Source organism: Streptomyces sp. NBC_01381 (assembly GCF_026340305.1).
Lineage (GTDB): Bacteria > Actinomycetota > Actinomycetes > Streptomycetales > Streptomycetaceae > Streptomyces.
The window spans coordinates 1999705-2225871 of record NZ_JAPEPI010000002.1 but is presented as its reverse complement, the minus strand read 5'-3'; the positions used below and the strand labels follow the sequence as shown (position 1 = coordinate 2225871).

At 69.6% G+C, this 226167-nt stretch carries 215 protein-coding genes and 23 pseudogenes (2 of these 238 cut by a window edge); 104 read left to right on the top strand and 134 right to left on the bottom strand.

The genetic code is table 11. The annotated features are described in order from the left end of the window. Positions 1 to 371 (top strand): annotated as a pseudogene (locus tag OG453_RS31575) (transposase family protein) (its annotated part extends 159 nt beyond the left edge of the window); the annotation flags it as partial. Between the two features lie 21 nt (positions 372 to 392). Here the strand turns inward: OG453_RS31575 and OG453_RS31570 are convergent. Then, positions 393 to 602: pseudogene (locus OG453_RS31570) on the bottom strand (IS110 family transposase); the annotation flags it as partial. Between the two features lie 61 nt (positions 603 to 663). Between OG453_RS31570 and OG453_RS31565 the strand changes: the two are divergent. Then, positions 664 to 900 (top strand): annotated as a pseudogene (locus tag OG453_RS31565) (transposase); the annotation flags it as partial. Positions 901 to 983: 83 nt separating this feature from the next. Here the strand turns inward: OG453_RS31565 and OG453_RS31560 are convergent. Continuing rightward, complete coding sequence (locus OG453_RS31560; RefSeq protein WP_266871964.1) at positions 984 to 1130, bottom strand: hypothetical protein; 147 nt, start codon at positions 1128 to 1130, stop codon at positions 984 to 986. 1320 nt (positions 1131 to 2450) lie between these two features. On the opposite strand from OG453_RS31560, the pseudogene OG453_RS31555 reads away from it, so the two are divergent. Together OG453_RS31555 and OG453_RS31550 are read left to right on the top strand one after the other, a co-directional pair. Then, positions 2451 to 3163: pseudogene (locus OG453_RS31555) on the top strand (phytanoyl-CoA dioxygenase). A 9-nt stretch (positions 3164 to 3172) separates the two neighbouring features. Continuing rightward, the gene (locus OG453_RS31550; protein ID WP_323178719.1) at positions 3173 to 3964 is read left to right on the top strand and encodes an HAD family hydrolase; all 792 of its coding nucleotides are present in this window, start codon (positions 3173 to 3175) and stop codon (positions 3962 to 3964) included. Positions 3965 to 4171: 207 nt separating this feature from the next. On the opposite strand, the pseudogene OG453_RS31545 reads toward OG453_RS31550, so the two are convergent. The 3 genes and pseudogenes from OG453_RS31545 to OG453_RS31535 all read right to left on the bottom strand — a co-directional run bounded on the left by OG453_RS31545 (position 4172) and on the right by OG453_RS31535 (position 6281). Continuing rightward, positions 4172 to 5021: pseudogene (locus OG453_RS31545) on the bottom strand (IS5 family transposase). A 24-nt stretch (positions 5022 to 5045) separates the two neighbouring features. Beyond that, positions 5046 to 5678, bottom strand: a complete 633-nt coding sequence (locus OG453_RS31540; protein WP_266871963.1) for a Crp/Fnr family transcriptional regulator — start codon at positions 5676 to 5678, stop codon at positions 5046 to 5048. A gap of 375 nt (positions 5679 to 6053) precedes the next feature. Next, positions 6054 to 6281, bottom strand: coding sequence for a hypothetical protein (locus OG453_RS31535; RefSeq protein ID WP_266871962.1), 228 nt, complete (start codon positions 6279 to 6281; stop codon positions 6054 to 6056). A gap of 611 nt (positions 6282 to 6892) precedes the next feature. On the opposite strand from OG453_RS31535, the gene OG453_RS31530 reads away from it, so the two are divergent. The 4 genes and pseudogenes from OG453_RS31530 to OG453_RS31515 form a co-directional block, all read left to right on the top strand. Next, the gene (locus OG453_RS31530) at positions 6893 to 9424 is read left to right on the top strand and encodes a hypothetical protein (RefSeq protein ID WP_266871961.1); all 2532 of its coding nucleotides are present in this window, start codon (positions 6893 to 6895) and stop codon (positions 9422 to 9424) included. A 467-nt stretch (positions 9425 to 9891) separates the two neighbouring features. Beyond that, the gene (locus OG453_RS31525) at positions 9892 to 10266 is read left to right on the top strand and encodes a GntR family transcriptional regulator (RefSeq protein ID WP_266871960.1); all 375 of its coding nucleotides are present in this window, start codon (positions 9892 to 9894) and stop codon (positions 10264 to 10266) included. A 99-nt stretch (positions 10267 to 10365) separates the two neighbouring features. Further along, positions 10366 to 11199: pseudogene (locus tag OG453_RS31520) on the top strand (IS5 family transposase). Between the two features lie 127 nt (positions 11200 to 11326). Continuing rightward, positions 11327 to 11894: pseudogene (locus tag OG453_RS31515) on the top strand (transposase family protein); the annotation flags it as partial. Positions 11895 to 11924: 30 nt separating this feature from the next. Here OG453_RS31515 and OG453_RS31510 read toward each other — a convergent pair. Continuing rightward, positions 11925 to 12058, bottom strand: a pseudogene (locus OG453_RS31510) (IS5/IS1182 family transposase); the annotation flags it as partial. 239 nt (positions 12059 to 12297) lie between these two features. Continuing rightward, positions 12298 to 13776 (bottom strand): MFS transporter, encoded by a 1479-nt coding sequence (locus tag OG453_RS31505; RefSeq protein WP_266871959.1) that lies wholly within the window; start codon positions 13774 to 13776, stop codon positions 12298 to 12300. Positions 13777 to 13966: 190 nt separating this feature from the next. Here OG453_RS31505 and OG453_RS31500 point away from each other — a divergent pair, with 190 nt between their 5' ends. Continuing rightward, positions 13967 to 15019 carry an Lrp/AsnC family transcriptional regulator gene (locus OG453_RS31500; RefSeq protein ID WP_266871958.1) on the top strand — a complete coding sequence of 351 codons (1053 nt, stop codon included), beginning with the start codon at positions 13967 to 13969 and terminating at the stop codon, positions 15017 to 15019. 340 nt (positions 15020 to 15359) lie between these two features. On the opposite strand, the gene OG453_RS31495 is transcribed toward OG453_RS31500, so the two are convergent. The 10 genes and pseudogenes from OG453_RS31495 to OG453_RS45395 all read right to left on the bottom strand — a co-directional run bounded on the left by OG453_RS31495 (position 15360) and on the right by OG453_RS45395 (position 23325). Then, positions 15360 to 15854 (bottom strand): hypothetical protein, encoded by a 495-nt coding sequence (locus tag OG453_RS31495; protein WP_266871957.1) that lies wholly within the window; start codon positions 15852 to 15854, stop codon positions 15360 to 15362. A 258-nt stretch (positions 15855 to 16112) separates the two neighbouring features. Beyond that, complete coding sequence (locus tag OG453_RS31490; protein WP_266871956.1) at positions 16113 to 16598, bottom strand: transposase; 486 nt, start codon at positions 16596 to 16598, stop codon at positions 16113 to 16115. Between the two features lie 29 nt (positions 16599 to 16627). After that, positions 16628 to 17227: a transposase gene (locus OG453_RS31485; RefSeq protein WP_266871955.1), complete on the bottom strand. Its 600-nt coding sequence runs from the start codon at positions 17225 to 17227 to the stop codon at positions 16628 to 16630. Between the two features lie 936 nt (positions 17228 to 18163). Further along, positions 18164 to 18990, bottom strand: a protein-coding gene (locus tag OG453_RS31480) for an IS5 family transposase (RefSeq protein ID WP_266873191.1) whose coding sequence is annotated in 2 segments (ribosomal slippage) — positions 18164 to 18639 and positions 18639 to 18990 — 828 coding nt in all. Because the reading frame shifts where the segments join, the coding sequence is not laid out codon by codon here. Positions 18991 to 19191: 201 nt separating this feature from the next. Next, positions 19192 to 19902 (bottom strand): bifunctional 2-polyprenyl-6-hydroxyphenol methylase/3-demethylubiquinol 3-O-methyltransferase UbiG, encoded by a 711-nt coding sequence (locus tag OG453_RS31475; RefSeq protein WP_266871954.1) that lies wholly within the window; start codon positions 19900 to 19902, stop codon positions 19192 to 19194. Between the two features lie 395 nt (positions 19903 to 20297). Beyond that, positions 20298 to 20885: a GNAT family N-acetyltransferase gene (locus tag OG453_RS31470; protein WP_266871953.1), complete on the bottom strand. Its 588-nt coding sequence runs from the start codon at positions 20883 to 20885 to the stop codon at positions 20298 to 20300. Then, a pseudogene (locus OG453_RS31465) lies at positions 20882 to 21395 on the bottom strand (transposase); the annotation flags it as partial. The gene OG453_RS31470 and the pseudogene OG453_RS31465, both read right to left, overlap by 4 nt. 3 nt (positions 21396 to 21398) lie before the next feature. Then, positions 21399 to 21728 carry a transposase gene (locus OG453_RS31460; protein ID WP_266871952.1) on the bottom strand — a complete coding sequence of 110 codons (330 nt, stop codon included), beginning with the start codon at positions 21726 to 21728 and terminating at the stop codon, positions 21399 to 21401. 434 nt (positions 21729 to 22162) lie between these two features. Continuing rightward, positions 22163 to 23152, bottom strand: coding sequence for an ISL3 family transposase (locus tag OG453_RS31455; RefSeq protein WP_266871951.1), 990 nt, complete (start codon positions 23150 to 23152; stop codon positions 22163 to 22165). Further along, positions 23068 to 23325 carry a hypothetical protein gene (locus OG453_RS45395; protein ID WP_353962306.1) on the bottom strand — a complete coding sequence of 86 codons (258 nt, stop codon included), beginning with the start codon at positions 23323 to 23325 and terminating at the stop codon, positions 23068 to 23070. Before OG453_RS45395 ends, OG453_RS31455 begins: the two co-directional genes overlap by 85 nt. Here OG453_RS45395 and OG453_RS31450 point away from each other — a divergent pair. The 5 genes from OG453_RS31450 to OG453_RS31435 all read left to right on the top strand — a co-directional run bounded on the left by OG453_RS31450 (position 23306) and on the right by OG453_RS31435 (position 26191). Further along, entirely contained in the window at positions 23306 to 23494 is a 189-nt protein-coding gene (locus OG453_RS31450; RefSeq protein ID WP_266871950.1) for a hypothetical protein, read from the top strand. The two genes, OG453_RS45395 and OG453_RS31450, sit on opposite strands and share 20 nt — an antisense overlap. A 247-nt stretch (positions 23495 to 23741) precedes the next feature. Next, a complete protein-coding gene (locus tag OG453_RS31445; protein ID WP_266871949.1) occupies positions 23742 to 24590 on the top strand; it encodes a DUF817 domain-containing protein in 849 nt (282 codons plus the stop codon). Further along, complete coding sequence (locus OG453_RS45390) at positions 24587 to 24892, top strand: transposase (RefSeq protein ID WP_353962304.1); 306 nt, start codon at positions 24587 to 24589, stop codon at positions 24890 to 24892. Before OG453_RS31445 ends, OG453_RS45390 begins: the two co-directional genes overlap by 4 nt. Positions 24893 to 24959: 67 nt before the next feature. Further along, positions 24960 to 25310, top strand: a complete 351-nt coding sequence (locus OG453_RS31440; protein WP_266871948.1) for a hypothetical protein — start codon at positions 24960 to 24962, stop codon at positions 25308 to 25310. A 302-nt stretch (positions 25311 to 25612) separates the two neighbouring features. After that, positions 25613 to 26191 (top strand): transposase family protein, encoded by a 579-nt coding sequence (locus OG453_RS31435; protein WP_323178686.1) that lies wholly within the window; start codon positions 25613 to 25615, stop codon positions 26189 to 26191. 72 nt (positions 26192 to 26263) lie between these two features. Here the strand turns inward: OG453_RS31435 and OG453_RS45190 are convergent, their stop codons facing one another. Further along, positions 26264 to 26566 carry a transposase gene (locus OG453_RS45190; RefSeq protein WP_323178685.1) on the bottom strand — a complete coding sequence of 101 codons (303 nt, stop codon included), beginning with the start codon at positions 26564 to 26566 and terminating at the stop codon, positions 26264 to 26266. 457 nt (positions 26567 to 27023) lie between these two features. Here OG453_RS45190 and OG453_RS31425 point away from each other — a divergent pair. Then, positions 27024 to 27398, top strand: a pseudogene (locus OG453_RS31425) (carbohydrate-binding protein); the annotation flags it as partial. A gap of 94 nt (positions 27399 to 27492) precedes the next feature. On the opposite strand, the gene OG453_RS31420 reads toward OG453_RS31425, so the two are convergent. Beyond that, positions 27493 to 28119, bottom strand: a complete 627-nt coding sequence (locus tag OG453_RS31420; protein ID WP_266871946.1) for a hypothetical protein — start codon at positions 28117 to 28119, stop codon at positions 27493 to 27495. 63 nt (positions 28120 to 28182) lie between these two features. Further along, on the bottom strand, positions 28183 to 28893 hold the full coding sequence (locus tag OG453_RS31415) for a hypothetical protein (RefSeq protein WP_266871945.1): 711 nt from the start codon (positions 28891 to 28893) through the stop codon (positions 28183 to 28185). Positions 28894 to 30179: 1286 nt separating this feature from the next. Here OG453_RS31415 and OG453_RS31410 point away from each other — a divergent pair. Beyond that, a complete protein-coding gene (locus OG453_RS31410) occupies positions 30180 to 30524 on the top strand; it encodes an STAS domain-containing protein (RefSeq protein ID WP_266871944.1) in 345 nt (114 codons plus the stop codon). Here the strand turns inward: OG453_RS31410 and OG453_RS31405 are convergent, their stop codons facing one another. The 5 genes from OG453_RS31405 to OG453_RS31385 all read right to left on the bottom strand — a co-directional run bounded on the left by OG453_RS31405 (position 30525) and on the right by OG453_RS31385 (position 34447). Beyond that, entirely contained in the window at positions 30525 to 30962 is a 438-nt protein-coding gene (locus tag OG453_RS31405; RefSeq protein WP_266871943.1) for a DUF5994 family protein, read from the bottom strand. 159 nt (positions 30963 to 31121) lie between these two features. Further along, positions 31122 to 32009, bottom strand: a complete 888-nt coding sequence (locus OG453_RS31400; protein WP_266871942.1) for a slipin family protein — start codon at positions 32007 to 32009, stop codon at positions 31122 to 31124. Between the two features lie 73 nt (positions 32010 to 32082). Continuing rightward, entirely contained in the window at positions 32083 to 32358 is a 276-nt protein-coding gene (locus OG453_RS31395; protein WP_266873190.1) for a hypothetical protein, read from the bottom strand. Between the two features lie 5 nt (positions 32359 to 32363). Continuing rightward, positions 32364 to 32942 carry a DUF5994 family protein gene (locus tag OG453_RS31390; protein ID WP_266871941.1) on the bottom strand — a complete coding sequence of 193 codons (579 nt, stop codon included), beginning with the start codon at positions 32940 to 32942 and terminating at the stop codon, positions 32364 to 32366. A 1166-nt stretch (positions 32943 to 34108) separates the two neighbouring features. Beyond that, on the bottom strand, positions 34109 to 34447 hold the full coding sequence (locus tag OG453_RS31385) for a MerR family transcriptional regulator (protein ID WP_266871940.1): 339 nt from the start codon (positions 34445 to 34447) through the stop codon (positions 34109 to 34111). 1312 nt (positions 34448 to 35759) lie between these two features. Here OG453_RS31385 and OG453_RS31380 point away from each other — a divergent pair. Then, on the top strand, positions 35760 to 36119 hold the full coding sequence (locus tag OG453_RS31380; protein ID WP_266871939.1) for a hypothetical protein: 360 nt from the start codon (positions 35760 to 35762) through the stop codon (positions 36117 to 36119). Positions 36120 to 36241: 122 nt separating this feature from the next. Here OG453_RS31380 and OG453_RS31375 read toward each other — a convergent pair whose 3' ends face one another. The 4 genes from OG453_RS31375 to OG453_RS31360 all read right to left on the bottom strand — a co-directional run bounded on the left by OG453_RS31375 (position 36242) and on the right by OG453_RS31360 (position 39082). Beyond that, complete coding sequence (locus OG453_RS31375; protein WP_266871938.1) at positions 36242 to 36550, bottom strand: SCO5918 family protein; 309 nt, start codon at positions 36548 to 36550, stop codon at positions 36242 to 36244. Positions 36551 to 36596: 46 nt separating this feature from the next. Further along, a complete protein-coding gene (locus OG453_RS31370; RefSeq protein WP_266871937.1) occupies positions 36597 to 36998 on the bottom strand; it encodes a CBS domain-containing protein in 402 nt (133 codons plus the stop codon). 46 nt (positions 36999 to 37044) lie between these two features. Further along, a complete protein-coding gene (locus OG453_RS31365; RefSeq protein WP_266871936.1) occupies positions 37045 to 38541 on the bottom strand; it encodes a DEAD/DEAH box helicase in 1497 nt (498 codons plus the stop codon). Positions 38542 to 38878: 337 nt separating this feature from the next. Continuing rightward, positions 38879 to 39082: a cold-shock protein gene (locus OG453_RS31360; RefSeq protein ID WP_023586116.1), complete on the bottom strand. Its 204-nt coding sequence runs from the start codon at positions 39080 to 39082 to the stop codon at positions 38879 to 38881. Positions 39083 to 39422: 340 nt separating this feature from the next. On the opposite strand from OG453_RS31360, the gene OG453_RS31355 reads away from it, so the two are divergent. Beyond that, positions 39423 to 39698: a hypothetical protein gene (locus tag OG453_RS31355; protein WP_266871935.1), complete on the top strand. Its 276-nt coding sequence runs from the start codon at positions 39423 to 39425 to the stop codon at positions 39696 to 39698. A 449-nt stretch (positions 39699 to 40147) separates the two neighbouring features. Here OG453_RS31355 and OG453_RS31350 read toward each other — a convergent pair whose 3' ends face one another. Then, complete coding sequence (locus tag OG453_RS31350) at positions 40148 to 41320, bottom strand: transposase (RefSeq protein WP_266871934.1); 1173 nt, start codon at positions 41318 to 41320, stop codon at positions 40148 to 40150. Between the two features lie 796 nt (positions 41321 to 42116). On the opposite strand from OG453_RS31350, the pseudogene OG453_RS31345 reads away from it, so the two are divergent. From OG453_RS31345 to OG453_RS31320, 6 genes and pseudogenes are all read left to right on the top strand, one after another. Continuing rightward, positions 42117 to 42957 (top strand): annotated as a pseudogene (locus OG453_RS31345) (IS5 family transposase). An 82-nt stretch (positions 42958 to 43039) separates the two neighbouring features. After that, positions 43040 to 43198 (top strand): annotated as a pseudogene (locus OG453_RS45185) (transposase family protein); the annotation flags it as partial. Between the two features lie 527 nt (positions 43199 to 43725). Further along, a complete protein-coding gene (cseB, locus tag OG453_RS31335) occupies positions 43726 to 44424 on the top strand; it encodes a two-component system response regulator CseB (RefSeq protein WP_266871933.1) in 699 nt (232 codons plus the stop codon). Positions 44425 to 44429: 5 nt separating this feature from the next. Continuing rightward, positions 44430 to 45701 carry a HAMP domain-containing sensor histidine kinase gene (locus OG453_RS31330; RefSeq protein ID WP_266871932.1) on the top strand — a complete coding sequence of 424 codons (1272 nt, stop codon included), beginning with the start codon at positions 44430 to 44432 and terminating at the stop codon, positions 45699 to 45701. A gap of 129 nt (positions 45702 to 45830) precedes the next feature. Then, the gene (locus OG453_RS31325; protein WP_266871931.1) at positions 45831 to 46613 is read left to right on the top strand and encodes an ABC transporter ATP-binding protein; all 783 of its coding nucleotides are present in this window, start codon (positions 45831 to 45833) and stop codon (positions 46611 to 46613) included. Positions 46614 to 46729: 116 nt separating this feature from the next. Then, on the top strand, positions 46730 to 49264 hold the full coding sequence (locus tag OG453_RS31320; protein WP_266871930.1) for an ABC transporter permease: 2535 nt from the start codon (positions 46730 to 46732) through the stop codon (positions 49262 to 49264). A gap of 368 nt (positions 49265 to 49632) precedes the next feature. On the opposite strand, the gene OG453_RS31315 is transcribed toward OG453_RS31320, so the two are convergent. After that, positions 49633 to 50046, bottom strand: a complete 414-nt coding sequence (locus OG453_RS31315) for a hypothetical protein (RefSeq protein ID WP_266871929.1) — start codon at positions 50044 to 50046, stop codon at positions 49633 to 49635. A gap of 11 nt (positions 50047 to 50057) precedes the next feature. Further along, positions 50058 to 50645, bottom strand: a complete 588-nt coding sequence (locus OG453_RS31310) for a hypothetical protein (RefSeq protein WP_266871928.1) — start codon at positions 50643 to 50645, stop codon at positions 50058 to 50060. Positions 50646 to 50882: 237 nt separating this feature from the next. Here OG453_RS31310 and OG453_RS31305 point away from each other — a divergent pair, with 237 nt between their 5' ends. After that, on the top strand, positions 50883 to 51104 hold the full coding sequence (locus OG453_RS31305) for a hypothetical protein (protein ID WP_266871927.1): 222 nt from the start codon (positions 50883 to 50885) through the stop codon (positions 51102 to 51104). Here OG453_RS31305 and OG453_RS31300 read toward each other — a convergent pair. After that, positions 51087 to 51512: a DUF3375 family protein gene (locus OG453_RS31300; protein ID WP_266873189.1), complete on the bottom strand. Its 426-nt coding sequence runs from the start codon at positions 51510 to 51512 to the stop codon at positions 51087 to 51089. The two genes, OG453_RS31305 and OG453_RS31300, sit on opposite strands and share 18 nt — an antisense overlap. A gap of 901 nt (positions 51513 to 52413) precedes the next feature. Here OG453_RS31300 and OG453_RS31290 point away from each other — a divergent pair. Further along, positions 52414 to 52818: a hypothetical protein gene (locus OG453_RS31290; protein ID WP_266871926.1), complete on the top strand. Its 405-nt coding sequence runs from the start codon at positions 52414 to 52416 to the stop codon at positions 52816 to 52818. Positions 52819 to 52895: 77 nt separating this feature from the next. On the opposite strand, the gene OG453_RS31285 is transcribed toward OG453_RS31290, so the two are convergent. Next, a complete protein-coding gene (locus OG453_RS31285; protein ID WP_266873188.1) occupies positions 52896 to 53258 on the bottom strand; it encodes a transposase in 363 nt (120 codons plus the stop codon). Between the two features lie 23 nt (positions 53259 to 53281). Beyond that, on the bottom strand, positions 53282 to 53791 hold the full coding sequence (locus tag OG453_RS31280) for a transposase (protein ID WP_266871925.1): 510 nt from the start codon (positions 53789 to 53791) through the stop codon (positions 53282 to 53284). A 311-nt stretch (positions 53792 to 54102) separates the two neighbouring features. Here OG453_RS31280 and OG453_RS31275 point away from each other — a divergent pair, with 311 nt between their 5' ends. Beyond that, positions 54103 to 54597 carry a hypothetical protein gene (locus OG453_RS31275; RefSeq protein ID WP_266871924.1) on the top strand — a complete coding sequence of 165 codons (495 nt, stop codon included), beginning with the start codon at positions 54103 to 54105 and terminating at the stop codon, positions 54595 to 54597. A gap of 885 nt (positions 54598 to 55482) precedes the next feature. Here the strand turns inward: OG453_RS31275 and OG453_RS31270 are convergent. The 4 genes from OG453_RS31270 to OG453_RS31255 form a co-directional block, all read right to left on the bottom strand. Next, positions 55483 to 56415 (bottom strand): isocyanide synthase family protein, encoded by a 933-nt coding sequence (locus tag OG453_RS31270; RefSeq protein WP_266871923.1) that lies wholly within the window; start codon positions 56413 to 56415, stop codon positions 55483 to 55485. A 97-nt stretch (positions 56416 to 56512) separates the two neighbouring features. Continuing rightward, positions 56513 to 57775, bottom strand: a complete 1263-nt coding sequence (locus tag OG453_RS31265; protein ID WP_266871922.1) for a cytochrome P450 — start codon at positions 57773 to 57775, stop codon at positions 56513 to 56515. A gap of 11 nt (positions 57776 to 57786) precedes the next feature. Next, positions 57787 to 59613, bottom strand: a complete 1827-nt coding sequence (gene asnB, locus OG453_RS31260) for an asparagine synthase (glutamine-hydrolyzing) (RefSeq protein WP_266871921.1) — start codon at positions 59611 to 59613, stop codon at positions 57787 to 57789. A gap of 17 nt (positions 59614 to 59630) precedes the next feature. Further along, positions 59631 to 61031: an MFS transporter gene (locus tag OG453_RS31255; RefSeq protein ID WP_266871920.1), complete on the bottom strand. Its 1401-nt coding sequence runs from the start codon at positions 61029 to 61031 to the stop codon at positions 59631 to 59633. A gap of 513 nt (positions 61032 to 61544) precedes the next feature. Here OG453_RS31255 and OG453_RS31250 point away from each other — a divergent pair. Further along, complete coding sequence (locus tag OG453_RS31250; RefSeq protein WP_266871919.1) at positions 61545 to 62444, top strand: GNAT family N-acetyltransferase; 900 nt, start codon at positions 61545 to 61547, stop codon at positions 62442 to 62444. 393 nt (positions 62445 to 62837) lie between these two features. Next, complete coding sequence (locus OG453_RS31245) at positions 62838 to 64481, top strand: GMC oxidoreductase (RefSeq protein ID WP_266871918.1); 1644 nt, start codon at positions 62838 to 62840, stop codon at positions 64479 to 64481. A 45-nt stretch (positions 64482 to 64526) separates the two neighbouring features. Here the strand turns inward: OG453_RS31245 and OG453_RS31240 are convergent, their stop codons facing one another. Continuing rightward, entirely contained in the window at positions 64527 to 65006 is a 480-nt protein-coding gene (locus OG453_RS31240; RefSeq protein ID WP_266873187.1) for a carboxymuconolactone decarboxylase family protein, read from the bottom strand. 336 nt (positions 65007 to 65342) lie between these two features. Between OG453_RS31240 and OG453_RS31235 the strand changes: the two genes are divergently transcribed. Next, positions 65343 to 66437 carry a hypothetical protein gene (locus tag OG453_RS31235; protein ID WP_266871917.1) on the top strand — a complete coding sequence of 365 codons (1095 nt, stop codon included), beginning with the start codon at positions 65343 to 65345 and terminating at the stop codon, positions 66435 to 66437. A gap of 351 nt (positions 66438 to 66788) precedes the next feature. Continuing rightward, a pseudogene (locus OG453_RS31230) lies at positions 66789 to 67025 on the top strand (transposase family protein); the annotation flags it as partial. Between the two features lie 57 nt (positions 67026 to 67082). Here the strand turns inward: OG453_RS31230 and OG453_RS31225 are convergent. Further along, positions 67083 to 67544: pseudogene (locus tag OG453_RS31225) on the bottom strand (transposase); the annotation flags it as partial. A gap of 504 nt (positions 67545 to 68048) precedes the next feature. On the opposite strand from OG453_RS31225, the gene OG453_RS31220 reads away from it, so the two are divergent. Beyond that, on the top strand, positions 68049 to 71024 hold the full coding sequence (locus tag OG453_RS31220; RefSeq protein ID WP_266871916.1) for a helix-turn-helix transcriptional regulator: 2976 nt from the start codon (positions 68049 to 68051) through the stop codon (positions 71022 to 71024). Between the two features lie 609 nt (positions 71025 to 71633). Here the strand turns inward: OG453_RS31220 and OG453_RS31215 are convergent. Beyond that, positions 71634 to 72707 carry a glycosyltransferase family 4 protein gene (locus tag OG453_RS31215; RefSeq protein ID WP_266871915.1) on the bottom strand — a complete coding sequence of 358 codons (1074 nt, stop codon included), beginning with the start codon at positions 72705 to 72707 and terminating at the stop codon, positions 71634 to 71636. Continuing rightward, on the bottom strand, positions 72697 to 74307 hold the full coding sequence (locus tag OG453_RS31210) for a hybrid nucleoside-diphosphate sugar epimerase/sugar transferase (RefSeq protein ID WP_266871914.1): 1611 nt from the start codon (positions 74305 to 74307) through the stop codon (positions 72697 to 72699). The genes OG453_RS31215 and OG453_RS31210 overlap by 11 nt, the downstream gene beginning before the upstream one ends. A 505-nt stretch (positions 74308 to 74812) precedes the next feature. Between OG453_RS31210 and OG453_RS31205 the strand changes: the two are divergent. After that, positions 74813 to 75214: pseudogene (locus OG453_RS31205) on the top strand (DUF6624 domain-containing protein); the annotation flags it as partial. 134 nt (positions 75215 to 75348) lie between these two features. On the opposite strand, the gene OG453_RS31200 reads toward OG453_RS31205, so the two are convergent. Together OG453_RS31200 and OG453_RS31195 are read right to left on the bottom strand one after the other, a co-directional pair. Continuing rightward, a complete protein-coding gene (locus OG453_RS31200) occupies positions 75349 to 75732 on the bottom strand; it encodes a hypothetical protein (RefSeq protein WP_266871913.1) in 384 nt (127 codons plus the stop codon). Between the two features lie 312 nt (positions 75733 to 76044). Next, a complete protein-coding gene (locus OG453_RS31195; protein ID WP_266871912.1) occupies positions 76045 to 76962 on the bottom strand; it encodes a MurR/RpiR family transcriptional regulator in 918 nt (305 codons plus the stop codon). A 253-nt stretch (positions 76963 to 77215) separates the two neighbouring features. Between OG453_RS31195 and OG453_RS31190 the strand changes: the two genes are divergently transcribed. Further along, positions 77216 to 78505: a metallophosphoesterase gene (locus OG453_RS31190; protein WP_266871911.1), complete on the top strand. Its 1290-nt coding sequence runs from the start codon at positions 77216 to 77218 to the stop codon at positions 78503 to 78505. Here OG453_RS31190 and OG453_RS31185 read toward each other — a convergent pair. The 3 genes and pseudogenes from OG453_RS31185 to OG453_RS31180 all read right to left on the bottom strand — a co-directional run bounded on the left by OG453_RS31185 (position 78448) and on the right by OG453_RS31180 (position 80517). After that, positions 78448 to 79392 carry a hypothetical protein gene (locus OG453_RS31185; RefSeq protein ID WP_266871910.1) on the bottom strand — a complete coding sequence of 315 codons (945 nt, stop codon included), beginning with the start codon at positions 79390 to 79392 and terminating at the stop codon, positions 78448 to 78450. The two genes, OG453_RS31190 and OG453_RS31185, sit on opposite strands and share 58 nt — an antisense overlap. A 13-nt stretch (positions 79393 to 79405) precedes the next feature. Further along, positions 79406 to 80086: pseudogene (locus OG453_RS45385) on the bottom strand (DUF4157 domain-containing protein); the annotation flags it as partial. Positions 80087 to 80307: 221 nt separating this feature from the next. Next, complete coding sequence (locus tag OG453_RS31180) at positions 80308 to 80517, bottom strand: DUF6243 family protein (RefSeq protein WP_266871909.1); 210 nt, start codon at positions 80515 to 80517, stop codon at positions 80308 to 80310. A gap of 356 nt (positions 80518 to 80873) precedes the next feature. On the opposite strand from OG453_RS31180, the gene OG453_RS31175 reads away from it, so the two are divergent. Both OG453_RS31175 and OG453_RS31170 read left to right on the top strand, forming a co-directional pair. After that, complete coding sequence (locus tag OG453_RS31175; RefSeq protein WP_266871908.1) at positions 80874 to 81560, top strand: DUF4232 domain-containing protein; 687 nt, start codon at positions 80874 to 80876, stop codon at positions 81558 to 81560. A gap of 66 nt (positions 81561 to 81626) precedes the next feature. Then, on the top strand, positions 81627 to 82562 hold the full coding sequence (locus OG453_RS31170; protein WP_266871907.1) for an MBL fold metallo-hydrolase: 936 nt from the start codon (positions 81627 to 81629) through the stop codon (positions 82560 to 82562). 54 nt (positions 82563 to 82616) lie between these two features. Here OG453_RS31170 and OG453_RS31165 read toward each other — a convergent pair whose 3' ends face one another. Beyond that, entirely contained in the window at positions 82617 to 83834 is a 1218-nt protein-coding gene (locus tag OG453_RS31165; protein WP_266871906.1) for an RICIN domain-containing protein, read from the bottom strand. 378 nt (positions 83835 to 84212) lie between these two features. Between OG453_RS31165 and OG453_RS31160 the strand changes: the two genes are divergently transcribed. The 3 genes from OG453_RS31160 (at position 84213) to OG453_RS31150 (ending at position 87551) form a co-directional block, all read left to right on the top strand. After that, positions 84213 to 85307: a hypothetical protein gene (locus OG453_RS31160; protein ID WP_266871905.1), complete on the top strand. Its 1095-nt coding sequence runs from the start codon at positions 84213 to 84215 to the stop codon at positions 85305 to 85307. Positions 85308 to 85345: 38 nt separating this feature from the next. Beyond that, on the top strand, positions 85346 to 86461 hold the full coding sequence (locus OG453_RS31155) for a hypothetical protein (protein WP_266871904.1): 1116 nt from the start codon (positions 85346 to 85348) through the stop codon (positions 86459 to 86461). 280 nt (positions 86462 to 86741) lie between these two features. After that, positions 86742 to 87551, top strand: coding sequence for a S9 family peptidase (locus OG453_RS31150; protein WP_266871903.1), 810 nt, complete (start codon positions 86742 to 86744; stop codon positions 87549 to 87551). Here OG453_RS31150 and OG453_RS31145 read toward each other — a convergent pair. Then, a complete protein-coding gene (locus OG453_RS31145; RefSeq protein WP_266871902.1) occupies positions 87545 to 88192 on the bottom strand; it encodes a hypothetical protein in 648 nt (215 codons plus the stop codon). The genes OG453_RS31150 and OG453_RS31145 overlap by 7 nt on opposite strands. A gap of 71 nt (positions 88193 to 88263) precedes the next feature. On the opposite strand from OG453_RS31145, the gene OG453_RS31140 reads away from it, so the two are divergent. Together OG453_RS31140 and OG453_RS31135 are read left to right on the top strand one after the other, a co-directional pair. Beyond that, positions 88264 to 89091, top strand: a complete 828-nt coding sequence (locus OG453_RS31140) for an HAD-IIA family hydrolase (protein ID WP_266871901.1) — start codon at positions 88264 to 88266, stop codon at positions 89089 to 89091. A gap of 34 nt (positions 89092 to 89125) precedes the next feature. Beyond that, positions 89126 to 90085: an ornithine cyclodeaminase family protein gene (locus OG453_RS31135; protein ID WP_266871900.1), complete on the top strand. Its 960-nt coding sequence runs from the start codon at positions 89126 to 89128 to the stop codon at positions 90083 to 90085. A gap of 30 nt (positions 90086 to 90115) precedes the next feature. Here the strand turns inward: OG453_RS31135 and OG453_RS31130 are convergent, their stop codons facing one another. The 9 genes from OG453_RS31130 to OG453_RS31090 all read right to left on the bottom strand — a co-directional run bounded on the left by OG453_RS31130 (position 90116) and on the right by OG453_RS31090 (position 99190). Beyond that, positions 90116 to 91396 (bottom strand): sulfite oxidase, encoded by a 1281-nt coding sequence (locus OG453_RS31130; RefSeq protein ID WP_266871899.1) that lies wholly within the window; start codon positions 91394 to 91396, stop codon positions 90116 to 90118. A 44-nt stretch (positions 91397 to 91440) separates the two neighbouring features. Then, the gene (locus OG453_RS31125) at positions 91441 to 92052 is read right to left on the bottom strand and encodes a sugar kinase (RefSeq protein WP_266871898.1); all 612 of its coding nucleotides are present in this window, start codon (positions 92050 to 92052) and stop codon (positions 91441 to 91443) included. A 4-nt stretch (positions 92053 to 92056) separates the two neighbouring features. After that, positions 92057 to 93214 carry an ROK family glucokinase gene (locus OG453_RS31120; RefSeq protein ID WP_266871897.1) on the bottom strand — a complete coding sequence of 386 codons (1158 nt, stop codon included), beginning with the start codon at positions 93212 to 93214 and terminating at the stop codon, positions 92057 to 92059. Positions 93215 to 93406: 192 nt separating this feature from the next. Beyond that, on the bottom strand, positions 93407 to 94216 hold the full coding sequence (locus tag OG453_RS31115; RefSeq protein WP_266871896.1) for an ATP-binding cassette domain-containing protein: 810 nt from the start codon (positions 94214 to 94216) through the stop codon (positions 93407 to 93409). Beyond that, positions 94213 to 95274, bottom strand: a complete 1062-nt coding sequence (locus OG453_RS31110) for an ABC transporter permease (RefSeq protein ID WP_266871895.1) — start codon at positions 95272 to 95274, stop codon at positions 94213 to 94215. The genes OG453_RS31115 and OG453_RS31110 overlap by 4 nt, the downstream gene beginning before the upstream one ends. Continuing rightward, positions 95271 to 96284: a sugar ABC transporter substrate-binding protein gene (locus tag OG453_RS31105; RefSeq protein WP_266871894.1), complete on the bottom strand. Its 1014-nt coding sequence runs from the start codon at positions 96282 to 96284 to the stop codon at positions 95271 to 95273. Before OG453_RS31105 ends, OG453_RS31110 begins: the two co-directional genes overlap by 4 nt. Positions 96285 to 96379: 95 nt before the next feature. After that, positions 96380 to 97381, bottom strand: coding sequence for a sugar ABC transporter substrate-binding protein (locus tag OG453_RS31100; RefSeq protein WP_266871893.1), 1002 nt, complete (start codon positions 97379 to 97381; stop codon positions 96380 to 96382). A gap of 119 nt (positions 97382 to 97500) precedes the next feature. Beyond that, on the bottom strand, positions 97501 to 98250 hold the full coding sequence (locus tag OG453_RS31095; protein WP_266873186.1) for a GntR family transcriptional regulator: 750 nt from the start codon (positions 98248 to 98250) through the stop codon (positions 97501 to 97503). 142 nt (positions 98251 to 98392) lie between these two features. After that, a complete protein-coding gene (locus OG453_RS31090; protein WP_266871892.1) occupies positions 98393 to 99190 on the bottom strand; it encodes an SAM-dependent methyltransferase in 798 nt (265 codons plus the stop codon). Positions 99191 to 99427: 237 nt separating this feature from the next. Between OG453_RS31090 and OG453_RS31085 the strand changes: the two genes are divergently transcribed. Beyond that, the gene (locus OG453_RS31085) at positions 99428 to 100468 is read left to right on the top strand and encodes a Gfo/Idh/MocA family oxidoreductase (RefSeq protein ID WP_266871891.1); all 1041 of its coding nucleotides are present in this window, start codon (positions 99428 to 99430) and stop codon (positions 100466 to 100468) included. A gap of 66 nt (positions 100469 to 100534) precedes the next feature. Here the strand turns inward: OG453_RS31085 and OG453_RS31080 are convergent, their stop codons facing one another. The 4 genes from OG453_RS31080 to OG453_RS31065 all read right to left on the bottom strand — a co-directional run bounded on the left by OG453_RS31080 (position 100535) and on the right by OG453_RS31065 (position 104882). Then, positions 100535 to 101206, bottom strand: a complete 672-nt coding sequence (locus OG453_RS31080; RefSeq protein WP_266871890.1) for a response regulator transcription factor — start codon at positions 101204 to 101206, stop codon at positions 100535 to 100537. Between the two features lie 38 nt (positions 101207 to 101244). Next, positions 101245 to 102399: a hypothetical protein gene (locus tag OG453_RS31075; protein ID WP_266871889.1), complete on the bottom strand. Its 1155-nt coding sequence runs from the start codon at positions 102397 to 102399 to the stop codon at positions 101245 to 101247. Continuing rightward, complete coding sequence (locus tag OG453_RS31070; protein ID WP_266871888.1) at positions 102399 to 103565, bottom strand: hypothetical protein; 1167 nt, start codon at positions 103563 to 103565, stop codon at positions 102399 to 102401. The genes OG453_RS31075 and OG453_RS31070 overlap by 1 nt, the downstream gene beginning before the upstream one ends. A gap of 66 nt (positions 103566 to 103631) precedes the next feature. Beyond that, entirely contained in the window at positions 103632 to 104882 is a 1251-nt protein-coding gene (locus OG453_RS31065; protein ID WP_266871887.1) for a sensor histidine kinase, read from the bottom strand. A 158-nt stretch (positions 104883 to 105040) separates the two neighbouring features. Here OG453_RS31065 and OG453_RS31060 point away from each other — a divergent pair, with 158 nt between their 5' ends. After that, positions 105041 to 105247: a hypothetical protein gene (locus OG453_RS31060; RefSeq protein WP_266871886.1), complete on the top strand. Its 207-nt coding sequence runs from the start codon at positions 105041 to 105043 to the stop codon at positions 105245 to 105247. Positions 105248 to 105277: 30 nt separating this feature from the next. Here the strand turns inward: OG453_RS31060 and OG453_RS31055 are convergent, their stop codons facing one another. The 4 genes from OG453_RS31055 to OG453_RS31040 all read right to left on the bottom strand — a co-directional run bounded on the left by OG453_RS31055 (position 105278) and on the right by OG453_RS31040 (position 107980). After that, positions 105278 to 105700: a ribonuclease gene (locus OG453_RS31055; RefSeq protein WP_266871885.1), complete on the bottom strand. Its 423-nt coding sequence runs from the start codon at positions 105698 to 105700 to the stop codon at positions 105278 to 105280. An 89-nt stretch (positions 105701 to 105789) separates the two neighbouring features. After that, positions 105790 to 106230: a hypothetical protein gene (locus OG453_RS31050; RefSeq protein WP_266871884.1), complete on the bottom strand. Its 441-nt coding sequence runs from the start codon at positions 106228 to 106230 to the stop codon at positions 105790 to 105792. A gap of 34 nt (positions 106231 to 106264) precedes the next feature. After that, complete coding sequence (locus tag OG453_RS31045; protein ID WP_266871883.1) at positions 106265 to 107170, bottom strand: DMT family transporter; 906 nt, start codon at positions 107168 to 107170, stop codon at positions 106265 to 106267. A 201-nt stretch (positions 107171 to 107371) separates the two neighbouring features. After that, positions 107372 to 107980 (bottom strand): dihydrofolate reductase family protein, encoded by a 609-nt coding sequence (locus OG453_RS31040; protein ID WP_266871882.1) that lies wholly within the window; start codon positions 107978 to 107980, stop codon positions 107372 to 107374. Positions 107981 to 108177: 197 nt separating this feature from the next. Between OG453_RS31040 and OG453_RS31035 the strand changes: the two genes are divergently transcribed. Then, on the top strand, positions 108178 to 108918 hold the full coding sequence (locus tag OG453_RS31035) for an SDR family oxidoreductase (protein ID WP_266871881.1): 741 nt from the start codon (positions 108178 to 108180) through the stop codon (positions 108916 to 108918). A gap of 104 nt (positions 108919 to 109022) precedes the next feature. Here the strand turns inward: OG453_RS31035 and alc are convergent, their stop codons facing one another. Continuing rightward, positions 109023 to 110156, bottom strand: coding sequence for an allantoicase (gene alc / locus OG453_RS31030; protein ID WP_266871880.1), 1134 nt, complete (start codon positions 110154 to 110156; stop codon positions 109023 to 109025). Between the two features lie 5 nt (positions 110157 to 110161). After that, positions 110162 to 111505 (bottom strand): allantoinase AllB, encoded by a 1344-nt coding sequence (allB, locus tag OG453_RS31025; protein WP_266871879.1) that lies wholly within the window; start codon positions 111503 to 111505, stop codon positions 110162 to 110164. Between the two features lie 392 nt (positions 111506 to 111897). Here allB and OG453_RS31020 point away from each other — a divergent pair, with 392 nt between their 5' ends. Then, positions 111898 to 112713, top strand: coding sequence for an IclR family transcriptional regulator (locus OG453_RS31020; protein ID WP_266871878.1), 816 nt, complete (start codon positions 111898 to 111900; stop codon positions 112711 to 112713). A gap of 159 nt (positions 112714 to 112872) precedes the next feature. On the opposite strand, the gene OG453_RS31015 is transcribed toward OG453_RS31020, so the two are convergent. Further along, the gene (locus OG453_RS31015) at positions 112873 to 113622 is read right to left on the bottom strand and encodes an ABC transporter ATP-binding protein (RefSeq protein WP_266871877.1); all 750 of its coding nucleotides are present in this window, start codon (positions 113620 to 113622) and stop codon (positions 112873 to 112875) included. Beyond that, positions 113619 to 114698 (bottom strand): ABC transporter permease, encoded by a 1080-nt coding sequence (locus OG453_RS31010; protein WP_266871876.1) that lies wholly within the window; start codon positions 114696 to 114698, stop codon positions 113619 to 113621. The genes OG453_RS31015 and OG453_RS31010 overlap by 4 nt, the downstream gene beginning before the upstream one ends. Positions 114699 to 114902: 204 nt before the next feature. Here OG453_RS31010 and OG453_RS31005 point away from each other — a divergent pair, with 204 nt between their 5' ends. Both OG453_RS31005 and OG453_RS31000 read left to right on the top strand, forming a co-directional pair. Next, complete coding sequence (locus OG453_RS31005) at positions 114903 to 116105, top strand: sensor histidine kinase (RefSeq protein ID WP_266871875.1); 1203 nt, start codon at positions 114903 to 114905, stop codon at positions 116103 to 116105. Continuing rightward, entirely contained in the window at positions 116102 to 116752 is a 651-nt protein-coding gene (locus tag OG453_RS31000; protein ID WP_266871874.1) for a response regulator transcription factor, read from the top strand. The genes OG453_RS31005 and OG453_RS31000 overlap by 4 nt, the downstream gene beginning before the upstream one ends. A gap of 22 nt (positions 116753 to 116774) precedes the next feature. Here the strand turns inward: OG453_RS31000 and OG453_RS30995 are convergent, their stop codons facing one another. Continuing rightward, complete coding sequence (locus OG453_RS30995) at positions 116775 to 117353, bottom strand: universal stress protein (RefSeq protein WP_266871873.1); 579 nt, start codon at positions 117351 to 117353, stop codon at positions 116775 to 116777. A gap of 106 nt (positions 117354 to 117459) precedes the next feature. Between OG453_RS30995 and OG453_RS30990 the strand changes: the two genes are divergently transcribed. Further along, positions 117460 to 118932: a PLP-dependent aminotransferase family protein gene (locus tag OG453_RS30990; protein WP_266871872.1), complete on the top strand. Its 1473-nt coding sequence runs from the start codon at positions 117460 to 117462 to the stop codon at positions 118930 to 118932. A gap of 236 nt (positions 118933 to 119168) precedes the next feature. Here OG453_RS30990 and OG453_RS30985 read toward each other — a convergent pair whose 3' ends face one another. Further along, a complete protein-coding gene (locus OG453_RS30985) occupies positions 119169 to 119471 on the bottom strand; it encodes a DUF5955 family protein (RefSeq protein ID WP_266871871.1) in 303 nt (100 codons plus the stop codon). A 181-nt stretch (positions 119472 to 119652) separates the two neighbouring features. Here OG453_RS30985 and OG453_RS30980 point away from each other — a divergent pair, with 181 nt between their 5' ends. Next, on the top strand, positions 119653 to 120285 hold the full coding sequence (locus tag OG453_RS30980) for an NTP transferase domain-containing protein (protein WP_266871870.1): 633 nt from the start codon (positions 119653 to 119655) through the stop codon (positions 120283 to 120285). A 227-nt stretch (positions 120286 to 120512) separates the two neighbouring features. Then, complete coding sequence (gene aceB, locus OG453_RS30975) at positions 120513 to 122132, top strand: malate synthase A (RefSeq protein WP_266871869.1); 1620 nt, start codon at positions 120513 to 120515, stop codon at positions 122130 to 122132. An 866-nt stretch (positions 122133 to 122998) separates the two neighbouring features. On the opposite strand, the gene OG453_RS30970 is transcribed toward aceB, so the two are convergent. Further along, positions 122999 to 123904, bottom strand: coding sequence for a HipA family kinase (locus OG453_RS30970; protein WP_266871868.1), 906 nt, complete (start codon positions 123902 to 123904; stop codon positions 122999 to 123001). Positions 123905 to 123956: 52 nt separating this feature from the next. Continuing rightward, a complete protein-coding gene (locus OG453_RS30965; protein ID WP_266871867.1) occupies positions 123957 to 124601 on the bottom strand; it encodes a helix-turn-helix domain-containing protein in 645 nt (214 codons plus the stop codon). Between the two features lie 84 nt (positions 124602 to 124685). Here OG453_RS30965 and OG453_RS30960 point away from each other — a divergent pair, with 84 nt between their 5' ends. The 5 genes from OG453_RS30960 to OG453_RS30940 all read left to right on the top strand — a co-directional run bounded on the left by OG453_RS30960 (position 124686) and on the right by OG453_RS30940 (position 129987). Then, positions 124686 to 125900 (top strand): pyridoxal phosphate-dependent aminotransferase, encoded by a 1215-nt coding sequence (locus OG453_RS30960; protein ID WP_266871866.1) that lies wholly within the window; start codon positions 124686 to 124688, stop codon positions 125898 to 125900. Continuing rightward, entirely contained in the window at positions 125897 to 126526 is a 630-nt protein-coding gene (locus OG453_RS30955; RefSeq protein WP_266871865.1) for a peptidase, read from the top strand. The genes OG453_RS30960 and OG453_RS30955 overlap by 4 nt, the downstream gene beginning before the upstream one ends. Before the next feature lie 32 nt (positions 126527 to 126558). Continuing rightward, positions 126559 to 127788: an FAD-dependent monooxygenase gene (locus OG453_RS30950; protein ID WP_323178684.1), complete on the top strand. Its 1230-nt coding sequence runs from the start codon at positions 126559 to 126561 to the stop codon at positions 127786 to 127788. Positions 127789 to 127885: 97 nt separating this feature from the next. Next, complete coding sequence (locus OG453_RS30945; protein WP_266871864.1) at positions 127886 to 129190, top strand: VWA domain-containing protein; 1305 nt, start codon at positions 127886 to 127888, stop codon at positions 129188 to 129190. Next, positions 129190 to 129987, top strand: a complete 798-nt coding sequence (locus OG453_RS30940; RefSeq protein ID WP_266871863.1) for a hypothetical protein — start codon at positions 129190 to 129192, stop codon at positions 129985 to 129987. Before OG453_RS30945 ends, OG453_RS30940 begins: the two co-directional genes overlap by 1 nt. Positions 129988 to 130045: 58 nt before the next feature. Here the strand turns inward: OG453_RS30940 and OG453_RS30935 are convergent, their stop codons facing one another. Beyond that, a complete protein-coding gene (locus tag OG453_RS30935; RefSeq protein ID WP_266871862.1) occupies positions 130046 to 130804 on the bottom strand; it encodes a polysaccharide deacetylase family protein in 759 nt (252 codons plus the stop codon). A 125-nt stretch (positions 130805 to 130929) separates the two neighbouring features. On the opposite strand from OG453_RS30935, the gene OG453_RS30930 reads away from it, so the two are divergent. The 4 genes from OG453_RS30930 (at position 130930) to OG453_RS30915 (ending at position 134121) form a co-directional block, all read left to right on the top strand. Next, a complete protein-coding gene (locus OG453_RS30930; protein ID WP_266871861.1) occupies positions 130930 to 131529 on the top strand; it encodes a histidine phosphatase family protein in 600 nt (199 codons plus the stop codon). A 71-nt stretch (positions 131530 to 131600) separates the two neighbouring features. Next, positions 131601 to 132512 (top strand): TIGR03619 family F420-dependent LLM class oxidoreductase, encoded by a 912-nt coding sequence (locus OG453_RS30925; RefSeq protein ID WP_266871860.1) that lies wholly within the window; start codon positions 131601 to 131603, stop codon positions 132510 to 132512. 67 nt (positions 132513 to 132579) lie between these two features. After that, a complete protein-coding gene (locus OG453_RS30920) occupies positions 132580 to 133212 on the top strand; it encodes a hypothetical protein (RefSeq protein ID WP_266871859.1) in 633 nt (210 codons plus the stop codon). Positions 133213 to 133305: 93 nt separating this feature from the next. Continuing rightward, complete coding sequence (locus OG453_RS30915; protein ID WP_266871858.1) at positions 133306 to 134121, top strand: SAM-dependent methyltransferase; 816 nt, start codon at positions 133306 to 133308, stop codon at positions 134119 to 134121. A gap of 25 nt (positions 134122 to 134146) precedes the next feature. Here OG453_RS30915 and OG453_RS30910 read toward each other — a convergent pair whose 3' ends face one another. Continuing rightward, positions 134147 to 134542, bottom strand: coding sequence for a helix-turn-helix domain-containing protein (locus OG453_RS30910; protein ID WP_266871857.1), 396 nt, complete (start codon positions 134540 to 134542; stop codon positions 134147 to 134149). 90 nt (positions 134543 to 134632) lie between these two features. On the opposite strand from OG453_RS30910, the gene OG453_RS30905 reads away from it, so the two are divergent. After that, positions 134633 to 136129, top strand: coding sequence for an MFS transporter (locus OG453_RS30905; RefSeq protein WP_266871856.1), 1497 nt, complete (start codon positions 134633 to 134635; stop codon positions 136127 to 136129). A 126-nt stretch (positions 136130 to 136255) separates the two neighbouring features. Continuing rightward, on the top strand, positions 136256 to 137164 hold the full coding sequence (locus OG453_RS30900) for a hypothetical protein (RefSeq protein WP_266871855.1): 909 nt from the start codon (positions 136256 to 136258) through the stop codon (positions 137162 to 137164). Here the strand turns inward: OG453_RS30900 and OG453_RS30895 are convergent. Then, the gene (locus OG453_RS30895; RefSeq protein ID WP_266871854.1) at positions 137139 to 138572 is read right to left on the bottom strand and encodes an MATE family efflux transporter; all 1434 of its coding nucleotides are present in this window, start codon (positions 138570 to 138572) and stop codon (positions 137139 to 137141) included. The genes OG453_RS30900 and OG453_RS30895 overlap by 26 nt on opposite strands. 124 nt (positions 138573 to 138696) lie before the next feature. Here OG453_RS30895 and OG453_RS30890 point away from each other — a divergent pair, with 124 nt between their 5' ends. Continuing rightward, on the top strand, positions 138697 to 139221 hold the full coding sequence (locus OG453_RS30890) for a PadR family transcriptional regulator (RefSeq protein WP_266871853.1): 525 nt from the start codon (positions 138697 to 138699) through the stop codon (positions 139219 to 139221). Between the two features lie 2 nt (positions 139222 to 139223). On the opposite strand, the gene OG453_RS30885 is transcribed toward OG453_RS30890, so the two are convergent. From OG453_RS30885 to OG453_RS30870, 4 genes are all read right to left on the bottom strand, one after another. Beyond that, on the bottom strand, positions 139224 to 140333 hold the full coding sequence (locus OG453_RS30885) for a hypothetical protein (protein ID WP_266871852.1): 1110 nt from the start codon (positions 140331 to 140333) through the stop codon (positions 139224 to 139226). After that, positions 140330 to 142072 (bottom strand): hypothetical protein, encoded by a 1743-nt coding sequence (locus tag OG453_RS30880; protein WP_266871851.1) that lies wholly within the window; start codon positions 142070 to 142072, stop codon positions 140330 to 140332. The genes OG453_RS30885 and OG453_RS30880 overlap by 4 nt, the downstream gene beginning before the upstream one ends. After that, complete coding sequence (locus OG453_RS30875) at positions 142065 to 143207, bottom strand: hypothetical protein (RefSeq protein WP_266871850.1); 1143 nt, start codon at positions 143205 to 143207, stop codon at positions 142065 to 142067. Before OG453_RS30875 ends, OG453_RS30880 begins: the two co-directional genes overlap by 8 nt. Positions 143208 to 143411: 204 nt before the next feature. After that, on the bottom strand, positions 143412 to 145232 hold the full coding sequence (locus OG453_RS30870) for an alpha-L-fucosidase (protein ID WP_266871849.1): 1821 nt from the start codon (positions 145230 to 145232) through the stop codon (positions 143412 to 143414). A 399-nt stretch (positions 145233 to 145631) separates the two neighbouring features. Between OG453_RS30870 and OG453_RS30865 the strand changes: the two genes are divergently transcribed. Further along, positions 145632 to 146297 (top strand): response regulator transcription factor, encoded by a 666-nt coding sequence (locus OG453_RS30865; RefSeq protein ID WP_266871848.1) that lies wholly within the window; start codon positions 145632 to 145634, stop codon positions 146295 to 146297. 31 nt (positions 146298 to 146328) lie between these two features. Here the strand turns inward: OG453_RS30865 and OG453_RS30860 are convergent, their stop codons facing one another. From OG453_RS30860 to OG453_RS30820, 9 genes are all read right to left on the bottom strand, one after another. Then, entirely contained in the window at positions 146329 to 147144 is an 816-nt protein-coding gene (locus OG453_RS30860) for a cyclase family protein (RefSeq protein ID WP_266871847.1), read from the bottom strand. Between the two features lie 51 nt (positions 147145 to 147195). Next, positions 147196 to 148182 (bottom strand): PfkB family carbohydrate kinase, encoded by a 987-nt coding sequence (locus OG453_RS30855; RefSeq protein WP_266871846.1) that lies wholly within the window; start codon positions 148180 to 148182, stop codon positions 147196 to 147198. A gap of 7 nt (positions 148183 to 148189) precedes the next feature. Beyond that, a complete protein-coding gene (locus tag OG453_RS30850; RefSeq protein ID WP_266871845.1) occupies positions 148190 to 148633 on the bottom strand; it encodes an SRPBCC family protein in 444 nt (147 codons plus the stop codon). Position 148634: 1 nt separating this feature from the next. Beyond that, the gene (locus tag OG453_RS30845; protein ID WP_266871844.1) at positions 148635 to 148889 is read right to left on the bottom strand and encodes an acyl carrier protein; all 255 of its coding nucleotides are present in this window, start codon (positions 148887 to 148889) and stop codon (positions 148635 to 148637) included. Positions 148890 to 148953: 64 nt separating this feature from the next. Next, on the bottom strand, positions 148954 to 149379 hold the full coding sequence (gene acpS / locus OG453_RS30840; protein ID WP_266871843.1) for a holo-ACP synthase: 426 nt from the start codon (positions 149377 to 149379) through the stop codon (positions 148954 to 148956). Further along, a complete protein-coding gene (locus tag OG453_RS30835) occupies positions 149358 to 150596 on the bottom strand; it encodes a beta-ketoacyl synthase (RefSeq protein ID WP_266871842.1) in 1239 nt (412 codons plus the stop codon). Before OG453_RS30835 ends, acpS begins: the two co-directional genes overlap by 22 nt. Continuing rightward, complete coding sequence (locus OG453_RS30830) at positions 150593 to 151882, bottom strand: beta-ketoacyl-[acyl-carrier-protein] synthase family protein (protein ID WP_266871841.1); 1290 nt, start codon at positions 151880 to 151882, stop codon at positions 150593 to 150595. Before OG453_RS30830 ends, OG453_RS30835 begins: the two co-directional genes overlap by 4 nt. Then, positions 151882 to 152946: a class I SAM-dependent methyltransferase gene (locus OG453_RS30825; RefSeq protein ID WP_266871840.1), complete on the bottom strand. Its 1065-nt coding sequence runs from the start codon at positions 152944 to 152946 to the stop codon at positions 151882 to 151884. The genes OG453_RS30830 and OG453_RS30825 overlap by 1 nt, the downstream gene beginning before the upstream one ends. Continuing rightward, entirely contained in the window at positions 152943 to 153377 is a 435-nt protein-coding gene (locus OG453_RS30820; protein WP_266871839.1) for a cupin domain-containing protein, read from the bottom strand. Before OG453_RS30820 ends, OG453_RS30825 begins: the two co-directional genes overlap by 4 nt. A gap of 323 nt (positions 153378 to 153700) precedes the next feature. On the opposite strand from OG453_RS30820, the gene OG453_RS30815 reads away from it, so the two are divergent. Next, on the top strand, positions 153701 to 154096 hold the full coding sequence (locus OG453_RS30815; RefSeq protein WP_266871838.1) for a hypothetical protein: 396 nt from the start codon (positions 153701 to 153703) through the stop codon (positions 154094 to 154096). Here the strand turns inward: OG453_RS30815 and OG453_RS30810 are convergent. Beyond that, on the bottom strand, positions 154056 to 154409 hold the full coding sequence (locus OG453_RS30810; RefSeq protein WP_266871837.1) for a helix-turn-helix domain-containing protein: 354 nt from the start codon (positions 154407 to 154409) through the stop codon (positions 154056 to 154058). The two genes, OG453_RS30815 and OG453_RS30810, sit on opposite strands and share 41 nt — an antisense overlap. A gap of 163 nt (positions 154410 to 154572) precedes the next feature. Here OG453_RS30810 and OG453_RS30805 point away from each other — a divergent pair, with 163 nt between their 5' ends. After that, positions 154573 to 156756: an alpha-N-acetylglucosaminidase gene (locus OG453_RS30805; RefSeq protein WP_266871836.1), complete on the top strand. Its 2184-nt coding sequence runs from the start codon at positions 154573 to 154575 to the stop codon at positions 156754 to 156756. 152 nt (positions 156757 to 156908) lie between these two features. Then, positions 156909 to 157754 (top strand): chitosanase, encoded by an 846-nt coding sequence (locus OG453_RS30800; protein ID WP_266871835.1) that lies wholly within the window; start codon positions 156909 to 156911, stop codon positions 157752 to 157754. A gap of 1027 nt (positions 157755 to 158781) precedes the next feature. Here the strand turns inward: OG453_RS30800 and OG453_RS30795 are convergent. After that, positions 158782 to 159675, bottom strand: a complete 894-nt coding sequence (locus OG453_RS30795; protein WP_266871834.1) for an NAD(P)-dependent oxidoreductase — start codon at positions 159673 to 159675, stop codon at positions 158782 to 158784. A gap of 137 nt (positions 159676 to 159812) precedes the next feature. Between OG453_RS30795 and OG453_RS30790 the strand changes: the two genes are divergently transcribed. Beyond that, a complete protein-coding gene (locus OG453_RS30790) occupies positions 159813 to 162977 on the top strand; it encodes a BTAD domain-containing putative transcriptional regulator (RefSeq protein ID WP_266871833.1) in 3165 nt (1054 codons plus the stop codon). On the opposite strand, the gene OG453_RS30785 is transcribed toward OG453_RS30790, so the two are convergent. The 3 genes from OG453_RS30785 to OG453_RS30775 all read right to left on the bottom strand — a co-directional run bounded on the left by OG453_RS30785 (position 162961) and on the right by OG453_RS30775 (position 165590). Then, positions 162961 to 163728, bottom strand: a complete 768-nt coding sequence (locus tag OG453_RS30785; protein WP_266871832.1) for an ABC transporter permease — start codon at positions 163726 to 163728, stop codon at positions 162961 to 162963. The genes OG453_RS30790 and OG453_RS30785 overlap by 17 nt on opposite strands. Continuing rightward, positions 163725 to 164699 (bottom strand): ATP-binding cassette domain-containing protein, encoded by a 975-nt coding sequence (locus OG453_RS30780; RefSeq protein WP_266871831.1) that lies wholly within the window; start codon positions 164697 to 164699, stop codon positions 163725 to 163727. Before OG453_RS30780 ends, OG453_RS30785 begins: the two co-directional genes overlap by 4 nt. A 468-nt stretch (positions 164700 to 165167) precedes the next feature. Further along, the gene (locus OG453_RS30775) at positions 165168 to 165590 is read right to left on the bottom strand and encodes an ATP-binding protein (protein ID WP_266871830.1); all 423 of its coding nucleotides are present in this window, start codon (positions 165588 to 165590) and stop codon (positions 165168 to 165170) included. 156 nt (positions 165591 to 165746) lie between these two features. Here OG453_RS30775 and OG453_RS30770 point away from each other — a divergent pair, with 156 nt between their 5' ends. From OG453_RS30770 to OG453_RS30760, 3 genes are read left to right on the top strand one after another with little or no spacing between them, the layout of a single operon-like run. Then, entirely contained in the window at positions 165747 to 166580 is an 834-nt protein-coding gene (locus OG453_RS30770; RefSeq protein WP_266871829.1) for a helix-turn-helix transcriptional regulator, read from the top strand. Next, a complete protein-coding gene (locus OG453_RS30765; protein ID WP_266871828.1) occupies positions 166577 to 166825 on the top strand; it encodes a DUF397 domain-containing protein in 249 nt (82 codons plus the stop codon). Before OG453_RS30770 ends, OG453_RS30765 begins: the two co-directional genes overlap by 4 nt. 7 nt (positions 166826 to 166832) lie before the next feature. Beyond that, positions 166833 to 167201 (top strand): hypothetical protein, encoded by a 369-nt coding sequence (locus OG453_RS30760; protein ID WP_266871827.1) that lies wholly within the window; start codon positions 166833 to 166835, stop codon positions 167199 to 167201. Positions 167202 to 167328: 127 nt separating this feature from the next. Here OG453_RS30760 and OG453_RS30755 read toward each other — a convergent pair whose 3' ends face one another. The 10 genes from OG453_RS30755 to OG453_RS30710 form a co-directional block, all read right to left on the bottom strand. Continuing rightward, positions 167329 to 168585, bottom strand: a complete 1257-nt coding sequence (locus OG453_RS30755; protein ID WP_266871826.1) for an MFS transporter — start codon at positions 168583 to 168585, stop codon at positions 167329 to 167331. 83 nt (positions 168586 to 168668) lie between these two features. Then, a complete protein-coding gene (locus tag OG453_RS30750; RefSeq protein WP_266871825.1) occupies positions 168669 to 169127 on the bottom strand; it encodes an RDD family protein in 459 nt (152 codons plus the stop codon). Between the two features lie 149 nt (positions 169128 to 169276). Continuing rightward, a complete protein-coding gene (locus OG453_RS30745; RefSeq protein WP_266871824.1) occupies positions 169277 to 170635 on the bottom strand; it encodes a nucleobase:cation symporter-2 family protein in 1359 nt (452 codons plus the stop codon). Between the two features lie 373 nt (positions 170636 to 171008). Next, complete coding sequence (locus tag OG453_RS30740; protein ID WP_266871823.1) at positions 171009 to 172409, bottom strand: 8-oxoguanine deaminase; 1401 nt, start codon at positions 172407 to 172409, stop codon at positions 171009 to 171011. 48 nt (positions 172410 to 172457) lie between these two features. Continuing rightward, a complete protein-coding gene (locus tag OG453_RS30735) occupies positions 172458 to 173870 on the bottom strand; it encodes a nucleobase:cation symporter-2 family protein (RefSeq protein ID WP_266871822.1) in 1413 nt (470 codons plus the stop codon). 64 nt (positions 173871 to 173934) lie between these two features. Further along, a complete protein-coding gene (gene pucL / locus OG453_RS30730; RefSeq protein ID WP_135333754.1) occupies positions 173935 to 174858 on the bottom strand; it encodes a factor-independent urate hydroxylase in 924 nt (307 codons plus the stop codon). Between the two features lie 5 nt (positions 174859 to 174863). Next, on the bottom strand, positions 174864 to 175271 hold the full coding sequence (gene uraH / locus OG453_RS30725) for a hydroxyisourate hydrolase (protein ID WP_266871821.1): 408 nt from the start codon (positions 175269 to 175271) through the stop codon (positions 174864 to 174866). Continuing rightward, on the bottom strand, positions 175268 to 175780 hold the full coding sequence (gene uraD, locus OG453_RS30720; RefSeq protein WP_266871820.1) for a 2-oxo-4-hydroxy-4-carboxy-5-ureidoimidazoline decarboxylase: 513 nt from the start codon (positions 175778 to 175780) through the stop codon (positions 175268 to 175270). Before uraD ends, uraH begins: the two co-directional genes overlap by 4 nt. Before the next feature lie 180 nt (positions 175781 to 175960). Next, positions 175961 to 176329 (bottom strand): helix-turn-helix domain-containing protein, encoded by a 369-nt coding sequence (locus OG453_RS30715; protein ID WP_266871819.1) that lies wholly within the window; start codon positions 176327 to 176329, stop codon positions 175961 to 175963. Then, positions 176326 to 176586 (bottom strand): hypothetical protein, encoded by a 261-nt coding sequence (locus tag OG453_RS30710; RefSeq protein WP_266871818.1) that lies wholly within the window; start codon positions 176584 to 176586, stop codon positions 176326 to 176328. Before OG453_RS30710 ends, OG453_RS30715 begins: the two co-directional genes overlap by 4 nt. 125 nt (positions 176587 to 176711) lie before the next feature. On the opposite strand from OG453_RS30710, the gene OG453_RS30705 reads away from it, so the two are divergent. The 3 genes from OG453_RS30705 (at position 176712) to OG453_RS30695 (ending at position 180145) form a co-directional block, all read left to right on the top strand. Further along, on the top strand, positions 176712 to 177539 hold the full coding sequence (locus tag OG453_RS30705; protein WP_266871817.1) for a TIM barrel protein: 828 nt from the start codon (positions 176712 to 176714) through the stop codon (positions 177537 to 177539). An 83-nt stretch (positions 177540 to 177622) separates the two neighbouring features. Then, entirely contained in the window at positions 177623 to 178513 is an 891-nt protein-coding gene (locus OG453_RS30700) for a 2-hydroxy-3-oxopropionate reductase (protein ID WP_266871816.1), read from the top strand. A gap of 174 nt (positions 178514 to 178687) precedes the next feature. Continuing rightward, positions 178688 to 180145 (top strand): catalase, encoded by a 1458-nt coding sequence (locus OG453_RS30695; RefSeq protein ID WP_266871815.1) that lies wholly within the window; start codon positions 178688 to 178690, stop codon positions 180143 to 180145. Between the two features lie 405 nt (positions 180146 to 180550). On the opposite strand, the gene OG453_RS30690 is transcribed toward OG453_RS30695, so the two are convergent. Next, a complete protein-coding gene (locus OG453_RS30690) occupies positions 180551 to 181129 on the bottom strand; it encodes a YdeI family protein (protein WP_266871814.1) in 579 nt (192 codons plus the stop codon). A gap of 88 nt (positions 181130 to 181217) precedes the next feature. After that, complete coding sequence (gcl, locus tag OG453_RS30685) at positions 181218 to 182996, bottom strand: glyoxylate carboligase (protein ID WP_266873184.1); 1779 nt, start codon at positions 182994 to 182996, stop codon at positions 181218 to 181220. A gap of 259 nt (positions 182997 to 183255) precedes the next feature. Between gcl and OG453_RS30680 the strand changes: the two genes are divergently transcribed. From OG453_RS30680 to OG453_RS30660, 5 genes are all read left to right on the top strand, one after another. Then, entirely contained in the window at positions 183256 to 184080 is an 825-nt protein-coding gene (locus tag OG453_RS30680) for a serine/threonine-protein kinase (RefSeq protein WP_266871813.1), read from the top strand. Beyond that, complete coding sequence (locus OG453_RS30675) at positions 184068 to 185495, top strand: PQQ-binding-like beta-propeller repeat protein (protein WP_266871812.1); 1428 nt, start codon at positions 184068 to 184070, stop codon at positions 185493 to 185495. The genes OG453_RS30680 and OG453_RS30675 overlap by 13 nt, the downstream gene beginning before the upstream one ends. 8 nt (positions 185496 to 185503) lie before the next feature. Beyond that, positions 185504 to 187798, top strand: a complete 2295-nt coding sequence (locus tag OG453_RS30670; protein WP_266871811.1) for a protein kinase — start codon at positions 185504 to 185506, stop codon at positions 187796 to 187798. Positions 187799 to 187880: 82 nt separating this feature from the next. Continuing rightward, positions 187881 to 188573, top strand: a complete 693-nt coding sequence (locus OG453_RS30665; protein WP_266871810.1) for a hypothetical protein — start codon at positions 187881 to 187883, stop codon at positions 188571 to 188573. Between the two features lie 99 nt (positions 188574 to 188672). Then, positions 188673 to 189227, top strand: coding sequence for a GNAT family N-acetyltransferase (locus OG453_RS30660; protein WP_266871809.1), 555 nt, complete (start codon positions 188673 to 188675; stop codon positions 189225 to 189227). Here the strand turns inward: OG453_RS30660 and OG453_RS30655 are convergent. The 6 genes and pseudogenes from OG453_RS30655 to OG453_RS30635 form a co-directional block, all read right to left on the bottom strand. Continuing rightward, positions 189205 to 190812, bottom strand: coding sequence for an AMP-binding protein (locus OG453_RS30655; protein ID WP_266871808.1), 1608 nt, complete (start codon positions 190810 to 190812; stop codon positions 189205 to 189207). The two genes, OG453_RS30660 and OG453_RS30655, sit on opposite strands and share 23 nt — an antisense overlap. Beyond that, positions 190809 to 191114, bottom strand: a pseudogene (locus OG453_RS30650) (AMP-dependent synthetase); the annotation flags it as partial. The pseudogene OG453_RS30650 and the gene OG453_RS30655, both read right to left, overlap by 4 nt. Positions 191115 to 191216: 102 nt before the next feature. After that, positions 191217 to 191417: pseudogene (locus tag OG453_RS45380) on the bottom strand (transposase); the annotation flags it as partial. Positions 191418 to 191491: 74 nt separating this feature from the next. After that, entirely contained in the window at positions 191492 to 192256 is a 765-nt protein-coding gene (locus OG453_RS30645; RefSeq protein ID WP_266871807.1) for a hypothetical protein, read from the bottom strand. Continuing rightward, on the bottom strand, positions 192253 to 192753 hold the full coding sequence (locus OG453_RS30640; RefSeq protein WP_266871806.1) for a hypothetical protein: 501 nt from the start codon (positions 192751 to 192753) through the stop codon (positions 192253 to 192255). Before OG453_RS30640 ends, OG453_RS30645 begins: the two co-directional genes overlap by 4 nt. Before the next feature lie 9 nt (positions 192754 to 192762). Next, positions 192763 to 193035 (bottom strand): hypothetical protein, encoded by a 273-nt coding sequence (locus OG453_RS30635; protein WP_266871805.1) that lies wholly within the window; start codon positions 193033 to 193035, stop codon positions 192763 to 192765. Positions 193036 to 193088: 53 nt separating this feature from the next. On the opposite strand from OG453_RS30635, the pseudogene OG453_RS30630 reads away from it, so the two are divergent. Beyond that, positions 193089 to 193253, top strand: a pseudogene (locus tag OG453_RS30630) (RHS repeat-associated core domain-containing protein); the annotation flags it as partial. 915 nt (positions 193254 to 194168) lie between these two features. Here OG453_RS30630 and OG453_RS30620 read toward each other — a convergent pair. Genes OG453_RS30620 through OG453_RS30610 form a run of 3 tightly spaced genes read right to left on the bottom strand, consistent with a single transcriptional unit; the run spans position 194169 to position 196914 of the window. Further along, entirely contained in the window at positions 194169 to 194918 is a 750-nt protein-coding gene (locus OG453_RS30620) for a DUF4097 family beta strand repeat-containing protein (protein ID WP_266871804.1), read from the bottom strand. Positions 194919 to 194923: 5 nt separating this feature from the next. Beyond that, a complete protein-coding gene (locus tag OG453_RS30615) occupies positions 194924 to 195568 on the bottom strand; it encodes a response regulator transcription factor (RefSeq protein ID WP_266871803.1) in 645 nt (214 codons plus the stop codon). Beyond that, the gene (locus OG453_RS30610) at positions 195559 to 196914 is read right to left on the bottom strand and encodes a sensor histidine kinase (RefSeq protein ID WP_266871802.1); all 1356 of its coding nucleotides are present in this window, start codon (positions 196912 to 196914) and stop codon (positions 195559 to 195561) included. The genes OG453_RS30615 and OG453_RS30610 overlap by 10 nt, the downstream gene beginning before the upstream one ends. Positions 196915 to 197080: 166 nt before the next feature. Here OG453_RS30610 and OG453_RS30605 point away from each other — a divergent pair, with 166 nt between their 5' ends. Together OG453_RS30605 and OG453_RS30600 are read left to right on the top strand one after the other, a co-directional pair. Then, a complete protein-coding gene (locus OG453_RS30605) occupies positions 197081 to 197209 on the top strand; it encodes a hypothetical protein (protein ID WP_266871801.1) in 129 nt (42 codons plus the stop codon). A gap of 41 nt (positions 197210 to 197250) precedes the next feature. Next, positions 197251 to 197667 (top strand): TauD/TfdA family dioxygenase, encoded by a 417-nt coding sequence (locus OG453_RS30600; protein ID WP_266871800.1) that lies wholly within the window; start codon positions 197251 to 197253, stop codon positions 197665 to 197667. Between the two features lie 397 nt (positions 197668 to 198064). Here the strand turns inward: OG453_RS30600 and OG453_RS30595 are convergent, their stop codons facing one another. Then, the gene (locus tag OG453_RS30595) at positions 198065 to 199750 is read right to left on the bottom strand and encodes an AMP-binding protein (RefSeq protein ID WP_266871799.1); all 1686 of its coding nucleotides are present in this window, start codon (positions 199748 to 199750) and stop codon (positions 198065 to 198067) included. Positions 199751 to 199843: 93 nt separating this feature from the next. Further along, positions 199844 to 200017, bottom strand: coding sequence for a hypothetical protein (locus OG453_RS30590; RefSeq protein ID WP_266871798.1), 174 nt, complete (start codon positions 200015 to 200017; stop codon positions 199844 to 199846). Positions 200018 to 200189: 172 nt separating this feature from the next. Here OG453_RS30590 and OG453_RS30585 point away from each other — a divergent pair, with 172 nt between their 5' ends. Continuing rightward, positions 200190 to 200987, top strand: a complete 798-nt coding sequence (locus OG453_RS30585; protein WP_266873183.1) for a LuxR C-terminal-related transcriptional regulator — start codon at positions 200190 to 200192, stop codon at positions 200985 to 200987. A 164-nt stretch (positions 200988 to 201151) separates the two neighbouring features. On the opposite strand, the gene OG453_RS30580 is transcribed toward OG453_RS30585, so the two are convergent. Further along, the gene (locus tag OG453_RS30580) at positions 201152 to 202390 is read right to left on the bottom strand and encodes a winged helix DNA-binding domain-containing protein (protein WP_266871797.1); all 1239 of its coding nucleotides are present in this window, start codon (positions 202388 to 202390) and stop codon (positions 201152 to 201154) included. Between the two features lie 136 nt (positions 202391 to 202526). Between OG453_RS30580 and OG453_RS30575 the strand changes: the two genes are divergently transcribed. The 3 genes from OG453_RS30575 to OG453_RS30565 all read left to right on the top strand — a co-directional run bounded on the left by OG453_RS30575 (position 202527) and on the right by OG453_RS30565 (position 206062). Next, entirely contained in the window at positions 202527 to 203696 is a 1170-nt protein-coding gene (locus OG453_RS30575; RefSeq protein ID WP_266871796.1) for a magnesium and cobalt transport protein CorA, read from the top strand. A gap of 284 nt (positions 203697 to 203980) precedes the next feature. Then, complete coding sequence (locus tag OG453_RS30570; RefSeq protein WP_266871795.1) at positions 203981 to 204988, top strand: hypothetical protein; 1008 nt, start codon at positions 203981 to 203983, stop codon at positions 204986 to 204988. Positions 204989 to 205372: 384 nt separating this feature from the next. After that, a complete protein-coding gene (locus OG453_RS30565; protein WP_266871794.1) occupies positions 205373 to 206062 on the top strand; it encodes a hypothetical protein in 690 nt (229 codons plus the stop codon). Positions 206063 to 206262: 200 nt separating this feature from the next. On the opposite strand, the gene OG453_RS30560 is transcribed toward OG453_RS30565, so the two are convergent. The 4 genes from OG453_RS30560 to OG453_RS30545 all read right to left on the bottom strand — a co-directional run bounded on the left by OG453_RS30560 (position 206263) and on the right by OG453_RS30545 (position 208178). Beyond that, complete coding sequence (locus OG453_RS30560) at positions 206263 to 206523, bottom strand: tyrosine-type recombinase/integrase (protein ID WP_266871793.1); 261 nt, start codon at positions 206521 to 206523, stop codon at positions 206263 to 206265. A gap of 606 nt (positions 206524 to 207129) precedes the next feature. Then, positions 207130 to 207300, bottom strand: coding sequence for a hypothetical protein (locus tag OG453_RS30555; RefSeq protein WP_266871792.1), 171 nt, complete (start codon positions 207298 to 207300; stop codon positions 207130 to 207132). A gap of 30 nt (positions 207301 to 207330) precedes the next feature. Beyond that, on the bottom strand, positions 207331 to 207687 hold the full coding sequence (locus OG453_RS30550) for a PRC-barrel domain-containing protein (protein WP_266871791.1): 357 nt from the start codon (positions 207685 to 207687) through the stop codon (positions 207331 to 207333). Further along, a complete protein-coding gene (locus tag OG453_RS30545; RefSeq protein ID WP_266871790.1) occupies positions 207684 to 208178 on the bottom strand; it encodes a DUF5994 family protein in 495 nt (164 codons plus the stop codon). The genes OG453_RS30550 and OG453_RS30545 overlap by 4 nt, the downstream gene beginning before the upstream one ends. Positions 208179 to 208461: 283 nt before the next feature. On the opposite strand from OG453_RS30545, the gene OG453_RS30540 reads away from it, so the two are divergent. From OG453_RS30540 to OG453_RS30530, 3 genes are all read left to right on the top strand, one after another. Beyond that, positions 208462 to 209013 (top strand): DUF5994 family protein, encoded by a 552-nt coding sequence (locus OG453_RS30540; RefSeq protein WP_266871789.1) that lies wholly within the window; start codon positions 208462 to 208464, stop codon positions 209011 to 209013. Positions 209014 to 209017: 4 nt separating this feature from the next. Further along, positions 209018 to 209227, top strand: a complete 210-nt coding sequence (locus OG453_RS30535; protein ID WP_266871788.1) for a hypothetical protein — start codon at positions 209018 to 209020, stop codon at positions 209225 to 209227. 98 nt (positions 209228 to 209325) lie between these two features. After that, positions 209326 to 209598, top strand: coding sequence for a hypothetical protein (locus tag OG453_RS30530; protein WP_266871787.1), 273 nt, complete (start codon positions 209326 to 209328; stop codon positions 209596 to 209598). Between the two features lie 171 nt (positions 209599 to 209769). Here the strand turns inward: OG453_RS30530 and OG453_RS30525 are convergent, their stop codons facing one another. Then, complete coding sequence (locus OG453_RS30525; protein ID WP_266871786.1) at positions 209770 to 210600, bottom strand: hypothetical protein; 831 nt, start codon at positions 210598 to 210600, stop codon at positions 209770 to 209772. Between the two features lie 244 nt (positions 210601 to 210844). Then, on the bottom strand, positions 210845 to 211330 hold the full coding sequence (locus OG453_RS30520; RefSeq protein WP_266871785.1) for an Asp23/Gls24 family envelope stress response protein: 486 nt from the start codon (positions 211328 to 211330) through the stop codon (positions 210845 to 210847). 452 nt (positions 211331 to 211782) lie between these two features. On the opposite strand from OG453_RS30520, the gene OG453_RS30515 reads away from it, so the two are divergent. From OG453_RS30515 to OG453_RS30485, 7 genes are all read left to right on the top strand, one after another. Beyond that, positions 211783 to 212217, top strand: coding sequence for an STAS domain-containing protein (locus OG453_RS30515; protein WP_266871784.1), 435 nt, complete (start codon positions 211783 to 211785; stop codon positions 212215 to 212217). Next, on the top strand, positions 212217 to 212870 hold the full coding sequence (locus OG453_RS30510) for a hypothetical protein (protein ID WP_266871783.1): 654 nt from the start codon (positions 212217 to 212219) through the stop codon (positions 212868 to 212870). Before OG453_RS30515 ends, OG453_RS30510 begins: the two co-directional genes overlap by 1 nt. After that, the gene (locus OG453_RS30505) at positions 212867 to 213637 is read left to right on the top strand and encodes an ANTAR domain-containing protein (RefSeq protein WP_323178683.1); all 771 of its coding nucleotides are present in this window, start codon (positions 212867 to 212869) and stop codon (positions 213635 to 213637) included. The genes OG453_RS30510 and OG453_RS30505 overlap by 4 nt, the downstream gene beginning before the upstream one ends. A gap of 86 nt (positions 213638 to 213723) precedes the next feature. Next, positions 213724 to 214440 carry a GAF and ANTAR domain-containing protein gene (locus tag OG453_RS30500; RefSeq protein ID WP_266871782.1) on the top strand — a complete coding sequence of 239 codons (717 nt, stop codon included), beginning with the start codon at positions 213724 to 213726 and terminating at the stop codon, positions 214438 to 214440. Positions 214441 to 214509: 69 nt separating this feature from the next. After that, positions 214510 to 214728 (top strand): hypothetical protein, encoded by a 219-nt coding sequence (locus OG453_RS30495; RefSeq protein WP_266871781.1) that lies wholly within the window; start codon positions 214510 to 214512, stop codon positions 214726 to 214728. 268 nt (positions 214729 to 214996) lie between these two features. Beyond that, positions 214997 to 215599: a hypothetical protein gene (locus tag OG453_RS30490; RefSeq protein WP_266871780.1), complete on the top strand. Its 603-nt coding sequence runs from the start codon at positions 214997 to 214999 to the stop codon at positions 215597 to 215599. Positions 215600 to 215653: 54 nt separating this feature from the next. Then, positions 215654 to 217255 (top strand): PP2C family protein-serine/threonine phosphatase, encoded by a 1602-nt coding sequence (locus tag OG453_RS30485; RefSeq protein WP_266871779.1) that lies wholly within the window; start codon positions 215654 to 215656, stop codon positions 217253 to 217255. Here OG453_RS30485 and OG453_RS30480 read toward each other — a convergent pair. The 4 genes and pseudogenes from OG453_RS30480 to OG453_RS30465 form a co-directional block, all read right to left on the bottom strand. Beyond that, on the bottom strand, positions 217176 to 217361 hold the full coding sequence (locus OG453_RS30480; protein ID WP_266873181.1) for an ANTAR domain-containing protein: 186 nt from the start codon (positions 217359 to 217361) through the stop codon (positions 217176 to 217178). The genes OG453_RS30485 and OG453_RS30480 overlap by 80 nt on opposite strands. A gap of 163 nt (positions 217362 to 217524) precedes the next feature. Next, positions 217525 to 217791: pseudogene (locus OG453_RS30475) on the bottom strand (PRC-barrel domain-containing protein); the annotation flags it as partial. 29 nt (positions 217792 to 217820) lie between these two features. Then, positions 217821 to 218030 (bottom strand): hypothetical protein, encoded by a 210-nt coding sequence (locus OG453_RS30470; protein ID WP_266871778.1) that lies wholly within the window; start codon positions 218028 to 218030, stop codon positions 217821 to 217823. A 211-nt stretch (positions 218031 to 218241) separates the two neighbouring features. Continuing rightward, positions 218242 to 218790, bottom strand: coding sequence for a DUF6328 family protein (locus tag OG453_RS30465; protein WP_266871777.1), 549 nt, complete (start codon positions 218788 to 218790; stop codon positions 218242 to 218244). A 245-nt stretch (positions 218791 to 219035) separates the two neighbouring features. On the opposite strand from OG453_RS30465, the gene OG453_RS30460 reads away from it, so the two are divergent. From OG453_RS30460 to OG453_RS30440, 5 genes are all read left to right on the top strand, one after another. Beyond that, a complete protein-coding gene (locus OG453_RS30460) occupies positions 219036 to 219209 on the top strand; it encodes a hypothetical protein (protein ID WP_266871776.1) in 174 nt (57 codons plus the stop codon). A 151-nt stretch (positions 219210 to 219360) separates the two neighbouring features. Continuing rightward, positions 219361 to 219543: a hydrophobic protein gene (locus tag OG453_RS30455; protein WP_266871775.1), complete on the top strand. Its 183-nt coding sequence runs from the start codon at positions 219361 to 219363 to the stop codon at positions 219541 to 219543. Positions 219544 to 219584: 41 nt separating this feature from the next. Continuing rightward, entirely contained in the window at positions 219585 to 219758 is a 174-nt protein-coding gene (locus OG453_RS30450; protein WP_266871774.1) for a CsbD family protein, read from the top strand. Positions 219759 to 219901: 143 nt separating this feature from the next. Continuing rightward, positions 219902 to 220528, top strand: a complete 627-nt coding sequence (locus tag OG453_RS30445) for a hypothetical protein (RefSeq protein WP_266871773.1) — start codon at positions 219902 to 219904, stop codon at positions 220526 to 220528. Next, complete coding sequence (locus tag OG453_RS30440; protein WP_266871772.1) at positions 220525 to 220944, top strand: hypothetical protein; 420 nt, start codon at positions 220525 to 220527, stop codon at positions 220942 to 220944. Before OG453_RS30445 ends, OG453_RS30440 begins: the two co-directional genes overlap by 4 nt. 159 nt (positions 220945 to 221103) lie before the next feature. Here the strand turns inward: OG453_RS30440 and OG453_RS30435 are convergent, their stop codons facing one another. After that, on the bottom strand, positions 221104 to 222063 hold the full coding sequence (locus OG453_RS30435; protein WP_266871771.1) for a hypothetical protein: 960 nt from the start codon (positions 222061 to 222063) through the stop codon (positions 221104 to 221106). Positions 222064 to 222235: 172 nt separating this feature from the next. Here OG453_RS30435 and OG453_RS30430 point away from each other — a divergent pair. Further along, positions 222236 to 222439, top strand: a pseudogene (locus tag OG453_RS30430) (CorA family divalent cation transporter); the annotation flags it as partial. Positions 222440 to 222458: 19 nt separating this feature from the next. Here the strand turns inward: OG453_RS30430 and OG453_RS30425 are convergent. Next, a complete protein-coding gene (locus OG453_RS30425) occupies positions 222459 to 223385 on the bottom strand; it encodes a MerR family transcriptional regulator (protein ID WP_266871770.1) in 927 nt (308 codons plus the stop codon). 406 nt (positions 223386 to 223791) lie between these two features. On the opposite strand from OG453_RS30425, the gene OG453_RS30420 reads away from it, so the two are divergent. Together OG453_RS30420 and OG453_RS30415 are read left to right on the top strand one after the other, a co-directional pair. Next, on the top strand, positions 223792 to 224319 hold the full coding sequence (locus tag OG453_RS30420) for a 2'-5' RNA ligase family protein (protein WP_266871769.1): 528 nt from the start codon (positions 223792 to 223794) through the stop codon (positions 224317 to 224319). A 125-nt stretch (positions 224320 to 224444) separates the two neighbouring features. Next, a pseudogene (locus OG453_RS30415) lies at positions 224445 to 224642 on the top strand (hypothetical protein); the annotation flags it as partial. A gap of 99 nt (positions 224643 to 224741) precedes the next feature. Here OG453_RS30415 and OG453_RS30410 read toward each other — a convergent pair. Beyond that, entirely contained in the window at positions 224742 to 225182 is a 441-nt protein-coding gene (locus tag OG453_RS30410; protein ID WP_135331090.1) for a hypothetical protein, read from the bottom strand. 346 nt (positions 225183 to 225528) lie between these two features. Between OG453_RS30410 and OG453_RS30405 the strand changes: the two are divergent. Then, positions 225529 to 225726 (top strand): annotated as a pseudogene (locus OG453_RS30405) (CorA family divalent cation transporter); the annotation flags it as partial. A gap of 4 nt (positions 225727 to 225730) precedes the next feature. Here OG453_RS30405 and OG453_RS30400 read toward each other — a convergent pair. Further along, positions 225731 to 226167, bottom strand: the 3' portion of a protein-coding gene (locus tag OG453_RS30400) for a sensor histidine kinase (protein WP_266871767.1). 811 nt of this gene lie beyond the right edge of the window; only the last 437 of its 1248 coding nucleotides appear in the window; its start codon lies beyond the right edge, outside the window — the gene reads right to left on this strand; the stop codon is at positions 225731 to 225733.

Below are 226167 nucleotides of genomic sequence, written 5' to 3'. Positions count from 1 at the left end.
ACCTACGCGCAGCTCGCGGCCGGTTTCCGCATCGGGATCTCCACCGTGTACCGCTACGTCCGCGAGGCGATCGAGGTCCTGGCCGTGCTCGCGCCGACGCTCGACGAGGTGATGGTGACGGCTCGTACGAAGGCGTACGTGGTCCTGGACGGGACCGTGCTGCCGATCGACCGGATCGCCGCCGACCGGCCCTACTACTCCGGCAAGAACCGGCACTATGGCATGAACGTCCAGGTCCTGACCGATCGGTTCGGACGGCAACTATGGGCATCGCCCGCACTGCCCGGCGCGACACACGACCTGACGGCGGCCCGCCAGCACGCATCATCGACGCCCTCGGCGAGGCCGGCCTCAGGGCTTACGCAGACAAGACACCCCATGCAGCTATCGGGTCAAGCAGCTGCGGCGACCACGGGCGGTGTCGGTGAGGTGAAGGCGGTCGCTTCGTCGTAGCTCTGACGCATTGCCAGGCAGTGGTGGAGCTGGCCGAGCATGCGGTTGAACAGATGACGGAGGGCGGCGTAGTAGCGATCACCGGTGTCGCGGCGGCGGGTGTAGTGCGCATGGGCTCCGGGTGAGGCGGTGAGTGCGGCGAACACCCAGCCCCTACCAGGACTGGCCCAACGGCCAACCCACAGCGCCTATTAGGCGTACTACTCCGCGGAGCACCTCCGCTGGCTCCGCGGCCGCAACCTCATCGCCCGGATTACCCGTCCCGGTATCGAGTCCGGCGAGCGGCTCGGCCGGCACCGCTGGAAGATCGAGCGGTCGATCTCCTGGCTCTTCGGCTACCGCCGCCTCACCGTCCGGTACGAACGAAAGGGCAGCCACTTCCTCGCCTTCGTCGGCCTCGCAGCCGCGCTGACCTGCTACAAGAGACTTGCGAAACTCGCCACGTGAGACACCCTCTAAGCCGGGGGGCGCGGGTGGTCACAGCCACTCACAACCACTCCATGCGCCCCCCGCTGATCAGCAGTGGCTGATCAGATGGAGTGGAGTCGCCAGTTCACCCAGGTGGCATAGGGGTCGGCGGACCTGAGGTCGAACTCCTCGCGCTGGTCATGGTCACAGACGAGGGGTGAGTCTTTGGAGTCGACCAAGTAGCCGTTGCGGTACCAGTCGAAGCGCATGAATACGCACCTTCCGTCCTGCCTGCGGTCGTCGACCCAGCCTCCGACGTGAGCGGGGTTCCAGCAGGGTTGGCCGGCCGAGGCTCCCCACTGGGCCGCGATACTCCAGCCTGTACCGCACCACGATTCCGGCTCACTGCCCTGTGCCGCCTGCGCGGTGCCCGATGCCACACCTGTTGCCATCAACGTGGCCGCTGCCACCGCCGCGACCGTGAACCTGCGCCTCATCAACTGACCTCCATTACTTGACGCTTGAGCGACATGTTCGTTCCGTGCGCGGCACATCACAGCACGTCATCTGCCGCCGCCCCAGCGCACTATCTGGTCATCCCCGACGGACAGTCGTGGCGGCTCAATATCGGACCAGCAAGGCAGTATCGACGCACCGAGACGGCGAGCAATCCTCACAGTCCGGGCGCGGCATCAGCGCCGACACTGACCGCGTTGCACGACGCCCGCCCTGGAGAAGCACCCGCTTCACCAACACCCGTGCTACGTGCGGCAACACCTCATCCAACAGCTGCCCGTATCCGGCGAGTGCCAGACAGTCCAGACAAACCAAGAGAGACCACGGGTCATCGGCCGGGGAATTTCCTGTCCGCACGCACGGAATCCCGAAGACCGGCCACCGGGGGCTTTACCTATCCACCGCCCACCAATCAGCCAACCTGCATTCCGACGAGCGAGTGGCGTGACAACCGTGTCGCGCATGGCCGCAAAACCGCCCCAGTGCCACACACGTAGGCGGCCGTCAGACCTGTGGGATCGGCAGGTCGGTCTGCACAGCGCTCCGGTGCCCGACAGCCCTTGAACTGTCCGTCATGACATGGACCTTGGGGGTAACCCGGCAGCCTGCCCGCAGAGAGCGCCCTCCGCTGGACCGGCAGAACCTCTCAACAAGGTTCTTCGTCCCAGGTCAGGAAGGTACTTTCGTCTTCTCGCCTCACAGCCGTACCCAATGATCCGTCGCCATCGCCGAATGAGTCAGCGATGGGGTCGGGCGGGCGTGTCAACGAGCTCTACCTGCTGGCGTCGCGGGCGGGGCTGGCGGCAGCCGCAGGGCGCCGCCAGCGCTTGGATGCTGCTGTGGGCCTTCGATGCGCTGCTGGAGCTCGGTGAGCTGGCCGGTGATGCAGCGCGCGTACGTGGCGAGGAGTACGGGGACGCTGCTGCCGGCCCACGCTGCGACCTGGGCGGGTGTGACCGCAGGGCGGTTGCTTCCGGTCTCAGAGGAGTCAAGAAGCGGCTCGGTGAACACCCGACAAAAGCGGTGCGGAGAATGTCGGGTGATCGGGACCGGTGTCGCCACACGATGGGGGCATGGATGACACGACCTTGGTATCCCGTTTCCTCCGCGACGGCTTCGTGAAGTTGGAGGGCGCCGTCGCGCCGCGCGTGGCCGCGGGCTGCGCGCGCCTGCTGTGGCGAGAGACGGGCTGCGACCCGGACGACCCGTCGACGTGGACGCAGCCCGTGCACTGGGTGGGCGGCATGGCGCAGGGGCCGTTCGCCGCTGCACCCAACTCCCCGTCCCTGCAGCGCGCGTACGACCTGCTCGTCGGCGCCGGACGCTGGGAGCCGCGCTACTCGCTGGGCACGTTCCCGCTGCGCTTCCCGAACGAGGAGGAGCCGGACGACGCGGGCTGGCACATCGAGGGGAGCTATCTGCCGGAAGGCGAGAGCTGGTACTTCACAAATCTGCGCTCCCAGGGCCGGGCGCTGCTGATGCTGTTCCTGTTCAGCGAGGTCGGTGAACAGGACGCCCCGACCCGGATCCGGGTCGGCTCGCACCCCTTGCCACCGGGTCTCCGGGAGACGTCTTCCTGTGCCATCCGTTCCTGGTGCACGCGGCGCAATCGCACCATGGGGTGCGTCCGCGCTTTATGGCCCAGCCGCCGCTGATGCCGGCCGCACCGTACGAACTGGAACGGGCCGACGGCACGTACGCACCCGTGGAGATCGCGATCCGTCGGGGCCTGGGACAGGACACCCCCGGTCCGGACGGGTACGGCACCGACTGCAGCGCCGGGTAGACATGCTTCATCCGCTCCTGGAACTGGGCGGAGAACCAGTGCCCGGGCAGCGGCACGTCCGGCAGCGCCGCGCCGGCCGTTGTCGACCATCGGGCCAGTGCTGCCCTCAACACACCAGCCTCACGACGACATGCCGGACAAGATCACGCGAAGAGAGCCGTCTTCGATCTGGACGGCACCCTGGTCGATCGTCGAAGCGCGGTCTTGGAAACGATCGGCCAGATCGTCCAGGCCGCGCCGAACGCGACGGCTCCACCGGAGGAACTGGTAACGCTGTGGTGGACGCTGGAGGCGCGCCACATGAGGGGATGCCTGGCCGGTCAGTGCTCCTTCGCTGAGCACCACCGACGCAGGCTCCGTTCCTTCCTGCCGATGCTCGGCGAGCCGGTTCCGGAACGCCCAGGTCTTCTGGACGCCTGGATCGCCGAGCGCTACCTCACCGTGTTCGAGAAGTCCTGGCGGTGCTATCCCGGTGTCCAGCCCTGCTTGGAAACCCTGAAACGGCTACTCCTCGAATACTTCGAAGCCGTCCTGACCCCGACCGAGCTCGGTACGGCCAAGCCCGCCGCCTACACCACCGCCTGCCAGCGGATGCGGAACGACCCCGCCCAGGCGGTGAACGTGGGCGACATGCTGGAAAGCGATGTAAACGCGGCCGCCCTCGCCGGACTCACCGGCATCTGGCTGGACCACGGCATCGACTTCGTCACCCGTGGACCATCACCAACGGCAGACGAGACGGTACTCCGCATCGAACGGCTCACCGACCTCCCCGACCGCCCATCACGCACGAACGCCTGACGGGCTCTCACGGCCGCCGTGGGGTGTCGGTAAGGAATCCCAACCAGGCCGATCGACCCGACAAGACCCAGTGATCAGCAACTGACTTCTATCGTGCGGCTACTCGTCACCCTGCCTCGTCCCGGAGGCGGGCTGCGTCGAGAATCGTGATGCGAGCCCTGGCCAGGCGGAGCAGACCGCGCTCGGCGAAATCGGGTCTTACAACGGCTAACACAATGAGCCGAGTTGTCGGTGGGTGATGAGACAGCAGGCGAGTTTGAGGAACGCTTCGTGGATGTCGGCCCTGCGTTCCCATCGGATGCGCAGACGTCGGAAGCCGTGCAGCCACGCAAAACTTCTCTCCACGACCCAGCGGTAGGTGCCCAGTCCGGTGCCGTGCAGGGTGCCGCGGCGGGCGATCGCGGGCACGATGCCGCGGGCGCGGACCTGGTCGCGGTAGACGTCATGGTCGTAGCCGCGGTCGGCGAACAGCGAGTCCGGCTTGCGGCGGGGACGGCCGACCCGGCCGCGGATGGGCGGGATCGCATCGAGCAGCGGCAGGAGTTGGGTGACGTCGTTGCGGTTGCCGCCGGTCAGCAGGACCGCAAGCGGAGTGCCGTGCCCGTCGGTGATCAAGTGGTGTTTGGAGCCAGCCCGGCCCCGGTCGACCGGCGAGGGGCCCGTGTGCTGCCCCCTTTTAAAGCCCTGACGTGGGAGGAGTCGACCACGCACCGGGACCAGTCCAGCCGTGAGGCCGCGTTCAGCTCGGCCAGCAGGACCTCGTGCAGCCGCTGCCACACGCCGGCCTCATTCCAGTCCCGCAGACGGCGCCAGCACGTCATGCCCGAGCCGAAACCGAGGTCCTGCGGCAGGTACTCCCACTGGATTCCGGTGTGCAGCACGTACAAGATCCCGCACAGCACCTCCCGGTCCGGCAACGGCCTGCGGCCCGGATACCGGAAGCGTCGCTCACGCTGCGGCAGCAGCGGCTCGAGGTGATCCCACAGTTCATCCGAAACGATCCACGGCGACGTCCCCACACCGAGAGAACGCTCAACTCCCGCCCTGGGCACGGCAAGCAGGAGCGATCCACCTCATTGTGTTAGCCGTTGTTAGCGCAGGTTTCGCGGGAGGTGCCAGCGAGCGCGGCAAGCTGTTCGTGGGTGAAGGCGATCTGCGGATGCCGGGCCGTGGGCCGCAGAGGGCCTGCCGAAGGCTGGGCAGTGGCGAGGGTGTCCAGGGTGGTGGCTACGCGCTGGGCGACGGTCTTGAAGACGCTGTCAAACAGGCGCTGTTCAAGCTCAGCTAGCCGACGGCCGAGGATCGCGGTAATGCGGGCGGAGATCCGCGGGTGGGCGAGGAGCAGTCGGTGGACGTCGGTGCAGGTCATCACGGAGACGGTGACGTCGTCGAGGGCTTCGGCGCAGTTGCCGTACATCCGCTGCCCGAGCAGGACCATCTCGCCGAATTTCGTGCCGGGTGTGACGATGGCCGTGGTCAGCGCTCGGCCATCGGCAGAGACGCGGCAGACGCACGCCCGGCCCTGCTTGAGGAGAAACAGCACCTCGCAGGGCTCGGTCGGAGCGAACAGCAACTTCCCAGCCCCGTACGTCTTCACCGGCGCAGCCTCTGCGATGCCAGCCATCTCCTGCTCACTGAGGTCGCAGAAGATGTCGACCTCGGCCAAACACCAGTTCCTGGCGCCCTCCGCGGCGGCGGGTGCGGCATCGGTCATCAGGTCTATCTCCTCGCGTCGTCCCGGGGCCCACGGCGGAGGCGCACTGCCCCACGCCGGGTTGGCCAGCGCCTCAGCGCAGTCGGCCACACTGCGCCTGATGAAGGCCGCCTCGCCCTTCTGCCGACGCACCGTGGCACGGCGCTCCCGCGCAGGAGGGCGAGGCAGTGGCCTGCGCATCACCGACAACGCGCAGACCGGCCGCCCGTGGGGAGCTACGGGCGGCCGGCTCCCTGGACACCTGAGGGGAGCCGTCCTGTGTGTGTGCGCTGAGGCGAGGTTGCCTTCAGGTCGTGACCACATCATGGGATGAGCCTGGTGCCGGGGTGGCGTCTCCTTCCGGCCATGGCCCTCACCGGGAGAACCCGTGGCCTTTCACCGGGAGAACGTCGTGCAGAGGAGCGCGGCCAGGACGGTCAGGCAGGCGAGTGCTGCTATCGCGTACCACGTTCCGGGGAGAGCTACGGCCCGTGCGGGTGCTGCGGCCGCGGGTAGGCGGCGCGGGCTGGCGTCGGCCCGGTGCACCGAGCTGTCCAGCCAGTACGCGCCGGTCAGCGCGGCGTGATGGGTCGAGGTAATCGGCCCGGAGGAATTCGCGTCCACCCACGGTCAACGCTCGGGACGGAAGCGGGTTTCCGCTGCGCCCCGGGCAAGCGTCGGGCATCCGGAAGCGGCTGTACCGCCAGCGCGTGAAGGCGTGCTCTCGGCTTGACGGTTCAGTTCGGCTGGATCACCTGCCCGTTCGGAGCGAGCCTCATCGCCTTTGCCGTAGGTGAGTTGGTGGTCGTGGTCGCCGTTGTGGCATGCGGTCGCGGTTATCGCGTCCGTATGACGGGATGCTTGGTGTCCGCGAGGCCGGACCGAACTGCCCGCCCACGAGGATCTGCACCGGTCCGCTGTCAGCATGAGACAAATGGATTCAACTCGCTTGCTGCATAGGTAATTTGGGACATCTCAGTTGAGCACCCCAGGGACACCGTGCAGCGAATTCCCTGGCGGATGCCACCGACTTGATCTGTGGGGGCGCGCAGGTTGTTCATTGGGGCACGAAGGGTAGTGAAACGTCACTGTCGGCCGCCCGGTGACACACACCCTCATATGCGTGGTTATCCCATACGTCAACGACGGCGGCCAGGAGGGCGCGTGTACATGACTTCCCCGAGCCGTGCCATGGCGCCCCAGAAGAGGACGTCAACTCTCCCGCACCGGGAGGGATGTTGACCAAGTCACCCAGAGACATCGCCAAGATCCTTGAGGCGTACGACCTGACTCGTTGCGCCTTCTCGGCCGCCAGGCTGGCCGGGTGCGACCCGAAGACCGTCAAGAAGTACGTCGACCGCCGCCAGGCCGGTCTTGCACCGGGCCAGGCAGCCCGCCGCCCGCGGGTCACCGACCCATTCCTCCCCAAGATTGAGGAGTTGGTTGATCACTCCAAGGGACGTATCCGTGCCGATGTGGTCCACCAGCGCCTCGTGGCCATGGGTTTCACCGGAACCGAACGCACCACCCGCAGGGCAGTCACCGAAGTGAAAGCGGCCTGGAAGGACGGCCACTGGCGCCACCACCGCCCCTGGGTACCCGAGCCGGGCATGTGGCTACAGGCCGACTGGGGCCAGGGCCCCACGGTCGCCGGGCGTCGCACCCAGTTGTTCTGTGCCTGGCTGTCCTGGTCAAGGTTCCGGGTGCTGCTCCCGGCCTGGGACCGGACACCTGGCACCTGGGTGTCCTGCCTCGACACCACCTTGCGACGGATCGGCGGAGTCCCCACATACGTCCTGACCGGCGCCTCAGGGACCGTGACGGTCGACCGGGCCCTGGGGAACGCGCTTCACGACCCGCAGCTGGTGGCCGCGGGCACGCACTACGGGTGCACGGTCGCGGCCTGCGAGGCGTTCAGCCCGCAGGCGCCGGGCGGCGTCGAGGAGATCGTGCGGATCACGGAAGCCGACCTGGTACCCACCACCGCGCCGCTCCGCGGCGAGTACGGCTCGCTCGCGGAACTCACCGCAGCCTGCGATGCCTGGTGCGAGCAGGCCAACACCCGTGCACATCGCGCCGCCGAGGCCCCGCCGGTCTCGCGACTGGTCGCCGAGCGCGATCACCTGCATCCCGTTCCGGCCGCCCCGTACGACGCTGTGCTCGGCGAGGAGTGTGTCATCGACAACGACCAGACGATCGGCTTCTCCGCCGCCCGCTATCCGGCCCCACCCGGCTTCGCCGGCGCTCGGGTGTGGTGCCGGGCCGTCGGCGACGAGCTCGCCATTACAGCGATGACCGAACAGGGACTCGAGGAGATCGCCCGGCATCGGCTGCCAACACCCGGCAGTTGCGGGTCCGTTGATGCTCCGCAGCGCAACCTGCCGGACAGCCGGGCGGCCGGTCACCTGTCCCCGCCCCCGCCGCATCGGGCTTCGAGCACCACAACCGACCGGGAGCATGAGCTGGGCGAACCGCTGGAGCGACTGCTCTGCGCGCGCCTGTCAGTCTTCGCAGGCGGTTTCGATCTGAGCGCCGCGCAGGCAGTCTGCTCTGGCGGCCCGCTCTCGCCCGAGAAGCTCACTCCTCTCCTTGACGCCCTGGTGGCCAAGTCAATCGTCGGGCGCAGGGCGGACGGCCCGGGCTCCATGCGTTACGACATGCAGGACACGGTGCGCGAGCAGTGCGGGCAGTGGCTGGAGGACCTCGGCGAGGTGAGTGCGACCCGACGCCGCCACCGGGACTTCCACCTCGACTTGGCTCACCGAGCTGACGCCGAGTGGATGGGACCCGTCCAGGTCTATTGGTACGAGCGCATGGCCGCCGAGCACGCCAACCTCCGTGCCGCACTGGAGTTCTGCCTGTCCGAGGGCGACGGCTCCACCGCCTTGGAGATGGGCGGCGCGCTCTGGTTCTTCTGGTTCGGCTGCGGGCACGCGCGCGAGGGCTACCGCTATCTGCAGCGCGCGCTCGACCTCGGCCACGAGCCGGATCCGCGGCGCTGCGCGGATCCGCGGTATGCCAAGGCGCTGTGGGCCTGCGGCATCACGGCCATCCAGCAAGGCGACGGCAAGGCCAGTAGCCGGCTGGGGGCCCAGCTCCGCAAGGCCGCCCACGACACCGGCAGCCCGGACATGCTCGCTGCCGCCTCCTACCTCCAAGGCAGCAGTCTCAGAATGCGTGGAGCACTGGCCCGCGCCGTCGAGGTATTCGCCGTCGCACCCGGCTCACCCGGCGGCGAGGGCTCGTACGAGGCGGCATGGCCCCTGCTCCGGCTGGCCAGATCGGCAGCTCATGCCCGCCTCGGGGAAGCCGGCCCCGCCCTGGCCACCGCACAGGACCTGGGCAGGTACTGCACGGAGATCGGTGACACGTGGATGGGCGGCTGGGCCCACTACGCACGGGCGCTGGCTACCCTCGAATTGGGGAGGCCGGACGAGGCCGCTGCCCTGGCCCGCTCGGCCGTCGAGGGAACGGCCCGGCTGAACGACAGCTTCGGATGTGCCGCAGCCCTCGACTTGAAGGCTTCGGCGATCGCGGCCGCGGGTCGTGGGAAACGGGCGGCCCACCTGCTCGGCACCGGCCAGCAGATCTGGCAGACCCTGGGCCGGCCTCAGATGGGCATGCCCCAACTCGTCGCCGCTCGTATGGCCACCGAGCTCCGCATCCGCCATCACATCGGCGACACCGCATACCAAACGGAGTACAGAGCCGCCTTGGAGACGGACACCGAGACGGGCATCGCGCAGTGCCTTACCGACGGGGTGTAGAAGCGCCCTCCACGTAGGTGAGTTGGAGCTATTGGCCCGTGTCGGGCCTCACTCTTTTAATGTATCCACCCATTGGGAATTCTGGTGTCCGTCAGGCCGGACCGGCTTGTCCGCAATTCAGCCCCGGAGCGAGGTCCGTGATGAGGGCGCCTGGCCAGTGGACCGTGCCTTCACCGACCAGCTGATCCTCGGGTCTTGGCGGATGGTGCTCGGAACGCCGGCCCTCGCGGATCGGCTCCCACACGATCTGGAGTTGCCCGGCGCGCATCCGTGTGGATTCCGGTCCAGAATTGGCAGCACCCGACCGACACGCGCTGGACCTCACACTCACTAAGAGTGAGCTAACAGAAACGGATTCGGCGGCCATCTCCCTTTGGTGGTCGGCTCGTTGGACAGTGCATGGGGAAGGGAAAGGGTCCACCGTGGCTGGCCCTGTTCACTCTGGTGGCGCCCCAAGCAGTCCGACAATGACCGGCCCTTCCGTCCGCGTCGACACAGCCAGCCCGGTTCCGCCGTACGAGCAGATCCGCACCCAACTCGCAGCCCTGATCGTCACCGGCCAACTGACCGAGGACGAACGCCTGCCCACCGTGCGTCAGCTCGCTGCCGACCTGGGCCTGGCACCGGGCACAGTGGCTCGCGCTTACCGCGAACTGGAGGCCGTCGAGCTGATCCGCACCCGCCGTGGCGCGGACACTCGGGTCGCGGCACTCCCGTCCGAACGAATGCACCCCAACGCAGAGCAACTCGCCATGCTGGCACGGAACTTCACATCAGCGGCCCGCGCTCTCGGCGCCGACACCCAAGCCATCCTGACCGCCGTCCGCAAGGCCCTGGACTGAGAGGCCGCGCAGACAGTCAACGGGTGGGGCCAGCTGCCAGACGAGACAGGCGCAGGTTCCGTGAACATGAAGTTGATGCTCTGTGATCACGGGAGACCTATGCCTGCGCTGCCGTCATGGCTGACCGAACCACTGTGGGACCAATTCGCTGCCCTGTTGCCCCCGCGGCCCGAGTTCCATCCGGCCCACCCATTGGGCTGCCACCGGCGCCGGATCAGCGACAGGATCGTGTTCGACAAGCTGCTGCAAGTCCTTCCCTTCGGCTGCTCCTATGAAGCGATCGCGGACTCCACCTGCTCGGCCACCTCGATCCGCAACCGCCGGGACGAGTGGATACATCTGGGGCTGTTCGCCCGACTGAAGCAGATGGCGCTCGACGCCTATGACCGCATCGTCGGTCTCGTCCTCGATCAGATCGCCGTGGACGGAGCTATCACCAAGGCCCCGGGCGGCGGGGAAGCAGCCGGACGTTCACCGGTCGACCGGGGCAAGCAGGGCATGAAGCGTTCAGGCATGACCGACGGCTACGGCATCCCCCTCGGTCGCGTCCTGGCCGGCGCCAACTGCCACGCTCCTGGCCCCAACACTCGATCTATTGGCCGAACTTGGTCCACTACCCGACGAGGTAACCGTGCACCTCGATGCCGGATATGACTTGGCCAAGTCGCGCACCCGGCTCGGCGAGCGGGGACTGCACGGCCGGATCACCCACAAGGGGACAAGGCACCCGTCCAGGCCACCCGGCGGTGGCATATCGAACGCACCCTCGCCTGGCAGAACGCCTTCCACCGACTCGCACGCTGCTACGAACGACGAGGCAGCGTCATCGAAGCCTTCTTCGACCTCGCCGACACGATCACCACCGTCCGTAGCCTGATCCGCCGAGCCTGGACCACCCACCGCTGGGACACACGTCCTCGACGCCGCCCATGACCGGGCGCCTATCTGCGCGACCTCTAAACGGCATCAAAGCCGGAGTGTTTTCCAACATCGAGGCGTTGTCCAGAGTTGGACGTCCCTGGGAACAACGAAGCTCCCGGTAGACGGGTTCTCAACCAAGATCACCCATGTCTGCCAGGAGCTTCGAGCGCTTATCTACCCGTCGGCGATCGATCTGTCCAACCGCACTCTGCGATACCTGAGCCGGCAACTCGCGGCCCGGCAGCGGGAGATCGGGACACAGCGGCGACGTCTGCCGACTGGACGCCAGGCCCTGTTGGTGCTGGCGCATCTGCGGTGCGGCGATACCTACGCCCAGCTCGCCACGGGGTTCGGCATCGGGATCGCGACCGTGTTCCGTCTACATGCGCGAGGCCGTCGAAGTGTTCCGTCCCTGACCGAGGCGATACGGACGGCCCGGGCGAAGGCGTTCGTCTTCCTCGACGGCACCCTGCTGCCGATCGACCGGATCGCCGCCGACACCCCGTATTGCTCGGGGAGGCACAAATACCATGGCATGAACGTCGAAGTCCTCACTGATCCGTTTTGGTCGCCTGCTCTGGGTCTCGCCCACCCTGCCCGGCTCGACCCACGATCTGACCGCCGCCCGGCCTCACGGAATCGTTGAGGTCATGGCCGACGCGGCACTCAAATGCTGGGCGGATACGGCGTATCAAGGTGCTGGCGGGCGGTTCGGGTGCCCTGATCACGAACCAGATCACTTGCAACGGGACACCGGCCTTCACGATGTCGGTGGCGCGGTTGGTGCTGCAGCGGAGCTTCGAAGTAGACGCCAGCCCTTCAGGTGGGCCATGGCCTGCTCGCCGAGGCAGCAGATCTTGGCGTGGCTGCTGTAGTGACGGCGCTTCCATCGCTTGAGGCGGCAGCCCCGGAACGGGTGTGACCTGTGGCGACCAGATGGGTTGAGACGCCACGATGGGGATTTCTCAGTTGATCTGGTTCCGCAGGAATGAATGCTGGTCGTGGTCTCAGTTGATCTGGTCCGGCGGAGACGGATGTGGGTGACACCAGCTTTGGGCGTTCAACCACGTCTGGTAGACGCCGTAGATCTTGAGAGGGCCGTCGTGCCTGTCACGCCCAGGTCGGAGATCCGGGTCGCGAACGGGTTCCGCGCCGTCCCGTCATCGCGGCCGCGGCGATCGCGGTCGCCGCCAGGATTGCCCCGGCCGTGCCGAGCGCGGCCTGCGCAGCGCCGCGCGGGGTGCCGTCTCCGGCGAGGTAGACGCCGCCGACCACCGCGACGCCGAGCGTGCCGCCGAGTTGCTGGACGGCGTTGAGGAGCCCGGCCGCCGAGCCGGTCTCCTGCGGGCCGACGCCGCGCAGCGCGGTGGTGAAGAACGGCGGGGTGAACAGGCCGGTGCCCAGGCCCGCGACGGCGAGCGCGAACGGCAGCGCCGCCGGGTACGCGTCGGGCGCGGCGGACCGGTGGGCGACGATCGCGGCGGCAAGCCCGACAGCGAGGGCAGCGATCCCGGCGTGCATGACGCGGGTCCCGTGCCGCGGGACCAGGTACGCCCCTGCCGCCCATGACCCGGCGGCCAGCCCGGCAGACCACGGCAGCAGGGTCAGGCCCGCGGTGAGCGGGCCGCGGTGCAGGCCCAGTTCCAGGTGCAGGACCACGGTGATCATGACGCCGTTCATGACGGCGAAGAACAGCGTGGAGGTGGCCAGCGCGGCGGGGAACGCGCGGCCGCGCAGCAGAGCCGGTTCGATCAGCGGGGCCCGGCCGCGGCCCGCGGTGCGGCGCTGGTGGGAGACGAACAGCACCAGGACGGCCGCGCCCGTGCACGCCGCCGCCCATCCGGCCGGTCCCGGCGTGCCGGTCGCCAGCGGGCACACCACCAGCGCGGTGCCGGTCATCGCCAGCACCGTCCCCACCGGGTCCAGGCGCGGCCGGACCGGCGCGCGGTCCTCGCGCAGCCGCCGTGCGATGACCAGGACGACGGCGGCGAGGGGGAGGTTGACCAGGAAGCAGGCGCGCCACGACGAGCCCAGCAGGTCGGCGTGTGTCAGGACCCCGCCCAGCACCGGGCCCAGGACCGCTGACAGGCCCATGACGGGGCCGATCGCGCCCAGCGCCTTGGGCAGTTCGTCGCCGTCGAACATCGCCCGGATCAGGCCGAACGTCTGCGGGATGATCAGCGCCGCGGCGGCGCCCTGCAGCGCGCGCAGCCCGATCAGCGCCTCGGCGGTCGGCGCGAGCGCGCATGCCAGGGACGTGGCGGCGAACGCGGCGACGCCGATGCGGAAGACGCGGCGACGGCCCGCGATGTCGCCGAGCCTGGCGCCGGTCAGCAGCCCGAGCGCGAATGCGAGGGTGTAGGAGGCGCTGAACCACGGGATGGCGGCGTCCGCTCCACCCAGATCGGTGTGGATGACCGGGCCCGTAACCTGGACGATCGTGGCGTCCAGCAGATTCATCGCCTCGGCGACCAGCACCGCGGCCAAGGCGTGCCACCGCCACCGGTACGCAGGCGGCGGCACGGGCCCGCCCGCTTCCGAGTTCGGGTCGGTGCCGATCGGCGTGCCGTGGCCGGTGCTGCGGGACATACGTCTCCCCTGGGTGTGCGGTGCGCGGCTTGTGGTGCGAGGTCTGTCGTGCACGGTGTGTCCGGGACGGCGGCCCGCCAGGCGGGCGACCCGGGACCGGTGACCACCGTCCCGCCCAGCAAACGCGTGGTTCCATCCCCATGGCGGAATTCGGTGATTACTACCATCGAGGTCGGCTAATTTGGTGGATATGCTCGTACTGGACGATCTGGACCGCGGCCTGATCCATGCCCTGCAAGTGGACGGGCGGGCGCCGTTCACGCTCGTCGCCGACATCCTCGGCTCCTCCACCCAGACCGTGGTGCGCCGCTACCGCCGCCTGTACGCGCAAGCGGGCCTTCGCGTGGTCGCACTGCCCGCGCCGCGCAGCTCCGGCACCCACCAGTGGTTCGTGCGACTGACCGCCGCGACGCGCACGGCGCACGACATCGCGGTCGCCCTCGCACGCCGCCCCGACACCTCGTGGGTACGGCTGACCTCCGGCGGCACCGAGATCGTCGCGATCATCCACACCACGCCCACAGGCCCCGACGCACACGCGCTGCTGCTGCGAGACATCCCGCGCACCGCCGGAATCACCGCGGTGTCCGCGCACTACCTCCTGCACACCTACCTCGGCGGGCCGACCCCGTGGCGCGGACGCGTCGCCACCCTCGACGCCGCCCAGCAGGCACGCCTGCGCGCCGAAAGCGCCACCGGCACAGGGCTGGGCACGGGCACGGCTGGCGTCACCGGGACGGCAGCGGAAGCGGACACGGGAACGGGCACAACGGAGGCCGAGCCAAGCGGCCCCGAGTACCTGCTCACCGACGCCGACCGCCTCCTGCTGGACGCGCTGCGCGACGACGCCCGCCTCAGCTACGCCGAGCTTGCCGCCGTCACCGGTTCGACGCCGTCCACGGTGGCCCGCAGGCTCACCGAACTGCGGGCGCGCGGCGCGCTGTTCTTCGACGTGGACATTGAACCGTCGATGCTGGGCGTGACCGTGTCGGCGCTGCTGTGGATGCAGGTCACGCCCGCGCATCTGGAGGCGGTCGCCACCGAGCTGGCCGGACACCAGGAGCTGGCGGTGGTCGCGGCGACGACAGGACCGACGAACCTGGTCGCGCACGCGCTGTGCCAGGACGCGGAGGAACTGCACCACTACCTGACCCGCAAGGTGGCGTTGGACGCGATCGCGCGGATCGAGACCGCGCCGGTCCTGCGCACCTACAAGGCCGCTGCGACGCTGCGCATCGGGTGACGGGCCGGACCAGGTTCCGCGCGTCGTCCGCACTCCGACTACAGCGTGCGACTTGTCGGGGAACGGCGGCTTCGGGAGCGCGGGGCCTACAAACACATCGGCGAACCAGGTCACCTTATGCGGCCAGCCCCATCACGATCCGGACCGCACCCTCACGGAACTCCGGCTCGAACTTCCGACGCTGCTCTGCCATGCCCCAACTTCCCCGGCAGTCACAGGCTTCACGCTACGAGGGGAGGGACAACCGCTTCGATGCGCCAAGAATGGAAGGCTGTGCACCAGGTTGATTGTGCTGGCGCCTTCTCCGGCGTGAAGGCGTCTGAGCGAGTAACTACCAACGCTACGAGGCAATACCCAACTGGGCGACGTCCGGCGCACCGAACAGGTCGTCGAAGCGACGGGCTCCCCGAGCGGAGATCAGAAAGTACGGGGCGCCCGATCCCGCAATGCTGTGCGGCCCCTTCTGTCCCGCGACGAGCACATCGTACGGCGACCACACATCAAGGCCATCGAACACGTAGTAGACCGGGAGCTGCGTCCAGGCAACAAGCTGCAAATGCGCCAGCACCGCAGCCCGTTCGACAGCATGCCGACCCGTTCGCCTGCTGGTCATACCGCCCTTGCAGTCGATCAGTACGAGGTCCTTGGCCTTCGCCGCAATGAGATCCGGGAACCAGCGAATGGAACTGTCGGTCTTCCGGAGCGCGCATTGAAGCGTACGGCTCAGCTGGCCTTGGCCCCAGAAGTTGACTTCCCACCCTCGCCCGGCGAGTTGCTCGGCGACGTACCGCTCATGCGCGTCGCCTATTGCTTTCCGCTGCTGAAAGCTCGTCATGGATGCAGTGTGGCCCGCAGAGCAGAGCAGGTAACCCATCATGGATTGAACCTAGCCAGTCCCATTCAGTCTCAGCATTTCTCACTGTGTTCGCGTCAGTCCGTGGACGTCCGGCTACGTCCGCACACGTTCACCGCAACTTGACCGAAATTCGACAGCACAGCTGCACTGTCCACCGTCGGCCCGTCCCGAAACGTCTCCGCCCCTCGGTAGACACCTGCCCGGCAGGGGGCCTCAGCCGTCACTGCCTAGCAGCCCCTATGCGCGGGGTTCTGGCTGTGGCTGTCCGATGAGGTGGAAGACCTCCCGGGCCGCACAGCGCTTGAGGCATCGCACGATTTCGCGCCGGGTCTTGCCCTCCTTGATCCGGCGCTCGAAGTAGCCCTGGGTGCGCGGATCAACCCGCAGGCGGGTGAACACGATCCGATGCAGCGCGGCGTTGGCCTGCCGGTCGCCGCCGCGGTTGAGGCGACGAAACTGCTGGCGCCCCGAGGATCGTTCGACAGGACTGACCCCGCACAGAGCGGCGAAGGACGCCTCGCTGCCCAGCCGTTCCGGGTTGTCCCCCGCTGCGATCAGCAGAGCGACAGCCGTGTCCGGGCCGATCCCCACCACCTCAAGCAGCTGCGGGGCATGACATTCCACGAGCCGGGCGAGACGAACGTCCACCTCCCGGATCTGCTCGGAGAGCTGACCGATCCGGCGAGCCAGCAGACCCAGGGTGATCCACGTGGCCTGCAGCACCGACTCCTCGCCGACCTCCTCGCGACTGCTCAGGTCGACGAACCTCGCACAGGTACGGAAGAGTTCGGCATTGCCCAGTCCTGCCAGTTCTTCCCGCAGGGCCGGGTCGGCAGTGATGAGAACGGCCTTGAGCTGTTGATGGCCTGCGTGCGAGCCTTGACGGCCGACACCTTCGTGAGTCTGTACATCCTGGCGATCTGCACCGGCCCGTCGCCCGCCTTTGCCCGGGCGCGAGCCCGCCCGCTCAAGACCGCTCGCGCTGCGTTCTGGGCATCCAGCGGATCCGATTTGCCGCGGCGCCGGCGATCCGCCCGGTCCATCCGGTTCACGTCCAACACGTCGACGCCCTGCGCCAGCAGATAGCGCGACAGGGACGCCCCGTAGGAGCCGGTCCCCTCCACCCCGGCCCGCCTGACCACACCCCACTTCTTGGCCCACTTCAGCAGACCCCGGTACCCGGCTGCGGTGGCCGGGAACTCGTCGGTGGCCAGCACGGCCCCTGTCACGGAGAGCACAGCACCCACGTGGGCATCCCGGTGCGTGTCCACACCCAGCACCACCTCCCCCGCAGGACGGCGACGGCGGGCCTGCGGAGCGAGCAACGTACTGGGCATGGTCGAAGTGGACATGCCCGTTCCCCTTCCGGTCCGATGACGTGTCGCGTCGCCGGTACCGGGCCGCGTCAGACGGTCAGAAACGTAAGAACGCCACAACACTCGGCAGGCCCCTATCGAGACACACCCCGCCAGCCCGGCACCGACAACGCACCGTCCCCGGCCAACAGCCGACACTGTGTAATTCAGACGCTCCGGTCAGAGATGTCGTGAGTCAGACCCCAGACCCGGGACAGCACCCACCAATCCTCCCGCCCGCCACAGCATCCCCGCCCGGAAACAGGGAGCATGCTCAGTCCCAGCTCTTACGGCACCGTGATCTGACACCGGCCGATCGTTCGCGACCAATTCGCAACAGGTCGCCAAGCAACAGCGCTCCTCACGGCGAGCACTCGATACGCTCGAAGACGCCGCATCTGTATGAGCAGCACCTGGTCGGCGAGGACCTCACCTGTCACATCGCTGTCACCAACAGCGTCGACGCACCAAGACCACCATGACCAAACCTGCGCGAACGCCGCCGAACTGGACCACGTGGACGTCAGAAGACGGTTCTGCCTACCTGTGCCATGTGGTACCCAGTGAGGGACCGAGGATCAGGACAGGAGCGTCTTCTGGCCCGTCAAAGCGGTATTGCAGGGTGTTCATCGGTGTCTCACTCACTCGCCTGACCCTCTCATCTGTCACGACAGCCCCTATGAGCGGGGTCCTGGCTGTAACTGTATGACCAGGTGGAAGACCTCTCCGGCCACCTCACGGCTTCCCACTTCCTGCCCGATTGCGTATTCACTCCCGGCACACCGCCCCTGCAGGGCGACGACGACGGGTCTGCGGAGCAGGCGGCGTACTGGACAGGGTCGAACTGGACACCCACGTTCCCCCCTTCCGGTCCGACGGCGCGTCGCGTTGCCGGCACCGGGCCGCGTCGGGCGGTCAGAATCGTGAGGACGCCTACTGTCTCTGACAAAGGCGTTGGACGTGTCGGTGGGTGATCAGGCAGATGGCCAGGCCGAGGAAGGCTTCGTGGGTGTCGTCGCGTCGTTCCCAGCGGATCCGCAGACGACGGAAACCGTGCAGCCAGGAGATCGTGCGCTCGACGACATAGCGGAAGATGTCCAGGCCGGTGCCGTGCGGCTGACCCCGCTCCGCGATCACTGGGCGGATCCCGCGCTGCCAGAGAAGTCGTCGGTATTTGTCGTGGTCGTAGCCGCGGTCGGCCAGGAGTGCGTCGGGCTTCCGCCGTGGTCGGCCGACAGTGCCGGCGACGGGAGGGATCTTGTCGAGCAACGGCAGCAGTTGGGTGATGTCGTTGCGGTTTCCGCCGGTCAGCGAGACCGCGAGCGGGATGCCCTGCCCATCGACGATGAGGTGGCGCTTGCTGCCCGGCCGTGCACGGTCGACCGGGCTGGGCCCGCTTTTGGGCCCCGTCGCGCGGCCCGGACGCGGGAAGAGTCGATCACCGCCCTCGACCAGTCCAGCTTGTCCTTCGACCGCAACTCCTTCAGCAGCACCGCGTGCAGACGGTCCCATACACCGGCTTCGTTCCAGGCGGCCAGGCGTCTCCAACAGCTCATACCCGACCCGAAACCCAACTCCTGGGGCAGGTACTCCCATTGGATGCCGGCGTGCAGGACGAAGAGGATCCCGCACAGGGTCTGCCGGTCCGGTAACCGCGGTCTGCCTTCGGCCAGCTTCGGGGCAGGCTCGGGCTGCAACGGCTCGATGAGCGACCACAGTTCGTCCGACACGATCCACGGCCGCGACTGACGGTTCCCCATAACCAGACCAACGATCCGACAAGCCAACAGCCACATGATCAACCGCTTTTGTTAGAGCCAGTAAGCGGACACGGGAGTTCTGGCGTTGCGTCCCTTCCCAGGTGGGGCTGAGATCTGGGGCGTGTGCAAGAGCAAGAGTCTGGCTGCGAGCGGGGCCGTGGAATTGGTCCCTGATGCTCTGGCCGGTTTCCCCTCGCCCCATCACGAAGGGCGATGGGTGTGGTGGGCCGTTCTGGGGCGGGCGATGAGGTGGAAGTGGCGGGCGACGCGCCGGTAGGGGTCGATGCGGCCGGCTTCCCACTCTGCTTCGAGCACTCTGTCGAAGTCGTTGCCGACGGGTTCGTCCTCGAGGTGTTCGGTGAATACCCGGACTCCGTACCACTGCACGAGGTCGATGTGGTCTTCGGCGAGGATCCGTAGGATCTCGGTGCGGTCCACGCCGAAGCTGATCGTGCCGATGCTGCTGTATTCCACCGGGCTGTGCAGTGCTTTGAGTGCGCCGTCCCAGTCCCGTGCGAGTCCTCGTTGCATGGCCAGGACGTCGGCCTGATAGGCGAGGAGGGAGATGAGACCTTTAGGCCGCAGGCATTGCGTGAGCACGTGCAGCAGGGGGGCCGGGTCCTGCAGGTACATCAGGACGCCGTGGCACAGCACCGCGTCCCAGTCGGCGCCTACCAGCTGCGGGGCCTGCTCGCCGGTGCCGTGGCAGAAGCTGACACTGCCCGGGGAGTTGTCGGCGTGTGGCAGCCAGGCGGTGCGGGCTTTGGCCAGCATGTTCTCGTCGGGGTCGAGAACGGTGACGTGGTGGCCACGATGGGCCAGCATCCGGGCCTGCACGCCGGTGCCACCTCCGACATCGAGCACACGCTGCGGCGGTGCAACGGGAAGGTGTTCCATCAGCGCTCGGTCCACAAGCTGGTGGCGTACAGCGCCGCGGAGTGTGCTGCTGCGGCGGGCATACCAGTCGGCAAGCGGCTGACCGTGGTGGGTGGACGTGGTCCAGGAGTTCATCACACGCTCTTCGAGGTCAGAGACTGGAAAGGGGCGTATACAGCGGGGAAGCGTGTCGCTCTTGGAGATCCGGGCACTCGGACTCGTTCTCACCTGCCGTCGATGGCCAGTTCCGCAACTGGATGTACCTGCCTTCCCAGGAGTCGTACCGCTCGGGCAGGTCCAGCCAGGGCAAGCCGCGGTACCTCCAGAGGTTCGCTTCGGTGCACCCGCCGACGCTTACGGCACTGGCCTCCCCGCTTCACCGTCTGGTCCGGTAACAGGGGCTCGATTCACGCCCGTTGGGGGCCACTCAGCTACGCACAAGAACAACGATCCGATGATCCGAGGGGCACGGCATAACGCCTGCAAATCATTAACTCCTTGTCTTGATCTCTCATGGGGGATGCCGATTGTGGAGTCATTGTCAAGATCTGTGGATCGGGCCAGGCTGAGGCGATTTGGTGGACATCCTGATCTTGATGTCGTTCTCGCTGTGACGAGTGACCTCGTGCAGGCTCAGTCGCCGGTAGAGAGCCTGGGCGCTGATTGACCGCGAGGACGTCCAAGGTGAGGTCCTGGGCCATGCCGAGACGGGCCTGGTGCAGGAGGCTGCGGATGAGCTGGCTGCCGATACCGCGTCCCTGATGGTCGGGGTGAAGCTCGATCCGCGCCAGGTAGATCTCCGTCGGCCGGTGCTCGACGTGGAGCATGCCGACTTCCGAGCCGTCGGCGGTGATGATCTGCCATCGGTCCGGGGTGAACGCGCGGGCGTGGAAGCCGCGTTGAACGTGTTCGTCCCAGCCCCAGATGGCCGTGACGTAGGCGCCCATGGCGGCTTTGTGCAGTTGGAAGCAGTACTCGCTGTCCGAGGCAGTGGCCAGCCGCAGGCCGATGGCCGTCATGCCGCCCACTCCCGGGGCCGCTCGACGAGCTGGCCGCGTTCGAAGCGGGCTCCGGCGCGGACGAGGGCGACGAGGTGGGGTGCGTTCACGGCCCGCCACCGCTGCTGGGCGGACTCGACGAGCTCGAAGACCATGGCCAGGGCGGCGGTGCGGGAGTCGGCGCCTCGGGTGACGCGGGTCCGCAACCGGACGGTGGAGAACGTGGACTCGATGGGATTCGTGGGTCCGCAGGCGGATCCAGTGCTCGGCCGGGAAGTCGTAGAACGCCAGCAGTTGCTCCTGGTCGTCGATGATCTTTTTGACGGCCTTGGGGAACTTCGCGCCGTAGAGCTTGGCGAACGTCTCGATCGCCGCTTCGGCGTGGTCGCGGTCCTCGGTGCCTGTGATGTCCTGGATGGCCTTCTTCGCGCCCGGCTGCACGGACTTCGGCACGGCGTCGAGGACATTGGCCGTTTTGTGAACCCAGCACCGCTGTTCGCGGGTTTCGGGGAACACCTCGGCCAGGGCCCTCGCTTAAGCCCGGGCACGAGCCCGCCCGCTCAAGACCGCTCGCGCCGCATTCTGCGCATCGAGCGGATCCGACTTGCCGCGCCGACGGCGATCCGCCCGGTCCATCTGATTCACGTCCAACACATCCACACCCTGCGCAAGCAGATAGCGCGACAGGGACGCCCCGTAGGAGCCGGTCCCTTCCACCCCGGTCCGCCTCAGCACGCCCGCCTTCCTGGCCCACTTCAGCAGATCGCGGTATCCCGCCGCGGTGGCCGGCAACTCGCCGGCGGCGAGGACTGTCCCCGTCAAGGAGAGCACCGCAGCCACATGGGCATCCTGGTGCGTGTCCACGCCCAGCACCACAACCCCCGCAGGGCGACGACGACGGATCTACGGAGCAGACGGCGTATTCGACGTGATCGATGTGCGCATGGCCGATCCGGACATGCCCGTTCCCCTTCCGGTCCGACTGCGCGTCGCGTTGCCGGTACCGGGCTGCGTCAGGCGGTCAGAATCGTGAGGACGCCACAATGATCGGCAGGCCCCTATCGGGACACGCCCCGCCAGCCCGGCACCGACGACGCACCGTCCCCGGCCAACGGCCGACAGTGCGTGACACAGGCACTTCGGTCAGGCATGTCATGAGTCAGACCCCGGACCCGGGACAGCACCCGCTCATTCTCCCGCCCCTCACGACACCCGCACCCCGCGTGTTCCAACTCGCCCGTCGACCGAGGCTATGTGGCGACTGGCGTTCGATGATGGCAGGAAACGGGGTCTTCGAGTCAAGCGGTGCGGAGGTGTCCGCGGGCTCGTCGTGTCGTGACACAGCGTGTCCGTAGACGCTGACTGTCAGCGTTGCGGAAACCGAACGCGTTGCGGGCGACGAGCTTGATCACGCGGTTGATGCCCTCGCTCTTGGCGTTGCTGTGACCGGTGTCGAAGAACGTGGCGATTTCGGGCCACCAGCGGTCGACGGTGGCAGCGAGGGTGCGGACTTCGGGGATGTCGGAGTCCGCGCACCAGGTCAGGAACTTCCAGCGGGCATGGCCGACTTGGTGCCGGTCGGCGCCGGTGCAGGCCAGGGCAAGGACGGTGCGCAGGCTCTCCTTGGCGATCCACGCCGTCAGCAGGATCTGTCCGACCTTCCCTTCGTCGAGCAGGGGGTTCCACATCTTCGCGAACTGCTCGTCGGTGAGGTCTTCCCGATTGCGCAGGAGCCGGAGCCTGGCCTTCCCTTCCGGGTCTGCGGCCCGTCCGCGCCGGCCCCGGAGCTCGGCGGTGGTGCGGCGCCGCACCAGGGAGAGCATCTTGTTGGCGAGCTGGACGACGTGAAAGTGATCGACGACCACGATGGCGTCGGGCAGACCGGTGCGGATCGCGGCCCGGTAGGTGGCCGACATGTCGATGGCGACATGACGGATGGTGTTGCGCCAGGCCAGGGGCGTGCTGGACAGCCAGGCCAGGACGTCAGCGACGGCGCGGCCCTCGACCTGGCCGAGCAACCCGCCGATGCCGAGCGCGTCGACGAACCCGGTGTGCCGGCGATCCCGCGTCAGCTGCCACTTCCCGGTGCCGGGATCCTGCTCCCAGCGGGTGCGGCCGCGCCGGGTCTCGTCGATGCCCAGCACTGAAACCTCGGGCAGCGGCGTCTCGATCACGGTCGCGGTGGTGATGCGGAAGGCGTCCATCACCACCGGCCAGGACAGATTGAGGTCGCGGGCGGCCTGCACGACGGTGGAACCGGCATCGCGGACCGGCGTCCGGCCGCACACCGCAACCGCTCGGTCAACCGGGCCCCGGCCGGTATCTGCGGGATCTGCTCGGTGAACGATTTCCGAGGACAGGACACCTCCCGGCACCACCAGCGTCGCTTGTGCCACACGAACTCCAGGCGGCGCTCTGCGTACAGGAGATCACGCGGCCGGGTGGTCGCCGCCCCCTTCACCCGGGCCGCGAACACCCCGCACACCGGGCAGGCCCTGGCCGAGGCGTCCGCCGTGGCCAGATGGACCCGGCGCGTACCGTCCCCAAGCCGCTCGACCCGGATGACGGACACCCCGTCCAGGTCCAGCAGCAACGTCGTATCGCTGACCAAGCCCGTGGCTCCCCGCTGATCCTTCTGCTGAGAGAACAGAAATGATCAACCAGGACCACCAAAGACGCGCCATGCGTGGGCGAGGTCGACCTGGACGAACAGTTGATGAGGCTGCTGAAGGGCTCGGGAGAGTAGGCGATGGGGCGGGGCCTTCCCACTCACGTCCATGCTGAAGCGACCCTCAGCGCCCTGCAGGAAGCCCGGCCCGCCGGTCCGGTCCTCGATGCAGCAACCGGGGCGGGCAAGAATTCGTCCTACAGGGCACCATGTTCACCAATAGCATCAACGGCCCCCTGGCTGTATCGGTTCGTCAGCTGCGCGATTTCGCCTGGATACACATCCGGGCCTGCTCTTTCGCCATCGCGCTACTGTCCGGGGTCGCAGCGTCCACCGTACTGCCCCATCTTCCTGTGGCGCGTTATGACCTGCTCGTTGCCTACGGCGCCCTGCTCACCCTGCTTTTTTGGCTGCGTGGCTGGGAAAACGGCCGGGATATCGCTGTCATCGCCGTCTGCCACGTCATCGGCCTGGCTTTCGAGCTGGTGAAAGTGTCCCTCGGCTCCTGGAGCTATCCGGAGCCTGCCGTGCTGAAGTTCGCGGGCGTCCCGCTGTACGGCGGTTTCCTCTACGCGGCTGTTGGCAGCTACGTGTGCCGAGCCTGGCACCTGTTCGACCTGGAGCTGGTCCGCTATCGCCCGCGGGCGACAGCAGTCGTGGCCGCGGCGATTTACGTCAACTTCTTCAGCCACCACTGGCTGCCCGATGTGCGCTGGCTGCTGGCCGGACTGCTCCTGGCGGTCACGGCGGGCACCTCGGTGCGTTACACGGTGCGCGGTGTACGCCGACGGATGCCGCTGGCGTTCTCGTTCGTGCTGATCGGTTTCTTCCTGTGGGTGGCGGAGAACCTGGCCACCTATGTGGGCGCCTGGCGCTACCCGTACCAGCTTGATGGCTGGCAGCCGGTCGCAGTGGACAAGTTCGGCGCCTGGGCCTTGCTGATCAGCATCACCTTCGTCCTGGCGGCGGTTGGCCGGTCCCATCGCAAGGACAGCGTCAGCGACACGCCACCGAGCCCGGGCGTCCGGATCAATCGAGACGATCGTCCTCAACCATGATTCCGGCATCCCCGAGGTCGCCACGCCCACTACCACAGTCGATCACTGGTGGGCCCGAGACCGCCGCGTTCCTCGACACCGGTCACAGCAACGCCAAGAGCGAGGGCATCAACCGTGTGATCAAGCTCGTCGCCCGCAACGCGTTCGGGTTCCGCAACGCTGACAGTCAGCGTCTACGGACATGCTGTGTCACGACACGACGAGCCCGCGGACACCTCCGCACCGCTTACGAGGCTGCGAGCGAAGTTCCGGGCTCACGCGGGGTCGTCGCCGACGTGGGCAGGGCCTGGAGTCTCAGGTGATGTCGCCACCCAGATGGCAGCTTCATGCAACGGGAACCGGCACGGGCAGCTGATCGTCATGCAGAGCATGCCTTCTGCTCTCATTCTTGGTTTCGACCCGCACGCAGTGCCTGGTATGGACGGGGACGCCATGCGCGTGGTCCTGGACAAGGAACTGGCCCGTTTTGGCGAACATGCCGTCGATGCTTCCATGACGCTGATTGCGCCGGACGAATCAGCCCAGTCCATGGTGGTCGCGGCGCTGTACGAACGAGACTGGGACGTCGTCGTCATCGGGGGTGGGATACGCAAGCCTGAACCTCTGCTGACGTTCTTCGAGCAGGTCGTGAACCTGGTCCGGCAGCATGCACCGGGGGCCGCGATCGCGTTCAACACCAGCATCGACGACAGCGTCGAGGCAGCCACGCGGTGGCTATGAGACCCAGCCCGGCAAAGATCAACTGGGATGGGTAGAAGTCGGGCGTGACGTGTAGGCGGCCGCACGGGTTCCTCGTGTGTGACGACGAAGGAATGGGCCCGTGCGGCCTTGTCCCATCCAGCCTTCACGGGTATTTCCCATGCGCATCTCGGCGGTTTGATCGAGGAGTTGGCCGCTCCATGGACTGCACGCTGTCAGTCCGCGCTGCAGGAGCGGCGAGGCGGAAAGCGTAGGCAGCAGCCGGGCGCCGGGCCGAAGCACGACCTGGTGTTCACCGACGGGTGCTGGTCACCCTGGTCCACTTGCGTCACCAGCTCCCGCACGCCGCTCTTGCGGAGCTGTACGGCCTGGAGCGGTCCACCATCACCCGGGCGATCGGGGAGATCCGTCCGCTGCTGGCCGAGCGGGGCTTCGCCGTCCCCGACCGGCCCGGGGTGCGGCTGCGCACGCTGGCAGACGTGTTCTCCTACGCCGCCGCCGAGAACGTCACCTTGCGGATCGACGGCACCGAGACCCAGGTCCGCCGCCCCAAGGCCCACCGGCCTGGCCGCTGCGCGTTCGTCTCCGGCAAGAAGAAGCAGAACACCATGAAGACCACCACCATCAGCGACTCCCAGGGCTGCACCCTGTGGTCCGGGGCCGACCGGCCCGGCCGCATGCATGACCAGACTCCGATGCGCAATGAGGGCATTGCCGAGCAGCTCCGCCTTCACTCGCAGGTGAAGGCGGAGGTCGACAAGGGCTACCGAGGGCTGGCCAACGAGTTCCCCGACCAGGTCAGCGCCCCGCCGAAGAAGTGGAAGACCTCCCGAGCCGCATGCCGTTTGAGGCAACGAACGATTTCGCGCCGGGTCTTGCCCTCCTTGATCCGGCGCTCGTAGTAGCCCTGGGTGCGTGGGTCGACCCGCAGGCGGGTGAACACGATCCGGTGGAGCGCGGCGTTGGCCTGCCGGTCACCGCCGCGGTTGAGACGGCGGTACTGCCGGCCCCGAGGAACGCTCGACAGGGCTGACCCCGCACAAAGCGGCGAAGGACGCCTCGCTGCCCAGACGTTCCGGGTTGTCCCCCACCGCGATCAGCAGAGCGACAGCCGTGTCCGAGCCGATCCCCACCACCTCAAGCAGCTGCGGGGCAAGACATTCGACGAACCGGGCCAGAAGAACGTCCACCTCCCGGATCTGCTCGGAGAGCTGCCCGATCCGGTGAGTCGGCAGACCCAGAACACCAACGATGCGGGCGACACTCCGCGTTGCCACTCCGGAATGCAACGCTCAACCTCACCCACGCGTGTACTTCAGCGCGGGTGCACTGCTACGCGCGCGCAGCGATCCGACCGTGATCGTCTCGCGACTGCCGACACTTTCGTGAGGCACGACTGTCTCCCTGCTGCGCACCGAGGGGGCTGCGCTCCCGGCGACAGCAACTTGACGGGGCTGATCGGTGAACTCGTCGCCAATCATGGACGGGTGGGCCGCCGAAGGACGTCGCACGCTGCCCCGCAGGTGCGCTGGCAGCGCTCGTACGACTGGGGTACGGCCGGCGCTCGCGGGGTTGGTGCAGGGCGATCGGCTCATGCGTGCCGGGGTTCAGTCTCAGGTCGACACGGCCGCCGTGTGGGGTGTCAGTGTTCAGCGTTGGGCCACCACGGCTGCCGTAGCCGCGGCCAGGATGCGGTGCAGGACGAGGATCGGGATGGCCGGGTTGGTGACCGCCGCCCAGACCGTGAAACTCACCGTCAGCGGCGCGCCCGCCGGCGTCACCGCCTCCCTCAGCCCCACATCGGTGACGGCCGGAGGAACCTCGACGCTCACCGTCGCCACGACCATGGCGGCAGTCAATGGCACGTACAAACTCGTGGTCAGCGGCGCGAGCCCAGCCGCCGCGCACTCGGCGACGTACTCGCCGACCGTCACCGGCGGCAGCGGCAACCAGTGCCCGGCGGCGCCCTGGGCCTCGGGCACGATCTACACGGGCGGCCAGCAGGTGTCGTACAAGGGCCACACCTGGAAGGCCAAGTGGTGGACGACGGGTGAGGTGCCCGGCACCACCGGGGAGTGGGGCGTCTGGCAGGACCTCGGCGCCTGCTGAGTCCTCTGCCGGACCCGATCGGTCCGCACAGGAGCCCGGGCACTGTCGGCCCCCGGGCTCCTGTCTCTCCCGCCGGTCCGGCGAGGGAAGCCGGTCAGGCTCCGATCCACGCGGCTGTGGTCAGCGCCCCCAGGGTCGCACCTGCCGCGGTCTGCAACACCGTGTGATAGCGCAGAGCCACTCGGGACCAGCACACCACCATGGTCGCGGCGTAACCCGCCAGCCACCAAGGACTGTGAACGACGGCGAGCAGTGCGACCACGGCCGATGCGACCGCCGAGTCGACGGAGATCTTCCAGACGGTGTTGACGCTCAGCAGGACGACGGTCATCACCCACAGCGCGACCATGGCCCTGATGACGTCCGACGGCGCATGCCCCAGTGTCATCAGGAGCGCGCCGGTCCCGACGGACGCCAGAATCACGAGGAAGATGGGCGCCCGCTTCGTCCGGTCCACCACGTGGCGGTCGCCCCACGTCCCCCGTTTCCGTTCGAACTCGATATAGGCGGCGGGCACCACTCCCGCGCAGAGCGCACCGAGGAGCCCCCATGCCAGCCCGGCGAGGCCACCCGCGAGGGCTCCGATCCCAAGCATGCCGACCACGAGTACGTTGCGCGGCTGCAAGGCGTCCGTGACGGCGCGGGCAACGCTGCTCGTGGACGTGCAGGGGCCCGGCCGAGCTAGGGGCAGATTCACTTTCGTCCTTCGTCCTTCGTTCATCGGGCAACACGAACCAGTTCATGGCGGCGAGACACAGGTCACGCCCGACGCCGTCCTGTCGGACTAGCGTCGGATCGTCGCCGCCAGTGAACCCACCGTGATGCGCGGCGTCTTCCGCGGATCGAGGTCGGGTCGGACCATCCGGTGCCCAACTCCCCCCACCAGGGCGCCCAGTCCGAACCCGTACACGACGACCAGTCCGTGCCCGTTCTCCTGGGCGAACCACATCACCAGCCCGAGCACGGGTGCCGCAACGGCGAGCAGCCGGTCCTTACGGTCCTTGGCGCGCAGCAGCAGACCGGCAGCCAGGGTTGCAGCGAGGAAGTAGGTGGGTCCCGAACTACCCGCGAAGTTACGGGGATCAGTGCTGCGGCTCGCTTCCATGAAGAGCGAGTCGATGTGTTGCGGAAGAAGGATCCCGGCCACGAACAGGCCGATCATCAAGGGCCCGCCCCAGAACCACTCCGCGAGGGCCGCCACCACGGCGACCGTCGCGATGTTCCAAGCCCCGCCCAGGAAGCCGCCGTTCTGCATGACGACAGAGGTGACCACACGCCACCAGCCGGACTTGCTCGGATCCGCGTCGAAGGCGTCCATGGCCCCCGCCCAACTGAGTTGCGTCACAACGCCGGCGAGCGCCACCGCGAGCACGGCCGCGGCGGCCCAGGGTATGCGCCGCTGCGGGATCGAGTCCGGCCCGATCAGCGCCAGGCCCGCCTTGAACATCAGCACCATCAGCGCTGCCGTGGTCACGTTGAACAGCAGATTACCCATGCCTGCCTCCCCCGTCGCTCGCATGCATGGTCGAATACGGAGGTGACGCTACTGGACGTGATCCACTCGGCAAGCGTCGGATTCCGCAGCTGAGCTACTTCTTTGCGAACTTTATGCAGTCCGCCGGAGTCAGGACGCCCTCCAGAGTCGCTCTCGAGATCCGGCACGGGTGCGGCCTCATGGCGTAGCGGAAATGCGCAGAGCTGAAACTGATCGAGGGGTGTCCAGGACAAACCTGGGGGTGGGCAGTACCGGCCGCGACGAGCTCCCCTCCACGGCCGGACCAGCCTCAAGAGGCCGACGGGTTCACCGCCACTGGATTAGGCGAGAACTTCCCCATACCTCAGATGCGCAACGCGACGATGCGCGGCATGAATAGAACCTCTCGATGATTCGGGGCATCAACGGCGCGTGCCGTGTCGAAATGCCAGAGTTGCTTGTGTCGGCGCCCTGTTCGGCGTGGAGGCGTCTGAGAGAGCAACTACCCAGCCTATGAGGCAATACCGAATTGGGCGACGCTCGAGGTGCCGAAAAGGTCGTCGAAGCGACGGGCTCCCCGGGTGGAGATCAGAAAGTACGGGGCGCCTGATCCCGCAATGCTGTGCGGCCCCTGCTGTCCCTCGACGAGCACGTCGTACGGCGACCACGCATCGACGGTCCCCGTCATGGAGAGCGCCGCAGCGGCATGGGCATCCCGATGCATGTCCCCTCCAGCGCCATGTCACCTGTAGGGCAACGACGACGGGCCTACGGAGCAGGCTGCGTACTCAACATGGTCGATGTGCGCAACCGACAACGCGCCATCCCTGGCCAGCAGTCGACACTGTGACACCAAGACACCTCGGTCAAACAACACGTGAGTCAGACCCCGGGCCCGGGACAGCACCCGCCCATCCTCCCAGCACGGCTGCTGCGGTCAGGGAGCATTCCCGAGACTCGTGCTTCGCATGGAAGCCGGACTCGCCCGTGTTCGAGCCCAGCGGGTTCGCGGCCGCGTCCGCGCTCTGGCCGACGTTCGAGAGCCTGTTGTGCATGACCTTGAGCGTGGGTCTGCTGATCGGTTGGTCTTGGGTGGTGTGGGAGGGACTTCGGGGGCAAGTCGGCTCCCACATGGCGCCGGAGCGGGGATACGCATGGCTCATCACTCGTTCGAGTCTGAGATCCCGCAAGCCACTTCGCCTCAGTGTCCGGCGGCGTAGCTTCGGGTGGTTGGCTCGGGCCCCGGTCCCTGGTGAGGGCTTTCTCAGCCCACCCATTCGTGCACCTCACCAGGGATCGAGGGCGTCATGCCCAACCCTCCGCGAACATCACTACTCGATACCCAAAGTCGTGGACTTAGCGTTGTTGCCACGCTGCACGGCGAGATTGATCTGCTGACGGCGCCGGCGCTCAGTGCCCTGTTGGCGCCGCTGACCGGGTGCGCTCGGCCGGATGTGCTGGTCGACCTGCGGCAGGTCGCCTTCATCGACGGAACGGGCCTCGCGGTCCTCGCGGTTGCCCGCGATGCCGCTACCGCGCACGACGGGCGCCTTCGTTTGATCTGCACGCACCCCCTCACGCTGCGGATCTTGCATCATCCTGGGCTGGGATTCGGCTTCGATGTCCTCGAGAGCCTCCCTGCAGCAGCTTGATCAGGCAAGGAGGGGATGCCGTGGGAAGAGGTCGGGCCGTGAGGGACCTCCGGCACTCTCGGCGGTGGCCATCAGGCGTGTGGCCTCGGCTTTTGCCGTGTGGGGAGGGACGGCCAGGAGGTCCCATCTGCCCCTGCCGGGTGCGATCAGGCAGACGGTGTCCGGGGTGTGCGGACCGGCGGCCCGGTGCAGCTGGATCACGTGATTGGCGATGAGGATCCGGCCGGGGAAGGCGGACCACGTGGCGGCGTTCACGGTCACGTGGGCGATCTGTGCCCAGCTGTGCGGCAACGCGCGGATCAGGCGCGGCAGTTCAGCGGTCAGGTCGTCGGATCGGGGCCACCAGGCGCCGTCGATGTGCTGCGGACCGTTTCCTGGCGGTGCCAGGCGCAGGCGGAGCGGGCGAAATGATCTCAGGGGCCGGGGTGTCGTGGCCATGGGTGCGGGTCCTCCAGTGCGGGAGAGCGGTGTCTGGTCTGTTAGGGGGCGCGTGCTCCAGGAGCCGGATGGAGGTGCGTACCGGTCGGGGTGGAAGCCGACCGGGTACGTCGATGCCCTGGTAAGCAGGCGGGAGTTGGCCCTGGTCGAGGTGCGGGGTCAGACCTGTTGTGGGACCGCGCCGGGCCTGTGGTTCGGTCCGGGATCGTGACGCGGCTCGGTGAGGTCGGCCGGGTCCGGAGTCGCGGGCAGGGCCGGTGCCGGCGCCGCCGTGGCGGCTGCGGATTCCCTGCTGAGGAAGGCGCCCAGTTCGCCGATGGTGCTCATCAGCGGGGCGGGGAAGACGACGGTGGTGTTCTTGTCGACGCCGATCTCCACGAGGCTTTGCAGGTTGCGGAGTTGGAGTGCCAAGGGGTGCGCCATCATGGTGTCCGAGGCGTCTCCGAGTGCCGCGGCGGCGAGCGATTCGCCTTCCGCGTTGATGATCTTCGCCCTCTTCTCCCGCTCCGCCTCGGCCTGCCGGGCCATCGCGCGCTTCATGCTCTCGGGCAGCTGGATGTCCTTGAGTTCGACCAGGGTGACCTCCACCCCCCACTCGGCGGTGGCTACGTCGAGGATCGCGCGGATGTCGAGGTTGATGCGGTCGGTCTCCGACAGGGTCTCGTCCAGCGTGTGGCGGCCCACGACCTTGCGCAGGGTGGTCTGGGCGATCTGATTGGTCGCGGCGTGGACGTTCTCGATGGCGACGACCGACTTCACGGCGTCCACGACGCGGAAGTACGCGACGGCCGATACGTCGACGCTGACGTTGTCGCGGGTGATGATGCCCTGCGACTGAATCGGCATCGTCACGATGCGCAGCGACACCCGGTGCAGGACGTCGACGATCGGAACGATGGTGCAAAGCCCGGGAGTTCGCGTTCCGGCCAGGCGTCCGAGCCGGAAGAGGACCCCTTCCTCGTACTGCTTGACGATCTTGAGGGCCATTGCGAGCCCCAGCAGGGCGAGCAGGCCGATGACGACGATGAGGATGATCAGGAGCTGCATGTGCGCCTCTGTTCGGCGGGGGCCGTGCACATCGTGCGGTCAACTGCACGTCCCAGGAGGGAAGTGCGTCGGGTCAGCGCTGACCGTGTGTCCGGCGGATGCGGCGCCGTGGGCGCAGGCGCCCTCGGCCCCCGTCCCGGTGATCGCGGCGCTCGGGAGCGGAGGGCGGCCGGGGCAGGGCCGGGAGCGGTCGGGTGGTGGTGCCGCGAGCGCCTCGGCCGGTGGGCTGAGAGTGGTCGTAGTGGTGCAGTGCGATCCTGTCGGCGCGCTGGGCGTTGAGCCGCTGGATCACGTACGCCGCTCCCATGACCAGGATCAGCAGGACGCCAACGGTCAGGGACGTGTCCATGGCGATCACGCCCCTGCTCCCGGACGGCCGGCCAGGGCCACGGCGGCCAAGTGGGTCGAGGACGCGCCGCCCTCGTACTCCCACGCCCCTTCGGGGTCCTGTACCCGGCCGGCGGACGAGTCGCCGTGGCGGGCTTCCTCCGCGGACACCAGTGCGCTCGCGGTCAGCGGCGCCCCCGTGGGGTCGCTCGCGGCGGCCATCAGCCGGGCGGCAGCGGCAGGGCGGGTCTCAGGTGGGATCACCAGCAGATCCCAGCGTCCGACGCCGTAGGAGAGCAGCAGGACCTTGTGCGGGTCGAGCTCCGTGGTGAACCAGCCGACCTTCACCACGTGCCCGCGAACGGGCACCTTGCGCGGGATCACGGGCCAGTGAGTGGGATTGACGGCGATGCGGGTGATGCGCCCCCAGCGCGGGTCCAGCACGTCGGTCAGATCGGGCAGTTCACGCAGCAGGTCGCGGGAGCGGGGCCACCACGCGCCGTCCAGCAGGCCACGGGGGGTGCCCGGGGCTTTCAGCGAGAGGCGGGCGGCCGGCACGGCGGGGTCCGTGGGCGGCGGTGGGAGAAGGCTGATGGTCGCGGACATGGCGCGAACCCGTCTCCAGGCAGCTGTCCGAGGGCAGTTGGCTGGTGTATTTGCTCACCGAGAACGACTAGGGCGCGATGGCCGGTGTGCGACATGCTCTCGGCGCCTCCAGGTTACTCCCCGGTCAGGCGCAACGGACCGTGCGAAGCAGCCGAGTTCGCATGCCTCCGCTCCCGGGGTTCGTGTCACGACTCGTCCCCGGCGTCACATGACCCGAAGCACGGGGGCATCGCGCGCTTTGGTGGGAGGCTGGCCGCACAGGAGTTCCGGCCCGGGACGATCGGGCCGGACGGCCGCCGCTCCCCCTGGGCGACGGCCGTGGGCGCGAGGATGCGAGGCCCCCTCACCGCGTCCTCACGCGGTCCTCCACGGCAACAGGGACGCGGGAATATCCCGCTGCACTCCCTGCAGGGAGGACGAAGGCTGGAGCCGTGTCGTCGGCGATACGGCTCCGGCCGGGCTTCGACGGTGTGCGCCGGCTCAGGGGCTGGGAGCCTGGGGACCGGTGGATGACGGTGATGCGTACATCACCGTCCGGCCCATCTGTCCCTCAGGCAGCGTAGGGCGGGAGTCGTGAGCTGTGAAGGGGCACACGACCGGCGCACCCGGGGCCCCCGCACCTGCGGCCGACTACCAGCAGACGGTTACCAAGAGGCTTCTGGCGGCCTGGGCCCCGACCGCTGGCCTCACTCGCCACTGCCGTGGGCCTTGGGGTATCGCGCCCGAGTTCACCGCCCGGGCTGGGACCGGCTGACCCCTGATCGCACCACGGTGGCATGCGCGGTGCCCATCCAGCGGAGCATCACCGCCGGCAGCGACGGCTCTCCCGAGAGCCTGGACTCCGCCGACTCAGATGCGGTGATCATCTGACAGGGACCGGATAGCACGAAGCTCGCCGCACACCTGTTCAAACCGCTGCCGGAGTCTTTGATTCTCTTCCCGGAGCGGGAGGCTCTCCGCGACCAACCGCCGAGCGCAGTCCTGAGCAGCCTCGGCCCGTTCCCGCACAAAGGCCGTTCCCGGCCATGCGCACCTCGCAGCAGCGGTGCCTGAGCGATCCATGGTTCAGCAGACCTCGTTTCACTGACTGATCCCGCCGAAGCGGGAGTCAACCACCATGTGATCAGTGAAGAAGCTGCCGGGGAGGCGGACGCTGCCCAGCCGCCTCAGGTCTCAGCCGTCGGATCGGCCGATTCGGCGGCGCGGCGGTATTCGGCGTTGATGCGCTGCGCTTCCTCGAGCTGGTCTTCGAGGATGACGATGCGGCAGGCGGCCTCGATGGGCGTGCCCTGGTCGACGAGCTCCCGCGCGCGTGCGGCGATGCGCAGCTGGTAGCGGGAGTAGCGGCGATGCCCGCCCTCGGAGCGCAACGGAGTGATCAGGCGGGCCTCGCCGATCGCGCGGAGGAATCCCTGGGTGGTGCCGAGCATCGCGGCGGCCCGGCCCATGGTGTAGGCGGGATAGTCGTCGTCATCGAGCCGGTTGAACGAGTCGTCTGCTGTCATTGGACCTCTCTGTGGAACGCGCTTGAGGGGCCCGGGTGCCTTATGGCACCCGGGCCCCGAAGGAACTGCTACACCATCTGCCGGCCCTGGTACTGCGCCGGCCTTCTGTTTCCGCTGGCCCGACCTGGAAGATGTCGGGGCCGCGGGGATCGCGGTTGCTTGACCGGAGACCACCTCACTATCGATGTCCTGCGGTACCCGGGCTCTGCCATTCCGCCCGGGCGATCCTGATGGCGCTCGGCTCCTCCGTTCTTCCCTCTTGATCAACTACTTACCGAAGGGGACTGCGTACTACTGGAACTGCGTGCTGCTCAGTGGCCTGCGGCAGCGCCACTCTTCGGCAGCCAGCCCCGTCGCCCGTCCTTCATCTGCTCTGGCTTGGAACCCCACTGCCGAACTTCCCGGTGCGCGCGCCCGCAGCCGACGCCTTCACCGAGGTGCTGCTCACTCAACTTCACTGCTGGTACTGCACTTGCGGGTACTGCGGTACTGCTCTCGGCGGCCCCTGATCACTGCGGGCCGCCCGGTCCGGTCGTCAGCCCCGTCGCCGTCCTGCAACAGCTCTGGCTTCGGAACTCCACCACCGCACCGCCCTGCGCACTGCAACTGCGGTTACTACCGCCCGCCAGTTCATGTCTGCCGGGCCCTGCTCGATCTCGGCTACGAGAGAAACCATAGCCACACCGCCACCCAATGTCTACTCCGGCCGACATAGATTTCTGTGTGTGCGACGGAGAGGTAATCGAACCCTGGCGAGTTAAGGGGGCGGGGCGCGTGTCGCGCCGTACGGCGGATGGGCCGTGCGGCAGGTGAACAGCGGCTCGATCAGGTGCCATTCGGCGTCGGACATGTCGAAGGGGCAGCGGGACTGTGGGGCCTTGGCCCCTGCCTGCAGGCCCGTGACGTGAGCCGGGAAAGAGGCGGGCGCTGGGGTTCGTACGGCTCGGGAGCCTCGGCTTCGCGCGGCCACGCCCGTTCCGACGGCGAACCCGTCATCGCAGCCCGCACCGGCAGACTTCCGGTGGCTCGTGCACTTGACTCACCGTGTGAGTGGCGCCGAACGGGGCGCGCGGTGCTGGGGTTTGGGGAGATCGGAGCGGGCTCCGGGCCCGTAGCTGCTCTGCAGAGGGGTTCGAGGGCGGGATCACTCGGGGGTGGTGGGCTTCGGCCGGCCCGTGGTCAACCGCCTCGCCCACTCCACCGCGGTCACCCGCCGGGCCTCCGGCGGCAAGACGGCGAGCGCCCGTCTTCCCCGGTAGCACCGCAGCACGCAGCCCAAGCAGCCGGCCGCCCGGCGAATATAATCTTCCGCATGTCGAAGCCTGACGAGCTGCTCGTTGACGTCGCCGCCCTGGTGGAATCCGGGCAGAGCAACCAGATGTCCCTGACCGTGGTCACCGGTGGTGCTGTCATCACCGGCCGCCTTGCTCCCGAAGCGGTGTGGAGGCAGAGGGTGTCGGAGGTGCTGACGGACTCGGACCGCTTGGCAGAGTTCTCCGCCGTCTTCGATTCCCCCGTGAAGAAGGACGGGCCGCCTACGCATCTGCACTTCCATGTCGCCCGGATCCTGCAGGGCGCGGTGGGGATTCCCGAGACGGGCGGGATGTACCGCGTGGCGATCGAGGACATCAGCACCTGGACCGTGGGCGACTTCAGCTATTCCGACCACTGAGCAGCCACTCGGCAAGAACCCGCTGCGCGCAGTGTGGGCCCGACCGGCGTCCACCGGTCGGGCCCACACTGCTGTCCAGGCGCCGGCCCGTTCGTGCTTCCCCGGTCAGACGGATACGTCGGTCAGACGGATACGGGAGTGCCGAGCATCGCGGAAGCCTGCTGGAGCGAGCTGAGGTTGCGTACGGGTGCGGCCGAGGGGAGGGCGCGGCAGGTGAAGCCGAGCTGCGCCATGGCCCGAAGGACTTCGGCGGCGCTGAAGTCACGCCGGTCCTGGCGGGTGATGACCTGGCCGACTTGCTTGACCGGGTAGTGGCGGCGGCCGATGATCACCGATGCGCCGCTGCCCGGTTCGGGTTTGATGCCCTTCATCGATTCCAGCACGCCGTTCTTGGTGAGGTCGAAGGGGAAGCGGGCGATGACACAACGCATGTGGCCTCACAGACAAGGAGTGAACGGTCCGACCTGGGTGAGCGGCTCAGCGGGAGAGGGAAAGGACGCCCAGGGCGCTTCTTCGCCCCTCGACCGCCGGCAGGGCACCAAGCCGGCGGGAGCGCATCGCGTGCTCGGCGTCGGAGGCAGTGCTCACGGGTGAGATGGGCGCCCCGTGATCGCCGATGATGTCGCGCAGGCGGACGCGGTCCGTGTAGGCGGAGCGCTCGCGGGCGGCGGTAAGTTCAGCCTGGGTGACCAGGCCGGTGCGCCGGCCGTCCTGGTCGCAGACGACCAGCCGGCCCGTGCGGGCGGCGGTCATGACGGAGAGCGCCACCTCCACGCTCATGTCGTCCCAGACTTGCGGTCCGGCCACGTCCCTGGCCTCCACCGTGTTGTGCGCGGGGTGGGCGCTCGCCGGGCGGGGCTGCATCTGAACCAGCGTCAAAAGGTGCCTCCTGCAGAGATGGGTCAGCTTCCTGATCACGAAGGTTCTAGGCCGCCGCATCGCTGACGGGCCGGCGTACGGGTGCGCGCCGCGTTGCCGAAGCGGGGCGGCGTCGGCCTCGGGATGAGGAGGCGCTGCGCTTGGGGCGTTCGGCTACCGGTGCGGTGATGACGACCGGGATGCCGGACGGGGTCTGGGCGCCGGTGATCCGGCTCAGCGCCTCCTCGCCCGAGCGGACTTGCGTGGTCTGCGGCCGGATCCCGGCGTCCGTCATGAGGCGGGCCACGCTCCGGCGCTGGTTGGGCGTGACGAGGGTGACGACGCTGCCGGACTCGCCGGCGCGGGCGGTACGGCCGCCGCGGTGGAGGTAGTCCTTGTGGTCGGTGGGCGGGTCGACGTTCACGACGAGGTCGAGGTTGTCGACGTGGATGCCGCGCGCCGCGACATTGGTCGCCACCAGCACGCTGACGTGCCCCGTCTTGAACTGCGCCAGTGTGCGGGTGCGCTGCGGCTGCGACTTGCCACCGTGCAGCGCGGCGGCCCGTACCCCGCTGTTGAGCAGGTCCCGGGTGAGCCGGTCGACGGCGTGCTTGGTGTCCAGGAACATGATCACGCGGCCGTCGCGGGCGGCGATCTCGGTCGTGGCGGCGTGCTTGTCGGCGCCGTGGACGTGCAGGACGTGGTGCTCCATCGTCGTAACCGCACCGGCCGACGGGTCGACCGAGTGCACGACGGGGTCGGTCAGGTAGCGGCGCACCAGCAGGTCGACGTTACGGTCCAAGGTGGCGGAGAACAGCATCCGCTGTCCCTCCGGACGCACCTGGTCGAGCAGCGTGGTGACCTGCGGCATGAACCCCATGTCCGCCATCTGGTCGGCCTCGTCCAGGACCGTGATGCCCACTTGGTTCAGCCGGCAGTCGCCGCGGTCGATGAGGTCCTTGAGCCTGCCGGGCGTGGCGACGATGACCTCGGCCCCGCCTCGCAGCGCGCCGGCCTGACGGCCGATCGACATCCCGCCCACCACCGTGGCCAGCCGCAGCTTGACAGAGCGGGCATACGGGGTGAGCGCGTCGGTCACCTGCTGGGCCAGTTCACGCGTCGGTACGAGGATCAGCCCCAGCGGCTGACGGGGCTCAGCACGCCGCCCAGCGGTGCGGGCCAGCAGGGCGAGGCCGAATGCCAGGGTTTTACCGGAGCCGGTGCGCCCGCGGCCCAGGACGTCGCGGCCCGCCAGGGAGTTCGGCAGCGTCGCGCCCTGGATCGGGAACGGTACGGTGACGCCCTGCCTGCCGAGTTCGGCCAGCAGCTGCTCGGGCATGTCGAGATCGGCGAAGCCCTCAACGGCGGGCAGCGCGGGGGCGATCGTCCTGGGGAGCGCGAACTCACCCTGCACCGCGGCGGGCCGACGGCCGTAACCGCCGGAACGGGCCGGGCCGCCGGAACGGCGCGGTGCCTGCGAGCCGAAGCGGCTGCCACCCCTCCTGGCGTCGGCAGTACCGTTACCGGTGCGGGCAGAGCGGTCGTTCGTGCGTGTGCGGTTCATGCGGAACCTTCCTCGATGCGGCACATATCAAGGAATTCCCGCAGCAGTGAGCGGCGTGGAGAATTACAAGTATGGACCGAAGAAAAAACAAAGCACATCTGGCCGACTGAAATCCATGCGGGCACGGGTGCCGAAATGTGTGACGCGGCGGGGACGCAATATCCGGGCGTCGACTGCGGGGTGGCTTTTCAGGATGCGTCTGCACCGCCGAGGGAGAACCCGCGCGGGGTGAGACCGCGGATTCCTCCGCGTCGCCCGCAGGTGAAAACACCGCGGGAAATGCGTGTAGCTGGGGCCCGCACCCCGAGGGATGCGGGCCCCAGCTACACAGTCAGCGTCAGGCCGGAACGATGTTCTCGGCCGTCGGGCCCTTCTGGCCCTGCGCGATGTCGAAAGTCACCTTCTGGCCTTCGAGCAGCTCCCGGAAGCCCTGGGCGGCGATGTTCGAGTAGTGGGCGAACACGTCAGCGCCGCCACCGTCCTGCTCGATGAAGCCGAAGCCCTTTTCCGCGTTGAACCACTTCACGGTACCAGCAGCCATGTCATATCTCCTTTGGGGCAGTACATCGGAATCCACACTGTGCGGACACCGTGTCGCCGCGATGATTACCCCGCCCGGAAAATGACCGGAAATACAAAGCGCTCCCACCGGCAGAAGCCGAGTGGGGGCACTTGAAGCTTTGGGAACCACAACTGCAACTGAGATAGACGGTAGCACACAGCAACGGCCTGTGTGCGTTTTCTAATTCCACTCCGCTCACCACGGCATAAACTCTCACTGCGCGTTCCATCAAACCCTGACCTCTCGGGCACAGATATTGATTCACCCGGAGTGCAATGTTTCCGGAAGAGTCGCCAACTGTGAACCGCTGCCAGGGGCCATGACAGCGAATGCAGTTGTCCGCAGGATCGCCTTGCAGCGGGCGTCCAGCAGTACGCAACGACGCCCCGAGGCAGAATCGCAGTACGACTACTCCCCCGCAGACCGCCTGCGGGTCTGCGTCAGCGGTGGATTGCCGCATCGGGCCGACGCATGGACCGACACGGACGCTCAGAGAAAGTCCTGGGGGCCGAGCTGCTGGACGGCCGACGCGTCCTACATCAGCGGTCAGGATCCTGTCATCGACGGCGGCCTGGTCGGTGCCGTACCCGCCTGATGGCTGGCCGCACACGCTCGCAGTCTGATCGGCCCCATCCAGAGCGGCGCCGCTGGCCACTCTCGCTCCTTCTCCACGATCGACGACGAGAACGCCGTCCGCCCATCGCCACGCTGCCCAGTTCATCGAGAGGTCGATGAGGTCCTGAAATCGTCGGAGCCCGTCATCGTGTCTCCGCGCCCGATCGGCAGACGCCCGCCGATGTACGGGGGTACGGCGGCAGACGGCCCCAGGTCGAGGCGCTTGCCACGTCCAGTAGGTCGTGGACGCCCAGCGTCGTACGACCTCGTCCTTGAGGGACTGCAGGCCGGTGGGCTCATCCAGGGACTGGCGACCACTCCTGAGGCACATCCGCCCCTTATCGTCGCGGCTCCTGGGCATGCACCCGGACAATCCAACAAAGGATCTAATCAGGCCGTTGGACGCCTCGACCTTGTTCGTGGCCGCGGTCACCCCGTCAGTGCAGCGGAGCGTCGGAGAGGTAGCGCAGCAGTTGGACGACAGCCCCTATGAGCGGGGTCCTGACTGTAGCTGTTTGACCAGGTGAAAGACCTCCCGGGCCGCGTAGCGTTTGAGGCACCGGATGATTTCGCGCCGGGTCTTGCCCTCCTTGAGCCGGCGCTCGTAGTAGTTCTGCGTGCGCGGGTCGACCTACAGGCGGGTGAACACGATGCGGTGGAGCGCGGCGTTGGCCCGACGGTCACCGCCGCGGTTGAGACGGCGGAACTGCCGACGCCCCGAGAACGCTCGACCGGACTGACCCCGCACAGCGCGGCGAACGACGCCTCGCGGCCCAGCCGTTCCGGGTTGTCCCCTGCCGCGATCAGCAGAGCGACGGCCGTGTCCGGGCCGATCCCCACCACCTCCAGCAGCTGCGGGGCATGACTTTCAACGAGCCGGGCCAGACGAGCGTCCACCTCCCGGATCTGCCCGGAAAGCTGACCGACCCGGCCAGCCAGCAGACCCAGCGTGATCCGCGTGGCCTGCAGCACCGACCCCTCGCCGGCCTCCTCGTGACTGCTCAGGTCGGCGAACCCCGCACAGGTACGGAAGAGTTCGGCATTTCCCAGTCCGGCCAGTTCTTCCCGTAGGGCTGGGTCGGCAGTGATGAGGACGGCCTTGAGCTGATTGATGGCCTGCGTGCGGGCTTTGACGGCCGACACCTTCGTCAGCTCGTACATCCTGGCGACCTGCACCGGCCCGTCGCCCGCCTTGGCCCGGGCACGAGCCCGGCCACTCAGCACGGCTCGCGCCGCGTTCTGGGCATCCAGCGGATCCGACTTACCGCGCCGACGGCGATCCGCCCGGTCCATCCGATTCACGTCCAACACGTCCACACCCTGCGCCAGCAGATAGCGCGACAGGGACGCCCCGTAGGAGCCGGTCCCTTCCACACCGGCCCGCCTCACTACACCCGACTTCCTGGCCCACTTCAGCAGATCCCGGTAACCGGCTGCCGTGGCCGGGAACTCGTCGGTGGCCAGCACCACCCCGTTCACGGAGAGCACCGCAGCCACGTGCGCATCCCGATGCGTATCCACTCCCAGCACCGCCTCTCCCCCAGGACGGCGACGGCGGGCCTGCGGCGAGAGCGACGTACTGGGCACCGTCGAAGTAGACATGCCCGTTCCCCTTCCGGTCCGACGACGTGTCGCGTCGCCGGTACCGGGCCGCGTAAGACGGTCAGAATCGTGAGGACGCCACAAAACTCGGCAGGCCCCTATCGGGACACACCCCGCCGGCCCGGCACCGACAACGCACCATCCCCGGCCAACAGCCGACGCTGCGAAATTCAGACACTCCGGTCAGAGATGTCATGAGTCAGACCCCAGACCCGGGACAGCACCCACCAATCCTCCCGCCCGTCACAGCATTCCCACCCGGAAACAGGGAGCATGCTCAGTCCCAGCTCTTACGCACCGTGATCTGACACCGGCCGATCGTTCGAGACCAATTCGCAACAGATAGCCGAGCAACAGCGCTCCGCACGGCGAGCACTCGATACGCTCGCTGACGCCGCATCTGTATGAGCAGCACCTCGGCGAGGACCTCACCTGTCACATCGCTGTCACCAACAGCGTCGACGCACCAAGACCACCAAGACCACCAAGACCACCAAGACCAAACCTGCGCGAACGCCGCCGAACTGAACAACGTGGACGTCAGAAGACGGTTCTGCCTACTTGTGCCATGTGGTCCCCAGTGAGGGACCGAGGATCAGGACAGGAGCGTCTTCTGGCCCGTCAAAGCGGTATTGCAGGGTGTTCATCGGTGTCTCACTCACCCGCCCGACCCTCTCATCTGTCACGACAGCCCCTATAACAGGGGGTCGCTGGATACCGTTTTGACCAGGTTGAATACCTCGCGGGCGGCGCACCGCTTAACAACAGCTAACACAATGAGGTGGATCGCTCCTGCTTGCCGTGCCCAAGGCGGGAGTTGAGCGTTCTTTCGGTGTGGGGACGTCGCCGTGGATCGTGTCGGATGAGTTGTGGGATCACCTCGAGCCGCTGCTGCCGCAGCGTGAGCGCAGGTTCCGGTATCCCGGCCGCAAGCCGTTGCCGGACCGGGACGTGCTGTGCGGGATCTTGTACGTGCTGCACACCGGGATCCAGTGGGAGTACATGCCGCAGGACCTCGGTTTCGGCTCGGGCATGACGTGCTGGCGGCGGCTGCGGGACTGGAATGAGGCCGGTGTGTGGCAGCGGCTGCACGAGGTGCTGCTGGCCGAGCTGAACGCTGCCTCACGGCTGGACTGGTCCCGCTGCGTGGTCGACTCCTCCCACGCCAGGGCGCTAAAAGGGGGAGCCACACGGGCCCGTCGCCGGTCGACCGGGGCCGGGCCGGCTCGAAGCATCACCTGATCACCGACGGGCACGGCACCCCGCTCGCGGTCCTGCTGACTGGGGGCAACCGCAATGACGCCACTCAACTGCTGCCCATGGTCGACGCGATCCCGCCGGTCCGCGGCCGTCCCCGCCGCAAGCCGGACTCGCTATTCGCCGACCGCGGCTACGACCACGACATCTACCGCGACCAGGTCCGCGCCCGCGGCATCGTGCCCGCGATCGCCCGCCGCGGCACCCTGCACGGCACGGGACTGGGCACCTACCGCTGGGTCGTGGCGAGGAGTTTCGCCTGGCTGCACGGCTTTCGACGCCTGCGCATCCGATGGGAACGGCGAGCCGACACCCACGAAGCGTTCCTCAAACTCGCCTGCTGCCTCATCACGCACCGGCAACTCGGCTCATTGTGTTAGCCGTTGTAGGGCATCGCATGTTCTCACGACGGGTCTTGCCCTCCCGGGTGCGGCGTTCGTAGTACGCCCGGGTGCGCGGGTCGTGGCGATGCGGCAGCTGGGACCGCTGTTCGGCGTCTCCTCCCCCACCGTGTGCAGGGTGATTTAGAAGCTGAGTCCGCTGCTGGCGCTTGAGCCCGCTTCTCGTCCGACCGACGCCGCGGATCGATTGTGGATCGTGGACGGCACCCTGGTCCCGGTTGCCGCCGAGTCGTATACGTGCAGGGTGAAGGTTTCCGGCCCGGGGGCTCTGGCGGTGTCGGAGGCATCCAGGACAGGCTCGATCCGCTCCCGCAACCGGATCGGGCCGCCTCGTGGACCTGTCATCCGCCGCCCGGCCGACAGGTCGTCACGGAGTGAACTCGGGTCTTGTATCGGGCGGGTATCGGGGAACGCTCCATTGCCCATCGAATCGGTCGGTGAGTCCGACCACGGCGGAGGGAGGCCGCGAGCCGACACGCCGTGGCCCCGGCACCTGCCCGAGCCGTTCCACCCCATCTGGCCTGGAGGTTTACGGGTGGAAGAGGCGGTGGGGGCGCGACGCGGGTCCGCCGTGTGACGCGGTTGCCGGGTCCCGTGTCTGCCTTATCGTTCCTTTCAGGTCGCCGATCACGCGTTCAGTGCGTACGGGACCGATGCCTCGACTGAACCGCCTGAAACCGTCTGAGCTGGAGTGATCCGCCCGTGTCCGCACCCGCCCCGGCTCCGGCCTCTTCGCGCCCTGTCCGCGTGTTGCTGGTGGAGGACGACGACTTGATGCGCCGGTCCTTCACCGTCGCTCTGGAGCGTTACGGCTACGAGATGGCGGCCGCGGCCGACGGTCTCGCGGGCCTCGAGCTCTTCCGCGAGGAGAGCTTCGACCTGCTGATTCTGGATGTGATGCTGCCCGGTCTGGACGGGATCGGTCTGTGCCGCAGAGTCCGGGAGACCAGCCTGGTGCCGGTCTTGATGATGTCCGCTCGCGGCGACGGGCTCGATGTCGTCGCCGGTCTGGAGGCCGGGGCGGACGACTATGTGGTCAAGCCCGTGGAGACTGGCGTGCTCGTGGCCCGCATCCGGTCGCTGCTGCGGCGGGCGACCTACGCACCACCCGCACCGGAACCCGGGCGGGCCAGGGGCGAGACGCTGCCACCGGCTGAGGAGGATGTGCTGGCCTTCGGGGACCTGACCATCGACACCGGCGGCCTGGAAGTGTCCGTCTCGGGAAGCCCGGTGGCGCTGACCCCGACCGAGCTGAAGCTGCTCCTGAAGTTCGCCGCCCACCCGGGCATCGTCCTTGAGCGGCACACCCTGCTGCGGGACGTGTGGGAGTACGGCTGGGACGGCGACAGCCGGGTCGTGGACCTGTGTGTGCAGCGGCTGCGCAGGAAGCTGGGCCGGGACCGGATCGAGACGGTACGCGGCTTCGGCTACAAGCTCAGGCGCTGAGGCCGGTGCGTGCGTTCCACCGGCTGTGGCAGGGCCGCGCGTCCCTGCACTGGAAGATCGTGGGGCTGGCCGCGGCCACGGCTTGCCTGGTCGCGGCGGCGGTGGGCGTGCTGGTGCACCTGTGGACCGCGCAGGACATCCGCGACCGGGCCGAAGCGCAAGCCACCAACAGCGTGTACGCGGCCATGGAGACCTACCGGCGCACCGGAACCCTCGCCGACGGCGCCGAGCTCGATCCGGCCGAGCTGCCCGCCGCACTGCAGCACCCTGCCGACAGCAAACGGCACACGGCCTACGACAGGCGCGTCGACGGGAATGTGGGCCCGAGCGTCTGGGGCGCCCAGCGGGTCGGCGGTCCGGGCAGCCGAGTCCTTGCCGTGCAGGTCAACATGAGCTCGGAGCTGCATACGTTGCGTCGGCTCGACGCGGTCATGGTGGTGGCTTCGCTGATCGCCCTCGTGGCGGCCGTACCCCTGGCGGTCTACGGAGCCGGGCTCCTTGGTCGTCGGCTGCGGCGGGTCTCCGAGACCGCGGGGCGGATCTCCGCCGGGGACCTGGATGCCCGCACCGGACCCACCAAGGGCCGCGACGAAGTGGCGGACATCGCCGCCACCGTCGACCTCATGGCGGACAGCCTCAGCCGACGGCTGCGCACCGAGCGGCAGTTCACCGCGGACGTGGCCCACGAGCTGCGTACCCCTGTCGGCGGTCTGCTGGCCGCCGCCGACCTGCTGCCGCCCGGTGAGACGGAGGATTTGCTCCGGGCCCGGGTGCGCGACCTGCGCGGCCTGGTCGAGGACCTCCTGGAGATCTCCCGCCTCGACGCCGGGGCCGAGCAGCCGGTCCGCGCCCGTGTGCCGCTCGGCGCGGTCGTGTCCGAGGCTGTGGCGCGCACCGGCCTCGACACCGAAGTCACCGAGGTCACCGTCGCCGACGCACAGTGCGAAGAGGCCGGGCAGACCGTGGAGACCGACCCGCGCCGCCTGGAGCGGATCGTCAGCAACCTCGTCATCAACGCCCACCGGCACGGGGCCACCCCGGTACAGGTCAGTGTCGAGGACCGTACCGTCGTCGTCCGCGACCACGGCCCCGGCTTCCCCCCAGACCTGCTGCGCGAAGGACCGCGCCGCTTCCACACGGGCGCGACGGAGCGCGGCTCGGGACACGGCCTGGGCCTGACCATCGCCCTGGGCCAGGCCCGGCTGCTCGGCGCCGAACTGCGCCTGGACAACGCCCCGGACGGCGGCGCCGTCGCCACCCTGCGCCTGCCCGCCTGACAGCCGCCCGGCCCCTGCTACAGAACCGATACGCAGCGAAGCGGACGCCGATACTCGGCGGCCCAGACCCCGATACGTCCCCCGGACAGCCTTCGAAGTGCACCTTCCGCACCCGAAGAGGAGTCCCCTGTGACCGCCCACTCCCTTGCCCCGCACGAGCTGCGTACGACGACCGGGATCGCGGCCGCCACCACCGACCTGTCGAAGGTCTATGGCAGCGGCGACACCCGTGTCGTCGCCCTGGACCGGGTCAACATCGCCTTCCGGGAGGGCGAGTTCACCGCGATCATGGGTCCGTCGGGCTGCGGCAAGTCCACCCTGATGCACTGCGCCGCCGGGCTCGACTCGCCAAGCTCCGGCTCGGTGCGCGTCGGCACCACCGAACTGAGCACGTTGGGCGACCTGCAGCTCACCGCGCTGCGCCGCGACCGGATCGGCTTCGTCTTCCAGGCGTTCAACCTGCTGCCGACGCTGACCGCCCTGGAGAACATCACGCTGCCGCTGACCATCGCCGGTCGTCGCCCCGACCAGCAGTGGCTGGACCGTGTGGTCTCCATGGTCGGCCTCTCCCAGCGCCTCGACCACCGGCCCGGGCAGCTGTCCGGCGGGCAGCAGCAGCGCGTAGCGGTGGCCCGTGCCCTGGCCTCACAGCCCGCGATCATCTTCGGTGACGAGCCCACCGGCAACCTCGACTCCCGCGCCGGAGCCGAGGTCCTCGGCTTCCTGCGCGACTCGGTGCGCGAGCTGGGCCAGACCGTGGTCATGGTCACCCACGACCCGGTCGCCGCCGGCTACGCGGACCGCGTGGTCTTCCTCTCCGACGGCCGCCTGGTCGACGAGATGGCGCAGCCCACCGCGGACCGGGTCCTGGACCGGATGAAGGAATTCGACACCCGCTCGCGCACCAGCTGACGACACCCGTTCGTACGCCGGCACCTCATCAGCTGACGACCAGCTCGTACGCCGGCACCGCACCAGCCAGCCGCCCGCTCGCCTCCGTCGAGCCCGCCTCCCAGGATCCGCAACCCATGTTCCGTACCGCCCTGCGCAACGTGTTCGCGCACAAGGCCCGCCTGCTGATGACCGCATTCGCGGTCATGCTCGGCGTCACCTTCATCACCGGCAGCCTCGTCTACGGCGACAGCCTGAACCAGGCCGCCACCGCCAAGGCGACCGACGGCTACGAGCGCATCGCCGTCAACGTCTCCGCCGATGCCGACCCCGCGAACGGCGGCCGACCGGGCGACCTCGACGCCCGCACCGTGACCGCTCTGGCCAAGCTCCCCGGCGTCGCCGCCGCCGCGGGCCGGGTCGACGGCTTCGCCGCCGTCGCCGGCCGCGACGGCAAGCCCCTCGGCAACGGCAAGGACGCCCTGGGCGGCAACTTCGCCCCGGCGGCGGACGGCAAGGACCCCGCGTACCGCTTCACCGAGGGTTCAGGACCGACCGCCAACGACACGATCGCCCTCGACGAGGCCACCGCCGCCCAGGGCAACTACCGCACCGGTGACACCGTGCGCGTCGGCACGAACAACGGCGCTGCCTCCTACCGGCTCAGCGGCATCTTCCGCACCGACGGGACCAAGCTCCCCGACGGGGGCAGCCTGACACTGTTCGCCGGCGCCACCGCCCAGAAGCTCTTCCTCCAACCCGGCCACTACGCGAACATCGAACTCACGGCCACACCCGGCACTGACGTGACGCAGCTCCTCGGCCGCGTCGAATCGGTGCTGCCCAAGGGCACCAGCGCGGTCACCGGCGCCCAACTCGCCCAGCTCAAGGCGAGCCTCGCCACCAGCACCACCAACACCATGAGCCAGATCCTGGTCGGATTCGCCGCGGTCGCCCTGTTCGTCGCCACCTTCCTCATCTCCAACACCTTCACCATGCTGATCGCCCGGCGCACCAGGGAGCTGGCCCTGATGCGGGCCGTCGGAGCCACCCGCAAGCAGGTGCGGCGCATCCTGCTCACCGAGTCCCTCCTCGTCGGCGCGATCGCCTCCGTGGCCGGCCTCGCCGTCGGCACCGGGGTCGCCGCCCTGCTCCAGACGCTCTTCGCGTCCGCCGACACTCCGGCCGCCCCGCTCGTCCTCACCCCGACCACCGTGATCGTCTCCATGCTGGTCGGCACCCTCCTGCCCATGGTCGCCGCCTGGCTCCCGATCCGCCGTGCCATGGCCATCCCGCCCGTCGCCGCGCTCAGCGCCGCCGAGCACACGGCCCCCGCACGCCCCGGCTCCCTGCGCACCGGCCTCGGCACCGCGCTGGTGCTCACCGGCACCGCCGCCGTCGTGTACGGAGCCCTCACCACAGGGAAGGACGCCCGGACCGTCATCGGCCTCGGCGCGGCCCTCGCCCTGACCGGGACGATCGGCCTCATCCCGCTGCTGTCCCGGCCGGTCGTCACCCTGTTCCAGCCGCTGCTGACCCGCCTGGCCCCGGTGCACGGCGACCTCGCCGCCCGCAACACCGTGCGCGACCCGCGCCGCACCGGCGCCACCGCCGCCGCGCTCGCCATCGCCGTCACCCTCGCCTCGGGCCTGTCCGTCCTGGGGGCCTCCGCCACCCAGTACCTCGACCGCGCGACCACCCACGCCCTCAGCGCCGACTACGTGGTGAAGTCCGTGGGCGGCCAGCGGATGACCCCCACCACCGCCGCGCCCCTGAAGAAGCTGGCCGACGCCACGTACAGCCCGCTCAACCAGTCCACCGGATACCGCCTGGGCGGCAGCGAGTCCGTCCTGACCGGCGTCGACCCCGCCACCATCGGCAAACTGCTGCGGTACGACGTGGTCGAAGGCTCCCTCGGCAGCCTTGCCAAGGGCCAGATCGCCGTGGCCGACTTCAAGGCAGAGGAGGCGGGCTGGCACGTCGGGCAGACCCTGCCCCTGGAGCGGCAGAACGACCAGCACGGCAGCGTCACCATCGGCGCCATCTACCAGGCGGACGAGCAGAGCGAACTGACGCCCAGCATCACCGCACCCGACTCCCTCGTCACCCGCTACGACTCCGCCCCGAGCACCGCCGCGGTCCTCGTCGCCACGGACGGCGGACCCAGCCGGGCCGCGCTCGCGGGCGTCACCCACGCCCTCGGCGACAACCCCACGCTGAGCGTCCTCGACCAGACAGAGATCCGCGCCCAGGACAGCCGTGGCATTGGCGGCCAACTCAACGTCTTCTACGCCCTGTTGAGCATGGCCCTGGTGATCGCCTCACTGGGCATCGCCAACACTCTCGCCATGTCCGTCCTCGAACGCCGCAAGGAGCTCGGCACGCTGCGCGCCCTGGGCCTGGACCAAGCCGGAGTGACCCGGATGATCCGCCTGGAAGCCCTGCTCCTCGGCGCGCTCGGCGCGAGCATCGGCACGGTCATGGGCGTCTTCCTCGGCTGGGCACTGGGACGCACCCTCCAAGAGAACGTCGTGGGCTACGAGTTGGTCCTGCCCTGGGGCCGCCTCGCCCTCAGCGTCCTGATCGCCCTGGCAGGCGCGCTGCTCGCGTCGCTCTGGCCCGCCCGCAGGGCCGCCCGCGTCGACATCCCCGCCGCGACAGCAGCCCAGTAAACCCCGCCACCCAGCAGACGCATGCCCGGTCTCCACCACGGCTGGTCGGCTGCGGAGTCTTACGGACTGCGCAGCCGATCGTGGTGACAGCGAGCAGGCCAGGCATGACAGACCAGTCCATCGCCCACGGCACACCGGGCCGGGGCCAGGACGCCCCGGGGGACCCGGAAGCGGTGCCGGCCCGGGTCCACGAGGCGCCGTAACCCCGGTGGGGATCAGGCCGGCCCACAACGCCGGCGCCGCTCAATACCTGATTGTCATAGGGTCGGGCACTGTCGGCAGGGCCCGCGCCCCCCTTGCGGGGATGCGGGCCCTGCACTGCGCTCCGACGAGTGGGGCGAAGCCTTGCTTCTCCGCGAAGTCCGGTTCTACCCGCACTCCTTGAGGTAGCGGTTGAAGGCGTGCTTCTTCGCCTTGTGCTCGATGTCCTTGGAGTACGCGTCCTGGTGCAGGACACCGACCGCGAGCCGGGTGTCGTCCTCCAGGTTCTTCGTGTTCCCGCACGCCGCCACGACGACCCAGTCCTCGTCGGTCCCCGCGCCCTTCCCGGTGCCGTATCGGGCCTTCGCCCCGGTCACCGGTTTTGACAGGTCGTACGACACCATCGTCGCAGGCCCCGCGAGGCGGGCCTGTGTCTGGGCGACGGACTGGCCGACGAGCGCATCCAGCGGTACGGGCGCGGGCGGTTCGTCAGCCGAGCCGCAGCCCGACAGTGCCATCGTTCCCGCGAGCAGCAGCGCGGCGGTCGCGCCGCGGGTCCGCGCTCTGTTCCGGTAGTTCACGGAACGCCCTCTCACTTGACCTTGCAACTCACCTTGGCGGCAGAGGGGTTGAAGGCGTACTTCCACCCGCTCGTCCCGGCGACGTAGTCGAGGGGCGTGGTGATGTGCTTCTCGATCTTGTACTTGTACCGGGTACCGATCGGGTACGCGACGAGCGACTTCCCCTTCTTCACCGGCGCGCTGCAGGTCACGGACACCGACTGCGTCTTGGACGAGCTGATGTTCAAGCTGCCCGCGACAGCACCGCGGCTCAGGCCGAACCCTGCGTCGATCGTGCGCGTCGCCGACGCCGTCTTGTTGATCGTGCAGGTCATGCCCGCCGACTGTGCCGTGCAGCGGGCGATTTCGTTCTTCGTGTTCGTGTAGTTCTTGGTCGCCGTCTTCTTGATGACCTTGCTGTAGCGGCCGACCGCGCCCCTGGTCGCTACGTCCCCCTGCTGCGAGGGCTGCGAGGGCTGCGTGGCCGTGACCGCGGACGGCCTGTCAGCGCCACGCTCGGGGCCGCTGTCACTCGCGTACGCGGTGGTCGCTCCTCCGGTGATGGCCAGGGCGAGCGCGCCCCCAACTCCGGCAATACGTATGGTCGATCGCAGATTCACGCATATCCCCTAGTTACCCCTATTAGTAATCATGGTCAGGCATGATCATAAATGCCGGACTGCCGACTCAGTCCGGCAGGGGTGATCTTGAGACGTTGGGGGACGGCCGCCCCGACCCGAAAGGACTTCTCACCCCGAGCGCGGCCATCGTGGCGGCGGTGGCCATGCGACGCATTCAGGTTCTCCCTCCTTGCCGGGGCACGTCCCCGGCGGTAGCCACGCCCTGCCATCGCGGCGTTGACCCGGCTGGAGGACGTCCTCGGGGTGCGGATGCAGTCCGCGATGGCCCACGCCGTCGCGGAGATCCGCCGCAGCACCGGACGCCATCTCGACCTGGACAATCCCGACCACGTCGACCTCGCCGATGCGGACACGTTCGAGCGGAACCTCTCTCGCCAGGAGACAGAGATGGAACAGCGGCCCACCGTCGCAGACCCTGGCTCACCCGATCGCCGTTGAACTTGGCGGGAACTGGCGACCGCAGCAGGCGTATGACTCGGCACCAAGTAGTCGCCCCAGGCCAGGGAGGGGACACGGACGCCCCGTACACCGCTGGCGCCGGGTGAGCTCGGTCAGTCGCGCATCGGGATCAGTCTCAGCCCCGAACGTCATCTGCGGCAGCAGATCGAGGATCGTGTTCAAGTGCGACTCGGTACCGACGAACGAGCGCTCCTCCAGCGACCGGATCCACGAGACGGCCTTCTCCACCGCATAGGTGGCGTCAAAGTGCGGCTCGTCCGAATCCGGCGGGTAATACCTGCGCAGCCAGCCATTCTCCGGTGCCGACCAGACATCCAGATACGCCTTCGCAGACTGGGGAAACGTGCTCCGCACCGGCAGTCGAGCGCGCCCCTGCTCGACGAACACCTGACGACGGTGAGCGCCACTGCGGAGACGCTGGCCAGGACGGCGACGGTCGGCAGTGGCCACCGCGCCTTCTCCAGGGCCGTCACGTGCTCCTCCAACTCCTGCAGTGCCTTGTCCGCCTGGTCACCGCGCTGGACGAGCCGTGCGAGCCGGCCGTCGATCCGGGTGAACCCGACCTCCAGCGCCGAGCGGAGTTCCGCCAGGGCGAGAGCCACCTGTCCCTCGGGCACGGCGGCCACCTCTGCCGTCATCGGCCATGCTTCGGGGTGGCGGGGGCGGGCTTGAGTGGCAGCCACGACGCCGTTCCGGGCCGGCCCAGAACCCTTCCGATCGTGGACTTCAAGGCGAGACATACCCCAAAGCCGTCGAACAGGCCCACGCCGACTTCGCCGCCCTCCAGACCAGCGAAGTCCCCGGACCCCGCCCCACTATCCCTGACCGAGCGTCACTCTGATACAGAGAGCTACTTGCCGCTCCGCCGTAGCTCCGGGCGGACAGGGCCCACTCGTCCGCCAGAGCCCCGGCGCGGAGGGCACCGCGTCACAGCCCCTATGAGCGGGGTCCTGACTGTGGCTGTTTGACCAGGTGGAAGACCTCCCTGCTGCGTAGCGTTTGAAGCAACGGACGATTTCGCGCCGGGACTTGCCCTCCTTGATCCGCCGCTTGCAGTAGTCCTTTGCGGGTCGCCCCGCAGCGGAGCAAGCGACGTACTCGACATGACCGAGCTGGACATGCCCGTTCCCCTGCCGGACCTATGACGCGTCGCGTTGCCAGTACCGGGCCGCTTCAGAGGCTGTTGCCTTTCCGTACTTGATCGCCGTGTTGTCGCTGGTCAAGCAGAGTTTCACGGCTGCCGTGGCAGGCAGTTCACGTCGTGTCGGCGTGGCTGTGGAGGTGCGGGATGCCGTCGGTGGTCGGGTTGTTGGAGGAGCGGGAACGCGCTGCTGCTCAGCGGGTGGAAGTGCTGCGGTCCGAGGCGGACCGGGTGCCGGCCGCGTTGCGGGAAGCGGAACTCGACTGGGAGCGGTTCGTCGTCTCACGGGAGACAGTGGTGGAGGCTCTCGCCGGCCCGGATGGCGTGGAGGAGGCTGACACGTCAGCGTCCAGGGATCCTGAACCGTCGCCGTCGCCGTCGGGTGCGGTGCCGGGGTCGGTGGTGTCCGCCTGGTGCGAAGGGCTCGTGGTGGCGGTGCTGTCGCCGGAGTATCAGCGGATCTTGGGGGTCCTGACCGCTGCGGAGGGGGCGCTGTCCTGCAAGGAGCTTGCTGCCGGGCTCGGGGGGGAGCCCGTGGCGGCGAAGGTGTAGGGGGTGGGTGCGGTCGAAGGCGAACCGACTGGTACGGCAGGGGTGGCTGGTCAAGGAGCCCTCGGGCCGGTTCGCGCTCAGGGCCGGTGTGCGAGGCGGCGGGTCATGAGCATCGTCATCGACCACAGGATCATCGCCTCGAATGATTCGCACCGGCGCTCGAAGTCGCGGGCCAGACGCCGCGTGCGCAACAGCCATCCGAAACTTCTCTCCACCACCCAGCGGCGCGGCAGAACGCGAAATCCGCGCAGGTCATCGCAGCGTTTGACGATGGTGACGACGAGCTGGAGGACGGCCAGGGCCCAGGTGACCAGAACGCCGGTGTAGCCGGAGTCGGCCCACAGCTTTGTGATCGTGGGAAACCGTGTCCGCAGCGCGGGCAGTATGTCGGTGGCGGCCTGCCGGTCGGTGACATCTGCGGGCAGCACCCTAATGGCCAGGAGCAGACCGATCGTGTCGCAGATCAGGTGCCGGCGCCTGCCGTTGACTTCTTGGCCCCGTCGTAGCCGCGACTGTCGGCCCCCACCACCGCGTCGGCCTTCACCGACTGCGAGTCGATCACCGCGGCCGTCGGCTCCGGATCGCGCCCCGCCGCCTCACGCACCTTCCCGCGCAGCCGGTCGTGGAATTCGGCGATCAGGCCGTTCTTGCGCCAGCGCCGCCAGAACGCGTAGACCCGGTCCCAGGCAAGGAAGTCGACCGGCATGTTGCGCCACTTGATGCCGTTGTCGACCACGTAGAACACCGCGTCCAGCATCACGCGATGGCAGTAGCCCTCCGGCCTGCCACCCCGCCCTTCCAGCCACGCCGGCATCGGCAGCAACGGCCGGATCTCCCGCCACTCGGCATCCGTCAGATCCGAGTCATAGGCCCGGTGCCGCTCAGGCCGGTCGGCCGCGTTCCCGAACCAGTGAGCGAGACAATCGCACGCCTCACCGGACAAGTTGAACCCAGCAGCCTCGACCGCGTACAACAGTGACAACAGGGCCTCCTGGCAGCGAGACCGGTTTCTCAGCAACTCCGAACTGCACCAGAGGCCCTGTCTTCCTGCACGGCCACGACAGATTCACCCGCCCCACCGGCCTTTCGATCACACCGCACTCAAGATCGATAGGACAACGGCTTCTCACACCGCGCCGGTCCCAGGTATGACCTTGAGGGGGCCGGCGTACGAGCTCCAAGGAGCCGATCTGCGTGTCCTCTGAGGGACGTCCACACCCCCCCGATACGAAAGCGGTGTGTCGGGCCGCATTCAGCTGGCTGACGCCGTGGAGAGTGGACCTTATGAAAGTCCGCAGCCACATCGTGCTCCTCGCATCCGTCTTCACCACCCTGGCGATCCCTGCTACCACCGCGCAGGCCACCGTCGGGAGCGGCTGTGACGCAGCGGCCCGAACCTGGGTGGAAACACACCAGCAGACGGCGCGAGCCGAACGAGCCGCACTCACCGACAGGCCAACCGCCCGGGCAGCAGCAGATCTGAAGGCAGCGAAGGAGAGGTTCGCGAGCGATTTCCTGCGCGCCGACCTCGGCTCGTACTCCATGGGTTACGACCTGGCCCAACGCGTCAGTGACAACAAGCCGATCGCCGACCAGTGGCGAAAGTCCCTGGACCCCGCGGCACTGCAATCCGTGATCACTGCCCGGGACGCCTACCTGCAGGCAGACGCGGCGCGGGATACAGCCAAAACGGCGGCCCTGACCGAGGAAACCGAGGCGTACAGAGACCTGGTGCGCTGCTTGGACATCCCGAGCCCCACGTCGAGGGCCGTCCCGTAAGGGATCTTCGTAGCGGGTCAACGCCGCGTCGGTGGCGGAGTTGTGGGGTCCGGGGGGGCACAGACGTGAAGGTCCCGGGCCGTGCTGTCGGTCGGAGACCCTACCGGACTAACCGATCATGGCCGGATGAATGCCGGCATCGAGCTTCCCGGCCTGGCTACGGCCCCCTACACATGGGGACTTCCGCGTAGCGGACTGGCGGCTGCCGGACCTGGCGGCGGCGGTGGCACTGGCGCCGCGAACGGAGCGGGGCGCAGCGTCGGACGCACCCCATGGACCGTCGGCCGCAGCCGGTCGCGGCGAGGCCGGTCGCAACACCCGAAGCCGCACCCGCCGCCATCGCCTCCCGCCCCACCAGCCTTTCGATCACACCGCACTCAAGACCGATAGGACAACGGCTTCTCAGGCGGTCAGAAACATGAGGACGCCACAACCATCGGCAGGCCCCTATCGGGACACACCCCGCCAGCCCAGCACCGACAACGCACCATCCCCGGCCAACAACCGACACTGCGAAATTCAGACGCTCCGGTCAGAGATGTCATGAGTCAGACCCCAGACCCGGGACAGCACCCGCCCATCCTCCCAGCACGGCTGCTGCGATAAGGGATCGTTCCCGAGACTCGTGCCTCGCGTGGAAGCCACAGTTCACGGCCTGGCTCACCGAAAGGACGGCACTGCTGGCAAAGACGACGCCCTTGAACCAGGAACCTCTCAACAGTGTCAAGTTCGCCTCACACTTCACATGGTGCGTCATCGGAAAGACATCACAAGAAATGAGCCCAAGAAAAGAACAGGTCAGAGGCGGTTTTGCTGTTCGCGATGCGGCAGGAAGGACGCCGGAGCGTCCAACCTGCGTCACGACTGGCACCCTCGTGTTCGGACTCAGTGCTCGGCGAAGTGACTGGGCCTGCCATCTCGCCGGACCAGTCGGCCCCATCGGGCTGCCTCGGCGCGAGGCATGAGGGTCCAGGTGCCGTCGGCGCGGTGCAGGGCGGCGGAGTGCCAGGGGGTGGTCCAGGCGTCCGGGGCGTCGAGCAGGCGGATGCCGAACTTCGTGGCGCCGATGGGCTGGGGATGGATGGAGAGGCGTACGGCGTCAGGGTGGTGTTCCGCTATGAGGTCGCCCCAGGCGCGACTGCGCTGGATGACGCCGTACGCGCGTTGCCGACACATGCGCTGGAGGGCGGAGCGGGTCCCGGTCCAGTGGGCGGTGTCCTCGGCGAGGAACCGGGTGATGCCGCGGTAGAGGGCGAGGGCGTGGTCGTCGGCGCGGATCTCGGTGCGCAGGGCATCCAGGGTGGGGGCGTAGTGGTCGTGGACGTGGGCGCGTTTGGTGTCGTGCGGGAGGTCGCCGAGCACGTCACGCAGGTCGAAGACGGACAGTCTGTCCAGGCCCCCTCGGTCGATCTGCAGGCGTAGGTCGTCGGCGTAGGCGTCTATGTGGTCGTCGGGGACGCCGATGAGGTCGCCGAAGACATGACCGTCGGAGCAGATGATCACTCGGGCACCGGGCGGGTAGATCCGCTCGATCTCTCCGCACAGAGTGTTAAGGAACGTGAGCGAGAGGCGTTCGCCCCGGTCGGGGAGGTGGCCGAGGACCTTGGCGGGGTTGGGTGACTTGCAGGGGAAGCCTGGCAGGGTGAAGACGATCGGAGCACCATCGCGTATGAAGCCGGTGATCCGGCGCAGTTGATGCGGGAACGCCTCGGCCAACGCCCGGGCCTGGTCGGTGGTGCGGTGGTGGGGCAGGAGCTGCTTCAGTATCCCGACGCTGGTGGTGCTGTGGAGCGTGTCGGGCGCGGTCGTCGCTGGCATGTAGTTCCTCCTGGTGTACGCGGGCACGGCGAAATGGCGCCGTGGCGGGTGGCCGGGCGCCGGTGGTCAGCGGGCGTGGGTCAGCTGGTGGCCGGTGTCAGAGGCGTCGGCCGTAGCCGACGGGAAGACGATTGGTGCCGCGGCCCAGGACGGCCGGGATCCACTCGATGTCCTCGTCTCTGATGGCCAGGCGCAGGCCGGGCAGCCGGGCGAGGAGTGTGCCCAGGGCGATCTGGAGTTCGGCGCGGGCGAGGGCGGCGCCGGGGCAGAAGTGGATGCCGTGGCCGAAGGCGAGGTGGGGGTTGGGTGAGCGGTCGAGGTCCAGCGTGTCCGGATCGGAGAAGCGGCGCGGGTCACGGTTGGCGGCGCACAGCGAAACGATCAGCGAGTCACCGGCCGGGACCTCGGTGCCGTGCAGGTCGCTGTCCTTGTCGAAGAAGCGCCAGGTGGTCAACTCGAAGGCGCTGTCGTAGCGGAGAAGTTCCTCCACCGCGCGGGGCAGCAGGGAAGGGTCCTCACGCAGGCGCGTGAGCTGGTCCGGGTTGCGGAGCAGGGCGACGAGGGCGGTGGTGATCTGGTTGGTGACCGGCTCCTGGCCGGCGACGAGGAGCTGGAAGATCATCGAGTCCAGCTCCTCCTGGGACAGTTCGCGGCGGTCCCGGGCCCCGACCAGACGGCTGAGCAGGTCGTCCTCCCCGTGCTCGCGCTTGTGGGTGACGACCTCGGCGATGTAGCTCTGCAAGCCGTGGAGGCGGGCCTCGTACAGCCGGCGTCCGGGGTCGGTGGGGCCGACCGGCTGGACGACCTTGCCCCAGTCGCGGTCGAAGCGGGCCGCCAGCACCGGTGGCAGGCCGATGACCTCCGCGAGGACGCGGAACGGGAAGTGCGCGGCGAAGCCGCCGACGAGGTCGGCGGGGCCGCTCTCGGGCAGGGCGTCGATCAGGTCGTCCGCCAGCTCCTGGAAGCGGTGCCGCAGGCTCTCGATCCGACGTGGCGTGAAGGCGTCGGCGACATGGCTCCGCATGCCGGTGTGCTTGGGCGGGTCCTGGTGGAGGAGGTGTACCTGGAGCTGGGAGTGCTGCGGCTCGGGCATGATCGAAGCGCGGGCCCGCCAGCGGTCGTTGCCCCGGTCGTGGTTCTTGCCCAGGCGGTCGTCGCCCAGGGCGGAGTGGGCGGCGTCGTAGCCGGTGACGAGCCAGGCTTGTACGCCGCTGGGGAACAGGACGCGGTGGACCGGGCCGGCCTCGCGCATCTGCTCGTACAGGGGGTAGGGGTTGGCCTTGTAGGGGCAGCCCATCAGCGGGACCGGGTCGGGCAGCGTCCCGGGGTCCACGGCCGGCAAGGGTTCTTGGGTGGTCATGGGCAGGCTCCTCAGAGGGCGAGTTCGGGCTGGTAATGGTCGAGCCACAGGGCGAGGTCGACGACGCGTTCCAGGCGCAGACGGTGGCCCCACTCCAGTTGGTCGGACGGAGTGTCCAGGCACGGTTTGATGAGGGTCTCGTCGGCCAGGGCGCGGACCTGTTCCGTGGCCAGGGCGTCGCGGGCCATGTCCTGCAGGCCGCGGTTGTAATCGGGGTGGTGGGTGGCCGGGTAGTGGTTCTTGGGCCGGTGGAGCACCGAGTCGGGTGCGAGGCCCTTGCCGATGGCGCGCAGCAGGCTCTTCTCCCGGCCGTCGAAGCTCTTCAGCGCCCAGGGGGTGGTGAAGGCGTACTCGACCAGGCGGTGGTCGCAGTAGGGGACGCGGACCTCCAGTCCTTGGGCCATGCTCAGCCGGTCCTTGCGGTGCAGGAGCTGTCGCAGCCAGCGGGTCAGGGACAGGTGCTGCATCTCGCGCTGGCGGTGCTCCGCGGGCGTTTCGCCGTCCAGGTGGGGTACGGCGGCCATGGCACTCGCGTAGGTGTCGGCGCGGAACTCGCGTATGCGCAGGTCGAGCGCCGGATTGAGCGGCATGGCGGCCTCGTCGCCGGTAACCAGCAGCCAGGGGAAGGTCCGGGCGGCCAGGGCTTTGGGGTTGTGGAACCAGGGGTAGCCGCCGAACACCTCGTCCGCGGCCTCGCCCGACAGGGCGACGGTCGAGTGCCGGCGTATCTCCCCGAAGAGCAGATAGAGGGACGTGTCCATGTCGCCGACACCGATCGGCGAGTCGCGGGCCACGACGACGGCCCTACGGTGCTCAAGGTCGAGGAGGGCGCGCGGGTCGAGTACGACGGTGCTGTGGTCGGTGCCGATGAAGGCGCCGGCCTCGGTGGCGTAGGGCGTGTCGTGCCCGGTGCGCAGGACGTCTCCCTTGAATGCCGACGCCTGATCGCTGTAGTCGACGGCGTAGGAGCGGACGCGGGCGTCCGGGCCCTCGCGCCGGCGGAGTTCGTCGGCGAGCAGGGCGGTCAGGACGGTGGAGTCGAGGCCGCCGGAGAGCAGGCTGCACAGCGGGACATCGGCTTCCAGCTGGCTGCGTGCCGCCGCGCCGACCAGCTGACGGACACGTTCGACGGTCGCCTCCCGGTCCTGGACGTGGACGCCGGCTTCCAGCTGCCAGTAGCGACGTTCGCGGATGCCGTCCCGGTCCAGGACGAGGATCCCGCCAGGCTCGACCTCACGTATGCCGGACCAGACCGTCGGCCCGGTGTTGAACAGCAGGCTGTACGCCTCCCGCAGCCCGTCGGCGTCCACGCGGGGCCGGATCTCCGGGTGGGCGAACAGGGCCTTGGGCTCGGAGGCGAAGGCGAGACCGCCGTCGACGGCGGTCCAGAAGAGGGGCTTCACGCCGAGGCGGTCCCGGACGAGGAGCAGGCGCTGTCGGCGTTCGTCCCAGACGACGAAGGCGAACATGCCCTCCAGATGGTCGGCGGCGTTCTCCCCCCACTCGGCGTAGGCGCGCAGCACGACCTCGGTGTCGCTGCGCGTACCGAACTGGTGGCCTCGGGCGCGGAGTTCGGTGCGCAGGGCGTGGTGGTTGTAGATCTCACCGCTGTAGGTGAGCACGATGTCCGGCTCGTCCGGCCGGTCGGTCATCGGCTGCACGCCGCCGACAAGGTCGATCACGGCCAGCCGGCGGTGGCCGATCGCAGCGCGCTCGCCGAGCCAGACGCCTCCGGCGTCCGGGCCGCGTGAGATGAGGGTGGCGGTCATGGCCTCGATGACCGGGGCCTGGGTGCGGGCGTCGTGGTGAAAGGACGCCCAGCCGGTGATTCCGCACATGGGGGGGGTCTCCTGGGTCAGGCGCAGGCGGCGTCGGTGGTCTGCTCGGGCAAGGGGGCAGGTGGCCGACCGGGCAGCGCGACGAGGGGTACCGCGAGGCAAGCGGCAGCGGCGGCCAGGGCGAGCCCGGCGTGTACGCCGTTGCCGGGGCCGGTGAGGCCCGAGACGGCGGTGGCCAGGGCCGGGCCGAGGGTGAAGCCGAGGCTGCGGGCGAACTGGACCGTGGAGCCGACGGTGGCCGTACGGTCGGGCGGGGCCGCGCTCATGACCAGGGCCTGGGTGGGGCCGCCGTTCAGGCCCATGCCGACGCCGGCCAGCGCCAGTCGCCATGCGACGTCCCACGGTGACCAGCCGTCGCCCAGCGGGACGAGCAGCAGCAACCCGGCGGCGGTGAGCGCGGCGCCTGCCGCTGCGACGGGCCGGGCCCCGTACCGGTCGGCCAGACGTCCGCCGAACGGTCCCGCCACCCCCATGCCGAGCGGGAAGGCGAGGACCACGAGACCGGTCGTCGTGGCGCTGACGCCGTCGTCGCGCTGGAGGTGCAGCGCGACGACATAGTGCATCGCGGCAAAACCCGCGGCCAGCGCCAGCACGGCCCCGTGCGCCCGGAACAGCCCTGAGACACGCAGTACGCCGGTCACCGGACGGCCGCCCGAGCGGCTCAGCCACCACCACAGAGGCGGGATCGCGGCGAGGGCGAGCCCGAGCCGGGCCGGTTCGTCCGCAGCGAGGGTCAGCGGCAGCAGCAGGGCAGCCACACCGGAGGCCACCAGCAGGGCATCCACCGCCGAGCGGCGCTCGGGACGCCTCAGACGTGCGTCCCGTGGCATCACACGCCACGCCACGGCGAGGGCGAGCAGGCAGAAGGGGAGTTTGACGAGGAAGACGGCGTGCCAGCCGAAGTGGTCCAGTAGCAGGCCGCCCACGGCCGGTCCGGTCACCGCGCCCAGCGGCCCCAGGGTCGCGGGCACGCTCATCGCCCTCCCCCGCAGCTCCGGCCGTACCGAGCGCATGGCGAGCACGGGCATCAGCACGAACAGCGCCGCCCCGAAGGCGCCCTGCGCAAGCCGGGCGGCGATCAGCCAGGCCATCCAGGGCGCGGCGGCCGCCAGCGCGCTGCACAGGCCGAAGCCGGCGGTGCAGACCAGCAGGGCCGAGCGCATGCCGACGCCGTCCAGCCATCGCCCGGCCGGCAACAGCAGGGCCACGACGGGCAGTTGGTATCCCAGCGCGGCCCACTGGGCGGTTGCGGCGGACACGTGCAGTCCGTCCGCGATGTCCACCAGGGCCACGTTGACGATGTTCATGTCGAGCATCGCCATGAACGCCAGTACGCCTGCCACGGCCACCAGCGGCCAGCGGTCCTCACCGAGGGCCATGTGGCCGGGCTGTTCCGTTCCCGAACCCTGGTGCGTCACCGTTCCGCCCCTTGCGTCTCCTGCTTCCGTACCGCCTCGTCGCCGGCCGGGGCACAACTCGGTACACGGGGCGAACCTCCGTCACCCGGTCCAGTAGTCGGAGCAGAAGCGGCGCCAGTTCCCGGCCAGTTGGAAACCCGGCTCAGGTGAACCGCTCGCGGTACTCGAGCGGCGAGATCCGCAGCACCCCCAGGAACGCACGGCGCAACGTGGCCTCCGCACCGAAGCCGACCTCTCGGGCGATGTCCGGGGAATCCGGTGCATGGCATGGCGCTCGAACTCAACCGCCACGGGAACGCGTGACCACATCAATCGCAGGTCAGGGCGTAAGGAAATCCGTGGACGAGCCCGTAGTACACCACTTAGTGTGTGGCTCCACGCCCTGAGACGGATGGAAGGAGGCGAGTGCCGTGCGGTTCACACCTTTCCAGCGCTCCCTCATTCCGCTGTCCCGGCGTGGTTCGTGAGTTCTGACCGGGAGCGCTCCAAGCAGCCTGTATCCCGGAGGAATCCATGACCGATCAGGTCATCCGCGCGCTCTCCGCGAGCGACGCTCATCTCTTCGACGCACTCCCCGACCCCCTGGGCGCCCGTGAAAGCCATCGGCGTACCCAGTTCCGCCCCGACTGGAAGCGCGTCGCCCTGCGCGACGGCGAGGTCGTCGCACGCGGCGCGTGGTGGGGCGGCCCCAACGACTCGGAGCCCGTAAACATCAACTGGTTCGACGTGGCCGAGGGCGAGGAGGAAGCCGGGGCCGAGCTCCTGCGCTCCGCTCCCTGGCAGGTCGAACTCGAGATCAACCTGCCAGGCGGCTGGCGGGAAAAGACCGACCTGCGCACCGCCGCCGAGGCGCGCTTCGCCGCCGCACGAGCCGCAGGGTACGAACTCCTGGTGGAACGCTTCCTGTACCGCTGGACCCCGGAGCGAGGCCTGCCCGAGCGGCCCGGACGCCTGCGCTTCAGCGCCGAACCCGACGACACCGTGTTCTTCGACGCGTTGCGCCGCATCCACTCCGTCACCCTGGACGCCCACGCGCTCAGGGCCATCGAGGAGGGCGGCCTCGACCAGGCCGCCCAGGAGGAACTCGACTTCTTCCACTGGTGCCCCTCCCCACGGGAGTGGTGGCAGATCGCGCACACGCCGGAGGGCGACCTGGCCGGCATCCACATCCCGGCCCACAACCCCTCCGGCCCGACCATCGGCTTCATCGGAGTCGTCCCGGAACAGCGCGGTCACGGCTACGCCTACGACCTCCTCGCGGAGTGCACCCACCTCCTCGTCGAGCAGGGCGCGGAGTTCGTCGGCGGAGCGACGGACCAGGGCAACTTCCCCATGGCCGCGAACTTTGCCAAGGCCGGCTTCCCCGTCATCAGTGAACGCATCAACTTCCACCCGGCGGGCCAAGCGGCTTAGCAAGGAGTAACACGCGCTGAGGGGTCCGGTCCGAGGGCAGGCCCGGACCCCTTGTCAGCGACATGCGGGATCTTCGCTGTAGCCGGCGGCCACCGTCTCGTCGTCAGTCCACGTACCTCACGGTGATCAACAGTGGACACACCCGCTTCATTCACGCGCGAAGAAGGTGGCGCGGGCGATGCTCGTCGACTCCCCTCAAGGCAACTACGGGGACGTGGAAGGTGCGTACGGAGTCGATCGCCGAGGCGGGCAAGGAGGGGCGGGACGCAGCTCCTGGGCGACCGCACCCAGTAGGCACAAGATCGGACAGAAGTTACTTCTAGGTATGCAGTGACTTAATGCGCAAGCAGCAGTAGAACTCGTTCCCATTCCTACGAGAGTGAGGAACGCCACATGAGTGTCACTGTCACGCATATCACCGACCCCGGGGGCGTCACACGCCGAAGATTCATCGCTGGAACAGGTTCTATTCTCGGAGCCGCGACCCTCGCGGGTCACGCCACCGCGGCGCAGGCGCAAACCGGCCGCGCGGCGGCTCCCATCGGCGACGGAGCCCATGCCCCCGCCCTGGTGATCGGCACCGGGTACGGCGGTTCCGTCGCCGCACTGCGTCTGGCCCGGGCGGGCGTCGACGTCCACATGATCGAGATGGGCATGGCCTGGGACACCCCCGGCGCCGACGGCAAGATCTTCGCCAACACGACCACGCCGGACGGCCGTTCCTACTGGCTGCGCACCAAGACCAAACAGCCCCTCAGTAACTTCCTCGGCTTCCCGATCGACAAGGACATCCCCCGCTACACCGGGATTCTGGACGCCGAGGAGCTGGGCGGGATCATCGTCTACCAGGGGCGCGGCGTCGGCGGCGGCTCACTGGTCAACGGCGGCATGGCCGTCACGCCCAGGCGCGAGAACTTCTCCGCCATCCTGCCGTCGGTCAACACCGAGGAGATGTACGCCACTTACTACCCGCGCGCCAACGCCGGGCTCGGGGTCCACACCATCGACCCGGCCTGGTTCGACACCGTCGACTGCTATCAGTATTCCCGGGTCGGCCGTAAGCACGCCCAGCGTTCCGGCTTCCCCTTCGTCTTCGTGCCGAGCGTCTACGACTGGGACTACATGAAGCAGGAGGTGGCCGGAACCGTCCCCAAGTCGGCCATCGCCGGCGAGATCCTCTACGGCAACAACTACGGCAAGAAGTCGCTCCAGAAGACGTACATCGCCCAGGCCACCGCGACCGGCAGGGTCACCATCTCGCCGCTGCACAAGGTCACTTCGGTCGCCCCCGCGACCGCGGGCGGCTACACCGTCGTCATCGACCAGATCGACACCGGCGGCACCACCACGGCCACCAAGACCGTCACCGCCGACAAGGTGTTCTTCGCGGCCGGCAGCGTCGGCACCAGCAAGCTCCTCGTCAAGCTGAAGGCCACCGGCGCACTGCCCCACCTCAACGACGAGATCGGCAAGGGCTGGGGCGACAACGGCAACGTCATGTGCGGCCGCGCGAACCACATGTGGGACGCGACCGGCAAGCTCCAGGCGTCCATGCCCACCGGCGGCATCGACAACTGGGCGGCGGGCGGCGCGTTCGCCGAGGTCGCGCCGCTGCCCACAGGGATCGAGACCTACGCCTCGTTCTACCTGTCGATCACCAAGAACCCGAACCGGGCCGCCTTCTCCTGGAACGCGGCGGCGGGCAGGGCCGAACTGAACTGGCAGACCGCCTGGAAGCAACCGTCCATCGACGCCGCCAAGACCATCTTCGACAAGATCAACGCGAAGGAGGGGACGATCTACCGGACCGACCTCTTCGGCACGTACAAGATCTGGGGCGATCACCTCACGTACCACCCGCTCGGCGGCGCCATCCTGGACAAGGCCACCGACAACTACGGCCGTCTGCACGGCCATCCGGGCCTGTACGTCATCGACGGCTCGCTGATCCCCGGCAACACGAGCGTCAATCCGTTCGTCACCATCACGGCGCTCGCCGAACGCAACATCGAGAAGATCATCGCCACTGATGTGTAGCAACACCCCTCAATGCCCCGGTCGATGCGCGGGTCGATGCCCGGTTCAATGCCCGGGGAGTACGCACACCGTGTCGAGGCCGAGCACGTGGTTGAGCCGGCCGAACGCCGGCCAGGAACCGAGGCACATGCTTAGTTCCACGATCTCGCGCTGGCTGTAGTGCGCGGTCATCCGCGTCCAGAACTCGTCGTCGAGGCCGTGGTGGTCCAGGGCGTACCGCTCGGCGTACTCGGCGGCAAGGCGTGTGCGGTCGTCGAAGGCGTCGGTGGTGCGCCACTGGGTCACCGCGTCGGCGAACTCCTCCTCGACCTTCCGCCCGTCCCGCTCCGTACGCCAGTCGAGGCAGAGGAGGCAGCCGTTGATCTGCGCGACGCGCAGCCGCGCGGCCTCGAACTCCCGTAGTCCCAGGGTCGTGTGCTCGTACACCGCGAGCGAGAAATTCGCGGCGGCCATCCCGATGCCGGGGACCATCTCGCCCCACACGTAACCGATCGGCTCCTGCCCCTCGGGGATGTCGATGTTCATCGGGCTCATCGCTTGCTCCTTCCGAGCTGGGCGCGTCAACCATACGAAGGGCTGACCATCTCCCGCAGAACAACGCAGGGAGCGCCCTATCTGGCACCGTTCGCCAAGGACGGTGATCAGGAGGCTGTTGCGCCGTCGAGCGGTCAGCCGCCGTGAAGGCCCCACAAACTCGAGGGCCGGGAAAGGAAGGCGTGCCGCCGGGTCGGGTCGGTGACGAAGGCGAAGGATGTCAGGCGGGGTGACGGGCACGGTGTCCCCTGTCGGATCGCCGAGGGAGAGATGAGGGCGGCCGGGTGGGGCCCACTTGGAGCCCGGCCGGCGTATAGGCTGCGCGGGATGTCCGATTCGCAGGGTGCCTCGATACTCCTCGGTCCGCGGGGCCGCCGACTGTGCATGGTGGTCGCGGAGCGCAGCGGCGGCGACATAGGGGAGGCCCTCTTCCACACCGCACTCGATCCTGCCGACGAACGGAAGCGGCGGGAACTGGTCCGGCTGCTGGGTGGGCTGGATCCCGCCCACGCTGTCGCAGCCACGGGTGAGCAAGGGCTGATGGGCGCGCTGGGCGACAGCGCGGCCGCCGCGATGTACTGGCAGGAGCCCGACGAGGAGGACTCCCTGCTCACCCATCAGGAGTTCGTCGAGGCGCTGCGCCCGCTCGCGCAAGCGATCGAAGACGCGCCGGAGACCGGCTGGTGGTCGGCCGACGTGGCACCAGACGCCCAGGTGTACGTGCAGTGGATGGAGGGGCGCCAGGACAAGCACCGCCCGCCGCCCACCCGCGCTCCGGCCGAGGCCCTGCGGGCGTGGAAGGCAGAGGCGGTGAAGGACGAGCACGATGCACACTCCTTTCCCGAGGACTCCTCGGTCATCTACAGCGGGATCTGGTGGTCGACGCCACCGTCCTCCGGACTCCCCGTGACCTCACGCGCGCTGCCGTGGCTGGGTGCTGCGCAGCTCATGGCCGTCGAGGACGGGGCGGGTTGGGCACGTGCGCGGGTCTGGCCGATGCGTATGTCGAAGAGCATCCGGAGCTACGAGATCACCGGGCCGCAGGCGTGGACGGACCTGGTCGGGCGGTATCCCCTGCGGGTCAGCCGAGCCCGGCGGCATGACTGGGAGCGGGCCACGGGCCGCGCGGCCGAGTGGTACATCCCCGACTGGGAGGCGGTCGCCGCCGACTTCGACGCGGTGCACCTCACGGTGACGGGGTATCTGGCCACGGCGGGGCGGGCGTTGGATGTGAGCGGCACTGCAGGTGCGGGGGACACCGGCCAGCCCCATGCCACCGTGCTTGCGGGATGGGACCCGGACACGACGTACTGGCTCACCGGCTCCGCCGGCCACAGCGACTCGCCGACCGACTGGGAACTGCGCGACGTCGACGGCAGCGAGGATCCCGTGTGGGTACGGGTGGTTGACCGAACGCGTTGAAGGCTTGTGCCCTTGTGGCTTTCACTTCGCCCCGTCACCATCCCTCAATGCGCCCGTTCGCCCCCGCCAACTGGGGCCGCTCGAAGGTCCTGGCGCGCATTCCGTGAAGGCGATCATGCTGCTCGCATATATGACACGGCCAACCGACGGAATTCGCTGACCTCCTGAAACGCGGCTCCTGGAGCATGAGCCTCCCGTGACGGCGTGTGGAGTCTCCCGGTAAACCGCGGCACGCACGGTGCCGGTGAAGGGCCGAACTCGCCAGTCGCACAGTTGAGGGGATGCCGAGTCCGGGGCGTATCGAGGTTCCGGCGACGGCTGTTCCTCCGGCGCCGTGTGAACAGGTCCGGGGCATTCGTCATCCTCGACGGCACCCTGCTGCCGATCGACCGCATCGCCGCCGGCACCCCGTACTACTCCGGGAAACACAAACGCCACGGCATGAACGTCCAGGTCCTCACCGATCCGTTCGGACGACTGCTCTGGGCCTCGCCGGCTCTGCCCGGCTCGACTCACGACCTGACCGCCGCACGACAGCACGGCATCATCGAAGCCCTCGCCGATGCAGGACTCAAATGCTGGGCGGACAGTGATGAGGACGGCCTTGAGCTGATTGATGGCCTGCGTGCGGGCTTTGACGGCCGACACCTTCGTCAGCTCGTACATCCTGGCGACCTGCACCGGCCCGTCGCCCGCCTTGGCCCGGGCACGAGCCCGGCCACTCAGCACGGCTCGCGCCGCGTTCTGGGCATCCAGCGGATCCGACTTACCGCGCCGACGGCGATCCGCCCGGTCCATCCGATTCACGTCCAACACGTCCACACCCTGCGCCAGCAGATAGCGCGACAGAGACGCCCCGTAGGAGCCGGTCCCGTCCACACCGGCCCGCCTCACTACACCCGACTTCCTGGCCCACTTCAGCAGATCCCGGTAACCGGCTGCCGTGGCCGGGAACTCGTCGGTGGCCAGCACCACCCCGTTCACGGAGAGCACCGCAGCCACGTGCGCATCCCGATGCGTATCCACTCCCAGCACCGCCTCTCCCCCAGGACGGCGACGGCGGGCCTGCGGCGAGAGCGACGTACTGGGCACCGTCGAAGTAGACATGCCCGTTCCCCTTCCGGTCCGACGACGCGTCTCGTCGCGTTGCCGGAACCGGGCCGCGTCAGACGGTCAGAATCGTGAGAACGCCACAACACTCGGCAGGCCCCTATCGAGACACACCCCGCCAGCCCGGCACCGACAACGCACCATCCCCGGCCAACAGCCGACACTGCGAAATTCAGACACTCCGGTCAGAGATGTCATGAGTCAGACCCCAGACCCGGGACAGCACCCACCCATCCTCCCGCCCGCCACAGCACCGCCACCCAGAAACAAACACAGAGCATGCTCAGTCCCAGCTCCTGGGACACCTGGATCTGACTCCGGCATTCCCACAAGCCGGATGGAAGTGGGACGACCCCGAACCTTGATCATCCTCACGGAATGTGTGCCTGATCCCACTTCTCAGCTACATAGCCACCCCCGCGGTACCCGAACCGCGTCCTCGCACTCCGGGGAGCGGGAACCCACACGAGCGGTACCGGCCGGGCGTGCTTGGATGGACCTGTGGCCCAGACAATCGATACACCGTTCGTCGGCCGGGCAAACGAACTCACCCGGCTCACCGGTGTGCTGGAGCGGGCCGCGGCCGGCGACCCGCGCGCCGTCCTCGTGGCCGGGGACGCCGGCGTCGGCAAGACCCGCACGCTGACCGTGGCCGCGGCGCACGCCACCACCACCGGCATGACCGTCCTGACCGGCCACTGCGTGGACCTTGGGGACGTCGGCCTGCCATACCTCCCGTTCACGGAGATCCTCGGCGCGGCCGCCGCCGACGAACGGCTCGCCCCGGCCTTCGCCGCGTACCCCGCGGTGGAGCGCGTGATCGGCACGGCAGCGGGGGCAGGCCCCGTGCCCGACGCCGGCAGCCGCCTCCAGCTCTTTGAGGGTATCGCCGGCCTCCTCGCCGACCTGACGGCCCTGACCCCGCTTCTCCTGGTCATCGAGGACCTCCACTGGGCGGACCAATCGTCTCGTGACCTGCTCCGCTTCCTGCTCAGCCGGGGTGTCCTACAGCGGCCCACGCCCGGCGGCCCGCCCCACAGGCTCGCAGTCTTCGCCTCGTACCGCGCGGACGACCTGCACCGCCGTCACCCGCTGCGGCCGCTGCTCGCCGAGCTGGTCAGGCTGCCCGCCGTCGACCGGCTCGAACTGCACCCGCTGGCTGACGCGGACGTGGCCCGGCTCGTGTACGCGCAACGCATGGGCCCCGTCTCCGACAGTGCGGTTCGCCGCATCGTCGACCGCGCCGAGGGAAACGCCTTCTACGCCGAGGAGTTGCTCGCCGCGCTGCCCGAGGACGACGAGGGCGCGGACTCAGCCGCCATGCCCAGCGGCCTGGCCGACGTCCTGCTCATCCGGATCGAGCAGCTGACCGAGACTGCCCAGCTGGTCCTGCGCACGGCGGCTGTGGCGGGGCGCCGGGTCGGGCACGACCTGCTGCGCGGCGCCGTGCAACTGCCGCAGGAGGAGCTGGAATCGGCGCTGCGCGAGGCAGTCGGTCACCAACTCCTTGTGACCGACGACGCCGCGACGTACTCCTTCCGGCACGCCCTCACCCGCGAGGCCGTGTACGCGGATCTGTTGCCCGGCGAACGGGTCAGGCTGCACGGGGTGTTCGCCGCGCTCCTCGCCTGCGAGGGCCGTCCGGCGAACAGCGCGGCGGAGCGGGCCCATCACTCACGCGCGAGCCACGACCTGGCTGACGCGCTGGCGGCCTCCCTCGAAGCCGCCGACCACGCCCAGCGCCTCCGCGCACCCGCCGAAGAACTGCGCCACCTGGAGGCCGCGCTCGAACTGTGGGCCGTGGTGGACTCGTCCGCGCACCCCGAGCACAGCGACCCGGTCACTCTCACCCTGCGTGCCTCGGCCGCCGCCGCACACGCCGGGGATCCCCATCGCGCGGTCCAGCTCACCCGCTCCGCGCTCGCGCGGGCCGGCTCGGAGGCCGACTCCGAACTTGCCGCCCGCGTGCGCTACACCCTCGCGGACAACCTGATGCGGATCGACAATCTGGATGCCGCGTTCGCGTACAGCAGCGAGGCGCTCGGGCTGATCCCGGCCGAGCCGCCCTCGCGCACCTGGGTGTGGGCGGCCGCGACCCACGTCATGGCGGCCCGTCACGTGGGCCGTGACGAGGACGCCGAACGCGTCGCCCGGCAGGCCCTGGACATCGCCGAGCGGCTCCGACTGGCTGACGCCCAGGCTGATCTGCTGATTTCACTGGTCGGTCTCGAGGCGCACAACCGGCGTACTCCGCAGGGTCGGGAGCGGCTCCTCGGAGCCCGTGAGCTGGCCCGCGCCGCCGGGAACCTCCAGGTGGAGATGCGGGCGCTGTACAACCTGGCGATCGGTTGCTACGAGTGCGGCGAAATGGACCCGTGCCTGACCTGGATCAGCGACGGACTCGACCGCGCCCGCCGTGCCGGCCTCCTCTCCTCGCCGTACGCCGTGGAGTTGCGCTATCTGCAATCCCTGCTGCTCTACACGCTGGGACGCTGGGACGAGTGCACACGAACGGCCGCCGCCGACGTCACCCTGCTCACGGCCAACTCCGGGTTGACGACTGCACCCGCGCTGTATGTCGCCCTGGCGCGCGGCGAGTTCGACGTGGCGGTCGGTGGCTCCCGCGCACTGCTCGACGGCCCCCCGGACTGGATGGCCTCGCTCGTCGCGAGCATCGTGCTCATCGACGCCGCAGCGCTGCGTGGTGACGCCGAGGACTGTGTACGGCAGTTGAGTGCCGCGGTCGACGCACTCACGGAGGGCGTGCCTACCTGCAGGCCCGACGTCCTGGTCCGGCTGGCCGCGCTCAGCCTGTCGGCCGTCGCGGACGCGGCGGAGGAGTCCCGCCTGGCCGGTGACGCACCGAGCACCAGTCGCTGGACGGACACCGCGGCCGAGCTCGTAGAGCTGGCCCGGACCACGGCGGCCCACGAAGACGGCACTGAGCTGGGGCCCGAGGGCCTGGCCTGGCTGGCCCGCGCCCAAGCCGAGGAAGTGCGCGCCGCCACCGGCCCGGATGTCACCGCCTGGGAGCGGGCCGTGACCGCGTTCGGCTACGGCGAACCATACGAACTCGCCCGGTGCCGACGGCGGCTCGCGGAGGCCCTGCTCACCGCCGGCCGCCGCGAAGAGGCGGCCGAGCAGGCGCATGCGGCCCGGGACACGGCCATGCGTCTCGGCGCCGTACCGCTGCGGGAGGCGCTCGACGCCTTGGTACGACGCGGCCGTATCGCCGACGCACCGGCCGCCGGGGAGCGGATCGCCGACCTGACCGCCCGGGAGAGCGAGGTGCTGCGGCTACTCGGCCGGGGGCGCACCAACCGCCAGATCGGCGAAGAGTTGTACATCAGCGGCAAGACAGCAAGCGTCCACGTCTCCAACATCCTCGCCAAGCTGGGTGCCGCGAGCCGTACCGAGGCCGTCGGCATCGCATACCGCGAGGGCCTGATCGAGCCGGAGACCAACGCGTCGGGCTGAGCAGCCACAGCGCGATGCACTATGCCCGATACAGCCCCAGGCGCATCCGGGCCACGTGGGCGGGACCGGGAACGTCGAGGAGGCGTCCAAGGCGTTTGGATTCTCACGAGCACATGGCTACGACCTGGTTCGCCAGGGGAAGTTCCCGTGCCCTGTGCTCCGCATCGGCCGCAGCCAGCGAGTCGTCACCGCATCTTTGCCCCGGGTCCTCGAAAGCCGCGAGCCGGAGTACGGCAGGGCCCATACCTGACACTGCACACCCTCACAACCCGCCACACACGAACCCCCGCCCGAGCACACCGGCGGGATTCCTCGTGTCGCAACAGCCCCTATGAGCGGGGTCCTGGCTGTAACTGTATGACCAGGTGGATGACCTCACGGGCCGCCTCGGGGCTTCCCATTTCCTGGCCCGATTGCGTATCCACTCCCAGCACGGCCTCCCCCGCAGGGCGACGACGACGGGGGTGTGGGGCAGGACACCAACCTTCCCTCTTACTGCAAGACCATCCGGTCGCGGAACTCGCTCCGAACGAGTGATCGAAGCCCGGGTCGTCCAACTCCAGGCCCAGGCAGTACTTCCAGTCCAGACGGCAGGACACTTCACCCCGGTCATCGTCCGTACGCCTGCCGCAGCGTCGTCCGCTGACGTTCCGGGCTGTGTTCGGCGTACAGCCTGGCCTGTGTCTCGTCGGTGTGTGCGGCGGGACCGTGCGTCAGCAGGGCGACGGCCGTTGCCGCCAGTTCCTGCGGCGTGTCCACCAGGTCGGGTACGCCCAGGGACTCCAGCGCCGGGATGCGCCGTGCCACCACCGGCCGTCCCAGCCCCACGGCCTCAAGGAGGGTCATCGGGGCTCCTTCCCACTGTGCGCAGTGCGCGTACACGGACGCCTGGGCGAGCATGTGCTGTATGTCGTGGTGGTCCAGCCAACCGGTGACGGTGACACCGGCCTGCTCCAGTCGCTTCCGGTGGTGGGGTTCCCCGTCGCCGAGCCAGAACCAGTTGCTCGACGGCATGAGCCGTCGTCCCTCGGCTGCCGCGTCGGCGAAGAAGCCGGGGTCCTTCTGCGTGCACAGCCGGCCGACCACGGCGATGCTCCGTGGCGGCAGGCCGTCGTTGCTGCTGTCCGGGCCGCTCTTCTGAGGGCGCACCACGTTGGGTACGTAGACGGTTGGTTGCCGCTTGCGAAGCGCGTGGGCGAGTTCGACTTCGCGGGGACTGGAGCCGGCCACGATGCCGGTTCGCCAGGCCAGGAGGCGCTCGGCCGTCCACACTGCCGCTTGCCCGTACGGGGCGAGGTCGGTGCGCTCCATGGCGTAGCAGTGCGGGGTATAGACGATGCGGTGTCTCGGCACGGAGAGCGCGAGGCGCACATACCCTCCGGCCAGGGAGGAGTGGGCGTGGACCACGTCCGGGCGCTGGTACCGGTACAGCCTCCCCGTCTCACGGACGCGTGCGAAGTGGCCGGGCGGCATCCGCCAGGCGCCGTCGAAGAGGTCCTCCTCCGCGTCGGTGACCTGGTACCCGTCGCGGTCACCCATCAGCAGCAGGTGCCGCATCTCGGGGACGGCCCGTGCGTAGTCGCGGACGATCGTCTGCACGCCCCCCTGCCATGCCTCCACGACGTGCAGGACTGCGGCCGGCGCAGCATTCACCGCCGCCGCCCCGCCCGGGTCACCGCGCATCGTTCGTCCTGAGGACGGCGGGCAGCGTACGCAGGAGGATCATCACGTCCTGCTTCGGAGACCAGCGGTCGATGTAGCGCAGGTCGAGCCGGATCGCCTCCTCGGCCGTGAGCACGGAGCGGCCCGAGACCTGCCACAGCCCGGTCACGCCGGGCTTGACGGACAGGCGTCTGATCCGTTCCTCGGGGCGCAGCGTCGCGTTCACGGTGTGTGCGCAGGGACGCGGTCCGACCAGGGACATGTCGCCTCGCAATACGTTGACCAGCTGGGGCAGTTCGTCCAGCGAGGTCTTGCGCAGGACACGGCCGACCGCCGTGATCCGAGGATCGTGGCGCGGCTTTGCGCAGATGGACAGCTCGCATCCTTCGGCCTGCAACAGTTCTGTCAGCGCGACGGACGAATTGGCGTACATGGTGCGGAACTTCAGCAGGGTGAACGACCGTCCGTCGATGCCGTCCCGGGCCTGCCGATAGATGACGGGGCCCGCACTGCTCACAGCCACCACCAGGCCGACCAGCGCCATCAGGGGAAGAAGGGCGATCAGCAGGGCTGAGGAGAGCACGATGTCGAGCGTGCGCTTGGTTCGGGAGACGGCGCAGCGCGGAGGTGGGGGCGCTGTCGCGCCCGTGTCGGCTTCGGCTTCGGCTTCGGCTTCGGCTTCGGCTTCGGCTTCGGCTTCGGCTTCGGCTTCGGCTTCGGCTTCGGCTTCGGCTTCGGTGCGTAACTCCGCCACGTACTCGGTCAGGTCGATCCAAGGTATCCAGCCCAGGGCCCGCGCCTTGGAGTTGTCGGCCCGGCTTCTGAACCGTTCGCCTCGGCGGGCGGGCACCATCTCGATCGGACCGCCGAACATCCGGGCCACATCGATCACCCGGTGTTCCTCGCCGCGTCCGAGCAGGTATCCGTCCCCGGACCCCTTCTCCGCGCAGAGGACGATGCCTTCGACGATGTCGTTGACGTGGGTGAAGTCGCGGCTCTGCGTGCCGGGTTCGACCACGGTGAGCGGCTGTCCGCCACGGAGCTGTTCCTCGAAGATGCCGATCACGGTGGCGTAGGAGCCGGTGGAGATCTGTCCCGGACCGTAGACGTTGTAGAAGTAAGGGATGACGTAGTCGAGTCCGAACCAGTCGCCGTTGTTGCGGATGTACTCGACGTTCTTCGCCTTGGTCCAGGCATATGGGCTGAGCCGCTCGTCGCCGCCTTCGTTGCCCAGTACGGAGCTGGAGGCGGCGTAAACCAGGCGGGCTTCGTGCTCCAAGCACAGACGGACGACTTCCCTGGTTCCGAGGAGGTTGAACTCCCATACCCGGTCGGGCTCGTCGAAGGACTGGGCGATGCGGGAGTACTCGCCGAGGTGGTGCACGGTGCTGATGCGGTCCAAGCCGTTTTCGGCCCAGAGTGCGGCAATGTCGGCGGTGTTGCCTTCCAGATATCGGACCCGGTCGTCCTGGACGTGGTTGCCGTGGCTCCCGGTGAAGTAATTGTCGACGGACACGATCCGCAGGCCGGGATCCTTGGCCAGCAGCCTTCGTATGAGGTGGCTGCCGATGAAACCGGCACCGCCGGTGACGAGAGTGAAGCGACGCAGGTCGTCAGCCATGGACCATCTCCTCATGATGGATGGACTCGCTGCTCGGCTCCACGGGCGAACGTCCCGTTCCGCCCTGGGAATTGTCGGAGCTGAGGCATAACTCCCCAGCCGCGCACGTCCCTATGTGCCCGGCGATGGAGGCCTGGCCGGTCCGGTGCGCCGATGTGCCGGTTTGCGCCGCCGTCTCGCCGAGAAGCCTGCGTGCAGCCGCCGGCGCGCCGCCGGCGGCGGTGAACGCGACCCGGCGTTGCCGATCGTTGTCGAGGGGGGCAAACCCGGCCAGGAGGCAGTCCCGAACGCCGCCTTCGGGTCATGGACGAGCTGATCGAGGGGAAGCTGATCCGCCTCTGCGGCCCGAAGCGCCGACGCCCGGCAGGCCAAGGTGGCGTGCGAGGGCGCAGGTCAAAGCCCGCTGCCCCAGGGCCCGGACAACCGCGGGCGAGGAGGTGAAGCTCCGGCCCTGGGAGCTGTTCGCATCCGAGGACGTTCTCCGGAATGATCTTTACGCCAGCCGGCCTGGCGACGGCTGACGGCCCGGCACGGTGACCGGCTCGGCGAGATCATGGATGAGTACGGCCGGCCGACGGCGGAACTCGTCGGTGAGGAGGCCGCACGCGCGGCAAGGCTGATCGCTCAGCATGCCGACCGGCAGCTCGATGTGCGGCGTCGTGCCCTCCAGTTGATGCAGCAGGCGGTGGCGGCAGGCTCGGCCGGCCCCCGCGAGCCGGCTTTCCTGTGCGACCGAGCGCTGGTCAATGAGGGCCGCAAGCAGGTCTATGGCACTCAGATCGCCGGTGTGAAGGACGGGGCGCCGGTTCCGTGGCCCTGCGAAGAGCCCGAGCGCATGGACGAACTCCGTGCGGAAGTCGGCATCGAGCCCTTCGATGCGTACGTCGCCAAGTTCTCCGTGGCCTGACGCCCTGTTCCCAGTCGCGTCCGGTGGATCACCGCCCGGGCTTACCTGCCGCCGGGCGCCGAACACCGAGGCCCCCTGCCCGCACCTGCCCGGCAGGGGCCTCAGTGACCGTCACGTGTCACAGACGCCGTGTGTCACGGACGGCGGTTGGCGCCGTCGGCCAGGAGGGCGTCGCCGATGAGGCGGACTCCTCGGGACAGGCGGCCCAGTTGCTGGAGTTCGACGGCGTACATCCTGATGGAGTTCTCGATCAGGGACGCGGACACGCCCATCGCGGGCAGTTCCGCCCGGCTGGTCTCCAGGGCGATCCGCGCCGTCCGTACCTCGTGCTGCAGTTGGAGCTGTGCGTGCCGGGCGAGCAGTGCGGGATGGCGGTTCAGCGTCGGATAGGTGCCGTACCGGGCCGGGAGCAGGTCCCGCAGCCAGCGCATCGCCGTGCGTTCCCAGTCCGGGGTGCCGGGCGCCTTGACCTGGCAGGGCCAGTCGGGGCTGAGCGTGATGGAGGCAGTCTGGCGCATTCTCGTCGCTTCCGAGTGGTGTCGAACTCTGATCGAGACGTTGTTGTGGCGGCCTCGGCCCAGGGGTTGACCGAGGCCGCCGTGAGCGCTCCGGTGGATCCGAAAGCCGGGACCGGGCACGGGCGGGACGTGAGGAGGAGTCGTCACACCGCGTGTCTGTTTCCGGGAGGGCTTGGGGTCGCTCTCCCTGGCGTCTGGTGGATCCGGGGCGCTGGGCAAGTAAATATATATACCGTCGAGTACGCAAGGGCATGAAAAATTACATGCGAAGGTGAGGGTGAAGATGCCCGGCGGAGCGGGGAGGGGAGGGGCCTACAGGAAGAATCCGTGCTGGTCGGCGACCTGCTCGTAGCTTTCGAGGCGCGCCTGCGTCCGCTCAGGGTCCGCGTCGGCCATCGCCTGCAGCAGGGCCGCGGACAGCAGGCCGGGCGCCGCGTACGAGTCGAAGACGAGCCGGGACCCGGTGCCCGCGGTCAGCGTCACGTCCGCCGCGTCCGCCAGCGGCCCCAGGGTGGGATCGGTGATCAGCGCGGTACGGAGCCCCACGCTCCGCGCGGCCCGGAGCGCGCCCAGGGTCTCCTTGGCGTGCCGGGGCATGGCATAGGCCAGCATCCAGGTCCCGCCCGCCGCCCGGGACTGGAGCAGGGCGTCGTAGGCCACGCTGCCGCCACGGGTCACCAGGCGTACGTCGGGGTGGATGCGCCGGGCCGCGTAAGCGAAGTACTCCGCAAGGGACACCGAGATCCGCAGGCCGAGTACCGTCAGCGGCACGGAACCGGCCAGCTCGCGCCCGATGTCCAGCGCCTGGTCGGTGTCGGCGAGCAGGCGACGTAGGTTCTGCAGGTTCTCGATCTCGGCGTCCACGGCCTCCTGCAGCGCGTTGCGCCGGAACTGGCTGCTGCCCCCCGGGGAGCCCGCGACCGCGCTCAGGGCGATCGGCTGGAGCGCGTCCCGCAGGGCGGGATAACCGCTGAACCCGAGGGAAACGGCGAAGCGGGTCACGGACGGCTGGCTGACACCGGCCCGTTCCGCCAGCTCCGTGATCGAGAGGAACGCGGCCTCGGTGAGGTGATCGATCAGGTACTGGGCGATGCGCCGCTGCCCCGGGGACAGCCGATGGCCGTCGAACAGCGCACGGACCCGCTCGCCGGGGGCGCGCTCATGGTCCGGCGACTTCCCGCCCGGCGTGATGGCGGCCGCCTGGGCGCGTGCCTGCTGCCCGGATGACACCGACGGGCCTCCCTCTCATGTCACTCGTCACCCAACATAGCTCACACCCTGTGGCCACCCCTCCAGTCGCCCACCGCCGCCTGTGTCCGTGCGCCGGACCGAACAGCGGCGGGTTGAGGCGGGCGAAGGCTTCCCTGCGCTCGTGCGGGAAGTGCGGGTAGGGGGCGGGGCGGTGGCCGGGCGCGGCTCACTGTCCACACGGTGCGGATACAGTGCGCGTTTCGGCAGTCTGGATTACCTGAGGAGGGGAAGCGTGACCGACATCAGCGAAGCCCGATCCGCGGACGGTGCGGCGCATGCGACCCAGCAGAGCCGACTGCGCCGGCTGATGCGCTACATCCCTTTGATCGCCCCCGTCCTGCTGTGGACCGTCCCCTGCTGGGTGCTGCTGCACGCCGGCCAGCACTGGCCCCTCCCCGTGACGCTGGGCGGCACCGCCCTGTTCGTCCTCGGTCTGATCACCATGCCGCTCGCGATGATGCGCGGCCACGGCCGGCGGCAGCAGGACCGGGCGGCCATCGTCGGGGACACCCTCCTTGGGGCCGGCTGGATACTGTTCACCTGGTCCCTCCTCCTCGGCGTCCTGCTGCGCCTCGCCCTGACCGTGGCCGGCGTGGGCGACGGCCAGGACCGGGCCCGGATCGTCACGTGGGCGATCCTCGGCGTGGCCGCCGTGCTCCTCGCCTGGGGGTATGCCGAGGCCCGCCGGGTTCCACGGGTGCGCCGGCTCGACGTACAACTCCCGCGCCTGGGAGCCGGATTGGACGGCACCCGCGTCGTCCTCATCACCGACACCCACTACGGCCCGCTCGACCGCGCCCGCTGGTCGGCGCGGGTCTGCGAGACGGTCAACACCCTGGACGCCGATCTGGTCTGCCACACCGGCGACATCGCGGACGGCACGGCCGAACGCCGCCGCGCCCAGGCCGCTCCGCTCGGCACCGTGCGAGCCACCCGGGCCCGGGTCTACGTCACCGGCAACCACGAGTACTACAGCCAGGCCCAGGGCTGGGTCGACCTGATGGACGAGCTGGGCTGGGAGCCGCTGCGCAACCGCCATCTGCTGCTCGAACGCGGCGGCGACACCCTCGTGGTCGCCGGCGTGGACGACGTCACCGCCGAGTCCTCCGGCCTGGCCGGCCACCGCGCCCACCTCGCCGGTGCCCTGGACGGCGCCGACCCCGACCACCCCGTCCTGCTCCTGGCCCACCAGCCCAAGTTCGTCGACCGGGCCGCGGCGGGCGGTGTCGACCTCCAGCTCTCCGGTCACACCCACGGCGGCCAGATCTGGCCCTTCCACCACCTCGTCCGCATCGACCAGCCCGCCCTCGCCGGCCTCAGCCGCCACGGCACCCGCACCCTCCTCTACACCAGCCGCGGCACCGGTTTCTGGGGCCCGCCGTTCCGCGTCTTCGCCCCCAGCGAGATCACCCTGCTCGTACTCCGCTCCCCGCAGCGCCCCCCACCCAGCCCCTATAGCTGCTCTCAGAGCGTGACGCCCTTGACGCGGGGGAAGGGCTTGGCGAGGCGCCAGTTTTCGTAGAAGCCCAGGAAGAGGCTCCACTCCGGGTTCACGGCCATCCAGTTCGCCAGCGGGACAGGACCGGTCGGCGTCGGCATGGTGGTCGTTCGTATCTCGGTGATGAAATCGTCGACCTCATGCGCTCCGGCACGCTGGGCCAACTGGAAGATGCCGATGGCCAGACTGCCGGAGACATAGGGGCCGAATATGGCCCGCTTCGTGCGCAGGTAGGACCGTGCCGCCGATATCTGCTGGGTGGTCGGAGGATCGGAGATCGCGCCGAGGCCGGCGAAGCCCGGCCTCGGGTAGACCTTGCCGACCATGCCCTGAACCGTGGGATCAAACGTGAGCTTCCGCTTCTGGAAGTCGGCCACGATCGCGGGAGTCGCCTCCGCGGAGGCAGCGATCCGCGAGTGCAGGAGCACTGATGCGTCGTTGTCCGACACTTCCTTGGTCACCGTGGCCGTGATCTGTTCCTTGGTCCGGCCTTTCACATAGTCCTCGGGGTCCACGGTGACGCCTTCGCGCGAGAGGATCCCGACCTTGGTGATGACCAGCGTGCGCAGACCACTGGCGGCCAGTACCTGGTTCACCGAGGAGAGGGCCGCCGCTGAGGTCGCACCGTCCGCGGTCCAGACGTGACTCCTGAATCCGGGGGTCCGGAAGCGCCCGGTTCCGTGGGCGATCACATCTGCGATGTAGGACCGGTTGGGCTCCGGAATGCCGGCCCAGATGTTCCGTCGCTGCGCGTCGTCCCGCCCTCTGATGAGCGCGTCGCGGATGGCCCATTCCGTCTGGAGAATCTTCTCGGCACGTTCCTGCACCGTGCCGTACAGGAAGATGTGGTTGTCCTTGGCGTCGTTCCAGTCGTACGCGTGATTGCCCAGCCAGTGGCCGCCTGCGGCCATGTCGAAGAAGGCGCCAGTTCTCGCCCTGCACCACTCGCTTGCCGACCAGGTAGAACGTGGCCCGCGCCCCTGCGGCATTGAGGGCGTCGAGCACTCGGCCGGTGTTGCCGGCTGCGTCGGGCCCGTCGTCGTAGGTGAGCTCGAGCCGGGAGATCCGTGCCGGACGGCTCGACATGCTGGGCGGTGCCGTGGCCGCCCGACGGCCGGAATCGCCGTCGACCTCGGTCGTGAGGGTCGGGTAGGCGGCCCGCAGACCACCCCAGCCCAGAGCCGCGACGGCCGAACCTGCCTCGGTTTCGGCCGGGTCGTGCGGTTGGGAGACGCGCGGGGCGCCGGCGCCGGCGCGGTGGTGCTGGACGACATGCACGAGTTCGTGGGCGAGCAGCCGTCGCCCCCGGTCGAGGTGCGGTTCGTAGTGCCCAGGGGCGAAGAAGATGTCGGATCCGCCAGCGCATGCCGCCGCTCCGTGGCGGCGCGTTCCGGCTGCGGACTGCGCATCGGTGTGCACTCGTACGTCACTGAAGTCGTGCCCCAAAGCGCGCTGGAACGTGGCGCGGACGTCAGGGTCGAGGCGTTGGCCTCGCGCGTCCGTGCCACGCCGGGTGCCAGACTCCCGGGCGGGCGAGCCGGCGGTGCCGGATTCCCGGGCGGGAGCGCTGAGTTGACGCCGCAGAGGAGGCTCGAACACGGCCATCACCACCACACTCCCCCGCCTGCTGTTCTCCCCGGGCGTATGGCGCCACGACTGACCACACGCTAGCCAGCCGGCCGTCACCACCGCGTCACGTGCTCCGACGCGGCTGCGGGCTCGCAGGCCGAGCGGGACCGGCCGCGCCCGGTAAGGCAGCAGGGCCCGGGCCGCGCGTCGCGGTCCGGGCCCTGCCCCCTACGGTGCCGCCCTGCGGCGGCGGTGTGTCAGCTCTGTTCGGTGTCGTCGCTCGGCTGCCCGGCGCCCTCGGCCGCGGCCACCTTCTCGCGCATCTTGCGCACCAGCTCCGCCTTCTGGTCGGCGGCGCCCTGGCGGTCGCGGTTGCGGTGCGGACCGTTGTTCTGCCGTTCGGCGCGGGACAGCTTCTTGCGCTGGCCGCCGCCCATGCCCACGGGGTTGTTGATGTTCTTGCTCACGGGTTCTCCCGGAATGATGTGAAGGGACCTACGGATTCATCGGTGGGGGACGGGCGCGGCGACGTCGAGGGACGTCAGCAGGGGCCCATCACGCCCTCACTCGTAAATCAGCGTCTGGAAGAACATGGGCAAGACGTTACCCGGTTCCGTCGGTCCCGCACACCACGCTTTTCGCCGGGCCGGCGTCGAGCAGCTGCGGGGGCATGGCATTCCACGAGCCGGATCAGAAGTGCTTCCGCAGTGTTAGTGGAACGGCAGCACGGCGTCAGCGGAACGACAGTGGGCGTGGGCAGGCTGGTCACGACCGCGGCGGACAAGCCGTCCGCGAACCGAATCACCGCACGGGGGATCCTCACATGCGTACGTCCCGCATCCGCACCGCCGCCCTGGCCGCCGCCACCGCCGCCCTCGCCCTGGGCGGTCTGACCGCCTGCGGCGGCGGGGACAACGCCACCGACAACGCCAAGAGCAGTGCGAGCGAGGACGTCGGCAAGAACACCGGCACGGACGGCCGGGCGACCGAGAAGGGCTCCACCGAGAAGACCGGGAACGCCTCGGAGAACACCGGGAACAAGCCCGCCGCGGGCGGCGTGCAGAACGGCTCCGACGCCGCGTCCGTCAGCCAGTGCGGCGACCAGGACATCGACTTCTCCGTCCTGCACCGGTTCCGCGGTGAGCAGGGCGAGCACCTGCTGATCACCGGGCGGAACGACACCTCCAAGCCCTGCTGGGTCACTTCGCACCCGTCCGTCAAGCTCGGCGACACCGACGAGGTCCTGCCGCTCTCCAAGGACTCCGAGGGCGGCGACTCCAGGATCACGATCCAGCCCGACGGCAAGGTCTACTCCGCGGCGGCCCTCTTCTCCGACGGATCCCCGAAGCGCGCCGCACAGGGTCTGGCGCTCGCCCTGCGCGACGAGGCCGGCCACACGAACCCGGGCGTCTCGCTGAACGTGTACGACGAGACGGGTGCCGCGTCGAATTTCAAGTGGACCAGCGCGGACATCCTGAACTGGAACACCTCCAAGCCGTACGACTTCTGATCCCCACGCGCTCTCAGGGCAGCCCCGGCCGGGTGCGACGGTCCGGGGCTTTCTGCCTTCTTGTCAGTGGATCAGCTCTCCATTGCCGTCGAGAGTGGTGTGCGCCAGACTTTTTGGCAGGGCTTTCGAGTGCCGGTCGAGACGCGGCTGCCGACCACGAGCGGGAGGATTCCCATGCTGCAGCAGGTCGCGGAGGGTGTGCTGACCCACCAGAGCGAATTGCTCCAGAACAACACCGCTGTCGTGCAGGGAAAGGGCGGCGTGCTGCTCGTGGACGCCGGTATCACGGGCGATGAAATGGTCTGCCTGGCGAACGACCTTCGTAAGTTGGGCCAGCCCGTCATAGCGGGCTTCTCGACGCATCCTGATTGGGATCACGTCCTCTGGCATGCCGAACTTGGCAAAGCGCCTCGTTACGGTACGGCCCGCTGCGCGGCTCATATGCGAGAACTGCTGTCGCACGCGGACTGGAAGGCCCGCGCCGCCGAGGGGCTGCCGCCGGAAATCGCCGAGGAAACACCGCTGGACCTGTTCGGCCTCATTACCGGTCTGCCTGCTGAAGCCGCGCAGATTCCCTGGGATGGCCCCAAGGTCCGGATCATTGAGCATCCCGCGCATGCCCCGGGCCATGCGGCGCTGTTGATCGAAGAGCGCGGGGTTCTCGTCGCCGGCGACATGCTCTCTGATGTCTTCATTCCGATGCTCGACGACACCGCAGACCCGATCGAGGACTACCTCCTCGGGCTGCGGCTGCTCGAGGAGGTGGCGGACGGCGTCGATGTCCTCATCCCCGGTCACGGGTCCGTCGCCAGAGCCGATCAGGTACGCGCAAGGATCAATCAGGATCGGGCGTACCTGCACGCCCTGCGTGACGCCCACGTTCCCAGCGACCCGCGGCTCGGCCCATCGGCCAAGCCTGGCTGGGAGTGGGTGAACGACATACACGAAGGGCAACGCCGGCGCCTCGCCCAAAGCGGTGTGGGCGACGAGACGTCCGGCTAGGGATCCGCTTTCGCCACAGGACGACCCCCGTGTCGGTCGGAGTCGGAGAGAGAATCAGACGGTCGGGTGGAGGTAGAAGGTCTCGTTGGCGACGGGGAACTGGCCGATCTGGTCGGGCCATTGGACGACCCAGGTGCCGTTGCCGGAGCCGCCGCCGTCGATGTTGGCGTACAGCCCGGTGGCGTTGTTGCGGAGCATCGTCATGTTGGGCAGCGCGGCGTTGGGGTGCTCCAGGGTGAAGTTCTGGGTGTCGCGCTGGGGGTCGGGGTCGCCGTTGACGTTGTGGCAATCCCAGATGTTGAGGTAGTTGCCGGGCCTGCTGGCCAGACCGTTCTGGACGTCAAGGCACTTGTTGCTGTCCGAGCTGACGACGCGGTACATGGGCTTTCCGTTGCTGCCGGTGCCGACGTGGAAGAGGCGCCAGCGCTGGTTCGAGGCGCCGTTGGGGTCGTAGATGATGACGTGGCTGCCGTTGCGGTCCTGACCTTCGTACACGTCAAGGACGCGGGTGTCGGAGTTCTCCGGGTGGATGGTCAGCTCCCTCGGCTCGGCGCCGCCGCGCATCGAACTGAAGTGGACGGGCCAGTGGTCACTGCCCGCGTTCACGCCGACGGTGGCCTGCCAGTTGTCCGTGTCCACGTTCGAGACCAAGTAGTCGAGCTCGCCGCCGCTGCGCTGGGTGGCCTGTCCGGGGTTGTAGATGCGTGTGCCCTGCGGCAGGTAGGAGTTGTGCAGCGCGTACGGGTTGCGGTTGAAGTCACCGAGGACGGCCCAGTTCTGGTACGTGGCGGTTGCCGCGTCCTGGGAGACCCGGCCCACCAGGGACGCGGCGTCGCTGCCGCCGTTGGCGGAGGCATGGACCGAGGCGAACAGGACGTTGTCGGCGCGGTTGCCGACCGCCAGAGCCGAGCGGTAGACCCCCCGCACCTCACGTACCTCGTCGGGCCACCAGGACGTGACGATGCCGACGTTCTGGGACTGCTGGTCGAGGATGTGCAGATAGCGCACCGGGTGACGGCTCGACTCCCGCCACTCGTAGACGCGGGCGCCGCCGCGCATGCCGATGTACGTGGCAGCGGCGGGCTGGGTGTCGGGGACCTCCTGGAGGGCCACCACGGAGCTCGTCTGCGCGAGGGCGTAGGCGCCGGCCCACCGGTCGCGCCCGTTCTGCATGTTCCAGGTCGCCGTGCGGTGCGTGTCCGGGTTGGCCGCCTGCGCGGTTCCGGCGCCCGTCACCAGGAAGGTGCAGAGCATGAGTGTGGTGGCCAGCACGGCCCCCAGGCGACGTAACAGGCTGCCGCGTGCGGTCCGTCCGGAGGGTCTGTGACGCCGCTGGTTCAGAGGTAACGCGCGCCTAGCGGGGTGGGTTCTCATCTGGTCCTCCTGGTCGTTCGGGGGGGATGCTCGACGGCGGCTGCTGCGGCCTGCCACGCGAGGAAAGCTAGGGGGGAGCCCTTGCGGTCGATACCGTCAAGTGACGTATTCGCAGCACGCCCAGCCGCCGAGTGCGGTTCGTGGCCGCGATGCCTTGGAAGGCACCCCGTGCTGCTAGGGACCGCCAGGGATCGCTATCGGCCGGATGCCGTCTGTGCGCAGGCGTGTGCATGCCAATAGGCTGTGCGACCTTCGCGTGCGTCCTGGGGGGTTCTCGTGAACGGTCTCCGTGCGGTCCTTGTCTGCCTTGTGCTCGCGTGTGCCGCGGTGGTGTCGCCGGCCGCTGGTGCCGCTCCTGCTGCCGCTGCTGCCGCTGCTGTGGATCCGCGCTGGTCGGCGCTTCCGGTCCCCGCCGCCGCCCCGCCGGTGACCGTGAAGGATCTCGCCGCCCGTGGTCCTGGCGAGGCGTGGGCGACCGGGTACGAGCACGCCGCCGATGGGCTGCGGCCGATGCTGTACCGGTGGGACGGCAGGGCGTGGAGCCGGGACACGACCTTCCCCGGGGCCGGTGAGCCCGGCTGGCTCGGCAAGGTGCAGTTCGTCGGCGAGGAGGTGTGGATCTTCCACAACCGCGGGGGTGAGGGGGAGATCCTGCGCCGGTCGGCGGAAGGGCCGGCAGGTTGGCGTGCCGTCCCGCTGCCGCAGACGCTGTGGACGTACCAGGACTTCGCCGCGGTACCGGGTGCCGCGTGGGTGGTCGGTGAGGACGACACCGGGCTGAAGGTGCTGCACTACGACGGCTCCGCCTGGACCACGCAGTCCGCCCCGGACGGCGTGCTGTACCTCATGGGGATCAATGCGCGTACGGCCACCGACGCCTGGGCCTGGGGGGACACCAGCACCGGGGCCGGAACCACCGTCCTGCGCTGGGACGGCACGGCGTGGCGGGACGCGAACGTGGCGCTGCCGCCGAACAGCAACGTGCACACCATCCTGCTCGAACCGTACGGCCGGGCCACCATCGGCGGCAGCCAGTACACCGACGGCGTGGCCCGCACCTACCTGATGACCTTCAACGGGCATGCCTGGCGCACCACTTACCCACCGCTGGGCGACACCTACACCGAGGCCATGGTGCGCGGCCCGGACGGCGCGCTGTGGCTGCCGGTGCGCAGCGACCGCGCGTTCCAGTCGAAGTACGCACGGGTGGACGGCTCCCGCACCACTTTCTCGTACGGACCGGAACGCACAGGCGCGATCGACGTCAAGCCGCGCGTACTGGCGAGGGCCGGGTCCCAACTGCTGTCCTTCGGGACCGCCGAGATCTACGGCTCGAAACCGAACCTGATGAGCGAGCGGCTGGGAGGCTGACCATGGCACGCGGACTTCCCATGGCACGAAGACTGCCCATGGCACGCAGGCTTCTCGTCGCGGCCCTCGCCGTCGCCATGACCATCGTGGCGATCATGTCCTCTGCCGCGGCCTCGGCGGACCCCCCGTCCTGGCAGCACGTTCCGGTCCCGGCGCAGGTTCGCCCGCAGGCCGGTCTCAACGAGGCCGTGGCGTTCGGGCCCGACCGGGTGTGGGCGGTGGGTGCCGACGCCGTCGGGCGCGAAGCCCCGGGCTTCCCGCTGGTGCTGCGCTGGGACGGAACCGCGTGGCAGCGCCAGGGTCTGCCCGGCATCGGCTGGCAGGGAGAGCTGCTGTCCATCGCCGCGACCTCGCCGACCGCGGTCTGGGCGGTCGGCCGCGACTCGGCGGGCGGCGCCCGCCTGCTCCGCCACGACGGCAAGGCCTGGTCCGAGGACCGGCCGCCGCGCGGTGTCGTGCTGACCAAAGTCGTCGCCGGCGGCGGTGAGACCTGGCTGATCGGTTCGCGGGACGGCGCGCAGGTGCTGCTGCGCCGGGACGGGCGCGGCTGGCGGGACGTACCGGTGCCGCCGGGATGGGTGTACGGCCTGCACATCCTGGCGGCCGACGACGTCTGGGCCGCGGGCGCCACCGAATCGGGTGCGGCCGTGTCGCACTGGAACGGGCAGGAGTGGCAGCAGACGATCGTCAGCGGGTTCCCGCGGTCGGGCGTGAGCAGTGTGCTCGCGGTCTCGCCGACAGAGGTGTGGGCGGGTGGCACGGCCGGGTTCGTCGGCGGGCCGCCGGGCAAGCCGATTCCGCCCCTCCTGGTCCGCTTCGACGGGCAGGCGTGGAACCGGGTCGCCGTGCCCACCGACTTCGGCTCGATCAGCTCACTGGCGCCCGGCACGTCCGGCTCGCTGGGCTGGGTCTCGGTGGCCCGCTCGCAGAAGTGGGGCCCGCCGGGCAGCAATCCGCCGCTCGTCCCCGGGCCGGATTTCCTTGCCTGGAACGGAGGGTCGTTCACCGAGTACAGCGAACCGGCGGTGGCCGGCGAGGGCGAATCCTGGGCGCTGCGGCTCGCGCCCGTGCCAGGCACGGCGACGGTGTGGTCGGTCGGCCGGGCCGACGGGCCCGAGGGCACCTTCGCCCCGCGCGTTCTGCGGTTCGGCTGAGATGACGGACGGGGCTCCGTCCGCAGTGGACGGAGCCCCGTTTCGCGCGTGGAACCTCAGCCGCATGGCGGGTGCGCCTCGGCGCGGGCAGGGTCGATGCCGTCGACTGCCGGGATACGCCGTCGCGGTGCGCGGGGACCGGGGCGTCCGTCGCCCATACGATCCGTCGCCCATATGATCCGTCGCCCCCATGAGAGGGGTGCTGCGCGTACCGGCCGCATGGTTTCGCCGGTGGCGATACCTGGCTCGCGGCAGGCAGCCGCCGACCTACCGTGACCGCGTGCTCTCACCGATCACGGGTACGGCCGCCGGTGTGCCGTTCACCGCGCTGCCGCCGGCCGGCGGCGGGACCGCGCCGCTGATCGTCACGTGGCACATGCTGGACGCGCCGAGGTCGGACGCCGCGTTCGCCGCCGCGCTGCCGATGAGCGAGGTGCCTGCGTGGCGGGTGCACCTCGGCATGCCGATGTGCGAGGCGCGCATGGTCGACGGCAGCATGGACGCCGGCTTGGCGTTGCTGCGCGAGGACGTCCTGATGTCGTATCTGCATCCGTTCGTCCGGCAGGCGGCCGAGGAGTTCCCTGCCGCGCTGGCATCGATCCGAGCGCAACTGCCGGTCGATGACGGTCCGATCGGCGTCCTTGGTGGGTCGCTCGGCGGGGCCGTCGCGCTGCGGATCCTCACCGACACCGAGATCCCGGTCTTCGCCGGCGCCGTCGTCAACGCCGCCGTCCGGATGCGGTCTGTCGTCGGCCTGTTCCCCGGCGGCTATCCGTACGACGCCGAGTCCGAGAAGGCCGTCGACAGCCTGGACTTCGTCGCCAAGGCGGGCGCCATCGCCGGTCGCGTGCCGCTGCTCGTCGTCAGCGGCGAGCGGGATCATCCGGGGCTGCGTGCCGATGCGTCGGACCTCGTCGACGCACTCGGGGAGCGGTCCGAACTGCTTTCGATCCCCGGGTTGGCGCATCCGCTCGCCGAAGAACCCGGCATCGAGCCCGCGCCCCAGCTGCCAGTGGCCCGCGAGGTGGACGCCGGCCTCACCCGGTGGTTCCGCCGCCGGCTCGCGGCGGCGGCCCCGCTCCCTCAGTGAAGGGGCGTCCAGTGCTCCAAAGCGTCGTCAAGGCGCGGATCATCCGGGTCGTCCCATACGAGACAGCCCCACACGATGCCGGGAACATCGGAGCCCATCAGGTCGGGCGGCCCCTCGGTCAGCGTGCGGTGGACGGCTTCCAAGTACGCGGCCATCGAAGGGTGGCGCGGCTCTGACACCTCGGGCCCGGCCATCGTCGACCAGTGGCCGACGCCGGCTTCGGACACGTACTCGCCGTACTCCGGCCCGGCGGCGTCCCGCGAAACCCACGGAACCACCCGGGCCCCCTGCCAGTAGTCGCGCTCGCCGATCCCCGGAAGCCTCGGGCGCACGGCATCGGCCGGCGTGAACAACGCCCCGTCCGGCAGGAAATCCCCGGAGCCGACCTCGCCCTCCTCCTCGTTCTCCTCGATGTACTGGTTCTCCACACCACCGCACAGCCGCCACACGGCCGCCAGTTCGGCGGGCAGCCCGTAGCCGAGGTGCTGCGTCAGCTGGGCACCGGCGGCGTCAATCGCGCACTCCGGAGCAGGCGGCAGCAGTGAGGCGTACGACGTTGGAGCGTTCACCCGCAGCCAGGCGGTCAGCCGGAGCCAGGCAGCGGTGACCTGCTCGACGGCGTCATCATTTCGCTCAGACATTCGATCACCGTACGGGGCGAGGCGGCCCACTCAGTGAGTGAGGTGGCCCCCTGAGTGAGTACGGTCGTCCCATGGAGCTGGAGCAAGTCGGCGGGATCCGCGCAGTCCTCATCGACATCGACGGAGTGCTGACCGTGTCCTGGGATCCGCTCCCCGGCGCCGTCGCGGCCATGGAGCGGCTGCGCGCGGCGGGGCTCCCGCTCGCCCTGGTCACCAACACGACCTCGCGCACCCGCGCCTCGATCGCCGCACGCCTCGCGGAGGCGGGGTTCCCCGTCACGGCCGACGACATCCTCACGGCCCCCGCCGTCACCGCGGCCCACCTGCGCGAGCACCACCCGGGCGCACGCTGCCTGCTGCTCAACGCCGGTGACATCAGGGCCGACCTGACGGGAGTGACGCTGGTCGACGAGCCCGAGGCTGATTCAGATCAGGAAGTGGACGTCGTCGTACTCGGCGGCGCGGGCGAAGAGTTCAGTTACGCGGCCCTCAACCGCGTCTTCCGTCACCTGCAACGGGGAGCCGCCCTCGTCGCGATGCACCGCAACCTCTACTGGCGCACCGCCGACGGTCTCGACCTCGACACCGGCGCCTTCCTCCTCGGTCTCGAACGGGCCGCCCGGGTAGAGGCGACCATCACCGGCAAACCGTCCGAGGCCTTCTTCACCGCCGCGCTCGCCCACCTGGGCGCCGAGCCGTCCGCAACGCTCATGATCGGCGACGACATCGAGTCCGACGTGCTCGCCGCCCAGCGCGGCGGCATCACCGGCGTACTCGTCAAGACCGGCAAGTACCTTCCGGAGACCCACCGTTCGGCCTCCGGAACACCGGACCACGTGCTCGACTCCTTCGCCGCACTCCCCCACCTCATCGACCACTTGGCCTCGAACGCCAACTGATCCATACCGCACCGCACCGCGAAAGGACCCACCCATGCCGTCCGGAACCGTTCCGCCGCCGTACATCGACGCCGAGACGATGTCCCGGCTCGTCCCCATGCCCACGGCGATCGAGGCGGTGGAAGCCGTCCTGAAGACAGATCTGGACCCGGAAGCGGAACCGCCCCGAGGCGTGGTCGACATCCCCGGCGGGCAACTCCTCCTGATGCCGTCGGCCACCACCGCGTACACGGGCGTGAAGATCGCCACGGTCACCCCTTCCAACGCAGGCCGCGACCTGCCCCGTATCCAGGGCATGTACGCACTCCTGGACGGCGTGACGCACACGCCGCGCGCCCTCATGGACGGCATCGCCCTGACGTCCCTGCGGACGCCCGCCGTATCGGGCGCCGCGATCAAGTACTTGGCGGTGCCCGAAGCGCGCCGCCTGCTCGTCTTCGGGACGGGCCCGCAGGCCTGGGGGCACGTGGAGGCGGTCCGGGCGGTGCGGCCCACCCTGGAGCATGTCGACGTGGTCGCACGGACCCCGGAGCGGGTGGCGGCCTTCGTCGAACGCTGCCGCACCGCGGGCCTCTCGGCGGCGCCCGCCACCGCGGCGGACGTCGCGTCGGCCGACGTGATCTGCTGCTGCACGACGGCACGCACCCCCCTCTTCGACAGCACCCTGCTGGCGGACCACGCGACGGTGGCGGCGGTGGGCTCACACGAACCGGACGCCCGCGAGGTCGACGAGGCCCTCCTGTCCCGCGGTTCGGTGGTGGCGGAGTCCCGCGGCGTGGCCCTGAGGGAGTGCGGGGACATCATCCTGGCGATCGAGGCGGGCACCTTCGACGTGACCCGGCTGCGGACATTGGCCGAACTCGTACGCGGCGAGACGACAATCCCCGGCGACCGGCCCCGGCTGTTCAAATCGGCGGGGATGGCTTGGGAGGATCTTGGGGTGGCGGTGAGCGTGTACGAGGGGTGGGCCGCCCTCGGTTCGACCGCCGGTTAGGGCGCGGCCGCGCGAGCGGCCCGCGCCATCTCACACCACCCGCACCGCATGCCGCACCACCGCATCGAACAAATACCCCTGCGCATTGTGCACCGTCGTCTCCGGCTGGGTGCGGCCCGTGGTGTCCGTCGCGCGGGCCAGGAGAGTGGTCGGGCCGGGGGTTTTGGGATGCCAGGTTGTGGTCCAGCGGGTCCAACTGGACGTTTGGGGCTTGTCGTTGAGGCGGGCGGGGTGCCAAGTGGTGCCCTCGTCCGTGCTGATGTCGACCCGGGTGATGGCGCCGGACGCCGACCAGGAGCGGCCGGTGAGGTGGTGGGTTCTGGCGGCCGGGAGGCTTGCGTTCCACGGGAGTTCGAAGGCGGACTTGAGGGTCTGGAGGGTCAGCGGGGTGCTGCCCTCATCCGGGTACGCCTCGCCGAACAGGCGGTAGAAGTCCGTGTTCCAGGGTGAGTAGAGCGGGGTTGTGGAGACCTCGATGTCGCCCAGCCATTTGATCGAGGCGATGCCCACCCAGGAGGGGGCGAGAATCCGGACCGGGTAGCCGTGGTCCGGCGGTAGTGGGGCGTCGTTCATCTCGTAGGCCAGGATCACGTCGTCCATTGCCTTGGACAGGGGCAGGGGGCGGCGGACTCTGCCCAGGTTCGTGCCGTCGTCCGTGACGTAGTCGGCGTCCAGGCCTCGCGGCAGCACGTCCACGGCGCGGCGGGACACTCCGGCCAGGCGCAGGACTTCGGAGAGGCGTGCGCCGCGCCAGTGGGCGTTGCCGATCGCGCCCAGGGTCCAGGGGGTGCCGGAGACGGGGGTGCCCTGTTGCGTGGCGAAGAAGCTGCGGGCGTTGCCCGCGCATTCGACGAAGGCCGTGCGCGACACCGAAGGGAGGCCCTTGAGGTCGGAGAGGGTGAACTCCCTCGGGCCGCCTCGTAGTCCGTCGCCCCAGATCTTCAGCTTCCACGTCTTCGCGTCGAGCCGCGGGGTCGAGGTGTGGTTGCGTACGAAGAAGTGGGAGGCCGGAGTGCGATGGCCGGTCTCTGACAGTGACTCGAACTTTGTCTCCGCGTTGGTGCCCCGGATCGTGAAGCGGTCCGACGGGAGTGGTTTCACGATGCCGGGTACGGAGCTCCGGGTGCCTGCCGTCGCCTCCGCGCGCGGGGCGGCCAGTGCCAGCGCCGATGCCCCGCCCGCCGCCGCGAGCAGCCGCAGCATGTCCCTGCGCGCCACCCCGGCCGCTCGGGCCTCCCCCGCGAGCCACTGGGCCCTGCGACGTCCGTCGTACGCCTCTTCGGACACCCCTTTGGAGATCATGGGCGTCATCGTACGAGCCGCCCCTCGGACAACTCACCGACGAAACACGCCAGTTACGGGGTTGTCGTAGACACCACGTACACCATCGGGTGGTCCGGGTTGGCGCGGTTCACCACGACGTCCAGCGTCGGGATCGGGTCCTTCTGTTCGTGGGTGAGGCCGTACCAGGGGCCCGGGTCCGTGAACTCCCAGCCGACGACCTTGCGGTCGCGCTTGCTGATCGTGATGTCGTTCTTCTCCAGGTCGGCGGTGCTCGAGCCGATCTGCTTGAGGAACTTGTCCAGGCCCTTGTTGCTCGTCAGGAACTGGGCGTACATGCGGCTGGTGCGCCAGTTGTTCGTCTCGTAGTACGCGACTTCCCTGGAGTACGGCGGGATCGGCACGTCGTACAGGCGGCGCTGCACCTTGGAGGGCCAGCCCGCCGTGAGGCCCGTCGCGGAGTACTTGGCCTCCTTGTCGCGCCCGCTGTTGCGGCTCTGGTTGGCGGAGATCACCAGATAGCCGGCGGGTACGCCGATGAGCAGGACGATGATCGTCGCCGTCAGCCAGCGGCGGCGGATCATGTGGCGGCGGTCCTCAGGGGGACGCTTGCCCTCGTCCGGGGAGTCCGGGGAATCCGATGAGTCCGGAGAGTCCGGGGACGAGGGCTGGCGGGGCACGGTCATCTGCTTACTGGGTTCCCTGAGAGGTGCGGTTGTTGGAGCGGCGCGCTTCGGCGTACCGCTCATAGCGTTCGTAGCGCTCCACACGGCGGCGGTTGGCGCGGCGGAAGCGGCGGGCGACCAGACGGGCCAGGTCGGCGGCGCCCACCATGCCCGCCTCGGGGCCGAGCTGGGCGCGGGCGATGCGGGCCTCGGGGCGGTAGCCGCGCCCGGTGAGGTGGCGGCGGAAGGCGTCGCGGGCCGGGCCGATGAGGAGGTCGTCGGCGGCGCTGACACCGCCGCCGATGACGAAGCAGGAGGGGTCGAGGGCCGCGGCGAGGTTCGCGATGCCCACGCCGAGCCACTGGCCGATGTCCTGGAGCAGCTCGACGCACATCGCGTCGCCCTCGCGGGCCAGCTCGGTGATCAGCGGGCCCGAGATGTCGGGGATGTTGCCCTTGACCCGTTCGATCAGGCCGTACGCCACCGGGGAGTCGGCCGCGGCGAGCTCCCGGGCCTCCCTGACCAGCGCGTTCCCGGAGCTGTACTGCTCCCAGCAGCCGCGGTTGCCACAGGGGCAGCGGTGGCCGCCGGGGACGACCTGCATATGGCCGAATTCGCCGGCCACGCCGAACTTGCCGCGCTTGACCTGGCCGTCCTCCAGGATCGCGCCACCGATGCCGGTGCCCAGCGTGATCATGACGAGGTGGTCCTCGCCGCGGCCCGCTCCGAAGCGCCACTCGGCCCACGCGGCCGTGTTCGCGTCGTTGTCCACCATGACGGGCACGGCGAGGCGGCCCGAGATGCGGTCGCGGAGGGGTTCGTTGCGCCAGGACAGGTGCGGGGCGAACAGGACGCGGTTGCGGTCCGCGTCCACCCAGCCGGCCGCGCCGATGCCGACCGCGTGCACGTCGTGCCGGTCGGAGAGGTCGAGGACCAGCTCGACGATGGTGTCCTCGACGACCTTGGGGCTCTTGGACTTGTCCGGGGTCTCCGTGCGGAGCGTCTCCAGGATGTTGCCGTCGGCGTCGACGACGCCCGCCATCACCTTCGTGCCGCCGATGTCGATGCCGACGGTGGGCACGCGGGGCGCCGTCAGATGCGATCGGCGCTCACGCGTGCCCACGGTCCGCAGGACGGTGGCTCGTGCGGAGCCGCGGTGCGCGAGGTCGCGGTAGGTGCTCATTGCTTGGATTCTGCCTCACGCTCGCGGGGGCGCGCACAACAGACCCGGGGGCGCCCCTTTAGGGGCGCGGGGAACTGCGCGACCAGCCCAAGAAGAGCCGCAGACGCGTCTGCTCGGTACTCGGCAGACGCGTCTGCGGCTTTTTCGTGGCTGAGCGCGCAGTTCCCCGCGCCCCTGACGGGGCGCTTGTCCTCAGCGTCCCTCTAGCTCGTGACGCAGGTCATCCAGCTCCGAGCCGCCCGCCATCTGGCGGGTCAACTCGTCCAGGGTGACCTCGTCCCTCGCGTAGCTGCCGAACATCGCGCCGCGCTTCAGGAGGATGAAGCGGTTGCCGACCAGGTACGCGTGGTGCGGGTTGTGGGTGATCAAGACCACGCCGAGGCCCGCGTCCCGCGCGGCGGCGACGTACTTCAGGACGACGCCCGACTGCTTGACGCCGAGCGCCGCCGTCGGTTCGTCAAGGACCAGGACCTTCGCGCCGAAGTAGACGGCGCGCGCGATCGCCACGCACTGGCGCTCGCCGCCCGAGAGGGTGCCGATGGGCTGGTCGACGTCGCGCAGGTCGATGCCCATGCGGAGCAGCTCCGCGCGGGTCGTCTCGCGCATGAAGTCGACGTCCATGCGGCGGAAGGGGCCCGCGCCCTTCGTCGGCTCCGAGCCGAGGAAGAAGTTCCGCCAGACCGGCATGAGGGGGACCACGGCGAGGTCCTGGTAGACCGTGGCGATGCCGCGGTCCAGGGCCTCGCGGGGCGAGGACAGCTTCGCGTCCTCGCCCTCGATGCGGAAGTCGCCCGCGTCGTGCTGGTGCAGGCCCGCGATGATCTTGATGAGGGTGGACTTGCCCGCGCCGTTGTCGCCCAGGACGCAGGAGATCTCGCCCGCGTGGACCTCCAGGGAGACGCCTTCGAGGGCGCGGATGTTGCCGTAGTACTTGCTGACGTCGTCGAGCTCGACGAGCGGGGTGCGCTCCGCCGTGGGAACCGCGTCGGTTGCTTCCGTCATTTCGTCGCCTCCGCGCGCTTGCGGACCCAGTGGTTGAGCAGGGTCGCCAGGAGCAGCATCACTCCGAGGAAGAACTTGAACCAGTCGGGGTTCCACTCGGCGAACACGATGCCCTTGCTGACCATGCCGAAGATCAGCGCGCCGACCGCCGCGCCGACCGCGGAGCCATAGCCGCCGGTGATCAGACAGCCGCCGATGACGGCCGCGATGATGTAGATCAGTTCGTTGCCGACGCCCTCGCCGGACTGCACGACGTCGTACGAGAAGAGCAGGTGCTGGCCCGAGATCCAGGCGCCGAAGGCGACGCCCATGTAGAGGCCGATTTTGGTCGCCGCGACGGGGACGCCCACCGCGCGGGCCGCGTCCTCGCCGCCGCCCACCGCGAAGATCCAGTTGCCGACGCGGGTGCGGAGCAGGATCCAGGTGGCGACCGCGATCAGGGCCAGCCACCAGACGATCGTGATCTTGAAATCTACGCCGCCGATGGTGATCGTCGAGGCGAAGACGTCCTTGGCGGAGGAGAAGCCCTCCATGTCGGCGATCGACTTCGTGGAGACCGTGCCGCTGATCAGCTTGGTGAAGCCGAGGTTCATGCCGGTCAGCATCAGGAACGTACCGAGCGTGATGATGAAGCTCGGCGGGTCGGTGCGGGTCAGCATGACGCCGTTGAAGACGCCGACCGCGAGGGTGGCCAGGAGGGAGACCACCACGCCCACCCAGACGTTCGCCGTCATCTGGTAGCTGAACATCGAGGAGATCAGCGCGGACGTCGTCACCATGACGCCCGCCGACAGGTCGAACTCGCCGCCGATCATGAGCAGCGCCACCGGCACCGCCATGATGCCGATCGTCGAGGCGGCGTACGTGACCGTGGCGAGGCTGTTGGCCTGCAGGAAGCTGTCCGCGACGATCGCGAAGAAGAGGAAGACCGCGATGGCGCCGACGACCGAGCCGAGCTCGGGGCGGCCCATCAGCTTCTTCAGCGGCGAGGTCTTCAGGAGGCGCTCGTCCGTCTTGGTGTCCGGGGACGGGGCGGGCGCGGGTGCTGTCGCTGTCATCGGGTCCCTCGCTTCGCGTAGTCCTCCAGCTCGGCGGCCTGGTCCTTGGTGATGATCTGCGGTCCGGTCAGGACCGGCTTGCCGCCGCCGAGGACGTCGGCGTTGTACTTGTAGAGCCACAGCAGGTCGACGGCCTCGTAGCCCTGGAGGTAGGGCTGCTGGTCGACGGCGAAGCCGAGGGTGCCGGACTTGAGGCCGGCGGCGACCTTCTCGTTCAGGTCGAAGGTGTCGATCTCCGCCTTGCTGCCCGCGCCGTCCTTGGCCTTCACCGCGGCGTCCGCGAAGGGCGCGCCGAGCGTGACGACCGCGTCGATGTCCTTGTCGGACTGCAGCCTGGCCTCGATGGACGACTGCACGTCGGGCATGTTCGTGCCCGTCACGTACAGGTTCTGCAGCTTGCCGTCGAAGGTCTTCTCCGCGCCGTCGCAGCGCTGCTCGTGGCCCACGTTGCCCTGCTCGTGCAGGATGCAGAGCGCCTTCTTCTTGCCGCGCTTGTTGAGCTCCTCGCCGACGGCCTCGCCCGCGATCGTCTCGTCCTGGCCGATGTGCGTGAGCGCGCCGAACTCCTTGGACTCCGCGGAGCCGGAGTTCACGGTGATCACCGGGATGCCGGCCTTCTTGGCGCGGGCCAGCGGGCCCTTCATCGCGTCGGGCTTGGCCAGCGACACGATGATGCCGTCGACCTTCTTGTCCACGTAGGAGTCCACGAGCTGAGCCTGCTGCTGGGCCTCGTCGTCATGGGCGTACAGGAACTTGATGTTGTCCTTGACGGCCGCCTGCTCGGCGCCGTTCTGCACGATGTCCCAGAACGTGTCGCCGTCGCCCGAGTGGGTCACCATCCCGAAGGTCCAGCGCGGCGTGTTCACCGCCGCCTTCCCCTGTGCCGCTGCCGCCTTGCGGGCGTCTTCCGCGCGCTTGCCACCGGTGCTGCTGCACCCCGCAAGGGATACCCCGAGCACCGCGACCAGCACGGCGCCCACCGCACGTACCCCTGTCTGAACCCTTGCCACGACGCCGTGCCCTTCTTGCTCTGCTCCTCGGTGAGGCCGGTCCGGATCCCCGGCCCCAGCCGCCCAAGTATCGACCACGCGGATCACGCATGTACTCATCGGGTACCGCGGGCGGTGTACTTCTCCAGCTGCGGCACGTCCTTCTCGGTGACGATCGCGGGTCCGGTGAGGACGGGCTTGCCGCCGCCGATGACGTTCGCGTTGGTCTTGTAGAGCCACAGTTCGTCGATGGCGAGGTAGCCCTGGAGGTAGGGCTGCTGGTCGACGGCGAAGCCGACCTCCTTGGCCTTGAGGCGCTTGACCACCTCGGCGTTCAGGTCGAAGGTGGCGACCTCCGCCTCGCTGTCGGCGTCCTCCTTGGCCTTCACCGAGAGCGCGGCGATGGGCGCGCCGAGCGTGACCACCGCGTCGATGTCCTTGGTGGCCTGCAGCTTCGCGCTGATGGACGACTGGGCGTTGGGCGCATTGGTGCCTTCGACGTTGAGGTTCTCGACCGAACCCTTGAAGGTCTTCTTGACGCCCGCGCAGCGCTGCTCCAGCGAGACGTTGCCCTGTTCGTGGATGACGCAGAGCACCTTCTTCTTGCCGCCCTTGGTCAGCTCGTCGCCGACGGCCTCGCCCGCCACGGACTCGTCCTGCCCGATGTGGCCGAGCGCGCCGAAGTCGGCGGAGAACTCGCCGCCGGAGTTGATCGTGACGACGGGTATCCCGGCGGCTTCGGCCTTGCCGAGGACCGTCTTCATCGCCTCGGGCTTGGCCAGGGTCACGACGATGCCGTCGACCTTCTTGTCGATCGCCGACTGGACCAGCTCGGCCTGGCCCTTGGCCTCTTTGTCGTTGGAGTAGAGGAACTCGACGTTGTCCTTGCCGGCCGCCTGCTTGGCGCCGCTCTGGACGATGTCCCAGAAGGTGTCGCCCTCCCCGGAGTGCGTCACCATCGCGATCTTGAGGCGGGGCGTGTTCACGCCCTTGCCGCCGCCTCCGCCGTCGCCCGACTTGTCCTCGTCGTCCTTGCCGCCGGAGCTGCTGCATCCGGCCGCGAGGGCGATCACCGTGATGCAGGCCGCGACACCTGTCGCCGTACGGGATGTGCGCATGGTGGGACCACCTCTTCTCCCGGCCGCCTCGATGCGGCTGGGGGGAGTTCTAGCGGTGGGTGCGCGGCAGCGTCAATGGATTTGTCAGAACATTCTTACGACGGTGATGTGAGCGGGCGCTACGGCCGTACGAGGAGCTGGAACTCGAAGGAGTAGCGCGAGGCCCGGTAGATGTGCGAGCCGAACTCGACCGCGCGGCCCGTGTCGTCGAAGGTCGTGCGCTCCATGGTGAGCAGCGGGGCACCCGCGGGCTCGCCGAGCCGCTCGCCCTCCTCCGCGGTGGCGGCGCGGGCGCCGACGGACTGCCGCGCACTGTGCAGGGTGATGCCGGCGGCCCGCATCAGGCGGTACAGGCCGGTGGCCTCGAGCCGGTCGGTGTCGAGCGCGAGCAGCCCTGCCGGGAGGTGATTGCGCAGGTAAGCCATGGGCTCCCCATGGGCGAGCCGGAGCCGCTCGACCAGGTGCACCTCGTCGCCCTCCGCGATGCCGAGGGCGGCCGCGACCCCGGCGGACGCGGGCTCGACGGTGTTGAGCAGGACGCGGGTCTCGGGCCGCTGACCGGCCGCTTCCAGGTCGTCGTAGAGGCTGCTGAGCTCCAGCGGACGCTTGACCTGACTGTGCACGACCTGGGTGCCGACGCCTCTGCGCCGCACGAGCAGCCCCTTGTCGACGAGCGACTGGATGGCCTGGCGGACGGTCGGCCGGGACAGACCGAGGCGTCCGGCGAGTTCTATCTCGTTGCCGAGCAGGCTGCCCGGGGTGAGGGCGCCGCGCTCGATCGCCGCTTCCAGCTGCTGGGACAGCTGGAAGTACAGCGGGACCGGGCTGCTGCGGTCGACGCCGAGCTGCAGGGAGACCGTCGGGTCCACGGCTGGTTTGGCGGCAGATTTGGGCACGGGCCGAGCGTAGCCCCAGGAAATGATGACGGGAAGTTCTGAAGTTCTGTTGTCCGGACAAACCCGGCGCGGACAACGGCTCGGCCCTGGCCCGTGCAATGCACCGCGGGCGGCGTCACGGCACCCGTGCGACACCGACCCATCCGGCCCGGATGGTCAGCGAGCCCGGCATGGCCGAGTCCGGCTTCCACTTCGGCCACGGGACGAACCCGGGATCGACGAGATCAAGGCCGTCGAAGAGGGAGACCGTCTGCTCCGGGCTGCGCAGGATGTAGGGGATCGCGCCGGAGTTGTTGTACTCGTCCTGCACGCTGCGGTGCAGTTCGTCGTCGGCGTCGGAGTGCGTCAGTGAGGCGTAGCTGCCCGAAGGAAGGCCCGACACCAGACCGCGCACCAACGTCAGAACGTCCTCCCACGGGGAGATGTGGCCTAATACGTCGTTGATCACGAGGCCGATGGGCTGGGACATGTCCAGCGTTTTCGCGGCGCCTTGAAGGATCGTGTCGGTGTCACGCATGTCCGCAAGGACATAGTCCGTGGCGCCTTCAGGTGAGCTCCTGAGCAGCGTGTCGACGTGCATCAGGACGATCGGGTCGTGATCCACATAGACCACCCGGCTGTCCGGCGCGACGCGTTGGGCGATCTCATGGGTGTTGTTGGCCGTGGGCAGCCCGGCACCCACGTCGAGGAACTGCTTGACACCTTGCTGCGCCATCCAGGTCACCGAGCGACGCAGTACGTCACGGGACTCCCGGGCCATCGGGACGATCAGCGGGAACTTCTCCTTGTAGGCATCACCGGCCATCTGGTCGGACGCGTAGTGATCCTTGCCGCCAAGCCAGTAGTTCCAGACGCGCGCGCTGTGCGGCAGGGACGTGTCTATCTTGTGGATGTCTGCGGGTTCGCTGCTCATGACAGTGCTTCTCTCAATAGATCAGGCCATGGATCGGGCCATGGATCGGGCAATAGATCAGGCAATGGACCAGGCGCTTCGGCCGAACAACACTGCTGTACACCGTAGTTCGGAGTCCCGATCATGTCGCCGACATCGGAGCAGATGACGGCTCGGGGAAAGCGGAACCCCATTTCCGCAGACCCTTTGTCCGGACAAAGGATTGACAGGACCTCTGCGCCTGGCGAGGGTGGGTCCATGCGCATCGGACTCATCGGAACGGGCCGTATCGGCACATTTCACTCCGCGGCTCTGCGGCGGCACCCGGACGTGGCGGCACTGGTCGTCGCCGACGTGGACGCCGGGCGCGCGGCCGACCTCGCGTCCCGCATCGGGGCGACGGCCGCCGCGTCGGTGGACGAGCTCTTCACCGGAGGCGTGGACGCGGTGGTGATCACCGCGGCGACCTCCGCGCACGCCGAGCTGATCGGCAGGGCGGCCCGTGCCCGGCTCCCCGTCTTCTGCGAGAAGCCCATCGCCCTCGACCTGGCGGGCACGCTCTCCGCGCTGCGGGAGGTCGAGTCCGCGGGGACGGTGCTCCAACTGGGCTTCCAGCGGCGCTTCGACGCGGGGTACCGGGCGGCGCGCGATGCCGTGCGCGCGGGGCGGCTCGGGCGGCTGCACACCGTCCGCGCGATCACCGCCGACCCGGCGCCGCCGCCGGCCGCGTATCTGCCGCTGTCCGGCGGGCTCTACCGGGACTGTCTGGTCCACGACTTCGACATGCTGCGCTGGGTGACGGGCCGTGAGGTGACGGAGGTGTACGCGACCGGGTCCGACGCAGGGCCCGCGATGTTCCGCGAGGCGGACGACGTCGACACGGCCGCGGCGGTCCTCACCCTCGACGACGGCACGCTCGCCACGGCCACCGCGACGCGGTGCAACGGCGCGGGCTACGACGTACGCATGGAACTGGCGGGCGAGGACGACCAGATCGTCGTCGGCTTCGACGACCGCACTCCCCTGTCGTCGGTGGAACCGTCCGGACCGCCGCCGCCCGAGAAGCCCTGGCCTGGGTTCCTCGAGCGGTTCGCGCCCGCGTACGAGGCGGAGCTCGCCGCGTTCGTCGAGGTCGTACGGGGCGAGCGGGCGAACCCGTGCGACGGCCGCGAGGCGCTGGCCGCGTTGCGGATCGCGGAGGCGTGCGAGATGTCCCGGCGGGAGGGGCAGGTGGTACGGATGGCGGAGATCGCAGGGGATAATCCCAGCCCGTCGAGGGGGCCCCTCCCTGCTCCTTAAGAGCTTGGGGGAGTTTGGGGACGAACTCGGCGGAGCCGGTGATCGACGGTGCTCACGGCCTCGGGGCTACTCAACCCCGTCCAACAACCCCGCATCATGCGCCAACAGCGCAACCTGCACACGGTTGTTGAGGTCCAGCTTCGTCAGGATCCGGGAGACATGGGCCTTCACCGTGGCCACGCTCAGGAACAGCTCCGCCGCGATCTCCGCGTTGGACGCCCCTCGCCCCACCGCGACCGCCACCTCCCGCTCCCGCTCGCCAAGGAGCGCAAGCCGCCCCAACGCCCGTTCCCTGCGCCCCTGTTGAGGGTCGTCCCCGGTCACCCGAGTGATCAACTGCTGGGTCACCGAGGGCGAGAGCACCGGCTCCCCCGCCGCCACCGCACGCACCGCCGCGACGATCTCGGCGGGCGCGGTGTCCTTCAGGACGAACCCCGCGGCGCCCGCCCGCAGGGCCCGCAGCACCTGCTCGTCCGCGTGGAAGGTGGTCAGGACGATCACCTCGGGGGCGTCGGGGCGTTTCCGCAACGCCTCCGTCGCCGCGAGGCCGTCCATCGTGGGCATGCGGATGTCCATCAGGACGACGTCGGGGCGCCGTTCGGCGACGAGTCCCGCGACCTCCGTGCCGTCGCCCGCCTCACCGACGATCTCGATGTCGTCCGCGCCGCCGAGCATGAACGACAGGCCCGCACGGACCAGTGGGTCGTCGTCGACGAGCAGCAGCTTGATGGGGTTCATGCGACCACCGTAACCAGGTAGAAGAGCGGAGCCCGACGTCACGCGGGCAGCTTGATCCGAAGGGGGCCGCAGCCGACGCGCGACGACTCCGCGGCCACGTAGCGGGGCAGCAGCGTACGGATGTCGGCGGCGCGGTCCGTGTCCTCGGCGCGGATGAGGAAGGTGACGTCGCCCGTCTGGCACTCGGCCTGGAAGAACCCGAAGTCGTCCCGCAGGAAGCCCCGGCCCTTGCCGCCGCCCACCGCCTTGACGTTGTCGCCGCCGTCGAACTTCAGCTGCCGGTAGAGCTCGGCGAGGCGCGGGTCCTCGACCGTCATGAGCCGCAGCGCGGGGTGACCGAAGAGCACGTCGCGGTCGCAGGTCCGTACGGGGCCTTCGCCCTTGGTCACCAGCGGCGGCTTGTACTTGTCGACGTCCCGCATGCCCCGCATGTGCAGCCCCTTGATGCCGCAGATCGCGTCGGGCTTCTCGTCCTGGAAGCGGGCAGGGCCGGGCAGCCGGTCCGCCGGGTCGTCGACCTTGCCCCGGCAGCCCTGTTCGGTCAGGTAGCCGTTGACGAGCCTGACCACGGCGGTGGTGAGGCGGGCGCGTTCGCCGGTGTCGACCTCTTCGTCGTAGACGGTCCAGCCGGCCTCGATGTCGATCACCAGCGGGCCGTGGCCCTCCTCCGCCCTGCCGACGCAGCCCTCCGGAACCGCGAGCCACGCGCGCGTGTCGGAGGCCATGCCCAGGAGTCCGCCGCCGAGCGGGGTCATCCGCGCGGAGAGATACTCGTCGGCCCACTTGTCGCCCGAACCGCCGAACCGGGTGTCGAGTTCATGCACCTGGGCCGTGACGCGGCGGCCGCGCGGCGACTTCAGGCGGCACAGCCCGGAGGGGCCCTCGGAGAAGATGTGGTCCGAGGTGACGGGCACGTCGGACGCCTCGATGTCCCGCTTGCCGCCGAACAGGTCCGCCACGTCGTCCTCGCCGAGCGCGCCCCAGCACGCCGATGCCTCCTCGAAGGGGCCCGCCTGCGCCTGCCAGGCCACCCCCGCACCGCCGAGCAGCGCACCCGCGACGGCCGCGGCGATCGCGGGCCGCAGCCGGCCGCGCGTGAGGCGGCGCCAGTGCCACCAGGGGCGGGGTGAGGGCACGCCGGCTTCGGTCTCTGAGGTCGCTGCGGTCTCTGCGGTCTCTTCGTTCCCGGTCATCAGTGGGTCCCCCCGGCTTCACTCGACGTCGTCGGTGCCACCGCCGGGCACCCGAGGCGCTGCGCCACCGCGTTGCTGAACGCCGCGAAGTGGCCCGTCGCCTCCCGCTGCGGGGAGCCCAGCATCAGGAACGTCGTCGGACGCCCCGCGCACTGGGCCCGTACGACCTGGTGGCCCGCGCCGATAACGCCCTTGCCGCGCCAGCCTCGTGCGGGCGGCTTCTCGCCCGTCACATCGGCGATGAGCGCGTCGACCCGGGGCTGGGCGACCATCAGGGCGTCGAGGAACTGCACGTCGTCGCGGCCGATCCGTACCGAGCAGGACTGCATGTCGCGGGTGACCGGGCCGACTTGGTAATCCGTGTCGGATTCCGCTTCGTCGCCCAGGTCGAGGTCGAGGCCCTTGATACGGCACGCGGGGTCGGAGTAGAAGGTCTCCCGCTTCTCCGGCAGCGTGAGCAGGGGCGAGGTGACGCGCAGCGGCTCCGCCGGGGCGCAACCCGCCTTCTCCATGCCCTGGTTGGCGGCCGCCACCAGGAGTTCGGCGACGGTGCGCGAGCCGCCCAGGTCCACCGTCCTCGGCAGCGCCTCGTCCGGCTCCGAGCGCTCCCGCGCGTCGAGGGTGACCGCGACCGGCCGCCCGTCGCGCGTGTCGCACCGCTTCGGCAGCACGATGAGGCCGCGGTCGGCGTCGACCGCGCCGGGCAGTCCGTCCGGCAGCGGCATCGCACCGTCACCGAGGTAACCGACCAGCCACTCCAGGCGGTCCGCCGCCCCCTTGGGCGCCCGGCCGTAGGTCACCGTGACCGTGGTGTCCTGGACGCCCGTGTCGCCGTCGGAGAAGGTGTGGCTGGAGCGCACGGCCAGGGTGCACGTGCCTGCCGGCTTGTCCGGAGTGGGCGCCGCCCCCTTCGACGTACGGCTGTGTCCGTCCTCGCCCGTGAAACCGTCGTCGCCGAGGATGGCGGGACCGCTGTCCTCTTCCCAACCACCCCAGCAGTAGCGGTCCTTGATGTCCAAAGGCCCCTGGAACGCCCACGTGCCGAGCCCCGCGGCCAGCGCCAGCACCACGGCGCCCGTGACCGCCGCCCGGCGCCGTGTGCGTATGAGCCCCCGCGCCGCTCCTCGTGCGCGGCGAAACCGCCCCGCCCGTATCTCCCCCGTCACCGCGTCATCCGCCTTGCCTCGCCCGATGTGGCCGCTGATCGTATCCAGGCGGAGGCACTGCCTCCGTCACGGGGCCCACGGCAGCCAGGCGTTGACCTCGAAGCCGCCGTCCGCCGACGTGCCGTGCCCCAGGCGCCCGCCCGCGAGCGTGGCCCGTTCGGTGAGGCCGATCAGGCCCTGGCCCGAGCCGGGTACGTGCGGCACGTCGCCGGGCGGCGGCGGGTTGCGTACGACGATGGCCAGGCCCTCGCCGGGCCGCCCCGAGACGGCGACGGTCACCTCGGCGCCGGGGGCGTGCTTGCGGGCGTTGGTCAGGGCTTCCTGGGCGATGCGGTACGCGGTGCGGCCGATCGCGGCGGGCACCTCCGTGGCATCGCCGACCCGCTGGTCGAGCGCGACCTTCATGCCCGCGTCGCGCGACTCGGCGACCAGTGTGTCCAGGGCGGCGAGGGTCGGCTGCGGACGGCCCGATGCCTCGCCGTCGCCGCCGCGCAGGACGCCGATGACCTGGCGCAGATCCTGCAGCGCCTCGTGCGAGCTCTCCCGGATGACTCCTGCGGCGCGGGCGATCTCCGCACGGGGTGCGTCGGGGCGGAACTCCAGGGCGCCGGCGTGCACGCTGAGCAGGGTGAGGCGGTGGGCCAGGACGTCGTGCATCTCGCGGGCGATGTCCTCGCGGGCAAGACGCTGGGCCTGTTCGGCACGGAGCGCGGCCTCGTTCTCGGCACGGATGGCGCGGTCGCGCAGGCTGAGCAGCAGCTGGCGGCGGGAGCGCACGAACATGCCCCAGCCGATGACGGAAGCGCTGACGAGCACGCCGAGGATGACGACGACCAGGTACGGCAGGTCTGCGTCGGGCCGCAGCCAGTACATGAGCGGCACGATCGCGATCGAGACCCCGCCGATCCAGGCGACGTACCGGAAGGGGCGGTGCACCGCGAGCGTGAACAGGGCCACCGCGGCGGCGCCGGACGCCGTGTCGGAGACCAGGCTGACCGGCACCATGGCGATGGCGAGGCCGACCGGCCAGCGCCTGCGCAGCCAGACCGCGGCGCACGCGAGCGCACCGACCAGCTGGTCGAGCTCCTCGGCGGTCTGGGAGAGGTGCGGGTTGCCGTCGACCGAATCGGCGGCCACCAGGCCGATGACGACGGCCACGAAGAAGCAGGCGAAGTCGACGATCCAGTCGCGCACGGTCCGCCTGTGCCTGCGCCCCGCGCGGCGGTCCGGGTCGAGCTCCGCGGCGACGGCCGAGGGCAGCGTCCACGGACTCCTGGCCAAGGGCTGGGGCCGCGTCGTGGGTTCATTGCCGCTCATGGTCGACAAATCTACGCACCGAGGCGGGCGCCGCACGCCCCTCGGACGTGATCGGCTACGAAAGTCGCGCAGGTCGAGACTTTCGGAGGATCGGGCGGGAAGAAGCCTCGCCCCGTGGCCGATGTGCGTGGGGAGTCCACGGGGCGAGGCTCTTCGGTATGAAGCAGGTACTTGAGGTCTTCGGCGTCCTTCTCCTGATCCAGGGCGTGGCCGCCCTGGTGCACGAGCTGACCGGCCGGTTCGACGGCTGGGGCATCGTGCAGCGGATCGGGTTCCTCGACGGCTACGAGATCTACGCGGGCGTCACGCTCATCGTGCTGGCGTTCGCGCTGTTCGCGGCCGCGGGGAGCCGGAAGGGACGCTAGACCGCTGTCGGCGCCTGTCGGCACACTCCGTCAACAGGCGTAGTCGACCAGATCGAAGGACTCGTAGTGGTCCGCCGTGTAGTAGTCCTCCTGGTTCTCCTCACCGGTCACGATGCGGCGCGCGCCGCGGTCCGGTGAGCCGGGGGTCTTGACCGTGTACTCGTGGTAGTAGCCGGAGCTCTGCGAGGGCAGGACGCCTTCCCTGTTCTGGAAGACCGTGCCGTCCTGCGGATACGGGTAGGGGCCGCCCGCCTTGATCAGGTCGAGGGTGTCGTGCGCCTGGGAGGGCAGGGCGGAGTAGCAGATGTCGCCGACGGCGGTGATGGAGTACGACGCCGACGTGGGGGCCGGGGCCGATGCCGGCGCCGCGTTCGCGGAGACGGCGACAGGGCCGCCGACGAGCAGGGCGGCGGCAAGGGCTGTGACGCTGACGATTCGTGGGGGGATTCGCATGGGTCCAGTGTGACGCGCGTAGAGGTTGTCGTGTCAACGTCAAGTGCGCTGAATTTTCCGGGAGTTAACCGTGCGCCGCCCGCGGTTCGTCAGTCCTTCTTCGCGGCGGTGTCCTTCTTCGCGTCTGCGTCCTTCTTGGCGTCTGCATCCTTCTTGGCGGCGGCGATGCGGTGCTCCGCCATGTACTCACGCATCCGGAGGCTGGTGGTCCCGCTGGTGTAGAGCACGGCGCCGCCGACCGAGAGCGGCACGGACAGCCCCAGCCAGGCCAGCATCTCGGGCCAACGGCGCTGGGCGCGGCAGTCGTCCCGCGTCTCGCCCTCCGCCCAGGTCGGGGCGTCCCCCTCGTAGAAGAGCACCGACGAGCACTTGCGGCTGCTGGGATAGTCGTCGTCCCCGTCGCCGAACGGCATCATCAGCTGGTACGCGAGCACGACCCAGATGCCGCCCGCCACCAACAACAGCATGCCGCCCCAGTTGCGGCGCTTCTCCGCGCTCGCGGCGAACTCCTGCTCGAAGTGCTCGTTCATGAGCCTCCCCCTCCTTGATCGACCACGGAACGTATCACCGCGCCCGACGCCCCCAGCTGGTCCCCACCAGAACCAGCACACCTCCCACCAGACCCACCACACCCAGCCGTTCGCCGCCCACCGCGATCCCGACCGCGGCCGCCCACAGCGGCTCCGTGCCGAGCAGCAGGCTCACGCGCGAGGGAGAGGTCCTGCGCACCGCCCACATCTGTACGAAGAAGGCGAAGAGCGTGCAGAACACGGAGAGGAAGAGCAGCCCCGCCCACTCGCGTACGCCGAAGTCCGCGGCGACGGACCACGGGCTCTCCCCCGTGCCCGCGCCGGCGAGGACCGCGAACACGGCCACGGCGGAGCCGAGTTGGACGGTGGTGAGGGAGAGCGAGTCGGCGTCCTGGACGGCCTTGATGCGTGACATCGCCAGGACGTGCACCGTGCGGGCGAGCGCCGCGAGCAGGATCAGGCCGTCGCCGAGCGAGGGCCGCGTGAAGCCCCCGCCCTGGGTCAGCAGGACCACGCCGAGCACGGAGAGTCCCGCCGCCGCGAGGAAGGCGCGCGGCGGCCGCTTCCGCGTCACCGCGGCCTCGGCGAGCGGGGTGAAGATCATGGTGAGGCTGATGATGAGGCCCGCGTTGGTCGCCGAGGTGTGGACGACGCCGTAGGTCTCCAGGAGGAAGATCCCGCTCAGGATCAGCCCGAGCGTCCCCGCGCCGCGCCACTGCGGCGCCGTCAGCGCGCGCAGCCCTCGCCATCCCGCCGCCACGAGCGCCGGAAGCACGATGCCGAAGCGCAGCACCAGGACGGCAATGACGGTGTGCGTGGTCGTGATGCCCTTCGCCGCGAGGTAGCTGGCGCCCCAGACCACGGCCACCAGCAGAACGGGCAGATCGGTGAGCCAGGCGGGGCGCGCGGTGGGCGCGGCGGGGGCGGCGAGCGTCGACACGGGGCGCGGTCTCCAACGGATGCGGCGGTGTGGAGACTTCGGTGGCTCTCACGTGGGTCGATCACCGTATCCGTCGGAGATCACGCCGGGAAGGGGCAGCGCCCCGAAGGGGCGCGGGGCTGCGACATATGCGGCTCCGCCGCGTGGGCGCGACCAGCCACGACGGACCCGCGGACGAATGCCGTACATCCCGCGGAGCGCTCAGTAGGTGCCGTACTCGGGGCGCCCCGCCCGCTCGTACGTACTGATGACGACGCCCGTAGAGCTCAGGCTCGACGCGGTGGTCCTGAACGAGGTGGGCAGGCCGCCGTCTGCGAAGAGGCGCTTGCCGGTGCCGAGGGCCACGGGGAACGTCAACAGGTGGATCGTGTCGATCAGGTCGTGCGCGAGGAGGGACTGCGCGAGGCCCGCGCTGCCGTGCAGTTGGAGCTCGCGGCCGGGCTGCTCCTTGAGGAGGGCGACGTCCTTGGCGATGTCCTCGCGCCCGATGAGGTGGGTGTTCTCCCAGTCGCTGCCGGTGAGCGTGGTGGTGGCCACGTACTTGGGCAGCGCGTTGAGCCGGGAGGCGACCGGGTCGGCCGGGTCGGTCATCTTGGGCCAGTACGAGGCGAAGATGTCGTACGTACGCCGCCCGAGCAGGAAGGCGTCGGCGCGGTCGAAGACGCCGTTGATGAACCGGCCGAAGTCGTCGTCGCCGAAGGGCACCGACCAGCCTCCGTGCTCGAAGCCGTCGACGCGGTCCTCCTCCGGGCCGCCGGGCGCCTGGATGACGCCGTCGAGGGTCTGGAACTGGGTGAGCGTGAGCTTCATGGCGAGGCCTCTCTTCCGGGTGCGTGCCGCCTCTGCGGTTCCTTCACCTACTCAGACCCTGCGCCTGCCCGGAAGTCATCGCACCCCGGCGGGCCCCGGCAAATCGCTGTCCATTTCCCGCCAGCCACGGCGCGCGCCGCCCGCTTCCATTGAAACCGCAAGCACTTCTCTCGCTCTGTAGATGATGAGGTTCCGACATGTCTTCACTGACCGGTAAGACGGCCCTGGTCACCGGCGGCAGCCGCGGTATCGGCGCGGCGATCGCTTTGCGGCTTGCCCAGCAGGGTGCCGATGTGGCCATCACATACGTCCATGGGGAGGCCGCCGCTCTCGATGTCGTCGCCAAGATCGAGTCGGCGGGGCAGCGGGGGTTCGCCATCAAGGCGGATGCGGCTGATCCCGGGGACGCGGCGGGCGCGGTGGAGCGCGCGGCGGATGATTTGGGCCGGCTCGACATCCTGGTGAACAACGCGGGCATCGGAGTGCTCGGCCCCATCGGGGACTTGGCGCTCGCCGATGTCGACCGGGTGCTCGACATCAACGTACGCGCGGTGTTCCTCGCCTCCCAGGCGGCGGCCGGGCGGCTTGCCGACGGGGGCCGGATCATCTCGACCGGCTCGGCGCTCGCGCGGTTCGCGGGCGGGCCCGGCGGGACGCTGTACGCGATGAGCAAGGCGGCGCTCGCGGGGATGAGCAAGCCGCTGGCGCGGGAGCTCGCGGGCCGCGGGATCACGGTGAACGTGGTGCATCCCGGGGCGATCGACACGGACATGAACCCGGCGGACGGCCCGTTCGCCGCCCCGCAGCGAGCGGCCACGGCACTGGCCCGCTTCGGCTCCGCCGACGAGGTGGCTTCGCTCGTCGCCTATCTGGCGGGGGAGGAAGCGGGGTTCATCACGGGGGCGGAGTTGGTGGCGGACGGAGGGTATGGGGCGTAGGCGTAGGGGCGGCCCCGCTCCTCAAACGCCGGAGGGCTGAAGAGACTTAGCCCGTCCGGCGTTTGAGGACGAACTCGGCGGAGCCGGTGATCGTCGGTGCGGAACTAGCCGCCCAGCTCCTGGTGGCGCGCGGTCAGGGCGACCCCGCCCGCCTCCGTCAAGGAACCGAAGAGCCGCAGCCGCGAGATGCCGCCGTCCGGGAAGATGTCGACGCGGACGTGCGTGCCCACCGCCGGGGTGTCCAGGACGAAGCGGTGGTTCGTGTCGGGCTGCAGGCGGGTGCGGGGCAGGGCCTCGACCCATTCGCCGTCCTCGCCGCCGTCACGTACCGAAAGAGACGCCCAGCCCGCCGAGTTGCCCTTCAGGTACGCCGTGTCGATCTCGATGGCGCGGATCTCCGACTGGGCGACCAACTGGTAGCGGATCCAGTCGTTGCCGGTGTCGCGGCGGCGCCGCGTCTCCCAGCCGTCGTCCATCTTGCGGGAGCGGCCCGGCTGGATGGTGTTGGTGGCCGGGGAGTAGAAGCGGTCGGACGCGTCCTCGACCCGGCCGCCGTTCTCCAGGGCGACGACGTCGAACGTGCCGAGCGCCGCGAGCCACTTGGGGTCGGCGACGACCTCGCCATACACGCGCAGGCGGGCGATGCCGCCGTCGGGGTGCTGGTTGACGCGCAGGTGCGTGAAGCGCTGCTCGACGTCCACGGCGAAGCCGTTCGCCGCGTGGCCGCCGACCGCCGTGCGGGGCACGAGGGTCGTCCACTTCACGTCGTCGCCGAGGAGCTCCTCCGGCGTCGGCGAACCGGCGACCGAGGTGGCCTCCACGGAGACGGCCTGCGGGTAGTTGCCGCGGAAGTGGGCGGTGTCGATGACGATGCCGCGTACGACGCCGGGGGCACCGAGGCGTACCAGGGCCCAGTCGTGGTCGTCGGCGGTCGGCCACGGGCGCTCGGCGGAGACGCCACGGCGGCGGCGGGTCTCCCAGCCGTCCATGACCTTGCCCTTGTGCCCGAAGTGCTCCGGGTCGAACTCGGCGTCGTTCGCCAGGAGCAGGTTCTCGCGCATCGCGAAGAACTCGTCGTTGGCGGCGATCACGCCCGCGCCGAGCTGCCGGTCGGCGAGGTTGGCGTACTGCGTGAAGGGGAAGTCGGCGGTGCGGTAGTCCGCGTACGGGTCGCCGCCGCCGTAGGGGCTCGCGTCGCCGGTGAAAGAAGCCAAAGGGGATATGCGCTGCGCCGTCACGGTGATCAGTTGTTCCTTTCCAGAAGTCGGCCTGCGGGTTCGCTGAACTCGCCGCCGTGCAGGATGCGTTCGCCGCGCAGCCAGGTGGACTTCACGACGCCGCTGAGGGTCTTGCCCGCGTACGCCGTGACTCGGTTCCGGTGCTGCAGCTCCGCGGGGTCCACGGTGAAGGTCTCGTCGGGCGCGAGGACCGCGAAGTCGGCGTCGCGGCCGGCCTCGATGGCGCCCTTCTGGTCGAGTCCGACCAGTTCGGAGGTGCGCGTCGACATCCAGCGCACCACGTCCTCGAGGCTGTGGCCGCGCTTGCGGGCCTCGGTCCAGATGGCGGGGAGGCTGAGCTGGAGCCCGGAGATGCCGCCCCACGCGGTCGCGAAGTCGTCGGTCTTGAGGTCAGCGGTGGACGGGGAGTGGTCCGTCACGATGCAGTCGATGGTGCCGTCGGCGAGCGCGGCCCAGAGCAGGTCCTGGTTGGCGGCCTCGCGGATGGGCGGGCAGCACTTGAACTCGCTTGCCCCGTCCGGGACTTCCTCCGCGGTGAGCGTGAGGTAGTGCGGGCAGGTCTCGACGGTGAGCTTGACGCCCTCGCGCTTGGCGGCGGCGATCAGCGGCAGTGCGTCGGACGACGACAGGTGCAGTACGTGGATACGGGCGCCGAGCCGCTTGGCCTGGGCGATGAGGCCCTCGATCGCGACGTCCTCGGAGACGCGCGGCCGGGTGTCCAGGTAGTCCGTGTACTTCGGGCCGCTCTTGTGCGGGGCGGCGTCCAGCTCGTGCGGGTCCTCGGCGTGCACGATCAGCAGGCCCCCATCAGCACCCAAGCCGGCGATCTCGGCCATGGAGGCGGCGAGCTGGTCCTGGTTCAGGTGCGGGAACTCGTCCACGCCCGAGGGCGAGAGGAAGCACTTGAAGCCGTAGACGCCGGCGTCGTGCAGGGGCTTGAGGTCCCGGACGTTGTCGGGCAGGGCGCCGCCCCAGAAGCCGACGTCGATGTGCGCCTTGGTGCGGGCGACGTCCTGCTTCGTGCGCAGGTTGTCGGCCGTGGTGGTCGGCGGCAGGGAGTTGAGCGGCATGTCGACGAGGGTGGTGATGCCGCCGGCGGCCGCGGCGCGCGTCGCGGTCCAGAACCCCTCCCACTCCGTGCGGCCCGGGTCGTTCACATGGACGTGCGTGTCCACGAGGCCGGGAAGCAGGACGTCGTCCCCGAAGTCTTCGAGCCGGGCACCGTCCGGTACGTCGGCGTCGTGCGCGAGCACGGCCGTGATCTTCCCGCCGGAGACCGCCACCGACGCGGCGCGGGTTCCCTCCGGGGTGATGACGCGAGTCGAGCGCAGCACCAGTTCAACGTCCACCCTCAACGCCCTCTCTTAGCTGTTGTCCGTCGCCGTTTGCCGACGTTTGCCTGTCTTTTGCCCATCTTCGTCGTCCGTTCTCTTCCGCTACACAGACCTTTCGGTTCCGCTAAACGGAATTCAACGTTCTGTTGAATCAGTCTTCATGTCCACCCCTGACCCGTCAAGAGGTCACCTGGAACACCCTGGACGTTTCCACAAAGTGGAAATAGGATTCCGAAAGAGAGAACGTAGCTACGCACAACCGGACCGCCGAGCGATCACCGGCCGCTCCTGCGGAGAAGCGGACAAAGGGCCCCTGACCGGCCAAGACGCCTTGGCGATCACAGGACCCCGCGAAGAACCGCCCGGTAGGCTGCTGCCTTGCCCGTCAGCCCCGAAAGGACCGCGCCGTGCCGACGTCAAGCGCAAGCGACGCCTCCACCGAAGTCGCTGCCTCCAAGCCGCCCGCTGCCAGCGGTGGTGTTCAGTCCCTTGAGCGCGCCTTCGACCTGCTCGAACGGATGGCGGACGCGGGTGGCGAGGTCGGTCTCAGCGAGCTCTCCGCCAGCAGCGGCCTCCCGCTGCCCACGATCCACCGCCTGATGCGCACGCTCGTCGCCTGCGGCTACGTACGTCAGCAGCCCAACCGCCGCTACTCGCTCGGCCCGCGGCTGATCCGCCTCGGCGAATCGGCCTCGCGCCTCCTCGGCACCTGGGCGCGGCCCTACCTCGCCCGCCTGGTCGAGGAGACCGGCGAGACGGCGAACATGGCGCTGCTCGACGGGGACGAGATCGTGTACGTCGCGCAGGTGCCGTCCAAGCACTCCATGCGGATGTTCACCGAGGTGGGCCGTCGGGTCCTGCCCCACTCCACGGGCGTGGGCAAGGCCCTCCTCGCGCACACCCCGCCGGAGGAGGTGCGGGCCCTGCTCGCCCGCACCGGCATGCCGGCCGCGACGGAGAAGACGATCACCACGCCCGACGGCTTCCTGGACGCGCTGGAGGAGGTCCGCAGGGCGGGGTACGCGGTCGACGACAACGAACAGGAGATCGGGGTGCGCTGCCTGGCGGTGTCGGTGCCCAACTCCCCCACATCGGCGGCCATTTCGATCTCCGGCCCGGCGGGCCGCGTGACGGAGGCAGCCGTGGACAAGATCGTCCCGGTCCTCCAGGAGGTGGCGGTGGAACTGTCCGCGGCCTTGGCGAGCTCGGGCCCGGCGGCGTAACTGTCGCGGTACCGCGCCCCGCAAGGGGCGCGGGGAACTGCGCGACCAGCCACGGACGGCCCGCGGATCAGATTCCTCCGACGGTTTGAGGACCGAGGTCCGGGGCGGAGCCCCGGTTCACCCCCGGGTGCCCACCCGGGGGTCCGGGGGCTTGCCCCCTCACGCGGCGGAGCCGCAAATGTCACAGCCGGGAAGGGGCGGGGTTGGGGAGAGACCCGCCGCCCTAGCCCCCAGCCTCCCGTCCACCATCTCCACCACCCTGTCGGCGACAGCCAACCGCGCACGGTCGTGCGTGACGAGCACCGTCGCCGTCCCCCGCTCCCGCGTGAGCCTCCCCAGCAGATCCATCACCGCGGCCCCCCGCTCATGGTCCAACGCGCTGGTCGGCTCATCGACCAACAGCACCGCAGGCGCATTCATCAGCGCCCGCGCGATGCCGACCCGCTGCCGCTGACCGCCGGACAGCTGATGCGGCCGGCGATGCGCGAGGTCGGCAAGCCCCACCTCCGACAGCAACTCCCGGGCCCGCTCCCGCACTTCCGCCGTCCGGCGGCGACCACGCCCGCCCAGACGCGTCATCAGCTGCAGCTGCTCAAGCGCCGTCAGCGACGCAAGCAGGTTCGGCTGCTGGAAGACGATGCCCATGCGCACGCGCCGCAGCTCCGCCCGCTCGGCGCGGGACAGCGCGCCTGTCTCCCTACCGTCGACCACGACCCGCCCCCGGTCGGGCGTCACCAGCGTCGCCGCCACCGCGAGCAGGCTGGACTTCCCGGAGCCCGAGGGCCCGACGACCGCCGTCAGCGTTCCCGCGGGGACGTCGATGCCGACGCCGTCGAGGGCGGTGAGACGCCCCTCCCCGTCCGGATACGTCAGCGTGATGTCTTCGAGGGTCAGACCGGTCGGACTCATCGGGCACTCCCCAGCGCGGTCAGCGGATCGACGGCGGTGATCCGCCGGACGGACAGGCCCGCGCCGAGCGCCCCGAGGGCGATCAGTACGGCGGCGGGCCACAGGACGGTCGGCGGATCGAGTACGAAGGGGACGTCACCGCCGCTGATCACAGAACCGACGGCCGCGGCGATCCCCGTACCCAGTGCCGTCCCGACGGCGAGCATCAGCACCGCCTGCCCGAGCGCGTCCCGCAGCAGAGAGGGCGTGGACGCGCCGAGCGCCTTCAGGACCGCGATGTCGCCGGCGCGCTGGATGGTCCACACGGTGAAGAACGCCCCTATCACCAGCGCGGAGATGACGAAGAGGAAGCCGCGCATCAGCTGCAGTGAACCGTTCTCCGCCTGGTAGGAGCCGATCGCGGTGAGCGCACCGTCGAGGGTCCTGCTCTCCGTGCCCGCCGCCTTGTCCCCGGCGGCGATGTCGGCACCGCCGTCGGTGCGCAGCGCGATGACCGTGGCCTGCTCGTCCATCGACGTACCCCGGTGGCCGAGCGCCTGCCAGTCGTCGAGCGGGGTCCACACGACGGGCGTATGGCTGTACGAGGCGTCCGACGCGACCCGCGCGACGCGCTCCTTCACCGCGCCGATGCGTACGTCGTCGCCGGGGCCGACGCCGAGGTCGGCTGCCGCCTTGTGGGAGAGCACGACCTGCCCGGGTGCGAGGCCGTCCGGCGCGATCCCGGAGTCGGGCCCGACACCGAACGCGGACACGGCGGCCGAGCGGTCACCGGCGGTGGCGTTGAGCGTGCTGATGCCGATCGGCTCGGCGGACCGTACGCCGGGCCGGGCCGCCCAGGTCTCCCAGGCGCGCTGCTCCACCTGTGACTGGGTGAAGGAGACGGACTGGCCGCCCGGTGGCGCGGCGAAGGCGATCCGGTCGGCGGGGAGGCCGGTGATGGCGGAGGTGTTCTCCTTGGCGAGCCCGGCGGTGAGCCCGGAAAGCAGCCCCACGAGCAGAGTGATGAGCACGACGACGGCTCCCATCAGGGCGAACCGCCCCTTGGCGAACCGCAGGTCTCTCCATGCGACGAACATGCCTCAACCCTGCGGCCGCGGGGCCGCACCGGGCATCGCGCCACAGCACGCTTCACCCGAATCGAAGGAGGGAGCCCGCTTTCCAACTTTCGGTTGACGGGAAAGGACGGGCGTCCGCCTACGCTGGACAGGGCTCTGTCCAGCCCCAGGCCCCCCACCGCAGGCCCTCGGCCTCCCGACCACCGCACCCCGCGGGAGGTGACCATGAACGCCGTTCAGCGCACGCCCGTCGCGCTCGTCCTGCGGCTCTGTCTGCACGCGCTGCTCGCCGGACTGCTCGCGCTGCCCGCGGTGCGGGCCGTCGCCGACGGGGCGCCGCGCGGCGGTGCCGTCGTGGGGGCCGTCCTCGCCATGGGCGCCGTGTACGCGGCGGGCACGCTCAGCCCGGCCGTGGCGCGCTCACGGCGTGCGGCCGCGGTGTGGCTCGCGGCGCTCGGCGTCTGCTGGGTGGTGCTGCTCGCCCTGTCCCCGGACGGGCTGTGGGCCGCGTTCCCGCTCTACTTCCTGCTGCTCCATCTCCTGCCGGTCCGCTGGGCGCTGCCCGCCGTCGCGCTGACCGCCGCGGCCGCCATCGCCAGCTATCTCCTCCACAGCTCGCCCGCCTCTCCCGTCTCGCCGGGCATCTTCATCGGGCCGCCGCTCGGCGCCGCCGTCGCGGTCGCCACCGTCCTCGGGTACCAGGCGCTGTACCGGGAGAGCGAGCGCCGCCGCGAGCTGATCGACGAGCTGATGGCGACGCGGGCCGAACTCGCCGCCGCGGAGCGCACCGCGGGCACCCTCGCCGAGCGTGAGCGCCTTGCCCGCGAGATCCACGACACCCTCGCCCAGGGCCTGTCCTCCATCCAGCTCCTGCTGCGCGCCGCGCAACGCGCGCTGCCTGCCGGCTCCCCCGCCGCCCCGCACATCGAGCAGGCCCGCACCGCCGCGCAGGACAACCTCGCGGAGGCACGCCGTTTCGTGCGCGCGCTGAGCCCGCCGGACCTGGAGCACGGCTCGCTGGCCGCGGCCCTGGAGCGGCTCTCGACGACGTCGCACGGCACCAAGGTCCAGTTCACGGTCAGCGGCACGCCCACCGAACTCCCCACCCCCTACGAGGTGGCCCTCCTGCGCACCGCCCAGTCCGCCCTCGCGAACACCGTCCGGCACGCGGAGGCGGACCGCGCCGAGATCACCCTCAGCTTCATGGACACGTCGGTGTCCCTGGACGTGGTGGACGACGGACGGGGCTTCGACCCGGCGTCCGCGCCGCGCGGCGACGGCGGATTCGGACTGCCCGCGATGCGGTCCCGGGCACGGTCGCTCGGCGGAACGCTGAGCGTGGAGTCGTCACCGGGCCAGGGCACGGCGGTGGCGGTCACACTCCCTCTGCCGGCGCCCGCACCCGCTGCGATGGAGGCCGCGCTGTGACGTCCTCGGCCCCCATCAGACTGCTGCTCGCCGACGACCACCCCGTGGTCCGTGCCGGGCTGCGCGCGGTCCTCGACACGGAACCGGACTTCGCCGTCGTGGCGGAGGCGCCGACGGCCGAGCAGGCCGTCTCCCTGTCCGCCACCGGCGAGTACGACGTCGTCCTGATGGACCTCCAGTTCGGCACCGGCATGCACGGCTCGCAGGCCACCGCGGCGATCACTGCGGTGCCGGGCGCGCCCCGCGTCCTGGTCCTCACCACGTACGACACGGACGCGGACATCCTCGCGGCGGTCGAGGCGGGCGCCGCGGGCTACCTCCTCAAGGACGCGCCACCGGAGGAGCTCGCCGCCGCGGTCCGCACGGCCGCGGCGGGCCAGTCGGCGCTGGCCCCCGCCATCGCGCACCGCCTGATGGACCGCATGCGGGCCCCGGGCGAGGCCCTGAGCCTGCGCGAACTGGAGGTTCTGCGACTGGTCCGCGACGGCCTCTCCAACCACCAGATCAGCAAGCAGCTGTTCCTCAGCCAGGCGACGGTGAAATCGCATCTGGTGCACATCTACGCGAAGTTGAACGTCGACTCCCGCACGGCGGCGGTCGCCGTGGCGACGGGCCGGGGCCTGATCAGGGCGGCGGGCCGCCCGTAGCGGGGATGCGGTGGCCCCGGTCTCAGCCCGATCGGTGGTCGAGGCCGTCGCGGCGTGGGTCCAGGGGGCGGAACGTCCGGGCTCCGCGGCGCGTGGATGTTCCGGATACGTCGGGGAAGGGTGCCGGCGCCGAGAAGTCCGCCGCGCGGGCCTTTCGCAGGGTGCGGCGGGCGCGCTTCGGTACCGACGGGCCCGGGACCGTCATCACCGGGCAGCCCGCGTGCGCGTGCACGTGGCGGCCTGTTCTGCTCCAGCGGCGTCTTGTGCCCAGGACGAGCAGATCGTCGCCGTGCTCCACCAGGCCGCACAGCACGCGGCCCGGCCGGTCCCGCACCACCCGGCGTTCGACGGTCACTCCTCGCGGCGCCCCGCCGAACGCCTCCTCGAAGGCCCGGTCCAGGGTCGCCCGCGCCTCGGCCTCCCAGTGGCGGGCCCACGCCCGGTCCGGGCGACGGGCATACAGTCCCTCCCCCTCCGGCGGCTCCCACGCGATCACCGCCACAAGCACCCGCCCCGCGCGCCGCGCCTCCCCCGCCGCCGCTCGCAGGGCCGCGAGGCTCGCCAGCGATCCGCTCACCCCGACCACAACCCGCGCTCCCATGCCGCACACCTCCCCGTCAGCCGCCGCACCAGGCCAATGCGGCGTACCGGTCCCGATTCTGTACGCTGATTGGCCTGGCCAGCAGGGCCAATCAGCGGGAGGTGGCATGGCAGACGTACGAGGGATCCACGATGTGGACCGGCGCCTGGGCAGCGGGCGGCTGTCCGCGCTCGTGACCGGCACGGCCGGGGAACGCCCCGGCTACCGTGCGCTCGCCCACGGTGTCCGCACCCTCCTCCTGGACGGCCGCATCCCGCTGCGCACCCGCCTGCCCGCCGAGCGCGAGCTCGCCACGGCCCTGGGCGTCAGCAGGGCCACCGTCACCGCGGCGTACGACCTGCTGCGCGAGGGCGGCTTCGCCCGCAGCCGGCGCGGCGCGGGCACCTGGACCGAGCTGCCCGACGGGCGGCGTCCCGCAGGCGTGGCCGTGTTCCCCGTGGGGGACGGCATGCTCGACCTGGCGGTGGCGGCGCCCGGCGCGCCCGAGGCGGAGCTGGGCCAGGCCCTTGCCGCGGCCGGTGCCGTGCTGCCCCGGCACGCGTCGACCCCGGGCTACCACCCTTACGGTCTCCCGGAGTTGAGGGAAGCCGTGGCCGAGCGGTTCACGCGGCGCGGGCTTCCGACGATCCCCGACCAGATCCTGATCACCACCGGCGCGCAGCACGCGCTGTCCCTCACCCTCGCCCTGCTCGGCAGGCCGGGCGACCGCGTCCTGGTCGAGAACCCCTCGTACCCCAACGCCCTGGACGCGATCCGCCGCGCGGGGCTGCGCGCCACGCCCGTGCCGGTCACCGACACCGGCTGGGACACCGGACTCGTGGAGTCGACGCTCCGTCAGGCGGCGCCCCGTATCGCGTACTTGGTGCCCGACTTCCAGAATCCCACCGGCAGTCTGATGCCGCGTGAGCAGCGGCTGCGCATCCTGGAGTCGGCCCGCGCCACCGGCAGCTGGCTCCTGATCGACGAGACGATCGCCGACATCGCGCTCGACGGTCCGCCGCCCGCGCCCTTCGCCTCGCTCGCGCCGCACGGTGTGGGTGAACAGGTCGTCACCGTCGGCTCGTTGAGCAAGACGCACTGGGGCGGGCTGCGGATCGGCTGGGTGCGCGCGGGATCACGGCTGATCACGGAGCTTGCGATGGCGCGGGTGCCGTCCGACATGGCGACCCCGGTGATCGACCAGCTGGTCGCGGTGGAGCTGATCGCGGGCATGGACGAGGTGCTGCGGGAGCGGCTGCCGCGGCTGCGGGCGCAGCGGGACGCGCTGGCCGCGGCGCTCTCCCGTCATCTTCCCGAGTGGCGCTGGAAGTTGCCGCCTGGCGGGCTTTCCCTGTGGGTGGACCTGGGGCGTCCGATCTCCTCGGCGCTGGCCGAGGCGGCGCTGGGCCACGGGGTGCGGATCGAGGGCGGGGCCCGCTTCGGGGCGGACCCCGGCACGCATGAGCACCGGCTGCGGATTCCGTACGCGTTGCCTGCGGCGCTGGGTGAGGAGGCTGTGCTGAGGCTGGCTGCGGCGCTGGGCGGGGGCGGTCTCGTTGCCCCCTCCACGGCGGGAGCACCTCGCCACTGGGTGGCCTGAGCTCTCCGTATCCCTCACCGCCTCTCCATCGGCACCCGGCGGTTACCCGTTGTGCCCACCCGTTCCGCCATGCGGAACGCCTGCCCACAACGGGGGGGCGGGCAGGCCAGGCGTCCCTACGTCACGCCCCGCACCGCGGGGTAATCAGGAACGCCTGCCCACAACGAGGACGGGCGACTGCGGGGTAGTCGGGTGGGCGGGTGGGAAACCCGCCGCGGAGCGGCGGGGATTCGGGACTACCCCCGGCCCTGCTCCCCGAAGAGGTCCACCGCACCCCGCACCGCCGAGAGCCCCGCGGACAAGGCGCTCACCGAGCCAATCGCAGCCGCGACCAGCAAAAGCGACCGCCGCAACCGAGGCGCCTCCGGCGCACCACTCACCGCCATCGCGGCCAACGCCGCCAACTCGTCCTCGGCGATGCCCCGGTCGGGGAACTCGGCCGGATGCGCGGCAAGTTCGCGGCGCAGCCGCGCCACCGCGGTACGCAGCTCCGCCACTCGCGGATCCTCGTCGCTGCCGGTCACTCGCCTCTGCCCCATGCTCTGCAACACAGCTCTCCCCCTCGCACGCCGTCGTGCGCGTGTTCTCGTGCAGTTCGTGCCGCCCCCGCACAGGTGTTGGTCAGACACCAGGGGGACGCGGGCCAGTAAACGCCACAGGAAGCGGGACGCGCCACTTCGCGGCCGGAAGACCCGGCCCGCGGTGCGGTATGCAGGAGCCATGACCGATCCAGCCACGACCGATCCGCAGAACATCGACCCGCAGGACATGAACATCACCGGGCTCCTCCTCGCCGCCGGCGGCGGCCGCCGTCTCGGCGGCCGCCCGAAGGCCCTCCTCGACCACCAGGGCCGCCCCCTCGTGGAGCACGCGGTCCGCGTCCTGCGCGAGGGCGGCTGCACCCGCGTGCACGTCGTGCTGGGCGCCGACGCCGATGTCGTACGCGAGAAGGCCTCGCTCCCCGGCTGCGTCCTGGTCGACAACCCGGACTGGGAGGAAGGGATGGGTTCCTCGCTGCGGGCGGGCCTGCGCTCACTGCGCGGCGCCGGCGCGAGCGCCGCCCTCGTCTCGCTCGTCGACCAGCCGGGCATCGGCCCCGCGGCGATCGCCCGCGTGCACGCCGCCTACCGCTCGCCGGCGACCCTCGCGGCCGCCGCCTACGACGGGGAGCGCGGCCACCCGGTGCTCTTCGGCGCCGACCACTGGGCGGGCATCGAGTCAAGTGCGGTGGGTGACCGCGGGGCGCGCGCCTATCTGAAGGAACACGCCGGGGAAATCGTGCTCGTCGAGTGCGGGGACGTGGCCCGTGCGTACGACATCGACACCCCCTCCGACCTGATCCACCTGGAGTGACCGGCATGGCACTCAGCGACACGTTCTGTTGATGAGGAGAATCTCGACATCAACAAACGATTGAACTTCCACCATGAGGAAACTAGTATCCACTGTTCAGAAGCACCCGTTCCCTCACGTGGGGCCCGCGGCCGTATCTCGGCTCCTGTGGCACTGAGTGTCACTGAGAATGCCCGGCGGCAGCCACGGCACCTGCGCGTGAAGCTCGCTGAAGGAAGTGACAGCTCATGTCCGCACCAGCGCAGTCCCCGCTGGCCATCGTCGACGCGGAGCCTCTGCCGCGGCAGGAGGAGGTCCTCACCGACGCGGCCCTCGCCTTTGTGGCCGAGCTGCACAGGCTCTTCACGCCCCGCCGTGACGAGCTCCTCACCCGCCGCTCCGAGCGCCGCGCCGAGATCGCCCGCACCTCCACGCTCGATTTCCTGCCGGAGACCGCGCCGATCCGCGCGGACGACTCCTGGAAGGTGGCCCCCGCTCCGGCCGCCCTCAACGACCGCCGTGTCGAGATCACCGGCCCGACCGACCGCAAGATGACCATCAACGCCCTGAACTCGGGCGCCAAGGTCTGGCTCGCCGACTTCGAGGACGCATCGGCTCCCACCTGGGAGAACGTGGTCCTCGGTCAGGTCAACCTCTCCGACGCCTACGCCCGCCGCATCGACTTCACCGACGAGCGCAGCGGCAAGTCGTACGCCCTGAAGGACGCGTCCGAGCTCGCCACCGTCGTCATGCGCCCCCGCGGCTGGCACCTGGACGAACGCCACCTGCAGTTCGAGGGAACCCCGGTCCCCGGCGCCCTCGTCGACTTCGGCCTCTACTTCTTCCACAACGCCAAGAAGCTGATCGAGCTCGGCAAGGGCCCGTACTTCTACCTCCCGAAGACGGAGTCGTACCTGGAGGCCCGCCTCTGGAACGACATCTTCGTCTTCGCCCAGGACTACGTCGGCATCCCGCAGGGCACCGTCCGCGCCACGGTCCTCATCGAGACGATCACGGCCGCGTACCAGATGGAGGAGATCCTCTACGAGCTGCGCGACCACGCGTCGGGCCTCAACGCGGGCCGCTGGGACTACCTCTTCTCCATCGTCAAGAACTTCCGTGACGGCGGCTCGAAGTTCGTCCTGCCGGACCGCAACCTGGTCACGATGACCGCCCCGTTCATGCGGGCGTACACCGAACTCCTCGTCCGCACCTGCCACAAGCGCGGCGCGCACGCGATCGGCGGCATGGCCGCGTTCATCCCGTCCCGCAAGGACGCGGAGGTCAACAAGGTCGCCTTCGAGAAGGTCAAGAACGACAAGGACCGCGAGGCGGGCGACGGCTTCGACGGCTCCTGGGTCGCGCACCCGGACCTGGTCCCGATCGCGATGGCCTCGTTCGACGCGGTGCTCGGCGAGAAGCCCAACCAGAAGGACCGCCTGCGCGAGGACGTCAGCGTCGCCCCCGGCGACCTGATCGCCATCGACTCCCTCGACGCGAAGCCCACGTACGACGGCCTGGTCAACGCCGTCCAGGTCGGCATCCGTTACATCGAGGCCTGGCTCCGCGGCCTCGGCGCCGTCGCCATCTTCAACCTGATGGAGGACGCGGCCACCGCCGAGATCTCCCGCTCGCAGATCTGGCAGTGGATCAACGCGGGCGTCGTCTTCGAGACGGGCCAGACCGCCACGGCCGAGCTTGCCCGCGAGGTCGCCGCCGCCGAACTGGACGCGATCCGCGCCGAGATCGGCGAAGAGGCCTTCGCGGCCGGCAAGTGGCAGCAGGCCCACGACCTCCTCCTCCAGGTCTCCCTGGACGCGGACTACGCGGACTTCCTCACGCTGCCCGCGTACGAGCAGCTGAACTGACGCTCCCGCGTACGTTCACGACAGAGCCCCCGGCACCGCACAGCGCCGGGGGCTTCGTCGTGCCCCGGCCTTGGGACTGGTGGGCTCGCATGTTGAGGTGTCGCGGATGAATTGTCGGCGTACTGGCTCACGTGCATCACCGTGTACAAGCTCAAGTGCAGAGATCCACTTCCACCAACTGGCGTACAGGCAGCGGGTGGAGGGGCCGCCCGGCTATCGAGCGGCCCCGGATGAGTGACGCCCGAGTTCTGTACGTGAGCTTGTACTTGCCAGACGCCCACGCCGCCGCCATTGCCTGCGGAGGCGCCGTCTCGACCCAGAACATCGGCGCACAGGGCTGTATCTCCGCCGAACGGTGGAAGGACGGCCACGTCTTCATGCGGAACATCACCGCCCACACCGTCATCACCAACTCGGCAACGGCCGCACGATCGTCCAGCGCAGGTCCACGATCGGCCCGTTCGAGATCGGCAACACCGACCGCGTCTGCGGCCCCGTCAACGCCACCGCCGAAATCCGGGTGCATGTGAGGCCGGCCGGCGGGGCGTGGAGCAACTGGAGCGGAGCCGTGACGAAGCAGTGCCAGACGTGACGATGCGGGTGACGGGTTGCGCGTAGAGTCCGCGAGCTCATGCACCCGTCGGCGAAGCGGCGCGTCCGAGAGGCAGCGCAGCAGTGGCACCGTGCGGATCACACGGCCGACCTCGCGGAACGCGGTGCAGGTGGAGTTCTTGTACGAGCCAGCCCCTTCGGTACTCGCGACCGCTGTTCCGTTGGTCCCCAAGGCCGTGCCCCGACAGGAGCGCGGGCTGTCGTGCCCCGACAGGGGCGCGGGGAACTGCGCGACCAGCCACATACGGCCGCAGCTAGCCGACGTGCCGCGACCAGTCCTGCTCCGCCGCCGGCTTCCCATGCAGATCGGGGACCCGCTTCAGCCAGCCCGGGCGGCCCTTCTCGGTGGCAGCGGCGCGCCTCGCATCGGCGGCCGCCAGTTCCTGGCGGCTGGGGAAATCCCTCGGCAGCCACACTGCGGAGCACCTCGCGCGGGCCAGCAGAAACCCGACGTATGCCTCACGCACCTCGTCCGGCGACGCAAAGCCCGGCTCATCGGCGAGCCACCCCTCGGGGACCAGCGAGACAACCTCCCGAAGCATGGCCTCCGTAACCCGCGGAGCGAGTTCCGCATCGGCGGCAGCCGTGTCGGGGCCATAACCCCCCAGCGCGTGATGCCGGAAGTCATACACCTTGTCCGGCGCCGACGCGCCCCAGCGGTGATGGAACACCAGCGCCGCGCCATGGTCGATCAGCCAGAGCCGCGGCTCATGGATACCGAACGTAGGCCAGACCATCAGATTCGAGCTGTGCACCGTGCGGTCGACATTCGCCGTGAGCGCGTCGAGCCACACCACCTTGCCCGCCTCCAGCGGGTCCACGTCCAAGGCGTCCGGCGTGAAGTCCTCGGCGCCCGGCAGCAGATCCATGCCCAGGTTGAGCCCGGCGCTGGCGTCCAGCAGGTCCCGCACCTCCTGATGCGGCTCGTCCGCGGCGACCGCCGGGTCGAAGTGGACCAGGACGAGCTCGGGGAAGCGCAGGCCGAGCCGGCGGGCCAGCTCGCCGACGATGATCTCGGCGACCAGCGCCTTGCGGCCCTGCGCGGAACCGGTGAACTTTACGACGTACGTCCCGAGGTCGTCGGTCTCGACGACGCCGGGCACGGAGCCCCCGGTCCGCAACGGGTTCACATACCGGACGGCAGTCACTTCACGCAGCACACCGGCAACTGTATGCCGAGGGCTCCCCCGACCACGATCCGGTTTCGCCGGATCAGCACGCGTGCAGGGCCTTCGCGAGGACTCCCTCGCCGGACACCTCGATCCGGCCCGCATGCACCCCTTCGGCGACCGTCAGCGCCCCCCGGCCCACCGCCACGCAGGTCTCCGCGTCCAGCGTCAGGCGCACGTCGGGGGCCTCGGGCGCGGGACCGTCGCCGTAGGAATCCCCCTCGCCTCCGACACGTACGTGGAACTCGCCCTCGGGAAGCCGGACCTGCACCACGCCCTCCGCCCCGAACCCCGCCAGGACCCGCAGCAGCGGCAGCGCGAACCAGTGCGCACGGACCGCGTCCGTCGGCCTGCGTTCCTGGAGCGCGGGCGCGCCCCAGGCGGCGAGCGCCTGCAGGACGGGGAGCAACTCCCGCCCCCGGTCGGTCAGTTCGTACACGTACGCCGCAGCCGGCGGGGGAAGGCGGCGGCGGGTCGTCAGGCCCTCGCGCTCCATGTCCTTGAGCCGGGACGCGAGGACGTCCGTGCTGACGCCCGGCAGATCGGCGTGCAGATCGGTGTAGCGGCGCGGGCCGTCCAGGAGTTCGCGGACGATCAGCAGGGTCCAGCGGTCACCCACGACGTCGAGGGCACGGGCGGCGGCGCAGTACTGGTCATAGCTTCGGCGGGACCTGGGTGCGGGTGGCATGCGACGCAGTCTATGCAAGTTGTTGGACTTTCCAAGCTCCAGCTTGGTAAAACCAAGTAACTCACGTCACGGGAGGCACAGCGCATGGAGTTCCGGCAGTCCAGCAAGCTCAGCGAGGTCTGTTACGAGATCCGGGGCCCGGTCATCGAGCACGCCAACGCCCTGGAGGAGGCGGGCCACAGCGTCCTGCGCCTGAACACCGGCAACCCGGCGCTCTTCGGCTTCGAGGCGCCCGAGGAGATCGTCCAGGACATGATCCGGATGCTCCCCCAGGCGCACGGCTACACGGACTCGCGCGGCATCCTCTCGGCCCGGCGCGCCGTCACCCAGCGCTACCAGGCCCTTGGCCTGGACGAGGTCTCCGTAGACGACGTCTTTCTCGGCAACGGCGTCTCCGAACTGGTCACCATGGCCGTCCAGGCCCTGCTCGAGGACGGCGACGAAGTCCTCATCCCCGCACCGGACTTCCCCCTCTGGACCGCCGTGACGACCCTCTCCGGAGGCAAGGCCGTCCACTACACGTGCGACGAGTCCGCGGACTGGTATCCGGACCTGGACGACATGGCGTCGAAGATCACCGACCGGACCAAGGCCGTCGTGATCATCAACCCGAACAACCCCACGGGCGCCGTGTATCCGAAGGAGGTCCTCGAAGGCATCCTCGACCTCGCCCGCCGGCACGGCCTGATGGTCTTCGCCGACGAGATCTACGACCAGATCCTGTACGACGACGCCGTGCACCACAGCGTCGCCGCCCTCGCCCCTGATCTGGTCGTCCTGACCTTCTGCGGTCTGTCGAAGACGTATCGCGTTGCGGGTTTCCGGTCCGGCTGGCTCGTCGTCACCGGCCCGCAGCAGCATGCGAAGAGCTACCTGGAGGGGCTGACCATGCTCGCCTCCATGCGGCTGTGCCCCAACGCCCCCGCCCAGTACGCCATCCAGGCCGCGCTCGGCGGCCGCCAGTCCATCCGCGAGCTCACCGCGCCGGGCGGCAGGCTGCACGAGCAGCGCGACATGGCGTGGCAGAAGCTGAACGAGATCCCCGGTGTCTCGTGCGTCAAGCCCAAGGGCGCGCTGTACGCCTTCGCGCGCCTCGACCCCAAGGTCCACGCCATTCACGACGACGAGAAGTTCGTCCTCGACCTGCTGCTCCAGGAGAAGATCCAGGTCGTCCAGGGCACCGGCTTCAACTGGCCGCGCCCCGACCACTTCCGCATCCTGACCCTCCCTTACGCTGACGATCTCGACGCGGCGATCAGCCGCATCGGCCGCTTCCTCAGCGGATACCGCCAGTCATGACAGCAGTCGGGGGTCGCGTGTCGCTCTGTCCCACCTGCCAGGTCCCCTCCCACACCCAGTTCGCGTCGCCCGATCTGGTCGAGCCCATCGTGTACGGCGGATTCGACCGCGCGGCCGACCCCGCCTGGCCCGAGTCGGGCGCCGCGACGCTCGACGACTACGCGCGCTGGTGCGGTCATCTGTGCGGTCTGACCTGCCTGCGGATGGCACTCGGCCCGTCCGCCCCGACGCTCTTCGAGCTGCGGGACGGCGCGCTGAAGTACGGCGCGTACACGGAGGATCCCGACGGCACGATCCGCGGTCTGATCTACGCGCCCTTCGCGGAGTACGTCCGTGAGGTGCACGGCGTCAACGCCACGGTCCACCGGCACCTCACGGTGGAGGAGATCACCGGGCTGCTCGACCAGGGACGTCAGGTCATGGTCTCGGTGCACTACGAGATCCGCCGTCCGCACCGGCAGTCCCCCGGGCGCGGCGGCCACCTGGTGCTGGTCACCGGACGTTCCGCGGACGGCGGCCTGCATCTGCACAACCCCTCGGGGATCGACGCGGGCACACGGGCGGCGGACCTCACCCTGGTCGAGTTCGAGCCATTCTTCGCCGGGCGCGGGGTGTCCCTTCACTGACAGAAGGTCACCCTTGCTGCCAGGATGGCGCGATGATGCGTGGAGGCAAGGTCGCCATCGTGGGTGGGAGCATCGCCGGATGCGCCGCCGCACTCGCCGCGCACCGCGGTGGCGCCGATGAGATCACGGTGTACGAGCGTGCCGCGGGGCACCTGGCGGACCGCGGCGTCGGGCTCGCGGTGCACAACTCCCGTTACGCGGAGCTGGATTCGGCCGGATATCTGGACGCGGACATGCCGTGGGTGCAGCTGGAGCGGCGGCGCTGGTATGTGCGGGACGGATCCGCGGCCGGGCCGCTCGGCCACGAGATCGGGGTGATGCCGTTCACGTTCCGTACGTACAACTGGGGCCCGCTGTGGCAGGAGTTGCGCCGCAGGGTTCCCGAGTCCGTCGAGTTCCGGTCCGGGGTCCCGGTGGAGGAGGTGCGGCCGGGGAGCGAGGGCGCCGAGATCGGCACCGCCGAGGGCACCGAGCGCTTCGACCTCGTGATCGGCGCGGACGGCTACCGCTCGGTGGTCCGTACGGCGGCGTTCGCCGACGTGCGTCCCGCGTACGCCGGCTATCTCGCCTGGCGCGGTGCCTTCCCCGCCGAGCGCCTCGTGGACCCGGAGCTGTGGGCGGCGCAGGACTGCGCGTACGTCGTCTTCCCCGGCGGCCATCTCATCGTCTACCGCATCCCCGACGGCACGGGCGGCCACCGCGTCAACTGGGTGCTCTACACGGCGCCTCCCGCGGACCTGGATCTCGGGCTCGGCCGCGATCTGCGGCTCACCGCCCCCACGAGCCTGCCGCCGGGCGGCCTCACGGAGGCCCTCACCTCCCATCTCACGTTCGTGTGCGACGAGTTGCTGCCGCCCTACTGGGGCGACCTCGTCCGTACGACCACGCCCGACGAGCTCTTCCTCCAGCCCATGTACGACTTCACGGCGCCCCGCTACACCACGGGCCGGGTGCTCCTGATGGGCGACGCGGCGACGGTCGCCCGGCCGCACACCGGGGCGGGCGCGGTGAAGGCGCTGCAGGACGCGACGGTCCTGGAGTCCGCCTTCGCCACGGCGACGACCTGGCCGGACGCCCTGGACACGTACGACACCGACCGCACCGTCGCCGGTGCCGTAATGGTCGACCTGGGGCGCCGCCTCGGGCGCGCCCTTGTGGAGGAGACGCCGCCGTGGCGGTCCATGGACCAGACGGCTCTTGAGACGTGGTGGAAGCAGGCGGACGGCGGCGGGGCGTTCGGGGGGCGCGAGCTGAAGCGGTGACGGCCGGTCCCCGGCCGCCGACTGCTGACACCCGAACCGACCGCTGATACCCAGCCGCCGGTTTGGGTATGCACGCCGAGATCAATAAGATCCGGCGATGATCACAAGACAACGGCTGGCGGCCGGGGCCTTCGCCCTGCTCGCCGCCTTGACCGCCGGACTCGGCACGGCGGGCCCCGCCGCGGCCGAAGCCGACGAACCGGCCCAGCCCTCCCCCAAGGTCGAGCTGGTGCTCGACGTCAGCGGTTCCATGCGGGCCCGCGACATCGACGGCAAGTCCCGGATGGCGGCGGCGAAGCAGGCCTTCAACGAGGTGCTCGACGCCACGCCGGACGAGGTCCAGCTCGGCATACGCACGCTCGGCGCCAACTACCGCGGCGACAATCGCAAGACGGGCTGCAAGGACACCGAGCTGCTCTACCCCGTCGCCGAGCTCGACCGCGCGGGCCGCACCGACGCCAAGACCGCCGTGGCGACACTCGCGCCCACCGGCTGGACGCCGATCGGCCCGACCCTCCTGAAGGCCGCCGACGACCTCAAGGACGACAACACCGAGCGCAGCCGCCGCATCGTCCTCATCTCCGACGGCGAGGACACCTGCCAGCCGCTCGACCCCTGCGAGGTGGCCCGCAAGATCGCCGCGGAGGGCATCCACCTCACCGTCGACACGCTCGGCCTGGTGCCGGACGCCAAGACCCGCGACCAGCTGAGCTGCATCGCAGAGGCGACCGGCGGAACGTACACATCCGTACGCCATACCGATGAACTCTCCGGCCGCGTCAAGCAGTTGGTGGACCGCGCGGCGGACCCCGTCGCCACGCCGGTGGCCGCGAAGGGCGCGGCGCAGTGCTCCGACGCCCCGCAGCTGAAGGCCGGGCTCTACACCGACCGCGAGAAGTTCGGCGAGCACCGCTGGTACCGCGTGGACGTCGAGCCCGGGAAGGAACTGCGCGCCTCCGTCAGCGTCGCGGCGGACCGGGCGGTCCATCAGGACTACGGCGTACTGCTCCGGGCCTCCACCGAGAGCGGACGCGAGATCGTACGGGGCGCGGAGGCGGGTGACGGACGCACGGACGTGATCTCGACCGGCCTGCGCTACCCGAAGCCGGAGCAGGACTCCGACGACTCCGACGGCTCTGCCAGTGAGCCCATCGCCGAGACCGTGTGCCTGCGGGTCAGCAACTCCTTCTCGGCACCCGCGTCCGTCAAGACGACGCCCGGCCTGCCGGTCGAGCTGAACATCGACGTGGTGGACGCGCCCGACGAGGCGTCGGACGTGGCGTCCTTCGGCCTGGGCAACGGCTGGTGGCTGCTCGGCACGCTGATCCTCACCGGCTTCGTCGCCGGTCTGGTCTGGGGCTGGGTCTCGCGCTGGCGCTTCGCGGTCTGGAGGACCAACTGATGCGTACGACACGTGTGTTGAGCCGGGTGGCCGCGCTGGGCGCGGCCGCACTGCTGGCCCTGGCCGGGACGGCGGGCGTCGCGGTGGCCTCGGTGGCTGCCTCCGGTGACGACGAGAAGCCCGCCACACCGACGGAGGCCGGTACGTCCTTCCGTACGGCGACCGCGATCCAGCAGGACCAGGAGGCCACCGCGGAGGCGTCCACCGGCGACTACCTGTACTGGGCGTTCCCCGCGGACATCGGCCAACGGCCCACCGTGCACGCCGCGGTGGAGCTGCCCGATGCCGCGTCGGGGCGCTCCGGGTCCACCTGGCAGGTCGACGTGTACGACGGGCTGCGGCGCCACCAGGCGTGCCGGTACGGCGCGCAGACGAAGACGGCGGCGCAGGACGCGAAGACGGTCGAACTGTCCTGCACCCTGCGCACCGTCAAGGGCTGGGCCGAACCGTGGGCCAACGACCCGCTGCAGGGCACGTACTACGTACGCCTGACGGTCACCGACCTGGACGCGGACGCCCTGGGGCTGCCGATGAAGGCCTCGACGAAGGTCACGTCGAACGACGGGGGCGGCGCGCAGGCGGTGGACGGCGCCCTTGCGAAGCCGCTGGTGCCGGGGATCGGCACGAAGACGGCCGCGGTGTCCAGTGAGCCGGAGGACGGCTGGTCGTCCGCCTGGTGGTCGTCGCGCTGGCTGTGGACCGCGGGCGGCGGCGTGCTCGCCGCGCTCGCCGGTGTCGGCGGCTACTGCCTGACGCGCGGCTCGGGCCGCCCGTCACGCGTGCCCGCAGGGATCTGACCTCGGCGGTGGCCGCACCCGAGCACTCGGGTGCGGCCACCGGCCGCGGTCGTCGCGCTTACGGGGCGTTCCAATAGGCCCGCCCCGGCTGGGCCTTGTCGGGAGCGAACAGCTGGGAGACCGTCACCGGAGTCAGCCCTCGTTTCCGCAGTCCGTCGATGATGGCGGGCACGGCGGGCACGGTCCCCGGATAGATGTCATGGAGCAGGATGATTCCGTCGCGGGCCGCGCCGGCCAGGACCCTCCGCTGAATGAGCTTGGGGTCGTGGTCACGGTAGTCCTTGGCCGTCACGGTCCACAGAACCTGTGCGAGCCCCAGCTCGCGGCTGACCTTGGCCACCCGCTGGTCGGTACGCCCCTGCGGCGGGCGCATCAGCGTCGGAGTGCGGCCGGTGAGGTCTTTGATCTGCCCTTGCACGAGGGAGAGCTGACGGCGGATCTCCTTGTCCGAGACCTCGGTCAGGCGTGGATGACTCCAACTGTGATTGGCGAGCTCATGCCCCTCTGATGCTTCTCGGCGCACGAGTTGGGGGTAACGGGCCACACCCTTCTTGCCGAGGAGGAAGAAGGTGGCATTCACCCGCTTGGCCTTCAGGATGTCCAGCAGACGGGCTGTGTAGGGGCCGGGCCCGGCATCGAAGGTCAATGCCACGCAGCTGGCCCTGCGGCAGTCCACCGGACGGGGCGGTGGTGCTGCGACCGGAGAAGGGGCGGCTGCCTTGCCTGCGCTCGTATCGGGTTGCTCTGCCCCGCCACAGGCGGACAGAAGAGTGATCGCGATGATGGCGATGGCCGTGCTCTTCAAACGGTGGGACATGGTCACAGAAGACCTCTACCAGGCCGTCAGAACGCCACCCGCCTTCGACACAGCATTAAGATCAGGAGCCATGATCATCGAACCGCGCGTTCCCAGCACTCTTCTGGTCCAGGAAGTTCCGCGCCATGGGTGATCTGCTGCTCGTCCGGCACGGCGAGACCCAGTGGGCCCTGACCGGGCAGCACACCAGCTGGACGGACATCCCGCTCACGGAGAACGGCCGGGAGCAGGCGCGGGGGCTCGCGCCGCTGATCGGGACGTACCGGATCGGGGCGGCGTTCACGAGCCCCCGGGAGCGGGCCCGGGACACGGCGGCGCTCGCGGGGTTCGGCGACGCGCGGGTCGATGCCGACCTGAGTGAGTGGGACTACGGGGCGTACGAGGGCGTGACGACGGTGGAGATCCACCGTGACCGCCCCGACTGGTACCTGTTCACGGACGGGGTCGCCCCCGGGCCCCCGGAGCATCCCGGGGAGAGCCCGGAGCAGGTCGGGGAACGGGCGGACCGGATGCTCGCCAAGGTGGACGCGGCGCTGGCCGAGAACGAGGGCAGCGTGGTGCTGTTCGCGCACTCGCACTTTCTGCGGGTGCTTGCCGCACGGCGGCTCGGGCTTCCCGTCTCCGGCGGGGCACTGTTCCAACTCGCGACGGGGACGGTGAGCCGCCTCAGCACGGAGCATGGGCGTCCGGTGGTGGCGGGTTGGAACCTGCGGCCGAGTTCATAGCCCCTCGGGCGTCTGAGGGCGGACTCGGACTTGGTCGACACGCAACGTCAAGATCATCGAGACTGATCCTCATGCGATACGGCGTAAATCTCCTCAACTTCGGCTCCGGCACCACCCCGAAGACCCTCACCCGCCAGGCCACCGACGCCCGCGACCTCGGCTACACCTTCGCGATGATCTCCGATCACATAGCCGTCACCCCGGACGTGCACGGCGTCTACCCCGCCCCGTTCTACGACCAGTTCCTCCTCGCCGCCCACCTCGCGGGCCGCGTACCGGGCCTGCGGCTCGGCACCACCATCACCGTGATCCCCTACCGGCACCCGCTCCAGACCGCCCGCCTCGCCGCCAACATCGACCAGCTCAACGGCGACGCCGGCTTCATCCTCGGCGCCGGCGTCGGCTGGTCCGCCGCCGAGTACGAGACGCTCGGCATCCCCTTCCGCGAGCGCGGCGCCATCACCGACGAGTACCTCGCCGCGATCCGCGCCGCGTGGACCGAGGAGACGACGTCCTTCCAGGGGCGGTACGTCTCCTACGAAGACGTCCACACCGCCCCCGCCCCGGCGGCGGCGCAGCTGCCCGTCTGGGTCGGCGGCAACTCCCCCGCGGCCCAGCGCCGCGCCGCCCGACTCGGCGAGGGCTGGCACCCGTTCATGCCGACGCTCGAAGCGCTGCGTGCCGCGCTGCCGCTGATCGCACGCGAGGCCGAGGCCGCCGGCCGGCCCGCCCCCGCCCTGGTCCCGCGGCTCCAGCTCCGGCTCGCCCCGCAGCCGGACACGGCCGGGCGTCCCCTCGGGCACGGCAGTGTCGACCAGCTCCGCGGCGACCTGGAGGCCCTCGCCGAACTGGGCGCCACGGACGTCCTCCTTGACGCCTACCCCGGTACTCCGGGCGAGCGAGGCACCGCCGAGGACGACCGTCGCGTACTCGAACTGGTCGCGGAGAAGGTCGTCGACCTCGCCACGGGGGACGTTCGCTGACGCCGTTGTCAGTGGCGCGAGGCACCATCGGGACCAGGAGCAGAAGAACCTGGGAAGAGGTGGACTCATGGCGAAGCCGCCGACGGCCGCTCAGCGCCGCATCATCGAGGCCGCGGACCCCGCGACCGGACGGCTGACCGGGAGCGAGGCGCAGCTGGCCGCACTCGTGCGCCACCGCCTCGCCTTCCGGCACCCCCGGCCGCCGCACGCCTTCTTCCTGACGCCCGCGGGGCATCGGATACGGGAGGAGACGCCGGGCCGGTCCGCTCCCTCCCCGGAGACGCCCACGGCCGCCGCCCCCTCCGGCCTCTTCGCCGCCCGCACCGGCACCGAGCCCGCGCCCCCGCCCGGCGCGACCGGCCCCGCCCGCGCCCGCGACGTACGCAGCGCGTGGGAAGGCCTCCTCGAAATGCGCCGCATGACCAACCCGGACGGCGCGCGGGACCGCCCCTGCGCCTGGGAGCGGACGCACCTCGTCCAGGCCGCGGCCCTGGCCCTGGAGGCGGCGGGCTGCCCGCCGGGACCCGATGGCTACGGGGTGGGCGAGACTCCGCAGCCGGAGGCCGTCGCGGTGCGCGATGTGTCGGCCGATGGGCTGCGGGCGTGCGCGGCCGCGCTGTCGGCGGCGGGCTGGCAGGTCAGCGAGCACACCGAGCGTCCGCGAGCCGGCCGCTATCTGCTGGCCTCACCGCGCAGGTGACCCGCGCGAGTACTTTGGGACGCCGGCCGACGACCCGAGCCTGCTCGGCCGCTGACCCCAAGTCCGCCGCAAGCCCGCCCCAGGAGGTTCCCCGTGCCGGACAGCGCCCCCCGCCCCGACTCCTCGGCCGACATCCTCGCCCGCATAGACACCAGCACCCCCCACTCCGCGCGCTTCTGGAACTACTTCGTGGGCGGCAAGGACAACTACGAGAAGGACCGTGAACTCGGCGATCACATCAAGGAGATCTTCCCCGGCCTGGTCGACGTGGCGCGGCTGAGCCGGCACTTCCTCGGGCGTGCGGTCCGGCATCTGGCGGGCGAGCAGGGCATCCGGCAGTTTCTCGACATCGGTACGGGGCTGCCCACCGCCGACAACACCCACGAGGTGGCCCAGCGCACCGCCCCGGAGTGCCGGATCGTGTACGTCGACAACGACCCGCTCGTCCTCGCGCACGCCCGCGCGCTCCTGACCAGCACGCCCGAGGGTGAGACGGCGTACATCGACGCCGATCTCCACGACCCCGAGGCGATCCTGCGGACCGCCGCGACGACCCTGGACCTCTCCAAGCCCGTCGCGCTGATGATCCTCAACACCCTTGGCCACGTGGCCGATTACGGACAAGCCCGGGATCTGGTCGGGCGGCTCATGGCCGGTCTGCCCGCCGGCAGTTACCTGATCGTCAGCGACAGCACCGCCACCAGCGAGGGCATGATCGCGGCGTCGGACGCGTACAACAAGAGCGGCGCGATTCCCTATTACGTACGGGGCGTCGAGGAGATCGGCGGGTTCTTCGACGGGCTCGAGCTGGTGGAGCCCGGGGTCGTGCCGGTCACCCGATGGCGCCCGGAGTCGGCCGACGATCCGATGCCCGTCGACGCGTACGGCGCGGTGGCCCGCAAGCCGTAGCCACAGCCGATCGCAGCGGCCGGGGTCAGGCGTCGACCAGGCCCCGCCGCTCGTCGTACGCCGCCCGCGACTCGGCGATCGTCACCCGGTGGCGCTCCGCCCAGCCGGTCAGCTTGAGCAGGGTGCCGTGCAACTCCTCGGCCACCGACGTCAGTTCGTACTCCACCTTCGGCGGGACCGTCGGGTGCACCGTCCGCACGAGCAGGCCGTCGCGCTCCAGATTCCGCAGGGTCAGGGTCAGCATGCGGCGGCTGATTCCGTCGATGCTGCGCTCCAGTTCGGTGAAGCGGATCGGCCCGTGCGCCGCCGCGACCAGGATCGGGACGCTCCATTTCCCGACCACCCTGTCAAGAACTTCCCGCACCGGGCACGCCTGCGCGTTCACCACCTGCGAGGTAACACCGGTGTTCCCTTGGGACATTGAAGTGCCTCCTTCTCGACGCCTCCATGGTCACCCACGATGAGTCCCGTTACAAGTCGTGCACCTATGCAGTTCATGGAGGTTTTCGTCGTGTCCGAGGGTCAGTTCAAGGGGCAGTCCAAGGGGCAGTCCGCTCCATCACGGTCACGCTGGGCTTCGCTCGCCGTACTGTCCTCGGGCCTGCTGATGACGATCATCGACGGCAATATCGTGACCGTGGCGATGCCCTCCATCCAGAGCGATCTCGGCTTCTCCGCGCCGGGTCTCGCCTGGGTGGTCAACTCCTATCTCATCGCCTTCGGCGGTCTGTTGCTGCTTGCCGGGCGGCTCGGTGATCTCGTCGGGCGCAAGCGGATGTTCGTGTGGGGCCTCGCCCTGTTCACCGCCGCCTCCGTGCTCTGCGGGGTCGCCACCGACCAGGGCGTGCTGATCGCGGCGCGCGCCGTGCAGGGTGTCGGCGGGGCGATGACCTCCGCCGTCGTGCTCGGCATGCTGGTGGCGCTCTTCCCCGAGCCGCGCGAACAGGCCAAGGCCATCGCGGTGTTCAGCGCGGTCGGCGCGGCGGGCGGTGCGCTCGGCACGTTCCTCGGCGGTGCGCTGACCGAGACCCTGAACTGGCACTGGATCTTCCTGATCAATCTGCCGATCGGTGTCGTCGCGCTCGTCGCTGCGGTGCGCATCCTGTCGAACGACCGCGGCACCGGGATCGGCGGCGGCGCCGACTATCCGGGCGCGGCGCTCATCACGGGTGCGCTGATGCTCACCGTCTACACGATCGTCGGCTCCGCCGAGCACGGAACGTCCGCCACCCTCGGCCTCGCCGCGCTCTCCCTCGCCCTGTACGCCGCCTTCGCCGCCCGCCAGGCCCGCGCCGCCCGCCCCCTGCTGCGGCTGCGCGTCTTCCGCTCCCGGTCGCTGACTGGCGCCAACGCGGTGCAGATCGCGATGATCGCCGGGATGTACGGCTTCCAGTACATCGGCGCCCTCTACTTCCAACGCGTCCTCGGTTACGGCGAGTTGAAGACGGGCTTCGCCTTCCTCCCCGCCCCCGTCGTCATCGGCGTACTGATGCTGAGCGTCTCCGCGAGGCTGATCGGCCGGTTCGGTCCCTACCGCCCGCTGCTCGCCGGGCTCACCCTCATCACGGCCGGGCTCGCCCTGCTCGGCCGGCTGCCCGCCGATGGTTCGTACGTCACCGATGTGCTTCCTCCGATGATTCTGCTCGGCGCGGGATTCGCCGCCGCGATGCCCGCCGTGACCGGGCTCGCGATGTCCGGGGTGCGCGAGGAGGACGCGGGGCTCGCCTCGGGTCTCTTCAACACCACGCAGGTGGTGGGCGGTTCGCTGGGTCTCGCCGTGCTGACGACACTGGCCGCGAGCCGCACGGAGGGACTGCTCGCCGACGGCGGGCGCACCCTGGCGGCCACGGCCGACGGCTACCGGCTCGCCTTCTGGGTCGCCACCGGGATCGCGGCGCTCGGCCTAGCCGTCGCGGCGACGGTCCTGCGGCCGGGGCGGCGCCCCGCCGTCACCGTCGAGCCGACACCCGGCCACCGCGAGGCGGCTGCCGTACGAAGCGCCCGTTAGCCCAGTCCGCGTACCTCACTTGCCTCACGGCCGGGCGGACCACTACCGTCCGGCCAGCCGTGAATCTACGCGCGTTGCACATCGAGTGAGAGGCCCCTGACCATGCGTAAGTCCGCTTTGATTGCAATGACCGCCCTCGGCGCGGGAGTTGCCGTTCTCCTCACCGCCGGCCTGTCCCCGGCCCAGCCGAAGGCGGCCGCCGACTGGCAGCGGGTCGGGTACGACCTGCAGTCCGGCATCAGCGGTCTCGCCGTCGCCTCCCGCTCGGGTGACACGTTCCGCGCCCTCGTCGTACGCGACAACAAGAGGCCGGGCCAGAATCGCATCGCCGAGGTCACCTACAGGCCGGGACAGACCCCCGATGCCGCGCCGCTCACCTGGCAGGGCGGCGCCGAGCCGGTCGACCTGGAGGCGCTCGACCGGGTGCCGGGGGCCCCGGACGAGTACGTGGCGGTCGCGAGCCGCGGCCTCGTCTACCACCTGAAGCTGACCGACTCCGGCGAGGCGGTGGAGGTCCTCGACATCTCGCCGCTCCCCGCGATCGGCAACGGCGACGACTTCGAGAGCTTCACGCTGACCTCGCAGAAGGGAAAGCTGGCCGCGGTCTGGGCCGACCGGGGCGCGGGCGACCGTCCGGCCACGTTGTACGCGGCGCCGTTCTCGATCAACACCTACGGCGAGTCCAAGTTCGGCGCGGTGTCGAAGACGGAGTTCCGCGCGCCCTACCCGGGCGGCGACGTCCGGCACGCCTCGGACATCGACGTGACCAAGTCGGGGCGCATCCTCATCAGTTCGGCTTCGGACGCCGGTGACGACGGCCCGTTCGACTCGGCCGTGAGCAAGGCGGGCAGGCTCGCCGTCACCGACGCAGGGAAGTGGCGCCTGACGCTCGCCAAGTCGCCCGATGTCCTGCGGAAGTTCAAGGGCCACAAGATCGAGGCCCTGCACTGCGTCCCCGGCTCGGACCTCGCCGCCCTCGGCACGGACGACGAGAACGCGGGCGGTTCGGTCACCACCGCCCGCTTCTGCGCCTGACCCCGGAGCGGAGCCGTCGAGGCCCGCCGCCTCCCCCCTTGAGCTCCTGAACTCGCCCCGTACGCCGGTACATTCGGGCGACCCCCGCACACTGCAGGGCCATGGACACCGCCATGGCCAGGCAGATACCCGGCAGGCCGAGGCCCGACAGGGCGTAGGCCAGAGCCAGTTGGAGCACGACGCCGCACGCGGTGATGCGGGCGAGGGCCGGGCTCGAACCGCTGCCCTCGAAGACGCCGCCCAGTGCGATGAAGCAGGCGAGCAGCACCAAGTACGGCCCCAGGCACCGCAGATAGAGCGCCCCCGCGTCGGCCACCTCTCCCCCGGCGCCGAAGCCCCGCATGATCCAGGGGCCCGCGGCCAGCAGCACCAGCGCGGCGACCAGCCCCAGCGCCCCCGCGACGAGCAGCGCCTGGCGCCCTACGGCACGGCGCGCGTCGCTCCCCGCGCCGAGCAGATGGGCGGTGTGGATCGCGGCGGCCTGGCGCACGGAGTAGAAGGCCATGGTCGCCAGGTACATCGCCTTGGTCGCGATGCCGTACGCGGCGACCTCCTCGACGCCCAGTCTGGCGACGACCGCGACGAGCGCCAGCGCCCCCGTCATCCGTACGACGAAGTCCGCCGACATCGGGAGGCCGGTCGCGGCCGTTCCTCGCGCGTCGGCGATGAGGCGCTTTGCGGGATTGGCGGTGATGGACCTGCGGGCCGGTGGGGGCTGGTCGCGCAGTTCCCCGCGCCCCTTAAGGGGCGCGACACCACGCCGGGCTTCGTCAAGTCCCCGCAGCGCCAACACCCCGCACACCAGTGCCACCGTCCGCCCGGCCACCGTGGCGATCGCCGCGCCGCGTACGCCGAGTCCGCAGCCCAGGATGAGCAGCGGATCCAGTACGAGGATCAGCCCGTTGGCCAGCAGGGCGAGCCGCATCGGCGTACGGGTGTCGCCCGCGCCCTTGAGGATGCCGTCGACGACGTTGGTGGCGAAGTAGACCGCCATGCCGGGCAGTGCGACGGCGAAGTACTCCGTGGCGAGCGGCAGGGCGTCGCCGGCGCCTCCGCCGAGAACCAGGCGGGCCAGCGGCTCGCGGCACACGTAGCCGCCGACAGCGACCACGGGAGTGATCAGCGCCCACAGCGCCCAGCCGCCGCGCACCGCGGACCGGACCGCCGCCGGGTCCCCCGCTCCCCTGGCCCGGGCCACCAGCACGGTGGTTCCCGAGCCGGCCATGAGGATGACGCCGAGCAGCATGTTCTCGACGTTCGTGGCGACGGCCACCGCGGCGACCGCGTCGCCGCCGAGCCTGGCCACCCAGACCATGTTGATGATCCCGGCCGTGACCCCCGCGAGGAGCTCGAAGTAGACCGGGTACGCGAGCGACACCAGCCGGCGCCGGTGCTCGGTCGGACCCATGACACACGACCCCATGACACATCCCCCTCTTTCCGCGGTACCTCGATTCGAGGTACCGCGGAAAGAGATAGCATCACGGCAGGAGAAGGACAAGCGCGCGGCAACAGAAAGGGGCTCGCCTCACATGCTGGAGCTGTCGATCCTGGGGTTCCTCAGCGAGGAGCCCCTGCACGGCTATGAACTCAAGACCCGCATCCAGGGCCTGAGCGGCCATATCCGCCCGGTCAGCGACGGCGCGCTCTATCCGGCGATCACCCGGCTCGCGAAGGCGGGCCTCGTCGAACAGCACACCGAGCCCGGCAAGAGCGCCGCACCCCGCCGGATCCTCTCCCTCACCGAGGCCGGCCGCACCGAACTGCTCGCCCGCCTAAGAGATCCCAAGGACGCCGAAATCACCGACGGGCAGCGGTTCTTCACGCTGCTCGCGTTCCTCCGCCACCTTCCCGACTCGGCCGAGCAAGCCGCGGTGCTCCGCCGCCGCCAGGCCTTCCTGGACGCTCCGGCGAGCTTCTTCTACCGCGACGGGAAACCGGTGAAGGCGGAGGAGACCCCCGACCTCTTCCGCCAGGGCATGCTCAGGATCGCCCGCGCGACGGGCACGGAGGAGAAGAAGTGGCTGGCCGAGGCCATCAGCGCCTTGGAAGGGTGAGCTCACAAGTCATCGGCATCCGGCGGGAGATACCGCGTCCTGAGGAAATCTTCGAGGCAGAGGGCGGCGAACGACGTCGAGACGTACTTCCAGCGTTCCTCGTGATCCGGCCCGAAGTCGCTGATCCCGCGGAAGATCAGCCAGGGGAGCCCCTCCGCCGCCTGGGAGAATCCGTACGACTCCATGTCGGCGGCGCAGATGGAGTTGTCGACCTCCCGCAGGCCGGGCAGCAACTCCCCGTCCCTCAGGACCTCTTCGCCCGATGCGATGGTGACGTTGGTGGTGTGCACCTCGGGAATGCGAGCGACCGAGAAGGTCTCGGGGACTTCAGCGGGAGACAGGCCGCGGACGAACTCCCGTACCCTGCTCGCGTAGTCGGTCTTCGCGGGGTCGTAGTAGTAGAGCCCATGCCCGTAATCACTCCGCCCCTGCCCGTGTTTCGGCCGTGGCTGGAACATCTTTCCCGGGAGACGCCGGCCAGGTGGGAAGTAGTAGACGCGATCGCAGGCCACCACGTCCCCGATCCGAACCTCTTCCGGCACACCGCAGGCGGTGCCGAGCAGGCAGATCAACTCCGGCTCGTAGAGCTTGAGAAGAGCGTCGACGGACTTCACCATCTGAACGTTCCCGCTCCTGCCGGCCGAGGTGATGACGACGGAGAGCGGCTCCTCCGGGCGGTATCCGTTCGGCACACGGGTGGGGAAGAAGCGCTGGTCGCCCACGACGGCATCCCTGTCGAAGTCGTCCTGGGTCATGCCGAAGGCGCCGAGTGCCGCGTCGAGTTCCTCGATGATGACGACCACCACGGCGACGTCCACGGGCTCGGGCTCGGGCGGCGGAGGTGGCATGGCGGGTCCCGTCCAGGGGGCAGTCGGATGGGGAGGAAGGAAGGACTCGACGACCATCCTGTCGAGCTCCTGGCGCACCTCCACGGGGAGGTCCAGAGCCTTGCGCGCATAGTCGGCGATCAGCATGTTGCGTTTGATGTGGCCGAGTTCATCCGCATTGTGCCGGCCGAGGGCCCATTCACGCCGTCGGTTGTGCAGCAGGTACACCAGCGTCAGGCAGGCCTCTTCCACCGACTGCGCCCGTACTCCGCCGCCGGCGTTCATGCCCCGCCCCTGGTGGCCCGTATCCGGTAAAGAGGGTGGACGGGCAGGCCGTCGAGGTCCGTCTCGTCGGAGAAGTCGAGGATGGGGATGTAGGCCACCGGCTGGATCTCCCGGTTCAGGAGGAGCGAAAGCATCGCGCGGGCGGTGTGGCCGGATGCCCGGAACTCGTCGAGCATCACCACCTTGCTTCTGCTGCCCCGCAGATGGTGGAGCTGGCGCTCCCAGATGTCACTGCTCGTCCGCCCCCGCCGGACACCGGCAACGCTCCGGCCGTCGGCGGACGTGTGGTGCCCCAGGACCTCGCTGGGGATCCTTATCGTCACCGGTCGGCCCCGCAAAAGGGTGCTGATCCTGACGAGGAGCCTCTTGATGCGCTCCTCGTCGGGAAAGACGAAGACCGTGCTGGCGGGCACAAGGCCCCGGGTCAGCAGCAGAGAGATCACCTTCGACGCGACCCAGTTCCCATAGTTGTCGAACACGTCCCCCATGTCAGGGGCGTAGCGGAAGAAGCTCCCCTCGGGAGCGACTCTTTCCGCTCCCCATTGCGACGTGAGGAGGATTTCCCAGGCGTCGAAGGTGCGCAGGGTGTGGTGTTCCCTCAACGGGTCGGTGTGCGGCAGGCCGATGGTGCACTGTTCGCAGTCCTGTTGGCGGGATGCCTTGCGACGCACCGTCCGTTCGACGTCGAGCGGAGGCACCGTGTCCGCGATTTCCGCCTCGTCGTCGGTGGCGAGGACCGTCCAGGCCCGCGGGGCAAGGCGGATCCCGGCCCGGCGCATGTTCCTGATGATCCTCTCGAACTTCTGCCGCTTGCTGACCACGGCGAAGAAGAGCACGACCGTGCCGTGGATGTCCGCGGCGTCCAATGGGTTCCCGTCCGGGTCGAAGACGCCGCCTTCGGAGTCGAACGTCCCGAAGCGCAGACGCAGGTCCCCGGCAATTCCGGCGATGGCGTCGTCCAGGCCCTTCTTGCGGTCCTTGCTCAGCAGCATGAGGTCGCTCGGCACGGCGGGATCGGCCAGAACCGTGGTGTGCAGCCATCGTTCGGCGAGCTCGGCGATCTCCGGCGCGGCATGGCCGGTGTCGAAAAAGTAGCGTTTGCAGAGCGGGCCGTTGCGTTCGCGGGAGGCATAGTGGCCGAGCCTGCGGACGATCTGGCCGGACATCCGCTCGCGGGGGTCCCGCTGCGGCGGATCCTGCTTCAGCGGGTAGACCGACTCGAAATCCGGTCGCAGGGATCCGCTGTCGCCGTGCAGCCACCTGATGGCCCCGTCGTTGGAGATGACCACCAGCTTGGCCGCGGGGTCACGGCCGTCCGCCAGTGAGCGCAGGGTCGGCCAGAATTCGGACCGGGTGTGGGGAAACGCCGGCAGGAGGATCGCGAGCGACCGGTCCGCGGCCTGCGCGGCCCACAGCTGAACGGTGTCGGCGACGCCGATGAGCAGCGACTCGCACAGCTGGCTGTAGGGGGTGGCCGCCAGGTCGATGACGAGGAAATGGAGCCCGCGGCCCTTCGGCAGCGTCTTGCCCAGATAGTCCGCGATCTTGAAGGACTCGTAGGTGAGTTCCTCGGAGGTGATGTAGACGGTGTCTCCGGCGGGCCCGATCGAGACGCTCCGCCCTACGAGGGTCTCGCCCAGCCATCGGTAGAAGTGGCCCCGCTCATCGGCGACCGGCTCGGGGGCGTCGCGGGCCACCGTGATCTGCCGGGCGGTGACCAGGTGCAGGGGCCTAGCCATCGCGCACCGGTAACCGCACGGCGAGCAGATTGCCGTGCTGGTCGGGGAGTTGGGGTCCGGCGGCCACCTCGACCCGGTATCGGGCCCGGTCCGCGGCCGGGGCCGCGGATATCGTGAGCCGGGTCTGCCTCGACGCGATGCAGAGGCTCCCGCCGAACACGTCGACCGCGCAGTTGTAGAGCGCGTACATGCCGTCGCTGCCTTCCGCGCCGCCGCCCGCCGACCGGTCGCGCGGCGTGCTGCGCATCAACCCGGCCAGGAGGACTTCCGGATCCTCCGAATCGGGCCATGCCTGCCAGCTGCCGCGGCCCGGCTCCTCGCCCGGGGACCAGCCCTGAGCGGCCACGGTGAACTCCTCCGTCCGGGGGAGCTCGGCCGCCAGATCACGTTTCCTCAGCTCACTGATGAGCGACTCGCTGTCGTCCCAGATGGCCAGCGTGAGGGTGCCCGCGCCGGGCCCTTGGCCGGGCAGCTCGAGTTGCGCTCCGGTGATCGCGACCTTTCCGTACCAGCGTTGCAGCAGGGGGCCGCTGACGAGCTCTTGGACCAGTACGCGGATGACCTCGGGCGCGGGCCCCGCGAGCATGCTCCTCAGCAGCCGCGTCAGGGCGAAGCCTCCCCAACAGGACACCTCGTCCTCGAGTATCCGGAGACGGGCCGACGCACCGTCGATCCGGTAGGGGCGCAGTCCGAATCGCCGCTGGGCCGTGAGGTAGGCGAGAACCGAGGCGCGTGGGCTCGCGGAGCCGGGGACGGCCGATGCGGGCGGTGCCTGTTCACGGAAGTACGCACGGTCCTCGTCCATGACCAGGTCCCTGAACGGGACCCGGGCCACCGAACCGGCCGCGAGCGGGAACTGCCACTGCCGCAGGACGTGCCGGGCGGCGGCGTCCACGGGCAGCCGGATCCTGGTGTCGAGGCCCGCGTCCCTGCGGGCGGCGAACAACGACAGGAGTTGCTGCAGCGCCACCACGTCGAAGGAGGTCGCCGAGGAGAGGTCGAGGAGCACAGGGCCCGAGGGCTGCGGATGGGCCGAGGTGTCCGCGAGCACCTTGTCCACCTGAGCCGTCGACACCCGCCCGGCGACGCGCAGCCGCCGCATCGACTCCACTGAAGGTCCGCCACGGAAACGCATTCGGCCTCCCGAAGAGGGTGACGTCGAATGTTCCCCCTAATGGGGCAAGAAGGAAACTGTAGCGGGAAGCGGGCCCAACTGACCCTGTTCCGGCGGCACTTGACGGTGCCATATCGCTGCGGAGTCCGGTGAGGTCGCGGGCGGGGAAGCTGCCCGCGACCTCACCGGAGGCGGCGATCCGCCGCCGGGAAGGGGGCCAGGCCGTCAGTTCGCGTACAACTGCGTTGCCGGGACGATCTGTTGCTCCTGGCCGGGGCTCGACCACAGCAGCTTCATGTGGGCCTCGCCCGTGTTCTCCGCGTAGTCGATCCTGATGGAGTGCCGGGTGCCCGCCGTCAGCTTCACCTGGGCCTTGTCGATCTTCGGCTCGTGCGGCGTCCAGGAGTCGATGACCAGCTTGCCGTCGATCCACACCCGCGCCACGTCGTCCGAGACGGTCGTCAGCGTGTACGTCTCCGAACGGCGCGGCTCCAGCTTGCCCGTCCAGCGGACGCCGAACTTGTCGGCGGGGATGCTCGCGGCCGGTGAACCCTCGTACTTCCAGGCGTGGTTGACCGTCGCGTCGGTGCGGGTGATCTTCGGCGTGCCGCTCAGCTCCGCGTTGTCGAAGATCTCCTGCTTGAGGCCCTTGCCCTTGCCGGGGCGGGCCGTCGGGCCGGGATCGACCTTCAGCTCGATGACGGTGGCGGTGTCGTTCGTCGCCGCCCCGGAAGGCTTGATGTCGTATCCGTCACCGGACTTGGCGACCTCCACCCGCTGGTCGCTGCCGAGCACCCGCGCCGATGTGACCTTGAAGTCCGTGCGCGCCTTCAGATGCAGGGCGGAACCGTCCGTCGGCCACTGGGTGACCGCCGCGTAGAGCTTGTCTCCCTTGCGGCTCACCGAACCCCAGGCCGGCTCTTCGACGAGTCCGCCGTAGCGGGCGCCGAAGACCGCCTCGCCCTGACCCGACGTACGCAGCCAGTCGCCCATCTGCTTCAGGCGGTCGACGGAGGGCTGCGGGACGCGGCCGCGGGCGTCGGGGCCGACGTTCAGGAGGTAGTTGCCGCTGCGGGACGTGGTGGAGAGGAGGTTGCGGACCAGGGTGCTGGAAGACTTCCAGTTCGTGTCGTAACGGGCGAAGCCCCAGTGGCCGTTGAGGGTCATGCAGGATTCCCAGAGCTGGCCGTCGACGGGGGCGCCGGGGATCTCCTGCTCGGGGGTGCCGTAGTCGCCGTCGACGACACGGCGCTTGCCCACGCGGTTGTTGATGACCAGGTCGGGGTCGAGGTCGCGGAGGTAGGCCTCCAGCTTCTCGCCGTCCCTGGCCGTCCAGGGGTTGTTGGGCTTGTCGGTGTCCCACTCGCCGTCGAACCACAGGAGCGCCGGGTCGTAGTTGTCGACCAGCTCCTTGAGCTGGGCGCGCATCCTCTTCTCGTACTTGGGGAACGTGGCCGGGTCGGGGAAGTCCTTGTCGTGCCAGTCCCAGATCGAGTAGTAGAAGCCGAGCTTGATGCCCGCGTCGTCGGAGGCCTTCTTCAGCTCGGCGAGGATGTCTCGATTCTTGTCGAAGGAGGAGTGGTCGCGCAGGTTGTAGTCGTTGACCTTCGTCGGCCACATCGCGTAGCCCTCGTGGTGCTTCGAGGTGATGACGATGTAGCGCATCCCGGCGTCCTTGGCCGCCTTGACCACGGCCTTGGCGTCGAAGTCGGCGGGGTTGAAGGTCGCGGCCTGCTTCTCGTACTCGGCCTGCGGGATGTCGCACTGGCGTTGGATCCACTCGGCGTCGCGGCAGACGGAGCCGTCGGCCTTCTTGTACTCGCCCTCCAGGTTCGAGTACGCGCCGAAGTGGATGAACATGCCGAAGCGGTCCTGGCGGAACCAGCTGGTGCGGTCGGCGGTGAAGGGGTCGTCCGTGGCGTGGTCGGTCCCGGGGCCCGCGACCGGCTCCGGCTCGCGGTCCGGAACCGCGGTCGCCTGCGGGACGACAGTGAAGGCCAATGCGGCGGCGAGGAGCAGGGCTGGTCCGGCGGCTCTCTTGCGCATGGGGCGGCTCCTGAGGTTGAGGGGTCGCTCGGGAACGTAGGGAGGAATACATCGGATGTCAATGCGCCCAACTAACCCTTCTACACCGAATGTTGGCCGCTTCACGTCACATCGCTCCGATGACTGACCCGCAACCGACACCCCGCGGGCCCGCCCACTCCACGACCCGCCACCCCGCGCCAATGAAAGGTTCAACCGAAATGCGATCAATCAACGAATGGCGTCCGCCGCATAATTGACAATTAACCAGAAGAGTGATTCGTCCGGTGGTGTAGCATCGGATGTGGCAGATATTCGTCGACGATGGAAATCAGCCAACGGGGGCAAGGAGCAGGAGACTTGATGCCCCCATGTTCTGATCTTTCACAGTCGTGAATGCGGAACCCAGGGGGGTCTTCAATGTCATCGATAAGGGTCCTGCTCGTCGACAGCGAACAACTGGTGCTCGAAGGTTTCCGAAAGCTCCTCGACGGCTTTACGGAATTCTGCGTGGTGTCGATAACCCACGACGCGGCATCGGCGCTGGCGCAGTTACACAGGCACCGCCCGCAGATCGTCGTGATGGGGCTCGGCGTGGCCGGCACGGGCGGTGTGGACGCGATCCGGGCGATCCGCCGTGCGTCCGGCCACGTACGGATCGTCATCCTCTCCTCCAACCAACAGCCGGTCTACATGCGAGAAGCCTTCGTGGCCGGCGCCAACGCCTATCTATCCCGCAGCATCGACGCCGTCGAACTGCGCGAGACGCTGCTCGCCGTGCACCGCGACGGCGCCGCGTTCACGGCGGCCACCGCGGGCCCGATCCTGCAGTTGATGGCGGGCCGCGGCTGCGGCGACGACTCACCCCTCGCGATGCTCACGGAACGCGAGCGGCAGATTCTGTCCATGGTGGCCGACGATCACGAGACGGATTGCATCGCCAAGCATCTCGGGCTACGCCCGAAGACTGTCCGAAACTATCTCAGCCGTATCTACGCCAAACTGGGCACGCCCAATCGCGTACAGACCGTGCTGTACGCAAAACGCTCCTTGGGCCGGGCAGGAGACCTGGCGACCGACCCGTGATGTGGGTGGAATTCCTCGGCAATTGGGTAATTCAGCGCGGTTCCTGTACGTGCGCCACCGCCCTGCACCATGCCGCGCCCGCATCCGCGAGGGCGATCGGGAAGGCCATGAAGGTGAACGGGCCGCGCCGCGGCAGCCCTCGCAGCCCCGCAAGGCCTTCGATCTGGATGAACTCCCGCTCCCTGCCGTGCAGATGAGTGGGCCACAGCGCCCCGGGGTCACGCGTCTCGTAGAAGGACTCCACCATCGCGCGGGCCGGGCCGTCGAAGCTCCAGCAGTCCGTGCCGATGACCTTCACGCCGAGGTCGAGGAGGTGGTCGACGGCCTCGGGGGTGATGGCGGTGGACTCCGTGTAGTACGCGGGGGTGCCGAGCCGCAGATCGGAGTCCGTGCGGAACAGCACCACCGTCCCGGGCCCCACCCCCGAACCCGCCGCGTCCAGCGCCTCCTTGACGCCGGCCGCCGTGACACGGCCCCCGCAGCCGCGGACGTCGAGCACGACGCCGGGACCGCTGAACCACTCCAGGGGCAGGTCCATCACCTTCTTCGCCGGTTCGCCCGCGCACTCGGGGCCGTAGTGGAAGGGCGCGTCGACGTGCGTGCCCTGGTGCACGGACATCCGGTAGAACTCGTTGGAGAGGAAGCAGCCGCCGGGCAGATCGCGCTCGCGCAGGCGCCGGGCGCCGATGAGCCACCGCCAGAAGTTGAGATACCTGTCCCTTCTGCTGTCACCGGGCAACGCCCGGATCCTGCGCGACAGTTGGCGGATCCCGTCGCGGTGCAGCCACTGCTCGAACTCGACGCCGGGCGCCCGGCGGCTGATGGGGATGCTCAGGTCGACGTACATGGTCGGATGCGTCTCGCTCTCAATTGTCGAGGTTCATACCGCTGTTGAGGTTCATGCCGCGTAGGTGAGCAGGCGGCGGATCGCGGCCGCCGCCGTGTGCCCATAGGCGCCCCTGGCCCGGTTCAGCAGGACGCGTACGTCCATCGGGTACTCCTGCGAGCCAGGTGACTCCAGGGCGAACGAGGCCACGACGCAGCCCAGTTGGGCCGCACGCTCCAGCGGGATGCCGCGCGCGACGCCGGCCAGGAGGCCGGCCCGCAGCGCGTCGCCCGCCCCGGCCGGATCGGCCACGGTGACCGAGCCGATCGCGGGGACGAGGGACGGCCGGTGGCCCGCCCGCTCGATCCGCACCCCGGCCGGGCCGAGCGCGGTCACCCACGCCCCGACCCGGTCGAGGAGCTGCACGGCGGTCCAGCCGGTCGCTTCCCTCAGGAGTTCGGACTCCCCCTCGCCGGTGAAGAGGCAACGCGCCCCTGGCAGCAGGGACTTGGCGTCTCTCCGGCTCATCCCGGAGATCTGGCGCGTGACGTGGACCGCGAACGGCAGCCCCAGCGCACGGCACTCCTCCACATGCCGGAGCATCGCGGCCGGGTCGTCGCCCGGCGCGATCATCACCAGGTCGATACCGCCCGTGCGCTCCACGACGGAACGCAGCGGGCGGGCCCGCACCGAACGCGTCGCGCCCGGCCGGAAGGTGCTGATCCGGCGCCCGTCGATGTCGGTCGTGCACACCTGGTGCGCGGTGGGCTCGCCCGGCACGACGCGTACGGAATCGGTGTCCACGCCGTGCTGCTTGAGCCACACCTGGTAGTCGGCGAAGTCGGAGCCCGCCACGCCCACCAGGACCGGGTCCTGGCCCAGCCTGCCGAGCCCGTAGGCGATGTTGGCGGCCGTGCCGCCCCTGCGGGTCTCCAGACGCTCGGCGAGGAACGTCAGGGACGCGATGTGCGGCCGGCCGGTGACCGGCCGCACCGGGAAACGGCCCGGGAAGGTGATGAGGTGGTCCATCGCGATGACCCCCGTGACTGCGATGGGCACAGGGCACTCAGACCCCGGACTCGATCTTCCGCTTGATGCCCGTCTGGTTCTGCCGGGTGTGCGCGTTCATGCGCTCCACGACGGTAGGCAGCGGGACATCGAACTCGTCGTCGACCTCGAAGTCCTGCACCCAGGTCATCAGCGTCCCCTCGGGCACCTGCCGGTAGCTCCACCTGAGGTGCATATAGCGGAACGGGTAGAGCGGATCGCGCCGCTCGGCGACCGCGGTCAGCTCCCGGTGGTCCAGGAGCCGCCAGGACGTCCAGGTGGAGCCCTCCGGGTTGCTGAGCTCGAAGAGGATCTCGGTCCAGCGTCCTTCCCGCTCCTCGGAGACCACCTTGGCGTGGCTGTACTCGTCGAAGAGGTGGGGCCAGCGGCCGATGTCGTTGGTGACGTCGAAGACGTGCCGCGCGTCCGCCTCGATGACGACGCTGTTCTCGATCCTGGGCATCTCAGCTCCTCACCGCGCCGGCGCCGGCCGACAGCAGCCGGTCCACGCAGTCGACGAGGTCGCGGAAGGTACGGAAGCCGCCCTCGGCGTCCGCGTCGATGCTGATGCCGAAGTGCTGTTCGAGGGCGACGACGACCTCCACCAGCTCGGTCGAGTCGATGTCCAGGTCCTCGGCGATGCGCCGGTCGTCGGCGAGCTCCTCGCCCTCGAAGCCCGCACCGCGCATGACGGTGACCACGTTCTCTCGTACATCCATGGAACTCACGTACTCCTTGCGAAAGTTGATGTTTCTGATGTGCCGTCAGTCGGCGACATTCGCGTCAGTCGGCGACCGCGATCGCCACCGCGACGCCCGCCTCGTGCGAGATGCTCACGTGAAGACCGCTGTAGTCGGCACGCCGGAAGGCCTCGTCGGCCCGGCCCGTCAGCCGGGGCACCGGTTGCCCCGAGGCGTCGCGGCCGATCTCGACGTCCAGCCAGCCGCACCCTTCGCCGTATCCGCCGAGCGCCTTGCGCACGGCCTCCTTGGCGGCGATCCGTCCTGCCATGCGGTGTGCCCGGTGGCGCGGCGAACCGTCGCACAGGGCCTGTTCGTTGACCGTGAGCAGGCGATCGACGATCCGCTGTCCGCGCCGCTCGACCATGCCCCGCAGCCGCTCGACGTCGACGACGTCGATGCCCACGGCACGGATGCCCGCGAGCGCGGGCAGGGCCCCCGTCGCGGTCAACGCCTCAGCAGCAGACATGCGTTGACACCTCCCAGACCGCGGGAGACGACCAGCGTGTGCTCCAGACCGGAGACCTGGCGCGCCGCACCGGCGACCAGATCGAGATCGATGCCCGGCGCCTTCCTGTCCAGGTTGACCGTCGGCGGTACGACGCCCTCGCGCATCGCCCGCAGTGCGAGCGCCGTGTCGGCGGGCGCCGCCGCTCCGAGCAGATGCCCGAAGCCCGACTTGGGCGCGGTGACCGGCAGTTGGCGTGCCGCCGCGCCGAACGCCTCGTGCAGCGCGTACCCCTCCGTGACGTCCTCGAACGGGATGCCCGAGCCGTGCGCGAAGACCGCGCCGAGGTCGGCGCCGGTGATCCCGGCGCGTTCGGTGGCGGTCCGCATGGCGCGGCCAAGGACCTGTCCGGTGGGTTCGACGGTGTAGTACGGCATGTAGCCGTCCGTGCTCACGCCCCAGCCGGCCAGTTCGCCGAGGATCGTCGCGCCGCGCCGCTCGGCGTGCTCGCGGCGCTCCATGACCAGGAAGACCGCGCCCTCGCCGAAGACGCTGCCGCCGTGGCCCGCGTCGAAGGGCCGGTACAGCTCGTGCGGGACGAGCGAACCGCGGGACTTGGCGCCGAGCCCGCTGGTCTCCATGCAGAGCCAGCCGTACGGCGACAGGGGCGCCTCCACGCCTCCCGCGATCACCACGTCCGCGCGGTCGCGGAGCAGCGACTCCGCCGCGCCGATCAGCGCGTACGCACCGCTGGCCCGGTCGGCGACGTACGTACGGGCCGGGCCCTTGATCCCCTGGTCGATGCAGATGTTGCCCTGCGGCGCGGCGGGGAACCAGGCGGTCGCCTGGTAGGGGCTGACGGCCCGCGGCCCGTCGGTCCACAGGTGGCGCAGCTCCCGCTCGGCGAACTCCCAGCCGCCCAGGATGTTGCCGACCATGACGCCGGTCCGCTCGGGCGTGACCTGGTCGCCCACGGTGACGCCGGCGTCCGCCAATGCCTGGCGCACGGCGTGCACGGACAGGTGGGTGAAGCGGTCGGTGCGCTTGACGAAGCGGGACGGCAGTTCGGCGCGGGCGTCGAAACCCGCCTGGCCCGCGGCGTCGCACGCGTACTCCGACGCGTCGAACCGGTCGATGGCGCCGACCAGCGGCGTGCCGGCGCGTGCGCTGTCCCAGAGGGGATCGATGCCGATGCCGGCGGGCGTGACCGCGCCGATTCCGGTGATGACGACGCTCATCCGTCGGCCCCTTCCCGTACGGCACGGGTGACGAGCGCCGCGTGCAGCCCGGCGAATCCGCTGGCGCCCTTGAGGATCGTGTCGCCGTGCCACGGGCGGCCGACCCCCGGTACGTAATCAAGGTCGCAAGTCGGGTCCGGGGTCTCGTAGTTGGCGGTCGGATGGACGAAGGAGTGCTTGCCCTCCAGGGCGCAGAGCACGATCTCCATGGCGCTCGCCGCGGCCAGCGCGTGGCCGACCATCGACTTGGCCGAGTTCACCGGGATCTCCCGGGCGCGCTCGCCCAGGGCGAGCTTGAGGGCGCTGGTCTCGCAGGTGTCGTTCTGCGGCGTCGAGCTGCCGTGCGAGTTGACGTGATCGATGTCCTCGGGACACAGGCCGGCCTCCGCTACGGCCTGGGTCATGGCGCGGGTCAGGTCCGCGCCGTCGGACAGCAGATCGGTCATGTGCACGGCGTTGGAGGTGTGCGAGAAGCCGTCGATCGACATGTACGGCTTGGCGCCCCGCCTCTCCGCGTGCTCGCGCGACTCCAGGACGACGATTCCGCAGCCCTCGCCGAGCACGAAGCCGTCGCGCCCCACGTCGTACGGGCGTGAGGCGGCCTCGGGCCGGTCGCTGTGGGAGCGCGAGAGACAGTTGATGATCTCGAAGGACGCCACGGTCACCGGGGTGATGGGTGCCTCGCTCGCCCCCGCGATCATCACGTCCGCGTCTCCGTGCCGGATCGTCTCGTAGGCGTGCCCGACCGCGTCGACGCCGCCGATGCAGCCCGTCGACAGGGTCACGCACGGGCCCCGCATGCCGAGCAGCGCGGACAGGATCGTCCCCGGAGTGTTCGACATCGAGGCGAGGTAGAGATCGCGGCCCGCCTTCGCCGGGTCGATGGGCTTACGCCCGTCGTCGGTCACCCGCAGGAACTCCTCCTCCATCCTCGGGGTGCCGCAGATCGCCGTGGACAGCGAGAGTCCGGCGCGATCGGGGTCGTATCCGCCCTGTTCGAGGCCCGCGTCACGGACGGCCTGGTACGCGGCCGCGACGGCGAACTGCGTATAGCGGTCGAGCCGTTGCACCTCGGGCGGCAGCGCAGGTATCTGCTCCTCAAACCCCTCGACCTCGGCGATCGAGTCCGACAGGAAGTCGAAATCTCCGAAGAGCGCCGAACTCGTGATGTCGGAAAGGGGCTTGGTGACACTCTTCCCCGCCGAGATGTTCTTCCATAATTCTTCTGTGCCTATGCCGGCCGGGCTGACCACACCGAGCCCGGTGACCACCACTTCTCGCACCACTATCGCCTTTCTCCTGTCAGGACCGTGATGAGACCGGGCGTGACGGACTCCTTCGCCGTCACGCCGTATTTCTCCATGACCGCGCGGTACGCGGATTCCTCCTGGACCGCGCCCGCCTCGGTGTTCACCAGCAGGCTGAGCGCGATCATCGGCCGGTGCAGGGCGGGCCGCCCCGGCTCCTGGCGCATGACGTCCACGACCAGGAGCGTGCCGCCGGGACAGAGCAGCCGGGCGCACTCGGCGACGAGCCGCTCCGTGGCGGCCGGTCCCGCGAATCGGCTCAGATGCGCCAGTACGACGGTGTCGAAGCAGCCGTCGGGGAAGGGCGCCCTGATGGCCCCCTTCTCCGCGTCCCCCGTGAAGTCGGCGGGCACGAAGCGGAACCGCTCGGCCACGCCGAACTCCTCCGCCCTGCCCCGCGCGGCCCCGAGCAGCTCGGGATCGTCATGCGCCACCACCCGCGCCTCCGGGTCGGCGGCGGCCAGCGCGATGCCCCACTCCCCACTGCCGGCCGCGAAGTCGAGGACGCGGCCGGCGGCAGGCAGCGCCAGCTCCCGCACCACACGGAAGGCGGTGCGCACGGCCACGGGAAAGATCCCGCAGAACATGCCGGGATACCGCCCCCGGGCCTCGGGAGCCCCGAGCTCACCGCCGCCGTGCCCGCCCCGCCGCACCAGTTCGGTCAGGCCGCTCCACTGCTCCCACTCCGCGAGTACGTCCGCGAAGTGGTCGCCGAGGTAGCCCCGGCGACCCCGGACCAGATAGGCGCGGGAGACCTCGGTGAGCGCCCAGCTCTCGTCGTCGCCGCCCGTGACGAGGGCCAGCTCCTCCAGGGCGGCGAGCAGTGCGCGCAGCGCGGCGGTGTCGCAGCCCAGCTCGGCGGCGAGACCCCGGGTGCCGCGCGGCCCTCGGGCGAGGCCGGTGAACACGCCGAGGTCCAGTGCCGTGCCGAGGACCCTGGCGCGGGCGAACCCGAAGTTCAGGGCGAGCAGCGGGCCGGGGTCCGGGGCGTCCTCGTACGGCGTGAGGGCGCGGCGCTCGGCGGCTACGACCGGGGCGGTCACTTGCCGCCCTCCACAAGGCTCACGTACTGGGGGTTCTGGGTGTACTCGTACGGGTCCTCGGAGAGGAAGACGTTGCGCACGGGCGGCCGCTCGCACGGCGCGACGACCAGGAACCGGCAGGTCTGGCCGGGTCCGGTGACGAATCCGTGGGGTTCGTTGCGCGGGATGAAGATGGCGTCGCCCGGCCCGACCTCCTCGGTCCTGCCGAGTTCCGGCATGACGAGCCCCATCGACCCTTCGAGCACATAGATCTCGTGTTCCCACTCGTGATAGTGGGGCGGTGTGGAGCCGTTGGGAGAAACTTCGAATTCGGTGAGTACGAACCGGTCGGCGCCGTCCGGTGTGTCGATCAATTTCCGGTGGGTGGTCTCCTTCGCCCCCGGTTCACGGACGATCTCGGCCTTGACGGCTGTCCTGTGCACGCGCTTCATGTGCTGCCTTTCCCTGAAGGGATGACGTGAAGGGATGAGGCGCCCGGCCGCTTTCGGATTTCAAAGGGCTTTCACAGGCGCCGCGAACGAACGTAAGGCGGGCGCGGCGTCCTCATCTATGGGCATGGACCGCCGCCGACGTCGGGACTTGAGGCCGGGCATGCGGGGGCGGATCGCCCATGGGGACGGGACAAAGTCCCAGGAGATCCCCGGCAGACCTCGTGGACTTCCGCGAGCACCTCGTGGACTTCCGGAGGCTCCCGCTCGCGAGTACGCTTCTAAAATCGAATCAGCAGCAGCCGGCCTCAGGAGGATCCGACACGATGACCCTCGACGTACGTGACCTGCTCGCGCCCGGCACCCCCGGCAAGACCCCGCTGCCGCTCGCACCGGACGTCGTCTTCCACAGCCCCGTCGCCGACTACAGCGGGCGGGACGACGTGGCACACCTCTTCCTCACGATCGGCCAGTGCCTGACCGTGATCGAGCCCATCCAGGAGTTCACCGAGGACGGCGGCCGGAACAGCGTGACGACGTTCAACGCAAAGGTCGGCGAGGAGTCCGCCTACGGAGTATTCGTCCAACAGCTGGGCGCGGATGGCGACTTGACCGAGGCAATGCTCCTGCTCCGGCCGCTCAGTACGCTGCGGACCGCCGTCGCGCTGATGGGCGAGGCGCTCACGGCCGATCCGCTGCCGAGTCGGCGCCGACCTCGGTAGCCCACCGCCGGGCCCAGGCGTCCAGCGGCATGAGCGCCTGATGGGCCTCACGGCCGAGCGCGGTCAACGTATAGGAACTGTCCGGCAGTTGCTGGACGAGACGCGCTTCGAGCAGCTCGGTCAGGCGCTGGCGCAGCACGCTGGACGACATGGCGTCACAGCGCTCCCGCAGCGCGCGAAAACCCAGCGGGTCCGCCCGCAGCTCCCAGACGATGCGCAGGCTCCAGCGGCGCCCGAACAGATCGAGCGCGGCCATCAGCGGGCGCCCGGTGGTGGAGGCGCCGGTCGCCCTGCCGGGCAGCGGTGTGCTCATCCGCCGACGCTAGCACCACCGCTTCGGCTATCGAAGCGTCGTGCGGCACGCGGCCCCGGCCGGCGCCCCGCGCGGGACCTTGACCCCGCCGCGAGCCCCCTTCATCGTGAGGCGCCGTCCACGCCCGTCGAGCACCGCCGAACCGGGAGGGTATCCCTTCACCATGCCCCTGGCCCGCCGCACCTTCCTGGCCGCCATCGCCGGCACGACCGGCGCCACGGTCGCCTGTTCCGGAGCCGCCGCCGACACCACACCGGCCGGGCGGCCCCCCGCCGCCGATGCCGCCCGCCGCCTGCTCCCCCGCCACTGGGAACAGCTCACCTTCGAGACGTCGGGCCCCGCCGACACGTTCCGGGTGTCCGGCAGCCGCGGGAACATCACAATCACCGGACCCACACCGGCAGTCCAACTCACCGGCCTGCGCCACTACTTGAAGCACACCACCCACACGAACATCACCTGGGCGGGCAGCCAGACGGACCTTCCCGACCGGCTCCCCGCCCCGGACAGACCGCTGAACGGCCGCGCCAACACCCCGCACCGCTTCGTGCTCAACGACACGAACGACGGCTACACGGGGGCGTACCACGACTGGTCGTACTGGGAGCGCGAGCTGGACGTGCTCGCGCTGCACGGCTACAACGAGGTCCTCGTGTACGTGGGCGCGGACGCGCTCTACCACCGGGTGTTCCAGGAGTTCGGCTACTCCGACCAGGAGTTGCGCGAGTGGATCCCGGCCCCGGCGCACCAGCCATGGTGGCTGCTCCAGAACATGTCGGCGTTCCCCTACCCCGTGTCGCGTCAACTCCTCGACCGCCGGGCCGCCTTGGGCAGACGCATCACGGACCGGCTCCGCGATCTTGGCATGACGCCGGTGCTCCCCGGCTACTTCGGCACGGTCCCGCCGGACTTCACGGCGAAGAACCCCGGCGCGAAGACGGTGCCACAGGGCGACTGGGTCGGCTTTACGCGCCCGGACTGGCTGGACCCGCGCACGGAGCACTTCGCCCGCGTGTCCGCCGCGTTCTATCGCGCCCAGGACGAGCTGTTCGGCCCGTCGACGATGTACAAGATGGATCTCCTCCACGAGGGCGGAAAGCCGGGGGACGTCCCCGTCGGCGATGCGGCCAGGGCGGTCGAGAAGGCACTCCACGCCGCGCATCCCGGCGCGACCTGGGTGATCCTCGGCTGGCAGAGCAACCCCCCGAAGGCCATCGTGGACGCCGTCGACAAGACGCGCATGCTGGTGGTGGACGGCCTCTCCGACCGCTTCCCCACCGTCACCGACCGCGAGTCCGACTGGAATTCGACGCCGTACACCTTCGGTTCGATCTGGAACTTCGGCGGACACACGACGCTCGGCGCCAACACCCCCGACTGGGCGGCGCTGTACGAGAAGTGGCGCACCAAGGAGGGCAGCACGCTGTCCGGCATCTCACTGATGCCGGAGGCGGCCGACAACAACCCGGCGGCGTTCGAGCTGTTCTCCGAACTGGCGTGGCGCACGGACGACTTGGACCTCGCCGAGTGGTTCGCCGAGTGGTCCGTGTCCCGCTACGGCGCGGCGGACCCGCACGCGGCCGCCGCCTGGGACATCCTGCGCCGCACGGCGTACGGCACGACGCGCGCCGACGAGTGGTCGGAGGGCGCGGACGGCCTCTTCGGCGCGCGACCGAGCCTGTCGGCGAAGTCGGCGGCGGCGTGGTCGCCGCAGGCGATGCGGTACGAACCTGCGGACTTCGAGCCGGCGCTGGGCAAACTCCTCGCTGTGCGTCGGGAGTTGCAAGGGTCATCCGCATACCGCAGGGACGTCCTGGACGTGGCGCGCCAGGCCCTCTCGAACCGAAGCCGCACCCTTCTCCCCCGGATCAAGCAGGCGTACGACGCCAAGGACACCCCTCGCTTCGACGAGCTGACACGCGACTGGCTCGCACTCATGGACCTGCTCGACAGGCTGATGGCGACCGACTCCCGCCATCTCCTTGGCCGTTGGGTGGCGGACGCGCGTTCATGGGGCGCCGACACCACGGAGAAGGACCGGCTCGCGTACGACCAGCTGTCGCTGCTCACCGTGTGGGGCACGCGGTCCGGGGCGGACGCGGGCCTGCGCGACTACGCCAACAGGGAGTGGGCGGGACTCGTCGGCGGCCTCTACCGGCTGCGCTGGTCGACGTACTTCAAGGAGCTGCGGGCGGCGCTGACGGAGGGCCGGGAGCCGAAGCCGATCGACTGGTTCGCGGTGGAGGAGGGCTGGATTCGCGATCCGGGGTCACTGGTGACGCGCCCGAGCGGGGACACGTACAAAATCGCAGTCCAGGTGCGCGAACGCCTGACTGAGTCACAGTAGCGACCGACCCCCTCACCCCCAAGATCACCAACTCCCCCTCCATTGACGGGTATACGTCACTCCGAATCTCTGGTAGGAAACTTTCCTAACAGTGCAATCGAGTCACCGGACTCGGCCGGAACGACGCACTCCTCCCCCACCTTGGAGGCCCCGTGCCCACCCCCCACAGCACTCCCGCGCACCGCCTACACACCTCACGCCGCACCCTGCTCGCCTTCGTGGGCGCCGCGCTCGTCGCGGGGCCGGTCATCGCCTCGCAGACGGCGGGGGCCGCGCCGACCGCCGAGGCTGGCGGTCTCGACGATCCGGCGAAGAAGGAGATCGCCATGAAGATCGTGTGCAGCGCGGAGAACTCCGACCTCAACTGGAAGGACTACTACCGCTACTGCGAGGACATCGGCGACGGCCGCGGCTACACCGCCGGGATCATCGGCTTCTGCTCCGGCACCGGGGACATGCTGGACCTGGTCGAGCTCTACACCGACCGCAAGCCGGACAACGTCCTCGCCAAGTACCTGCCCGCCCTGCGTGAGGTCGACGGCACCGACTCCCACGAGGGCCTGGACCCCACGTTCAAGCCCGACTGGGAGGAGGCGGCGGAGGACCCCGATTTCCAGCAGGCGCAGAACGACGAGCGCGACCGCGTCTACTTCAACCCGGCGGTCGAGCAGGGCAAGGCGGACGGCCTTGGCGTGCTGGGCCAGTTCGCGTACTACGACGCGATCGTCATGCACGGCGACGGCGGCGACAGCACGAGCTTCGGGAACATCCGTAAGCGCGCTCTGGGCGAGGCGCAGCCGCCGTCGCAGGGCGGCGACGAGACGGACTACTTGAACGCGTTCCTCGACGCGCGGGTCTGGGCGATGAAGCAGGAGGAAGCGCACGAGGACACGAGCCGTGTGGACACGGCGCAGCGGGTGTTCCTCCAGAAGGGCAACCTGAATTTGGATCCGCCGCTGGAGTGGAAGGTGTACGGGGACTCTTACCGGATCGGCTGAGGGTTCTGGTCGGGGGCTTTGGTGGGCCGGTGGTGGTGTTCGTACCGGGGCCGCCCGGTTGTCCCGAGGTTGGCGGTTCCGGGCCGGGTGTAAAGGGCGCTCCTTCGTCGCGTCGGCTTCGCCGATTCCGCTTCGCTCCACCCTTGACACCCGTCCCTCCACCGCGAGAAGCCATATGACCGGGCGGCCACGAAGCGGGGCTCACGGGGACCACCCGGCGGGCCATCCGGCTTTCCTGCCGGGTGCGGACTAGTTCGTATCAGCGCAGCCCGCTGAAGGGGTGGAAGGGCTGCGCGGTCGGTTCGGGGACGGGTCCCGGCTTCGTCAAGCGTCTGCCGACCGGATCTTCCGGCCCCGACCGGGAGAGAGAGGGGTGTGGGGAACCTACTTCGGCAAAGTTGCGTTTCGTAGTGCCGCGCGCCCCCCTTGTGCCAGAACACTACTTTTCCAAAGTAGGTCCCCCACCCCCCTCACCTGCCCATGAGCGTGACGGTCTCCCCGGAAGATCCGGCGGGTAGAGGCTTGACGAGACCGGTGTCGATCCCCGGGGTGGCCGGGAGAGGGGGTGTGGGGAAGCTACTTCGGCAAGGTTGTGTTTCGTGGCGGCGCGCGCCCCCTTATGCCAGAACGCAACTTTCCCAAAGTAGGTCCCCCACCCCCCCCACTCATCCAGGAAGCGACGGCCACCCCGGAAGATCCGGTCGCCAGACGCTTGACGAGACCGGGACCGATCCCCGGACCGGCCGCGCACCCCTCCAACGGGCAGCACTGCTACGAACCAGTCCGCACCCGGCCGTGAAGCCGGATGCCCCAAGGGCCCGTCCCCGTGAGCCCCGCTTCGTGGCCGCCCGGTCAATTTGCTTCTCGCGGTGGAGGGTTGGGTGTCAAGGGTGGAGCGCAGCGGAATCGGCGCAGCCGACGCGACGAAGGAGCGCCCTTTACACCCGGCCCGGAACCGCCAACCTCGGGACAACCGGGCGGCCCCGGTACGAACACCACCACCGGCCCAGCAAAGCCCCCGCCCCCCCTACTTCCTGAACTGCTCGATCAGACGTGAGTAGCTGTCACCCCCATGCCCACCCTCCACAGCCTTGTCCACAAGCCCGAGCGTGTAACTCGGGAACTCCGCATCGATGTTCCGCGCCCTGCTCTCCCTGATCAGGTCCTCGACCGAAGGGCGGTGGTGTTGGAGTGCGCCGTACTCCGTCGCGTACTCGGCCCTGTCGACCTCACCGGCGATCATCGGGAGGTACCCCAGCAGGGCGGAGACTGACGCGCCCGCGTCGTCCAGGAACCGCTTTGCCTCGATTCCCTCGCTGGACAGCAGCGCGGCCGCATGCAGGAATCCGTTCAGCGTGCCCCACATCGTGTCGTGCACGGCCATTCCGTACAGCGTCGGTACGCCGGGGTCGTCCGCCACCAGGGCTCCCCGGCCGCCTATGAGTTGAAGCGCCGGCTGGTAGCGGTTGTACACGGTGTCCGAACCGCCGTAGAAGATGACCGTCTCCGCTCCCCCGATGCCCGGCGCGATCGTCATGATCTGGCCGTGGAGGTACTGCGCGCCCTGGGCGGTGGCCCAGTCGGCCACAGCCCTCGCCTCCGCCGATGTGCCGTCCGTCAGGTTGAGCACGGCACGGCCGGACAGTGCGTCGCCGCCCGCTGATTCCAGGAGGTCGCGGGCCGTCGCGTTGCCCTTCACGCTGACGACCACGAGCGAGCCGGCAGCGACGGCGTCGCGCAGGGACGCGGCCCGCTCGGCTCCCCTGGCGACCAAGTCGTCGGCCTTCTCCGGTGTGCGGTTCCACACCGTGGTCGGATGCCCGCCGTCCAGGAAGGCGCTCGCGAGCGTGAGGCCCATCTCGCCCAGACCGATCACGGTCACGGCCGGCTTGGCTTCCGTCTCTGGTGAGGCAGTGGTCATCGACGTCATCCTCATTCGTGTTCGTCATTTAGGTCGTGCTCGAGTAACGCCACGCTAAAAGCTCAACTTCGATTGAGGTCAAGAGCCGTTGGGTGCCTGACAAGGTGGCTGACTAGCGGACATGACAAAATCGGCGGATGCAGATCCGGATGCTCGGTCCATTTGAAGTGCGCGCGGGCGACGGCAGCTTGGTCGACGTGCCGGGCGCGCGGCTGCGCGGCCTGTTGGTCGCGCTCGCGCTCAGGCCGGGGCACGCCGTGCCGAAGGCGTCGCTCGTCGACTGGATCTGGGGGGAGAATCCGCCCGCCGATGCGACGAACGCCCTGCAGCGGCTCGTCTCCCGGCTGCGGAAGGTGTTGCCTGCCGGGGTGATCGAAGGGCGGACTGACGGCTACCGGTTGGTTGTTGAGGCCGATGATGTCGATGCCGTGCGGTTTGAGCGGCTCGTCACCGCAGGGCAGGCCCGTACCGAAGACGGGGGCGGGCGGGCGCGGCTGTTGCGGGAAGCGCTCGAACTGTGGCGTGGCGCGGCCATGCAGGACGTCGGGCTGCAGGACAGCGCCGCGTTCGACGCCGCCGTCGACCGGTTCGAAGGGCTGCGGCTGACCGCCACCGAGGAGCGGGCCGACGCGGAGGTCACTCTCGGGCGCGGTGCCGAGATGGTCACGGAGCTGACCGATCTGGTCGCCGCGCACCCGGTGCGGGAACGGCTCGTCTCCGCGCAGATGCGCGCCCTCGCCGCCGCCGGTCGCGACAGCGAGGCCCTCCTTGTGTATCAGCGCGCGCGGGAGGCCCTGGCCGATGCGCTGGGCGTCGACCCGTCGCCGGAGCTCGCGGCGCTGCATGTCGCCCTGCTGCGGGGTGAGTTGGGGCGTAAGAAGGAAGAGGGTCGTAAGACGAATCTGCGGGCCGAGCTGACCAGCTTTGTCGGTGAGGGTGCGGCTGTCGGTGCCGTACGTCGGCTTGTGGGCCGGCATCGGCTCACCACCGTGATCGGGCCCGGCGGCGCGGGCAAGACCCGGCTGGCCACGGAGACCGCGCGCACGCTGCTCGGCGAACTGCCGGACGGGGCTTGGTTGGTGGAGCTGGCCGGCGTCGGCGCGGGCGGTGATGTGTCCGATGTGGCGCAGGCGGCGCTCGCCGGGCTCGGGCTGCGGGACGCGCTGCTCGGCGGCTCCCCGAACGCGGAGCTGACCGATCGGCTCATCGCCGCGATCCGCGAGCGGGACGCGCTGTTGGTCCTGGACAACTGCGAGCATGTGATCGAGGCCGCGGCGATGTTCGCGCACCGGCTGCTCGGGGAGTGCACGCGGCTGCGGATCCTGGCGACGAGCCGCGAACCGCTCGGCATCACCGGCGAGGCGCTGTGGCAGGTCGAGCCGCTGTCCCTGCCGAAGGGGGATGACAGTCCCGAAGACATCCAGTCCTCGCCCGCCATTCAGCTGTTGCGGGACCGCGCCGGTGCCGTACGCAGGGATCTCCCCGTCGACGAGCACGCTCTGGCGACGATGGTGCGTATCTGCCGGGCTCTTGACGGGATGCCGCTGGCGATCGAGCTGGCCGCGGCCCGGCTGCGCACCATGTCCGTCGAGCAGCTCGCCCATCGGCTCGACGACCGGTTCCGGCTGCTGACCGGCGGCAGCCGGACTGCACTGCCGCGGCACCAGACGCTGCGCGCCGCGGTCGACTGGAGCTGGGAGCTGCTCACTGACGCCGAACGGACCGTCCTGCGCAGGCTCTCGGTGTTCTCCGGCGGGGCGAGCCTGGAGGCCGCCGAGCAGGTCTGCGCCCTCGAAGCCGCGGACACGCAAGTTCTCGAACTCCTCACCGCCCTCACCGAGAAGTCCCTCCTCCGCGCCGAAGGCGACAGCGCCCCGCGCTACCGCATGCTCGGCACCATCAAGGAGTACGCGGGGCAGCGGCTCGCGGAGGCGGGGGAATCTGAGCTTGCGCGCCAGGCGCACCTGGCCTGCTTCACCGAGCTCGCCCAGACCGCCGAGCCGCACCTGCGCCGCGCCGAGCAGTTGGACTGGCTGGCCCGCCTTGAGGCCGAGCACGACAACATCGCCGCGGCCATGCGCGGCGCGCTCGCGGCGGGCGAGGCGCAGGCGGCGATGGAGCTCGCGGAGGGCGCGGGCTGGTACTGGTGGCTCAGCGGCCGCAGGACCGAAGGCTACGAACTGCTCACCGCCGCCGCCGAGGTGCCCGGCGAGGTGAGCGACGACGTGCGGGCCACGGTGTCCGCGGTGGTCTCGATGTTCGTGAGCGCCGGGCGGGGCGACCAGCATCTGGCGGAACGGTGGATCCGCGAGGCGCACCGGCTCAGCCAGGGCGACCGGAGCGGGCGGCGCCGCCACCCTGCACTAGGGCTCGTCGCCCCACTCGTACGCATGCTGGACGTGGAGCCCAGCGAGTTCCTGCCCGCATGGGAGCTGGTGCTCGACGACGAGGACCCCTGGGTGCGCGCCCTTGCCCGGCTCCATCTCGGCAAGATGCGGATCATGCTCGGTCACGAAGGGCGGGAGGCGGACGCGTACTTGGAGCGGGCGCTCGCCGAGTTCCGGGCCATCGGCGAACGGTTCGGGATCTCGTTCGCCCTGACCGAGCTGGCGGACCGGATGGCCATGCACGGCGAGTTCGCCGCCGCGTGCGAGCGCTACGAAGAGGCGATCGCGGTCGTCACCGAGGTCGGTGCCACCGAGGACATCATCCGGATGCGGTCGCTGCAGGCACGGCTGTACTGGTTCCTCGGCGACAAGAGCGCCTCCGCGGCCTCCATCGCCGAGGCACAGCGGTACGCGGAACGCGTCGCCTGGCCCGACGCGCTGGCCGAACTGGCCCTCGCGAAGGCGGAACTCGCCCGGTGGGGCGGTGATGCCGAACAGGCGCGGGAGCAACTCGGCGTCGCCAAGGCCCTGTTGGGCGACGAGGCTGAGCAGACGTACGTCCGGGCCATGACGCACGACCTGCTCGGCTACCTCGCCGACGACATCGGCGAAGCCCGTGCGCACCGCGCCGCGGCCTGCGAGGCGGCGGCCGAGGCGGGCATAGCGCCGCTGACCGCGGGGGTGCTCGTCGGGGTCGCGGACCTGGCGCTGCGCCAGGGCGAGTACGAGCAGGCCGCGCGGCTGCTCGCGGCGGGCGGGGTGGTGCGCGGGCTGCCGGACAGCTCCCACCCGGACGTGACCCGGATCGAGCGGAGCGCCCGAAGCCGCCTCGGCGAGGAGAAGTTCGCCGAGGCGGCTCTGGAGGGGACGCGGACCGACTGGTCCCTGCTGGTCGAGGTCACGCTCGCTTCTTGAACGTGGAAACCGCCCAGAGGTACCCGAGGAGGGCGATCCCGAGGCACCAGGCGACGGCCGCGATCGCGTCGCCGCCCGACGGATTGCCCGCGAGCAGTCCGCGCAGGGTCTCGATGATCGGGGTGAAGGGCTGGTACTCCACGAACTGCCGTACGCCGGTCCCCATCGTGTCGGCGGGTACGAACGCGCTGCTGAGGAACGGCAGCATGACCAGCGGCACGGTGGACATGCCCGCCGACTCCACGGTCTTCGCGGAGAGCCCCATGGCGACGGTCAGCCAGCTGGCCGCGAAGCCGAAGAGCACGACGACACCGAGCACGCCGAGCCAGTCGAGGGCGCTCGCGCCCGGGTCGAACCCCATCAGGAAGGCCACCCCGATGATGGCGGCGCAGGCCACCAGGGCGCGCAGTGTGGTGATGATGACGTGGCCGCTGAGCATGGCGCCGCGGGATACGTCCATGACCTTGAGGCGGTTGATGACGCCCTTGGTCATGTCGGAGTTCACCTCCGTCGCGGTGGCGCCGAGGCCGTAGCCGACGGCCATCACGAGCAGACCTGGTGTCACGTAGTCGATGTAGGCCTCACCGACGTCGAATCCGCCGCCGAGCACCTTGACGAACATGAGCATGAGGACGATCGGGAACAGGACCGCGTTGAACATCGTGGTCGGGTTGCGGAGGGTGTGCTTGACGTTGCGGCGCAGCATGATCGCCGAGTCGGCCAGTGTCGTCGCCATCGATGCGGTACTCACTTTGCGATCGCCTCCGTGGTGATGTCGCTGGTGTCGGTGGTGTCGGTGGTGTCGTTCGTGTGCTCGGTCAGGGCGAGGAAGACGTCGTCGAGGTCGGGGGTGTGCATGGTCAGCTCGTCCGCCTCGATGCCGGCCGAGTCCAGCCAGTCGAGGATCGAACGCAGTTCGCGCTGGGTGCCGTCGCTGGGAATCTGCAGGGACAGCGTCTCGTCGTCCGTGGTGACCTCGCGCAGGGCGACGGCTGCGGACCGGTACGCGTCCGGGTCGGAGAACCGCAGCCGCACATGACCGCCGGGAATGAGCCGCTTCAGCTCCTCCGCTGTTCCCTCGGCGGCGATCTTGCCGTTGTTGAGCACCGCGATCCGGTCGGCCAGCTCGTCGGCCTCTTCCAGGTACTGGGTGGTGAGGAAGATGGTGGTGCCCTCGACCACCAGCTCGCGGACGATCTCCCACATCGTGCGCCGGCTGCGCGGGTCGAGGCCCGTCGTCGGCTCGTCGAGGAAGATGATCTGCGGGCTGCCCACCAGCGTCATCGCCAGGTCCAGCTTCCGGCGCATACCGCCGGAGTAGGTCGCCGACAGCTTGTCCGCCGACTCCACCAGGTCGAACCGCTCAAGCAGCCCCGAGACCAGCTTGCCGCTGGAGCGCACGCGCTTCAGGTCCGCCATCAGCTGGAGGTTCTCCCGGCCCGAGAGCAGCTCGTCCACTGCGGCGAACTGACCGGTCACGCCGATGGCCGAGCGTACGTCCCTGGTCCCGGCCGCCACGTCGTGCCCGGCGATCCGCACCGTCCCCGCGTCGGCCTTCATCAGGGTCGTCAGGATGTTCACGGTCGTCGTCTTGCCCGCCCCGTTCGGGCCGAGCATGGAGTAGACCGATCCCACGGGGACATCGAAGTCGATGCCGTCGAGGACGGTCTTCTCGCCGTATGCCTTGTGCAGTCCTGCGACTGCGATCGCTGAAGTTTTCATGGCTCCACCATGCGAGCCGGGCCTGACACCCAGCTGTCACTGCCCTGACACGGCCACTGACACCAAGCGCTCCGCGGGAGGTGCGGTGTTTGTCCGCGGGTTCGTCGTGGCTGGTCGCGCAGTTCCCCGCGCCCCTTCGGGGCGGGGGGCGGCGGCTCCTGGGTGCGGGTCTTGGTCGGCTTCGGCTTCGGGGTGGCCGTGGCCGACTCCGTACGGCTGGGGGGACTGGCCGACACGGTGGTGGTCGCCGTCGCGGTCACCGTCTAAGTGACCGTGGGCGCGGCTTGGCGGGCTCCTTGTTCAGGGCCCCGCCCGAGACGGCGTCGGCTATCGCGAAGACGGCGAGAAGCGCGCAACTCTGGATGTCTCGAAGTCAGCCCCGGTGCAAGGGAGTTCGCTCGGCGGAACCGGCTGATCATAGCTAACCGCAAAGTAAGTTCCGCGATGCGGGCACCCCGTATGAATCATCTAGCCGAGCCGCGCCCACACCGTCTTGCCGACCTCCCGCTCCGCCACGCCCCACTCGCTCGCAAGCGCCGCCACGAGGAGCAGGCCCCGCCCCGACTCGTCCTCGGGGGTCGGCAGTTGAGGGTCCAGCGGCGGGCGACTCTCGGTGCGGCAATCGCTCACTTCGATGCGTACGACACCGTCCGCGCACGCAAGGCGCAGCTCGAAGTCACGGCCCGCGACCCGGCCGTGCGTCACCGCGTTCGCCGCCAGCTCGGCCACGATCTGCGCCACCGCCTCGGACAGTTCACTGCCGTACGGCACGCCCCACTCGTCGAGGTGGTACCTCGCCAGCCGTCTCGCGAGGCGAGCGCCTCGGGGCGTCGCGCTGAAACGCTGCGTGAACACACTTACGGAGGTGGCAGTTTGCGCTCGCTGTGGCATGGCGCCCACCGTGGCCTCGCGGCACGTCCCTCACCAGGACCCCAACTCGTACGCTCCGTATTTGTACGAGTGCGAAGTGTGGACAGTACGCGTAACCGACCGTGACCATGGGCGAGTTGGCGGGGACAGGTAAGCGAGCGTCAGGGGATACCCGTGATGTCGTCAAGTACGCAGGGCAGCAATGAGCCCGAACCGACTGATGGGCTCAAGGCCTTCGGCGCGGCGGTCAAGAGCTTCCGCAAGCGGGCCGGATTTACGCAGGAGGCACTGGCCCCCGAGATCGGCTACTCCACGCACTTCCTTGCATCGATCGAGCAGGGGAGGAGGTTTCCGCCACCGCGGTTCGTCGACCAGGCAGAGGCGGCCCTGGACGCGTTCGGCACGCTGCGGCTGATGGTGAATCAGCTTTCGCGGCAGCGGGGCTTGGCGTCGTGGTTCCGCCGCTGGGCCCAGCTTGAGCAGGAGGCGCTGAACCTCTACACGTATGAATGCCGGTTGATTCCGGGGCTGTTGCAGACGGAAGCGTATGCGCGGACGCTCTTCACCAATCAGCTTCCCCCACTGGGCGACGAACAGATCGAGGCCCAGCTCGCGGCGAGGCAGGAGCGGCAGAGGCTCCTGACGGAGCGGCCCAACACGGCGTACAGCTTCATCCTCGAAGAGCACTTGCTGCTGCGGCGGATGGGCGGGGAGGAGGTGACGCAAGGGCTCGTGGAGCACCTGCTGGGGCTGGCCGCGCGCAGGAACATCGAGCTTCAGATCGTGCCATTGGTGCGGAAGACCCATGCGGGCCTCGACGGCCCGATGCAGCTTTCGGAGACTCCGGACAACAAGTGGCTCGCGTACTGCGAGGGGCAGCGGGGCGGTCAGTTCATCTCTGACCCGCGAGAGATCAGCGTTCTCCAGACGCGGTATGCCAGGATGCGCTCGCAGGCTCTTACGCTGGAAGACTCGATGGGCCTGCTGCAGCGAATGCGAGGAGCGGAATGAGCACCAGCGAACTGTCCTGGTTCAAGAGCGGCTACAGCAGCGGATCTGGCGACGACTGCATCGAAGTAGCCCTGGCCTGGCGCAAGTCCACCTACAGCAGTGGCGGCGACGGCGACTGCGTAGAAATCGCCACCTGCCCCACCACCATCCACATCCGCGACTCCAAGAACCCCGAGGGCCCCCAACTCGCCCTCTCCCCCACCACCTGGCAGGCCTTCGTCAGCCTCGCCCGCACACAGGAGTAGCCAAGCAGTGAATCGCAACGACACTCCGCTGATACCGGACGCGGCGTGGCTGGAGGCACGGCTGGGTGAAGGCTCGCTCTGGCGGCCGGACGAGGCCGCGCTGCCGGTCGAGCTGACCGACGCCAGGTCGAGGGAGTTCCTGCTCAAGGTCGGCTTTCCCGCCGTCCGCCTCGATGCCATGGACATCGACACGACGCACCTGCGGGACAAGGACGGGCTTGAACCGTTCGACGCCGACGAGCTGTACGGGCGGCGCTACCCCGACGACGACTCCCCGCCCAAGAACTTCTGCTTCACCGCGGTCGTCGCGGGCGACCAGCAGCTGATGCTGGACGCGGACGACGGCGGCATCACCCACTACGACCCCAACGGCTGAGACCACGCGGACGGTTGGCAGGGACCGGCCGCCGATTCCCTGCCCCGCCTTGCCGTACTCCTGGGCGTGATCGCCGAGTTCAGCGACGCCCTGGAGTCGGACGACGACGCCGTACGCGCGGCTGCCGTCACCGATCTGCGTCAGCGCCTGATCGACCTGGACGGGAATGTGGACGACTCCAAGTTCTGGGACGAGCTCTTCGAGTACCTGGACTGAGCAGAACGGTGCCGGCGGCCGCCAGCACCGCGACGATCCCGCCGAGAACCATCACCACGGTGGTGGACCACGCGTCCACCACCGCCCCGCCCGCCAGCGCGCCGAATGCGAAGGTCGCCTGGAACGAGGACGTGAAGAGGACGGACGCCGCTTCGGGCGCGCGCGGTGCCGCCGTCACGAACCACGTCTGCGAGCAGACCGGCACGGCGCCATACGCGACGCCCCACACCAGCAGCAGCGCGAACGCACCCACCCTCCCCGTGCCGAGTACGGGCAGCAGCAGCGTCGCGGCGGCGAGGAGCGACGCGGCCACCGTGAACGTGGCGCGCAGCTCACGCCGTACCCACGCCCCCGCGAGGAAGTTGCCGAGGATGCCCGCGACGCCGTACGCCAGCAGGAACACGGTGATGAGCCGGGGGCCCGCATGCGTCACGTCCGCGAGGAACGGTGTGACGTAGGTGTACGTACCGAAGTGGGCCGTCACGATGAGGAACGTGGCCAGCAGGCCGACCCGCACGCGAGCCGTACCCAGCAGGTCCCTCAGCACGGTCAGCCGGGTGACCCGCTCCGGCGGCAGGGGCGGTACGGACACGACCAGCGCGACGAAAACGGCCAGGGTCAGTCCACCCATCGCGATGAACGCCGCGCGCCAGCCGGTGAGTTGACCCAGCAGCGTCCCCGCGGGAACCCCGAGCACGGAACCCAGTGGTACGGCGGAGAAGATCACGGCGGTCGCCCGTCCCGCCTGCGCCTCGGGGACCAGGCGGGCGGCGAGTCCGGCGCCGATGGACCAGAAGGCGCCGATGACGAGTCCGACGAGGACGCGGGAGACCAGCATCAGCCAGTACGCGGGCGCCGTCGCCGCGAGGAGGTTCGCCAGCGCGAGCACCAGCATCAAGGCACAGAGCATGCGCCGCCGGTCGACACGGCCGGTCGTGACCGTCACAGTCGGGGCGGCGACGGCGGCGAGGATGCCGGGCAGGGTCATCATCAGGCCCGACGTGCCGTCCGAGAGGGCGAAGGTGTCGCCGATGGGGGTCAGGAGGCCGATCGGCAGGATCTCGGTGGTGACGATGCAGAAGATCCCCATCGTCACGGAGAGGACGGCGGGCCAGCCGTTGAGCGGAGGGCGGGGAGCGGGAGCGGGTGCGCGAGCGGGTGCGGGCATGACGCCGAGTTCATCAGCGCCAACTGCCCCTGGTCTGGCATGAATTCGACGTCAATGCATCGACCGCAGCGGCAGCGCTCGGCTCAGCCTCTGCGCACCACCCGTATCCCCACCGCGTCCTGCTGCTCCACACCGCTGTCCGCCGCGAGGTGCAGGGGCACGAACACCACCGTCCAGTAGAAGCCGAACAGCCAGCGGCCGGCGAGCGGGAGGAGTCGGGGGCGGCCGCCGTCGGAGGCGCGGACGACGCGCAGGCCCGTCGTCAGCTTGCCGAGGCTCGCGCGGGTCGCGTGGGCCAGCAGGACGTGGTTCAGGAACGAGGAGCCGAGCAACGCGCCGAGCGCCGCGGCCCACACCGTCGGGGACTGCACATGGAGTTCGACCACCCCGTCGGCCGCCGTGACGCCGGTCGCCCCGGCGGCCGCAAGGCCGCACATCAGGGCGATGAGGACGTCGACGGTCGCGGCGGTGAGCCTGCGGGGCTGAGTGGCGGGCCGGGCGGGGGCGGCCGTGCGGGTGAGGTCTCGTTGCTGGGTGATCACGGTGCCCCAGCGTAAGCGTGGGCGGCGCGCCCTCAGTGCGTCGCCACCGGCTCCGTCGACGTCTCCGGCATCGCCGAGTTGATGCGAACGCGCCTGCGCCGCGTGCGGAGCCGTGTCCCCACGGGACAAGAACTCCGCACGCGGCTACTTCAGTGGGCCCCCGCTGCGGAAGACCCTTCGTGCACCCTCTGTTCGGCTATTTCTCCCCCGGCCTCCATTGGAGCCGTCACATCGTCGTCGTCCTTGCGGCCGCCGATGTGGTTGAAGACCAGGTTCAGGAGCACCGCGGCGACACAGCCCGTGGAGATGCCCGAGTCGAGGATGATCTTCGCGGTCTCCGGGAACGCGTGGTAGAACTCCGGCGCCGCGATCGGGATCAGGCCGACGGCCAACGAGACGGCGACGATCAGGACGTTGTTGTCCTTCTCCAGGTTCGCCTTGACCAGCGTCTGGATGCCGCTCGCCGCGACCGAGCCGAAGAGGACGACGCCCGCGCCGCCGAGCACCGGGCGGGGCACGACCGCGATCAGCGACGCCGCCATCGGGCACAGGCCCATCAGGACCAGGAAGCCGCCGCCCGCGGCGACGACGTACCGGCTGCGGATCTTGGTCATCGCGACCAGGCCGATGTTCTGCGCGAAGGCGCTGCACATGAAGCCGTTGAAGAGCGGGCTGATCGCCGAGCCGAGGGTGTCGGCGCGCAGACCGGCCGCGATGGTCTTCTCGTCGGCGGGGCGGTCCACGATCTCACCGAGGGCGAGCATGTCGGCGGTGGATTCGGTCATGGAGACCACCATGACCACGCACAGCGAGACGATCGCCGCCGCCGCGAACTGCGGGGCGCCGAAGTGGAACGGCGTGGGGAAGCCGACGATGTCCGCTTCGCCGACCGGGCTGAAGTCCGTGACGCCGAAGGGGATCGCGACGAGCGTGCCGACGACGAGGCCGAGCAGGACCGCGATCTGCTTGACGAAGCCGGTGGTGAAGCGGCGCAGGAGCAGGACGATCAGCAGGGTGATGCCGGCCAGGCCGAGGTTCTTCATCGAGCCGTAGTCGTCGGCGCCCGGCACCGGGCCCTGGGCCCAGCCGAAGGCCACCGGCATGAGTGAGATGCCGATGAGGGTGATGACGGTGCCGGTGACCACCGGCGGGAAGAAGCGGACCATCTTCGAGAAGAAGGGGGCCGCGATGAAGCCGAGGAGGCCCGCGACGATGACCGCGCCGAAGATGATCGGCAGCGCGTCGTCCTTGTCCTTGGTCGAGTCGACGACCGCGAGCATGGGGGCGACACCGGCGAACGTGACGCCGTTGACGAAGGGGAGGCGGGCGCCGATCTTCCAGATGCCGAGCGTCTGGAGGAAGGTCGCGAGTCCGGCGGTGAAGAGACACGCGCCGGTCAGGAACGTGAGCTCCTTGGCGGAGAGACCGATCGCGGCGCCGACGATCAGCGGCGGGGCGACGACACCCGCGTACATGGCGGCCACGTGCTGGAGGCCGGTGGTCGCCATCTTCAGGGGTGGGAGCTTTTCGTCTACTGGGTGTACGGGGGGTATGGACCCCTCATCGGAATCCGGGTCGGGGGTGGTGCCTTGCTTGGTGAACCTGGGCTGAGTGGCCACTGTGGCTCCTCCGGTTGTTTTCCAGTGCGTACGGGCTGTGCCGGCACTTCGCTTCTGGGAGGTGGTGCGTGGTGCAAGGACTTGCTCGGTATGAAGTTGTGGGTGGTGGTACCGGCGGGGCCGGTGGGGTACTGCGCCCAGGTAGTACTGACCGCCCCGGGAACGTGAAGCTTTGGGCCACGTTCCGGGGCGGCACTTGAACAGCCCGCTCGGCTGTTCAAGTCCGGTCAAGGGCCGTCCCCCCTGACCGGAGTTCCAGGTGTCAGCTCTCGGCGGAGATCCGCGCGAGGCGCTGTGCCTCCTCCCGCGTGGAGCGGGCGATGGCGTCCTCGTCGACGTGGAGCAGGCGGCCGTTCTCGACGACCGGCTTGCCGTTGACGAGGGAGAGCGTGACCGGGGCCGCCGCGCCGAAGACGATGGCGGTCACCGGGTCGGCGATCGAGGAGTGCCCGATGCCGTCGATCTTCCAGAGGACCAGGTCGGCGAGCTTGCCGGCCTCCAGGGAGCCGATCTGCGTGGCGCGGCCCAGGACTTGGGCGCCGCCGTACGTGCCCAGGCGCAGCGCCTGGCGCGCGTTCAGGGCGGCTTCGCGGTGCGCGCCGAGGCGGTTGATCAGGAGCGCGTTGCGCAGTTCGGTGTGGAGTTCGCCCGACTCGTTGGAGGCGGTGCCGTCGACGCCGAGGCCGACGGGGACGCCCGCCTTCAGCATGTCGGGTACGCGGGCGATGCCTGCCGCGAGGCGGGCGTTGGAGGACGGGCAGTGGGCGACGCCCGTGCCGGTGCGGGCGAAGGCCGCGATGTCGGAGTCGTTCATGTGGACGCAGTGCGCCATCCACACGTCGTCACCGAGCCAGCCCGTCGACTCGAAGTAGTCGGTGGGGCCCATGCCGAAGAGCTCGTGGCAGAACTTCTCCTCCTCGACCGTCTCACTGCCGTGGGTGTGCAGACGTACACCCAGGCGGCGGGCCAACTCGGCGCCCTGCTTCATGAGTTCGGTGGAGACCGAGAACGGCGAGCAGGGGGCGACGGCCACCTGCGTCATCGCGTCGAAGGACGCGTCGTGGTGCTTCTTGACGGTCTCCTCGGTGGCGGCGAGCGCGCCTTCGAGGGTCTCGACGGCGAAGTCCGGCGGCAGGCCGCCGTCCTTGACGCTGCGGTCCATGGAGCCGCGGGCGAGGGTGAAGCGGACGCCCATCTCGGAGGCGGCGCGGATGATCGAGCCCGACAGGTCGCCGGAGCCCTTCGGGAAGACGTAGTGGTGGTCCATGGCGGTGGTGACACCGCCGCGGGCCATCATCCCGAGGGAGCCCTGCGCGGCCGCGTACGTCATCTGCTCGTCGATGCGCGCCCACGTCGGGTAGAGCGCCACCAGCCAGTTGAAGAGGTTGTGGTCGGTGGCCAGGCCACGGGTGATCCACTGGTAGAAGTGGTGGTGCGTGTTGACCAGGCCGGGCGTGATGAGGTGGCCGGTGGCGTCGACACGGCGTACGACGTTCTCCAGACCCTCGGGGGCCTTGCCGGCGCCGATGGACTCGATCTTGTTGCCCGCGACGACGACGTACCCCGATGCGTACTCGGTGTCACTGGCGTCGACCGTCGCGATCGCGGCGTTCTCGATGACGATGCGCTCTACGGCGCCTTCGGGGGTTGCCGGTGCTGCCATGGTGCGTCTTCCTTCGTTGGTGAGTGGCGATGTGGGCACGGCATGACCCTAGGAAGATTTGAGTGCCGCGGCCGCGTGGCTACGGGTGCCGAGATGGTGAAAGAACAGGTTGAGCAGGACCGCTGTCAGCGCTCCCGCACTGATTCCGGAGCCCAGGACGGTCTGCGCCCAGGCCGGGAATTCGGCGTAGAAGGTGGGCGCGGCGAGCGGGATGATGCCCGCTCCGAGCGCGACGGCCACCAGGATGATGTTGGAGCTGTCGTCCAGGCCCGCCTCGGAGAGCGTGCGGATGCCGCTGACGGCGATGGAGCCGAAGAGGACGATGCCCGCGCCGCCGAGTACCGGCATGGGGACCACGTTGACGACCGCGCCGAGCACCGGGAAGGCGCCGAGCACAATGAGCGCGCCGCCCGCGACGGCCACGACATAGCGGCTGCGTACACGTGTCAGGGAGACCACGCCGACGTTCTGCGCAAAGGCCGAGGTCGGGAAGCCGCCGAAGACGGGTCCGACGAGGGTCGCGATGCCGTCGGTGCGCAGGCCGCGGGTGATGGTCTTGCCGTCGGTCTTGCGGTCGCAGATCTCGCCGAGGGCGAGCATCCCGGCCGCCGACTCGGTCATCAGGACCAGCATCACGATGCAGAGCGAGAGGATCGCTGCGGGCTGGAAGGTGGGGGCGCCCGCGGCGAAGGGGGTGGGCAGCGCGGCGAGCGGCGCGGACTGCACCGAGGTGAAGTCGGCCATCCCGAACGGGATCGCGGCGAGCGTTCCGATGAACATGCCTGCCAGCAGGGCGACTTGCTTGAGGAAGCCGCGTCCGAAGCGCTGGAAGAGCAGGATCACGACGAGCGTGAAGGCGGCGAGCGCCAGGTACTTCATGTCGCCGAAGGTCGGGTCCGTGTCGTCGCCGCCCTGCGCCCACTTCACGGGCACGGGCATCAGCGTGACGCCGATGAGCGTGATGACGACGCCGGTGACCAGCGGCGGGAAGAAGCGGAGCAGCCTGCCGAAGAAGGGGCCGATCGCGAGGCAGAAGACGCCCGCGACCATCACCGCGCCGTAGATCGCGGGGAGTTGGTCGCCTTTGGCGTTGGTCTCGGCGATGGCGAGGATCGGCGCGATGCCTGCGGAGGATGCCGCGTTGACGAACGGGAGCCGGTTGCCGACGAAGCCCTTGACGCCGAGCGTCTGCAGGATGGTGGCGAGACCGGCGATCAGCAGCCCTGCCGCGATGAGCCGGGTCTGGGCCACGGTGTCCAGGCCGCAGGCCTGACCGATGATCAGCGGAGGGGTGACGACACCCGCGTACATGGCGGCGATGTGCTGGAGCGCGGCGGGGACGAGCCGCGAGGGGTGAAGCTTCTCATCCACCGGGTGGCAGGCGGCAGTTGACCCGCCGTCGGTCATCTCCGATGGGGTGGTACACGGGCCTTTCGCCGGCCCCGATGCAGGCTGTGCCATTGCTGCTGTTCCCTCCGGTGTGGCGCGCCCCCGCCCACTGCGGTGCGGGGGCGCGCGTCCCGCGTCAGAGGTTGGTCATGTCGACCGGGATCTTCGGCTGGACGCCGTCCCTGAGAACCGTGGCCTCGATCAGGCCGTAGGGGCGGTCAGCCGCGAAGTAGACCTCGTTGTCGTTCTTCAGCCCGAAGGGCTCGAGGTCCACCAGGAAGTGGTGGTTGTTCGGCAGCGAGAAGCGGATCTCGTCGATCTCGCTCCGGCTGTTGATGACGCGCGAACCCATTTGGTAGAGGGTCTGCTGCAGCGAGAGGGAGTACGTCTCGGCGAAGGCCTGCAGGATGTGCTTCTTGGCCTGCTCGTACGACTTCTCCCAGTTGGGCATCCGGTCCGCGTCGCTGGTCCAGTTGTATCGCCAGGCGGCGGAGACGTCGGTGCACAGGATGCGGTCGTACGCCTCCTTCAGCGTCGTGTACTTGTCCTTGACGTAGCCCCAGAACTCCGAGTTGGTGGAGTTCATGACCGTGAGGTCCTTGAGCCCGGAGATGATCTCCCAGTTCTCACCGTCGAAGGTGATCTGGCTGGTGCGCAGCTCCTGGCCCTTGCGGGCGAAGGAGTGGTTGACCTCGTCCGAGCCGATGAACTTGGAGTTGTTGTCCGAGGTCGCGATGCGCTCCCAGGAGTACTCCTCGATCCGGATCCGAGCGCGGTGGATCGGCTCCTGCGACGTCACGAAGTGACGGGCGAGGTGGATGCCGAACTGCTCGGCGGACTCGATGCCGTGCTCCTTGGCGAACGCGAACACCGTGTTCTTGGTGGTGTCGGTCGGCAGGACGTTGGCGTTGGAGCCCGAGTAGTGCACGTCGTCCATGTCGCCGGAGAGGGCGACCGAGACGTTCAGGTCCTTGATGTGGTGGGTGTCGCCGTCCCGCGTGATCTTGACGACGCGGTTCTCTGCTTTGCCGTACTGGTTCTGGCCGAGAATCGTGGGCATGTCTGCTAGCTCCCTCGGTAAACGGAGTAGCCGAACGGGTTGAGCAGCAGCGGTACGTGATAGTGCTCGCCCGGCGTGACGGCGAATGTGATCGCCACCTCCGGGAAGAACGCACCGCTGTCCCTTACGCGGGGGGCGTCCTGCTGCGCCTCGGCTTGCTTCTTGGAACTGTGCTTATTTGAAAAGAAATACTCCTCGACCTCGAAGTCGAGTCGTACGTGGGTGGTGCCTTCCGGCAGGGCCGGGAGGTCCTTGCAGCGCCCGTCCGCGTCGGTCGCGGAGCCGCCGAGCGTCACCCATTCCGCGTTCCGGCCGCTGCGGGCCGTGAGCGTGATGGCGACACCCTCTGCGGGGCGTCCGACGCTGGTGTCCAGGATGTGCGTGGACACCGAGGCGGTGGTTTCCGTGCTCATGCGTTCTCTTCCTCCACGAGGCGGGTCAGCCGGATGCGGTTGATCTTGCCAAGCTCGGTGCGGACGATGTCGCGCTCCTGCTCGGCGGTGTTGCCGATCCGGGTCTTCACCGCATCGCGCATCTGCTCACCGGTCGCCCCGGTGGCGCAGATCAGAAAGACATGACCGAACTTCTCCTGGTAGGCCAGGTTCAGTTCGAGCATTTCGGCCTTGAGCTCTTCGGAGGCCCCCGCCATGCCCCGCTGTTCGCGGGACGAGGTGGGGTCGCCGGGCTTCGGGCGGCCGATCGGCGGGTGCCCCGCCATCGCCTCGGCCAGATCCTTGTCGGCCAGTTCGGCCGTGGCGGCGTCACTGGCGGCGAAGAGGGCTTCGACGGTGGAGAAGGGGCGCTGGGAAAGCAATGTGCTTCCCCAGGCCGAAGAGGCACAGACCTCGTGGAGGGCGGCGGTTGCCGCGCTCTCCGTCAAGGCGTTGAACCGGGCGAGACCCGGTGTCGTACTCGAAGTCACGGGGAGCCTCCGTGGCCTTGTGCTGGACGGGCTGCGGATAGCTAACGCCAGCTGAAACACCACGTCAACACTTTGTTGAAAACTTCGCGTTACAGAAAACCGCCGTCCGGTATCCGGACGGCGGCCTCGGTAGTAGACCTCACGCGGTGGTTGACCTGGGGTTCCTCGAACCGCCGGGGCTCAGGTTGAGCGGTTCAAGTAGTTGTAGACGGTGAAACGGCTGACGCCGAGCGCGCCGGCCACCGTCTCCACGCCATGCCGTACGGCGAAGGCGCCACGCGCCTCGAGTATCCGTACGACCTCCTGCTTGGCCTTGCGGTCGAGCTCGGACAGGGGCATGCCCCGCTTGCGCTCCAGGGCCAGCAGGATGTGGTCGAGGGAGTCCGCCAGCTGCGGAAGGCGTACGGCGACCACGTCCTGCCCCTCCCAGGCGAGCACGACGTCGTCGGCGCCCGCCTGGGACGGCGGCACCATCTCACCGCCCATGGCGTCCACGAGCGGCTTGACGGCGGCCACGAAGGGGTCGTGGTCGTCTCTGGACCCGGTCATCCGGCGGCCTCCCCCGACTCTCCGAGCACGTTCACCTGGAGCGAGACGCGGGTGGCGCCCGCCGCCAGGGCCTTGCGCAGCAGGGCGTCGACGGCGGTCAGGACCTCGTCGGCACCACCCTCCGCGGTGTTGCCGAACGGACCCACGTCCACGGCGTCGAGATCGGCTCCCTGAATGACCTCGCGGGCCACCACCGCATGGGGCGGGGCCTCGTCCAGGTCGAACGGTTCGGTCGTGAACTCCACTCTCAATCGCACGGGCTCAACCTACTGCCGTGTTTCCGATTTCCGGGAGGCCCCTCTTGACAAGGGCGGAGCCTCGACGGCAATCTTCCATCAGACAGAAATTAACTTCCGCAATACGGAAGGAGCGCGGAAGCCCCATGGGATACTCCGACCAGCGCTTCAATGTGAACCTGTCGATCCTCTTCACGGAACTCCCGCTCCTGGAGCGCCCCGCGGCCGCCGCCGCGGCGGGCTTCACAGCGGTCGAGCTGTGGTGGCCCTGGGTCGACGCCCCCACCCCCGAGCAGTCCGAGCTCGACGCCCTGCGGGCCGCGATCACGGACGCCGGCGTACAGCTGGTGGGCCTGAACTTCTACGCCGGGCAGCTGCCCGGTCCCGACCGGGGCGCGCTGTCGATCCCGGGCGAGGAGAGCGAGAAGTTCCGCGCGAACCTCGCCGTCGCGGCGGACTTCGCCGAGTCCCTCGGGTGCAAGGCGCTCAACGCGCTGTACGGCAACCGGGTGGAGGGCGTGGACCCCGCCGTCCAGGACGAACTCGCCCTGGAGAACCTGGCGTTGGCGGCCAGGGAGGCCGACCGGGTCGGTGCGATCCTCTTGATCGAGGCGCTCAACAAGCCCGAGTCGCCGCTCTGCCCGATCGTCAGCGCGCCTGCGGCGATCGCCGTGGTGGACAAGGTGAATGCCCTTACCGGGCTCGGTAACGCGAAGTTCCTCATGGACCTTTACCACCTGTCCATGAACGGTGAGGACCTGCCTGCCGTCGTCGAGCAGTACGTCGCTCAGACCGGGCATGTGCAGATCGCGGACAACCCTGGCCGTGGGGCTCCGGGGACGGGGTCGCTGCCGCTGGAGGAGCTGCTGGATCAGCTCCGTAAGGCCGGTTACGAGGGGTATGTCGGGCTGGAGTACAAGGCTGGCGACCGTCCTAGCTCTGAGGCTTTCGGCTGGCTCGCCGTCTCGGACTAGGCCGCCGCTTCGCGGCGGATCTTTCCCGCCCACCCACCCGAGCACCCCGCAGCCCGTTCATCTGTACTCAGAAAGGCTTCACCATGAGCAACCTTCCCAAGATCGCGTGGATCGGACTCGGCATCATGGGGTCCCCCATGTCCGAGAACCTGATCAAGGCTGGTTACTCCGTCACCGGCTTCACCCTTGAGCAGGACAAGCTGGACCGGCTCAGCGCCGCCGGCGGCTCCGCCGCCACCTCGATCGCCGAGGCCGTCAAGGACGCCGACGTCATCGTCACGATGGTGCCCGCGTCCCCGCAGGTCGAGGCCATCGCGTACGGCGAGAACGGCATCCTGGAGAACGCGAGGTCCGGCGCGCTGATCGTCGACATGTCGTCGATCACCCCGCAGACCTCCGTGGACCTGGCCAAGGCCGCCAAGGACAAGGGCATCCGCGTCCTGGACGCCCCGGTGTCCGGTGGCGAGGCCGGTGCCATCGAGGCCGTGCTGTCGATCATGGTCGGCGGCGAGAAGGCCGACTTCGACGAGGCCAAGCCGCTCCTGGACGCCCTCGGCAAGACCATCGTGCTGTGCGGTCCGCACGGCTCGGGTCAGACCGTGAAGGCCGCCAACCAGCTGATCGTCGCCGTGAACATCCAGGCGTGCGCCGAGGCCGTGGTCTTCCTGGAGAAGTCGGGCGTGGACCTGACCGCCGCGCTCGACGTCCTGAACGGGGGGCTCGCGGGCTCGACCGTGCTGACCCGCAAGAAGGACAACTTCCTGAACCGCGACTTCAAGCCCGGTTTCCGGATCGACCTGCACCACAAGGACATGGGCATCGTCACCGACGCCGCCCGCAATGTCGGTGCCGCGCTGCCCGTCGGCGCCGTGGTCGCCCAGCTGGTCGCCTCCCTGCGCGCGCAGGGCGACGGCGGCCTCGACCACTCCGCCCTGCTGCGCTCCGTGGAGCGTCTGTCGGGCGCCGAGCTCTAAGAGCTCAACCAAACTTCCGGGCCGTGGCGGCGCTGACACCTGTCCTGTCGCGCCCAGGCGTCGCCACGGCCCGGAACCATAACCTCAACTTCAACAAACTGTTGACGTAGCTGTTCAGGCGTACTTACGCTCGCGTCACCTCAGCAGTTCCCGCACGGAAGGCCCACCCGACACATGTCGAAGCGCGTGCTTACGACCGAGTCCGGCGCTCCTGTCGCCGACAACCAGAACTCCGCCACCGCCGGCGTCGGTGGCCCGCTTCTCCTCCAGGACCAGCACCTGCTCGAGAAGCTCGCCCGCTTCAACCGGGAGCGCATCCCGGAGCGCGTGGTGCACGCCCGCGGTTCCGGCGCGTACGGCTACTTCGAGGTGACGGACGACGTCACCGCGTACACCTCGGCCGACTTCCTGAACACGGTCGGCAAGCGCACCGAGACGTTCCTGCGCTTCTCCACGGTGGCCGACAACCTCGGTGGCGCGGACGCGGTACGTGACCCGCGCGGCTTCGCGCTGAAGTTCTACACCGAGGACGGGAACTACGACCTCGTCGGCAACAACACCCCGGTGTTCTTCATCAAGGACCCGATCAAGTTCCCCGACTTCATCCACTCCCAGAAGCGCGACCCGTTCACGGGCAAGCAGGAGGCGGACAACGTCTGGGACTTCTGGGCGCACGCCCCCGAGGCGACGCACCAGATCACCTGGCTGATGGGCGACCGCGGCATCCCCGCCTCGTACCGCCACATGAACGGCTACGGCTCGCACACCTACCAGTGGACGAACGCCCAGGGCGAGGCCTTCTTCGTCAAGTACCACTTCAAGACGAACCAGGGCATCCGCAGCCTCTCCTCGGAGCAGGGCGCCGAGATCGCGGGCAAGGACGCGAACTCGCACCAGACGGACCTCCTCCAGGCCATCGAGCGCGGCGTGAACCCGTCCTGGACGCTGCACGTGCAGATCATGCCGGCGGCCGAAGCGGCGGAGTACCGCTTCAACCCGTTCGACCTCACCAAGGTGTGGCCGCACAAGGACTACCCGCTGCAGCGCGTGGGCCGTCTTGTCCTCGACCGCAACCCGGACAACGTGTTCGCGGAGGTGGAGCAGGCAGCCTTCTCCCCGAACAACTTCGTCCCGGGCATCGGTCCTTCGCCGGACAAGATGCTCCAGGGCCGTCTGTTCGCCTACGCGGACGCGCACCGCTACCGCCTGGGCGTCAACCACACCCAGCTCGCGGTGAACGCGCCGAAGGCGACCAAGGCCGACAACTACGGCCGCGACGGTCTGATGGCGTCCAACGCGTACGGCCGTGACCGCAAGAACTACGAGCCCAACTCGTACGACGGCCCCGCCGAGACGGGCCAGGCCCTGTCGGCCCCGCTCGCCATCAACGGCTACACGGGCACGCACGAGGCCCCGGCCCACACCAAGGACGACGACTTCTTCCAGGCGGGCGAGCTGTACCGCCTGATGTCGGAGGAGGAGAAGTCCCGTCTGGTGGCGAACATCGCCGGCGGCCTCTCGCAGGTCTCCCGCGACGACGTCATCGAGAAGAACCTGGCCCACTTCCACGCCGCCGACGCCGACTACGGCAAGCGCGTGGAGGAGGCGGTCCGCGCCCTGCGCGAGGACTAGAACTCCCCAGCTGCGTCAGGGGTATGACGGGAGGTCATTCCCCTGACGCGACGCCCGCACCGTCACGGACCCGGATGAGGGGTGGTCCCGTGGTAAGCGGGCAGTCCGCGGTGGCTCTGCGAGCCAGTGCGGTGGTAAAGGTCAGGCGGCTCCCTTCTCGACCTGAGGGAAGGAAGCCCGCCCGTCCATTCGCAGCCACCGCGGACCAATGACTCCGTCCGGCTGCGCGTATGCATGTTCCGCCAGTCGCGCGCGGTCGGACGGCTACAACCTCCCAGGCTGAGCGCCGGGTTAGGGACGGTCCCCTAACCCGGCGCTCTTTTGCGACCTGGGGGGCGCCCCGAAGGGGCGCGGGGAACTGCGCGAGCAACCGAGACGAACCCGCAGTCAGCAACACACAGGCCCCTAACGGACCTTGTCGCCCGCCTCCAGAGCCGCGATCATCCGCTCAAGCCGCGCAGCTCTCGTCGCCGCCTTCTTCGCCGTCATAAGCCGGTGCAACACCACGTATCGCTCGGATTTGGTGAGGCCATCGAACGTCTCGCGAGCCCCAGGGGTGGCGTCCAACGCCGCCGTCAGGTCATCCGGGACCGTGGCGTTGGCCTGCGACTCGTATGCCGCGTCCCACCGCCCGTCCGCCCGCGCCAGAGCGACCTCCGCGAGGCCCGGTTCGCGCATACGGCCCTCCGCGGTCAATTCCGCGACCCGGTCGACGTTGACCTTCGACCACAGGCTGCCCCGCCGGCGAGGCGTGATCTTCTGCAGGTAGTAGACGTCGTCGTACGACTTGCGATGGCCGGTGATCCAACCGAAGCAGAGCGCCGCGTCGTTGACCTCCGCGGCCGTCACCGAGGCCACCCCCGAGCCCTTCTTGGCGAGCTTGACCCAGACGCCCGGAGAGCCGGCGTGGTCCTCGTCCAGCCAGGCCTCCAACTCGGCCCGGTCCGTGCAGGTCATGACCTTCAGATCAGCGAGCGATTCCATCCGCCCAAGGTAGTTCGCGCCTATGACAAAGGGGCGGTCCACCCCCCACGGGTGAACCGCCCCTGTCAGAGCTCAGCGCAGTGTCACATCACACCTTCAGCGGCCGGATGGCCGTCGGCGCGTGGCCCGGCTCCGTGGCCAGCTCCTCGAACTCCTTGACCGCGCTGATGTCGGCCGTGGGGCTCATGGCGATGTTCGTGATGCGCTCCAGGATCGCCTCGACGACGACCGGCACCTGGTGCTCCTGAGCCAGCTTCTTGGCTTCCTCGAAGGCCGCGGCAAGGTCGTTCGGGTCGGTGACCCGGATCGCCTTGCAGCCCAGGCCCTCGGCGACCTTGACGTGGTCGACGCCGTAGACGCCCAGCTCGGGGCTGTTCTGGTTCTCGAACTCCAGGTTGACCTGGAAGTTGATCTCCAGGCCGATCTGCGCCTGGCGGATCAGGCCCAGGTAGGCGTTGTTCACCAGGACGTGGACGTACGGGATGCGGTGCTGCGCGCCGACCGCCAGCTCCTCGATCATGAACTGGAAGTCGTAGTCGCCGGACAGGGCGACGACCGGGGTGTCCGGGTCGGCGGTGGCGACACCGAGCGCGGCCGGGATCGTCCAGCCGAGCGGGCCCGCCTGGCCGCAGTTGATCCAGTGGCGCGGCTTGTAGACGTGCAGCATCTGGGCGCCCGCGATCTGCGAGAGGCCGATGGTGGTGACGTACCGCGTCTCCGGGCCGAAGGCCTTGTTCATCTCCTCGTAGACGCGCTGCGGCTTCATGGGGATGTTGTCGAAGTGCGTACGGCGCTGCAGCGTCTCCTTGCGCTCCAGGTGGGAGGCGACCCACTCGGAACGGTCGGGGAGCTTGCCGGCGGCCTTGAGCTCCTTGGCGACCTCGACGAAGAGTTCGAGGGCGGCCTTGGCGTCGGATGCGATGCCGTAGTCCGGGGCGAAGATCTTGCCGATCTGGGTCGGCTCGATGTCGACGTGCACGAACTTGCGGCCCTGGGTGTAGACGTCGAGGGCGTAGCCGGTGTGACGGTTGGCCCAGCGGTTGCCGATGCCCAGGACGAAGTCCGACTCCAGGAACGTGGCGTTGCCGTAGCGGTGGCCGGTCTGCTGGCCGACCATGCCGGCGTTCAGGTCGTGGTCGTCGGGGATGGTGCCCCAGCCCATGAGGGTCGGCACGACCGGGGTGTTGGTGAGCTCGGCGAACTCGACCAGCAGGTCGGAGGCGTCGGCGTTGATGATGCCGCCGCCGGCGACGATCAGCGGGCGCTCGGACTCGACCAGGAAGGTGATCGCCTTCTCGATCTGGGCGCGGGTCGCGGACGGCTTGTAGACCGGCAGCGGCTCGTACGTCTCCGGGTCGAACTCGATCTCGGTCTGCTGGACGTCGATGGGCAGGTCGATCAGGACCGGGCCCGGACGGCCGGAGCGCATCAGGTGGAAGGCCTGCTGGAAGATGCCGGGGACCTGCGCGGCCTCCAGGACGGTGACGGCCATCTTCGTGACCGACGTGGCGATCGTCGCGATGTCGACCGCCTGGAAGTCCTCCTTGTGGAGCAGGTGCGTCGGCGCCTGGCCCGTGATGCAGAGGATCGGGATCGAGTCACCGGTCGCCGAGTACAGGCCGGTGATCATGTCGGTGCCCGCAGGACCCGACGTGCCGATGCAGACACCGATGTTGCCCGGGTTGGCCCGGGTGTAGCCCTCGGCCATGTGCGAGGCGCCCTCGACGTGGCGGGCGAGCGTGTGGTCGATGCCACCGCCCTCCTTGAGCGCCTTGTAGAAGGGGTTGATCGCGGCGCCCGGCACACCGAACGCGTTGACGACGCCTTCGCGCTTGAGGATCTCAACTGCCGCGCGGGCAGCGGTCATACGAGCCATGGGGTTCTCCTGCTTCGACAACAGCTTCGACAGCTTCGACGGCCTTTCGGCCCCCGTGTACGGCTGGCGGTTTCGGCTCCCGGCGCGCCCCGCGGTGAGCTTCGGTTTCCGCATTGTGGAAATTATGTTCTGCTATATGGAAGCAATGTAGGGGGGCGCGACGGAGACCGTCAAGAGACATCCGGGAACCGGGCCGCTCGGCGCGGCGTCCCAGTCGGTGGATTCGGGCCACACCATCGGGGGGTCGACCGTGGCCGCATCACCGCAACGCTTCGGCTGCTGGACGACCGGACCGCTCCTCGGGCAGGGCGCCATGGGCAGAGTCCATGTCGCGCACGACGGCGCGGGCCGCACAGTCGCCCTCAAGGTCGTGCACCGCTTTCTCGCCGGGGACGAGGAATTCCGGGGCCGCTTCGCCCGCGAGATCGCCGCTCTCGGCGCGGTCCGCGGCCCGTGGACCGCGGCGCTCGTGGACGCGGACCCCGGCGCCGCCGTGCCCTGGCTCGCCACGGAGTACGTCCCGGGTCCCACACTGGCCGCGCGCGTGCGCGAGGGCGGTCCGCTCCCGGTGTCCGAGTTACGTTCCCTCGCCGGCGCCCTGGCCGGAGCGCTCAGCAGCATCCACCGCGCCGGGCTCGTCCACCGTGACCTCAAGCCGTCGAACGTGCTCCTCTCCCCCGCCGGACCCCGCGTCATCGACTTCGGCATCGCGCGGGCCACCGACGGCACCCGGCTCACCGCGAGCGGCGCGACGCCCGGCACCGCGGGGTACGCGGCCCCGGAGCACCTCACCCAGGGCGTTTCCACGCCCGCCGCCGACGTCTTCTCGCTCGGCGCTGTCCTCGCCTTCGCGGCGACCGGCCGCGCCCCCTTCGGCAGCGGCCCGTCTGACGCCGTCGGCTACCGCACCGTGCACGCCGAGGGCGTCCCGGAGGAGCTCCTTCCGCTGATCTCCGCCTGCCTCGCCAAGACCCCGGCGGCCCGGCCCGCGCCGCGCACCGTCGCCCGCATGGCGGGGCTTCCGCTGCCGGGCAGCAGGCGCCGGGCGTTCACCGGCTCGCCGTGGCGGGGGTAGTGGTGGGGCTGCTGCTCGTGCCGGGCGAGGAGCGCGGGGGCGAGGGTGGGAGCGGTTCCGGGGGTTCGGGCTCCGGTTCCGGCTCCGCGGGCGGGGCCCGGCCCGACGGCGACAAGATCCCGAAGCGGCTCGGCAAGGTCACCGAGGCCCTGGGGCCGCGCGCCATGCGGCCCCTCGGTGACCCCGCGAGCCCGCTCGGGAACGTACCCCTGGACGGATCGTGGTCGGAGGAGTGGGCCCAGCGGCCCAAGCCACCGGCCGCCGGTGAAGGCAGCAACACGTCCAAGGACCGGCAGCAGCTGGTCGGCGTCTGGCTCACGGACAAGGCCCTGATCCGCGCGAACGAGGACGCGGTCCGCGCCTTCGAACCGTCCACGGGAAAGGTCCTATGGACCGCGAAGCCGCCGAAGCCGGGGCTCAAACCGTGCGCGATGTCGCGGACGGCCACGGACGACGGGAGCCGAGGAGCCGTCGTCTTCGGCCCCGACCCGGACTTCAAGAAGGGCTGCGACCGGCTGGCCGTGCTCGACCTGGCCAACGGCGACATCGCCTGGTCGAAGTCCCTGGCCGTACGGAATCCGCCCGCGCCCAGGGCCTGGACGCGGGTCGGCATCGCGGGCGACACCGTCGTCGCCCTGTCCGCCGCGGACGAGGCCGGTTACGCGGTCGGCGACGGTGACCGGCGGTGGGGGCGCCCCTACTTCGCCAAGGGCTGCGTACTCCAGACCGCCCTGGTGGGCCGGGCCACCGTCGTCGAGTCGGCCACCTGCGGCGACGACGGGCAGCGGCGCGCCCGCGTACGCGAGATCGATGCGAAGGACGGTTCGGTGCGCTGGGCCACACAGCTTCCCGAGGACGTGACCGGGATGACGCTGGCCACCGCCGAGCCGGTGTCGGCGATGCTCTTCGTCGAGGACTCCAAGGACCTGCCCCTGCAGACCTTCGACGCCAAGGGCCGCCGGGGGAAGCCGCTCGCCAACAAGCAGTCGTTCGGGACCGTCACCACCAGCGGCTTCGGGTCCGCGTTCGACGGGCCGAAGGGCTGGCGCGACGTCGTCGTCACCGAGTACTACAACAAGAAGGGCTTCGGGGTGCTCGCCGTCGACTCGGCCACCGGCAAGGTGCGCTGGCGGCACCCCTACACCGACGCGACGAGCGCCATGGTCCTCGGCGTGGACGACCGCGGGGTCCTGGTGGCCGACGGGGACGAGAGCAAGGGATTCAGCGACGAGGCACGGCTCCAGCGGCTCGACCTGGACGACGGGGACGTCACGTCCGGGGGCACCATCGGGAACGCCCGCGACTTCGGCGGCGGGGCGACGGTCGTGGTGCACGACGGCCGGGCCGCCGTGTTCAGCATCCTCGACGAGGACGAGGGCCCGATCGTCATCGGCAGCGCGGACAGTACAGGGTGACCGTGCCGGTGAACGGCCCTGGGAGCGGCGGGCGTTGGGTCGGCGGCTATGAGCTGACGCGGCGGCTCGGCTCGGGCGGCATGGGCGAGGTGTATCTGGGGCGGGACCGTGAGGGGCGGCAGGCCGCCGTCAAACTGGTGCACGCCGAGCTGGCCGACGACCCCGAGTTCCGGGCGCGCTTCCGGCAGGAAGTCGCCGCGGCCGAGCGGGTGTTGAGCTATTTCACGGTGCCGGTGGTGGGCGCCGACCCGGAGGGCGATCCGCCGTGGCTCGCCACGAGTTACGTCGACGGACCCTCGCTCGGCGAGGCACTCGCGCAGGGCGGTCCGCTGCCGCACGACCGGCTCTGCTCGCTGGCCGCCGCGCTCGGCGAGGCGCTCGTCGTCATCCACGGCGCGGGCATCGTGCACCGTGACCTCAAACCGTCGAACGTACTGCTCACCGACGACGGGCCGCGCGTCATCGACTTCGGCATCGCACGCGCCGCCGACGCCACCGCGCTGACCGGTACGGGCATGATGATCGGCACCTTCGGCTACGCGTCGCCCGAGCAACTCACCGGCTCCGCACCGGTGGAGGCCGCGTCGGACGTCTTCTCGCTCGGCGCGGTGCTCCTCTTCGCGGCGACCGGGCGGCATCCGTTCGGCGAAGGGCCCGGAGCCACGATCGCGTACCGGACCGTGCACGAGGACGCGGACACCGCCGGTGTCACCGGGCCGCTCCTGCCCCTCGTACGCGCATGTCTGGCGAAGGAGCCGGGGCGGCGGCCCTCGCCCCGCGAGGTGATCGCGGCGGCGCGGGCCGCGCAGTCGGCCCTCGCACCGTGGGACGGCTCCCCCTCCCCCGAGCCGACCTCCTACCGCCTGGCCCCGCCCCCGCCACGGGCCGCTCCCCCGCCGCCGGTGACCCCGCCGCGGCGCCGTCGCCCGTGGTGGCCGCTGGTCGCGGCGGCCGCCGTGCTCGCGGTCCTCGCGGCGGTGTTCGTGCCGCGGCTCCTGGACGACGACGCAGGCGGCACCCCGCAGGGCAAGAAGCCCGGCGGCGGCACGTCGAGCAGCTCACCCCCCGCCTCCACCTCGCCGAACGAGAGCGCGCGTACCGCGCCCGCCGGACCCGGCAGCGACGTACTCCCCGCGGCGCAGGCGGAAGGCGTACGCGAGAAGAAGTGGACGGCCGACGTCTCCGGCAGTGACGACGAGCGCTTCCTGCTCGGCGGCTGGCTGCACAAAGGAACGGCCGCCCGTGTCGACTGGCTCGGCGCGCGCGGCTACGACGCGGCAAACGGCGACGAGCTCTGGATGGTCAAACCCCCTAATAATCTTCGGACTTGCTCGGCTTCGGCGGGCCCGAGCGCGACGTCCGGCGGCATCGGCGCCCTCGGCTTCGGCAAGGACCCGAACCGGCAGGCCAAGTGCACACGCGTCGGCGCCGTCGACACCGGCAGCGGAAAACTCCTGTGGCACAAGGACATCGGCGCATCGCACGGCGCGGGGATCACGCTTGGCATGACGGGCCGGGCGCTCGTCGCGTCGGGCGAGCGCGGGGTCGTCGGCCTCGACCGCCGCACCGGCAAGGAGCTGTGGCACTACACGGAAGGGGTCGACAACTGCAGCCTGTTCATCGCGACGGTGGGCCGGCGCACGGTCGTCCTCCTCCAGACCTGCTCCGGCGGAGACGGTGTGGCCACGAGCGCCAACACCGTGCGGGAACTGGACGCCGCCACCGGTGAGGTGCGCTGGACGCACCGGCTGCCGGTCAATGTCACCGAGCCGCGGGTGCTCACCACCGAGCCGGTGGCCGTCTCGCTGGGGCGGGGCGGCGACGGCAGCAAGAACTCACTGCTAGTCCTCGACCTCAAGGGGCGCGCGCACCACGAGGTCGCGGTGAACGGTCCGTACGGCGAACTCGACCTGGTCCGGGGCGAGGACGACGGCAGAATGCTGTCCGAGGGCGACATCATGGCCGCGCAGACGAGGGGCCCGTCCGGCAGACAGGCCGAACTCGTCGTGATCGACACGGAATCGGGCAAGGTCCGCCTCCACGAGCCGCTGCCGTTCGGCGCCATGAACCTGCTCTCGCTGGGCGACGGCAAGGTGACCGGCATGGTCGAGTACAGCTCCCCCGACGAACCGACCCACATCGTGCGCTTCGACCTCGACGACGGCTCGACGGACGGGGACGGCACGCTGCCGTACGTGGCGGCCATGGACGGCATCGGCAATGTGGTGGCGGCGAGCGGGCGGCAGGTGGTCGTCTTCGCGTCCAGCTCGAAGTCGCGGATCGGGGCGGTGGGCTTTGGCTGACGTACCGTCAATCTCCTGTCCCTGGAAGCCTCGTTGGTGGACGATGGACGCTCCAGGGGCGGGCGGGCGGACGGTGAGGGTGATGACGCAGAGCAGCATGCCGGTGCGGTGCCCCGTCTGCCGGCGCGAGCATCTGTACGCGCCGCCGACATACCCCTGCGGATGCGGTGCCCCCGTGGTCCCGCCCCTCGCGCGCGGCGCCGCGGTGTCACCGGTCACCGACCGGACGTGGGCGGACGCGTGGGTGAGCGTGCGCTGCCAGGTGTGCGGGCACCGGGGTCAGTGGCCGCAGCCGGAGCTGGGGTGCGGCTGCGGGGCGGTGCTGCGCATACCGGTGCGTACGCCTCCGACGGCTCCGGCGCACATCCCGCTCCCCCGGACGGCTCCGGCGCCGCGCCCCGCGTTCCAGCCGATCGCCGTCCGTACGGCGCGGGACGTGGTGACGGTGGCCGCGCTGTATCTGCGGTGGCTGGGGTACCGGGACATCAGCGGGGCGGTCGAGCGGGCGCCGTCCGGCGTGCGGGTCGCCGCGGAGGGCGTGATCGCGCTGATAGAGCCATCGGTGCGCCCCCTCTCCCTCCGTGACGTGGAATGCCTGTGGCTCTCCGCCATGGCGGCCACGACGACCTGCCTCTGCTTCTCCCTCGCCGGCTACGAGGATCCGGCCCATGCCCGTGCGCAGGCGCTGTCGATCCCCCTGTTCCTCATCGACCTCACGGGCACGCCGCAGCCGGTGAATTCACCGGCGGACGAGCTGCTGGCGATGGGGGTGTAGTACGCCGCAGGGCAATCGGGTGGGTGGGAGCGATCCGCCGCGAAGCGGCGGGCCAGAAAATCCCGCCCCCGGACACACCGGACCGGGCATAGTCGGCACATGCGCATGCACCCGCGAATCCGCCCCGCCACCCCCGCCGACCTGGCGACGCTCCAGGACATCGAGCGCGCGGCGGGCGAACCCTTCCGCGCCCTCGGCATGGTCGCGATCGCCGACGACGACCCGCCCACGGTGGAAACCCTGGACCGCTTCCGGCGCGCCGGGAACGCCTGGGTGGCCACCACCCCGGGGCACGGTGCCGACGACGACGCCCCCGTCGCGTACCTCCTCAGCGAACAGGTGGACGACGCCGAGCACATCGAGCAGGTCTCAGTGCACCCCCGCGCCGCGGGCCACCGCATCGGCCGTGCCCTGATCGAGCACACCGCCGACCGCACCCGCAGGCCCCTCACGCTCACCACGTTCGCGGACGTCCCCTGGAACGCCCCGTACTACGCCCGCATCGGATTCCGCGTGCTCGACGAGGCCGAACTCACCCCGGGGCTGCGGAAGATCCGCGCCCACGAGGCCGAGCTCGGCCTCGACCGCTGGCCACGGGTGGCCATGCGCCGCGACCTCGCCCCAGGCGGAGCTACGCCCCGTACCGCTCCCTGAGTTCGATCTTCCGCACTTTCCCAGACACGGTCATGGGGAAGTCGTCCAGAATCCGCAGCCCGGCCGGCACCTTGTAGTGGGCCAACTGCCCTTCGCAGTAAGCCCGGAGCTCCTCAAGCGTCAACGGATCCTCCGCGTCCCTCAGGATCACGCAGGCGAGCGGAACCTCCCCGTACCGTTCGTCGGGAACCCCCACCACCTGGACATCCGCGATCTTCGGGTGGCCGTACAGAAACTCCTCGATCTCGCGCGGGTAAATGTTCTCGCCGCCCCGGATGATCATGTCCTTGATCCGCCCGACGATCTGGACGTAACCGTCCTCGCGCATGATCGCAAGGTCACCCGTATGCATCCAACGCCCCGAGTCGATCACCTCGGCCGTCCGCTCGGGCTCGTCCCAGTAGCCGAGCATCACGCTGTAGCCCCGAGTGCACAGCTCACCGGACGCGCCGCGCGGCAGCGTCACACCACTCACCGGGTCGACCACCTTGACCTCGATGTGCGGCAGCACCCGCCCCACGGTGCCGGTACGCCGCTCCAGGTCGTCGGTACGCCGCGTCTGCGTCGAGACCGGCGACGTCTCCGTCATGCCGTAACAGATGGAGACCTCCTCCATGTGCATCTCGGCGACCACCCGCTTCATCACCTCGACCGGACAGGGCGAGCCCGCCATGATGCCGGTGCGCAGCGAACTCAGGTCGTACGTCGCGAAGTCGGCGAGGTTCAGCTCCGCGATGAACATGGTCGGCACCCCGTACAGCGAGGTGCAGCGCTCGCGCTCGACGGCGTGCAGCGTGGCGACGGGGTCGAAGGAGGGCGCGGGGATGACGATGCAGGCCCCGTGAGAGGTGGCCCCCAGGTTCCCCATGACCATCCCGAAGCAGTGATAGAAGGGCACAGGAAGACACACCCGATCCTGCTCGGTGTAGCCGACCGTACGCCCAACCCAGTAACCGTTGTTGAGGATGTTGTGATGGGAGAGGGTGGCCCCCTTGGGAAAGCCGGTCGTGCCGGACGTGTACTGAATATTGACGGGATCGTCGCAACTCAACTCGGCCTCGCGGGCGGCGAGTTCGGCGCCCGAGACGGTGGCGGCCGCATCGAGCAGCACATCCCAGGAACCGTCCTCGATGTAGTGGACGGACCTCAGCTCGGGACAGCCGGGCCGCACCTGATCGACGAGCGATCGGTAGTCGCTCGACTTATGGGACTGCGACGCGACCAGGACGGTCACCCCGGCCTGCTTGAGCACGTACTCCAACTCATGTGCGCGGTAAGCCGGGTTGATGTTGACCATGATGGCGCCGATCCGCGCGGTGGCGTACTGCACGAGCACCCACTCGGCACAGTTCACCGCCCAGATGCCGACCCGGTCCCCCTTGGCGACCCCGCTCCCCATGAACCCGCGCGCCAACTGCTCGACAGCCGCCCCGAATTCGGCGTAAGTCCACCGCGTGCCCGCCGCCACGTCCACCAGCGCGTCCCGCTCCGGCCAGGCCTCGACGGCCCGGTCGAGGTTGCGCCCGATCGTGTCACCGAGCAGCGGCGTGGAGCTCACGCCGTGCGCATACGAGAGCTCACTCACCGGAAGTCCTCCTCGCGGTACTCGGCGTCCGGCCCTGCCGCGGTCGCCTCGCGCAGCTCGATCCGGCGGATCTTGCCGGAGACGGCCTTGGGAAACGCACCGAACTCCAGGCGGCGCAGCCGCTTGTAGGGGGCGAGGACCGCACGCGAGTGCTCGAAGAGCAGCTTCGCGGTGTCGGGTCCCGGTTCGTATCCGGCGGCGAGGACGACATACGCCTTGGGCACGGCAAGCCGCACCGCGTCCGGCGCGGGCACGACCGCCACCTCCGCGACCGCCTCGTGCTCAAGGAGCGCGCTCTCCAGCAACGGATCCACGCTCCCCCAGATCTCCAACGGCGGCAGCGTGATGCCGTTCTCTGTGATCCGCGTCCCCGGCATACCTGTCAACACATCCATGAGCTGCTCCCAGAACCCTGTCCGAAGCCACCGAAGCCACACGCTGGACAGGTTGCCCGGCGGAGACGGCAGGTCACTCCAAGCACACCCCACGCGGGCCTTGTGAAACACGGCGCCAAGTGTGACCCGGGGGTCCGCGCTGCGTCGACCCTTGCGTGCCCGGAAGAGTGGCTCGACCTGCGAGCATGCGTCGTCCGACAGCAGCGGCACGTACCTGTCCCGCGTACGCACCCTGCACCGCCGACATTCGCGTCGGCCCGTGTTCGCCGCCTGCTGCGGCTTGGTCAGGATCGCCGCTGGCGGCGCTCCAGGGCCTTGGCCGCACTGCGCCGCTTGGCGGCAAGTACATCCACCGGTGCCCCCGCTCCCTTGGCGGGATCTTCGTTCCAGCTGCGGAGCTTGGCGACGACGTCGGGCAGGCGCTTGTCGTCGGGGCGTGCGTCGATGTAGAAGAGGGCTTCGTCCGGCTTGGTGTCGTCGCCGCCCCAGCGGACGACGCCGTTGAGCTCAGCGAGTATGTCGCGGATTACGGTCAACTGGCGGGGAAAGAAGCCGCCCTTGGCGCCGTGCGGGTAGTGGCCGGGGCGGATCTGCACTGCGGTCCCGGAGGCTTGGTTGCCTTCTGGCAGCCCCTTGCGGACTTGCCCGGGCTTGCGCCAACCGACCACCTCGCCCTTGCGCAGAGTGTCGATCTCGTAGTGGAAGCGACGGACGACGTGGACGAGGACGGTTTCCGCGTCGCCCATGCGCACCGCCACGCCTGCGAGCGGGGTGCCAGGGACGGGGCGGGTGTGGATGTTGCCGCTGTCATCGGCGACCCGCTCCATCTCCCATCCGTTGCGGGACGCCTTGCCTGTCATCACCCGTCTTGTCCGTGCCTGCGCTCTGCGTACCGCCTCGCGCACCTTCGCCGGTGTGGGATCCGTGCCTGCCGCATAGGCGGGAGACGACAGCAGGTGCGAGGCAGGGAGGGAGGCGGCGATGGCGGCTCCGGAGATGACGGCTGTGCGCGCGAGGACGGTTCGGCGCGATATGTGCGGCGTGTTCAACTGGAGGTCTCCTTCTTGGAGTTGTCTCTGGCGCGGGACTCCGGCGCGAAGGGCGCGGAAGCGGCGAGTACGGCTGCGGTCAGCGCGAATCCCACCGCAGCGGGGTTGACGTAGCCGGGAACACCGGCGGCGTGCGTCCGGTCGCCTGCAACGTGGCAGCCAAGGCGCAACGGGATGTAGCTGGCCTCGTACCGGTCGATGTCGGCTGCGCGTGCTTGCCCCACCGCTTCTCGGCACTCCTGGGTGACGGCCGTGTCGTCCATCAGCGCGAGGTGGAAGGCGCCCCAGACGTACACAGCTGCCGCGGCGGCGGCTGCGAGAGCGGCGAGACTGCGGAGCAGGGTTCCCGGTCCTGTACCCCTGACGCCCTGCCGGGCCATGGTCGAGAAGCCGTAAACGGCAAGGCCGGCCGCGACGATCAGCCCGACCAGGATGATCAGCACCAAGGCAAGAGGGCTATGCCCCTCGAAGGGGTCGGATGCCGTCATCTCGCTCACCGCTCTTTCTCACAGGTTCCGGACGATGCCGTTGTATTTCTCAAAGATCTGGTAGAGCGCCATGCGCTTTCCCGCGTGCTCTTCCGCCTCGGTGCCCCAGCCCTGGAAGCGGCGGAGGACCTCGAAGATCTCCTTCTCCGTGTAGTCCAGGCGCATACCGCGCATGATCTCCTCCCCATTGGGAGGGTTCTGGCCGCCCGGCTTACCGTCCGTGGCCCACAGGTGGCTCATGGCCACGGTCGAGATGCTGAACGCATTGTCCTGGTTCACCTTCTGCCACATGGTCCAGATATCCCCGCCCAGGGCGGCCCCCTGAGGTCGCCGGGGTCGGCCAGTCCCTGCAGCTGACCCGCACGTACCGCTTCGCCGGCGGCTACCAGGACCCGACCGGGCTCTACCACAACGAGGCCCGGTACATGGACCCGCGCACCGGCCGCTTCACCCAGCCCGACCCCTCGGGCCTGGAAGCCAACCCCTACCTGTACGCCTCCGGTGACCCCAACGGACTCTGGGGCATACCCGGGTGGGGGAAGGTGAAGAAGGTCTGGAAGAAGCACAGCGGCGCCATCCTCGGAATCGGGGTCGCCGCCGGGTGCAGCTTCGCCAGCGGCATGACCGCAACAGCAGCTTGCGTCGTCGTTGGAGCGGGTCTGGCGAGCGCGGGGGCCCACGCTGCCTCTGGGGAGAACCAGACCCTCGGCGGGTATTGGTCGGCGACCTGGCAGCCCATGGCATGGGGGCGCTGGTAGCTTCGCGGGGAAGCTCGGCCCTGCGGTCAACCGCCTACTGGCGCTTCGAAAAACGCTTTGGTGGCCGTCCGCCCACCAGAAGGCAGAAATTCTCCGCGAGGCACCCCGTGCTCATCGGGACACTCGCAGGGGTGGTCATGTTTGCGATTTTCCTCCCTATATCCCTGGATGCAGGTAACGGAGATCCCTGACCTGGATCTCGTATGAGGGTCTGCCGACAGCGTCGGCAGACCCTCCAGATGAAGTCGCAGGTCGCTGAGCCTTTTCCAACCTCGCACTGAAGTTGCGAGGTGGAGCGTCTGGACGAGAATCCCTTGCGGCAAAGGGCAGTTCGCTGCCAGAGGAGCAAGCGGCGCGGCAGTTGACCACTTCATGGGGAAGACGAAGCTGATGGCCTGAGCGGCGGGATCACGGGCGGAATTCTTGGCCCGCTTGCGCCTGCCTTCGTGGGAGCTCCGAGGCCGGGGCAGGAGCCCACCCCGTGGGTGGCTGGATGGACATACCCACTCTCTCGCTGCGGCCGACATAGGTGACGTACCCATCGGCGTCCAGCGAGCCGATGTCACCCGTGCGGTAGTAGCCGTCCGCCATCACCTCACCTCGGCGGTGCGCTCCGGGTCACCGTCGTAGCCGGTCATCAGGCCGAAGCGGAGCCGGCGGGGGCGGTCAGTGGATCTCCACGCCGCCTTCGTTCGTGTGCACGGTGACCGTGTGCTTGCCGTCGCGGTTCCAAGGCAGGGTGACGTGCGGGGTTCCGGTCTTGCTCTGCGCCTGGATGTAGTAGCCGGAGCGGCGCGGCAGGGTCAGGTCGACGCCGCCCTGGTCGGTGGTGACGGCCGCGGCGGTGGGGGCGGTCGCGAAGGTGGCGCGGACCTCGCCCTGCCGGGTCCTTGCCTCGAAGGTGGCGGGCTTGGCGTCCTTCACGTCGATCTGGCCGCTGGTGGTGTGCAGCACGAGCGGACCCCGCGGGTTGGTGAGGTCGATGGCACCGGCATCGGTGGTCAGGGCGAGGCGTCCGGTGAGATCGCTTCCGGTGATCTGACCCTGGCCGGAACTGACTTCGGCCGCGAGGGCGGCGGGCAGGGTGATGTCCAGGTTCAGGGAGCAGTCGTCGCCGCAGGAGCCGGTGACCGCGGTCGTCTTCCCCGAGGACTTCACCGTCACCTTCGGCGGGGTGTCCGCGTAGTCGCCGGTAGCCGTGACGTGGACCTTGGAGTCATGGCCGGCGTGCAAGGTGACGCCGCCGTGGGTGCCGACGCGCAGCAGGGTGCTGGACGCGGCGTTCGCGGTGTGGTCGGAGGAGTACTTCTTGTGGGCGGGAAGGGCGCTGGTGACCAGCCAGGCGCCGGTGCCGGCGACCACGACGAGGATGATCAGGCCGACGGCCAGGATCCAGCGGTTCTTGCGCGTTGCCATGTCTTTCAAGCTCCCAAGTAACGTAGAACAGCGAGTACACGGCGGTGTTCGCCGTCTTCCGGGTGCAGCCCGAACTTCACGAAGATGCTGCGGATGTGTTTCTCGACGGCGGCGGAGCCGACGCACAGTTCGTCGGCGATGCCCGTGTTGGACCGGCCCTCCGCCATCGCGGCCAGCACGTCGCGCTCCCGGGGCGAGAGCGTGGCCATGGGGTCCTGCCTGCGACTGCGGGCGAGCATCTGCTTGACCACCTCCGGGTCGAGGACGGTGTCGCCGGCCCGCACGCGCCGCAGGCCGTCGACGAACTCGTCCGCGTCCGAGACCCGGTCCTTCAGCAGGTAGCCGACGCCGCTGGTTGCGCTCTCGATGAGATCGACGGCGTAGCTCTGCTCCACGTACTGGGACAGCACGAGCACCCCGGTCTCCGGCCAGCGGTTGCGGATGACGAGGGCGGCGCGCAGGCCCTCGTCGACGAAGGTGGGCGGCATCCGTACGTCGACGACGCAGACGTCGGGCCGGTGCTCGGCGACGGAGCGCAGCAGCGCCTCCCCGTCCCCGACGGCGTCGACGACGTCGATGCCGGCGTCCCGCAGGAGCAGGACGATGCCTTGCCGCAGCAGGGCGGAGTCCTCGGCGATCACTACGCGCATTGCATTTCCACTTCGATCAGGGTCGGTCCACCGGGCGGGCTGGTGACGCGCAGTCGGCCGTCGACGCCGGAGACCCGGTCGGCCAGGCCCGCGAGTCCGCCGCCCACCGAGACCTTCGCCCCGCCGACGCCGTCGTCGCCGATCGTCACGGCCAGCCGGTCCGCGGTGCGCCGGATCCGCACCCAGGCCTTCCGGGACTGCGCGTGCTTGGCGACGTTGGTGAGGGCTTCGGTGACGACGAAGTAGGCGATGCCTTCCACGGTCGTCGACGGGCGAGGTGCCACATCCACGTCGACGTCGACCGGGATCGAAAGACGGGCGGCCACGGCGGACAGGGCGGCGTCCAGACCCCGGTCCGTGAGGACGGGCGGGTGCAGCCCGCGGGTGAGATCGCGCAGTTCGTCGATGGCCTCCTGGGCGCTGGCCCTGGCCTCATCCACCAGCTCGAGCGCCGCGTCCTGGCCGGAGCCCTTGAGCCGGGAGCGGGCCCGGCCGAGCGTCATCGCCATGGCGACCAGGTGCTGTTGGGCGCCGTCGTGCAGGTCGCGTTCGATGCGCCGGCGTTCGGCCTCGGCGGCGTCGACCACGCGGGCCCGGCTCTCCGTCAAGTACTCGACCCGCTGGGCCAGTGTGACGTCGCGGGGCAGCGCAAGGAGGGTGCGGGCAAGCAGCATGTCGACGGCGAGCAGACCACGCACCGCCAGCGGGGCGAGGGTGGCCCACAGCAACAGCGTGACCGCGGAGACCAGGAGCGCGGTACCGAGGTCGCCCACCGTGAACAGGCCCAACGAGGCGGATCCCGAAGGTAGTTGGGTGTAGGAGGCGGGCAGAATCACCAGAGCGAGCGGGACGCCCCACACCAGCGCGCTGCCGAGCAGGGTCACCAGCGACCAGGGGGCCAGCACCCCGAAGTAGGCCACCAGGTGCCAACTCGACCGGCTCCTGGCGAGCGCCGCCGCCGACCCGAGCAGCGGTCCGGACAGCGCGGGACGCGGCTGCGGCGGTATGTCCAACTCGCAGATGGCGGACCAGCGTTGGCGCTCGGCGGCGCCGAGCAGATGCAGCACCCGGCCCGCGAGTATCACCAGCGGTACGCCGACAAGACCGGCCGGCACCAGGCAGACCGCGGCACCGAGCGCGGTCAGCACAGCCAGGCCGGCCACACCCATCACCGCGTCGGTGGCCAGCTGGACGCTCGCCCGCCACAAGTACGGGGACCCCAGGGCCCGGTAAGGATTCGGTGGCAGGGCCGGGCCCTGCGGTCGTGCCATCGGTTGTTCACCGGCGATCACGGGGTCACCCGATTCCGACCGGTGGTCGGCTTCGCGGGTGTCGGCCAGAACCATGCGGCCCTCCTCGACTGACGATTCCTGATTACACCAGGACGGTAGCGAGGCTGTGGCCTGGGGTGATACGAGGACAACCGACGAGTCGGGGGTAGGGATAACCCACCCCCGGTTCGTGGGTGCACGTGACCGACAGCGCGGCACCCGGTCGACCAGAGTGATCCGTATGACGAAGCAGAACACGGCAGTAGAGGGCGACACGCTCATCGCGGACGCCCCCACGCAAGCAACGCCCCGGCCGAACCCGCTTCCCGTGCGGAGCTGCTCCGGTTCGTCGACCGGTACGGCGATCTGATCGACCACCGCATCGCGGAGATCGCCGACGAGGCCGTCGATGTGGCGATCAGCACACGTGCGGCACGCCGACGGCGGCTGTCCTGGTTGCGGCTCTGCATGGTCGTCGCGGCTCTGTGCGGGGTGTCGGTACTGCTGCGGGAGGCTCCGTACGCGGTCGCCGCGACGTGGCTGGCGGGCGCGGCCCTCAAGGTGGACTTCGATGCCACCGCCGCCCTCGACGCGGGGGCCGCGGCGGCCCTGGAGCGACTGCGGGACGCGTTCGTCGAAGCCTCGACGTCGGTCCCGCTACGCTCCGGCGAGATGGTGTTCGTGGACAACCGCCTCGCCATCCACGGGCGTTCGGCCTTCACCCCGCGCTACGACGGCCAGGACCGCTGGCTGCACCGCACGTTCGTCCTCCTGGACAACCGCCGCACCCGCGGCAGCCGCCCCGGCAACGGCAGCATTCTCGACTGATCCGCACGCGACAGGTCGTGCCGGCCGGTGACGATGCGGACCTCCACGGCGCCACGCAGCACAGCCTCCGGCCAGGCCTGGCCGGAGGCCGTGCTGCGTCACCGCGTTCGTACGACGAGGAGGTGGAGACGACGGCGCACGCGTCCGGGGTGATCGCCCTTGGTGTGCGGCGCTCGGGGTTATCGGCCAGGCGTGGCGCCAACGCCCGCCACAAGGGCTACGAGGCCGAGCACGTACTGCCCAAGCACCTGGTGTCGGGCGACGCGGAGCGCGGACGGGTCCTTGCGCTCCACGGCCTCCCTTCAGCGCGCCCTCGGACAAGCCGCACGCCCACGCGCCAGCGGGAGCCCGCCCCAAAGGTGATATCGGAGTTTGGGGACGCCGCTCTGGCATGAACTCAGCGCTTGCCCCGCTCCATCCACTCGTCCAGTGACCCTTCCGCCGTCCGCTCCCGCAGATCAACTCGCCGGATCTTGCCGGAGATGGTCTTCGGAAGCTCCTCCGTGAACTCGATCCGCCGGATCCGCTTGTACGGAGCCAGCACCGACCGGGTGTACTGGAAGATCGCCTCTGCCGTTTCCTCGCCCGGCGACCAGCCCTTCGCCAGCACGACGTACGCCTTCGGGACAGCGAGCCGCAGCGCGTCCGGCGCGGGCACGACCGCGGCCTCCACCACCGCCTCGTGCTCAAGCAGCGCGCTCTCCAGCTCGAAGGGCGAGACCTTGTAGTCGGAAGACTTGAAGACGTCATCACTGCGGCCGACATAGGTGAGGTACCCATCGGCGTCCAGCGACCCGATGTCACCCGTGCGGTAGTAACCGTCCGCCATCGCCTCGGCCGTGCGCCCCGCATCCCCGTGGTAGCCGGTCATCAGGCCGACCGGGTTCGCCGCGAGGTCCAGGGAGATCTCGCCCTCCGCCGCTCCCGGTTCGCCGGTGACCGGGTCGAGGAGCGTGACCCGATAGCCGGGGCTCGGCCGGCCCATCGAGCCGGGGTTCAGACGCTGGCCCGGGGAGTTGGCCACCTGGACCGCGGTCTCCGTCTGGCCGAAGCCGTCCCGGATCACCACGCCCCAGGCGCGGTTCACCGCCTCGATCACCTCGGGGTTCAGCGGCTCACCGGCCGCCACGATCTCCCGCGGCGGAGTGCCCAACTGCCCCAGGTCGGCCTGGATCAGCATCCGCCACACCGTGGGCGGTGCGCAGAAGCTGGTGACGCCAACCCGGTCCATCTCCGCCATCAAGCTGCCCGCGTCGAAGCGCGTGTAGTTGTAGATGAAGACCGTCGCCTCCGCATTCCAAGGCGCGAAGAGATTCGACCACGCGTGCTTGGCCCAGCCCGGCGAGGAGATGTTGAGATGTACGTCGCCGGGCTTGAGGCCGATCCAGTACATCGTCGCCAAGTGGCCGACCGGGTACGACACATGGGTGTGCTCCACCAGCTTCGGCTGCGATGTCGTGCCCGAGGTGAAGTACAGCATCAGCGGGTCGTCGGCCGCCGTGGGGCCGTCCGGCTCGAAGTCTTGCGCGGCCGACGCCGTGTCCGCGTACGCCAGCCAGCCCTCGCTCGGGGAGTCCTCCCCGACCACGATCCTTGTGTACGTGCCGGGCACACCCCCGAACTTCTCGACGTCCTCGCCGCGGGTGATCACATGCCGCGCCCTGCCCCGCTCGATCCGGTCCCGCAGATCAACCGTCCCGAGCAGCGGGGTCGCCGGGATCATCACCGCGCGCAACTTCATCGCCGCGAGCGCCGTCTCCCACAGCTCCACCTGGTTGCCGAGCATCACCAGGATCCGATCGCCGGCCGTAACGCCCTGCTCCCGGAGCCAGTTGGCCACCTGGTTCGAGCGTGCCGACAACTCGGCGTAGCTGAAACGCCGTTCTCCCCCGCCTTCCTCCGTGATGTGGAGCGCCGTGCGGTCATTGCCCTCGGCGATCGCGTCGAACCAGTCCAGCGCCCAGTTGAACTGCTCGAACCGGGGCCAGCTGAAACCCTCGTACGCAGCCTCGTAGTCCTCCCGATGCCGCAGCAGAAAGTCCCTCGCCGACCGGAACTCCTCCGTCACGCTCTTGTCCGTCATCTGTCGCCAGCCACCCTTCTCGCATCTCACACGCCGACCTCACGGCCGACACCTCGCCCTGCCCGAGCATGACCACCCACCCGCGGCCGACCCTCACGCCGCGAGCCGCATTCGAAACGGAATGCCCCCTGATCCTGGTGCCTTCAAGACGTCGTCGGCGCGCCCCACATAACGTGATGTAGCTGTCGTCGTCGCGCGATGCCGCAGCAGGACGTCCCGAGCGGTGCGGAACAGTTCCGTGCCGCCGCCGGTGCCCGTCGTCGTCATTGCGCTCTCCCTCGTCGCCGGTCCGCTGCCCCGCACCTTTGCCGGGCTCATTGCCGGACGCCACTCAACATCGTGTAATTCGTGCTGCGGGTCTCACTACCCCCGGACGGGGGTGTCCGTTTGCGGTGAAGGGGCGACACGCGTGACGGCTGACGGCGGCGATGCGGTGGAGATGCGGTCCGCTCTGCTGCGGCTGCGGCGGGGCACGGGCCTTCCGGTGGCCTTCGGCGGGCTCCTCGAAGGGCAGCGTCAGGTGCGGATCGGCGAGCTGAGCGGCACGGGGACGCGTGCGCTGCGCGGGCTCGCGGTGACCGCGGGCAACGGTCTCGGCGGCAAGGCGGTCGCGCTCTCGCGTCCGTGCGCGGTCACGGACTACCACGATTCGCGGCACATCAGCCATGAGTACGACGGTGCCGTCGCCGCGGAGGGGCTGCGCTCGGTCCTCGCGGTGCCGGTGGTGGTGCGGCGCCGGGTGCGGGGCGTGCTGTACGGCGCCCTGCGTACCGCCCAGCCGCTGGGCGGCCGGACCCTGTCGGCGGCGGTGGCCGCGGCGCGGGACCTGGAGCAGGCCCTTGTCGTACGCGACGAGGTGCGCCAACTCCTGGTGACGGCGCGGGAGCCGGTGGCCGGGCCCGCCGCCTGGGAACAGGTCCGCGAGGCCCACAGCACGCTGCGCGGCCTGGCCCCCCGCGTCCTGGATCCGGCGCTGCGCGAGGAACTCCTCGCGGTATGCGGCCGCTTGGCCACGGCGGCGGCCCCCTCCCCCGAACGCGACGTGTCCCTCGCCCCTCGTGAGGTGGACGTCCTGACGTGCGTGGCCGGCGGCCTGACGAACGCGAAGACGGCGGAGCGGCTTGGGCTGCGCCCGGAGACGGTCAAGGGGTACCTGCGGGCGGCCATGCGGAAGCTGGGCGCGCATACGCGGTTGGAGGCGGTGGTGGCGGCGCGGCGGGCGGGGCTGCTGCCGTGATGTGCATTTGGCCTCTCCGGCGTTTGAGGAGCGGGGTCTGGGGCGGAGCCCCGGGACCGAGCCACGGTGGGGGTCCGGGGGCTTGCCCCCTCACGCGGCGGAGCCGCAAATGTCACAGCCGGGAAGCCGGGAAGGGGCGGGGTCGGGGAAAGAAGCCCCGCGCCTCAGCCCTCGATGACGGTCCCGAATCGAACGTCAAAAGAAGACGCCGCCCCGGCGAGCACCCCCAGCATCCGCTCCCCCTCCTCCACCAGCTCCTCCCGCTCGGCCCGGCTCACCCGCCCGAACGGCTCGATGGTCAGCACGCCGCCCCCGCCCTTCGCGTCCTCATCCCACCGCCACACGCCACCGAGAAACCCGTCGAGCAGGAAGACGCAGTACGCGAAGTTCCCCTTCCAGGTCCGCCCCTTGTACTCGGCGGGCACGACCCGGGCCCGGTCCGCGTGCGAGAGCAGGAGGTTGTCGAACTCGGGAAGGAAGCGCGGCGGAGCCGGTGTGTCCGCGTCGGGGCGCGGGGCGTCGGGCAGGTCGAAGAGCTCGACCCCGTTCTCGTCACGGAACGTACGCAGTCCGGGCCGGAGCCGCTCGAAGACCTCCCGGAGGCGGGTGAGCCGGGCCCAGGTCTGCATGTCCTTGACGGAGGCGGGCCCGAAGGCGGCGAGATAGCGCAGGACGGTGGTGTCCATGGTGGCGTCCATGGTGGCGTCCATCGCGGACCCCGACGCGCCGCCCCGCACCGGCCGCCGCTCCCCCGCACCGCCGCCGAGCCAGTGGTCGAGCGTGGTGAGCGCGACCTGGCCGCTGCGCCGCCACAGCCCGCGGGGAGTGACCTGGACGAGCGGCAGCACACACCGGGCAGCGATCGCCAGGGACTGCGGATCGGCGTCGGGCCACCGGACGAGCAGCACCTCGCGCAGCTGCTTCATGGTGCGGGGCTCCGCCTCGACGGCCTCGCGGGCGAGCACGGCGAGCTCCTCCAGGTCGACGCCGACGAGCCCCTTCCGGAACACCGTCGCCATCTCGCGTTCGAGCGCGGGCTGCATCATCGGCCGCAGCGCGAGGGCGTCCTCCGCGGTGTGCAGATGGATGGTGGAGCGCATGGTGACGATGCGGACCGCCTCCCGCGCCTCCATGAGCGCGGACAGCTCCAGCGGGTCGAAGTCCTCCAGGCGCGCCGCGAGGGCGTAGTAGGGCGGCTTGACGTTCTGCGCCTGCAGGCCGAGGAGATGGGCCACGGCGTCCTTGGCGGACAGATCGGCCGAGCGGCGCAGGAGGAGCTGCCGCTCGAGCGTGGCCCGGTTGAGCGCACGCGTCCCAAGGACCGGGGCGACGCCCCCGGAGGACGCCGCCTTCCTCGAACCCAAACCCGAACCCGAACCCGAACTCGCCCTCGTCTTCGTCATGTTCCGCACGCTAGCGGCCCTTGCGGACACCCGCGGTCCGCAAGTCGGCCGCGTCGTCGCCACACCCGGGCCTTTTGAGCCGTATATCCTGCTCCGTGGCCATCTAGACATACGTTCGACATGGGAGGCACCCAGCATGGCGGAGCGCCGCGCCCGGCCCGCACCGACCACCAGGAAGCACGGCTGGCGGCGCGCCTCCCAGGGCGATGGTGCGCCGACGACCGGGAACGGAAACCCCGGCGATGTCATGTCCGCCGCCCCGACGGATGCGACAGCACCGGACGCCGCGAGCGTGGTGCAGGCAGCCCTCTACCGGGACGGCGTCCGCGTCGCGACGCCCGCCTCCCTCGCCGACACCTTCCGCGAACTGCGCGAGCAGCAGGACGGCATGGCCTGGATCGGCCTCGCCCGCCCCACCGAGGCCGAACTCGTCACCCTGGCAGCCGAGTTCGACCTCCATGAACTCGCCGTCGAGGACGCGATGGAGGCCCACCAGCGTCCCAAGCTGGAGCGGTACGGCGAGACGCTCTTCGTGGTCCTGCGCGCGGCGCGCTACCTGGACGCCCCCGAGGAGGTCGACTTCGGCGAACTCCACGTCTTCGTGGGCCCCGACTTCGTCATCACGGTCCGGCACGGCGCGGCCCCCGACCTCTCGGCGGTCCGCCGCCGCATGGAGGAGACCCCCGACCTCCTCAAGCTCGGCCCGGAGGCAGTCCTCTACGCGATCCTGGACGCGGTCGTGGACGGCTACGCCCCTGTCGTGGCCGGCGTCCAGAACGACATCGACGAGATCGAGACGGACGTCTTCGGCGGCGACCCCAAGGCGTCCCGCCGCATCTACGAACTCTCCCGCGAAATGGTCGAGTTCCAGCGCGCCACCCGCCCCCTGGTGTCCATGCTGCACGCCCTGATGGCGGGCTTCGCCAAGTACGGCACCGACGAGGAACTCCAGCGCTATCTGCGCGACGTGGCCGACCACGTCACCCACACCAGCGAACGAGTCGACGGCTTCCGCCAGGCCCTGACCGACATCCTCACGGTCAACGCGACGCTGGTGACGCAGCAGCAGAACGCGGAGATGCGGGCGCTGGCAGAGGCGGGGTTCGAGCAGAACGAGGAGATCAAGAAGATCTCCTCGTGGGCGGCCATTCTGTTTGCACCGACATTGGTGGGAACCATCTACGGGATGAACTTCGAGACGATGCCCGAGCTGAAGTGGGCGGCTGGGTATCCGTTCGCGATTCTGCTGATGGCGGTCGTGTGCGTGAGTCTGTACTTCATCTTCAAGCGGCGGGATTGGCTGTAGTAGCGGACTCCAAGCCGTTGATCAACTTCGCGTACGCGAAGGCTCGTTAGGGTCACTCCTGACCCCCTGGGGAGAATCTGGGGAGAATGCGCTGCGCTGGGGAGTGCGCAATCGCCTCCCCCCTGCTGTTCCACACCTGTCGAGAGCCTCGGCTCCAGTCGAGCACTTGCCGTTGACCGTTACCGAGAGTGGCTGGCGAGACGTTCGGCATCGGACGAAAATCCGTTGCCTGCCGGTCGCCTTCCTGGTGCGATGCAGGGGTTTCGATGGCGGGAGGGGACGGCTTGGCAGTGTTCGGGTGTGCGGGTTGCGGTGCGGTGCTGACGGCGGCGGTGTCGGAGGTGGCATTGCCGGTCCACCTGCGCGACACCCACTGGGAGAGGTTGCACCCGCCCCTCCTGGAGGCAGGGACGTATGCCGTCGACCCCGAGCCGTACGGTCCGCCCTGGCAGACGTGGGAGGAGTTCGGAGCGCAGGAGGCGGCAGCGCGAGGAATCTTCGCCCCGTCCGGCAACCTGTCCGACGGACCGTCGGACACCATCCTCCTCGCACCCGGCGACATGCGCGGCACCAGACTGATCCTCGAACGGGCCGCGGGCTACTGCATGGGCATCGACGGACGGGACGGGCCGAACCTCGCCTGCCTGAGCTGCGATCTTCCCGTTGGAACAAGGATGGACGACTGCGGGTGCTGGCAAGTCGTCCGACTCCTCCCGCAGGCGATCGTGCGGCTGCCCGGCCCGCCGGAGCGGCCCGTCACGGACTGGCCGGAGCTGCTGGCCACCGGCGCACTGTGGCAACGGCTCGGCGAGTACCGGGACATCCCGGCGGGCGTGGCCCTCGCCCACGTCGTGGTGGCCGCTAGGGGCTGTCCAGTGGAGGTGGTGCCCGGGCCTGTCGCCGAGCTGTTCAGCCTGGCCCTCGCCGAGCTACTACCTGCGGGGGAAGCCACGAAGCGGCTGGACCTGGCGGGACCGGGGCTCAGTGAGCCGGCCGCCGAGCTGGTGCTGGTGCCGCTACATCCGCAGACCGGCGAGATGTGGCAGCCGAGCGGCGGCGCCGTGGCCGTGCCCCTCGAGGCCACGCTCTGGGCCGAGTTGGTCTTCCCGCCCCATCGCACGCGCCTGCCGACGGTCGGCGGACTGCCAACGGGCGTGGAGCGGGATGATCCGCTGCCGCCACACCCGTGGTTGCCATTCCGGCCGTCTGGTGATGCCTTCCGGTACACGCTGGCGCGGATGCCCGCCGTCCTGGAACCGTGGCTACGGGAGATCTACGGCCGCGGGTATTGACCCGGCAGCATTGGATCCTCAGTGAGGTGGCCAATGAACAGTCACGTTCGAACGAACCAATTCGCGGGTCACTGCGCCCGGTGCAGCGCGGAGGTCGCGGCCGAGGCCGGCGTACTGCTCCGCAGCGCATGGGGCGGCTGGGTGGTTTATCACCCAGCACACGCGCCGACACCCGATCCGGACGGCACCACGTCGGACCCCACCGCGATGCGGCCCAACCGGAGAGAGGGGGAGTGCGAGGTCTGTGGCTCGCTCGTTCCAGCAGGACTCGGTGTACTCGTGGACACCGCTTTCGGCGGATGGGACGTGTACCACCGCGAACATGCCCGCGAGCCTGCACCGCCACCCCGACATCACCACACAGGTTGGCACCGACGTCGCCTCATGTCCCTGGACATCGCGACCACGGGAAACAGATACAACGTCGACCGGATCCTCGGTGCCGCGCTGCGCACCAGCGACGGGACGGTGCAAACCTGGCTCATCGATCCTGGCCCCGGCCCGCTGTCTGTCGCGCCTCGCAAGAAGCACGGCATCTCGGTGGAGCACGCACGTACGCGCGGGGAGCCTGCCGCTCAGGCACTGGAGGAACTGACAGCCACGCTCGTCGGGCATCTGGTGACCAAGGAGCCTCTGGTGGTCTGGCACTCGCCGTTCGTGCTGACCTCCTTGGAGACGGAACTGCTCCGGCACGGGCTCACGCCGCTGTCCGATCGCCTGGCCAACGGCCTGTCACCGATCTGCGACCCCCTCGTCCTGGACCGGCACGCCGAACCCTTCCGCTCCGGTCGGCGCTCCCTGGAGGCCGTCGCCGAGTGGTACGGCATCCCGCACGAACGCCCCGGTGATCCCTCCTGCGATGCCGAAGCCTCACTCGTCATCGCGCAGGTCGTCGCAGCCTGCCATCCCGCCATCGGACGATTGTCCCGACCTGCGCTCCACCGGAAACAGGCTGACTGGAACGAGCAGTTCGTACGGGAGGCGGAGGCTCGACGCCCCGAGAGGAACAGAGACCGTCATTGGCCCCTTGAGACAGTCCAGGTACTGGCCTGGAAGGAACACGATCCCGCCTGACGCGGCGATGGTGGGATCGGCGATGCCGAGAAGTTCAATCAGCCAGTTCACCGCGATGGCGGGGCTGGTCGCGGCACGACGTCGCACGGCCTCAGCGTCATCAGCGAGCAGTGCGTCTTGTGGGCAAGTTGGCGAATCCCGAGCTCGCCCAGGTGCAGCAAAACGGGTGGCACAGCGTGCGCTGTGCCACCCGTTCCCCCTCACACGCTCGCGAGGCCCTCTGGTACGTACTCAGGAACCACCCCGAGCAACGCATCGACGGCCGCCCGTCCCTTCCCGCCAGCATCCGGCATGAAGTGCGCGTAGTGGTCGAGCGTGATCGTCGGGCTGGAGTGGCCGAGCCAACGGGCCAGCGTGACGACGGATTCGCCCGCTTCGAGGATGACCGAGGCGTAGGTGTGCCGGAGGACATGGAAGCCGTCCTTGCGGGATGCCTTCCAGCGCTTCCCCTTCTGCCGCATGGGGATGACCCCGGCCGCGGCGAGGGCAGGCTTCCAGACCTCGTCGTTGAAGATGTTCGCGAGGATCGCGTTGCCGTACGTCGTGGTTCAGGGCGAGTGGGAACGTCCGCTTCTCCCGCTCCGGCTCCGGCCCGCCCCACGGCAACTCGACCTCGGCGGCCGGGCACTGCAGGCAATGGGCAGCCAGCTCGACGTCACCCGGCGGGAGCCCCAAGACCTGCCAGCGCACCGACTTGGCCCGCATCGGGTTGCGCAGCAGGCGCTTGTCGTCGATGGCCGTCTCGAAGATGTTCGAGAGGGAGGTGAGGATCTGACGGGCATGGCGCGGAGCGCACCCGCCTTCGAGCGTGGCGATGTAGCCGCGCAGGACGGTCGCCGTCACGTCCCTGCGGCAGGACATGGAGGCGTACACGCTCGTCGACGCGTTTGACCGTGCCCGGCGCACCGCGAACGCCGGCCCTCCAGTAGTCGGCGACGGTGATGGAGCCATCGCGGCCCATCCGCCGTTCACCCGCCGCTCCCGCGAGGCCCTCACGCACCACGCGCACGGGGGACGTGGCCCATGCGCGCCTCCACACCCGGACCAGTTCGCCCGGTCCGTCGGGGTCACCGGACCGGGCCGCGATGGGCGGAGCGGCGCATGCGCTTGGTGATGTAGATGAGGTCCGCCACGAGCAGCACGATGCCGATGACGAGCAGGAAGAGCAGTCCGTCGACGGTGGCACCGATGATGCCCAGCACGATCGCAATGATGACCAGGGCCAGGAAGAGCGTCATGAGGGCTGCCCCCTCGGTCGGTTGGGGAGCTCAGCGGCGTGCCAGCTGGCGTTCGCCGTTCGCCCCGGGCTGGTAGGGGAGGTCGTAGTGCCGGAAGACCGCCTCCTCGTCCCCGGCGGGAAGTACGTCGTCGCTGCCGATCGAAGGGCACTGCTTCACCAGCGCCTTGTCATGGGCGACCTTCACGTAGCCCGGCCCCACCGTCGCACCGTCCAGGGGGACGAACACCAGACGGTGTCGGGTGGGCAGGCCGACGCGGACCGTGGCCATGGCCGGCTCGTCGGTGCTGGTGTCGACGTAGACCGCCTCCAGCTCACCGATCCTGTGGCCCCGCGCGTCCACCACGTCGTGAGTTCTCCACTCACGGATGTCTGCCATCTGGATCATGCCGACTCCTGACGGTGTGCCGCTGGTTCGGGAAGCGTGGCGACAAGGATCTCGGCGGCCTGGGTGACGTTGTCGGCGTCGACCGCACGCGCCATGGCGCCTCGTGCCGCGTCGGGTGTCGTGTCCGGAGGCACCACCAGGAGGGCGAAGTGGTCTTTGTCGCCACGGGTGATGAGGACGGTGTCGTCGCCGACGGGGAAGGAGTCGAGGCGCACGACCCGGTCGTCGACGATCACACGCGTCGGGACCTCCTCCCAGGCGTCCGTGTCCAGGCCGACGCGCGTGACGGGGCCGAGGTGTGCGGTGAGCGCCCGGATCAGGGCAGGCAGCTCGGTCGCGACGTCGCGGGAACGGGGCCACCAGGCGCCGTCGAGGACGCCTTCGCGGGAGTGGGTCGTCTGCAGCCGGAGCAGGGCCATGCCGGGCTTCACCGCTCGGTGGATCTCGTCCGGAAGGAGCTTCCGAGGGGTGGGAGTGTCGGATTCGGCCATGGTGGTCCGCCTGCCTGCGCGGGGCCCCGCCGACACCTCATGGCCGACGAGATACCGCCGTGGTCTCACGGTACTCCGCGCGCCTGCGGTCATGCCCGCGGACATCGGCCGGGCGGTGTTCCCGGCGGGAAATCACCTGGTCAGAACGGATCGTCCGCCCACGGGCCGGAGTACGCTGGAGGTACCGGGAGTAACTCGAACACCCGCTCCCACGCGGACGTCGTTTCCGGCGATCATGACGCTGGGCCGCCCTGCAGGACGGCCCGGAGACGGGTCCGCGATCATGACCACCGTCGCGCCCCTGCTTTCGCCGCGCCTGTCGCTGACACCGAAGACCGCACTCGTCGGCCTCTTGGACGGCGCCTGGTGGCCTCGCTCGCGTGACCTCGCCGCCGAACTTCCGCCCTTGGTCGACGCACTGGAGGGGCAGTATGGACGCATCACGCGCGTCACGGTGAACCCCACCCGCTGGCCCGTCGTCCCGCACAAGGTTCCCGCCACAGGCCACACCGTGCACGTCGGCTGGTTCACCGAACAGGATGCCGACAAGATGATCCTGCTCTCCTACACCGTCGGCCGCTGCGACCTGCTGGTGATCCCGCCCGAGACCGAACCCGCCGCGGCCGCCCGGCTCATGACCGCCGCAGCCCTCCCCGGGAGCGTCCTGGCCGCCGGTGTCCTGATGGCCGACGAAACCGCGACCGGCCGCCGTATGCGGGACGCCCGAACCAGCGAGGACTCCTGGGAGAACGACGGCGGGGCCACCCCGGCGCCCCTGCGACACCCGGTCGTCGGCGCGCGGATGATTCCCGTGCCGGAAAACCCGCGGAGGTGACCCCATGGAGACCCTGATCACGGTCGCCGCGATCGCCCTGCTGATCGCGCTCGGCACACGCCTGATCCACCGGCTCAACGCCCAGCACGACGCACGCATCGCCGCCCACCACTTCGGCGACCCCTTCCCGGCCATTCGCCGGCCTCCCGGCCACAGTCACCCCACACCGACGGAGCAAGCCGCGCGCCGCAGGCTTACGGGCACTTGGCCCTGACCACCTCGGACCACTCCTCCGACCGAAGGCCGCGGGTGGGTCACCCGACACCCGGGACAACCCACCCGCCGGCCTCTCGCGCATGAAAGGACTCGGTCATGGCGACACTCCGCGAGCGACAGGTCTACCGCGAACGGGTCCTGAACGCCCTCTACGAAGCCACCGAAGGCAACCGTCTCCTCGGAATCCCCGGGCCGCAGCTGCGAAACGACCTCCGCATCCCGGAGGAAGACCTGGCCGCCGCCTGCACCTACCTCGCCGGCGAGGACCTGATCACCGTCGACTGGGAACCGGGCAACACCCCCGCGATGGTCTCCCTCACCCACCAGGGAATCCGCCGCATGGAGGCCGAAGAGGAGGAACGCGGCTGAGCCGGACCGCCCGATGGCCCGCGCTCCCTCCCAGCCAGTCCGGCCCGCAGTCGTACAATTGAACATGGATCGAGCACTCTCACGTGTGACGATCCGGAAGGGCGGCCTCGGCGGAGTGAAAGCGCTGGGGCCGTTGTGACGACCGCCGCCACGAGGCCCGCGCACCGGACGTCATGTCGCCGCCCGGTGCTGGTGGCCCACCTCGCGCGCGACGTCCAGTCCGAGGACGCGGTCCAGAAAGGCGAACGTCTCGAACTTGGCGCCGGCCGGTACGTCGGCGCGCGTGGCCATGGTGGCCAGCGTGTCCAGGACGGCGGGGACACCGAGATCATCAGCCAGCGCGGCATGGGCGTGTCGCAGCACATCGGCAGGGATCGGCCTGGACGGCTCCTGTGCCCAGTCGGCCACCAGCTGCCGCCAGTCCCCCAGCGTCCTCCGGGCCTCTTCGAGCGCAGTACCGGTGACCGCGACCGCCGCGCGGTAAGCGTGCCCGAGCAGCAGCAACCTCACAGCCAGCGGATCGGTCCCCTCCGGGGCCAAGGCGGCCAGGAGCCCTGGGGCCAGGAGGTGGGCCCGGTCCGGGACGCCCCCCTCCCGGGATGCCGGGCCGACCCGGCCCACATCGATGCCGACCCCGCCGACCGCGTCCTGTGCGGCGGTCCCGTACGCGTGGACGTGTACGTCGGCAGCGGCGCAGAGCGTTCCGTTCGGATGGTGATCACCGGCGGTGGCGGGCGGGTGGACGCCAAGAGCGGACATGGCGCGATCAAGCGCCCCGGCCTGCTCATGCGACAGGTCCGGCGTGGTGAGGAACGTGCGGGACTGCAGGCCGTGCAGCTCCGCTGTGCGCGCCAGTACGTCACCGACCAGGAGCGCCCGCAGGTCCACCAGGCCGATCCCGCCGTCGCTGACCGGCAGGTGGACGCAGATGCTCAGCAGATGGCGGCGTACGGAAGGAATCTCCACAGGGTGGCCGGTACGGGTGTCGACGATACGCAGCATGATGCGGAGGCTAGTCGTGGAAACCTCCGGCACCCGGGAAGACCTGACCATGCACTCGACATCAACAAGGCTGTCCCTCCTGGGAGCGGCTTGCTCCCCAAGCCCACGCGACACCGCCCGAGCCACCGCGCACCAACGCTGTGACCAGCCGAAACGACAAACCGGCCGGTGAAGATCCGGAGCCCGATGCGCGTGGCCCGTCCGGTGATTCCCGGCCACCGCACGCGTCACCTTGAGCGTGGTGCTACTGCACCCGGCCCTCGCCGGTCTCGGTCGTGTCCTCTTCGGGCAGGTGTACGTCATTGACGGAGATATTCACTTCGACGACTTCGAGACCTGTCATCCGCTCCACCGCCGTGATCACGTTCTCGCGTACGTCCGCGGCGACCTCGGTGATGCTCACGCCGTATTCCACGACCACTTCCAGGTCGATGGCGGTCTGCTTCTCGCCGACCTCGACCTTGACGCCGCGTCCCGCGCTGGAGCGTCCGCCGGGGACGCGGTCGCGCATCGCACCCATGGTGCGGCTGAAACCGCCTCCCAGGGCGTGGATTCCGGGCACTTCGCGTGCGGCGATCCCGGCGATCTTTTCCACGACTCCGTCCGCGATGGTCGTCTTGCCGCGGGCCGCCGTCGGCTCCCTCGCTCCGGTCTGCAGCGTCGTGCCGACGGCGGTGTGGGGTTCGTCGGGCCGGGTCTCGTGCCGGGTCCGGCTGATCGGCTCCGTCACGCGAAGCCACCTCCTTGGGGGTTCACGGACTTCCGTACGTAGGCAACCGTCGGTCACCACATTTCGTACCAGCCTCCAAGTACCTTGTGGCACAACGGATATGCACACCAGGTACCGCTGAACCCGGCCGACGTCCAGCCCTTGAGACCGGGCAGCTTCCGGACACCTGCTCGGGCGGGATGGGGACTATCCTGAAGTACGGACGTCCTGGACCCCGGCGGACCTGTTGTTACTCGATACAGATGGCTGCGGGGAGCGGACCCTCTTCGTCCGATCACCCGGTGCATCCCCTGGAGGGAACGGGGCAGTTCCCCTGCCCCGGTGGACAGATTGCCGGACCGGACCGTCCGTTCACGCCTCCGCCGAATGTATGCCCTTGCCGGGAGCGTCCCAGAGGAGCCGGTCCGACCACATCCCTTGGCTCTGCCGGCAAGTCTCTGGAACGAGGCGTCATGTCGTTACCGCAGTTGAACATCTACCGGCACGACAGAAGGACCCGGGCCCTGATCACCCTCGCCGGCGAGATCGACCTGGAGACGGTGCCACTGATGCGAACAGCCCTTGAGCAGTGCCTGCGTGATGGCATGCGTACCATCGACGTCGATCTCACCCCCGTCACGTTCTGCGGCTGCTGCGGTCTCAACGCCTTCATCGAGACGTTCCTGCACACCACCGCGGCCGGAGGGACGCTGCGCCTGCACTACCCGCCTCCCATGCTGGCCCGGATGGTCGAACTCACCGGTTCCGGCTACTTGTTCAGGGGGCTTCCGTCCACTCTTGTGCCGGCTTCCGTCCCCACCGCCCCGGTTCCATCTCCCGTGGCGTGCTTCGAGACGTCGCATCGGCTCGCTCCTGCCGCCCCTGCCGCTTCGGGCGGTGTGCTGTGATGGCCTGGCCCCGGCGAGAACAGCCGGCGCAGCCCGTCGGCGACGATCCGTCCGACATGGCCGCGGTGCGGCTGCGGCAGGTGAACCGCTGGCTGGTGGAGGACTTGCGCCAGGAACTGGCGGATCTGTACGTGGCTTCCTGCGAGACCGAGCCCAGCGAGGAGTACCGCAGTCGCAGCCGAGAGGAGTTCCTGAACCGTCTCACCGGTGACATCCGTCGGCCGGGGTTCGCCATGGTGATCGCCGAGACGGACGGCGTGGTGGGATGCGCCTTCGGATTCCCGGTGCGCAGCGACGACTCCTGGTGGCTCGACTTCGACGGCGTGCTGCCGCACGGCATCGAGCAACTCACCGAGTCCAACAGGGTCTTCGCGATCACCAACGTCCTGGTCCGCCCCCATCCAGAGGGCAAGGACCTGGCCCGCCGTCTGCAGGAGCGGCTGCTGGCCGACCACCAGGCGGCGCTCGGGACCACCTTGGTGGATCGGGCCGATCATCCGGCCCTGACCGCCTTCCGGTCCTGGGGCTGGCAGGACATCGGAGAGCTCTGGCGGCCGACCGGCGCCACGACGTTCCGTGTCCTGGTCCTCCCCCTCGGCGAACGAACCGTGGAGCGACTGGAGGGACCGTCTCACCCTTCCTGGACGCGGTGACCCGGGTGATGCCGAACGGCCGGTCGGCCCGGATCCGTGTGCTGGTCGCCGAACAGGCCGCCCGACGTGGTGCCAGGGTCGGCGTGCTGGATGTGTGCGCCGCGGCGGTGGCCTCGCTGCCGGTCGGCGGGGCCGGGATGTCGGCGATGTCCCGGACCGCGGCGAGCCATCCGCTGTGCAGCACGGACGACATCAGCGAGCAGTTGGAGGAGTTGCAGCTCACCCTGGGCGAGGGGCCGTGCGTGGATGCCTTCACGCACGGCGCGGCCATCCTGACGCCCGACCTGCGGACCGGTGAACTGCAGGACTGCTGGCCCGTGTTCGCCGATGCGGCCCTGGAAACCGGAGCTCTCGCGGTCTTCGCGCTCCCCCTGCAGGTGGGCGGGATCTGTCCCGGAGTCCTGGATCTCCACGCCCAGGTCCCGGTCCGGCTGGACCCGGAGGAACTGGCCGACGCACTGGCCTTCGCCGAGGTCGCGACGCTGGTCCTGCTGGACGCCCGGGTCGAGGCGAGTGCGCCGCCCGGCGACGGCGCATCGGAGGAGCGCATGGCGGACCTGGGCGGTTACCGGGCGGAAATCTCCCAGGCCACCGGCATGCTCACCGTCCAGCTCGGCGTCGGCATCGACGAAGCCTTCGTCCGGCTGCGCGCCCACGCCTATGCCCAGGGGCGCCGGGTCACCGCCGTGGCCGCCGACGTGGTGGCCCATCGACTCCGCTTCTCCGCGGGCGCGGAGCCGACCCGGGACGACGAGGAGGACACCTGACGCCCTCGCACGGTCCAAGGAGCGTACGGCGCACCGCACTTCCCGCCCCATTCCGGCAGGACCAGCCTCCATAGAGGGTGTTGACAATGAATGAGCGACTCCTGGCCACGACCTTCGTCGAGTTGGCGGACAATCTGGTCGCCGACTTCGACCTGATCGATTTCCTGCGCCTGCTGACCGACCGCTGCGTGGGGATACTCGGGGCGAGCGCCGCCGGGGTACTGCTCGCGGACCACGACGGCGAACTCCGCGTGATGGCCGCCTCCGACGAACAGGTGCGCCTCCTCGAGCTCTTCCAGCTGCAGAACGACGAGGGCCCCTGCCTGGAGTGCTTCCGCGCGGGCGCCCCGGTGTCCGTGCCGGACCTGAGTACGGAGACCGCCCGCTGGCCCCGCTTCGCCGCGCAGGCCCAGCTCCATGGGTTCAGCGCGGTCCAGGCCCTGCCGATGCGGCTACGGGACGAAGTCGTCGGCGCCCTCAACCTCTTCCGAACCACCCCTGGCCCCTTCGATCCGGTCGGCACGCCCATCGCGCAGGCCCTGGCCGACGTCGCCACCATCAGCCTTCTTCAACAACGTTCCACCCAGCGCACCACGGTCCTCAACGAGCAGTTGCAGGCCGCGCTGAACAGCCGCGTCCTGATCGAGCAGGCCAAGGGCAAACTCGCCGAACGTCACAACATCGACATGGAACAGGCATTCACCGCTCTGCGCCGCTACGCCCGCGCCCACAACCGCCGCCTGTCCGACGTGGCCCGCGCCCTCATAGACGACGCCGAACCCCTGGCCGGCCTGGCGTCCTGACCCTCGCCTGTTCACAACCACTTCGCCACCGACCTCGGACTGCCGACCTTGCAAGGGGCCGCCGAGGCTGTGGAGGCCGGACATGGCGGCACCGTCGACCTCGGCCGGATCACTGGTGACGGCACCAGCAGGTACTTCCTGAACACGTTCAGCATCGGTGTCCGCCCCACCCTCGACGACGGACTCCTCGACATCCGCTTCGTCGACGCCAAGCACCCCTTCGCCCGCACCCGCCTCGTCACCGCCTTCCTCACCGGGACCCTCGCCCGCTCCGCGACGGCGAAGTGAGCCCCGCCGCCGACACCCTCGTCCTCGACAAGTGAAACCGTGCCCTCACCGTCTACCTGCCCGCGCCACAGTGAGGACTTGGCCCCAACACGCCGCAGCGCGGGGCCGATCCGGGGCTATGCTGCCAAGCAGACGCCCCAGACCCCGGCGGTGCACGGCAAGACGGCCACGTTGACTGTCCCGTACGTCCCACCGGTCTTCTGAACCGAGGCGTCCCATGCACACTCCGCCGCACCCACAGGAACCCGACGGCTCAGAGCCGTCCGCCATGGACACCGTGCGTCTTCGCCGGCTGAACCGCTGGCAGGCCGAGGACCTGAGTGAGGATCTGGCGGACCTCTTCGTCGAGTCCTCCGTGGCCGCGCCGGGCGAGGAGTTCCGCGGGCGTGAGGAGTTCCTGCGCCGCCTGGCCGACGGCGTACGCCTACCGGGGTTCGACATGCTGATCGCCGAAACCGAAGCCCTGGCCGGGTGCGCCTACGGATTCCCCGTGCCGCGAGACGGCTCCTGGTGGCAGGGGTTCGACGGGCCGTTGCCACAGAACATCGAGCAACTCACCGCGTCCGGGCATCTCTTCGCGATTACCGAGACCCTCGTCCACCCGCACGAGCGGACCCGCGGACTCGCGCGCCGCCTGCAGGAACACCTGCTCGCCGACCACGAATCGTCCCTCGGCGTCACCTTGGTGGATCCGTCCCACGGCGCGGCCCGCGCAGCCTTCAAGTCGTGGGGCTGGCAGGAGGTCGGGCAGGTCCGTCGCAGCTTGCCCGGCCCGCCGGTGTTACACGCCCTGGTCCTTCCGCTCGGACAGCGCACAGCGGAGCATCCGGACGGCCTCGCCCACAATGACCGGACCCAGCGGTCCGAATAGTCGGCGGCGTCGGTGGCGTCGGCTGACGGGGCTCGTGGAGGCGGGGAGGATCATGTGGAGCCGGCTCCGGAGCGGGAGGCACTACGGATCGCGGCGGTGCGCCGCTACGACGTACTGGACACCCCGCCCGACGGAGCATTCGACAGAATCGCCTCCCTTGCCGCTCGGCTCTTCGACGCACCGTCCGCGACCGTGGCGATCGTGGACACCGACCGGGTCTGGTTCAAGGCCACGTACGGCCTGACGGGGGTCACCCAGATCGGCCGGGACCCGGGTCTCTGCACCTCGGCCATCCTCACCGACGGACCCCTGGTCGTCCCCGACACGCTCCAGGATCCGCTCGCCCGCACCCACGAGCTGGTCACGGGGCCGACGCGGGCACGCTTCTACGCCGCCGCCCCGATCGTCACTCGCGACGGTCATCGGCTTGGCACCGTCGACGTGCTGGACACCGTGCCGCGCCGGATCACGCCTGAGCAGGCCACCGCCCTGACCGACTTGGCCGCGTTGGTGATGGACGCACTGGAACTGCGGCTTTCGGCGCTGCGGATGCTCCGGGTGGAGCGGGAGTTGATGGTGGCCGAACACGCGGCACGCGTGCGGGCCGAGCGGGACCGGTCGGAGATCGCCGCCTATGCCTCCACCCTGCAGCGCACCTTGCTGCCGCCCGCGCTGCCGGAGGTGCCGGGCCTGGAAGCGGCCTGCCACTACACGACCGCTTCGGTCCACGACGTCGGCGGCGACTTCTACGACGTCTTCCCGCTCGGCACCGGGCGGTGGGCGTTCTTCCTCGGCGACGTCAGCGGCCGGGGCGCGACCGCCGCCGCCCTGACCTCACTGATCCGCTACACGCTGCGCACCACCGCCCTGCTCGAGCCGGACCCGTGTGCCGTACTGCGGGTGCTGAACTCCACACTGCTGTCCGACTGTGCGGACGGCAGCCGCTTCTGCACGCTGGTCTTCGGCACTCTCGCCCCCGATCCCGCGGGAGGCTTTGCCGTCACCCTGGCCGGTGGCGGACACCTTCCCGCCTTCTCGCTGCACCCGGCGCGCCGCGACGGTCCCGACCGAGCCATCGCCCGAGCCGCGCCGGTGAGCCTGCCCGGAGGCATGCTCGTCGGCGCCCTGCACCAGGCGGACTTCGCCTCCCGGACCGTACAACTCCTGCCCGGCGAGGCCCTTCTCCTCTACAGCGACGGAATCATCGAGGCCCGCACCTCCCGGGGCGCCCGGTTCGGTGAAGCCGGACTTGCCGCCCACCTCACCCACCACGCCGCCACCAACCGGGCTCTCGGCGCCACCGCGATCATCGACGACCTCACCGGGCTCCTCGCCACCTTCCCCGCCGGCCCCGCCGACGATGTCGCGCTCCTCGCCCTGAGCGCGACCTCGACGACACCGGCCACGGTGCCCTCCGGCGCATCGGGCACCGCCCACACCAGCCTGCCCCTCCTCGCGAAGGTTTGGGATCCATGCGCGGGGCCACCCGAAGAGGGCGTCCGCCGATCGGCCGGGACGAAGGCACCGGAGAGTTGGGTTCACAGCTCCCGGTGCCGCCCGCGGGACACCCGGGCCGTCACCGGTGGTCATGAAGACGCCTCCGCGCACGGCGCAGCTCCCGCCGTAGCTGCTCCGGGAGAGGTTCATCGCGCGTAGTGGCGACCAGGGCAGCGGCCACGTCCCGGAGTTTGACATTGCAGTGCTGCGGCACATCCACCAGCACACCCCAGGCAGCATCGCTGGAACACGGCGCCAGAGCCATCACCATGCCGGGCGCCTGGTCGATCACCGCACGACTGGCCAGCGCCTGCCCCAACTGCTCATTCTCGGCACGCAGCGCGACGGCCTCGGCCATCAGAGCCACAACTCCCGGCGAAGGCACGTCCGTTGAAAGCCGCTTCTCTTCGCCGGGCGGATGCCTCTCACTCGGCGGGCAGTATGTCGTCGGTGCCGATCGACGGGGCCTGTTTGACCAGTGCTTTCACATAGCGGACTTTGAGGTGGCCGGGGCCGACGACGGCGTCCGCGAGGGGGACCAGGACCAGGCGGTGACGCGTGGGCAGTCCGGTCCTGACGGCGGCCATGGCAGGTTCATCGGTGGTGGCGTCCACATAGACGGATTCGAGGACGCCGATCTTGTGCGAGTCCGTATCGACCACGTCGAGGTCGCGCCACTCACGGACATCGGCCAGCTAGATCATGTTCCTTCTCCTGTCGGGGCTCAGCTGCTGGTTGGCGCGGACTCGGCGCGGATGTCATATGCGTTCTGCTGCGTACAGACGCCGCAGCGCACCGCTGCCATCATCATTCCGGGGGCCTGGTCGATCACTGCCCGGCCGGCCAGGGCCCGGCGCAACCGGGCGATCTCGGCGTGCAGTTCGACGACGTCCGGGTCCGTAGCCGCATCGCCCCAGGACACCTCGGCCGTCACCGGTGTTGCTGCTCGTCCCGACGGTCCTGGCGGCTCCAACGCCCCTGGCGCTGGCGCCGGTGGCGGCGGTCCCAGCGGTCTTGTCGGTCGCGGTAGTCCCGATCGTCCCGGTACTCGAAATTGCCGCCCCGGCCCCGGCTTCCAGTGCCGCCCCGGCCATAGCGCACGGCCACGAAGATCAGTACAGCGGCGGCAGCCCACGCACGATGGTCTACGCCTGCGGTTCTGCTCCCCTTCCCTGCACCCCACCTGGCGTCCGCCGGTCCGGGCGAGCCTCGGTTCGGGCGGCACGCCGCCTGACGAACTGCGGCAGCAGCCCCCACAGCCCCACACACACGAGCAGTGTCGCACTGCCCGCGAGGACGCCCTCAACGCGGCCGAGCACCACGTCGACGACGAGCAGGACGGAACCGGTGAGAGCCAGCATGAGAACGCTCAAACCCGCCCCCGCCAGCCGCGACGAGGCCGACACGATCTCGGGCTTGGCCCCACGCCGGAACAGCGTGCGATGCAGCGCGGCGGGGGTGGCGAACAGGGCCGCGGCCAGCACCGCGAGCAGCAGCGTCGTGACGTAGGTCGCGCGCTGCGCCGTGTCAAGCTCGGGAAAGCGGGGGGTGAAAGCCAGAGTCAGCAGGAATGCGAACAGGATCTGGACCCCGGTTTGAATGATCCTCAGTTCCTGCAGCAGTTCGCCGTAGTTCCGGTCGGCCCGCTCCAGCGTCGTCTCATCCCGGGGTGTGCGGACATTGTCCTCGGCCATGTCCTGGCAAGCTACTCGCCACCCGACGTCCAGTCCTCCTGCGCGTCGCGACCGCCGGCCGTGCGGCCCGACAGAGCTGGCCGCTTGCGACCTGTTCACGAAGTTCGGCCAGGGCTAGCGTGCGTGGTGCCGCCCCGGTCCCCGGCCGCATCCTTCGGTTGTCGCGCCCCAGGGCGCACCCCTCCCTGCGCGGGCACCCATCCGGTGTCCGTCCCGCCGCACGCATCCCTCAGCAGGCGGTTCCCATGTACGCACTGGTCACTCTCGTTCCCTTCGTGCTTCTCGCCACCGTGATGGGTCTGTCCTGGTGGGAGGACCGCATCCTGCCACCCGCCGATCCGTCCGGCCCTCCTGTCACGGCGGCAGCATCGTCAGCCCCGCCTCATGCGGCCAACCCCGCACTGCTCAAGGGCCGTTGACAGGGGACGCCTCCAGGCGTTGACTGGCGGCACGGCGTAGGGCCTTGCCACTCCGGACGGTTCGGCGACGCGTTCCACCTTCCACCTTTCCCGCTTTCGCCCGGACCCCGCGGATACCAGGAACCATTCCGCGCGATCTGGAGGCCCGGCGATGCTCTTGTGGATTCTCCTCTTTCTGCTGATCCTGGTGATCTTCGGGTTCGGCTTCACGCTGCAGATCCTCTGGTGGGTGGCGGCCGTTCTGCTGGCCCTCTGGATCATCGGCTTCTTCATGCGAGGCCGCGGCGGCAGTCGCAGCGGCACCCGGCACCGGTTCAGCCGCAGCCGCGGGTGACACGGCGCCCAACCCATCCAGCGGACCGATCAAGGACAGCCATGAGTGCTGGACACACGTTCAGGAACAAGGCACAGGCCCTCAAGGGCCGGATCACCGAGCGCATCGGCCGGACCACCCGGAACAGGCGACTGCAGCGCGAGGGCAGGACCGACCGGATCTCCGGAAACCTGAAGCAGTCCGGCGACAAGGCCAAGGACGCCTTCCGTCGCTGACCCCCGACGCCCCGGGTGGTACTCACGGCGCGTGGACGCCACCCGGCAGGCACCAGCAGGACACAACTCAAAAGGGAACAAAAGAGGTTGAGGGAAATGAAGCAGCAGAGCAGCGTACGAGTCCCGGGCCGGAGAGGGCAGCCATGTTCACCGTCGTGATCATCGCCGTGGTGGTCATCGCGGCGGGCACCCTCCTCTTCATCGGACGCACCCGGCCTCCCGGCGGTGGCAGGCGCGGCCTGCAGCGGCGATTCGGCCCCGAGTATCAGCAGTCCGTCGACCGCCACGACGGCGACGTGAAAGCAGCCGAGCGGGAACTCAGCGATCGCGTCAAGCGCCACCTTTCGCTCCACGAGCGGACGCTGCCTCCTGAGGTCCGCGCACACTACGCGGCCCAATGGGCGGATTGTCAGGAGCAGTTCGTCGACTCACCGCACAAGGCGGTCACCGAAGCCGACGCGCTCCTCACACGGCTGGCAGAGGACCGGGGCTATCCCGACGGCGACCAGTTCGACGAGCAGCTCGCCGCGCTCTCCGTCCGCCACGCCCACTACGTCGACGGCTACCGCAGCCTGCACACGGCAGCCCGCGGCCAGAGCGGCACCGAGGAGATGCGGGAGGCCATGATCGAAGCCCGCCCCCTCTTCGAGGCGTTGGTCACCGATCAGTCGGCGGGCTCGCACCGGCGCCGTCCGCAATCCCCCGACCACCGCGGCCACACGCCATGGGCGCAGAGCCGACGCCATGCGAAGGGAACGGGCACACGATGATGTACGACCAGGAACGCGCACAACAGCCCCCGGCCGGGAGGCCGAACCTCGCCGAGCAGCACGCCTCGCCGCCGCCCCACTCCGAACCGCCTCGCACAGCCGATCAGCCGGTCACCAGCGCCAACGATCCCGACGACACCCCCAGCCTCGTGCTGCTCCCCCAAAACGATCGGGACAAGCTCGGCATGCGGCTCCAGCAGGCCCTCAACGCCTTCGTGGAGAGCCCGCGCCAGGCGCTGGAGGAGGCCGACGACGTCTTCGAAGAAGCCGTGTCCCAGGTGACCGCGACCCTCGCGGAGCGGCACCGTGTCCTGCGTGCGGGCTGGCGGGGCCAGGACACCGCAGCGCAGACGGAGGAACTACGGCTCGCGCTACAGCAGTACAGGCAGACCACAGAACTCCTGCTGCGCATGTAGCACCTCCCGGTCAAGGACTCCCGTCGACAGGTCAGCGGCTCGGCACGGCGAGGCGCAGAATGCGGGCCTCCCCGCGAGCAGCGGGAAGAGCACACAGTCCTTGGCTAGTTGTCGGCCGGCCTTGGTGAGGAACCCGGTGAGGTCGGCCGCGAGGGAACGTCACGTCTTCCGGCCGGCGGCGACGGCATCGGGCTCCAGGTCGTAGAGCGCGATGCCCCACTCGAAGAGCGGTGCGAGCACGAAGTTGTAGAGCGGCTGGGCGAGATGACGTGGACGCCAGCGCTGGTCGGCGCTCATCCGGAAGACGACGTATCCGAGGTCCCGGTCACGGTCCACGACATTGGTCCAGGTGTGATGCAGGTGATTGTGGGTGTGCTTCCACGCATCGGCGGGGGTGAGAAAGTCCCATTCCCACGTGGTGGAGTGGATCGCCGGGTCTCCCATCCAGTACCACTGGCCGTGCAGGATGTTATGACCCAGCTCCATGTTCTCCAGGATCTTGGCGACGGAGAGCATGGCGGTGCCCGCAGCCCAGGCGGGCGGAAACAGCGAGACGGCCAGGGCGACCCGGCCTCCCGTTTCCAGGCCGCGCTGGGCGGCGATCACGGTCACGGAGAACTCCTTGGGTGGCTGGGCATCGAGGGCGAGCGGGCCGGCTGCCGCGGAGACACAGGTCTGGATCAACTGGCCTGCCCGGTCGTGGACTTCACCGGTACGCAGGTCGCGCACGAGGCTGTACGTCAGTGGCGTGAGGCAGCCGAAGCAGATACCGCGTCGGCATCCGTACGGCATCACCACCCCCACCGACTCACCCACGACGAGAAGCGGGGTGGCCGCGCCCGCAGTGACCTCAGTACCGGTGCGTGTGAACAGCACCCGGCCACTGGAAGCCGCATCCCGATGCGGCGGCAGGACCGGTTCCAGCTGGAAACGCTTCACGTGGAGCCGCTCCCTGAGCCCCGCCCGGCGCCTGTGGGACTCCAGCGCGTCGAGCAGGGCTGCCGGACCGCAGGCCCAGGTCTCCCGCTCCCGCCAGTCGGGGCAGAGCCGACCCAGATCGTCCGGGGCGAGCCTGCCGTACGGCCGGGTGTGGTGTTCGCGATGGTCCAGCCAGGTCAACCGCCCTCCGGCCGCGCGCAGTTCGGAACCGAAGATCAGGAGGCCCCGTTGGGGAGCGTGCGGGGAGAATCGACCACGCAAACGGGATGCACAGCGAAAGCGCCGGAAACGTTCATCACCGCAGGCCAAGGTGGGCCACCAAGCAATTCGTGCAGGTCAGCGCCGCGCGGGTGACGATGTCAAGAAGATCTCTTCTTGGGCGGCCATCTTGTTTGCACCCACGTTGGTGGGAACGATCTACGGCATGAACTTCGACCGGATGCCGGAACTGGGGTGGGCGTTCGGGTATCCCTTCGCGATCCTCCTGATGGCGGTGGTGTGCGTGAGTCTGTACTTCATCTTCAAGCGGCGGGACTGGCTTTGGCACCGGGCATGAGACCCTCAATCCACTTCGCCTACGCGATCGACCCGGAGAGCCCGGAAGCGGGTGCCCCGTGGGCGGCGAGTTCTTCGGCCAATTCCATGCAGCGCAGGCGGGCCGGGGAGAAGGCGTAGGGCATCTTGCCAGTGGCTTCGAATGCGCTCATGGAGTCTTGCCCCCTGCCAGAGCTTCGGCCGGCCTCATCCTCGCCCTCATCAGCGGTAGTGGGGTGCAAAGCGTCCCAGGAGTCGAAGAGCGCATCGTCGCTCTTCGCCAGGCCGGAATCCTCGATGACGGCTTGCAGCGCCTTTTCGAAGGCGTGCCGTTCGGCAGCCACTTGGGCCACGCGGGGGTCATCGACAGCGATCATGTCATTGAGTGCCTCCTCGGCGGCATCAACACGGTCGGAGTCCTCCCGCAGATCCGGGTGGGTGGCCAGGGCCATGAAACGGGTGGCCTGGACGGCCGCACCGAGCGGGCCGAAGATCCGCTCGGTGACCAGCAGGCTGTCCAGGTCCGCCTGGCGCAGGGAGCCCTCGGGCAGGCTCTTGAGGCGGCCGGTGACGAAGTCGGAGAGCAGGCCCATCCTGCTGCCCTCGGTGCGCATGCGCCGCGCGGCAGTCCGTTGCCGCCGCAGTTCTGCTTCCTGGGCGACGAGGGTTTCCTCCAGCCGTTCCAGGATGCTCACGATGCCGTCGTCGCTGTCGGCACCGGCGGAAGCCGTGTCGGCGAAGGCGTCACGGATGTCGTCCAGGGCGATCCCGGCGTCGGCCATCTTGCGGATCCACAGCAGTCGGATCATGTCTTCGTAGCCGTAGCGGCGGCGGTCGTCGCTGCCTCGCTCGGGCTCGGGGAGCAGACCGATCTCGTGGTAGTGACGGATCGCCCGGGGTGTGGTGCCGACGAAGGCGGCCGCGTCACCGATCTTGACCTGGCGCTGCGGGACGAAGGACGAATACATGAGCAGGGGGCCTTCCTCAGTGGGGCGGGACGTGAGTCCACCGGACCACATGCCGCTACGGAAGGTGCAACCCGAGCCACTCGGCCCGGCATCCGTGCGAGGGGAAGTACCCCTTTCTCCGTAACGATCGGTCCGCCCTCTGCCAGGACGCCCGCAGGAGGGCAGGCGGGTTCACAGCCACCGCAGGCAGCAACGACTCCAGCCAGACCTGAAACCCGACCTAGCAGCCCGTCGCTCGAGGTCCCATGAATGCCTCGCCTCGCCCCCCTCTGCCAACGCGGGCCGTCGCTGACAACATGAACGGTTCCCCCGCAGACAATCGCCTGTTGGCGCGCAGCGCGTTGCCGCACACCAGCCAACACGTCGGCCGCGACCACCTCCCAGACTGGCCTGCGATGATGACGGCGTGCCAGAGCCAGGGACCACTGCCGTCGTCATTGTCTTGCCCGATGCCGCCCCGCTCCTCGATGCGGCGTGGCGTATCGACCCGGCTCTGGTGCGTCGTGGGGTGCCGGCGCACGTCTCGCTCCTCTACCCGTTCGTGCCGGAATCGGTGCTGACAGATCAGGACGAGAAGGGCGTGCGTGCCCTGGCGGCGAGTTTCCCGGCAGCTGATCTGCTCTTGGAGGAGGTCGTGACGGCATCCGGCTTCGTCGCCGTCACCGTTCCGGGACTCCAAACGATCGTCGATGCGTTCCGCACCCAGTGGCCCGGGTTGCGCCCGTACAAGGGCCGCTTCGGGGCGCAGCCCGCCGCCCATGTCACGGTCGCCATGGGTGCGGACGACCCGACAGCTGCCGCCCATGTCCGCGCTGCGATCAGCAGCCTGCTGCCGCTGCACACCCGTGCGACGGCGGTCCAGCTGGTGGTGCTGACGGAGGAAGGCTGGCAGCCGCGGTTCACCGTGCCGCTCGGCGTCCCGGACGGGCCGTAAACACCGCCCGCCAGTCCCTCGCCCCTGGCCGCGAACACAGCCCGAGGCCGGCACCCCGTCCTCGGCCACATCCCGGGGACCAGTCGAACTGCGCACACGACCAAACAACTTCCACAGCCACACCTCTGCGCGTAGTCGTCTACCCGCCCGACGCCGAGGGCGGGCGCCGCGTCCGCTGCCACGGCAAGATCCTCGGCCGCGCCCTGCGCCCCCGCGACCTCCTGGAGTTCCTGCGGCGGGCAGGACTGGACCCGGAAAACGTCCGCCTGGACGACCCGCTGCTCATCGAGTGGCGCGGCGGCGGGCCAGCCGTCTGGAACCCCGATCCCTCCGAGGAGCGAACCCAGCAGTGCGGGCCCGTTCACCTTCTCCGGCCACTGCGCCCCGGCGTCGGCCGTCTTTGGCTGGGGGGTGATCCCCGATCAGCGGCGGCCGGTGGCCAGGATGACGAGGAACTGGCCGCCGCCCGCCTCGATGCCGGCGGTCACCGGCACCCCCGGTAGCAGTCGGGAGAACCGGTCCACCAGCCAATCCGCCGCCTCTTGGGCGTCCTTCCTGGTCGGACAACGGCCCACCATCTCGCGGCCCCCCTTGCGCTCCAGCCTGTCGCCAACGGCGATCAGCGGCGCGGGTTCGACCACGTACAGGCGCTCCGGCCAGGCGATGACCACCTTGACCGCACCCTTGCGGCTATTGCACCCGCGGTGCGCGAGCCGCTCGGCGACCTTGGCCTTCCGATCGGCGGTCCGGCTGTCGACACTGGGCCCCCGCGGGTCGTTCACCGACTCGTCGGGGTCGACCGGTTCGTCACACACCCAGCACCGCCAGCCGTCGCGCTCGGCCACATCATCAAGAAGACTCATCCAGGCAAACTAGCCTGCCCGGCCGCCACCCGCGCACCAGGGCCCCGGCCTGCCGACAGCGCTGCGAGGGCCTCGCCGGCGGCGTCGCCCTGCTCGGCCGCGTAGTCCGACCCAGCCGAGCCGGGTGCGCAATCTGCGCGCCCTCCCGGCCAAGCGCCCTCAGATACCGCGCGTAGCCGCCGTGACGAGCCGGGAACCGGACTCGACCAGGGGCGATGCCTCTCCCGAAGCGCCCCTCGCCGGGGAGGATCGGCCGCATCAACAGGCAGCACGGCGAAAGGGCCGGAAAGATGGATCGCCGCAGGCCAGAGCACCTCCCTGGCGGATTTCCGCAGGTCAGCGGCGTGAGGGTGACGACTTCAAGAAGATCTCCTCGTGGGCGGCCATCCTCTTCGCCCCCACCCTGGTCGGCACGATCTACGGCATGAACTTCCACGAGATGCCGGAGCTGGACTGGGGACTCGGGTATCCGTTCGCGATCGTCCTGATGGCGGTGGTGTGCGTGAGCCTGTACTTCATCTTCAAGCGGCGGGACTGGCTCTGAGCCCTCAAGGCCGATGGGTGGCTGCTGTCCGCGGTGCCGTCAGCCGCTGTCTCTCCGGCCCCATGAGCCCGTGCCCCGGAGCCGGGAACGCGGCCCGGAGCAGGAAGGAGCCGTCCGGCGTCGGGCCCGCGGCGAGTGCACCGTCCAGGATGCGGGCGCGTTCGCGCAGACCGGTGAGGCCGTGGCCGCCGCTCGTCTCGGAGGCGGCTCCTCCGGTGGTCTCAGGCGCGGCTTCACCGGTGGTACCCCGGGCCGACGCGCTACGGACCTCGACGACCAGACAGGTGTCGCCGTCCACGGACTCCACGCGCAGCGCGACCGGGGCGCCGACGTCGCCGTGCCTCAGTACGTTGGTCAGTGCCTCCTGCACGGTGCGGTAGGCGGCGAGCTCCACTGTGGCGGGCCAGTACACCCCGTCCCCCGGGGCGATGGTCAGGGGCT

Bases quoted from the DNA above. Each gene is read 5' to 3' on its own strand.
- OG453_RS31365 (WP_266871936.1), bottom strand. From the start codon at position 38,541: ATGAACCGCACACGCACGAACGACCGCTCTGCCCGCACCGGTAACGGT.
- OG453_RS30810 (WP_266871837.1), bottom strand. From the start codon at position 154,409: ATGAGCACACCGCTGCCCGGCAGGGCGACCGGCGCCTCCACCACCGGG.
- OG453_RS30550 (WP_266871791.1), bottom strand. From the start codon at position 207,687: ATGATCCAGATGGCAGACATCCGTGAGTGGAGAACTCACGACGTGGTG.
- OG453_RS31005 (WP_266871875.1), top strand. From the start codon at position 114,903: ATGAACGCCGTTCAGCGCACGCCCGTCGCGCTCGTCCTGCGGCTCTGT.
- OG453_RS30595 (WP_266871799.1), bottom strand. From the start codon at position 199,750: ATGACGGACAAGAGCGTGACGGAGGAGTTCCGGTCGGCGAGGGACTTT.
- OG453_RS30940 (WP_266871863.1), top strand. From the start codon at position 129,190: ATGCGTACGACACGTGTGTTGAGCCGGGTGGCCGCGCTGGGCGCGGCC.
- OG453_RS31400 (WP_266871942.1), bottom strand. From the start codon at position 32,009: ATGCAGCTCCTGATCATCCTCATCGTCGTCATCGGCCTGCTCGCCCTG.
- OG453_RS30425 (WP_266871770.1), bottom strand. From the start codon at position 223,385: ATGTATTCGTCCTTCGTCCCGCAGCGCCAGGTCAAGATCGGTGACGCG.
- OG453_RS45390 (WP_353962304.1), top strand. From the start codon at position 24,587: ATGATTCCGGCATCCCCGAGGTCGCCACGCCCACTACCACAGTCGATC.
- OG453_RS30535 (WP_266871788.1), top strand. From the start codon at position 209,018: ATGGAGACCCTGATCACGGTCGCCGCGATCGCCCTGCTGATCGCGCTC.
- uraH (WP_266871821.1), bottom strand. From the start codon at position 175,271: ATGAGCACGGAAACCACCGCCTCGGTGTCCACGCACATCCTGGACACC.
- OG453_RS31075 (WP_266871889.1), bottom strand. From the start codon at position 102,399: ATGACCGGGAACGAAGAGACCGCAGAGACCGCAGCGACCTCAGAGACC.
- OG453_RS31350 (WP_266871934.1), bottom strand. From the start codon at position 41,320: ATGTCTACTTCGACGGTGCCCAGTACGTCGCTCTCGCCGCAGGCCCGC.
- OG453_RS30740 (WP_266871823.1), bottom strand. From the start codon at position 172,409: ATGGCAGCACCGGCAACCCCCGAAGGCGCCGTAGAGCGCATCGTCATC.
- OG453_RS31085 (WP_266871891.1), top strand. From the start codon at position 99,428: ATGCGCATCGGACTCATCGGAACGGGCCGTATCGGCACATTTCACTCC.
- OG453_RS30775 (WP_266871830.1), bottom strand. From the start codon at position 165,590: ATGCCACAGCGAGCGCAAACTGCCACCTCCGTAAGTGTGTTCACGCAG.
- OG453_RS31035 (WP_266871881.1), top strand. From the start codon at position 108,178: ATGTCTTCACTGACCGGTAAGACGGCCCTGGTCACCGGCGGCAGCCGC.
- OG453_RS30700 (WP_266871816.1), top strand. From the start codon at position 177,623: ATGAGCAACCTTCCCAAGATCGCGTGGATCGGACTCGGCATCATGGGG.
- OG453_RS31440 (WP_266871948.1), top strand. From the start codon at position 24,960: ATGCCTTCTGCTCTCATTCTTGGTTTCGACCCGCACGCAGTGCCTGGT.
- OG453_RS31380 (WP_266871939.1), top strand. From the start codon at position 35,760: ATGTCGAAGCCTGACGAGCTGCTCGTTGACGTCGCCGCCCTGGTGGAA.
- OG453_RS31110 (WP_266871895.1), bottom strand. From the start codon at position 95,274: ATGACAGCGACAGCACCCGCGCCCGCCCCGTCCCCGGACACCAAGACG.
- OG453_RS30955 (WP_266871865.1), top strand. From the start codon at position 125,897: ATGACAGCAGTCGGGGGTCGCGTGTCGCTCTGTCCCACCTGCCAGGTC.
- OG453_RS30545 (WP_266871790.1), bottom strand. From the start codon at position 208,178: ATGGCCGAATCCGACACTCCCACCCCTCGGAAGCTCCTTCCGGACGAG.
- OG453_RS30490 (WP_266871780.1), top strand. From the start codon at position 214,997: ATGGACACCGTGCGTCTTCGCCGGCTGAACCGCTGGCAGGCCGAGGAC.
- OG453_RS31135 (WP_266871900.1), top strand. From the start codon at position 89,126: ATGCCGTCCGGAACCGTTCCGCCGCCGTACATCGACGCCGAGACGATG.
- OG453_RS31080 (WP_266871890.1), bottom strand. From the start codon at position 101,206: ATGAACCCCATCAAGCTGCTGCTCGTCGACGACGACCCACTGGTCCGT.
- OG453_RS30950 (WP_323178684.1), top strand. From the start codon at position 126,559: ATGATGCGTGGAGGCAAGGTCGCCATCGTGGGTGGGAGCATCGCCGGA.
- OG453_RS30995 (WP_266871873.1), bottom strand. From the start codon at position 117,353: ATGGGAGCGCGGGTTGTGGTCGGGGTGAGCGGATCGCTGGCGAGCCTC.
- OG453_RS30875 (WP_266871850.1), bottom strand. From the start codon at position 143,207: ATGCGTTTCCGTGGCGGACCTTCAGTGGAGTCGATGCGGCGGCTGCGC.
- OG453_RS31360 (WP_023586116.1), bottom strand. From the start codon at position 39,082: ATGGCTGCTGGTACCGTGAAGTGGTTCAACGCGGAAAAGGGCTTCGGC.
- OG453_RS30805 (WP_266871836.1), top strand. From the start codon at position 154,573: ATGCCCCTGGCCCGCCGCACCTTCCTGGCCGCCATCGCCGGCACGACC.
- OG453_RS30925 (WP_266871860.1), top strand. From the start codon at position 131,601: ATGCGATACGGCGTAAATCTCCTCAACTTCGGCTCCGGCACCACCCCG.
- OG453_RS30780 (WP_266871831.1), bottom strand. From the start codon at position 164,699: ATGAAAACTTCAGCGATCGCAGTCGCAGGACTGCACAAGGCATACGGC.
- OG453_RS30560 (WP_266871793.1), bottom strand. From the start codon at position 206,523: ATGCGGCAGAAGGGGAAGCGCTGGAAGGCATCCCGCAAGGACGGCTTC.
- pucL (WP_135333754.1), bottom strand. From the start codon at position 174,858: ATGCCCACGATTCTCGGCCAGAACCAGTACGGCAAAGCAGAGAACCGC.
- OG453_RS31120 (WP_266871897.1), bottom strand. From the start codon at position 93,214: ATGAGCACCTACCGCGACCTCGCGCACCGCGGCTCCGCACGAGCCACC.
- OG453_RS30945 (WP_266871864.1), top strand. From the start codon at position 127,886: ATGATCACAAGACAACGGCTGGCGGCCGGGGCCTTCGCCCTGCTCGCC.
- OG453_RS31235 (WP_266871917.1), top strand. From the start codon at position 65,343: ATGTCCGATTCGCAGGGTGCCTCGATACTCCTCGGTCCGCGGGGCCGC.
- OG453_RS31470 (WP_266871953.1), bottom strand. From the start codon at position 20,885: ATGACGGCCATCGGCCTGCGGCTGGCCACTGCCTCGGACAGCGAGTAC.
- OG453_RS30980 (WP_266871870.1), top strand. From the start codon at position 119,653: ATGACCGATCCAGCCACGACCGATCCGCAGAACATCGACCCGCAGGAC.
- OG453_RS31145 (WP_266871902.1), bottom strand. From the start codon at position 88,192: ATGTCTGAGCGAAATGATGACGCCGTCGAGCAGGTCACCGCTGCCTGG.
- OG453_RS30850 (WP_266871845.1), bottom strand. From the start codon at position 148,633: ATGCCCAGGATCGAGAACAGCGTCGTCATCGAGGCGGACGCGCGGCAC.
- OG453_RS30735 (WP_266871822.1), bottom strand. From the start codon at position 173,870: ATGGCACAGCCTGCATCGGGGCCGGCGAAAGGCCCGTGTACCACCCCA.
- OG453_RS31245 (WP_266871918.1), top strand. From the start codon at position 62,838: ATGAGTGTCACTGTCACGCATATCACCGACCCCGGGGGCGTCACACGC.
- OG453_RS30745 (WP_266871824.1), bottom strand. From the start codon at position 170,635: ATGGCGACCACCGGCCTCCAGCACGTGGCCGCCATGTACGCGGGTGTC.
- OG453_RS30770 (WP_266871829.1), top strand. From the start codon at position 165,747: ATGTCGTCAAGTACGCAGGGCAGCAATGAGCCCGAACCGACTGATGGG.
- OG453_RS30610 (WP_266871802.1), bottom strand. From the start codon at position 196,914: ATGGTTCTGGCCGACACCCGCGAAGCCGACCACCGGTCGGAATCGGGT.
- OG453_RS30665 (WP_266871810.1), top strand. From the start codon at position 187,881: ATGACGCAGAGCAGCATGCCGGTGCGGTGCCCCGTCTGCCGGCGCGAG.
- acpS (WP_266871843.1), bottom strand. From the start codon at position 149,379: ATGTCTGCTGCTGAGGCGTTGACCGCGACGGGGGCCCTGCCCGCGCTC.
- OG453_RS31355 (WP_266871935.1), top strand. From the start codon at position 39,423: ATGACAGCGAATGCAGTTGTCCGCAGGATCGCCTTGCAGCGGGCGTCC.
- OG453_RS30635 (WP_266871805.1), bottom strand. From the start codon at position 193,035: ATGTGGCAGAAGGTGAACCAGGACAATGCGTTCAGCATCTCGACCGTG.
- asnB (WP_266871921.1), bottom strand. From the start codon at position 59,613: ATGTGCGGAATCACCGGCTGGGCGTCCTTTCACCACGACGCCCGCACC.
- OG453_RS30585 (WP_266873183.1), top strand. From the start codon at position 200,190: ATGCGGTCCGCTCTGCTGCGGCTGCGGCGGGGCACGGGCCTTCCGGTG.
- OG453_RS30590 (WP_266871798.1), bottom strand. From the start codon at position 200,017: ATGACGACGACGGGCACCGGCGGCGGCACGGAACTGTTCCGCACCGCT.
- aceB (WP_266871869.1), top strand. From the start codon at position 120,513: ATGTCCGCACCAGCGCAGTCCCCGCTGGCCATCGTCGACGCGGAGCCT.
- OG453_RS31130 (WP_266871899.1), bottom strand. From the start codon at position 91,396: ATGACGCCCATGATCTCCAAAGGGGTGTCCGAAGAGGCGTACGACGGA.
- OG453_RS31125 (WP_266871898.1), bottom strand. From the start codon at position 92,052: ATGACCGTGCCCCGCCAGCCCTCGTCCCCGGACTCTCCGGACTCATCG.
- OG453_RS31060 (WP_266871886.1), top strand. From the start codon at position 105,041: ATGAAGCAGGTACTTGAGGTCTTCGGCGTCCTTCTCCTGATCCAGGGC.
- OG453_RS30890 (WP_266871853.1), top strand. From the start codon at position 138,697: ATGCTGGAGCTGTCGATCCTGGGGTTCCTCAGCGAGGAGCCCCTGCAC.
- OG453_RS30660 (WP_266871809.1), top strand. From the start codon at position 188,673: ATGCGCATGCACCCGCGAATCCGCCCCGCCACCCCCGCCGACCTGGCG.
- OG453_RS30755 (WP_266871826.1), bottom strand. From the start codon at position 168,585: ATGCCCGCACCCGCTCGCGCACCCGCTCCCGCTCCCCGCCCTCCGCTC.
- OG453_RS31155 (WP_266871904.1), top strand. From the start codon at position 85,346: ATGGCACGCAGGCTTCTCGTCGCGGCCCTCGCCGTCGCCATGACCATC.
- OG453_RS30575 (WP_266871796.1), top strand. From the start codon at position 202,527: ATGGCGGAGCGCCGCGCCCGGCCCGCACCGACCACCAGGAAGCACGGC.
- OG453_RS30900 (WP_266871855.1), top strand. From the start codon at position 136,256: ATGACCGCCCTCGGCGCGGGAGTTGCCGTTCTCCTCACCGCCGGCCTG.
- OG453_RS30815 (WP_266871838.1), top strand. From the start codon at position 153,701: ATGACCCTCGACGTACGTGACCTGCTCGCGCCCGGCACCCCCGGCAAG.
- OG453_RS31495 (WP_266871957.1), bottom strand. From the start codon at position 15,854: ATGACGAGCTTTCAGCAGCGGAAAGCAATAGGCGACGCGCATGAGCGG.
- OG453_RS30460 (WP_266871776.1), top strand. From the start codon at position 219,036: ATGTACGCACTGGTCACTCTCGTTCCCTTCGTGCTTCTCGCCACCGTG.
- OG453_RS30930 (WP_266871861.1), top strand. From the start codon at position 130,930: ATGGGTGATCTGCTGCTCGTCCGGCACGGCGAGACCCAGTGGGCCCTG.
- OG453_RS30455 (WP_266871775.1), top strand. From the start codon at position 219,361: ATGCTCTTGTGGATTCTCCTCTTTCTGCTGATCCTGGTGATCTTCGGG.
- OG453_RS30835 (WP_266871842.1), bottom strand. From the start codon at position 150,596: ATGAGCGTCGTCATCACCGGAATCGGCGCGGTCACGCCCGCCGGCATC.
- OG453_RS31390 (WP_266871941.1), bottom strand. From the start codon at position 32,942: ATGTCCGCGACCATCAGCCTTCTCCCACCGCCGCCCACGGACCCCGCC.
- OG453_RS30515 (WP_266871784.1), top strand. From the start codon at position 211,783: ATGTCGTTACCGCAGTTGAACATCTACCGGCACGACAGAAGGACCCGG.
- OG453_RS31100 (WP_266871893.1), bottom strand. From the start codon at position 97,381: ATGCGCACATCCCGTACGGCGACAGGTGTCGCGGCCTGCATCACGGTG.
- OG453_RS30440 (WP_266871772.1), top strand. From the start codon at position 220,525: ATGATGTACGACCAGGAACGCGCACAACAGCCCCCGGCCGGGAGGCCG.
- gcl (WP_266873184.1), bottom strand. From the start codon at position 182,996: ATGACCGCTGCCCGCGCGGCAGTTGAGATCCTCAAGCGCGAAGGCGTC.
- OG453_RS30620 (WP_266871804.1), bottom strand. From the start codon at position 194,918: ATGGCAACGCGCAAGAACCGCTGGATCCTGGCCGTCGGCCTGATCATC.
- OG453_RS30885 (WP_266871852.1), bottom strand. From the start codon at position 140,333: ATGAACGCCGGCGGCGGAGTACGGGCGCAGTCGGTGGAAGAGGCCTGC.
- OG453_RS31505 (WP_266871959.1), bottom strand. From the start codon at position 13,776: ATGTCCCGCAGCACCGGCCACGGCACGCCGATCGGCACCGACCCGAAC.
- OG453_RS30860 (WP_266871847.1), bottom strand. From the start codon at position 147,144: ATGTACGTCGACCTGAGCATCCCCATCAGCCGCCGGGCGCCCGGCGTC.
- OG453_RS31420 (WP_266871946.1), bottom strand. From the start codon at position 28,119: ATGAACGAAGGACGAAGGACGAAAGTGAATCTGCCCCTAGCTCGGCCG.
- OG453_RS30510 (WP_266871783.1), top strand. From the start codon at position 212,217: ATGGCCTGGCCCCGGCGAGAACAGCCGGCGCAGCCCGTCGGCGACGAT.
- OG453_RS30555 (WP_266871792.1), bottom strand. From the start codon at position 207,300: ATGACGCTCTTCCTGGCCCTGGTCATCATTGCGATCGTGCTGGGCATC.
- OG453_RS31140 (WP_266871901.1), top strand. From the start codon at position 88,264: ATGGAGCTGGAGCAAGTCGGCGGGATCCGCGCAGTCCTCATCGACATC.
- OG453_RS30410 (WP_135331090.1), bottom strand. From the start codon at position 225,182: ATGAGTCTTCTTGATGATGTGGCCGAGCGCGACGGCTGGCGGTGCTGG.
- OG453_RS31240 (WP_266873187.1), bottom strand. From the start codon at position 65,006: ATGAACATCGACATCCCCGAGGGGCAGGAGCCGATCGGTTACGTGTGG.
- OG453_RS30580 (WP_266871797.1), bottom strand. From the start codon at position 202,390: ATGACGAAGACGAGGGCGAGTTCGGGTTCGGGTTCGGGTTTGGGTTCG.
- OG453_RS30870 (WP_266871849.1), bottom strand. From the start codon at position 145,232: ATGCGCAAGAGAGCCGCCGGACCAGCCCTGCTCCTCGCCGCCGCATTG.
- OG453_RS31115 (WP_266871896.1), bottom strand. From the start codon at position 94,216: ATGACGGAAGCAACCGACGCGGTTCCCACGGCGGAGCGCACCCCGCTC.
- OG453_RS30865 (WP_266871848.1), top strand. From the start codon at position 145,632: ATGTCATCGATAAGGGTCCTGCTCGTCGACAGCGAACAACTGGTGCTC.
- OG453_RS30910 (WP_266871857.1), bottom strand. From the start codon at position 134,542: ATGTCCCAAGGGAACACCGGTGTTACCTCGCAGGTGGTGAACGCGCAG.
- OG453_RS30715 (WP_266871819.1), bottom strand. From the start codon at position 176,329: ATGACCGGGTCCAGAGACGACCACGACCCCTTCGTGGCCGCCGTCAAG.
- OG453_RS31210 (WP_266871914.1), bottom strand. From the start codon at position 74,307: ATGGCTGACGACCTGCGTCGCTTCACTCTCGTCACCGGCGGTGCCGGT.
- OG453_RS31560 (WP_266871964.1), bottom strand. From the start codon at position 1,130: ATGCGCTTCGACTGGTACCGCAACGGCTACTTGGTCGACTCCAAAGAC.
- OG453_RS31065 (WP_266871887.1), bottom strand. From the start codon at position 104,882: ATGAGCGGCAATGAACCCACGACGCGGCCCCAGCCCTTGGCCAGGAGT.
- OG453_RS31485 (WP_266871955.1), bottom strand. From the start codon at position 17,227: ATGTCCACTTCGACCATGCCCAGTACGTTGCTCGCTCCGCAGGCCCGC.
- OG453_RS31525 (WP_266871960.1), top strand. From the start codon at position 9,892: ATGACCGGCCCTTCCGTCCGCGTCGACACAGCCAGCCCGGTTCCGCCG.
- OG453_RS31395 (WP_266873190.1), bottom strand. From the start codon at position 32,358: ATGGACACGTCCCTGACCGTTGGCGTCCTGCTGATCCTGGTCATGGGA.
- OG453_RS31200 (WP_266871913.1), bottom strand. From the start codon at position 75,732: ATGCGCCAGACTGCCTCCATCACGCTCAGCCCCGACTGGCCCTGCCAG.
- OG453_RS30705 (WP_266871817.1), top strand. From the start codon at position 176,712: ATGGGATACTCCGACCAGCGCTTCAATGTGAACCTGTCGATCCTCTTC.
- OG453_RS30480 (WP_266873181.1), bottom strand. From the start codon at position 217,361: ATGGCTCTGGCGCCGTGTTCCAGCGATGCTGCCTGGGGTGTGCTGGTG.
- OG453_RS31270 (WP_266871923.1), bottom strand. From the start codon at position 56,415: ATGCCAGCGACGACCGCGCCCGACACGCTCCACAGCACCACCAGCGTC.
- OG453_RS30465 (WP_266871777.1), bottom strand. From the start codon at position 218,790: ATGGCCGAGGACAATGTCCGCACACCCCGGGATGAGACGACGCTGGAG.
- OG453_RS31185 (WP_266871910.1), bottom strand. From the start codon at position 79,392: ATGGCCGCAGGCGGCCACTGGCTGGGCAATCACGCGTACGACTGGAAC.
- OG453_RS31415 (WP_266871945.1), bottom strand. From the start codon at position 28,893: ATGGGTAATCTGCTGTTCAACGTGACCACGGCAGCGCTGATGGTGCTG.
- OG453_RS31055 (WP_266871885.1), bottom strand. From the start codon at position 105,700: ATGCGAATCCCCCCACGAATCGTCAGCGTCACAGCCCTTGCCGCCGCC.
- OG453_RS30935 (WP_266871862.1), bottom strand. From the start codon at position 130,804: ATGTCCCACCGTTTGAAGAGCACGGCCATCGCCATCATCGCGATCACT.
- OG453_RS30965 (WP_266871867.1), bottom strand. From the start codon at position 124,601: ATGCCACCCGCACCCAGGTCCCGCCGAAGCTATGACCAGTACTGCGCC.
- OG453_RS30500 (WP_266871782.1), top strand. From the start codon at position 213,724: ATGAATGAGCGACTCCTGGCCACGACCTTCGTCGAGTTGGCGGACAAT.
- OG453_RS31290 (WP_266871926.1), top strand. From the start codon at position 52,414: ATGCCGTCGGTGGTCGGGTTGTTGGAGGAGCGGGAACGCGCTGCTGCT.
- OG453_RS30540 (WP_266871789.1), top strand. From the start codon at position 208,462: ATGACCACCGTCGCGCCCCTGCTTTCGCCGCGCCTGTCGCTGACACCG.
- OG453_RS30565 (WP_266871794.1), top strand. From the start codon at position 205,373: ATGTCCCTGGACATCGCGACCACGGGAAACAGATACAACGTCGACCGG.
- OG453_RS31500 (WP_266871958.1), top strand. From the start codon at position 13,967: ATGCTCGTACTGGACGATCTGGACCGCGGCCTGATCCATGCCCTGCAA.
- OG453_RS31410 (WP_266871944.1), top strand. From the start codon at position 30,180: ATGCCCAACCCTCCGCGAACATCACTACTCGATACCCAAAGTCGTGGA.
- OG453_RS30530 (WP_266871787.1), top strand. From the start codon at position 209,326: ATGGCGACACTCCGCGAGCGACAGGTCTACCGCGAACGGGTCCTGAAC.
- OG453_RS30845 (WP_266871844.1), bottom strand. From the start codon at position 148,889: ATGGATGTACGAGAGAACGTGGTCACCGTCATGCGCGGTGCGGGCTTC.
- OG453_RS31040 (WP_266871882.1), bottom strand. From the start codon at position 107,980: ATGAAGCTCACGCTCACCCAGTTCCAGACCCTCGACGGCGTCATCCAG.
- OG453_RS30615 (WP_266871803.1), bottom strand. From the start codon at position 195,568: ATGCGCGTAGTGATCGCCGAGGACTCCGCCCTGCTGCGGCAAGGCATC.
- OG453_RS30820 (WP_266871839.1), bottom strand. From the start codon at position 153,377: ATGAAGCGCGTGCACAGGACAGCCGTCAAGGCCGAGATCGTCCGTGAA.
- OG453_RS30960 (WP_266871866.1), top strand. From the start codon at position 124,686: ATGGAGTTCCGGCAGTCCAGCAAGCTCAGCGAGGTCTGTTACGAGATC.
- OG453_RS30880 (WP_266871851.1), bottom strand. From the start codon at position 142,072: ATGGCTAGGCCCCTGCACCTGGTCACCGCCCGGCAGATCACGGTGGCC.
- OG453_RS30790 (WP_266871833.1), top strand. From the start codon at position 159,813: ATGCAGATCCGGATGCTCGGTCCATTTGAAGTGCGCGCGGGCGACGGC.
- OG453_RS31540 (WP_266871963.1), bottom strand. From the start codon at position 5,678: ATGACCGATGCCGCACCCGCCGCCGCGGAGGGCGCCAGGAACTGGTGT.
- OG453_RS30525 (WP_266871786.1), bottom strand. From the start codon at position 210,600: ATGCTGCGTATCGTCGACACCCGTACCGGCCACCCTGTGGAGATTCCT.
- OG453_RS31320 (WP_266871930.1), top strand. From the start codon at position 46,730: ATGTTCCGTACCGCCCTGCGCAACGTGTTCGCGCACAAGGCCCGCCTG.
- OG453_RS30920 (WP_266871859.1), top strand. From the start codon at position 132,580: ATGGCGAAGCCGCCGACGGCCGCTCAGCGCCGCATCATCGAGGCCGCG.
- OG453_RS31215 (WP_266871915.1), bottom strand. From the start codon at position 72,707: ATGCGCGGTGACCCGGGCGGGGCGGCGGCGGTGAATGCTGCGCCGGCC.
- OG453_RS30445 (WP_266871773.1), top strand. From the start codon at position 219,902: ATGTTCACCGTCGTGATCATCGCCGTGGTGGTCATCGCGGCGGGCACC.
- OG453_RS31530 (WP_266871961.1), top strand. From the start codon at position 6,893: ATGTTGACCAAGTCACCCAGAGACATCGCCAAGATCCTTGAGGCGTAC.
- OG453_RS30990 (WP_266871872.1), top strand. From the start codon at position 117,460: ATGGCAGACGTACGAGGGATCCACGATGTGGACCGGCGCCTGGGCAGC.
- OG453_RS31050 (WP_266871884.1), bottom strand. From the start codon at position 106,230: ATGAACGAGCACTTCGAGCAGGAGTTCGCCGCGAGCGCGGAGAAGCGC.
- OG453_RS30605 (WP_266871801.1), top strand. From the start codon at position 197,081: ATGACGAAGCAGAACACGGCAGTAGAGGGCGACACGCTCATCGCGGAC.
- OG453_RS31090 (WP_266871892.1), bottom strand. From the start codon at position 99,190: ATGAGCAGCGAACCCGCAGACATCCACAAGATAGACACGTCCCTGCCG.
- OG453_RS31250 (WP_266871919.1), top strand. From the start codon at position 61,545: ATGACCGATCAGGTCATCCGCGCGCTCTCCGCGAGCGACGCTCATCTC.
- OG453_RS30690 (WP_266871814.1), bottom strand. From the start codon at position 181,129: ATGGAATCGCTCGCTGATCTGAAGGTCATGACCTGCACGGACCGGGCC.
- OG453_RS30795 (WP_266871834.1), bottom strand. From the start codon at position 159,675: ATGACCACTGCCTCACCAGAGACGGAAGCCAAGCCGGCCGTGACCGTG.
- OG453_RS31015 (WP_266871877.1), bottom strand. From the start codon at position 113,622: ATGAGTCCGACCGGTCTGACCCTCGAAGACATCACGCTGACGTATCCG.
- OG453_RS30695 (WP_266871815.1), top strand. From the start codon at position 178,688: ATGTCGAAGCGCGTGCTTACGACCGAGTCCGGCGCTCCTGTCGCCGAC.
- OG453_RS31010 (WP_266871876.1), bottom strand. From the start codon at position 114,698: ATGTTCGTCGCATGGAGAGACCTGCGGTTCGCCAAGGGGCGGTTCGCC.
- OG453_RS31265 (WP_266871922.1), bottom strand. From the start codon at position 57,775: ATGACCACCCAAGAACCCTTGCCGGCCGTGGACCCCGGGACGCTGCCC.
- OG453_RS31385 (WP_266871940.1), bottom strand. From the start codon at position 34,447: ATGACAGCAGACGACTCGTTCAACCGGCTCGATGACGACGACTATCCC.
- OG453_RS30765 (WP_266871828.1), top strand. From the start codon at position 166,577: ATGAGCACCAGCGAACTGTCCTGGTTCAAGAGCGGCTACAGCAGCGGA.
- OG453_RS31445 (WP_266871949.1), top strand. From the start codon at position 23,742: ATGTTCACCAATAGCATCAACGGCCCCCTGGCTGTATCGGTTCGTCAG.
- OG453_RS31375 (WP_266871938.1), bottom strand. From the start codon at position 36,550: ATGCGTTGTGTCATCGCCCGCTTCCCCTTCGACCTCACCAAGAACGGC.
- OG453_RS30985 (WP_266871871.1), bottom strand. From the start codon at position 119,471: ATGGGGCAGAGGCGAGTGACCGGCAGCGACGAGGATCCGCGAGTGGCG.
- OG453_RS31405 (WP_266871943.1), bottom strand. From the start codon at position 30,962: ATGGCCACGACACCCCGGCCCCTGAGATCATTTCGCCCGCTCCGCCTG.
- OG453_RS31275 (WP_266871924.1), top strand. From the start codon at position 54,103: ATGAAAGTCCGCAGCCACATCGTGCTCCTCGCATCCGTCTTCACCACC.
- OG453_RS30450 (WP_266871774.1), top strand. From the start codon at position 219,585: ATGAGTGCTGGACACACGTTCAGGAACAAGGCACAGGCCCTCAAGGGC.
- OG453_RS30895 (WP_266871854.1), bottom strand. From the start codon at position 138,572: ATGGGTCCGACCGAGCACCGGCGCCGGCTGGTGTCGCTCGCGTACCCG.
- OG453_RS31175 (WP_266871908.1), top strand. From the start codon at position 80,874: ATGCGTACGTCCCGCATCCGCACCGCCGCCCTGGCCGCCGCCACCGCC.